Raw genomic sequence first — 169633 nt, 5'->3', positions numbered from 1 at the left:
CCCCAGCCCTGCCCCGCCACCGCCCAACGCGCCTTGGCTGCCGGCGGTGTTGCCCACGGTGGTGCTGGTGGAATTGCCGGCCAGGCGACCCAGGTACCACTGCACCCCAAGGTCCAGTTCGCCGGTGAGTTTGACCTCGAGGATGCGCGTCTCGATCTGCACTTGCAGCGGCGGGTTGTCGAGGCGTTTGATCGCCGATTCGATCTCTTTCCACTGCACCGGACGGGTGCGTACCAGCAGTTGGTTACTGCTTTTCTGCGCGGTGATACGCGTGCCGGCGTCGAGGCTTTTGGTTGGGGCGTCTTCGGTGGCGCCCTGTTCGGCGTCGTCCTGCTCGGCGTCGGGCGCTTGCTCCTCATCCTCAGCGGCAGGCTGGTTGTTGTTGAGGGTGTTACTCAGGCCACCCGGCGTGCTGCCGGAGGTGCTGTTGGTGCCGGGCGAAGACAAGGTCGCGGTGCGCAGGCCGGGGGCGACTTTGGCCGGGGTGTCGTCCTTGATTGCGCCCGTGCCGTAGATCTGCCGCAGGTACTTGGCCAGGTCGGTGGCTTTCATGTTGCGCACGTCGTAGACGTACATCTGCGGCTCGTTGCCGCCGCCTTCGTCGATGGTGTGGATCCAGTCACCGACTTCGCTGAGGTACTGCGGCTGCGACGAGATCGCCACCACCGAGTTGGTCCGCTCGATCGGCAAAAACCGCACCATGCCCGCCAGGGGCATGCCGCTGTCGGGGCCGAACATTTTTTGCAGCTCGGGCATCAGCTCGGCCACCGAGGCGCGCTGCAGGCCGAACACACCCACCGACATGCCTTTGAGCCAGTCCACATCGAAGGTGTCGATGGTGTCCTGGTAGTTGGCCAGTTCCTCGGGGGTGCCGGCCAGGCTCAGCACATTACGCGCCGGGTCCACCAGCAGGAAGGCGTTTTCGCGGGCGAACGGCTTGAGCAGCTTCTGCATCTCGGTGGCCGAGATATAGCGCAGCGGAAACAGGCGCGCCGACAAACCGCTGGAGGGCTGCGACACGCGCATCTCCGGCACCAGCTTGCCCGCTACCGCCTGGTTGGCCGGCAGGATGACATAACGGTTGCCCTGCTTGATCATCGCGTTGTCGGTCCACGACAACAGGGTCTCCAGAATCGACAGGGCCTGCTGCTTGTTCACCGGTTTAGAGGTGGAAAAGCTCACGTTGCCCTTCACGCCCTGGGCGATGCTGTAGTTCTCGTGAAGCAGGTCGCCCATCACGCTGTTGATCACCGCTTCGATCGGCTGGTCGGCGAAGTTGAACACGATGTCGCCAGCGCCCTCCTCCTTCCCCGCCGGCGCCGCGGATGGCGCACGCACGAACTGTTGGTTGCCGCGAATCAATTGGCGTTGCGGCGGCGTCTTGGCCTGGGGTTGGCCGCTGTCGACCGGCGCCTGTTCGCTGGCCGGGTCCACGGGCGGACGTTGCGAACCGGTGCCCTGCATCGCCTCATGCAACAGGGCCTCGTCCGGGTCGAGATGCTCAGGGAATGTCCCGCAGCCACCGAGGGAAACGGCGGTAGCGAGGCACAACACGGTGGTGCGCAAGGCGCCAGGGAATGTATCGATCAAGGGGTGGACTCGTGAGGAAGGGTAATCGGGGGTGTGGTGGACGGCGGCGGCAAACGCAAGGCGCGCAGGCTCAGGGTTTGTGTGCGGCCGTCCAGCGCAAAGCGGGCATCGCGGGGTGTGAGGTGTTCCAGGCGCCAGCCGTTGGGCAGGGTCTGGCCCTGGCGGACTTTGAGCGGCGGGCCGTCGGCGCGTTTGAGCAGGGCCACGCGCAGGTCGCCATCCAGCACGATGCCGGTCAGCGTCAGGCTCGACAGGCTGGAAACTGCCGCCTGGCCCACCGCGCGGTCGGGGCTGCGGTCGGGACTGAACAGCGGCGCTTGCCAGGTGCCGGCCAGGCTTTCCAGGGTCGCGTTCGGCGCCACCAGTGCCTTGGCGGCCGCAGTGGCGCGCGCATCGGGTTCGGGCGCCGGCAGCCATTGCGGCGCATCGCCGATGCTGCTGAGGATGCCGACCATCAGCAGGCCCAACAGCCCGGCCACACTGAGCAGCAGCCATTCCAGGGGACGCAATGCATTGATCATCGCTGCACCTGCCGGGCCGTGGCCGGTTGCAGGTAGCCGCGCACCAACAGGTGCACCACCAGTTGCCCGGCACCACCGCTGGCCGGTGCGTTCGGCGGGCGGCGGATGCTCATCTCATCGACAAACAGAAACGGCCGCTGGTACTCCAGTTCATGCAGGATCGCGGTCAGGGGTTCGATGGCGCAATTGAGGGTCAGGCTGACTTTGACTTGGCGATAGGGCTCGGCATCGTCCTGCTCCGGGGTGATGGGCATGCGCTGCGTCAGACTGCAACCGCCGCCCAGGCTGGCGCGGCTGTTGATCAGGTCGGCGATGCGTTGCATCAGGTCGGCTGCCACGGCGCTGGGGTCGTCGCCGGGCAATAAGCTGGTGCTGCTGGCCGGGTCCTGGCGCGCCTGCTCCAGCTGTTGGCGCAGGCTATCGCCTTGGCGCAACAGGCCGGCGTAGCGTTGCTGCTGTTCACGTAACTGTTCGGCCTGCTCGCCCATGCTGCGCAAGGGGCCGGCGAACCAGCTGTCGATCAACAGCCAGTAACCGGAGCCAAGCACCAGGGCCAGGACGATCAACGCCGCACCACGGCGTTCACGGGGTGTCAGTGGTCGGCGCATCGGCGGCCTCCTGGTGCAGGTGGGCGCGCAAGGAAAACTGATCCTTGCCGGTTTGCGCATCGGGTTGGATCACCCCTTCGAACTGGGCATTTTCCAGGCTGTGGCAGCCCTTGATCCGAGTGATCAGCGCGCTGGCCTTGGCGCTTTGCCCGGAGAAGGACACGTCGGCGCCGTCGTTGACTTCCAATTGGTCGAGCCAGGTGTCGGACGGCAGGCAGGCGGTCAGCTCGTTGAGCAGCGCCGCCAACGGCGGTTGCGCGGCCTTGCGGCGGATCAGGTACTGGGCGGCGCCACGGGTATTGAGCAGTTGCTGGCGCAGGGCCTGGACCTCGGCGACCTGGGCTTTCTGTTCGCGCACGCTCTGCTGCATGGCATCGAGCACGCGCTGACGGTCATTGAGCCACAGCAGCATCGCGGCAATCAGCAAGGCGCCGCACAGCCATGGCAAGCTGCGTTGCAGGCCCTTGCCCTGGGGGCGCTGGCGGGGGCGCAACGGTGCCGGCAGCAAGTCGATGCCCATTGGCGCGCCCGTCGCATCCGCCACATCCACGGCATGGGGCTGCAAGCCGAGGGCGGCGCAGTCATTGAGGATCTGGTCGAGGCGCTCACGCAGGATCGCCACCAGCGTGACGTGCAAGTGCGTCGGCGTACGGCGTTCCTGACGCGCGACAAAGTACAGTTGGGCAGCGTCGAACGGCGTGAAGCGGTCCAGTTCATAGCCGACGACCGTCGACAGGTTACGCGCCGCGGCCGGGGGCAATTGCAGGGTTTGCACCAGCACCGTTTCAGGCGGTAGCACCAGCACGTGGCGCGCTTCGCCGGGGTGCTGTTCGACCGGCACGGTCAGCGGCCAGGCATAGACATGCTCGGGGATATCGGCGAACGACAGCCAGGCCGGCAGGCAGCCGCGCAACTCCTTGAGCCACAGGCGCCAGCCCAGTTGCAGCAGGCTGCCGCGCCAGCGTTGCATGACGGGCTCCAGGTACTTATTCATTCTTGCCAACGTAGGACTCGATAAGGTTGTGCGCTGCCTTGCGCGGGGCTCAATAACACGGTGGCTTGCACCTGGGCGTGGTAACCGCCGGGACGTTTTGCACGGCTGCTGACCACCAGCACTTCGCCGGCATCGGCCCCCACCGCGCTCTGGTGCGGCAGGTTCAGCGCGCGGCGCATCAACGCACTGGCGAAGGCCGGATCGGGTCGGTCCAGGCCGCTCCACAGGCTGATCTCGGGCACCAATTCGCTGTACAGCGCCTGGGTCATGCCCGGCAGTTGACGCACTTCTTCCACTACTCGAAACGGCGCCAGGCCCTGGTTACGGCGCACCTCCAGGGCTTTGGCGAGCTGGTTGGCCTGGCGTTGAGTCGCACCGCAAGCCAAGGCCAGGCGGGCGAAATCGCCGACCTCGGCGCTGTTCAAATACAACTTGCCGCGCTCGCTGCGCAGGCTGACGTGCAGTTGCGCGTCATCAAATACCCGCGAAATTTCACGCCCGTCGGCTATCCATTGCTTGTGCTGCAAGGGGTCGAGCAGACCTTGCATCGCGAGCGCCACGCCCGCCTCGGCAGCCAGCACCGCCTGGGTGTGCTGGCGGTGCCAGGCGGCCTGGCGCGTTTCCAGTTGCACCCAACCGGCCAGACCGCCCAGCAACAGGCTGAGCAAAGCCAGCACCCACAGCACCAGCAACAGGGCAACGCCACGTTGATGCTTGATCATTCGGGCGCCCCGCCCGACAAGTTCAGGCGCAGGGCAACCACCTGGGTCACCCAGGGCACCGGCCCATTCACTCGCGCGTCGATCCGCACCGCGTAAGGCAGGCGCTTGGTCCACGGCCATTCGCTGATCCAGCCGGTGGGTTGGCCTTTGGGCGACAGGCCGCGATAGCTGAATTGCACATCCTCAACGTCTTTCAACAACACCTGCGGCTCACTGCGCGACGCCGGCACGCTCACTTGCGCCTGGGACTCAAACCGTGCGAACGCGACTTGCAGTTCGCGCTGCGATTCCGGCCCCACCAACTGCAGCGTGAAGCGCTGAATCCCGCCACCGAGCACGCCGGGCAAGGTCGCGACAAACTGCATGCGCTGCGGGCTGCCGGCGAAAAAGCCGTCGACCTGGCTGTCGTCCTCGGTCACATCCAGAGGCAGCGCCTCGCTGATCGCGGTGCGCAAAAACTGCTGCGCGGCGCGCATTTCATCCAGGCTGACCGTATAGCGCTGGGCCTTGAGCACCGCCCGATTGGCCCCCAGCAACGCGCCACCGACCAAGGTCAGCAGCACGCCGAGCAGACTCAGCACGATCATCACCTCGAGCAAGGTAAAGCCCTGCTGATGCCGCTTCACAATCCGGCCCCGGCAGCGCGCAGTTTCAACGTGCTGAAGTGCGCCTGGCGCGGGCCTTCGCTGACGCTGAGATCAAGGCGAAACAGCTGCGGCTGACCGATACGGGTGGGCTGCTGGGCGATGCGCAGCTGCCAGTCGATGCCGTCCAGTTCGCCCTGGCGCACGCCGTTGGCCAAGGGCCCCGCGCCTTCCTGGTCCATCACGCTGACGGCGGCATGGGTGAGCCGGTCGCTATGGGCGACTTGCAACAACGAGCGCGCGCTCTGGCCGAACGCGACCAGCAACACGCTGCTGCAGATCGCCATAAGCACCAGCGCCGCAAGCATTTCCAGCAGGGTGAAACCGCCTTGATGCTTCATGGCAGCGCCTTGGACTGCACACTGCCGGTGAGCCAGCCGATGTCGATGCGCCAACGCCGGCTGCCATTCGCCAGCAGCAGGTTGCCACCGGTGGAGCTGCCATCGGCGTAGAACGCCACCGCCGAGCCGGCCTGTTCTGCGGTGTGCAGGGTCACGTGCAGGTCGGCCGGCCAGTGTTTCAACGGGCGGCCCGGAGCCTGGAAGCTTTGCTGACGCAAGTCGAACACGGTGCTTTGGGCGGTGCCGCTGACAATCGCCCGCGCCCGCGTGCTGCGCAGCGCCTCGACTATCTGCCCGACAGCCTGGCGCTCTTTTGCGGCACGCAGGCCTTGTTGCAGGCCAAACCCCACCAACCCGGCCGCGATGCTGATCAAGACGATCACCACCAGCATTTCCAGCAGGGTAAAGCCGCGTTGGAGGTTGGGCATGGTCGCGGGTTATTCCCAGTTGCCCAGGTCGGCGCTGTAGCCTTCGCCGCCGGGTTGGCCGTCCTGACCGTAGAAGATCAGGTCGAACGCACCGTGCTCACCGGGGAAGCGGTAGCCGAAGGCATGGCCGAACGGGTCCTTGAGGTCTGAGGGCTTGGCGTACGGCCCGGCCCAGCCGGCGCTGTTGCCGGGCTTTTCGACCAGTTGCTGCAGGGTCTTGGGCGGCGAGCCGACGTCCAGGCCATAGCTTTCGATCTTCATGCTCAGGCTCGCCAGTTGCGCTTTGCCCGCACCGTACTTGCCCTTGTCCACATTGCCGCCGACCTGGCGTACCACGATGGTCGCGACGATGCCCAGCAGCACGATCACGGCGAGCATTTCCAGCAGGGTAAAACCGCCCTGGCGGCGGGCAGGCTTGAATCGAGTAGGACGCATCAGCTTGTTTCCTTAAGGGTTCATATATTGCTGGTCAGGCTCATCAGCGGCAGCATGATCGCCAGCATGATCACCGCCACCAGCACCGCCATGACCACGGTCAGGGACGGCACCAGCGCGGCGAGCAGGCGGTCGATGCCGCGTTTGGCCTCGACGTCGAACACGTCGGCGACCTTGAGCAGCATGCTGTCGAGTTCGCCGGCCTGTTCGCCGACTTCAATCATTTGCAACGCCAGGTCCGGCAGCAAGGGTTCGCTGCCGAAGGCGCTGGCCAACGTGCCGCCGCCTTTGACGGATTCGGCGGCCTGGGCGACTTGCGCCTGCAGCGCGCGGTTGGTGCACACCTGCCGGGCGATCACCAGCGCTTGCAGCAGCGCCACACCGTTGCTGAGCAAGGTGCCAAGGGTGCGCGCCAGGCGTGCGGCTTCGACCCGCTGCAGCAGCGGCCCAAGAATGCGGATCCCCAATACGCGGCGGTCATAGCGCTCACGGCGCTGGGGATCACGCAGGCGTGCGACCACGGTCCATGCGCCGACAATCAACCCGGCCAACACCGCCAGGCCGTAGGCACCGAGGAATTGGCCAAGGCCCAGAATCACTTCGGTGATCAGCGGAATTGGCACGCCCAGGTCCTTGAAGATCGGCACGAACTGCGGCACCACGTAGGCCAGCAACAGCGCGAGCGAACCGAGCACGCCCACCACCAGGAACGCGGGGTAGATCAGCGCATTGATCACTTCACCGCGGAGCAACTGGCTGCGCTCCAGGTAATCGCTGAGCTGGCGCAGCGTGTCTTCCAGGGCACCGCCCGCCTCGCCGGCGCGGACCATGCTCAAGTACAGCGGGGAGAACTGGTCGCCCTCCTCCTCCAGCGCCTTGGATAACGGCTGGCCGGCCTTGACCTGTTCGCGGATGCGCTCGATCAACGCGCGGGTCTGCGGCTGGCCGGGCTGCTTGAGCAGGATGCCCAGGGAGCGTTCCAGCGGTTGGCCGGCGCCCAATAGCGTGGCCAGTTGCTGGGTGAAACTGACCAGCGCCGCGCCGTTCAGTTGGCCACGGCCGAAGGCCTTGCGCAGCCCCTGGGCGCCCGCCACCTCGATCTGCAACAGCAGCAAACCGCGTTTGTGCAGCGCGGCGACGGCAGCGTCCTGGTCCTTGGCTTCCAGGGTGCCGTTTTGCGCTTGGCCCTGGCTGTCGAGGGCGCGGTATTTGAACAGGCTCACGCGCCCTCTCCACGGGTGACGCGCAGCACTTCTTCAAGGGAGGTAACACCCGCCACGGCCTGGCGCAGGCCCTCTTCATGCAAGGTGCGCAGGCCACCTCGGCGGGCGGCCTGTTCGAGGGTGGCGGCGTCGGCCTGGCGCATTAGCAGGCTGCGCAGTTCGTCGTTCATCACCAGCAGTTCGGTGATCGCGCTGCGGCCGTGGTAGCCACCGCCCGGCGCATCGGCGCGCGGGCGATAAAGCAGGATCGGGCGCTGCTCGGTAAACCGATCCAGGCCATGTTCGGCGATCAACTCAGCGGGGGCTTCGAAGGCTTCGCGGGTGGCCGGGTCGAGGCGCCGCACCAGGCGTTGGGCGAGGATGCCATTGACGGTCGAGGCGATCAGGTAGCTTTCCACGCCCATGTCCAGCAGACGGGTGATACTCGCCGCCGCGCTGTTGGTGTGCAGGGTCGAGAGCACCAGGTGGCCGGTGAGGGAAGACTGGATGGCGATACGGCAGGTTTCCAGGTCGCGGATTTCACCGATCATGATCACGTCCGGGTCCTGGCGCACGATGGAGCGCAGCGCGCCGGCAAAGTCCAGGCCGATGGCCGGCTTGACCTGGATCTGGTTGATGCCTTCGAGCTGGTATTCCACCGGGTCTTCGACGGTGATGATCTTGCGCTCAGCGGTGTTGAGCCGCGACAGCGCAGTGTAGAGCGTGGTGGTCTTGCCCGAGCCGGTGGGCCCGGTGACGAGCAGGATGCCGTGGGGCCGTTCAAGCACTTCCAGGAAAGTTTCCAGGCGCTGGCCGTCGAACCCCAGGCTCTGGAAATCGAACTGCACGGTCTGGCGGTCGAGCAAACGCATGACCACCGACTCGCCAAAACTGGTGGGCACCGTGGACACCCGCAAGTCCAGCTCCTTGCCCTGGATGCGCAGCATGATGCGCCCGTCCTGGGGCAGGCGCCGCTCGGCGATGTCCAGGCGCGCCATGATCTTCACCCGCGAAATCACCGCCGCCGACGAACTGGACGGCGGCGCTTCGGCCTCGTGCAGCACGCCGTCGATGCGGTAGCGCACCTTGAGCTGGTTTTCGAACGGTTCGATATGAATGTCCGAGGCGCGATGTTCCACCGCACGCTGCAGGATCAGGTTGACCAGGCGAATCACTGGCGCTTCGGAGGCCATGTCCTTGAGGTGTTCGATGTCTTCCAGCGCACCGCCCTGCTCGTCGAGGTTTTCGATCAGCGTGCCCATGGCCGAACGGCCCTGGCCGTAGTAGCGCTCGATCAGGGTTTCGACTTCATTGCGCGGGCCCACGGCCAGCCACACCGGCACGCCGCAGGCATAGGCCAGGGCCTGGAACGGGTACACCAGCGATGGGTTGGCGGCCAGCACGCGCAGGCCGCCCTGGCTCCAGCCCACGGGCACCACTTGGTAGTGACGCATGAAGCGCTCGGTCAGTGAGGGCAAGGGGTCCAGCAAGGGTGGCGCGGCATCGGCCAGCAGCAGCGGCGCGCCGAGCAGGTCGGCCCAGGCGCGGGCCAGTTCCACTTCGGAGACAAGTCCCAGGCGGGTCAGCAGGCCGAGCAATTCGGGGTCATCCGACTCTTGGGACAGGCGTCGGGCGCGCTCCAGGTCAACGGTTTTCAAGCCAGCGTGCTGCATCAGCCACGCGCAGACCTGTTCGGTGTGCGGGATGTGCAGTTGGCAGGCATCGAGGGGCGTTGAGGCGCTGGGCATGGGTAAAAATCTGAGGGGCGATGTTCTAAAGGGCTATGGGAAACCCTTGTGGGAGGGGGCTTGCCCCCGATAGCGGTGGACCAGCTGCCGCATGCGCCGGCTGATACACCGCTATCGGGGGCAAGCCCCCTCCCACAGGGGACCGCGTTTCCCCGTCAGTTCGAGGTTTTCGGCGCGGCCTGGCTGCTGTTCAGCGGCCGACCACCCTTGGTGGTTTGCGCCTTTTGCTTTTTGGCGGCTTTGGCGTCGTGGGTTTGAGTCAACACCGTGGAATCTGCCGCACCGGACTTCGCATCAGCGTCGGTGGATTCGGCGGCCATGGCGGCGCCGCTCAATGCAACGGCCAGCGCAAAACCAGCACCCAAAAGGGAAATCTTCATCAACTTTCTCCAGATCAAAAACAGCAGATAGCCCAAGTGGCGCCTTGAACTCAATCAAGACCCTACACCAAAGCGTTGTGTATGACAGCTTGTGTAAACATGGCACTTTAGAACTACCGAGCAATGCCACTAGTTCGCCATGCACGATGATTTTTCTTAAACCAATCGACTGGTAGGTTTAGCCTTAGTTCCTGAACGTAAGAAATTATTTCTTATTTCACGCAAAAATTAGCTTTCGTTTGACTTATAACCGCAAGAATTGCCTTAATTATGCCGTTTTCGCGGTTCAAAATGCCATCTCGTGATATCGCTTAGACACTACTTACAATAACAACTCATATAATTATTACACTTATAAAACTGCGAATTTCGCCAAATAGTTGCAATTAGCCATCGGTTAAAAATTGCGCTCACGGGCAACTATTGCCCAGAAAAAAGTGACGAGCGTGCATTGCAACACGCACTTCTCGGCGCGCCATGTTTACTGAACAGTTGTCGGAGAGACCCATGAATAAACGCAAAATGATCGGTGCGCAGTCGGCATTCGCCCTGCTGGCACTGGCCGTGTCCCAGGTGCACGCGGCCACGAGCCCGGCCCTGGATGAAGGCCGGGTAAGCCGTGCAGAAAAGGCCGCGGATAAGACCCTGGCGAAGATGACCATGGAAGAAAAACTCGCCTACATCGGCGGCACCGGTGGCTGGGACGTCAAGCCACTGACTCAGTACGGCATCCCGCAGATTCACGGCGCCGATGGCGGCGTGGGTGTGCGTTACACCAGCGAGGGCAACGCGCAGGGCGTGGTGTACCCGTCCGGGCCGAACCTGGCCGCCAGTTGGAACCCGCGCCGCGCCATCGACCTCGGCCGTGCCCTGGGCTATGACACCGCCAGCGGTGGTTATCAGTTCGTCACCGGGCCAGGCGTGAACCTGTACCGCATGCCGTACAGCGGCCGTGCGTTCGAGTATTTGTCCGGCGAAGACCCGTTCCTCGGCGCCAGCCTCGGGCCGGCGGTGATCAACGGCATTCAATCGCGCGGTGTGTGGGCCAACGCCAAGCATTTCGCCGCCAACGACCAGGAAAGCAACCGCTTCCACCTCGATGAAATCATCAGCGAACGCGTCCTGCGCGAGATGACCCTGCCGCCGTTCGAGTCCGCGTCGAAGAACAGCAAAGTCGCGATGATGATGTGCGCGTTCCAGAAGGTGAACGGCGAGTTCGCCTGCCAGAACAAACACCTGATGCGCGACATCCTCAAGACCGAATGGGGCTACCCAGGCTTCGTGCAGAGCGACTACAACGCGGTGGTCAACGGGTTGCCGGCGGCGCAGGCCGGTACCGACCTGGACATGATGGGCTACCAGATGAACAGCACCATCCTCAAGCCTTACCTGGACAGCGGCGAGCTGAGCAGCGCGACCATCGATGACAAGGTGCGGCGCATCCTCAAGCAGATCTACCTGTACAAATTCGACAGCAAGGCGCCGTTGACCAGCCACAACATGAACAGCGCCACCAGCAACCGTGTGGCCCTGAACGCCGCCCGTGAAGGCATCGTGCTGCTGAAGAACCAGAACAGCCTGCTGCCGCTGGACGCGAAGAAGGTCAAGCGCATCGCCGTGGTCGGCACCCTGGCCAAGTACGCGCCGCCTACCGGTTTCGGTAGCGCCAACGTGATGGCCGCCAACTACATCAGTGAGCTGAGCGGTCTGCAGCAACTGGCGCCGGGCGCCAAGGTTGAGTTTATCGACGGGCTGTCCCTGGACCCGGCCACTTCGACCTGGACCCATGCCGACAGCAATGGCAACAGCGCCAAAGGCTTGAAGACCGAGTTCTTCAGCAACACCAACTGGTCCGGTGACCCGGCGGCCAGCCGTACCGACACACATGTCGACCTCGACTGGTCCACCGATACCCTGCCGGTGAACGGCGATACCGCCGCCACCTCGATCCGCTACAGCGGCCAGATCACCCCGACCGTCAGCGGCGAGCAGGTGTTCAAGATCCGCGCCGACGGCGCCGTGCGCCTCTACGTCAACGGTAAGAAAGTCCTCGACAACGGCGACGGCAAACCGCTGCCGAACAACAGCATTCCGCCGACCATCCCGGTGTTTGCCAAGGTCAACCTGGAAGCCGGCAAACCCGTCGATATCAAGCTGGAATACTCGCGTCGTAACGGCTACCTCTCGACCATGGGCGGCCTGGTCGGCGTGCAGATGAGCTGGGCTTCGCTGGTGGCACCGCAAGACCTGGCGCAGTACGACGCGGTCCTGGTGGCAGCCGGTAACAGCAATGAATACGAAGGCGAAGGCTTCGACCACAGCTTCGACCTGCCGGAATACCAGAACCTGCTGATCCAGAGCATCGCCAAGGTCAACCCGAACACCGTGGTCACGCTGCACGGCGGTACCGGGCTGAAGATGAGCGACTGGATCGACCAGGTACCGGCCGCGCTGCATGCGTTCTACCCTGGGCAAAACGGCGGCCAGGCCCTGGCGGAGATCCTGCTGGGCAAGGTCAACCCGTCGGCCAAGCTGCCGATCAGTATCGAACGCAACATCGAAGACAACCCGATCTACGCGACCTTCCCGAAATTCGACAACCAGGAAACCCTGGCCGAGATGAGCTACAAGGACGACCTGTTCCTGGGCTATCGCGGCTACGAGAAGAAAGGCATCAAGCCGCTCTATCCGTTCGGTTATGGCTTGTCGTACACCACCTTCGGCTACAGCAACATCAGCGTGACCCCTGGGGTGGCGGTGGCGGGTGCGCCGATCAAGGTGTCGTTCGACCTGTCCAACACCGGCAAGGTCGCGGGCGCCGAAGTGGCCGAGTTGTACGTGGGCCAGAACAACCCGAAAGTCGAGCGCGCCATCAAGGAACTCAAGGGCTACAAGAAGGTGTTCCTGAAACCGGGCGAAAGCAAGCGCGTGACCATCGAACTCAACGATCGCTCGCTGGCCTACTACGACGTGGCGAGCAAGCAGTGGGTGGTGGATGCGGACAGCTTCAACCTGTCGGTGGGCGCGTCGTCCCAGGATATTCGCCTGAACGCCAAGCTGGTCAACCCGTTCCGCCAGGAACTGTCGACCACCACCAGCAACCCGCTGCCGCGCTCGGCGCTCAACTCGACGCTGCGTGAATCGACGGTGAAGACTGGCGGCGTGCTGCATCAAAATGAAGGGGATAGCGGCACCAGCGACGGTGATGGCTATGACATGAGCGATGACAGCAGCCAGGGCAGTGCTGCCGGCAACTGATCCCGACTCAGTCTAGTGTGGGAGGGGCGGTGCGACGATTCGACTGGCTCCCTCCCACATTTTGGGCCGCGTTATTTTTGGATTCTGATGGCCGCTTCGACCCGCGCGATGTAGCTGTCGAACCGCGCCACCAGGTCCACTTGCGCGGGAAAGCGCAACCACTGGATCTGCAGGCCATCCATCATGGCCAGGATTTCTTCCACCAGCCCGGCGATGTCCACATCGCTGCGCACCTCCCCCGCCGCCACCAGGTCGGCAAACTGCCCCTGCAAGCGCCGCTGGATGCCCGCGTAACGTTCCTGGAACCACGCCCAGGCCGGTTGGGTGTCGAGCAGACTTTCGGCATTCAAGATGGTAAACGCCCGCACCACACCTGGCGCGGTCGCGTTCGAACGGTTGATCGCACGCAGGCTGCCAAGCAACCCGGTCAGGGTTTTTTCAGCGCGCACTTCATCGGCAATCCGTTGATTGACCTCGTCGCGGCGTTGCAGCACGCCCATCAATAATGAAATTTTGCTGGGGAAGTGGTGCAGCACACCGGCAACGGAAATACCGACGATGGCCGCCACTTTTGCCACCGAGGCGCCGCTGTAGCCCTCCAGGGAAAACACCTGCAAGGCTGCGTCCAGCAGCTCTTCACGGCGCTTTTCACCTTTTGGGGCGCGACGGGTCTTGGGGACGGGTTCGGTCATAGGAACATCCTTGTGGGCAGGCTTTCACCGTATCCAAATTGCCCCCGAGCCGCAAATAAAGCTCAGGCGCTTTCCCGTTCGATCAAGCGGCACTCCAGCAAGTTCAAGCGCTGTACCTCATCATTCACCGCCAGCACGCCCAGGCTTTCCAGCACCCGCGTCGCGGCCAGCACACCCATCTCCAGCGCAGGCGGCTTGATAGTGCTGAGGCTCGGCAGCAGCATTTCGGCAAATGGATAATCACCAAACCCGAGCACGGCGCAGTCCTGCGGGATCTTCAACCCGGCGCGCTGGCTGGCCAGCAAACCACCGGCGGCCAGGTTGTCATTGGCGAAGAAGATCGCATCGGGCGGGTTGGCGTGGCTCATCAGGGTTTCCATCGCTTGCTTGCCTGCTTCGAACGGGGCGCGGTCGGCGTCCGGGGCGAAGACCCAGGGTTGTACACCCAGTTCGGTCAGGGTCGCGGCGAAGCCGTCACGCCGCTCCAGTGCACTGAAGTCGCCCGCCGCGCTGTTCTGCACGAAGGCAATGCGTCGGTAGCCCTTGCCGTGCAGGTAGTGCGCGGCACTGACACCGACGTCGTAGTGGGAAAAACCGATCTGCAGCGGCGCGCGTTCGGGCACGTAGTCCCAGGTTTCGACCACCGGGATATCCACGTCCGCGATCATCTTTTCAGTGCCTGCGCTGTGGAAGCGGCTGGTCAGCACCAGCGCTGCCGGCGACCAGCCGAGGAACGCGCGCACCGCGCTTTCTTCCTGTTCGGCGCTGAAGTAACTGGACGCCAGCAGCAATTGATAGCCATGGCGACTGAGGGTGTCGCTGAACCCCTGGATAGTATTGGCAAAGATCGGCCCCGAGATGTTCGGGATCACCATCGCCACGATCCGCCCGCGCGCCGAGGCCAAGCCGCCGGCCACCAGGTTGGGCACATACCCCAGCTCGGCGACCACCTGGGCAATGCGCTCGCGACGCTCGGACGAGACGTGCTCCGGCTGGTTGAAATAGCGCGACACGGTGATCGCCGACACCCCGGCCTGGCGGGCCACGGTGTTCAAGGTGACGCGCCCGGCGCCACGGCGCTTGCGCGGTTTATCTTCGCTCACGGGACAATCCTGCTAACAACCAAAAAGAATATAGGAATAATTTTTAAGTCTTTGACGCTCTAAACCCGAGCTACCAATAATGCCGATGTTAGCGCTAACAAAGCGCGCTGTCTGCTACTCGCTCAAGCGAATGCCCACGACAGTTTTCACAGGCGCTGACGGTCGCAAGAACCGCAGCGGACCCGGGCATTCTTTTCGAGCAAACACAGCATGCACAACGTCACAAAACACACTCATTTGTTACTGCTCGCGGGTCTGACCGCCCTCCCCGTGCCCGGCGCCTTTGCCGCTGACGAGCAGGAACCCACGCTCAAATCGGTAACCGTCACCGCCACCCGCCGCGAAGAATCCCTGCAGAAAGTCCCGGTAGCGGTGTCCGTGCTCGACGGCGAACAACTGGAGCGGGACAACCGCAACGGCGTGGCGAGCATCGCCCAGCAGGTGCCGTCGCTGAACTTCCGCACCGGCGCGTCGAACAAGGACACCTCGCTCTTCGTGCGCGGCGTGGGCACCATTTCCACTTCCCCCGGCGTCGAGCCGACGGTGGCCACGGTGATCGACGGCGTGGTCTACGCCCGCCCCGGCCAGGCCACCCTCGACCTGCTGGACCTGGAGCGCATCGAAGTGCTGCGCGGCCCGCAAGGCACGTTGTTCGGCAAGAACGCCTCGGCCGGTGTGCTGAATATCACCAGCAAGGCGCCCACCGCCGAGACCCACGGCTATATCGATCAGTCGTACTACAGCGGCAATGAAAGCCGCACCCGCTTCGGCATCGGCGGCAGCCTGGTACCTGACGTGCTCAAGGGCTCGATCAGTACGTTGTTTGGCAGCTACGACGGCAACGTGGACAACCCGCACAACGGCCAGGAGGTCAACGGCTACAACCACAAAGGCATTCGCGGCAAGCTGGAGTTCACCCCCAACGATGACATGAAGCTGACCCTGATCGCCGACTACATGCAGTCCCACGACGACGCGCCGAATGGCGTGGTCAGCAAGTCCCTGAGCCCGGCGTTCAGCAACGCCCTGAGCCCGGTGCGGGCATCCAGCGACAACCGCGACATCAACACCGATACCCGCAGCCATGTGGAAGACAGCAACAAGGGTGTATCCGCCCAGCTGGACTGGAACCTCGGCGACTACACCCTGACCTCGATCACCGCCTGGCGCGGCTGGGACAACACCCAATACCAGGACGGCGACCGCCTCGGTACCGTGAGCGCTGCCTTCCCTGGCACCGCCGACAAGGGCGAACTGGACTTCAACCAGTACTCCCAGGAACTGCGCCTGGCCTCGCCCAAGGGCGAATTCCTGGAGTACGTCGGCGGCCTGTTCTACATGCACGGCAAGGACGAAGAAACCTACCAGCGCACACTGACCACCACGACACGCACCGACCGTGGCATCGCCGACTACAGCACCACCAACGACAGCTACGCGGTCTTCGGCGAAACCACACTGAACTTCACCTCGCGTTTTCGGGGTATCGCCGGCCTGCGTTACACCCACGATGACCTGAAATACGCTCACCGCCGCGCCTCCACCTCGGCCACGACGGTCAGCGGGATTCAACCGGCCACCTCCAGTTCCGGCTCGGTGGACGAAGACGGCTGGTCCGGCCGCCTCGGCGTGCAGTACGACCTGACTGACAGCGTCACCAGCTACCTCACCTACTCGCGCGGCTACAAAGGCCCGGCCTACAACGTGTTCTTCAACATGCAGCCGCGTGACACCGACGCGCTCAAGCCGGAGACCTCCAATACCTGGGAAGCCGGGATCAAGGCCACCGCCTGGAACAACCGCCTGACCACCAACCTGGCGGTGTTCCACAGCGACTACGACAACTACCAGGCCAACTTCTTCGACACCGTCGCCGGCCAAGTGGTGACCCGCTTGATCAACGCCGGCAGCGTCAGCACCGAAGGCGTCGAGCTGGATTACGCCTTGCAGGCCACCCAGCAACTCAAGCTCTCCGGCGCCCTGGCCTACACCCGTGCGCGCATCGACGAATTCGCCTGCCCCGCGGGTGCCGCCGCGACCTGCAACGTAAATGGCAAGCCGCTGCCCTTCAGCCCGGACTGGAAAAGCTACGTGCGCGCCGACTACACGATCCCGCTGGATAACGGCCTGGACATCGAACTGGGCACCGACTACAGCTGGCAGAGTGAAGTGCAGTACGACATCAGCCAGAATGTCGACACCCAACAAGGTGCCTATGGCATCTGGAACGCCAGCGTGGCCCTGGCCGACTACAGCAGGGGCTGGCGCGTCGCATTCCTGGCCAAGAACCTCGCGGACAAGTCCTACTCGCCGCTGCTGGCCAGCGGCGGCAATTATATCTACCGCGCCGTACCCCGTGACGATGAGCGTTACTTCGGCGTGCAACTGCGCAAGGATTTCTAAGCATGAGCCGTCAACTGAAACTCGGCGCCTTTCTCATGGCCACCGGGCACCACGTCGCCGCCTGGCGCCACCCGGACGTGCCGGCAGATGCCGGGCTGGATTTCGCCCAGTACAAACACCTGGCACGCGTGGCCGAAGCAGCGAAGTTCGATGCGCTGTTCGTGGCCGACAGCATTGCCGCGCCTACGGGTGAGGTCGCCAGCCAGATGGCGCGCTCGGACCATTTCGAACCGCTGACCTTACTGTCGGCGCTCAGCGCAGTGACCGATCACATCGGCCTGATTGCCACGGCGACCACCACCTACAACGAGCCTTACCATGTCGCACGCAAGTTCGCCTCGCTGGATCACCTGTCCGGCGGGCGCGCCGGCTGGAACCTGGTGACCTCGGATGCCGCCGCCGAAGCACAGAATTTTGGCCGCGATGAACACCTCGGCCATGCCGAGCGCTACAGCCGCGCGCGGGAATTTCATCAGGTGGTGACGGGGTTGTGGGACAGCTGGGAGGACGATGCCTTCACGCGGGACAAGGCCAGCGGCACCTACTACGACCCGGCGAAGCTGCACGTGCTGGATCACGTCGGCGAACACTTCCGCGTCAAAGGCCCGCTGAACGTGGCACGCTCGCCCCAGGGCCAGCCGGTGATCGTGCAGGCGGGTTCGTCGGAAACCGGCCGTGAACTGGCGGCGCAAACCGCCGAGGTGGTGTTTACCGCGCAGACGTCGTTGGCGAGTGCCCAGGCGTTTTATGCCGATCTCAAGGCGCGTCTGAGCCGGTATGGGCGCGAACGGGATTCGCTGAAAATCATGCCGGGGGTGTTTGTGGTGGTCGGTCAGACCGAGGCTGAAGCCCAGGCGAAATTCGAGGCGTTCCAGGCGTTGGTTGAGCCGGAAGTCGGCGTGGCTTTGCTGGGGCGCATGCTGGGTAATTTTGACTTGTCGGGCTACCCGCTGGACGGTCCCTTGCCCGCGTTACCGCTGACCGACAGCGGGCAACGCAGCCGCCAGCAACTGCTGAGTGATTTGGCCAACCGTGAGCAACTGACGCTCGCACAATTGGGTCGGCGGATTGCCGGTGGGCGCGGGCATTACAGCCTGATCGGCACGCCCGCACAGATTGCCGATGCGCTGCAAAACTGGTTCGAAAATGGCGCGGCCGATGGTTTCAATATCCTGGTGCCGCACCTGCCGGGCGGGCTGGAAGATGTCGCCCAGTGGGTGGTGCCCGAGCTGCAACGGCGCGGCCTGTTCCGGACTGAATACACCGGTTCCACCTTGCGTGAAAACCTCGGTTTGGCGCGCCCCGAAAACCGCTTTAAAAAGGACGACGCATGAAGATTACGGCCCTGTTGCTGGCCCTGCTGGCCGTCACTCAAACGGCCTTGGCGGCCGACCCCGCCGCACTGCGCATCGGCTACCAGAAAGGCTCTATCGCCCTGGTGCTCGCCAAGGAACATGGCCTGCTGGAAAAGCGCTTCCCGCAGACGCAAGTGAAGTGGATCGAATTCCCCGCCGGCCCACAGATGCTCGAAGCGCTGAATGTGGGTGCGCTGGATGTCGGCGCCACCGGCGACATCCCTCCCCTGTTCGCCCAGGCTGCCGGGGCCGACCTGGTCTACATCGGCGCCGAACCGCCCAAGCCCAGCGCCGAAACCATCCTGGTGCGCAACGACAGCCCGCTGCATTCGGTGGCGGACCTCAAGGGCAAGAAGGTCGCCTTCCAGAAAGGCTCCAGTTCCCACAACCTGATCCTGCGCGCCCTGAACAAAGCCGGCCTGAGCTACACGGACATCCAGCCGGTGTACCTGCCGCCGGCCGATGCGCGTGCGGCATTCGAACAAGGCAGCGTGGATGCCTGGGCCATCTGGGAACCCTATTCGTCCCTGGCCCTGAGCCAGAGCCCCAGCCAGGTGCTGGCCAATGGTGAAGGCCTCGGCTTATCCGGGCCGGTGTATACCGCGCGGCGTGAGTATGCGAAGGCCAACGGTGCGTTCATCCACGACCTTCTCGGAGCACTCACCGCCGCCGAAGCGCTCACGCGCAGCCAGCGTGAAGACAGCTTGAAAGTCCTGACCGACTTCATGGGCCTGCCCGCCGCCGTGGTTGCGCGCTATATGGACAACCGCCCGCCTTCGCCGATTTTGCCGATTGACGACAAGATCATCCAGGCGCAGCAGGCGACGGCGGACCTGTTCTACCAGAACCGGTTGTTACCCAAGGCCATTGATGTGAAGAAAGCCGTATGGAAATCTGAAACCCACTGAGCTCCAAATGTGGGAGGGGGCTTGCTCCCGATAGCGGAGTGTCAGTCACCTCCTGTAATGACTGCCCCCCTGCTATCGGCAGCACCCCCCCCCTCCCAGATCTTTTGATCGCGTCAGGCGTGATGACGGGTGCTTTTCTCTACCACGCACATCGGCGTGCCGGACACCGGCTCATTGATGATCTGCACCTGCACCTCAAACACCCGCCGCATCAACTCGGCGCTGATCACCTCCCCCGGCGCACCGTCAGCCACCAGCTTGCCGCCGTGCATCACCGCCAGGTGGTCGGCATAACGGCACGCCTGGTTGATGTCGTGCAGCACGGTGATCACGGTCTTGCCCTCAGCCGCCAGTTCGCCCATCAGGTCGAGCAGCTCGACCTGATGGCTGATGTCGAGGTAAGTGGTAGGTTCATCGAGCAACACCACCGGCGCGTTCTGCGCCAGCACCATCGCCAGCCAGGCACGTTGGCGCTGGCCGCCGGACAAATCTGCCAGGGCGCGGTCGGCCAGGGTATCCAGTTCCAGGCGTTGCATGGCCTGGGTGACATGGGATTGGTCGTTGCCGCTCAGGCGCCCCCACAATGAGTTGTGCGGGCTGCGACCATACGCGACCAGTTGGCGCACGCTGACACCTTCCGGCACCGGCAATATCTGGGGCAAAAACGCGATCTGCCGCGCCAATTGGCGGGCGGACAGGCCGGCGTAGGCCTGGCCATCCAGGGTCAATTCGCCCTGGGTCGGCGTAAGGATGCGCGCGAACGCCTTGAGCAAGGTGGATTTGCCGCAGCCATTGGGGCCGATCAAGGCAGTGACCTTCCCGGCGGGCGGCGCGAAGGACAACCCTTGCACGATGCGCGTGGCACCGTAGCCGATATCAAGCTGTTGCGCGTGGAGAATACTCATGTCATCAGCCCTTGAACCGTGCCAGCAACCAAAGAAAATACGGCGCGCCAATCACCGCCGTGAGCACCCCGGCGGGGATTTCGCTGGGCGCGATCAACGTACGCCCCAGGGTGTCGGCCAGCACCAGCAGCAGCGCACCGATCAGCATCGCCGCCGGCAGCAGGTACTGGTGATGCCCGCCTACCAGGCGCCGCGCCATGTGCGGTGCGACCAGGCCGATAAAGCCAATCGGCCCGATCACGCCCACGCCCAGGCTGGTCAGCAGCACCGCGCAGGCCATCGCCAGCCAGCGTGTGCGGCTCAGTGCGGTGCCGAGGCTGTGGGCCGCTTCATCGCCCAGCGCAATCAGGTTCAGCGGCTTGGCCAGGCACAGGCCCACAGGGATCAACACCAGGAACGGCAGCACCAGCGCCACGTGGTGCCAATTGCGGCTCCACAGGCTACCGGTCAACGCGAGCAAAGCGGTGTTGATATCCAGCGGGTGGGACAGGATCAGAAACTCGGTGACGCTGGACAACGTCACCGCAATCGCCACCCCGGACAGCGCAAAACGCACGCCGGAAAAACTCACCCCGGTGTTGTACAGCGCCAGCAGCAACGCGCCACCAGCACCGCCCAGGCAGGCCACCAGCGGCAGCCAGGCAATCGGCAAATGCGGCCAACTGATGATCGCCACGGTCAGCGCCAAACCGGCGCCCTGGGTCACACCGAGGATTTCCGGCGAGGCCAGCGGGTTGCGGATCACGCCCTGCACAATCGCCCCGGCCAGGCCGAAGGCCGCACCGGCGAGGATCGCGATCAGGCTGCGCGGCAGGCGGTGGTTCCACACTTCGAAGTCGAGCGCGTCGTGGGCCAGCAGGCGCTCCACCACGGTGCCCGGCGCAAGCCACTGGGTGCCGGCGCTGAGGCTGACCAACGTCGCCAGCAGCAATAGGCCGAGCAGCAGCCAGAGGCGCGAACGTGGGCGGATCATAGGGCGCGCCTGGCAAGAAAGAGGAAGAACGGTGCGCCGATCAGCGCGGTGACCACACCGGCCGGGGTCTCCACCGGAAACGCCACGGCGCGGCTGAGCAGGTCGGCCCCCAGCACAATCACAGCGCCGAATGCCGCGCTCAGCGGGATCAGCCAGCGGTAGTCATTGCCGAGGAACTGGCGAAGGATATTCGGTGCAATCAGCCCGACAAAGCCGATCGGCCCTACCGCGCAGACGCTCGCGCCCACCAGCAGCAAACTGGCGACAAACACCTGCAGGCGCAGGCTGGCGATGCCCACGCCCAGCGAGCGTGCGGCGTCTTCGCCGAGGTTGATCAGGTTCAAGCGCGGCGCACACCAGAGGGCCCACACGCCGCCGATCAAGGTGCACGGCCAGAGCAATTGCACTTGCGCGGCGCCGACATTCGCCAGGGAACCGGCCAGCCAGTTGAGCACGCTTTGCGCCTGGGCTTCGACCAGGATCACCGTAAGCCGGGTCAAGGCCGCGCACAGCGCCGCCACGGCTACGCCGGCCAATACCAAACGCCCCTGGGCGGTGGTCGGCGACCAGGCGCCACCCAGGCTGAACACCGTGACCCAGGCCAGCGCGCCGCCCAGGCAAGTCATCAACAACGCACCGCCGGCGAAGGGCAGCGCGACCAACCCGGTGGAAAACAACGCCAACCCCAACGCCGCCCCCGCCGTCACGCCAAACAGGGACGGCGAAGCCAGGCGGTTACGCGTAATGCCTTGCATCAACGCGCCGGCCAAGCCCAGGCAGGCACCGACCAACGCCGCGCACACCGCACGGGGCACGCGCAATTGGGCGACGATGTAGGCCATATTGCCGCCCACGCTGCCTTGATGGACCAGGCCATTCCACGCATCCGTCGCCGTCAGCGTGAACGGTGACCAGCTGTACAGCGAAAACCAGAACACCCCGGCGCCCAACAGCAGGATGCCCATGGCGGCGAAACTGCGTTGCACGGTTATTGGCTCAATACGGCTTTGCCGCCTTTAAGGATCGCCAACGTGTCTTCGGCGATCTGCTCCGACGCCAGCACGCCACGGTTGCGCGCCCAGCTGTCGCCATCCACTTCGGCGACATGCTGGTTACGCACGGCGCCGAGCACTTGCCACAGCGGCTGCTTGCTCCAGCTGTCAACGATGCTCGGGCGACGGTAATGGCCGACCAGCAACCAGCCCGGGTCGAGGGCAAGCAGTTGCTCCAGGCTGACGAACTCGGTGGGCGCGGCGTTGGCACGTACCGACGGGACTTTCAGGCCAATGGCTTGCAGCACGCTGCCGGCGTAGGAGTCCGGGCCGTGTACGGAGAAGCTGTCTTCCCGCGCCACACCGAACAGCACGCTGGCGCCGGCGGGGATCTGTTGGGCGATGTTTTTCAGGTTTTCACGGTTTTGCGCGATGCGCGCGGTCATCTGCGGGCTTTTGCCCAGGGCCTTGCCGATCAGCTCGGCGGACTTGAGGCTGCCTTCATAATCCTCGCCACGCGACGGCAGCAACAGGGTCGGTGCAATGCTCGACAGGTCGTTGTACAGCGCCTGATGGCGGTTGAGGTCGGCGACGATCAGGTCCGGCTTGAGACGCGCGATTTCCTCGATGCTCGGCTGCGAGCGCAGGCCCACGGACGTCCACTGGCCGATGGCCTGGCGCACACGGGGCAACACACGGTTGGCGTCGCCATCGTCGGCGGCGCCGACGGGGGTCACGTCAACCGCGGCGAGGCTGTCGAGAAACGAGAACTCCAACACCACCACGCGCTTGGGTGCGTCCGGCAGATGCACGGCGTGCTGGCCGTCGTTGAGGTCGATGGGGGCGGCGCTCAGCAGGCTTGAAGAGAACGCCAGGACGCAGGCGGCAAGGGTGGGGATGGAGCGCAGCAATCGCATGACAAGAACCTCGGCGTTAAAACACCCCGGCTAGACAGGCTGGGGAAAACGGCGGGTACTATTCCATATCAGCGCGGCGTGATCAAAAAACATTCTCATTTATACCCGCTCTACCCTGTGGACGCGGGGTTGTTGGGGTGAGTGGCCTGCGTGGTGAACGGGCTTGTTGTGGTGACTGGGCTGTTGTGGTGAGCGGGCTTGTTGTGGTGAGCGGGCTTGCCCCGCGCTGGGTGGCGAAGCCGCCCCAAAACCTGGCGCCGCGTTCTACCTGACACGAAGTGGTGTTCTTGTTGGGGCTGCTGCGCAGCCCAGCGCGGGGCAAGCCCGCTCACCACAACAGCTTGCTCACCCCAGCAACCCTGCTCACCTCAACAAGCTTGCTCACCCCAGCAACCCTGCTCACCTCAACAAGCTTGCTCACCCCAGCAACCCTGCTCACCTCAACAAGCTTGCTCACCCCAGCAAGCCTGCTCACCACAACAGCCCGCTCACCCCTGCAACCACCTTGACCACAGAAGCCAGTCCGCGCAGCAAGCCTCATGCTAGAAGTCGACGGTGGCCGAGAGCAGGTAGGTACGCGGCGTCGACAAGGTCAACCCCGGCTCGCTGTCATCCGAGGCGCCGGCCGAACTCCAGTAGCGTTTATCGGCGACGTTCTCCACGTTCGCCCGCAGGGTGATGTGTTTGTCGTCCACCTTGAACGCATAGCGCGCGCCTACGTCGATACGGTTCCAGGCGTCGATTTCCTTGTCGTTGGACTGATCCAGGTACTGCGAGCTGGAGTAGAGGCCACGGCTGGTCAGGGTCAGCCCTTCCAGGGTCGGTACGTCCCACTCGGCACCCAGGTTGACGTTGTACTTGGGCGTCGCCGGTGCACGGTTGCCGTCATAGGTGCCGTTGGTGGTTTTCCGCAGTTCGCTGTCGATGTACATCACGCCGCCGAGCAGCCGCACGCCCTTGAGCGGTTCGCCGAACACACTCAGCTCCGCCCCGGTGTTCTGGCGCTTGCCGTTGGGGCCGAACAGGTTCGTGGTGCTATTGGTTTCATAGGCAGGCTGCTTGATACGGAACACCGCAGCGGTGACGGCGAAGGCACCGGCGTCGTATTTGGCACCCACTTCCACCTGGCGGCTGATAAATGGCGGGAAGATTTCATCGTCATTATTCGACGTCGACGGCGCGACCTTGCCCTGGCTCAGGCCTTCCATGTAGTTGGCATACAACGACAGCTTGTCGGTGGCCTTGAACAGCAAGCCGCCGGACGGCGAAACTTTCTCTTCATCGTAGCCGGTGAGGCCTTTGACCCCATTGTTCCAGTCATCCACCTTGACTCGCTGCCAGCGCGCGCCGAGGGTCAGCAACAGGCGGTCGTCGAAGAAGCCCAGGGTGTCGGACAGTGCTACGCCGCTGAATTTGTTTTCGGTGTAGACCTTCGCATCCTGGCGCGTTGCCGTGGAGGGCGTCAGCGTTTGCACCGGGTTATAGAGATTGCTGCGCCCGTTCGCATAGCGAGCGCCGCCGTTTTCAAAGTCCATATAGAAGTAGCTGGCGGCCAGGTTGACCTCATGGCTCACCGACCCGGTCTGGAACCAGTTGCGCACGCCGGCGGTGTAGGTGCGCACGTTTTCATCGCGGGTGAAATCCCGTGGCGACACCACGAAATCACCGGCCGCGTTGGTCACCGACACCGCATGGCGCAGGAAGTCGTGGTTACTTTTGCGCGCGCCCACACCGCCGTAGAGCATCACGTTATCGCTGAGGTCGTACTCAGCGTTGACGGTGCCGAAGGTGTCGTTGGTGCTGGCCTTGCTCCAGGACTGCGCATAGTTGCGGCGCACATCGTTGGCACTGGGGACCGGCGCGGCGGCCGCGACCTGCACACGCTCCTGCGGGGCATCGGTGTCACGCTCGGTGTGGCCGATATCGGTGGAAAGGCGCAGGCGCTCGCCACGAAAATCCAGGCCCAGTACGGCCATTTCACGGTCGACGCTCTGGTGGTCCCATTCGGTGTCGCCGGACTGTTTAACGCCGTTGAAGCGGATGCCGAACTTGTTGTCTTCGCCAAAGCGCCGCCCTATATCCACCGCACCGCCCGCCTGGCTATCAGAGGCCCAGTTGCCGGTAAACGAGTTGATGTCTTTGTCGGTGGCGCGCTTGGGCACCACGTTGATCCCGCCGCCCACGCTGCCGCGCGGCGAGATGCCATTGATCAGTTGGGTGGGGCCTTTGAAGATGTCGACACGGTCGGCCATTTCCATATCGATGGTGTAGGTCGGCAACACGCCATAGAGCCCGTTGTAAGCCACATCACTGTTGAACAGGCTGAAGCCGCGAATGGTGAACTGCTCATAGCGCCCGCCCGCCGGGTTGGTGGCGCGTACCGACGGGTCGCTGGCGATCAGGTCGCCAAGGGTGCGCGCTTGCTGGTTCTTCACCGCGTCCTGGGTGTAGGTGGTCATGCTGAACGGGGTTTCCATGAAATCCCGCGTGCCCAGCAGGCCCTGCGAGCCACGCCGCGCCACTTGGCCACCGGCGTAGGTGTCGCCGTCGTACAGGCCGGTGGTGCCGAGAATCGAGGTCGGCGCCAGTTCCAGGCTGCTGCCATCCGGTGCCGGTACCAGCATGTAGGCCTGCTCACCCATGGGTTGCAGTTGCAGCCCTGAGCCTTGCAGCAAGCGGGCAAAGCCCTCCTCCACGCCGAACTCGCCGGACAAACCGCTGCTGCTGCGACCGCTGACCAGGGCCGGGTCCACCGACAGGTTAACCCCCGACAACCCGGCAAAACGCGTCAGCGCCGCACTCAGGCTGCCGGCCGGCACTTGGTAGCTGCGGCGGCTGGCGGTGTCTTCGGCGTAGCTGACGGCGGCGAATAACGGGCTGGCACTGAGGCTCAGCATCAGGCTCAGTTTCAGCAACGGGCGCAAGCGCAAGGGTCGGACTGCGGGCATTGGAGGAAGCTCTCGATAATGTTCACTTACCTGGAATGACAGGCGAAGTGAAAAAAAGGGACAGCTGCCGCCAAACTTTTTCAAAAAAACTTCAACTGATCGGTACTTCCAATCCCACCTTGACCCGATCCAACGCCACCAGCGTCTTGAACCACTTCACGTTGGGGTTCTCGGCAAACAAACGCGCGGCGAGTGCCTGGTACTCCTGCATGCTGGCGACATTGAGCACCAGCACGAAATCCACCTCGCCGGTGACGTAGTAGCACTGCTGCACCTGGGGCACGGAGAAACTGGCTTTGGTTGCCGTCAGCGCGTCGATGCTGGTGCGCTCGACGGAGACCTCGGCCAGGATGGTGATCGGTTTGCCGGCCTTGACCGGATCGACCACCGCCACGTTCGCGCTGATCACTCCGCCCTCCTCCATGCGCTTGATACGGCGTTGCACGGCGGCGGTGGAGAGGTTGACCTTCTCGGCCAGGGCGCGCAGGGGCAAGCCATTGTCACGTTGCACAAGCGCCAGGATCGACCAGTCGAAACCGTCCAGGTCCAGCAGGGAAGCAGCAGGTTTGGCCATCGGGGGGGCGCGCTCGTCAGGGTGAGAAATTTTATCGAAAACAGCCTCGAATCAGAGACCAATGACGACCGGGACCTCAATACTATCGCAACTCCTCTGGCATGCAGAAAGGGAGTGTCTCATGGCGTTGTTGATCCACCTGTCACCGGTGTTGCTGGTGATGTCGATGCTGATGGTGTTGCGTCGCCCACCGGTTCAGGCAGCGATTGCCGGTGCCGCACTGGTGGCGGTGTTATGGCTGTTCGAGGGGTTGCTGCCGAGTGCCGCGATGGCGGCCTTCAAGGACACGGCGGTGTTGTTCGCCAGCACCGCGTTGGTGATTGTGCCGGGGCTGGCATTCGTGATTCTGATCGAGCGCATGGGGGTCAACCAGGCGCTGAGCGAATGGGTACAGGCATTGGGCTTGAAGCGCGCCGAGTTGGTGGTGTTCATCGTGCTGGGGCTGGCGCCGTTACTGGAGGCAATGACTGGGTTCGGCGTTTCATTGATCGCCACGGTGCCGTTGTTGCTGAGTCTGTTCGAACGCCGCATCGCGCTGCGCGTGGCGTTGACCGGCATGGCGATCATGCCGTGGGGCACCCTGGGCCTGGCGACGGTGATCGGCGCGTCACTGGCACATGTGGATGCAGCCGCGCTGGCGTCGACCTCAGCGCTGACAAGTGCGCCGGTCTTCATCGTGCTGGCGGCCCTGGCGTCGTACTGTTGTGGGGTGGGTATCAGCCGCGCCTTGGTGGGATTGGGCCTGCTGTTTCTGGGCGTGCTCTACGCGTCGAGCCGTTGGCTGGGCCCGGAAGTGGCCGGCGTGAGCGCGGGATTGAGCGTGGCCGCTACGACCTTGCTGCTGGCGTTGCATCGACGCCAGGGCGCGACGGCGCTGGCCTGGCCGCGAAAAGCCTGGCCCTACCTGGCGCTGATCATTTGCATCGTGCTGCTCAAGGGCCTCAATGCCCTCACCCACCTGGAAGACGCCTGGGTGGTGCGCGGCCAGCACGTCGCCTGGAAACCGCTGGCGTCTCCCGGCATTGCTTTGCTGCTCGTGCTGGTGTGGGTGCACAGGCGGGGCGGCGGGGCCTTGCTCGGCACGCTCGGCGCACGTGCACGGCGGCCATTGCTGACGATTTTATTCTTCCTGGCCATGTCGCAGATGATGGTCAAGGCCGGCTTTCTCGACGGCCTTGTCCAGGTGCTGATTGGGCTGCCGGATAGCGCCGCAGCGCCGTTGGTGGCGTTACTCGGCGGGTTGTCGGGCTACATGACCGGCTCCAACGTCGGCGGCAACGCGATCTTCATGCCGGCCGTGGCGCTACTGCCCGAGTCGTCACGCGGGCTGTTGGCGGCCGTGCAAAACAGCGCGGCCGGGCATGCCGCGCTGGGTTCGCTGTCGATCGTGATGCTGGTGCTCGGGCTGGCCAAGACCAGCGCCGAGGAAGAAGGCCAGTTGGTGCGCTTCGGCTTCGCCCTGGCCTGCGTGAACACCGCGCTGGTAGCGCTGGCGGGCTGGGTGTTGCTTAGCGTGTACTGACGCGCCTTACCATACCGCAATATGCGAATCCGCCCTTGGCTCGGTGCCGCCGCACAGCACCCCGCTGACCGGGTCGCGCAGGATGATCTGCCCGCGCCCGTAGTCAGTCAGGTCACTGTCGGTCTGCACTTTATGCCCGCGCCGCGCCAGCGCATTGACCAGGTCGCGGGAAGCGCCATGTTCGACGCCGACCTTCATATCGCCCAGCCATTGCCAGCGCGGTGCATCCAAGGCCGCTTGCGGGTTGAGGCCGAAGTCCACCAGGTTCATCACCATCTGCACATGGCCCTGGGGCTGCATATAGCCGCCCATTACGCCGAACGGGCCGAGGGCCTGGCCGTCCTGGGTGAGGAAACCGGGGATGATGGTGTGGAAGGTTTTCTTGCCCGGCGCCAGGCAGTTGGCGTGGGTCGGGTCGAGGCTGAATTCCTGCCCACGGTTCTGCAGTGCGATGCCACTGTCGGGCAGCACCACGCCGGAGCCGAAACCGTGGTAGTTGCTCTGGATGAACGAGACCATATTGCCTTCGGCGTCGGCCGTGGCCAGGTACACCGTGCCGCTGGCGTGAGGGTCGCCGGGCTTGGGTGGCAGGGCCTGTTCGCCGATGTGCGCACGGCGACGGGTGCTGTAGTCATCGCTGAGCAAATCGGCGACGGCCACGCGCATGTGCAACGGGTCGGTGATGTAGTGCAGGCCGTCGCTGTAGGCGAGCTTCATCGCCTCCAACTGGCGATGCCAGGTTTGCTGGCTGTCGCGGTGATCGAAGCTGAAGCCTTCGAGGATTTTCAGCGCCATCAGCGCCACCAGGCCCTGGCCGCTGGGCGGGATTTCCCAGACGTCCACACCTCGGTAGTTGATGTGGATCGGCTCGACCCATTGGGCGCGGTAATCCCTGAGGTCGCTGGCGCGCAGGTAGCCGCCGCTCGCCTTGGAATGGGCGTCGAGGCGCTCGGCCAGCGCGCCGCCATACAGGCTTTCGCAGCGGGTGGCGGCGAGTTCTTCCAGGGTGCGAGCCTGGGCCGGGTTGCGGAAAACTTCACCGGCCCGTGGCGCGCGACCATCAATCAAGAAGGTGTCGAACCAGGCCTCCAGCACCGCGTCACGATGGGGGCTGAATTCGTTCAAGGAGATCTGCCATTGATGGGCAACCACCGGCGACAACGGGAAACCGTCGCGCGCCAGGCTGATGGCCGGTTGCAGCAACTCGGCAAACGGCAACTTACCGAAGCGTTGCGACAGCTCGGCCCAGGCCGAGGGGCAGCCGGGCACGGTGACGGGGGTCCAGCCGTACAGCGGCATCTGGTCATGCCCGGCGGCCTTGACCGCGTCGATACTCAAGGCCGTCGGCGCATGGCCGTTGCCGTTCAAACCGTGCAGCCGGCCCTTGCACCAGACCAGCGCAAACGCGTCGCCGCCGAGGCCGCAGCCGGTGGGCTCCACCACCGTCAGCGCAGCCGCCGTGGCAATGGCGGCGTCGATGGCGTTGCCGCCCTTTTGCATGATTTCGATCCCGGCCTGGGCGGCCAGGGGTTGGGACGCGGCAACCATGCCGCGCCGGGCAAATACACTTTGGCGTTGCGAGGGATAGGGGTACTCGTGAGCGGAGAATTTCAACATGGCAAAGGCTCTTCAACACAAGGGTTTATTAGCGGGCTCATAACACGCGGCTGAGAAACGCCCGGGTACGGGGGTGGCTGGGGTGGCTGAAGATCTGTTCCGGCGGCCCTTGCTCGATCAGTTCGCCCTGATCGAGCACCACCACGCGGTCAGCGACTTCGCGGGCGAAACCCATTTCGTGGGTGACCACCACCATCGTCATACCCTCCTCGGCCAGTTCCTTCATCACTTGCAGGACCTCGCCAACGGTTTCCGGGTCGAGGGCGCTGGTGGGTTCGTCGAACAACATGGCTTGGGGCTTCATCGCCAGGGCGCGGGCAATCGCCACCCGTTGCTGCTGGCCGCCGGAGAGCATCGAGGGGTAATGACTGGCCTTGTCCGCCAGGCCGACCCGCGCCAACAGTCCACGGGCTTGCTCCAACGCTTCGGCACGGGGGGTGCCGAGCACCTGGATTGGCGCTTCGATGATGTTTTCCAACGCGGTCATGTGCGGGAACAGGTTGAAACGCTGGAACACCATGCCGATGTCGCGACGCTGGCGGGCGATGTTGCGCTCCGAATCGCGCACCAGGCTGCCGTCGCTGCGCTCGCGATAGCCCATGGCACGGCCGTTGACGCGGATGCGCCCGCCCTGGATGTCTTCGAGCAGGTTGATGCAGCGGATAAAGGTGGTCTTGCCCGAGCCCGAGGCGCCGATCAGCACCACCACTTCACCGCGCCGTACTTGCAGGGAGATGCCCTTGAGGATCTGCAGCGTGCCGAACGACTTGTGGATATCCAGCGCCTCGATGATCAGTTCTTCACTTTGGTGCGCCATGGTTAACGTCCCCTCAGCAGTTTCAGGGTGCTGCGCCCGAACATGCGGCTGGCTGCCGGTGGTGGCGCAGAAGGCCGGTCAGACTGGCTGAACCGCGTTTCGAGCCAACGTTGGAAAAAGCCCCACAAGGTGGTCAGCGTTAGGAAGTAGAGGGCAACCACCAGGTACAACTCGAACACACGGAAGGTCGCCGAGGTGATCATCTGGGTACTGAGCAGCAACTCCTGCACCCCGATCACGCTGACCAGGGTGGTGTTCTTGAGCATCACATTGAACTCGTTGCCCAGCGGCGGCACGATCACCCGGAACGCCTGGGGCAGCACGATGCGCCGCATCAGCTTGGCGAACCCCATGCCCAGGGAACGGCCGGCTTCATACTGGCCCTTGTCCACCGCGCCGATGCCGGCCCGGATGATCTCGGCCATGTAGGCACCTTCATTCAGGCCCAATGCGATAATCGCCGCCTGGATATTGCCGGGGACGATCAGGCCGAACAGTTCGATGTCCTCGAAGCGGAAAATCCCGCCGGCCGCCAGCGCGGTGTACAGGAACACGATCTGCACCAGCAACGGTGTGCCGCGCATCAGCCATACATAAAAACGCACCGGCAGGTGCAGCAACGGGTTCTTCGACAGGCGCAACAGCGCCGCCGCCAGGCCCAGCGCACAGCCGAGCAGCATCGCCAGCACGCTGATCAGGCACGTCAGCCACAGCCCGGTGAGGTAGACCCCACTGGGCTGCAACAGGTATTGCCAGAACACATCCCAATTGAAATTCATCGTTGTAGAACCTCAGTCGAGTGTGTCGCTGCTGACATGCCATTTGTTGAGCAATTGCACATAGCTGCCGTCGCTGCGCATGTCGCTGATGATCTGCTGCACGGCGGCGGTCAGTTGTGGATCATCCTTGCGTATGCCCAGGCCGGTGAGGATGCGACTGAACGCGGGCACGCCTTCCTGGAACAAGTCCGGGGCCATGGCGGCGTAGTAACCGGCGGTTTCCACGGTGGTGCCGTAGGCGTCGACCTGACTGATGCGCAGGGCCTGGAAGGCGTCGGTGTCGGTGTTGTACACCACCAGTTTCATCGGCGGCTTGCCGGCCTTGGCCAGGCTGTCGTTCTGGGTGTCCAGCAAGGTCTTGATGGTGGAGCCGTTGAGTACCGCGACCTTGTGCCCGGACAGGTCGTCCAATGCCTTGATGCCCTTGGGATTGCCCTTGGGCACCACCACCGACTGGCTGGAATACATGTAGTTGACGATGTCGATCACCTGGCGCCGCTCGGGCTTGTCGAACAGCTGGTCGACGATCATGTCGCACTGCTGGGCGAGCAACGCCGGCACCAGGCCGGAGAACGGAATCACCCGCCACTGCACCTGTTTGTCGCCCAGGCGCTTGGCGATCTCCAGACCCAGGTCGACGGTGAGTCCCCGCGGTTTCTGCGCTTCATCGAAGGACACCAGGGGCGGTGAATCCATCCCCGAGCAGTAGGTGAGTTTGTCGACACTCTTCAGGCGCTCCGGTACCTGGGGCGCAGCGAAGGCCCATTGGCTACAGAGGCCGAGGGAGACAGCCACCAGCAAGGCGCGGCGTTTATGCATGACCAGACACTCCAGTTCGTTGAATAACGGGGGCAGGAATCAACGTCAAAACACGACAGCTTTCTTATTGTTCGTTTTGCAGGAATTGGATCAGCGCCGGCACCGTACCCTCGATGTGTTCGCGCACCACGGCTTCGGCGCGCGCGGCATCACCGGCACGAATCGCGTCGAGGATCACCGCGTGCTCCTCGCGGGCACTGAGGGGTTTTTCGCCGTGTTGCAGCCACAGGCGCATGGGGGCCTCGACCAGCGAGTACAGCGCGCAAATCTGCTTCATCAGGCGCGGGCGGCCGCTGAGGCTGCACAGGTATTCGTGGAAGGCGCGGTGACGGCTGACCCACGCGGCGCCTTCATCGCGGTAGTCGTCCATCGCGTCGAGCATGCGCTCGAGGGCCGCCAGTTGGCGCTCGCCGATACGCCCCACCGCAACGCGCACCGCCAAGCCCTCAAGGGCGCTGCGCATCTCGAACACCTCGTGCAGCTCGTCAATATCCAGCCCGCTGACAATGGCGCCACGGTTGGGCCGCAGGGTCACCAGGCCTTGGGCATCCAGGCGTCGGAAGGCTTCGCGCACCGGCATGCGGCTCATGCCGATCTCACCGGCGATGTCTTCAGCGATCAGCCGATCACCCTTGCGGTAGCGGCCGCTACAAATGGCATCCAGCAGGAAGTTGTAGGCCTCCTCCTCCGCCGTGAGGGGCTGACGTTCAACATAAGCGGGGGCAAATTGCATCGACGGCACCTTTTGAATTTTTGTATCCAATTATCCACGAATACAAAAAAGCAGAATACGTGCCACATTACGCAAAAATCGGCCAAGTGATTGATTTAGATGGAACAGCGCGGAAGTGACGACAGCGGGCTCGCAATGACGCCGTAGGCGTGTGCTACCAAACAGCTCAAAAACTGCCCCGTGGGTGGGCGCACGTAACAGGTGGCGGGCCACGCCGGGGCACCTATCGAAACACCGCCCTTGGCCCGCAGATCCGGAGTCAAGGCAAACCAGCCATTTTCAACCCGGTTCGGCCGAGTAGATGACGGTTTGCGCACTGCTTTCAGCGACGGGCGGGCGTGTGAAGTAGGTGTCACCTTCGTCGGTGAGGATCTCGTAGTCGACTTTGCGGGTGTTGCTTGCGTGCTTGATGATTTTCAGCACGCGTTGGAATTTCACGCTCTGCGTGCCGTTCTGGTTGGGCCCGGTCAGCACGCTGACGCTTTGGAACCAGCCGCTGTGCTGCTTGTTGCCCAGCAGCGCACAGGTCATGGCCTCGAACCGCTCAAGCCGCGTAAACCCCCACAGCGTCTGCTCCTCGACCGCCGCGCCAGGGGTGGCGGCACCGGTAAACACGAAGAGATTGATCGCTGGGTTGTCTTCGCAAAAAAAATCATACGGGACCAGGCCGTCGACCATCTTCCTGCCGGGCACAAAGCCCTTTTTATGCACCTGAAACATTGCCACCTCCGCTCGATCACTGGCGAGCAGTCTAATGAGGGGCGACGTACAGGGCGGTCAAGCCAGTGTAATGTCGTGTAAAGATCGCGCGCTGTGGAGGTTGATCTCCACGGTCAGCCCGCCCCCTGACTCGTTGCGCGCCTCGATATGGCCGCCATGCATCTGCACCGCCCTCGCGGCAATGGCCAGGCCCAGGCCAAAGCCGACAGTGGCATCGCCCACACCGCGTTCGAACGGCTGGAAGATCGTGCGCAGTCGGCCGGGCGCCACCCCTGGCCCATGGTCGCTGATACGCACGCTTAAGCGATTAGCTTCGCGATTGACCTGCGCCGACACCTGCACGGTCGTTCCCGGACGGGTATAGCGTACGGCGTTGCGAATCACGTTTTCAAAACAGCGGTACAGCAACTCGCCGCTGACACAGGCGATAAACGGCGGGCAAGCCTGCAAGTGAACGCGACAGTCCTTGATACCCGCTTCGAATTGCGCATCGTCGACAATCATCGTCAGCAATTCAACGATATCCACGGGTTCGCGCTCGATGCTTTCAGGGCGGCCCTGCAGGCGGGCCAGGGTCAGCAACGCCTCGATCAGCGTGTCCATGCGTTCGGACTCGCGCTCGATGCGCTCGAGCATTTCCAGGCGTGCGGCGTCCTGGCGCAACAGGCCGATGGCCGCTTGCATGCGCGTCAACGGTGAGCGCAGTTCATGGGAGATGTCGTGCAGCAGATGGTGCTGGGCTTGCACCAACACCTTCAACTGGTTGGCCATGCGGTCGCAGTCTTCGGCCAGGTCGACGATTTCATCGCGGCGCTTGCCCATGGAGGGCTTGACCCGGGTTTCGAAGCGCCCCTGGGCCACATCGCTCATCGCCCGGCGCAGGTGCGCCAACGGCCAGGCCAGGTAGTACGCCATGTACCCGCTGAACAGCGCACTCATCAACGTGCCGATGATCAGCGGGACCTGTTGCCAGGGCCTGCCGCCGTCATCACCGGGGGCGTGGCTTGAGCGCAGTGAAAGCGCCAGGCCTTCCTTACTGGTCACCGCGCGTTCAAAGGCCGGCGCCGCAACCGCAGACCCCGCCAGTAACTGGCCGGTGCGATCATAGATGCCGATGGCCTCGTCTGGCGGACGCTCCCATACCGCCAGGAACTGGCCAGCGGCGTCGACACCAAATTGCTCCAACAGCTTTTGCTCACTCGCGAGGATGGCGCCCACATGCGGGTCTCCCGGGCGGAAGCGGCTCAGTTCCAGCACACCGACCCCCACCAGGAACGTCAAGGTGGTTGCCAGCCAGAACGCCAGGAACAGTTTCCAGAACAGCAGGCTGGGCTTGGTCATTCGGCAATCAACAGGTAGCCGAGGCCACGCACGCTCTGGATCCAGGCCTTGGCGTCCGGGCGCGGTCCCAGCTTTTGCCGGATGCTGCTGATATGCACGTCGATACGCCGGTCATAGCGGGTCAGCGGGCAACCCAGGGCATTGAGCGACAGATCCTTTTTGCTCACCACTTGGCCGGCGCTGCGGGCCAGTTCTTCGAGCAGGCTGAACTCGGTGCTGGTCACGCCCAGTTCCGCACCGTTCCACAAGGCCTGGCGCTTGCCGGGCCATAACACCAGCGAGCCGGTCTTGATCACCTCGGTGGTTGGCTGGCCCACCGCCTGCACCCTGCGCATGATGGCTCGCAGGCGCGCCACCAACTCGCCTGGGGAGCTGGGTTTGGGCACGTAGTCATCAGCACCGAGTTCCAGGCCGGTGATGCGGTCGATGTTGTCGCCACGGGCGGTGAGCAACACCACCGGGACTTGGCTGACGGCACGGATACGCCGCAGTACCTCGATGCCCGAACGCTGGGGCAGCATCACATCCAGCACCACGATGCTGTAGCGACCCGACAGCGCCTCAGCCTCACCCGCCTCGCCCGTATGCACGGCCGTGGCCGCGAACCCTTCGCACTCCAGGTACTGGCGCAGCATTTCAGTCAATTCCTGGTCGTCGTCGACTAACAGTACGGAGATCATGACGGGCTCGTCCGAGGGGTGGGCGCGCATTATCAGCCTTGCAGCCGGGATTCGGGCCAACCTTTACCTAACTTGACATTCAGTTAACCGCACCAAACGCCGTGCACTCTTATGCTGGCTCTTCACCGGTCGGCGAGTGAACCAAGCGCGCCGGCGCTGCTTGTCGATGTGTTCTGGAAAAGATCTTGATGAATTTTTCGCGCCTGCTCTGCTCGGTTGCGCTGCTGCTCAATGCCTCACTGGCACTCGCCCAAGGCTTCAAAATCTCGGATATTCGAATCAATGGCCTGCAACGGGTCTCGGCGGGCAGCGTGTTCGGTGCATTGCCGCTGAACGTCGGCGACGAAGCCGATGACCGGCGCCTGGTGGATTCCACTCGGGCGTTGTTCAAGACCGGTTACTTCCAGGACATCCAGTTGAGCCGCGAAGGCGACGTGCTGATTATCAATGTAGTCGAGCGCCCTTCGGTTGCCAGTATCGAGTTCGAGGGCAACAAGGCGATCGCCACCGATGACCTGATGAAAGGCATGAAGCAATCAGGCCTGGCCGAAGGCGAGATATTCCAGCGCGCCACCCTGGAGGGCGTACGCAATGAACTGCAGCGCCAGTACGTGGCCCAGGGTCGCTATTCGGCATCGGTCGACACCGAGGTCGTGCCCCAACCGCGCAACCGCGTGGGCCTGAAGATCAAGATCGACGAAGGCGAAGTGGCATCGATCCAGCACATCAATGTGGTCGGCAATACGGTATTCGCCGACGACGCCTTGCTCGACTCATTCACGCTCAAGACCAGCAACTGGCTGTCCTTTTTCCGGAACGACGATAAATACGCGCGGGAGAAACTCTCCGGCGACCTTGAACGCCTGCGCTCCTTTTACCTGGACCGCGGCTACATCAACATGGATATCACCTCGACGCAGGTCTCCATGACCCCGGACAAAAAGCACGTGTACATCACCGTGAATATCCAGGAAGGCCAGAAATACACGGTGCGCGACGTCAAGTTGAGTGGCGAGCTGAAAGTCCCGCAGGACCAAGTCCAGGCGTTGCTACTGGTGCAAAAGGGCCAAGTGTTTTCGCGCAAATTGATGACCACCACTTCGGACCTGATCACCCGCCGCCTGGGCAACGACGGTTACACGTTCGCCAACGTCAACGGCACGCCGCAGGTGCATGAAGCGGACCACACGGTCGACATCACCTTCAGCGTCGAGCCTGGCAAGCGGGCTTACGTCAACCGCATCAACTTCCGGGGCAATACCAAGACCGACGATCAGGTGCTGCGTCGCGAAATGCGCCAGATGGAGGGCGGCTGGGCCTCGACCTACCTGATCGACCAGTCCAAGGTACGCCTGGAGCGCCTGGGGTACTTCAAGGAAGTGAACGTCGAGACGCCAGCGGTGACCGGGCTGGATGACCAGCTGGATGTGAATTACGCCGTAGAAGAACAAGCGTCCGGCTCGATCACGGCCAGCGTCGGCTTCGCCCAGAGTTCGGGGCTGATCCTCGGCGGGTCGATTACCCAGAACAACTTCCTCGGCACAGGCAACTCCGCCAGCCTGGGGCTGACCCGGTCGTCCTACCAGAGCAAGTACAACATCGGTTTCACCGATCCCTACTTCACTCGTGATGGCGTGAGCCTGGGTTACAACGCGTTCTACAACAAGACCGACTACAACAAATACTACGATGACGGCGTGTCCTATTACGCCATCAACAGTTATGGCCTGGGGGCCAGCCTCGGCTACCCGATCAATGAGACGTCGCGCCTGAGTGTCGGCCTGACCGCCCAACACGACAGTATCGAACCGGGCACCTACAGCGCCGACGAGATCTACGACTTCATCGAGCGCGAAGGCAAACAGTTCACCAACTTCAAAGCCAACCTGGGCTGGTCGGAATCGACCTTGAACAAAGGCGTGCTGGCAACGCGTGGGCACTCGCAAAACCTCAACCTGACGGTGACGGTGCCCGGCAGCGACCTGAGTTTCTACAAGCTCGACTACACGGGACAAACCTTCCTGCCGGTCAGCAACAACACCACCCTGCGCTTGCATACCAAGCTCGGTTACGGCAACGGCTACGGTTCCACCGACGGCTTACCCTTCTATGAAAGCTATACGGCCGGTGGCGAAGGCACGGTGCGCGGTTTTGAAAGCGGCACGCTCGGCCCACGCAGCACCCCGGCGACCGGGACTTATGCCAGCGCCGGCCAGGCCTATTATTCGGACCGGGATACGGAGGCGCTGGGCGGCAATATCCTGATTACCGGCGGCGCGGAGTACTTGTTCCCAGTGCCGTTCATCAAGGACAACAAATCCGTGCGCACTTCGCTGTTCTGGGATGTGGGCTCGGTGTATTCGGACAAGTGCTACCTGAGCACTACCCAAGGCTGCGGCGGTGTGGACCTGAGCCAGATGGCCAGTTCGGTGGGGGTGGGAGTGACCTGGTACAGCCCGCTGGGGCCATTGAGCGTCAACCTGGCTTATCCGATTCGCACACCTGAGAATGCCGACAAGCAGGTCTTCCAGTTTTCCATGGGGCAGACGTTTTAACAGGGCCTGATCGATTTTTTCCACAGTGAGTGGCGACGCACAGTAGGTGTGTGTGCCGCGTCATCTACTGGGACGTTGAACAGACCACGTTCACGGCATCGCGCCTCTCAACCCGTTGAGAGGGCAAATCAACCGGCGTGACATGACGCTCTCAGTCAACTCTGACCGCTGTGTACAAGTAACAGCAACGCTCGGGAATTAAAGTTGAAGTGCCAGGGGAAGCAACCCCAGCTCACAACTCCAATAATAGAGCGACGTCAATGAGACTGACACCATCCTTGCCAGCGTGCCTGGCCCTCAGTTGCGTATCACTTGCCGCCTTTGCTGCCGAGGGCCCTCCACCGCCCTCCGTCAGCCAACCCAGCGGCATCAACCTGGGCGGCACCAGCTTCTACGACGGGTTCGCCGGCCCACCGGGGCTGACGCATCAGACCTATTTGAAGTTCAGTACGTCCAGCAGCATTCGTGACAATGGCGGCAAGGACAACGGCAACTTCGATAACCCGAAGATCAATGTCATTACCCTGATCAACCAGTTCAGCTATTACTCACCGGACACCATCGGCGGCGGCGCGCACCTGGGCTGGAGCCTGTTGGTACCGGTGGTTTCCCTGGACGGCGACTTCGGCGACAACGGCGTCAAACTCAAGGACAACGGGGTCGGCCTGGGTGACGTCACTGTCGGCCCGCAGATCCAGTTCGATCCGCTCGTCAACGCCGAAGGCCGACCGGTGTTCGTGCAACGCGTGGCCTTCGATACGATCCTGCCCACAGGCAAGTACGACAAACACAAGGACTTGAACCCCGGCTCCCATTACTTTTCCTTCAACCCCTACTGGGCCGCGACCTTGATGCCGGCACCACGCTGGGAAGTGAGCTGGCGCCTGAATTACCTGTACAACTTCAAGAACGACGATCCCGCGAGCAGCTCGGCACAGTTCTTTGAAGGGCGCCCCGTGCGCGACACCCAATCAGGGCAGTCGGCCTGGGCCAACTTTACCGCCTCCTACGAGGTGTACCCGAAGGTCTCGGTCGGGATCAACGGGTATTACTTCCGGCAGATTTCCGATGACCAGGTCAACGGCGACCGCCTGAGCAACTCTCGCGAGAAAGTCCTTGGCATTGGCCCCGGCCTGTTCTGGAAGATCACTGAGGACAAGGCGTTCTGGCTCAATACCTATAAAGAAACCGGGGTAGAGAACCGCAGCAAGACCGATTACGCCGTGCAAGTTCGCTACGTCCATAAGTTCTGACTGAGGTGATGTGTGATGAATGCGCTCGACTCCATCGACAGCAAGCAATCACTGGGCGCTATTTGCCTGATGATGGTCATTTCCCTGGGAACGCTGCAGATCCAGCCGATTCTGGGCGGCGCGCTGATTGATCAACTGGGGGTGCCGCTCAATGCCATCGGCGTGATCTTCGCCGCCGAACTGATCGCAATGGCCATCGCCTGCGGCGTATGTGCCCTGCTCATGGCCCGTGTCGACCGCCGCCGCTTTGCACGGGTAGCCTTGTTGATACTGGCCGTCGGCAACCTGGCCAGCACCCAGCTTCACAGCCAGACGTGGCTGGTGATCTTGCGGATCATCTGCGGCGCCAGCGGTGGCGCGGTCATGGCGGTGGTGTATGCGACCGCGGCACTGCGCCGGTCCAAAGATGCAACGTTTGCAGTGATCAATATCGGCAACTTGTTATGGGGCATGCTGCTGGTCACCTCAATGCCTCTGCTGCTGCAGGTATTTGGCGTGCGCGGTGCCTTTGGCCTGCTGGCCATCACCAGCCTGCTTGCCGCATTGGGTTGCGGGAGAATCCCCCGGTACTACCCGGACGCCCAACGCATCGCCCATGGCGCCGCCCGACCGTTCGGGCTGACCTCGCTGCTGCTGATCGCGCTGTTTGCGCTGCTGTTCTTCGGGCATTCCGCCCTGTGGGTGTACCAGGAACGAATCGGTAAAAGCCTGGGCCTGGAACCTCAACAGATCGGGGCTATCCTCGGTGGCAGCATCTTGGCGGGCGCCCTGGGTGCGGGCCTCTCCGGTCTGATCGGACGGCGGCTTGGCCTACTGTTCCCGCAACTGTTGAGCTTCGGTGCTGCATTAGTGGCGACCCTGATCATGGTGTACGGCGACAGTACCGTTGCATTTGCCACCACGGCGTGCCTGATCCATATGGTGTGGTTCTTCAGCTTGCCGTACCTGCTTTCCATGGCCGCCGAACTGGATCCCTCCGGTCGCCTGGCAGGCCTGGGCAACGCCGCGATATTCATCGGGCAAGGGCTTGGCCCCTTTGGCGCCGCGCTGGTAGTCGGCGAGGGGCATTTCCGTGCGGTGGGCTGGCTGGCCGCCTGCGCTTATGGGCTGGCCTTGATTATCTCGTGCCTGGTGGTGGCCCGCTTCCGTCGCGGCGTCAAGCCTCGCGGGCAGGCCCTGTCAGCCCAATCCGCCTGAACGACGTCAAACCAACCGATCAATGAGATAACCCGATGAATACGCCATTCCCCCACACCCCGGAGTTTACCGGGGCGCTGTATGCCCCCAGTCGCGTTGAGGGCGACGTGTATGACCTTGAGATCGAAGGCACCCTTCCCGAAGCGATCCGGGGTGCCTTTTACCAGGTGTCACCCGACCCGCAGTACCCGCCCATGCTCGGCAGCGATATTTTCTTCAATGGCGATGCCTTGGTCAGCGGCTTTTATTTTGCCGACGGCAAGGTTTCGCTGCGCCGCCGCTATGTGCTGACCGATCGCCTGGTCGCCCAGCGTCGCGAAGGGCGTTCGCTCAATGGTGTGTACCGCAATGTCTACACCAACGACCCGCTGGCGGCCAAAAACAACACCACCGCCAACACGTCTGTGATCCCGCACAACAACGTCCTGCTTGCCCTCAAGGAGGACGCCATGCCCTGGGCGCTGGACCCGCTGACCTTGGAGACCCTCGGCGAGTGGAATTTCGACGGGCAGATCGACGCCGCGACGTTCACTGCCCACCCCAAGCTCGACCCCGTCACGGGAAACCTGCTGGCCTTCAGTTACGAAGCCAAAGGCGACGGCACACCCGACATGGACTATTTCGAGATATCGCCGGAGGGGAAGCTGCTGCATGAAATCTGGTTCCAGGCGCCCTACGCCGCGATGGTCCACGACTTCGCGGTCACGGAAAGGTATGTGGTGTTCCCACTGATCCCGTTGACGGTGGACGTCGAGCGCATGAAAAAAGGCGGCCAGCATTTTCAGTGGCAGCCCGAATTGCCCCAGCTATTTGCCGTGGTGCCCCGTGACGGCCATGCGCGCGACGTACGTTGGTTCAAAGGGCCCAAGGACGGCTTCCAGGGCCATACCCTGAATGCGTTCGACGAAGACGGCAAAATCTATGTGGACATGCCGGTCACCGGCGGCAACATCTTCTACTTCTTCCCCCAGGCGGACGGTTTCGTACCGCCGCCAGAGACCCTGGCCGCCAGCCTGATGCGCTGGATATTCGACCTGAACAGTGCGCAGGATGAACTGCAACCCCAGGCGCTGACGGACTATCCCTGCGAGTTTCCACGCTGCGATGATCGCTACATCGGTCGCAAGTATGAACATGGGTTCCTCCTCGCCTTCGATCCAGAACGCCCGTACAACCCGTCGAACGGGCCGATGCCGTTCCAGTTTTTCAACCTGCTGGTTCACCTCAACCTCACGACCGGTGTCACCGATGCCTGGTTTCCCGGCGACAGTGGCTGTTTCCAGGAACCCATTTTCATTCCGCGCTCAGCGCACGCCGCAGAAGGCGATGGCTATGTGGTCTGCCTGCTCAACCTGATTGCCGAAGGCCGCAACGAACTGGTGGTGCTGGACGCCACCGACATGGCCGCCGGCCCTCTCGCACGCATCAAAATCCCGTTCCGCATGCGCATGTCCCTGCACGGCTGCTGGGCACCGCGCTAAATCGCGCCAGCCCACCTCTCCTCCAAGCGACACGCCCGTGGCCATCCACTTGCTGGAAGGGCGCGGGCTGCCCGGTTGCCGGGCTGAATCCGATGATCGAACAGAAAATTAGCATTTATTTCATATTGCAGGATTTATGCATAAATCCCACTTTACAGGATAAATGTGCAGGACTAGATTGACCCCATTGCCGCCATCTCCCGCTTCCTTTTCGAGAGGACATTTCATGAAACTTGCAAGCTTCAGTGTTCACGGTCGCACGACCTACGGTGTGGTCGACGGTGATCAACTGATTGACCTGGAATCGGTCAAACCCACCTTTGGCCCCGACCTCAAGCATGCCATCGCCGCCAATCGCCTGGTGGAACTGACCCCCGCCGTGCTCGCGCCACTACCCCGAGTGCCAGTGGCCGACGTCACCTTCCTGCCGGTGATCGCCAATCCCGGCAAAGTGCTGTGCATCGGCATCAACTACGCCACCCACGTGCGTGAGACCGGGCGTGACATGCCGACCTATCCGATGATTTTCACGCGCTTCGCCGACAGCCAGGTCGCACACCTGCAGCCGATTATCCGTCCGAAGGTGTCGCACAAACTGGATTTCGAAGGCGAGCTCGCAGTGGTCATCAGCAAAACCGCAAGGCACGTCAACGCAGCAGACGCGCTGGACTACGTGGCCGGTTATGCCTGCTACAACGATGGCAGCGTGCGCGACTGGCAGAAGCACACCCTTCAGTTTGTGCCTGGCAAGAATTTCCCTCACACCGGCGGATTCGGCCCCTGGCTGGTGACCCGCGATGAAATCAGCGACCCGCAAAACCTGGAACTGACCACGCGCCTGAACGGCGAAGTGATGCAACACACCCGCACCAGCGACATGATTTTCGACGTGCGCCAGTTGATCGAGTACTGCTCCACGTTTACCGAACTGGCACCCGGCGACGTGATTGTCAGCGGCACCACCGGTGGCGTCGGGGCCTTCCGCGAACCGCCGGTTTGGATGAAGCCCGGCGACACCGTCGAAGTCGAGATATCCGGCATCGGCCTCCTGCGCAACAGCATCGCCGACGAGCAGTGAGTCATGAATTTACTGTCTGAATCAGAACGCCCGTCGGACCTGGATGCCGACAGCAAAGGTTCCAGCCTGGAACGCATGCTGCGGGTGCTGGATCTGTTCACCGAGGCCAGCCCGATCTGGGCGGTGGACGAAATGGGCGCCGCGCTGGGTTACACCCGCTCGACCATCTACCGCTACGTACGCGAACTGGCCGAGGCGAGCCTGTTGTTTCAGGTCGAAGCCGGACGCTATGCACTGGGCGCACGGATCATCACCTGGGACCGTCAGCTGCGCCTGAGCGACCCTCTGGTGCGCGCGGCACAGTCGCTGGAACAGGCTCTGCCACGCTGGAGCGAGCAACAGGTATGGCTGATCTGCCGGCTGTTCAAGGACCAGGTGGTGTGTATCCACCAGCATGGCGAGTTGTTCAGTGAGGTCAGCTACTCCCGGGGTTCGCCCAGGCCGTTATTCCTCGGCGCGACATCGAAAGCGATCCTCGCCAACATGACCTCGCGCCAGCACCGCCAGCTGTTCCTGGAAAACCCGGATGAAGTGCGCGCCAGCCACTTGGGCCAGACCTGGGAACAGTTCCGTCGCGCGCTGCAGCAACTGCGTCGCCAGGGCTATGTCGCCAGTGCGGCGGAAATCGATCCCGGCGTCTACGGCCTGGCGGCACCGATTTTCGACAGCGACGGCAAGGTGCTGGGCAGCATCAGTTGCGTACGCCCGATCGAGGAGCGCGACAACGCCCAGGAAGCGCAACAAGGGGAACAGATGCTGGCCCTCGCGCAGACACTCTCGCAACGCATGGCGGCCCTGACTCACCGCCCCGCGCAGCCGGACTGAAACCTTTGGAAGGGAATAACAATGACAACCCTCAACAGCTTCAGCACTCAAGTCCTGATCATCGGCGCCGGCCCCACCGGACTGACCTTGGCCAACCTGCTTGGCCAGGCCCATGTGGATACCCTGATCATCGACCGCAAAGCCGGCACCGTGACTGAGCCCCGCGCGGTCTCCATCGACGATGAATCCCTGCGCACCATGCAGGCGATCGGGCTGGACGACGCCGTGCTACGGGATGTGGTGCCCGGCTACGGCGTGCATTACTTCACCCGCGCGGGCGGGCGTTGCTTTGGCAAGGTCGAGCCCACCGGCAAGGTGTATGGGTTTCCCAAACGCAATGCCTTTCGCCAGCCGCTGTTCGAACACACGCTGAAGACCGGTCTTGAGCGCTTTGCGAGCGTGACTGCACGCTTCAATCATGAGCTGCTGGAGTTCACCCAAGACGCGCACGGCGTGCGTGCCTTGATCAAGGACGCCGATGGCCAACTGCTCGACGTCAAGGCCAACTACCTGGTCGCCTGCGACGGCGGCCGCAGCCCGGTGCGCAAGCTACTGGGGGTCGAGATGGTCGGGTCGAGCTTCTCCTCGCGCTGGCTGGTGGTCGATACCGACCAGGACGACGACCCGTTCTGGCAGACCCGCGTGTACTGCGATGCCCGGCGCCCGGTGGTGGAAGTGCCCGGCCCGCACCGTACGCGGCGTTTCGAATTCATGCTCCGGCCGGACGAAACCGAGGAGCAAGTGCTCAGCCCGCAAAGCCTGCACACGCTGCTGCGTCCGTTCAAGGGCGATGCCCCGGTGTCGATCGTGCGCAAGACGGTCTACACCTTTCACGCCCGCGTGGCCGAGCGCTGGCAGGTGGGCCGCGTATTGCTCGCCGGCGATGCCGCGCACCTGACCCCGCCCTACGCTGGGCAAGGGATGAACAGTGGCGTTCGCGATGCACACAATCTGGGCTGGAAGTTGATCGGTGTACTCAACGGCAAATTGGCCGCGACCGCCTTGCAGTCCTACGAAAGCGAGCGGCGCGGGCATGCCTGGGCCTTGATCAAGTTGGCGCTGAACCTGGGCGTGGTCATGGCGCCGGCTACCGTGCTGCGTGCTCGCCTGATCAGTGCGGCATTCGCGTTGGTCGGCCTGGTGCCGTCGCTGCGCGACTATTTCCTACAGATGCGCTTCAAGCCAAAACCACGCTTTACCCAAGGCCTGGTGCTGCCCGAAGGCAAGGCCGGAAAGCTGGCCTGTGGGCAAATGTTTCCTCAGCCGCTGCTGACCGATGCCCAAGGCCACGTCCAGTTGCTGGACGCAAGCATCGGTGCCGGCTTTGCCCTGATTCAATATGGCGACCCTGCTCGCCAGCGCCTTGACGAACTGCGCCACGGTCTTTGGGATCACCTGGAGGCCAAGCGCATCCTGATCCTGCCTGCACACTTCCAGGCCCTGCCATCGCTGCCTGGCTGCACCGTACTTCAAGACCATGAGGATGCGCTCAAGGAGCTGCTCGGCGACAGCCACACGTTTGTGCTGCTGCGCCCCGATCGCTATGTCGCCGCCCTCTTCGACCGGACCACCCAGGACCAGGCTGCCGCCGCCTTGCAGGCGCTGTTCGGCATCCCCCCGACAAGCGCCTGCGCGGATCAGCCGGCCATGGCCCCCGTCTACCCCTGAACCTTCAGCCCCAGAGGTGTTTATGCAAACCTTGCAGACTTCTACCCCCGCACGCCTGTGCTACTTACACCTGGCGAGCAAAGCGCCCCACCAGCAAGTTGACTTCTATCGGCGCCTGCTGGACATGGAGGGCCTGGCGCAGGCAGACGGCAGCTGGCTGCTCCAAGGGCCGCAACGGGCCATGCTGATCTCGCCCGCCGATCACAGCGGCCTGCTCGCGGCCGCCTACGACCTGGGCAGCCAAGCGCGCTTGAGCGAACTGCGCACGCACCTGGTGGGCAAGGGTTGTAGCGTCGAAGCGCTCGACTCGCCGCTGCTGGAAGCCGGCGCCTTTCAAATCCGTGACCCCCAGGGCCGGCAGACCGTGTTTGGCGTGTCTCGTGGCGCCGTCACCACCGACCGCAAGGGCATGCCGGGTCGCCTGCAGCATGTGGTGTTCCAGACCACGGAGCTGGAAGCGATGATCGACTTCTACGTCAACACGGTGGGGTTCACGGTCTCGGACAATGTCGTCGATGAGCAGAGCGGCCAGCTCACGACCTGCTTCCTGCGTTCAGACGACGAGCACCACTCGCTGGCGTTTTTCCGCGGTTCGAAAAACGAATGGGATCATCACTGTTACGAAACCAACGAGTGGAATGACATTCGTGACTGGGGCGACCGCTTCGCCAAGGAGCGGATTACGTTGTTCTTTGGCCCGGGTCGCCACGGTCCGGGCAATAACCTGTTCTTCATGGTGGTCGATGCCGATCGCAATCGCCTGGAGTTCTCGGCGGAGCTGGAAATCACCGAAGCCAGCCGCGCGCCAGGCGTCTGGCCCCAAGAGGAATACACCCTCAACTCCTGGGGACGCGCCTGGATCCGCAGCTGAAAAGACACATTCCAAAGGGTCTGCCCTCATCTACCCTCAATCAACGCGGCTACCTGCCCAAGGTAAAACAATGACAATTCCAACCTTCGCGACCTACGCCATCAGCGGCGACCAATACATCAACGGCACCTGGCGCACAGGTCGTTCGGCACGACGCCTCGATGACCGTAACCCGTTCAACGGCGAATGCTTGCTGGAGATGCCCCTGGCCTCGGTGGCCGACCTGGAGGACGCGTACCAGGCTGCCCAGCGCGCACAGATCGACTGGGCAGCACTGCACCCGACACAGCGCGGTGCGCAGCTGGAAAAACTCGCCCAGGTCATCCAGGACCGCAGCGAAGAAATCATTGATTGGCTGATCCGTGAGTCCGGCAGTACCCGTATCAAGGCGGGGATGGAATGGCAGTTCACCCTCAACCTGGTTCGCGAGTGCGCAACGCTGCCAATGCAGGTTGAGGGGCGGATCCTGAGCAGCTACAAGCCTGGCGAGCAGAGCTTCGTGTTTCGCGAGCCGCTGGGAGTGGTCGGTGTCATCAGCCCCTGGAACTTCCCGCTGTACCTGAGCATGCGCTCGGTGGTACCGGCCCTGGCGCTGGGCAATACCGTGGTGCTCAAGCCCGCCAGTGACACGGCGGTCACCGGCGGCCTGCTGATTGCCCATTTGTTCGAAGAGGCCGGGTTCCCCGCAGGTTCACTGAATGTGGTGGTCGGCGCGGGCTCGGAGATTGGCGATGCATTCGTCGAACACCCGATACCCAGCCTGATCTCCTTCACCGGCTCCACCGACGTGGGCCGCAACGTCGGACGCATCGCCACCGGTGGCAAGCACATCAAGCGCGTGGCGCTGGAACTGGGCGGCAACGCACCGCTGGTGGTCTTGGACGATGCGGACATCGAGATCGCGGCGCATGCCGCCGTGGTCGGGCGATTCCTGCATCAGGGTCAGATATGCATGAGCGTCAACCGCGTCATTGTCGATCGTTCGCTGTATGCCGACTTCGCCGCGCTGGTGGTCGAGCGCGTGCGCAACCTCAAGACCGGTGACCCGGCCAAGGCCGATACGGTGATCGGGCCGGTGGTGAACCAGAGCCAGCTCGATGGCCTGCTGGGGAAGATCGACGCTGCCGAGCGTGCCGGCCTCAAGCAACTGTGCGGCGGCCAGGCGCAGGGGCTGGTGCTGCCCGCCCATGTCCTCGGCGATGTAGGCCCCGACCAGGCATTGGCCCGCGATGAAACCTTCGGCCCGTTATTGCCATTGATGATTGCACACAATCAGGCCCACGCCCTGGAATTGGCCAACGCAAGCGAATACGGTCTATCCAGTGCCGTGTTCACCCGGGACATGGCACGCGGCCTCGGTTTTGCGCGTGGCATCGTGGCGGGCATGACCCATATCAACGACATCACCGTCGATGACCAACCCAATGCACCGTTCGGTGGCGAGAAGAACTCTGGCCTCGGGCGGTTTAACGGTCACTATGCCCTGGATGAATTTACCCGGGCACATTGGGTCACCTGGCAAGCCGGGAGCCATCGCTACCCGTTCTGATCGCATGTCAGAATTGGGCAAGGCGCCCTCCTTGCCCCTTCAGCCATAACAAAAAGACAGAAGGCGAAACCTATGAATAACCTAGCCTGTGTGTCCACCGAACAGGTCGTTCGCTCTGACCGGCTGATGAAGTGGAAAGAGTTCATGAGCGACCACCTGGGCCGCACGCCGGAGTATATAAAGCGCCTGGAAGCCACTCACATCGACCCGTTGCACAACGGTAACTTCCAGGGGCGGCTGGAATACGGCGACCTGGGCCAACTGCGTTTCTGCCGCATGACCGCCAGTGCCCATCGCTATTCACGCCACTTGAGCAAAGCGCTCGATGTCGTCGACACGCCGCGTATGTTGATCCTGCAAGTCGCCGGTGTCAGTCACTTCGAGCAAGGCCAGCAAAGCAGTACCGTCGCACCGGACGACATGCTCCTGGTCGATTGTGGCAAGCCCTTCAGCGTCACCAGTACCCAGGGTTGCGAACACTTTATCCTGCTGTTCCAGGGCGCCGCCGGGCAACTGACGCAGACCGGCGACATGCATTTGAGTGGCCGCAACGGGCTGGGGCGCATGCTGATGCACCTGATCAGCGACGCTTACCATCAATACCCCTTGCTAAACAGCCAGTCGGCCGGGCTAATCGGCGACAGCATCGCCGGGTTGCTGAACAATGCCTTGAAGAACAAGCAGGATGAAAAGCAACTGGACCACGACTTCCGTTTCTTCAAACAGAATCGCCTCAAGGCCTATATCGAGCGCCACCTGGCCGACCGCGACCTCAGCATCGAGCGCATCGCCAATGCCGAACAGTGCTCGGTGCGCAGCTTGCACCGGGCCTTTCAGGATGAATTGGGCTGCAGCGTCAGCGAGTATATCTGGCAGCGTCGGTTGTCCCGTTGCGCCGAGGACCTGCGTAACCGCGAACAAACGCATCGCTCACTCACCGAGATTGCCTATGCCTGGGGCTATGGCAGCAGTTCACATTTCAGCCGGCACTTCAAATCGACATTCGGTATGTCACCACGACTGTTCCGGGAAACGGCCAGCGACAACCGCGCCCAATCGTCAGCTTTTTGAGCGCGAAGCCCCTCAATTGCGGCGCAAAGGGATCATCGCCCAGGCCATCGTCAATGCGGTCGTCCAGGCGATAAAGGCCCTGCCGAGAGCCAAGTAGGCAGCGCCCGGACCGGGCCCGGCAAACGGGCCGCCGCCCTGATTCAAGGTCCTCATATACTCAGGAGCTCGGCCACTGGAAAACGATGGGTGGTCTTCATTTCTCGCAGTGACAGGTTCGAGCGGATACTCAATACGCCCGGGAGCTTTCTCAGCACCTTTTCAACGAATCTGCTGTAGCTGTCCAAATCGCTTGCGACGATTTGAAGTAAAAAATCCGCCTCGCCGGTTGTATTGTGACAACTGAGCACCTGCGGCGCCGACGCTATGATTTTCTCAAACTTTTCCGTGGCTTCTTCACTGTGATCACTGCAGGAGATCTGCACGAAAGCCATCACCCCCAGGCCCAGTTTCCTGCGATTCAGGATGGCTTGATACCCCTCGATCACGCCGCACTCCTCCAGGCGTTTCTGTTTACGCCAACACGATGCTTCGCTGAGGGAAAGTTGCTCCGCCAACTTGACATTCGAGAGTCGCCCATCTCGCTGCAGTCGCTCCGAGATTGCAATATCCACCTTATCCAGACGCTCAAGCATGGTTGATCCTTTCAATTATGTGCCGGCTTACGAAGATTAATTTCATTCAGCGCCCACTATCAACTGCAATCTGAAAAGCAATTTCAAGGCATTCGCACATAATGGATCAGCACTGATTCGAGCCGCCCGGCACTGGAAACCCATCCAATACAGCGTCGTGTCTATCCCAAGCAGAGGTGACTTTCATGAAAGCAGTTGTCTATGAAGCCTTTTCCCAACCGCCGCGCCTGATGAACGTCGAAGACCCGACGCCGGAGCGTCACGGTGTGGTCGTACAGGTGCGGGGCACGGGCGTCTGCCGCAGCGACTGGCACGGTTGGAAGGGGCATGATCCGGACATCCAACTGCCGCATGTTCCCGGGCATGAGCTTGCCGGCATCGTGACGGAGGTTGGCAGGGACATCACCCGGTGGAAGGTCGGCGACCGTGTAACGGTGCCCTTTGTCGGCGGATGTGGCGCGTGTCCCGAGTGCAACAGCGGTAACCAGCAAGTCTGCACTACGCAGTTTCAACCGGGCTTCACTCATTGGGGGTCGTTTGCGGAGTACGTCGGTATACACCAGGCCGACTTGAACCTCGTCGCGCTTCCGGAGAGCATGGACTTTGCTACCGCTGCGAGCCTGGGCTGCCGCTTCGCGACTTCATTTCGCGCCGTCGTTGACCAAGGCAACGTCAGCGCCGGACAGTGGGTGGCGGTGCATGGCTGCGGAGGCGTGGGCCTGTCCGCCGTGATGATCGCCCAGGCCCTCGGCGCGAATGTCATCGCCATCGATATTTCGCCGGAAAAACTCGAACTGGCTCGCGCGCTCGGCGCCGTTGCAACCGTGAACGCACACAGCGTTGCGGACGTCACCGAAGCCGTGCTGGACATCACCCAGGGGGGCGCCCACGTATCGCTGGATGCATTGGGCCATCCCACCACGTGCTTCAACTCCATCAACAACCTGCGCCGTCGAGGCAAGCACGTCCAGGTGGGCCTGATGCTCGCCGACCACGCCACGCCGGCGATCCCCATGAGCAAGGTCATCGCGCACGAGCTTGAGATCTATGGCAGCCATGGCATGCAAGCACATCGTTATGACGCCATGATCCAGATGATCACCTCCGGAAAACTGGCGCCGGAAAAACTCGTGGGTAAAACCATCAGCCTGGAGCAGTCCATCGACGCGTTGATGAACATGGATCGCTTCGAGACCGCCGGCGTAACCGTCGTGACCGAGTTCTAGCTCATGCAGGGGGCAACCGCACAACCGGCAGGGTTGGAGTGGGCGCATCGACCAGGCCAGGCGGTTCCTCACGGTGCGGATCAGCCGTTGGCGGAGAAGCAACGTGCTCGGCAAAAACCGGCTGGCCGAGTAGCCCTATCACTTGCGGTGACAGCGAATATTTCATCGCCTAATCTTTAAAGATGTTGGCAGGCGTGCCGATAATCGAAAAAGCGCACCCGGTGGCTGCAGGTTGTTTTTGGCGATGAGTAAGGAACACGAAATGATGTCCTTTCGTATGAGCGCCCTCAAAGCATCCGACGTATCCCTTTGTGTTCTCGTGTGCCTGGCTGGGGTGGCCATCACGACCTTGGTACTGATACTTTTCGTCGGGTCGGAGCAGCGCACTGTCAGCGTTGCGTTCCAACTGGAGGTTGACGAGCGATTCAGTCGCCTGCAGCGACGCTTTACTTTCCAGGACTTGAAGTTGGACACCGTCAGGCGTTTCTTCATCAACGCCGACGATGTCACGGAAAAGGAGTTCATGGGGTTTGTCACGCCTCTCGTCGAAGAGGGTGAAACGTACGGCTGGGTACCGAGGATTCTCGAGCAGGATCTACAAACGTTTCGCGAAAAAGCGCTACTCAATGGTACGAGTGACTTTTCGTATCATGAGATTGATCCCACGACCCAGACCGAAGCCCCCCTCACCAGCCGTCCGGAGCACATGATCTTGCTCTACTTGTGCAAGCGCAATGACGTGAAGATAACACCGGGCATGGATGTGCTCGCCAGCCCGGATCGCGAGGCCTTGTTGAGAAAGGCACGAGAAACACACCGGCTGGTCGTGTCGGCGCCGTTGAAAATGACCAGTGGCCATACCGGGTTTTTCTTTGTCGCGCCTGTTTTCAAGGAGTCCTCGGCGGCCTCACTGAACGATGATGGTTTGCAGGGGTTCATCGTCTCGACGATACGCTTGGCGTCCTTGATGGAACATGGCATTCCGTTACCCAGTCTGCAACGACTGAACGTGACCCTGTCATTGATCGACACGCCGCATCCGAACGACATCTTTTATCAGAGCTTATCGCCGGCCGCCCCTTCGGCGCTTTACGCTCAACGCGTGTTGAAAGTAGCCGACCAGCACTACTCGATGCAGTTTCGGCCAAGCTCGATATTTTTGAGCTCTAACAGTCACGCAGCGCTTGTCAGTCTGATCGTCGCGTTTGGAGCAGGATTGACGCTGCTGATGACGCTCATGGTGTACATGCTGATCACACAGCGTGCGCGCGCGCTCTCTCTGGTTGATGAGCGCACGCAAGACTTGCGCTTGTTGAACATTACCGACCACCTGACGGACGTGTATAACCGCCGGCACTTCGAAGCGTTGATGGAACGCCTGCTCGTTGAGGCTGACGCGCAACACAGCCCCTTATCGCTGATCATGTTCGACGTCGATCACTTCAAACGCATCAACGACCTCAAGGGGCATCAGTGCGTTGATAGCGTACTGAAGTCATTGTGTGTGCGACTACGTTCGGCAATACGCAAAACCGATCTTCTGTGCAGAACGGGTGGGGAGGAGTTTGCATTGATCTGCCCTGGAAGCGACCTGAACGATACGACGTTGTTGGCGGAAAAGCTTCGAGCCCTCGTCAGCGCCCTCCCCTTTGAGGAGGCCGGTCAAGTAACGTGTAGCTTCGGCGTCGCGACGTGGATTCCATCGGAATCATTTGACGCTTTCGTTCGGCGTGCGGACAGCGCCATGTACAGTGCTAAATCAAGTGGTCGTGATCAAGTCCAGCTCGCCGATATATAACCTACCGAACGCAGGGGCGCCGCCCATCCGCGCCGAGGCGTTGATGGGCGGCTGTGGCGGGCAGATCTCATGCCTGAACATGCTGCCGTCACGCGCCGGTCAAAAGTCATCCTTTGCGGTTGCGCCGTTGATCTTGAACGCTCGGCTTTGCAGATAGGCACTTCGAATAAACGTGTATTTATCGCCGGTCATGAGTTTCTCGGCTGTCAGGTATTGAGCCCGTCCGTCGATCACGCCCAGGCCGTACAAGCTATTACGCGTAGGCACGTCGCCGATGTAGCGAACCGGATTGGCGTAGGCGTCGGGCAGGATGGCTGGCGCATCGCGCAGTGTGCTTGGTCCCAGGAGCGGCAGCACCAGGTAAGGCCCGCTGTTGACCCCCCAGTAACCGAGGGTTTGACCGAAATCTTCGTCACTGCGCTGCAGCCCCATGGGGGTCGCGACGTCGATCAACCCCACCAAGCCAATCGTGCTGTTGAGCAAAAAGCGGCTTGTGTCGACGCCAGCACTGTGGAACTTCACCTGGAGGACATCGTTAGCCAGGTTTTTGACCTCCCCCAGGTTGTTGAACACATTATGAATGCTCTCCTGGACAACACCGGGCGTGATGAATTGATAGCCCTGGGCGAGGGGTTTGAGTGCATAGGTATCCAGTGCGTCATTGAATGCGAAGATCGGCCGGTTGATACCTTCCCACGGGGCCGCGTCGGAATTCGCAAGGCACAGCGGTGACATAATGATGAAACAAGCGCAGCCCAGCACCTGCACGCAACCGCTTAAAGTGAACCGAAAAGCACACATGTTGATTCCCCGTTGAATGAACTAGCCGATTTGATCCGCGCAAGCCGTTCCATCGCTGCGGTGATGTGTGCGTGTGCCAGCGCCGTTAATTCCAACCGCCCCCCAGCACTTTGTATAACGTGATGCGGTTACTCTGCTCGGTCAGGCGCAGAGTGATCAGGTCCTGTTGTGCGCTGTAGAGCGAGCGTTGCGCATCCAGGGCTTCGAGGTAGCTTTGCGAGCCGCCCCGATACAAGGCATCCGAGAGTTCGAAGCTTTTACGGCTGGCGTCGGTCAGCGCCTGTTGCGCGGCGATTCGGCGATCCAGGGTGCTGCGCACCGCCAGCGCGTCGGCCACTTCGCGGAATGCGGTCTGCAGGGTTTGCTGATAGGTCTGCACCTGAATCTCACGTTCGACTTTGGCCGAATCCAGGGTTGCGCGGTTACTGCCCCCGTCAAAAATCGGCACGCTGATGCTCGGGGCGAAGGTCCAGGCGCCGCTGCCGGACTTGAACAGGCCGGCCAATGCCGAGCTGGACGAGCCGGCGTTGGCGGTCAGGGTGATGCTCGGGTAAAACGCCGCACGGGCCGCGCCAATATCGATGTTGGCGGACTTGAGCGTATGCTCGGCCGAGAGCACGTCCGGGCGTTGTTGCAACAGGCTGGAGGGCAGGCCTGCCGGAATGTCCACCAGCACTGCCGACGACTCCAGGCGCGTACCCGGCAAGAGGGCCTCGGGCAGATCACTGCCCACCAGCAGGCGCAAGGCATTACGGTCCTGCAGGATCTGGCTCTCATAGGACGCTGCATCGCCCCGTGCCGATTCGACGGTGGTCTGGGCTTGCGCCACCGACAACGCGGAGGAGCCGCCCAAGGTGTAGCTGCGCTGGGTCAGGTCGTAGGTGGCCAACTGGCTGGTCAGGGTTTCCTGGGCCAGCAGCAGCCGTTCGTTGTCGGCGGCCAAGGTCAGCCAGGCGGTGGCAACTTCCGCCACCAGACTGATTTGCGTGCTGCGCCGGGTTTCCGTCAATGCCAGGTAGTCTTCCAGCGCCTCATCGCGGAGGTTGCGAACCCGGCCGAACACGTCCAGTTCATAGCTGCTCAGCCCCAACTGAGCGCTGTAATCGTGCGTGGTGACCGCCGTGCCGGTGTTGGACAACGACCCCGGCGTACGACTATGGGTGCCGCTGACGCTCGCGTCGACAGTGGGAAACAGGTCGGCGCGCTTGATGCGGTACTGCGCCTGGGCCTTTTCCACATTCAGGCTGGCCAGGCGCAGGTCGCGGTTATTGGCCAGCGCCAAGGCCTGCAACTGCGCCAGGCGGCGGTCGGTAAAAAATTGCTGCCAATGGATATCAGCCCCCACTTGCCCTTTGGGCAGTTGGGCCGCCGGCAACCATTGCTCGGAGACGGGGGCCTCAGGGCGCTCATACTGCGGCGCCAGGTTGACGCAGCCAGCCAAGGCCATGGCGGCCAGCAGAGGCCAGTGTGACTTGATCATGCATCACCTGTCGGAGCAGATTGATTAGCGCTGCGCACGCGGCCGAAACGACGGCGGACCAGCACGAAAAACAACGGTACAAAGAAGATCCCCAGCACCGTGGCGCTGAACATGCCGCCCAGTACCCCCGTACCAATGGCCTGGCGCCCGGCTGAGCCTGCACCGGTGCTCAAGGCCAGCGGCAATACGCCGAACATGAAGGCCAGGGAGGTCATCAGGATCGGCCGCAGGCGTTGGCGCACCGCGATCAGCGTCGCGTCGACCACGCTGTTGCCCTGCTCTTGCAAGTGCTTGGCAAACTCAACGATCAGGATCGCGTTTTTCGCGGCCAGGCCCACGGTGGTCAACAGCCCGACCTGGAAATACACATCGTTGCTCAGCCCGGCGACACGGGTCGCCAACACCGCACCGATGACCCCCAGGGGCACGACCAGGATCACCGAAAACGGCACCGACCAACTCTCGTAGAGCGCGGCCAGGCACAGGAATACAAACAACACGGAAATACCATAGAGCAGCGGCGCCTGGGACCCGGACAATCGCAGCTGATAGGACTGCCCGGTCCACTCGTAGCCGATACCCTGGGGCAATTGCCGGACGATGGCCTCCACTGCGTCCATCGCATCGCCGGAGCTGACCCCTGGCGCCGGATCGCCAACGATTTCCAGGGAGGCGTTACCGTTGTAGCGTTCCAGCAGCGGCGAGCCGTAACCCCAGGTGCTGTTGGCAAAGGACGAGAACGGCACCATTTCATTGTTACTGTTGCGCACAAACCAATGATCAAGATCCGCAGCCTGCATGCGCGAGGATGCCTGGCCCTGTACGTAGACCTTTTTCACCCGGCCCTGGTTGAGAAAGTCGTTTACATAAGTGCCGCCTAACGCCGTCGCCAAGGTGGTGTTGATATCGCTGGTACTCAGGCTCAGGGCCCCGGCCTTGCGGTCGTCAATGCTGACCTTGAGCTGCGGTGCATCGTCCAGGCCGTTGCTGCGCACGCCCAGCAAGCGAGGATCTTTCCTGGCCAGCTCAAGGAACTGTTCGCGGGCGGCCACTAACGCATCATGGCCCAGGCCACCGAGGTCCTTGAGTTGCAGGTCGAAGCCCGAGCTCTGGCCCAGGCCGCGCACGGTCGGCGGCTGCATGACGAACGCATCGGCATCGCCGATGCTGGACAGTGCCAGGGTCGCCCGCTGGGCAATGGCGGCTGCACCCTGACCAGAGCCACCGCGTTCGGACCAATCCTTGAGGCGGATAAACGCCCGTGCGGTGTTCTGGCTGTTACCGCCCATGCCCAAGCCGCTGATGCTGATCATCGCTTCGACCTCGGGCTGTTGCAGGATGTAGTCCTCGAACTGCTTGATCACCGCCTGTGTACGGCTATCCGTCGCGCCGACCGGCAACTGGATCTGCGCCAGCAGAATCCCTTGGTCCTCGTCCGGCAGAAATGAAGTGGGCAGGCTGACGTAGCCCACCGCCATGACCCCCAGCACCAGCCCATACAGCAGCAGGCTGCGCGCCCAGCGCCGCAACACCCCGCCCACCCAGCGCTCATAACCGGCGCTGGCACGCTCGAAGGTGCGGTTGAACCAACCGAAGAATCCACGCTGAGCACCATGCCCTTGGCCATTGCGGGCTTTGAGCAACGACGCGCACAGCGCGGGTGTCAGGGTCATCGCCACCAGTACTGAGAGGACCATGGCCGAGACGATGGTCACGGAGAACTGCCGATAGATGATCCCGGTGGAACCACCGAAAAACGCCATGGGGATAAATACCGCACTCAGCACCAGGGTGATCCCCACCAGTGCGCCACTGATTTCACGCATCGATTGACGGGTGGCCGCCACGGGCGACAGCCCCTCGCCCATCAGCCGCTCCACGTTTTCCACCACCACGATGGCATCGTCCACAAGCAAGCCGATCGCCAGGACCATGGCAAACATGGTCAAGGTGTTGATCGAGTAGCCGAACAGCGCCAGCACGCCGAACGTGCCCAGCAGCACCACCGGCACGGTAATCGCCGGGATCAGCGTGGCGCGCAGGCTCTGCAGGAACAGGAACATGATCAACACCACCAGCACGATAGCCTCGCCCAAAGCCTTGACCACCTCTTCGATGGACAAGCTGACAAAGGGCGTGGTGTCGTAGGCGATCACGTTTTTCAGCTGCATTTGCGTCGGGTAGAAGGGCTCCATCTCCTTGAGCTTGGCCTTGACCGCCTTGCCGACGTTCAGTGCGTTGGCGCCGGCGGCCAATTGCACGCCCATCGCCGCCGCGGGCTTGCCATTGAGGGCGGTGCTGATGTCGTAGCTTTCACTGCCCAGTTCCAGGGTCGCGACATCGCCCAGCAGTACCACGGCACCGTCGCTGTTGGACTTGACCACTACCTCGCGAAACGCTTCGACAGTCTGCAGTTTGCTGCGGGCGCTGATCGTAGCGTTCAGTTGCTGCCCCTTGACCGCAGGCAAGCCGCCGAGCTGTCCAGCCGAGACTTCGGTGTTCTGCGCTTCCAGGGCGCTGCTGATGTCCGACGGCATCAACGCATACTTTTCCAGCAAGGCGGGGTCCAGCCAGATGCGCATGGCGTAGCCCGAGCCCAACGTCTGCACATCGCCGACGCCGTCTATCCGGCTGATGGAATCGAGCAAGGTGGTGGAAATGTAGTCACCTATCTGGGTGCCGGTGACGCTGGGGTCATCCGATGCCAGGGCGACAATCATCAAGAAGTCCGAGCCGCCCTTGGTCACGGTCAGGCCTTCGCTTTGTACCGACTGCGGCAGCCTCGACTCGGCCTGTTGCAGCTTGTTCTGCACCTGCATCTGGGCGACGTCCGGGTCGGTGCCGGCAGTAAAGGTCAAACTGATGCTGGCACTGCCTGCCGAACTGCTGGTGGCCGACATATAGGTCAGGTTATCCAGGCCTTTCATCTGCTGTTCGATGACCTGGGTCACCGAGTCTTCAACGGTCTTGGCCGAGGCCCCGGTGTAGGTGGCGGAAATCTTCACCGTGGGTGGCGCGATATCCGGGTATTGCTCCAACGGCAACTGGCTGATGGACAGACTGCCACCGAGCATGATCACGATGGCAATGACCCAAGCGAAAATCGGTCGATCAATAAAAAAGTGCGCCACGCTCAACCCTCCTTCGCGGGGGTGGGAGCTGTGGCGGCCTGAGCATTGGCGTCCTGCACTTGGACGGCGGCGCCGGCACGGACTTTTTGTCCGCCTTCGACAATCAATTGGTCACCCGCCTGCAGGCCTGCCGTGACCCACCACTGGTTCCCCACCGCCCGATCGATGGTCAGCTCACGTTGTTCGACCTTGCCGTCGACCACCAGCAACGCGGTGGTCACGCCACTGGCGCTGCGGTTCACGGCTTTTTGCGGAACCAGAATGGCCTGCTCGTTACGCGCCTGTTCAAGCACCGCGCGCACATACATGCCCGGTAGCAGCAGGTGCTCCGGGTTGGCGAACTCCGCACGCAGGGTGACCGTGCCTGTGCCCTCGTTGACACTGACACCACTGACCTTGAGCCGCCCCGGCTGGTTGTAGGCGCTGCCATCGTCCAGCTTCAGGCTGACCCGTGCCTGGCCATCGCCGTTGGACTGCAACGCGCCGCTGGCCAGGTCACGCTTTAGCTTGAGCAACTCGGTGGTCGATTGGGTCACGTCCACATAGATCGGATCGAGTTGCTGCACGGTGGTCAAAGCACTGTCCTGATTGGCCACCACCAGCGCCCCCGGGGTCACGGTGGAGGTTTCGATGCGCCCGCTGACCGGTGAGACAATACGGGTGTAAGCCAGGTTGATCCGGGCGGTCTGGACTTCGGCCTCGGCGACCTGTACGTCGGCGGCGGCGGTCAGCAAGGTTGCCTGGGCGTCCTCGTTATCTTGCTGGCTGATGGCATTGATCTTTACCAGTTCGGCGTCGCGCCTGGCGGTGGTCTGCGCCGATTTAAGCGTGGCGCGGTACTTGGCCAGGCTCGCCTGGGCCTGTGCCAGCGCGGCGGTATAGGACGCCGCATCCAATTGGTACAAGGCTTGCCCAACCTCGACATCCGCGCCTTCGACAAACAGACGCCGCTGGACGATACCGCCGACCTGCGGACGAATCTGCGCCACCATGAAGGCCTGGGTGCGCCCCGCCAGCTCAGTGGTCAGCACTTGGCTTTGGGGTTTTATGCTGATCACCGAGACTTTGGGCGTGACCGCCTCGGGAGGTGGCTCGCCGCCGGAACAGCCGCCGAGCAGGGCAAGAACGATCAAGGACAGGAAAACCGCGGCGGTTACCAGGTATTTGGCGATTATTTTCGTGGACATAGCGGCCTCTGCGACACGGAATGGCTTGAGTCAGCGCCATCCTGCAAGGCAAATGTGCAGGAAAATTGAAGATTGCCCGGCCGGGTTGAATCTTTCCTTTACCAGGGCCTAAATGGTCCCACCTATTCTTAACGGCCCACCTGCATGAAGTTGAGTATCTCCACCAAACTGTTTATTGCGGTACTGGCCGGTGTGCTGTTGGTCATCCTGAGCATGGGCCTGGCGACGAGCTGGAGTTTTGGACGGGGCTTTCTCGGGTACCTCAATGAACAGGCACTGGACCGCATGGCGCCCGTGCTGCCACGCCTGGCCAGTGCTTATGCGCGTGAGGGCAATTGGGAGTTCCTGCGTAACCAGCCGGATCGCTGGTTTGAAATCATGCGGCCCGAGCTCGGCGAGGATCCGGCGAAGAACGATTTGCGCACACCGTTGGCCTCGGACCTGACGGGGGCCCTGTTCCGGATCGCCCTGCTGGATAACCATAAAAAGCGCGTGAACGGCTACCCGGATATCGGCACCGACGCCCTCTTACGCCCGATTGTGGTGGCCGATGAAACCGTGGGCTGGCTGGCCGTGACGCCGTTCCAGAGCGTGACCGAAGCCGGCGGCGAACGGTTCCAGCAATACCAGTTACGCACCAGCCTGGTCATGGGCGCCTTCTCGCTGCTGCTGGCGATGCTGATTGCCTGGTGGATCGCCCGCACGCTGCTGGAGCCGGTCAAGCGGGTGGCTGCGGCAACACATCGCCTGGCCAGCGGCGACTTCAGCAGCCGGGTGGCGGTGACCTCCAATGACGAAGTGGGTCAATTGGCCCTAGACTTCAACCAGCTCGCCTACACCCTGGAACGCAATGAGCAGATGCGCCGCGAATTCATGGCGGATGTGTCCCACGAACTGCGGACTCCGCTGTCGGTATTGCGCGGCGAGCTGGAGGCCATCGAGGATGGCGTACGCACCCTCGACCAAGGCTCGATGAAGTCCTTGCAGGGCGAAGTGAGCATGCTCAGCAAACTGGTGGATGACCTGTATGACCTGTCCCTGGCGGATGTCGGGGCGCTGACCTATCGCAAGAGCGCCTGCGCGCTGGAGCCGCTGCTGCGCGCCAGTGTGTCGATGTTCGAGGAGCGCATGAACGCGCGCCATCTACGCATCGAACTGGATTTGCCAGCGCCGCCCGTGGAACTCTTGGCCGATGCCGGCCGCTTGCAGCAACTGTTCTCCAATCTGCTGGAAAATGCTGTGCGCTACACCGACCCGAATGGGCTCGTACGCATACGCGCCGTCCTGGATCGCGCTGACGTGTGCATCGACATCCTCGACTCTGGCCCTGGTGTCTCGACCGAGCAACTGCCGCGCCTGTTCGAGCGCTTCTATCGCGGCGAATCATCGCGCAACCGTGCCAGTGGCGGAGCCGGCCTGGGGCTCGCGATCTGCCACAGCATCGCCCTCGCCCACGGCGGCAGCCTCAGCGCGGCTCACTCCCCTCTCGGCGGCCTTTGGCTGAGCCTGCGCCTGCCCAGGAATACCTGACCCATGAGCGAAGAAAGCCCGATCCTGATCGTTGAAGACGAACCGAAACTGGCCGCATTGTTGCAGGATTACTTGGTCGCAGCGGGGTACCCGACCCTGTGCCTGGACAACGGCCTGCAGGTGGTACCGACCGTGCGCGCCCAGCCCCCTCGCCTGATTTTGCTCGACCTGATGCTGCCTGGGCGCGACGGTATGCAAGTGTGCCAGGACCTGCGCGGTTTCAGCGCCGTGCCGATCATCATGATCACCGCCCGCGTCGAAGAAGTGGACCGTCTGCTGGGCCTGGACTTGGGCGCCGACGACTACATCTGCAAGCCCTTCAGCCCCCGCGAGGTGGTTGCCAGGGTCAAGGCCATCCTGCGCCGTGGCCCCCAACTGCTGAGCAGTACCCCAGCGCGACTGCTGATCGACGAAACGCAGTACCGCGCATCACTCGACGGCGTCGCTTTAGACCTGACGCCTTTGGAGCTGCGACTGCTGAGCACTTTTGCACGTTCCGCCGGCCGGGTATTTTCCCGCGACCAACTGCTCGACAAGCTCTACTCCGACCACCGCGTGGTCACCGACCGCACGGTGGACAGTCATATCCGCAACCTGCGGCGCAAGCTGGAGCAGGCGTGTCCAGGGGAAACGCCCATCGAGTCCTTGTATGGGGTGGGCTATCGGTTTCAATTGTCCGGCGCCTGAAAACCCGCTGGGCGCCGGTCGCCGAACAAAACGACATGAGTCTATTGAGCGGCCCTAGGTAGAACGGCCCTCGTTACGATTTTGTTGTTTTTTAACGCCTTTCCCGTTCCTTCGCTCATGTTGGTGGTGAATGAACCAGGCGACCAAAAGTAGACCTGCCACACCAAAAATAGACAACAATAGCTCTATTGCGGGACCTTCGTGTGAAAACATGTTTCGTTCCTCGTCCTGAAGTATCGCGCCTCAAAAACCAGCGCCTCCGAAATTATTCGTAATAATCCATACATTTTCAGAGTAATCGCCAAAACCAGAGGTGACAACCCTAAAAGCCTCATAACCCTTGATCCAGACACGTCACTCGTCGAAAAACCGCAAACGCTCAACATAGGCTGACGTCGTAGACAACCCCTCACCGCTCCACACTGAGCAATGACGGCCAGAGACTGCGCCAGCCGTGAACCGCCGGCACTTTTTCAACTGCGGCATGTCAACTTCACATCAATGCCGAGTGATAGCTCATCATGCACAGCTGGAAGAAAATGTCGTTGACTGAGGGTTTAGAGCGGAGCCTGCCCGGGCATCAGGTAGATTGCATCCTGGTGAATGGCTGGACTGCGACCATACTGGTGCGACAGCCCGACCATGACGCTATGTTCTGCACGACAGGTATCAACCTTGCCACGCTTGCAGATGCCCCAAGCATTCAGAAGCTTGCTGATGAACTTGTGTTTGAGATCGATATGTCGAAGGGAGGGAGAGCGGGCTAGCTCTCCCCTACACATTTATTCTGCGGTACTTGCGAGAAATTCGCCCGCTCTGCGAACAAGCCTCCTCCACTCCCTCTCATTGATGAGGCCGGTGCTCTCCATATCGTCGGCCCTCCTCAGCAATTTGAAATATTTATCCTCAATATCCTGTTCGTCTACCGCATGGGCGTAAATATCTGCCCAGGCTTTTACCGCAGAACGCCGCGCTGATGGTTGCATTTGAGCACCTGATTATGTCCGCGGAAATAGAGCGGTGCCCAGCAAAAATCGTTCATCTGTGCGGCGGTCGATCCGACCAGTGGTGGCATGTAGCCATGGTTGATTCTTATTCCCTGGAGTGCCGGGACATGGAACTCTTCCCGATATCACCACGCCCCAGGCGACGAGCACCTGCAAGTGCGCCGCTTGATGATCAGCATGCGCCAGGCGGTATGCCGTCCTTGTTGAAATCTTTCAGGCGCTCGCGTTCTTTCTCAGTCGAATGCGCCGGGGTTTCTTGCTCGGGCTCGTTGTTCTTTTCTTCAGTCATCAGGATGTCCTCTGGGTGGTAATTATTTCGGCAGCTGCCGGAATCAGCAGTTCAAACCAATACCACTCCACCTTCCACACAGTGCCCGACAAGGACGGCCCGTCCAGTACGTGGCATAGCCCAACCCCCCTTGTTGAACGCCCATAGAAAGCGCCGCCTCAATTGATTAGCGCGCAATCATTTGGCGCACCTATTACCTCAATACATTTTTTTGCATTCTTCGTTTCAAGCGCAGCCCGCAAGCTGCAACTGGAAATCACTGTGCTGCATGTAAAGGCCGCCTTTGTTCGTGATCAACGAAATGACGTGGGAATGCCACGCCACTAAAACCCGGCCCTCGGAGGCCTATATGAAATTAAGATCCTTGAGTATCGCGCGAAGAGCTTTTGTCTGCTTTGGCCTAATTACATGCCTGCTCATGAGCTTGGCAGGCTTCTCTTATCTGCAAATTGATCGGCTACGCGCTGCAGAACAGGGCATCGAGCTAAACTCCCTCCCCAGTATCCAGGTCATTGACGATATCCAAATCGCCCTCCTTCACGCCCGCCTTGAAAGTATTCGCATGCTCTCAAGCACCACCCGCGATGTGCATGATTTCTCGCTGGCAAAGGTCCAAGAAGCAATACAGACACTTCAGTCGAAGACTGATTATTATCGCGCGCACCTGATGTCTGGGGAGCAAGACGAAATCCAGTTCGCAAAAGCCAACGAGGCTATGACTGCCTATATCGACGGCCTCAGAAAAGTCATTGCAATGGATTCATCCGACCATGATCAAGCGGTTATTTTTGCCAATACTGACCAAGCGCAAAGAGCCACTGTCTATCAAGAGCAACTGACACTTCTGCGCGAGCAAAATGCACGCCAGGCCGTGGCGTCTGGTGTGGACGCTACCAACGTATACAACCATAGCGTCCAAGTGTTGGTAGCGGTGCTGATCGTGGCGTTTATCTTAACCATCGTACTGGCTGTTTTGTTCACTAACAGCATCGTCAGCCCCATCAGCTCATCCCTTAAGTTGGCGGAGGATATCGCTGCGGGCGACCTTACCCATGATCTTGAAGTAACAGGTTCAGATGAAGCTTCGCGCTTGATGCATGCACTCAATCTGATGCAGAAAAACTTACGACACACCATTTTAGAAATCTCAGGAGCGTCGTCCCAACTGAGTACCGCTGCCGTTGAAATGACCTCGATTACTGAAAGTGCTGATCGCACACTTCAGCAGCAGAACAGCGAAATAGAGCAAGCCGCCACCGCGGTCACTGAAATGAGTGCCGCGGTCGAAGAGGTTGCCCGGAACGCCAACTCCACCTCTGAAGCCGCAATGCAGTCGAGCATCGCCGCAGACCTCGGCAATCAAAAAGTCACTGAAACATTAACGGCGATGCGCGGGTTGACGGGCTTGGTTGAAGTGTCATCGGATCAGGTGAAAGAACTGGCAGCCCAAGCTCAAGACATTAGCAAAGTCCTAAGTGTGATAAGGGCAATTGCTGAGCAAACCAACCTGCTTGCCTTGAATGCCGCCATTGAAGCGGCTCGTGCAGGAGAACAGGGTCGCGGTTTTGCAGTAGTCGCAGATGAAGTTCGAGCGCTGGCACACCGAACACAAACATCGACGCAAGAAATTGAACAGATGATATCCACGATTCAAACAGGCTCTTCTGCCGCGGTCGAATCAATGCAAAAGAGCACGTCCGAGGTCTATAGCACGCGAGACACTGCAGAACATGCAGGCCAGTCACTGCGCCAAATTATCGATTCGGTGCTTGAAATTAACGACCGTAATATCCAGATTGCAACCGCCTCAGAGGAACAAGCTCACGTGGCGCGGGATGTTGATCGCAGCCTGATAAGCATCCGCGACCTTGCAGTACAGAGCAGTGAAGGCACTCGCCAAACACTGACCGCGAGCAACGAACTTTCTCGCCTGGCCGTCAACTTAAACGACTTGGTTCTTAGATTCAGAACCTAGGAAATCGCTGGAACGCAATTTCAGGTGTGTGCCAGGTTCTCTCTCACGCCAATGCGACGCGCCCCGCTAAACACAGCATAGGTGAAATATGGACAGGCCCGAAATCACCTTGCACGCTGTGCTTAATTCAGATGAGCGATCAGCGTTGGCTGAGATTGAGGCTACCACTAGCATTTTAAAGCTCGTTACACGGATTACGGGCATGCGGTTTGCCGGGATTGCGAAATTCACCGAAGCAGACTGGGTCGTCTGCTCAGCTTACGACCCGCTGCATATGGGGATAGAGACGGGTGATACGCTAGCGCTAGAAATCACGCTTTGCAGCGAGCTCCGGAGAGACCCTAAGGCGCTTTTTATTCCTAAAGTCAGCGAAGACGGCAGGTACTCAAGTCGTGCGGTAGTTAAACGGTATACGATCGAAAGCTATGCCGGCGTCCCTATCTTCCTTCCCGATGGACGACTATTTGGTGCTCTATGCGCCCTGGATTCGCGCTCAATATTATTTGAAGATCCAGATCTGGAGGAGACTTTGGTTTTATTTGCCAGGTTGATCGGATGCGTTTTTTTCACTAATCCGCTGCTGAATTAGACACGTCGCAGCCACTGGCTGAATCCGTGGCATCCATCGGCCTTTCCGCTTCCCCTATCGAGCAGCTTGACCCGTTCATCGGCGATCTGCCGATCACGCACCTGTTGCTCACCGAACTGCCGGACCCTCTGCTGAGGACTCGGCGGGCGGAGTGAAAAAGCAGGCATGAAGAGCGGCGATGAACGCTTGGTGATCCTGGATCAATGTGGCGATGTGCATCATCGATGGCCAGCGCTGACCCTATTGAGGAGGAAGTCGGGATGATCCCCCGCAAAAGTCCCCACGCATGAAAAAGCCGAACGGGTAAGCGTTCGGCTAAGTCGTTGAATAATATGGTCGGGACGGAGTGATTCGAACACTCGACCCCTAGCACCCCATGCTGGGGCTGCATGACACGTAGCCAATTGAAATAACTGAACTATCTACCTTTTCATGACCCGCAAAAAACAGCGATTTCTGTGCTTTTGCAAACGAAAAGACGCGGCCTCCAGAGGAAGTTTTGCGCAGGAGACGGGCATCTCATATCATCTACCTGCTGTGCTAAATTGATGACCCAAGAATTCAGCACGGAGCATTCTGATATGGCAAAGCAAGGTTAAATTGAACGCCGGCGAGACTTTGAAGCATCAGAACTCTCGCTCGAGAGGGTCGATGGCTCAGTAAGACATTACCGAGTGTTCAATTTTGAATTCAGCTGGGGAAATCGTCGGCAAAGTTGTCCACAATGACCATACAGCGATCAATGGTTTTCGGCGGACGCAGCCCATCTATCAGACGGACGTCAACAACAATGTTCTCGTCGACGAACGCTGGTCTGACTGATGGTTAACCCGGCTGCATCCAGGGATCTCTAATCCGGCCCCACCACACAAGCGTTAAAAATCAATTAGTTAGCATTGCTTGCAAGTGCTTCGTCTTGCTCTTAAGGGTTGCTTGGGTTCCGGATGCCAGCTTAATGGCAGCAAATGGAGTCCGCTGGAGCATTGTTGGGACAGATGCACACTGCCAACCCAGATACGCGAGAATGTAGACATGCATTTCGCTACCGAGAACGAGAATCAATAGCAAAATTAAATTCGCACTGTCGTGGCACCTCAAGTAGACTTACCATAATGGTAACTTTAAAAATCATCAGCCGATACTCGAAAGGCGGTGCGCCAGGGCCCGGCGTTTCGAGAAAAATTTCCGGCGGTCCACTCTACCCTCAGCCAGAGGTGCTTGAGCTATTGGCCAAAAAAGCTGTCGAGGTGCGTCCTATCACCCAGGCATGCATTGATGATGTTGGAAATCTCAAGCTATCCAGCAGTCAGTTGAACTTTCTGCTGAAGACAGCGCTCACCACCGGACAGTATCTAAACGCGCAGTGGTGTGGAGCCGGGAAGCCTGGCGTCTGGGCTGCCTGCGACGCCTACAAGCTTGTGTGGAATTCTTCCAATCCTGTGGATGAAGATGAACCTGGAACTCCCCTTTACGTCAAATTCTGCATCGGGAAGACAGGTCTGATTATGCTGCTGATTTCGTGCCACACCTCAGATCACTGGGAGGCTATATGAACATTCAAACCGAAACTTGCCCAATTTGCGGGGAGGGTGGATTGCATGAGACAGCTCATAATAGGCCCGTCGAGATCGACGGTCATAAAGGGTTCGTGTACTCCAGATCATCGGAGTGTGATGTCTGTGGCTGCGTTCAAGCATCACCAACTCAGCTCAGGGACAACCTCCGTGCGATGACTGCCTTTGAGAAAGAGGCTGCCGGGCGACTGACTGGGAAGCAGATGCGTGAAGCTCGTACGAAACTAGGGCTAACTCAAGTTGAAGCGGCCAAAATTTTTGGCGGTGGAAAGAACTCATTCGCCAAGTATGAGGCTGATGATGTTACTCAGTCTGAGGCTATGGATAATCTTGTTAGATTAGCTATAGAGGTACCAGCAGCCAGATACTGGCTTCACTCTAAAGCATCTATGAAGGCCATACTGAACGAAACTGAACAAACATTGGCTCAGCAAACCTATAATCTTATGATCGATATAGTCTCTGGCACTACTTACGTTCGTAGCGCTGAGAGCACTCTGCACAATTTGATACCTACGCTGCCGATTGTTGGAAGAGCGTACAGTCTGAAAAGACATATTAACAGGCAAAGCCACGCTTATGATTCGGGCCCGCTAGTTAATATATGGAATGACGATGTAGCCCAGTTAGATAGCATTACCCAAATGTACGGTAAAGCGGTAAGCATTCATCCGCCAGTATCGACAATGTTTAATGAGGAAGACTATGAACGCCATACCCGAATATAAGGTGCATCCGGAGTTCAGTGACGTATATATTGCTGAAACTAAAGCGTCTTTCGCTGACGGTTATGACCCTATTTTCGACAGCGATCTAGCTTCTTTAAGCTTAAGAAGTCTAGTCTCTGTAAGTAGGTCGCAAACTATAGTTTCGAAAATCGATGGAACCGGACGATTTCGAATTTTTTTCGATTTCGGAGCAAGATGGTCGAAAGTAGATAACGATTCCGAACCAGAGCCAGAGCCAGAGCCTCAGGTAACTGTCGATTCAAATGAAGATGATGCCTTAATTGTCATCGAGTGCGGAATCGTTGCTGAGTTTCTACTATCCAAGCGGTACGAGCAAACCGACTTAGACAACTTTGCCTTATCCGAGGCTGTTAATTATGTAATTCCTTACTGGAAAAACTATCTGATATCTCAATGTGGATTGATGCGACTGCAGGACTTAGTGCTTCCAGATGGAGATAACAAGTGAGCAGCCATCATGATTGGTTTTTCGATCTGATATCGTCACGTCGCTTCATGACACACTTTTGAAGAACGCATGGTGGCCTCGGGTCAGCATCATCTTAGCGCAGTTCGCCAACTTCGACGCTGCCGGCATCGTGAACGCCTCATAGTGTGTTGCCCCGTTGTAGGGTCCGGCGCCTTCCCGTCAATCACTTTGTCGGCGGCTACCCGGCACTGCGCCAGTTCCGCCGTAATTGCCAAAAAAGTCCAGCCGATAAACAGGAAATGACAAAAGTACAGATCTGTACTAATCCCAAAACCGCTCATGCGGTCAATCGAACCATCGCAATCCCCCTCCAAGGCGTCCTGCCGACCGAACACAAACTACCCAAAGAACACCGGCTGCTAAGCTGCTCGCTCCACCAGAGGAACGCCAATGCCCACTCAGACCTGCTCCCTTCCCTGCTCTCTAAGCTGTACGAAAACCAGTTGGCCCTTGAGGCCTCCATCATGGTGCTATCGAACGGGGTCGAGCAGCGTGGCTCAGCCGATGTAGCCGAGAACGTGCGCGGCGCTCTGCACACCATTGATGAGAACGAAGAATTCATCAAGCTCACGCTGGCCGTCCTCATGGCACCTCACTGATTGTCGGGTGAAACTGCAGTTCGTCGTCTCAAGCCTTCTGCTTTATGAAAACTCGAGCACTGCATGCTCATACAGCATTCGAAATGTACACCTCATGAACATCGACGACGACACCTCAGCCTGGCTCGGTTGTCCTACGCCACTCGAAATGTACAAGCATCACTGTGCCCTGCTCGAGGACGAGCTCATCCAGACTGAGGCAATGCCCAGAAAGGCGCGGGCCAATGTAGCTGGCCTGGTGCAGATGAATGACTTGCTCGCCACCGGCAAGGCATCAGCAGAGGCGGCGCTCAGGGAAGCCATCGAGCGAAGTTCAGCCGTGGCCAATGAAGTACCTAACAATGTGAGTTTTCGCCCCATCGATCTGGTTACTGGTCAGTGCGATCACCTGCTGATTCAAAATCAGAGGTTGCTGATGGAACTGAAAGCACTCAAGGCGCCACAGCCCTGACATACGCCTGGCATGCCCGCAGCGCGATCTGTCCTTGGTCATCGGCGTCGGTGATGGCGATAATTCGTTGAGCATGCGCTGGGTCAAGTTGGGCTCGAGGGGCTTCTTGCACCGCCCCTTCCACACCTCATAGTTGTGGGATATGATCACTGCGCGCTCCCGGAAAGCACGCCGTCCGCAATGGCAAAGCTCACGCATCCGGTCCTTTCTCAGATACTCATAACCCTTGGAATGCTTCGATTGCGGACGTCTAGCTAACAACCTCGGAGTTATGCATGAATACGGTCTCATCCCAGCTTGAAGCCAATCGCCGCAATGAGTTCATCGACGAACTCAAGCGATCAATAAAGACCCTGCACAAAGAGTCCGACAGAAGCCTGACACTCACCCAATATCAAAACTCTGCTGCTAAGAGCTTGGGCTACCCAGCCTGGAATCTCTTGGCAGCGGATATTTCCTCTTGTACGCAGCAAAAGTTCTGGAAAGTGCTAGACGCCGCACGATCTAGGGCCCTAGTCAGCGAAGAAGTCGACGATGGTCCCGATTTTTTCGATGATTACTGGTTTGATGCGTCGGGTGATTAATACCGTCAGTCAGCTACACAAAAAAGCCCGGCCCAGCGCCGGGCTTCTTGCTTATGACCATCGAACGGATAGTTTTTTATTAGTTTCCATATCCAGATGGCCACATGTACATTGATGTCATTACGCCGCTTACCGGTGCGATCGGACTCATGCGCAGGGAGCGGCTCAGTGAAATTTTTTGCGCTTGGTACGCTGATCCCTCTATGCGGATTCAGTTATTTGGGTAATAGCGGCGGAAACGAGGTCGCTCTATTTGCGAATATTCTCTTCTTCTCCAGCGCAACAGCGCTGTATTTTTTTCCATCGATATGTGCAATCGGCCATCCCCGGGAGGTCCGTATATCGATATTCAAGCTGAACCTGCTAGCAGGTTGGACCGGCATTGGATGGTTTTTAGCGTTTTATAGGGCTTTAGTCCTTCCTGCTGCGGACGAATAATTTAATGTCGAGCTTCTTGTCTCTGCCCTACCCCGGTCCGCCCATACATTGTGCAGTACTGCAAAGCAATGATCCGGCGTGCTTCACAAGCCTTCTCCACTCATCACTGGTGATGAGATCCGCTCGCTCCATGGCGTCGGCCCGTCTCAGCAACTCGAAGTATTTATCCTCTGCGTCCATTCGACTTCCAGCCAGTACAGAAATCTCGCGCCAGGCTGTCAGGGTCAGTCTTCGCTGTACCTCTTTCATTGGAGCCTCTATCGCGGTTATGGGTCCATTCAGCGTAGTCGCGAAGGCAAGTATCAAGTCGGCCTTTAGACCAATGGTGGCTGTACGCCATGAAAAGCAAAAGTGCGGGCTCAATTACGGGAGGGATCAAATGAAGGGCTTTCTGCTTTTGCGACATCCTTTTCACCCGGCATTTACAGAACAGAGGGTAAGGTCGCCCTACTCCTTTGAAGAATTCCCTTTAGGCCCGCAGATAAGCGGGCCATTTTTTTGCCCGCGGCTATGCTTTCCATTCCCTCTACTGGAGACCAAGCAATGCCATCCCCCGAATACTCTCTCCCTGACACGCTCGAACGCATCTACGAGAACCAACTCGCGCTTGAGGCTGCTCTGATGGAGATGACGCTGCTCGTCGAAAGCCAGGGTAATGCCGAGGTCGGCGATAACGTGCGAGGCGCCCTGCAGACCATTGGCGAGAACGCCGGCCACATCAAGCAGGGCCTAGCACGACTTAAGCAAAGGCCTGGCGCGTAGAGAAAAACCCGGAGGACGTTATGAGCGAGGAATCAGAAATAATTTACGTTGCAGACCTGACGGGAATCCTGGGGCGAACAGAGGCCTCGATCAGAGAGGGAGTTCGCCGGGGCGTACCGTGGCTGCCAAAGGGTTTCAAGATGGACATCAGACATTGCTGGTTGAGAGCAGACGTAATGCAGTTTTTGAGGAACTACAGGGACGGCAGGGTTGAGAACAAGCCTGCAAGATTGGGGAGAAAGAGACAGACGCCACCTACACTGCAGAGCGCCAGCTGAGGCAGGATATGGTACGGCGACAACGCGGCGTAGATAAGCAAAAAAGGTAGGAGACCGAATGATCGATCAATGCGAAATAGTCTACATACCAGATATAGCAAAAATGCTTGGCCGAAGTGAGTCCTCTATCCGATCTGGAATTCAGACAGGAGCTGCCTGGCTTCCTAAAAGCTTCAAAATGGGAAATAGAATTTGCTGGCTTAGATCGGATGTCATGCAGTTTCTAGTCGATTGTCGGGATGGCAATATCCAGACCAAACCTAAAAGGCCCGGAAGGAAGCGTCAGATACCGCCTACCCTGAAAAGCATCGGCCGTTGATCAGGAATATCGGCATGGTCAATTACAAAACGGTGAGGCAGTTCTCCGCCGAGAGCGGTTATACCGAGGCTGCAATCAGGGCCAAAATGTCTGATGGGACTTGGGCTGAAAACCTAGTATGGCGACATGCTCCGGATAGACGTGTACTGATCGACGTGCGCGGGTATGAGGCATGGGTAGAAAGCACGATCGCTCCGATAGTCGTAATTCGCAGATTTCCGAAAGCGGTAGTCGGTCAGAAAGGACAAGCATCTCTAAGCCCTGCGCCTCTCGAATGAAGCATGCCTTTGGCTTAATTAGGCGTCCACTGCAATCGACGCCTAACGATGCTGGACAGGGATTTACGAATCCCCGCAAATCTCCCTACAGGCTTTCTACAGGAAAATCCCTGCCACGGCGTCCTGCCGACGAACACCACTCCCAAATCACCAACACCTCAATTACTGTATGCGCATACAGCATCTGAGTTGACCAACCATGAACGACATCGACGAAGACACCTCCGCGTGGCTTGGCTGCCCTACGCCCCTGGAAATGTACCGCCAGGATTGTCGCCTCTTCGAGAACGAAACCCAGGAACTGAACACCTGACCAATTTAATAACTAATATTTCGCCTTGCCATGCCAATGGTGGTCACGAAATTGTTAATAGATTGCTGCCTTGGCAGAGCATATAACGCAATACGGAACGGCTAAAAAGCTGCACTTTTCCTAACACATCTACCGAGTAAATTACCATGAGTTATCTCGCCAGTAACTCGATTTATAAACATTTCGCTCTCCCTATTAGACGCGATCAATCTACTCTCACTCAAAGCCCGAATTTTCCACTTATCATTATCTTCTACATCAATGATTGATTTATTTTCTAAATCCACATCATACGTATGCGGACAACACCCAAATCTATTATAGGTACAAACAAGTGTAAAATCTGAAGCCGAAACAATCGATGAAAAAAGCAATAAAGTTACAGATAATATACTTTTCATGACAATCCACTCCTTAGAAAAAATCTATATTCTGCAGAAATTATTTTCTTGTCCTACATACAAATAGCGCTTGTGTAACGAAACACGCGTACTCTTTGGACGATCCGCACGGCTTACATTGCTCATAGCCAGAAAATGACTCTCTGTCATATCTCCAGTTGCTACCTATGGAAGAACACTCTTCATGAGCATTATTAACCGCACTTATATGCGCAAGCTTAAGAGCCATATCGCGAGCGTAACAGGAGCCTGATTTACCCTCGACCACTATATTTTTGGACTCAGCTAATGCTAAGCAAGATATGGCGAAAAGCATAATCCCGGATACGACTAATTCAACGGCACGAGGTTTTCGATTAAGTTTCATGCAAAGCCTCTTCTAAGATAAATTAAAAGCCCCCGAGTGTTGACGCGCACTTAGGCTCCCTAAATGCTAGCAGACCGCCATCGTATAGCCACTACCGCCTGAATAATTTTGAGCACTGCCTTCGAACTGCAGTGACGGCACAATGGCAGCTTGAGCGATGAAAGCCTTGCAGTAGAAGGGACCGATGCGCCCCATATACTTTTCCTGCGACTCGCCTGTTCTATGCTCATCGCACCATTAAACGGAGCAATGGATATACCCTTCCGCCGAGTTGCCGATTGTATTCAGGTCTTCCAGCTGTTGATCGAACGGTCATGCCAACACCTTCAGCGCCTTGGCATACAGTGCTTGGCGGTCGGTCTGTCCGTTGAGCCCCCCGTTTATACGGCGGGTGATTTTCACGAACGCACCCTGGTCAGCGAGCGTGTTCAGTCCTTCGGCGGACCAGAACCAGGCCGCCGACATGGCGGCGTGCTGCGGCTGCTCCAGCAGCGTAGGCTGATTGACCAGGTCAAGGCCCAGCGCATCCCCGCACTCGGCGTAGTTCGCCCGGCCGGTGATCTGGAGTAGTCCACGCCCACGGTACTTTGATCCATCGCCCTTGAGCGTGTTGCCCAGGTCGGCGCGGCCTTCGTAGCCGGCCTGCTGCGCAGTTGGGCCCCAAATCTCGCGGACGTATCGCAACTGGCCCGACTCGTGCCCGACCTGGGCAATGAATGCGGAAACGCGTGCCGCTCCAACGATGCCGTAACGGTTCATGGCGGCATTCAGCACAGGAACAAAAACGCCGGCTTGGCGGCCGGCGTTTGGAAGTATCTGCAGCAACTGCTGCTCAGTGAGCGGCATAGTTTTCTCCAGGCAAAAAAAATGCCCGCTCATGGCGGGCAAAGTTGGTAGTTTTTAGCTAGGCGCTCGAATGAACTTACCGCTTTTGCAAATAACTCTCTCATCTCGGAAACTTAGATACGAGTTGCTCAGACCCCTCTTCTGTAAGGTGCCCTTCATCCCATGCCGACAGAGTGCGCCCCTCGTCACCGAATCTGGTAATACAACCGTCTTCGTTGCAAAGTATGCTCTTAGCAGAAATATACCTAGCACCAAGACTTTCTACTAGTTTACGCAATGACTCTTCGGACGCCATGCCTACTGGGTCCAATCCGAAAGACATCCTCTCAGGCACCTCACGCCCATCCGACTTCTGAAAGTATCGATAAAGTTGTTTAGGAAGAGACTCTTTCCATTCGGGCACTGGGCCAATAACATCGATATCACTTATGCCAAAAGATTGAAGCGCTATAATTGTGTCTTTTATTCCATTCCAATTATAAATATCCCATCTCGCAGAAAGCACAACCCTATCAGGGTGATTGATTCTTGCATAATTAATCACCATATTATTTATGGAAAAACACATCGGCCTAAACAGACCAGCAGCATCGTCCAGCTTCAAACCTAAAATCGGAGGGCATCCGGATGCATTTCTTTGAATTATTGCGTACTCAACACCAAAGCTTTTTTTGTAGCCCGCATACAGATGAGCGGCATGAGAATCCCCCCAAAGCAAAAGGCTTTTTCTATTACCACTAGACTCATCCTTGCAATTAGAAAAAAGAGCCTCACCCTGATCTACATCCAAATAACAAGTCCCTCGACGATATACGTAATCAGGATCAAATTTATAAGTAGTTATACTTTGGATAATAGCCGGAAATCTCTGCGGAACCCCCTCAGACCTGTATATGTAAAAACCTATGCCAGCAAGAATTGCCATCGACACTACCAAGATATATTCGACTGTAATACGCATAGGTAGCTCACGTAGCGGCTTCTCAACGAACCTGTACGTAAGCCATGCTAGCAAGACTGAGACAGCTACTGCTCCGATTCTCCACTCCCTTGCTGGCATATCACCAACCGATATTCTAAGAAAAGTAAGAACGGGCCAATGCCACAGGTATAATGGAAAGCTTATAAGCCCAAACCAAACAGCGATTTTATTGGACAAGATAGCCCTATTCAAAAATGCCGAAGGCCCTGAAGATATCAGGCATGCAGCTCCCAAAACGGGTAATAACGCCCAGTACCCAGGGAAGGACATTTCAGAGTTTATATTCCACAATGCCAAACCAATCAAAACAAATCCTGTTATCGAGGCCAGCTCAACAACTATTTTTTTTGCTTCAATTGGAGAGCGCCGGAATAATGCAACTAAAAGCCTTTGCTGGACGAATTTCTTCGTGCACGCCAAACGCCCCTCAGAGGAAAATGAACAATACGCCAAAAAAGAACCAACCAGAAGTTCCCAGAATCTCGTGTAAGGGGAATAAAATGCCTCGGTCGGTGCGCTATTGACAATTTCAACATTTGCTAAAAATGAACCCGCGCACAAAACAGTTACCAGCCAAAACCAACTAAGTCCTCGCCACCATGCAATCCATGCCAAAAGCGGCCAAAATATATAAAACTGCTCTTCTACTCCCAGACTCCAAAGATGAAGCATCGGTTTAAGGTCAGAAGATCTATCAAAATAACCAGACTCAAACCAGAGCATTATATTTGATAAGAATGCTGAACCGCCAACAATATGCTTTCCGAGTTCAGCAAGCTCTTTAGGAAGAAGTGCGAACCAACCATAGAGCAAACTTAAAACCATAACAACAATCAAAGCAGGAAATATTCTCCTAATTCGTCTAGCGTAGAATACGCGAAAGCTAAAAACTTTCAATGCTACACTATTGAATATTATTGTTGATATCAAATAGCCTGATATAACAAAGAAAACATCAACGCCTATAAATCCACCTCTAATCAAAGAAGGGAACGCGTGAAATGCTACGACTGAGAGGACAGCTAAAGCACGCAGCCCGTCTATGTCTGGCCTATAGTTAGGATGGACGATAGATCTACTAAAGTCCGGGGCTTTTGTGGCGGTCAAATGCTTTCGTCCTTAAACATATAAGCTCTGGGCTCTTTCTTCTGATAGGGCATGGTGAGGGCGCCGGCAGTATAACGATGCATAACCTCACCAGCCACAACCGTGACACACGATCTAAGTCGGCTCATCTGGCCAGTTGATCGCCCCAGGGAAGCCAAGCTGATCTGGTACGCGATTCACTGCAACCCGGTACTGCTTCCACTTCTTTAGCCTAAAGGTTTCTTCCGTCGTCACGTCATCGAGATCTACAGCGTCCTGAAGCGGTGCAATACGTAGGGCCGCTATGGTCAGCAGGCGATCACGCTCAGCAAGCGCGGAGGCCAATACCTCTTCTGCTGTTGGCACGGGCAGAGGAGGCGTTGGCTGGTCTTGGTAAAAAATCTCACCGGACACCAGGTCGTCTTCTGAATCGACGGGCCTGCACGACCAGGGACTCGGTATAACTGCATATCCATTCATAATCAGCACTCCCATCCAGTAGCCACGACCATATTGCCCGCGAGATTGCTTGCCCATTGCATGGTTTGCGATGCGCCTACCACAAAATTAAATGGTGTAGATCCGCTACCAGTGCCGTTCCCAGTATGTTGCAGGCAGCACGGTGGCGGGTTTGTCGTGGAGTTAATGCCACCGTAGTTGTTGCTTGGCGCCGCCATGCCAACACCGCCGCCCGACGTTACCGACAGAAACCCGGCAATGTTAAGACGGTTCGGGGGGATGAATGCGGATAGCGAAATCGGAGACCATGTAGGCGTCCCAACGGCTCCAACAATGCCCTGAGCCATCATCCGAACAATGGCTAGATTTGTTCCCGCCGCTGGTTCCCATCGAAAGATTTTGTCTATTTTCGTGCCGGGCAGAGGCCACTTGTTACCCGTTCCGTCAGTGCGCACCTCATGCACTGGCGCCCAGTGCGTATAGCCTGCGGGCAATGTAGGCCCGTTCTCACTAGCAGAAAGCAGCCCGTTCGGGTTGGTGGCGCTGACGGGTAAGGACGGGTTCCAGATCAAATGCTTGTAATACCAGGCATTGGCGTTTTGGCTATTTGCGGAACCAACATCTATCCCGCCAGCACCCGCCACGGCAAACGATGCAGCACAGCTCACTGACCGCAGAGTCACGTAATTGCCAGAACCATTCTCAAGCGTGACCTCGTCCGCCGTCGTGGTGACGACTGCGCTCAATCCTGTAGTAGTGACTTTTAAGTTCTTGGCTGCACCACGCGCGCCAACCGTCGAAACAAGCGCAACGGGAAGAGGGTCTATTAGAACAAAGTCTGTCCCGTCATAAACAATGTCAGATACAAGCCCAGCTGATGTAACGGCACTGACTTTAGCCCCTGTGCTGTCGTATTGTTTAAGGCTTTTAGCCCCTAGGGCGTTAACATTGATAGTTGGGTTAACACCGCTGGGCACGTGGAAGTTTACGTTTAAGCGCAGCATAAACCCGTAAGAAGTTAGCCCAGGAATATTGCTCAGCACGTATGCCGTGGCCGTTCCAGCTGTTGCGCCGGCATTCAAAGTTTGCGCTTGTAAAACGGCGGCAAGTTTTTTAGGAGTTATGGCCGCGCTGTCGTCCGTGCCCGTGTTAGCCTGAGAAAGAGTAGCGATTTTCAACCATCCAAACGCACTCTCTGTCGCCTGTTTAACCACCTTGGCAATTGCCTGAAACACCCTTAGAGGGCTCATGGACTTGTCGTCGATCGTCCCGTCTTCAGCCTCAGCCTTGGTTGCAAATGGGACCGCGCTGTCGGAAACGATATTGTGGATAGCGGCCGACAATTGGGTTTTGTCATCCTCATCAGGGGCGAGGCCCCCGTCTTCGATGACCTTCAGAATCTCAAGGGTGACCGCATTACCCCATGCCGAAGGAATCAACGAGCCCGGTGTCCCGGCCAATGGATCCTCATCAATAAACTTGCCATCCACCAACCCAACGCTGGGCACACTTTTCGGAAAATCCACGTTCTTACCCCTCAGTCGTAATTGATGTGCACAACGGTATGTGCCGGCGCCGGCCGCCGGATCAGGCATTCCAGGGCATTGCCCGGGTTTGTGCCGAAACGCTCACCCCAGTAGCTGACCCCGAAGCGTCGGCCCTGCCGCTGCCGGCCTCCAGTGTTCAGCGTCCACATAAACTGGGCGTTCCAAGTGCCAAAATGCGCAGAGCCAAAACGAGAACGCCCCATACGGGGCGCTCTGTGCTCGGTGATGTTTGCGCCTGGGTACCCTTGGCTTACCGCGATTTCTATGAAGTAGCTGCGGCTCTGCCCGCCAACCTCGACCAGGCGCCGGCGAACCGCCAGACGACGATCTTCAAACGCCGGGTTCGGCCCAAGGCAGCTGTCCGGCAGTCCCATGATCGATTCCCAATCGGGAACGAGCTCGCTAACCCCTGCCGGGTCCATTTCGTTCAGCAGGGCTACAGCCCTCGCATCCACGCGTGAGAACTCCAGAGCGACGCCGGATAGCACCAGTGCGACTTCTGGTACAAGTTCAGGATCCCAGGCAGGGCCAGGGGGAAGCAGACCTTGAAGCTGCACCCGATATTCTTCCGGCGTTCTAATCACAGCCATGTGATACCCCCGAAGGTAAGAAGCTGGTTGGCAGAGGGCACAACGTTTGCCGCCGGCGAGATGAGCTGGTGATCAGTTTCGCCGGCAGACCCACTGATAGCCTCGGCTATGTGGGTGAGCAGAAGTGTTTCGCCGAGCCCAGCTTCCCGCTCGTGAAGGTCAACAAGCTGGGCCTGGATAGCGGCGCGTACTGCTGATGTGTCGGGTACGGCGTGGATTTGGTAGACCAGAGGCACTTCGACTGGGGCCAGCACATAAAGCTCAGCGGTAACTGGCCGTAGGGACTCGATATAGGCCTTCACCTCAGCCAGTTGCGCGGGATTTGGTACTGGCTCGGCGTCACCATCACGCATCACGAATAGACCAACAGTGCCAGGCCCAAGGTAGTTGCCTCGGCACCATGCTCGCGTGACACCGGGCACCTCAAGCGCCCAGGTCTCGTAGTCATCTTTCGAACCGCCGTGCGGGATTACGCGGTAGGACCGAACAATGCGCGCGCGCAGCGACTCAACGCTCTCTTGAGCAATGCCGCCGGTGAGCCCAGGAGCAAGCACGGTGAAGGTATTGACCACCCCCTCAACTGGCTGGATCAACTTCAACGTCAGACCAGCGTCGGCATTTCCGAGAACGCCCGCATCAACGGCGGCAATTGTGGTGTTGTTTGGTCGTACGCTCCAAAAATGGACGCAACCAGGTCAAAGACCCACTCGGCACATGCCTCACCGAAAGTAGGGCTGCCCGGGGCGTCGACAATCTTCAACTGCTTGAAGACCGCAAGCGCTTCTTCTGCTGCTTCTGGAAATATGGGAGGCGGAATTATCGAATCGCCACGGCGCAGACGATCAGCCCAGTCCGGGCATGCGGTCGTCCATTCCATTTATTTCACCGATCTAAGAGGTGGAGGTGGAGCTGCGCTTGATCCAAAGCGGCCACTGGCTTTCTTCGCCGCTTCCTGTTGATCAACCTTCTTGCCCGCCTCACCCTTTCTCGGATGAATGAACGGCATCAACGCTTTTGCTGCGTCGACCCGAAGCTTCGCATCAGCCTCGAAGTCGTTCATGGTCGCCATCAAAAACGCTTTTGGATCAGAAAATGTTAGCGCCCGGGACAGATCAAAAGCTGGCTCGTGGTCTTCGGCCTCGTTCGGGTTGACCAGCAAGGCCTGTTTTTTTGCCCCTCCTTTGGACTTAACATTTTTGTTAAAGCCAGTGCGCGCCAACTCGGCCAGCACATGAGGGTCTTTCGCGAGCCTTGCTCCAGCCTGTGCCGCGCTGGAAGCGGCGTAGCCAGCAGCTATCGCCGCTTCTTTATTGGACGCACCTCCCCTCAAAGCGTCGGCAAAAGCGCGCTTTTTCGGTGTTAACGCCATTAACAAAAATCTCAGGAGGGGAAAAAATCCGTCCGTGCGGGGGCGAGTGGTCTAGAAGCTTTCGACTTCTCAAAAATTTACCCCCCCCGGGTCGGGGCACTGACGTGCCGCACCAACTCGGTGCAGTATGAGGGGAGTTGGCGTGCTACACGCCGACGAACGGCCAACCAACAGCCAGTCGTCATGACCGAGGCATACACGCCTCTTCCCGCTTCTTCACAATGTCGTGGCAAGGCTTGCACAGCGATTGCCAGTTCGATCGATCCCAGAACAGCACCATATCGCCGCGATGCGGGATGATGTGGTCGACAATGCATGCCGCGGAAACTCTGCCATCACGGTCACAGTAAACGCAGAGTGGGTTGTCATTGAGGTGGACAAGGCGAGCCTGCTGCCACTCGTAGTTGTATCCACGCTGCCCAGACGTGCGCTTGTCGGAACGCCAAGACTCAGGGTCAGCTGTAGCTATGCGATCGCCCTGAGTCTTGACTCTCGTGGCGAGAGTAGTAAGTCGCGCCATGGGGTGATCTCTACTTGCTCTGACTGCGTTTTATCTGGGCGTCTACCTGGTCAGCACACGTGTCGAGAAGATTGATCGCCCTGTCCTTCAGCTCCCACACATCGCCATTCAGGCGAAGGTCGGCTGCACCCTCATCTACCCGTTCGCACGGGATCAGCTCAGGGGCTTCCAGCCTTACGGCCTGGGTCTTTGTCACTACCACCGGCTTTGCCGCGCAGGCCGTCAGGCAGAGGCTGAGCAGCCCAGTCACGAACAGGCTTGCTGTTGCGCTTGAGGTCTTCAAAGTTCTTCTCCGCCTTTTTCGCTTTGTCCTGGCTGGCCTTGAGGCGCTTTGCCAGGTCGGTCTGGTATTCGGCATTGCGCTTTGCTTCAGCGCGCAGGGTGGTGATGGTGGCCTGGCTCTGCTACGCGGGATGGAAGGAAGAAGAGATGCCGGGCTTCCATGAAGTACGAGCGCTATCGCTGCACCTATACAAGAAAGCCGGTAAGGATGGGCAGAAGATCGCAGGGCACGCGAGTGAGGGCATGACCAAGAACTACCAGCGGGACCACGAGGAAATCATCTGGTCCGAGGCAATTCCGGACCTAAATATCAGCGAAATCACCGGGTAGTTTTGCGCCAGTTTTGCGCGGGTTTTGCGCAGGCACAAAAAAGCCGATCTAGCTGATCGGCTTAAGTGTCTGATTTTACTCAGGAATAATGGTCGGGACGGAGTGATTCGAACACTCGACCCCTAGCACCCCATGCTAGTGCGCTACCGGACTGCGCTACGCCCCGACTAGGCGTGTTACTGGGTTCGCTTCTTGACGAAGCGATCCGGAATATACCGCAAGCTTTTGAAATGTGGAAGTATTTTAAAAGCCGGAATTACTTTTTCAGAACCACCAGCACATCTTCGAGCTCGGAGATCATCTGGCGGATCAGTTGCTTGTATTGGGTGGTGTCGTCTTTGGCTTCATCACCGGACATGCGCTGGCGTGCGCCGCTGATGGTGAACCCCTGGTCGTACAGCAACGCGCGGATCTGTCGGATCATCAGCACATCCTGGCGCTGATAATACCGACGGTTCCCGGTGCGTTTGACGGGGTTGAGTTGAGGAAACTCCTGCTCCCAATAGCGCAGCACGTGCGGTTTTACCGCACAGAGCTCGCTGACTTCACCAATGGTGAAGTAGCGTTTGCCTGGGATGACGGGTAGCTCGTCGTTATGACTTGGTTCCAGCATAAGCCTCAACTCGGGCCTTCAACTTCTGCCCTGGACGAAAGGTGACCACACGGCGAGCCGTGATCGGGATTTCTTCTCCCGTTTTTGGATTGCGGCCAGGCCGCTGGCGTTTGTCCCGCAGGTCAAAATTGCCGAAACCGGACAATTTGACCTGTTCGTTGTCTTCCAGAGCGTGTCTGATCTCTTCAAAAAACAGCTCGACCAATTCCTTGGCTTCGCGTTTGTTCAGACCCAACTCTTCGTACAGACGTTCCGCCATCTCAGCTTTCGTCAAAGCCCCCATACGTCACTTCCTTAACGTGGCGTTCAACCTTTGTTCGAGCGAGGTGAGGATATTTTGTGTCGTGGTATTCACCTCATCGTCATTAAGAGTGCGCGATGGATGCTGCCAGGTCAAGCCAACTGCGAGGCTTTTTCTATGCGGATCAATACCTTTACCCTGATAGACGTCAAATAGCCTGAGGTCTGTCAGCCATTCCCCTGCATTTTCACGGATTACGTCCAGAACGGCAGTCGCGGCCACTTCGCGGTCGGCGATCAGCGCCAAATCACGGCGCACTTCAGGGAAGCGCGACAGCTCGCTGAATTTAGGCATTTTGCCCGAGGCGACTTCAGCCAGGACCAGTTCGAACACGAAGACCGGACGGTCGAGACCGAGGGTTTTCGACAGTTCAGGGTGAATGGCACCGACGAAGCCCACCAGGCGCCCTTCGCGCTCGATACGTGCCGTCTGGCCCGGGTGCAATGCCGGATGGCTGCCAGGAACGAAGGTGAAGGCATCCAGAGCACCGGCAAAGCCCAGCACCGCTTCTACGTCAGCCTTGACGTCGAAGAAGTCCACGGCATCGCGGCCCTGCGCCCAGCCTTCCGGCAGACGGCTACCGCACACCACGCCAGCGAGCATTGGCTCTTGTTTCAGGCCGTCGAGCTGGCCGACAAAACGCAGGCCGCTTTCGAACATACGCACGCGATCTTGCTGACGGTTCAGGTTATGGGAAAGTGCTTTCACCAGGCCTGGCCACAGGGACGAACGCATGGCCGCCATGTCGTTGGAGATCGGGTTCGCCAGCAGCAGCGGCTCGACGCCAGGGCTGAACAGCTCGAACTGTTTAGGATCGATGAAGCTGTAGGTCACCGCTTCCTGGTAGCCACGGGCAACCAGCAGACGACGCAGCTCAGGCAGGTGCGCACGCGCCTCGGCCTTGGGTTGCGGCGCGAGGCGCGCTTGCGGGTAACGAACCGGCAGGCGGTTGTAGCCGTAGAGGCGAGCCAACTCTTCGATCAGGTCGACTTCCAGGCTGATATCGAAGCGATGGCTTGGCACTTCAACGGTCCACTGCCCTTCCCCGCCTGCGGAAATACCCAGGCCGAGAGCGGATAACAGTTGCTCGATTTCAGCCGGCGCGATGACCAGGCCGAGCATCTGCTCGACACTTTTGGCACGCAGGGTGATCGGCGCAACGGACGGCAAGTACTGCTCGCTGACGGTTTCGGTGATCGGACCCGCTTCGCCGCCGGTGATTTCCAGCAGCAGGCCAGTGGCGCGCTCCATGGCTTCACGCGCCAGCTTCCAGTCCACGCCGCGCTCGTAGCGGTGCGACGCATCGGTGTGCAGGCCGTAGGAGCGGGCCTTGCCGGCGATGGCGATCTGGTCGAAGAAGGCACTCTCAAGGAACACGTCGCGGGTGGTCTCGGACACACCGCTGTGCTCGCCACCCATCACGCCGGCAATCGCCAGGGCGCGGGAGTGGTCGGCGATGACCAGGGTGTCGGCACGCAGGCTGACTTCCTGGCCGTCGAGCAGCACCAGCTTCTCGCCTTCTTCCGCCATGCGTACGCGGATGCCGCCGTTGATTTCGGCGAGGTCGAACGCATGCAGTGGTTGGCCCAGCTCCAGCATCACGTAGTTGGTAATGTCGACGGCCGCGTCGATGCTGCGCACGTCAGCACGGCGCAGGCGCTCAACCATCCACAACGGGGTTGGCTTGGACAGGTCGACGTTACGGATCACACGCCCCAGGTAACGCGGGCAGGCGTTTGGCGCCAACACGTCGATCGGGCGTACTTCATCGTGTACCGCAGGCACGGCGGCAACCGCAGGGCGGGTGACCGGAGCGTTGTACAACGCGCCCACTTCACGCGCCAGGCCGGCCAGGGACAGGCAGTCGCCACGGTTCGGGGTCAGGTCGACCTCGATGCTGGCGTCTTCCAGTTCCAGGTAAACGCGGATGTCCTGGCCCACCGGCGCATCGGCCGGCAGTTCCATCAGGCCATCATTGCCCTCGCCGACCTGCAGCTCCGCCTGGGAGCACAGCATGCCGTTGGACTCGACGCCACGCAGCTTGGCTTTCTTGATCTTGAAATCGCCTGGCAGCTCGGCACCGATCATGGCGAATGGGATCTTCAAGCCCGGGCGCACGTTAGGCGCTCCGCACACGACCTGGAAGGTTTCCGCGCCATTGCTGACCTGGCACACACGCAACTTGTCGGCATCGGGATGCTGCTCGGTACTCAGCACCTCGCCCACTACGACACCGCTGAAAACACCGGCGGCCGGAGTGACGCTATCGACCTCAAGACCGGCCATCGACAGACGAGCAACCAGCTCGTCGCGATCTACCTGCGGGCTTACCCAGCCGCGCAGCCATTGTTCACTGAATTTCATCCTGCTCTCCTAAAGATTCGTTACGACTAGCGAAATTGCGCGAGGAACCGCAAGTCGTTGTCGAAGAACAGACGCAAGTCGTTCACGCCGTAACGCAGCATGGCCAGACGCTCAACGCCCATGCCGAAGGCAAAGCCCGAGAACTCTTCCGGATCAATGCCGGACATGCGCAGCACGTTGGGGTGAACCATGCCGCAGCCCATCACTTCCAGCCAGCCGGTCTGTTTGCAGACGCGGCAGCCTTTACCGCTGCACATCACGCACTCCATGTCGACTTCAGCGGAGGGTTCGGTGAACGGGAAGAACGATGGACGGAATCGCACCGCCAGCTCTTTCTCGAAGAACACCCGCAGGAATTCTTCGATGGTGCCTTTGAGGTCGGCGAAGTTGATATCGCGATCAACCAGCAGGCCTTCGACCTGGTGGAACATCGGCGAGTGGGTGATATCGGAGTCGCTGCGGTACACACGGCCTGGGCAGACAATGCGAATCGGCGGCTTGTTCGCTTCCATGGTGCGGACCTGTACCGGCGAGGTATGGGTGCGCAACAACATGTTCGCGTTGAAATAGAAGGTGTCGTGCATCGACCGGGCCGGGTGATGACCTGGGATGTTGAGCGCCTCGAAGTTGTGATAGTCGTCTTCGACCTCAGGGCCTTCGGCGATACCGTAGCCAATGTGGGTGAAGAACTGCTCGATACGTTCCAGAGTCCGGGTGATCGGGTGCAGACCGCCCGAGGCCTGGCCACGGCCAGGCAGGGTTACGTCAATGGACTCGGCGGCGAGCTTGGCCGCAAGATCGGCCTCCTCGAGCGATGCCTTGCGCGCATTGAGAACCTCTGTGACACGCTCTTTGGCGACGTTGATCAGCGCACCGACTTGCGGACGCTCTTCAGCCGGCAAATTCCCCAGGGTCTTCATCACCTGAGTCAATTCACCTTTTTTGCCAAGGTAGTGAACCCGGATTTGCTCCAGGGCATTTACATCTTCAGCGCTTTGCACTGCCTCAAGGGCTTGAGCAACGAGCGCGTCCAGGTTTTCCATGTACAGACTCCAGATACAAAATAGGGGAAGAGCTTGAAGGCTCTTCCCCTATTTATGACGTTTACCACCATGGACTACAGGAGTAGCCCAGGGTGACTGTCGGGGGTACTTAAGCCAAGGTGGCTTTAGCTTTCTCGACAATCGCAGCAAACACCGCTTTTTCGTTCACGGCCAGTTCAGCCAGAACCTTACGGTCGATTTCGATGGACGCTTTTTTCAGGCCAGCGATGAAACGGCTGTAGGACAGACCGTTAACACGTGCACCGGCGTTGATACGAGCGATCCACAGAGCGCGGAACTGACGTTTTTTCTGACGACGGTCGCGGTAGGCGTATTGGCCTGCCTTGATTACCGCTTGCTTGGCAACACGGAATACGCGTGAACGCGCGCCGTAGTAGCCTTTAGCAAGTTTCAGAATTTTTTTGTGACGTTTACGGGCAATGACGCCACGCTTTACACGAGCCATGAGTTACTTCCTCTATTCTTGATCCAAAAATTAACGAAGGCGCAGCATGCGCTCGACTTTTGCCACGTCAGACGGATGCAGCAAGCTGCTACCGCGCAGTTGACGCTTACGCTTGGTCGACATTTTGGTCAGGATGTGGCTCTTGAAAGCGTGCTTGTGCTTGATACCGTTAGCAGTTTTCAGAAACCGCTTAGCAGCACCACTTTTAGTCTTCATCTTTGGCATGTTCGGATACTCCGCATTCAGTTGATAAACATAATCAGAAGGCCTGCCGTGCCCTGTTGATTACTTCTTCTTTTTCGGGGCGATGACCATGATCAGCTGGCGTCCTTCCATCTTAGGATGCTGCTCGACGGAACCGTACTCCAGCAGGTCAGCTTCAACCCGCTTGAGGAGTTCCATCCCCAGCTCCTGGTGGGCCATCTCACGGCCGCGGAATCGCAAGGATACCTTGGCCCTGTCCCCATCACTCAGGAAACGTACCAGGTTGCGCAGTTTTACCTGGTAATCCCCTTCCTCCGTCCCTGGACGAAACTTGATTTCTTTTACTTGAATCTGCTTCTGGTTCTTCTTCGCTGCGGCAACCTGCTTCTTCTTTTCGAAGATCGACTTGCCGTAGTCCATCACCCGGCAAACGGGTGGGATTGCATCGGCGGAAATTTCCACCAAGTCCAATTTGGACTCTTCAGCAATACGAAGCGCTTCATCAATCGAGACGATGCCAATCTGCTCGCCGTCAGCGCCAATTAACCGAACCTCGCGTGCCGAGATATTCTCGTTGATCGGGGCTTTCGGTGCAGCTCGTTTATCTTGTCTCATTTCACGCTTAATAATAATTACTCCGAATCTGGGCGACCACGCCGGGAAACCGCTTGCGCGAGGAACTCAGCGAACTGGGCGACGGGCATCGAGCCCAGGTCAGCACCTTCACGAGTACGCACAGCGACAGTCTGCATCTCGACTTCCCGATCTCCGATAACCAAGAGATAGGGAACCTTGAGCAAAGTATGCTCGCGGATTTTAAAGCCGATCTTTTCATTTCTCAAGTCGGACTTGGCACGAAATCCGCTTTCGTTGAGTGTTTTTTCAACTTCAGCGGCAAAATCTGCCTGTTTATCAGTGATATTCATGATCACTGCCTGAGTCGGCGCCAGCCACGCAGGGAATGCACCCTCGTAGTGCTCGATCAGGATCCCGACGAACCGTTCGAACGAGCCGAGGATCGCCCGGTGCAGCATAACCGGGTGTTTACGGCTGTTGTCTTCGGAGACGTATTCGGCTCCCAGACGGATCGGCAGGTTAAAATCGAGCTGCAGGGTACCACACTGCCAGACGCGGCCAAGGCAATCTTTCAGCGAGAACTCGATCTTCGGACCGTAGAACGCGCCCTCACCCGGCTGCAGGTCGTACGCAAGCCCCGCACTGTCCAGCGCTGCGGCCAATGCAGCTTCGGCGCGATCCCACAGCTCGTCGGAGCCGACGCGCTTTTCCGGACGAGTGGACAGTTTCATCTCAACTTCGGTGAAGCCGAAATCGCGATAAACGTCCATGGTCAGTTTGATGAACGCCGCGGATTCGGCCTGCATCTGCTCTTCAGTGCAGAAGATGTGGGCGTCGTCCTGGGTGAAGCCACGCACACGCATGATGCCGTGCAGCGCACCCGACGGCTCGTTACGGTGACAGGCACCAAACTCGGCCAGGCGCATCGGCAACTCGCGGTAGCTCTTCAGGCCCTGGTTGAACACCTGCACGTGGCATGGGCAGTTCATTGGCTTGATGGCGTAATCGCGGTTTTCCGACTGGGTGGTGAACATGTTGTCGGCGTAGTTGGCCCAGTGCCCGGATTTCTCCCACAGGCTGCGGTCAACGACCTGGGGAGTCTTGATCTCCAGGTAGCCGTTTTCGCGCTGAACCTTGCGCATGTACTGCTCGAGCACCTGGTACAGGGTCCAGCCGTTGGGGTGCCAGAACACCATGCCCGGCGCTTCTTCCTGGAGGTGGAACAGGTTCAGGCGCTTGCCGATCTTGCGATGGTCGCGTTTTTCGGCTTCTTCGATGCGCTGGATGTAGGCCGCCAGCTGCTTCTTGTCAGCCCAGGCAGTGCCGTAGATCCGCTGCAGTTGCTCGTTCTTCGCGTCGCCACGCCAGTAGGCGCCGGACAGCTTGGTCAGCTTGAAGGACTTGAGGAAGCGTGTGTTCGGCACGTGCGGGCCACGGCACATGTCGACGTATTCTTCGTGGTAGTACAGGCCCATGGCCTGCTCGTCCGGCATGTCTTCCACCAGGCGCAGCTTGTAGTCTTCGCCACGGGCGGTGAACACGTCGATCACTTCGGCGCGCGGCGTGACTTTCTTGATCACGTCGTAATCTTTTTCGATCAGCGCGTGCATGCGTTGTTCGATGGCGGCCATATCGTCCGGGGTGAAAGGACGCTCGTAGGCGATGTCGTAATAGAAGCCTTCGTCGATGACCGGGCCGATTACCATCTTCGCGGTTGGATACAGCTGCTTGACCGCGTGGCCAATCAAGTGAGCGCAAGAGTGGCGAATGATCTCCAGCCCCTCTTGGTCCTTGGGCGTGATGATTTGCAGGCTGGCGTCGTTGGTGATCAGGTCGCTGGCGTCAACCAGCTTGCCGTCGACCTTGCCGGCCACGGTGGCCTTGGCCAGGCCTGCACCAATGGATGCGGCGACCTCGGCTACGGAAACCGAATGATCGAATGAACGTTGACTGCCGTCGGGAAGAGTAATAGTTGGCATGGCGCCTCCTCTCCTAGTGGTGACCCCTACCAAAGGTCACGTGGGTTGGGATGAGCCAGTACAAGATCCAACACCAGGCCGTTCAGTGATGAACGCCTGCCTTACAGCGGCAGGAGCCTTTCGGCCAACCGATAATCGAACCAGAGTGACTGGAGTGAGCTAAAAAGAACATGGCAAGGCGGCAATTGGCGCGCCTGGAAATAGCCAAGCGCAAGATCCTAGCACAGATGAACGGTCATCGCGGGGCTGCTATCTTGCGTAAAGACAAATTCCGGCCTTTATAGCTGCAAAAGTGAACTTGAGCTGTACGCAATGCCTCAAACCCACTGAGAATCGCCGTTCGTCCTCGACCCAAAGGAGCATCCTCATGATGCGTTTTACCTCCACCCTCGCTCTCGCCGCTTCCCTGACCCTCCTTTCCCTCGGCGCGCAGGCAGCAGCCCCGTCGAACTGGCCAGCCGGTGCCCGTGACAGCTTCGTCAGCGATTGCAGCGCAGCCGCCAGCCAGAACGTGGACGCCAAAACTGCCAAAGCCCACTGCGAATGTGGCGCTGACAAGATCAACGCCGAATTGAGCACTGCGGAAATCAAAGAGCTCATGACCAACCAGAACGCCAGCCCGGAGCTGAAAAACAAGGCCGTCGCGGCTATTTCGTCCTGCAAAGTCGTGAAGAAAAAGTAAGATTTGCCGCTGATCTCACGGCTTTTTTGGCGGTAAAACAGGCTTAAAACTGCCGCTTCTCACAAATTACGCAGCTTTTACGGCTTTTTTTACCAGTTGATATTTCGAGCCAAAGCCCCGTAAATCGGGGCTTTCAGCCGGATCAGGCACTAAACGCAACGCTATTGATTAGCAAACAATGCCTTGGGGGGGCTCCCAAGCCGAACATTTCGACTATGATAGCCCGGTGTGCCCAGTTGGCCTGAGCAGCACAGCACTACTGAAAATATATGTTTCTTGGAGATACACCATGTCTAATCGCCAAACCGGCACCGTTAAATGGTTCAACGATGAAAAAGGCTTCGGCTTCATCACTCCTCAAGGTGGCGGTGACGACCTGTTCGTACACTTCAAAGCTATCGAAAGCGACGGTTTCAAAAGCCTGAAAGAAGGCCAAACCGTTTCCTTCGTGGCTGAGAAAGGCCAAAAGGGTATGCAAGCTGCACAGGTTCGCGGCGAGTAATTCTCCGCTGAGCTAAAAAAACCCCGTCCATGTGACGGGGTTTTTTATGGGCGCTGCAAAAGCCTTGAAAGACCTAGCCGCAATTGACGCGCGTGATCACCAGGTTGTCATCGGTGTTCAGGTTCAGGCGGTCGGAACGGTATTCCAGCGTGATCATGTCGTTAGGCTTGAGGATCCGTGCGTTCTGCGCACCGGCGCGGGTACGCGCCTGCTCCAGCAATTGGGGCGAAGCTTTCTGGCCGATAGTGAATTCGGCAGCCTTCGACTCACAGCGGCTATGACCGGTATCGGCCACGGCGGCGTCTTTGGCTGGCTCAGAGGCACCCGGGGTGCTGCAACCCGCCAACGCGAGTGCTGCCAACAAAGTACCGAATGATGCGAGCTTCCAAGGCATGAAGCCTCCTATGATAAAAAATGGACAGAGATCGTGCGACAGCGATTGGGCGGATTGGTTTCAAGACGTAAACCGCCGCAGGGCAAGTCTGCCTGACTCTCGACAGGCATTCGCCCGGTCAATCGTGACCAGATATGAACGAAATCAGTAGATGTCGATGTAGTCAGACGCCGGCTTCGGCCAGTTTTCCTTCAGTGCATTGAAGATCTGCGTCACCCAGACTTCGTCGCTGGCGGCTACATTCCCTACGTATCCGGAGCCCTTGGCCCAGGTCTCCAGGCGAAACAGCAGCCCGTCGATGTCCACACCGCCCACCACCTTCCCTGAGGAGATATAGGCGATTCCGGCCTGGGTCACCCGCAGTTGGGCATGTTCGTCGTCATTAGCACTGGCGAGAAGCTGGCGCACATTCGCCAGCGTCAGGTTCTCGGGGTTGTTCAAGTCGATCTGCACGCGGTGTTCCCCGGCAATTAAACAGGCGGCCAGTGTCGCACAGCGCGACCGTCATTCCGAATCGCCTCATGCCTAAGTATCAGTGCCAAATACGATGCAAAATGGTTAACTGGGCCGGTAAGAACCGCGTTCCAGCGCACTGCCCAGTACTTTCAGCCCCGCGAGACAGTCATGACCACCGTAACGCTCCAAGCCGACATCAAAGCCAAGTGGCCCCAAGGACAGAGCTCCTACAGCCCCGGAAGCCCGGAGGAATTGGCGATCATTGGTATCGACCTGCTGGTCAAGGAGCTGGGTACACAAGCGGCGCAAGCGTTCATCGGCCAGATATTCGAGAAATACCCGGCCGACCACATGGGGGCACACAACCCCGAGCGCGAATAAGAACCGGCCGGCGAACGCCGACCGGTCAACACCTTACTTCAGACGCGCCAGGCGCTCGGTCAACAGATCGAAGAAGCCTTGGGCATCACCGTTCTCCACCCAGAACGCGTTCTTCGGTTGCTTCAGACCGTCGTACCAGTCGACGATGGTTTGGCCGAAGGTCGGGCCTTCCCGGCTGTCCACTACCACGTTGACTTCACGGCCGGTGAACAGTGAAGGCTTGAGCAGGTAAGCGACAACGGTCGCGTCATGCACCGGGCCACCTGGAATACCGTAGTGCTCCATGTCGCCCTTGACGTATTCATTGAGAATATCGCTAACCACCTTGCTTGCGTTGTTCTTGAGGTCGGCGATCCCTTTCAGGCGGGCTTCGCTGGTCAGTACCTTGTGGGTCACGTCCAACGGAAGGTAGGTCAGCTTGACGCCACTCTTGAGCACAATCTCGGCCGCCACGGGGTCGGCAAACAGGTTGAACTCCGCCACCGGCGTAATATTGCCGCCGTTGAAGTGCGCGCCCCCCATCACCACCACTTCCTTGATGCCCTGGGTGATTTCCGGTGCCTGGGTCAGCGCCAGCGCCAGGTTGGTCTGCGGGCCGAGCATGGCGATGGTGATGCTGTGAGGCTTGGCGGTGCTCAGGGTCTTGATCAGGTAGTCGACGGCATTGCCTTCAGCCAAGCCCTTTTTAGGCTCATGCACGGTGACACCGGAAATACCTTCCTTGCCATGGATGTTCTCGGCGTAGATCGGCGTGCGCAGCAGCGGCGCTGGCGCACCGGCGTACACCGGGATGTCCTCGCGCCCTGCCCATTCGCGGGCCAGGCGGGCGTTGCGGGAGGTCTTGTCCAGGCGCACGTTGCCGGCGACGGTGGTCAATGCACGGATGCTCAGTTCATCCGGCGAAGCCATCGCGAACAGCAACGCCACCACATCATCAGCACCGGGATCGGTATCGATGATCAGGTCGATTTTTTCCGCCGCCTGGGCGCTTGCAGCAGTGAGTGCGGACAAAAGCAGAACACTCCGAAACAGGTTTTTCAGGGTTGGGAGACCACGTTGCATAAAACACTCCTTGTCGTTGAGAACGTTAGAACGTTACGCCGGACACCAGCGCGATATTGCAGTAAGGCTGGCATTCGCCGGTGCGCACCACGGCGCGCGCCTTGCGGCTGAGCTGTTTGAACGCTTCATGGCTGACCAGGCGCCGCTCACCCAGGGCCGCCTCGTCGCTGAGCGTATTGAGCTCGTTCAGCGCAGGCGGCTGCTTGAGCAGGATTTCTTCGGCCAGCACATGGCTTTCCACTTGCATCTCGCTGAGCACGATGCGCAAGGCGCTGATGAAATCCGGGATGCCCTGGGTCAACGCCAAGTCAATCAACTCGACGCCCGGCGGCACTGGCAGGCCAGCGTCGCCGATCACCAGGATGTCGCCGTGTCCGAGTGAGGCGATGACACGCGACAGGGCGATATTGAGCAGAGGTGTCTTTTTCATGAGGGCACAAAACCTTGTACGTCGTGCAGCGTTGGAATAGAGGGTTGCGCGCCGGCGCGGGTGACCGACAGTGCCGCAGCGACCTGGCCAAAACGAATGGCCTCGGCCTCGCTTTTGCCATTGGCGAGTGCCGCAGCAAAGCCACCGACGAAGGTATCGCCCGCTGCGGTGGTGTCGACCGCCTTGACCTTCGGCGCCAGCAGGTGCTCAAAGCCCTGGCCGTCAGTAAACAGCGCGCCCTGAGCCCCCAGGGTGATGATGACTTTGCCGGCGCCCGCCTGGATCAGGTGGGTTGCGGCTGCCTTGGCGCTGTCAATGGAGTCGACCGTCACGCCGCTCAGTGCGGTGGCTTCGCTTTCATTCGGGATCAGGTAGTCGATCGAGGCATACCATTCAGCCGGCAACGGAGCGCTGGCCGGAGCCGGGTTAAGGATCACCGTCTTGCCCAGTTCACGACCGCGCTTGAGGGCGTAACCCACCGTCTTCATCGGCACTTCCAGCTGGCAGACGATCACGTCAGCCGCTTGCAGCACCGCATCGAACGCCTGCAACGAGGCTGGCGTCAGTTCGCCGTTACTGCCCGCCACGATCACAATCGCATTCTGGCTGCTGTCATCGACCACGATGAGGGCCACGCCACTGGAGCCGTCTACGGTACTGACGGCTTGGCAATCGATGCCCTCCACCTGCAACGCATCACGCAATTGCGTGCCATAGGCATCGGTACCCACACAGCCAATCATCGACACATCGGCCCCCAGGCGTGCCGACGCTACCGCCTGGTTCGCGCCCTTGCCGCCGGGCACGGTGGAGAACGTCTGGCCGATCAAGGTCTCACCGGCACGCGGCAACCGACTGGCACGGGTCACCAGGTCCATGTTCAAGCTGCCTACTACCACTACTTTTGCTGGCATACATCAGTACTCATCAATTCGGTTCAGCGGTATTGGGCGAACGTACCGGCGACGGGCGCCGTCGACTCACGCAACACGATGCTCGGCGTCACGATGCGTTGATCGATCGGCAGTTGGGGTGTCGCAATTCTACGCAGTAACAGCTCGGCCGCCGTCTCGCCCAGTTGCACGATCGACTGCCCGACCGTGGTCAACGCCGGGTAGACGTAACGGCCCATTTGAATGTCATCGAAACCGATCACCGACAGCTCACCCGGCACCCGGATATTGCGCTCGGCTGCCGCGCGCAATACGCCGAAACCTATCATGTCGTTGCTGGCAAAAATCGCGCTGGGCGGGTTGTTCGCCAGTAACTGCACGGCGGCGGTATAACCGCCCGTACTGGTGAAATCGCTTTCCTGGGTGCGATTGGCCGCCACTGCCACGCCCGCCTCTTGCAGCGCACGGTGATACCCCGCCAGACGCATTTGCGCGACACGGGTATGGGCGGGACCGCCGATGCAAGCGATGTCACGGTGGCCCAGTTCGAGCAAGTGCCGGGTCGCCAGGTAGGCGCCCTCCTCGTGATCGATACGCACCAGGTCCACGTCTATGCCATCCAGCGCCCGGTCGACAATTACCATGGGCGTGCGCACCGCGCTCAAGCCGGCGGCCAGGCCACTGTCGTCGCCGCCAACCGAGGTCACGATCAAGCCGTCGATGCGCTTCTCCAGCAACACGCGCAAATAGCTGCGTTGCTTTTCCGCGTTATCGTCGGAGTTGCAGAGGATCACACAGTAACCGTTACGCTCGCAGTAATCCTCGATACCACGCGCCAACTCCGCAAAATACGGGTTGAGGCTGTTGGGCACCAGCAAGCCGATGGTGGCCGTGGTCTTCGCCTTGAGCGAACGCGCGACGGCACTGGGCACGTAGTCGAGCTGCTTGATCGCGGCTTCGACCTTGATGCGTACCGGCTCGCTGACCGGCCGTGTCTTGTTCACCACATGCGACACCGTCGTGTAGGAAATACCTGCAAGCGCTGCCACATCCTTGATCGTTGCCATGGTTCAGCCTCGCCGACTGGCGCGTTGGCTGCGGTAGGTATCGAGGACCACGGCAATCACGATCACGGCACCCGTGATGATGCGTTTCGTAGGTTCCGTGGCACCGATCTGCGCCAGGCCAGCGGCCAATACCGAAATAATCAACACACCAAAAAAGGTACTGATCACCGAACCGCGCCCGCCCATCAGGCTGGTACCGCCGATCACCACGGCCGCGATCACTTGCAGCTCCAGGCCTGAACCGGCGTTCGGGTCCGCCGCTTCCAGGCGCGAAATCTGGAACAACGCCGCCACACCGGCCAGCAGGCCCATGAGGCTGAACACCAGGATCTTGTACGGTTTGGGGTTGATGCCCGCCAGGCGCACGGCCTCTTCATTGGTGCCGATACCGATCAGGTAACGACCAAACACCGTACGCGTCAGTACAAGCTGCGCGGCGATGATCACCAGCAAGGCAATGATGAATGACGGCGAGATACCAAAGGCAATCGGGTTGGACAGCCAGGCAAACGAATCACCGATATAAGCGGTGCGCGAGCCGGTCATCTGGTACGCCACGCCACGGGCCATTTCCAGCACGCCGAGGGATACGATAAACGACGGGATGCGCCAGGCCACGGTGATCGAGCCGGTGATGGTTCCAGCCAATGCGGCACAGCCCATGCCCAGCACCGCAGCCGGTAGCACGCTCCACCCCCAGCTGAGAATCGCCACGCTGACCGCTGATGCCGCCAGTGCCAGCACCGAACCCACCGACAGGTCAATACCGCCGATGATCAGGATGAAGGTCATGCCCACCGCCAACACCATCAGGTCCGGAATCTGGTTGGCCAGGGTGCTGAAGGTGTCATAGGACAGGAAGTGATCGCTGAGCACCGAGAACAGCGCAATCATCGCCAACAAGGCGCCGGCCAGGCCCAGGTAAGTGCCCAGGCCGTAGAAGTTGCCGCCCGTTTTACCGGGGGAAGTTGTGGTTTTCATGGGGTTTCCCTAAGCACTGCGTCGTTGAGCAGCGCATCACGTTTCTGATAGCCGGCGAAGGCGGCGGCGAGCAATTCGTCCTGGGTCCAGCTGTCGCGCTCGAACGTCTCGATCAAGCGCCCGGCGGACAACACACCGATGCGGTCGCAGATCAGCATGAGTTCACGCAGATCGCTGGACACCACCACCAGTGCTTTGCCTTGACGGGTCAATTCGCCCAGCAAGGCATAAATATCGAATTTGGCACCGACGTCGATGCCGCGGGTGGGTTCGTCGAACAGCATCACCGAGCAGTCGCGCTCCAGCCAGCGGCCAATCACCACCTTTTGCTGGTTGCCGCCGGACAGTTCCGACACCAACTGCGCCGGACTGGAACTGCGGATGCGCATGGCATCGATCTGACGCTTGGCCAACGCCGTTTCGTCGCGGCTGTTGACCACGCCGCCGCCGGAGATTTCCGGCATGTTGCCCAGGGCAATGTTGGCGCTGATGGACTGAGTCAGCAACAGGCCCTCACCCTTGCGGTCCTCGGTGATCAGGGCAATGCCATGACCCACCGCGTCCACGGGCGAGCGAATGCTCACCACCTGGGCGGGCGAGCCGAGCGCCACAGTACCGCTATCGGCCAGGTCGGCGCCGAAGATCAGACGCAGCAATTCAGTGCGCCCGGCGCCGATCAGGCCGGAGATACCGTAGATCTCGCCCGCGCGCACTTCAAAGGACACGTCGCGGACCTTGTCCGAGCGCGTCAGGCCTTTCACCGTCAGGGCTGGCCCACCGATGGAGCGCGGGCCCAGGTCAATGTGCTCGCCCAGCTCACGACCGACCATCAAGGTGACCAGTTGCTCGCTGTTGTAGTTGGCCATCGGCTCGACGCAGACCAGCTTGCCGTCGCGCAATACCGCAATGCGTTGGGCGACACGGGCCAGCTCTTCCAGCCGGTGCGAAATATAAATAATCGCCACGCCCCGGGCCTGCAGGCGGGTGATTTGTTCAAACAGCATCTCGACTTCACGCGCCGTGAGCATGGCCGTGGGCTCGTCGAGGATGAGTACGTGGCAATCGCCGATCAGGTTGCGGGCGATCTCGACCATCTGCTGATGGCCAATCCCAAGGCTGCCAACCAAGGTATCGGGGTCGATGGCGTCCAGGCCAACCTGGGCCATGGCCTCGATCGCAGCCTTGCGCAATTGTTTGCGGCTGATCCAGCCACAATGGCTGGGCAGGTTATCCAGGAACAGGTTTTCGGCGACGGTCAGCGTCGGCAGCAGGTTGAGCTCCTGCATGACCATGCGCACGCCCAGCTCTTCAGCCTGGGTACGGCTGCCCGGCGTGTAGGCCTGGCCATTGAACTGCATGTGCCCAGTGGTCGGGGTGACCAGGCCGCCAATGATCTTCGACAAGGTACTTTTGCCTGCGCCGTTCTCACCGGTCAGCGCCAGCACTTCCCCGCGGTTGAGCGTCAGGGTGATGTCGGACAGAACCGGTTGGGCATAGGTCTTGCCGATACCGCTGACCGAGAGGACAGCGTTCGGGGCGGAAGATGACATAGGAAAATCTCCAGGCGCCCGCTCAGGACGAGCGGACGCTGTTGGGTGCTGCCAGGATTACTTCTTGAGGACGAGTTCGACCGGGGTTTCGATCACGCCATCCTTGGAGTCGACTTTCTCACCCTTGACCAACTTGAGCGCGTTCTGGATACCGAACACGGCTTGCTGGGCAGCAGCCTGGTCAGCGGTTGCCAGCACACGGCCGTCCTGCAGCATTGGCTTGATGGCTTCGATATTGTCGTAACCCACGACCAACACCTTGCCGGCCTTGCCTGCCGCACGTACGGCGGAGACAGCGCCCAGGGCCATGTTGTCGTTACCGGCCAACAGGGCCTTGAGGTCCGGGTACTCGCTCAGCATGGCGGACGCCACTTTCTGGCCCTGGTCGATTTCCCAGTTGCCGGATTGGGTGGAGACAATCTTCATGCCGGCAGCATCCATCGCATCCTTGAAGCCTGCGGTACGTTGCTGGGCGTTGGTGGTGGTCGGTACACCTTCAATAATGCCGACCTTGTCACCCGAGGCCAGTTGCTTAGCCAGGTAGTCGCCCACCAGCCTGGAGCCTTTGCGGTTGTCCGGGCCTACGAACGGAATATTGAGGTTTTTGCTTTTGAGCACGTCCGGGTCCAGGCGGTTGTCGATGTTGACGACCTTGATACCGGCATCCGAAGCCTTCTTCAGCACGGTCACCAACGCCTTGGAGTCGGCGGGTGCGATGACGATAGCGTTGACCTTGGAGAGGATCATCTGGTTGACGATGTCGATCTGCGCGCTGGTGTCGGTTTCGTTCTTGATCCCGTTGGTGATCATGTCGAAATCGGCGGCGTGATCTTTCTGATAGGCCTTGGCGCCATCTTGCATGGTCACGAAAAATTCGTTGGCGAGGGACTTCATCACCAGGCCGACCTTGGGTTTGGCGGCGGCGTCATCAGCAAATGCAGAGGAAAGAGGTAAAGCGGCGGATGCGGCAGCTAGCACAGCGACAGCGAGAAGACGTCCAGCAAATGGCAGCTTCATGGGTTCACTCCGATCTTATGATTATTGTGAGCAACGCTTGCACCGAAGAGCGCTTCGGCAGCCGTCCCACCTGGGTGGCTGATACGAGCTGTCACGATACTCCAGGAGTGTTCCGTGAAACATCTCGCAAACGTTTGCGTTATTCAAACTATGAGAACCTTGTCGAGATTTGTCAACGGTTGAAAACAGCCTTTCATCCAAGCCATCGAGCCCCGCCCTCTTGTCCTGCAAAGGCAGCCGCTAAACATCGCGCGCGCGCGGTCGTTCTCTAAAACGACAGGCTGTACGTGGCACTCACGCCTTAGCCGAGTACGCACCGTCCACTTTTTCGGACAACCGAACGCAAGGCAGTCCGATGTTCGGAAAGCCGGACGCCTACTGGCGCTGTTGCCACAAAACATCAATATAATCTGTTTTAAATCAATAAGTTGTTTTATATCCGCGAACACAATCAGCCTGGTACAGATCCTGCTCTACCCCATCACCTCGTGGCATTCAGAACCGCCCGGGTGTTCTAGATGAACCTGCTACAGCACTCATCAAAAACCAGAGAGAAAAATAATGAAATCTGCACTGAAGACTTTTGTTCCGGGCGCGTTAGCCCTGCTGCTGCTGTTCCCCGTTGCCGCCCAGGCAAAGGAAGCTGAAACCAAGACCAAACTGTCCAACGTGGTGATCCTCGCCACCGGCGGCACCATTGCCGGCGCCGGCGCCAGCGCGGCCAACAGTGCCACCTACCAAGCGGCCAAAGTCGGCATCGAGCAATTGATTGCCGGTGTTCCTGAGCTTAGCCAGATCGCCAACGTGCGTGGCGAGCAAGTGATGCAAATTGCATCCGAAAGCATCAACAATGAAAATCTGCTGCAACTGGGTCGCCGCGTCGCCGAACTGGCCGACAGCAAGGACGTGGACGGCATCGTGATCACCCACGGTACCGACACCCTGGAAGAAACCGCCTACTTCCTGAACCTGGTGGAGAAGACCGACAAGCCAATCGTGGTGGTCGGCTCCATGCGCCCAGGCACTGCGATGTCGGCGGACGGCATGCTCAACCTGTACAACGCCGTGGCTGTGGCCGGTAGCAAAGATGCGCGCGGCAAGGGCGTGCTGGTCACCATGAACGACGAGATCCAGTCGGGTCGCGACGTCAGCAAGATGATCAATATCAAGACCGAAGCGTTCAAGAGCCCATGGGGCCCGCTGGGCATGGTGGTTGAGGGCAAATCCTACTGGTTCCGCCTGCCGGCCAAGCGTCACACCATGGATTCGGAGTTCGATATCAAGAACATCAAGAGCCTGCCTGATGTTGAGATCGCCTATGGCTACGGCAACGTGAGCGACACGGCCTACAAGGCACTGGCTCAAGCGGGCGCCAAAGCCATCATCCACGCCGGTACCGGCAACGGCTCCGTTTCTTCCAAAGTCGTACCCGCCCTGGTGGAACTGCGTAAGCAAGGTGTACAAATCATTCGTTCTTCCCACGTCAATGCCGGCGGCATGGTATTGCGCAACGCCGAGCAGCCTGACGACAAATACGATTGGGTGGCTGCCCTCGACCTGAACCCACAGAAAGCCCGCATACTGGCAATGGTCGCCCTGACCAAGACCCAAGACAGCAAAGAGTTGCAACGGATGTTCTGGGAATATTGATTCCCGGTGACACCTTGGCAGGGGCGGTTACCCGCCCCTGCTTCCTCGCAAAAAACCCTCGATACATACACTTTCGCCCTACATAAAATTGCCTGATCTGCTGTCAGACGAACTCCTTGAAGTTTAAGCAGTTGCGAAATCGCCTACAGTTAAATACTGTATGTGCGTACAGCAAACTAAGGAACACTCCGTGGCAAAGTCCTCTTCCGCAGTGCCAACCCCGCCCGATGCCTACCAACGCCTGGCAATCCGTGTGCAAAAGATCATCAATTCGACCAACGCCCAGAAATCCAAGGCGGCGTTGATCTTCCGCTTGCCGGATGAGCCAGAGGATGAGTGGGCGCGTTTGCTGGAGGAAATCGCGGAGAACGACAACGTCACCCTCGCCTATCGGGACGACGGTGGTGTGCAAATTTTCTGGGTTGTACCGAAGGAAGATTGATTCAATGAGTGTCCGTTTTATCGCGGTGTGCTGCCTGTTTTTCGCCGTCACCGCCCACGCCCAGGCCCCCCGAACGTTCAGCGAAGCCAAGAAAGTCGCCTGGAAGCTTTACGCCCCACAATCCACCGAGTTCTATTGCGGCTGTAAATACACCGGCAACCGCGTGGACTTGAAAGCCTGTGGCTACGTCCCACGCAAAAACGCCAGCCGCGCCGCGCGCATCGAATGGGAGCATATCGTTCCAGCCTGGCAGATCGGGCATCAGCGCCAGTGCTGGCAGGACGGTGGGCGCAAAAACTGCACGCGCCACGATGACGTGTTCAAGCGTGCCGAAGCCGACCTGCACAACCTGGTGCCGAGCATCGGCGAAGTCAACGGTGACCGTAACAACTTCAGTTTTGGCTGGCTGCCGGTGCAAAGCGGGCAGTACGGTTCATGCCTGACCCAAGTGGACTTCAAGGCCAAGAAGGTTATGCCGCGCCCCTCCATCCGTGGAATGATCGCCCGCACCTACTTCTACATGAGCAAGCAATACGGCTTGCGCCTGTCAAAACAGGATCGCCAGTTGTACGAAGCCTGGAACAAGACCTACCCGGTGCAGGCCTGGGAGCGCCAGCGCAACCAGACCGTGGCGTGTGTGATGGGGCGTGGCAATGAGTTTGTCGGCCCGGTGAACCTGAAAGCCTGCGGTTGAACGTGGGCAGGACTTGCGCCCCGCCAGGCCGTTACTGCGCGGTTTTATGCTCAACGACCTCTGAGATCGTGTCAGTTTTCTTGGCCCGCGCCATCTTCTCGTTGAGCAGCGTCTGCTTGGCCTCAGCCTCAGCCTTGGTTGCGAACGGTCCCAGCAGGACTTCGTCCTTGCCGTCCACTTTCACGATGTAGAAATTGAAACCGTGCTCCAGCAACCAGGCCGTCAGGTCGGTGATCGCCTGTAACTTGTGGTCAGGCGGGCCTACCCACACGTCCCATTCCTGGGCGGCAATCGCACCGGTCTGGGGCTGGCTTTCGGTCACGGCAGGCTTGGCCTTGGGCGCCTCGACGCTTTTGCCTTCACCGCAACCGGCCAATGCCAACACCGCAATTGCCATCGCTACTTTACGCACTGCCCTGCTCCTTAAAAGATAAAGAGGCGACTTTATCATTCACTGTCTATTCTGGCCGTCATAAACGTTGGCTTAAACAATGCGAATGATGTATCGCAGACCTGTATGATGCCGCCATGGGAATTAATGTCGCCTCTATGCGTCCTAAAAGAGGCAGTCACAGGGAAGCGCTTAGCAGTAAGCTACACACATCCGACACCTGCCCTGTCTGAAACATGTGTCCTTAAAAGTAATCAAGGAGAAGTCCATGCTTATACTCACCCGCAAAGTTGGTGAAAGCATAAACATCGGTGATGACATCACGATCACCATCCTGGGCGTCAGCGGCCAGCAAGTACGAATCGGCATCAACGCACCCAAGGATGTTGCCGTGCATCGCGAGGAGATCTACCAGCGCATCCAGGCTGGCCTGACCGCTCCGGACAAAAACCAGACGCCTTGAAGCCCCCTCAGTAGCCAGCCCTTTCGTTCACTGTAACGGCTGGCGAAAACGCCTTCGGACTGATCTTGTGTTGTTGCGTGATTGACCTCGCCGATGTGTTCATCTTCATGGAAAGATGAAACTGTCTTCACGCCTGGAACTTGTTGTTTCATTTACAGCCGAATCTCCTGACTGACACCCCCGCCATTCGTGTGCATTCAGGAGCACGTCGATGAGGCCTACGAACGCACCACCATTTGCCTACAGGTCTTGGATGATCGCCTTATTGATAGGGCTGGCCTTCCTCGGACTGGCTTATGCCTTAAGGTGTGCAATAGAAGACACGGGTTCTGCCGAACCCCACTCCTGGCTGGACCTGACGCTGATGCTCTGCGGGTACCTGTTCCTGTTTTGTCTCAAGCCTATCCAGAAGACCGTGCAGCGTAGATTGTGTCGACGGACTAATGGACAAACGACACGCTGAAGCGTCGTTCTCCGTAATTAGATCACCGGTATTTACAGCGCCGCAACAGGACCTATGCTTGGGCGTGCCCCCTCCGTAAAAGGCGCGCAAGCAGATGGACACCCTGAGTAAATCCCAAATCGAATCAGCACTGGCGGCCCGCCTGCCCAGCTATCAAGTGACCTGCACGTTGCACGCCGACGGGACTCTTTCAGCCGTGCTCAGCGGCCCGGAAACCGACCATTTCGCAATTACCGGAATCGTGCGCGCGCATTATCGTGGTGCCGAAGCGATTGCGCGGCTGGCGAATGAAATCCTCAGGGAGATGGTGCTGTCACGCCAGGGCATTAGGAATAATCGAATGCAACCCCCCGACCCAGCCAGCCTGGAACAAGGCCGAGACCGGTAACGGGCTCGGCCTTTTCGTATCAGCCCACCGCGTTCTGCACGTACAACAAGCCTTGCGTGTCGCGCTGTACGTTTAGCTGCGCGTAACTGTCAATCGAAGGATGTTCGGTAACCATCGGCGTGTAATGCGTCGACGTCACGACCATCACGTCCGCCCCCGCCGCTTCTCCCGCACGAATGCCCACCGTCGCATCTTCAAATACCAGGCACTCCCGCACCGGTACACCCAAACGTTGAGCACCCAGCACGTAACAGTCGGGGTTCGGCTTGCCGATGGCCACATCTTCGGCCGTGACCAGCACCGCCGGCGGCGCAATGCCCGCCGCTTGCAGTCGACGCAACGCCAATTCCCGGGGTGCAGAGGTGACCAGCGCCCATTGGTCACCCGGCAAGCTGCTTAGAAACGCGACGGCGCCGGGAATCGCTACAACCCCCTCGACATCATTGAGTTCAGCCTCGGTAATCCATTGCGCCTCAACCTCGGGGTCGACGCCAGGCAGTGCCTGGCGCGTGATGGTGTCAATCGCGCGGGCACCGTGAATGGTCTTCAAAAACGCTGCCACCTCCAGGCCATGGCGTTCAGCCCAGATGCTCCACACCCGCTCGGCGGCGGCGATGGAGTTGAGCAAAGTCCCATCCATATCAAACAGAAAGGCACGGTAACGGCGGTTGAATACGGCGGGACCTCGGATCGACACTGTGCGGTTCCTCATAGGCGGTGACAAATGATGAGCCCGGTGCAATCTACGGATCACGTCGGTGCTTGTAAACGCTACCGACATCGATTGCATTACAGGTTTGTAATCAAGCTGTAAGTCTTGTCGGCACCCTCACTTCATACAGTGGAGTCGTCAGTCGCCCTCACCGGATGACGCCACTTCCTACTGATGAAAAGGGGTACCCCATGAAACCTGCAAGCAAACTCTGCCTGATCGCCGCCAGCCTGCTGATGCTGGGCACGGGCACGGCACTGGCCGGCACTGTCGCGTCGGTCAAAGCCAATAACGTAGTACTGGTGCACGGTTCCTGGGCTGACGGCTCCAGTTGGTCCGAGGTGATCACCCGCCTCCAGGCCGCCGGCCTGCACGTCACCGCCGTGCAGAACCCGCTGACCTCGGTGGCCGACGATGTCGCCGCCACCAAACGTGTGCTGGACCAACAGGACGGCCCTACCGTGTTGGTCGGCCATTCCTACGCCGGTACGGTAGTAAGCGATGCCGGAGTCGACCCGAAAGTCAGCGCCCTGGTGTACGTGGCCGCCCGCGCACCGGACGCCAATGAAGACTTCGTCGCGCTCTCCGCCCAGTACCCGAGCATGCCGGTGCGGGCTGGCGTTGAAGATCACGACGGCTACCTCACCTTGAGCCAGGACGCCTTCCTCAAGTACTTCGCCGCCGATGTACCGCAAGCCAAGGCCCTGGCGTTGTACGCCGTGCAGCAACCCATCACCAAGACCCTGTTCAGCGGCCGCACCGTCAATGCCGCCTGGCACACCAAGCCGTCCTGGTATGCGGTGTCGGCGAATGACCAGACGATCAACCCGGACCTCGAGCGCTTCCTCGCCAAGCGCATGAACGCCACGACCATCGAGTTGCCGTCGAGCCACTTGTCGCTGGTGTCCCACGCCAAGGAAATCACCGACCTGATCCTCGAAGCCTCTGGCCGCCCGCCCGAAGCCCTGCATTAAAAAACACTGCATTACAAACTTGTCATCCTCCTGTTGGTTGGCTGTTCGGGGCGCCTGGTTACTGTGAACTCACCGCCACGAACCGGCGGCCACCCCTTTAAAAGAGAGACCACCATGAAACTGTTTATCCTCGGCTTTGCCGCGTTACTCTCTACCGGCTCCGTACTGGCTGCTGAACCGGTGATCCACGACAAAACCGGCTTCTTCGTACACCTGGACGTGGCCAAAGTGTTGTCGAGCACCGACACCTACGGCCAATGCGGCATCGTCCCGGCGCGACTCGACTATCTGGACAGCCAGGGCCGCGAGCACGTGCTGGACTACCAAGTCCAAGGCATCGGTTGCGCCAGTGACAATTGATCGGGCTACACTTGCGCCACGCACTGAGACAGGGCACTTCCCATGAACATTCTCGTCGTCGAAGACGAACCCAAGGCCGGCAATTACCTGCTCAACGGCCTGCAGGAACTCGGCTACTCCGTCAGCCTCGCCCGCGACGGTGTGGACGGCTTGCACCAAGCCCTTGAAACGCCGTTCGACGTCATCGTGCTGGATGTGATGATGCCGAAAATGGACGGCTGGGAAGTGCTGCGCCGTCTGCGCAAGGAAGCCGACACGCCGGTACTTTTTCTGACGGCCCGCGACGACATCGCTGACCGTATCAAGGGCCTGGAACTGGGCGCCGATGACTACTTGATCAAGCCCTTTTCCTTCGCTGAACTGGTAGCACGCTTGCGCACCCTGACCCGCCGCGGGCCAAGCCGCGAAGAGGAGCAGTTGCAGATCGCCGACCTGCAAATCGACGTGCTGAAGCGTCGCGTCACCCGTGCCGGCACGCGCATCACCTTGACCAACAAAGAGTTCGCCTTGCTGCACCTGTTCGCGACCCACCAGGACCAGGTGCTCTCCCGCTCGCTGATTGCATCGCGGGTGTGGGACATGAATTTCGACAGCGACACCAACGTGGTAGACGTGGCCGTGCGGCGCCTGCGCTTGAAAATCGACGACCCTTTCCAGCTCAAGCTGATCCACAGCGTGCGTGGCATCGGCTACCGTTTCGATACCCAACCATGAATAAGCGCCGTCACTACTCCCTGACCCTGCGCCTGGCGTTAATCTTCGCCCTCCTCGCCTTCGCGCTGCTGGCGACCCTGGGTGTGGCGCTGTACCGCGAGCTGGAGCGGGAGTTGATCATGCGTGACGACGCGGCCTTGATCAACCGCATCGATCAATTGCGCAACCTGCTCAATGACAGCAATACCCTGGACCTGATCAAGACCAAGCCGGAACTGTTCCAGAACATGCTGGGCAACCGCGAGTCGGTACTGAGGATTGTCGCACCGGGGCAAAAGCCGCTGCTGACGGTCAACCCTGGCAATATCGAACTGCCATCCGTGCCTCCGGTCCCCAAGAACCACGCACTGACGTTCGCCGACGTGCACCATTTCCCCAGCATCAATGGCGTGCCCTTCGCCACCGTCGCGGCCTCCATCGACTCCGGCGACCTGGGCAGCCTGCAAGTCACTACGGGGCGCCTGATGACCGAGCGCACCGCCGTGCTCGCCAGCTATCGCTTGAGCGTTTATATCCTGGCGAGCATGGCCGCAATCATCCTGGCCGTGGTGGGTTACCTGCTGGTTCATCGCGGGCTTTTGCCATTGCGCCGTCTGGCCCGGCACGCCCAAGGCATCGGCGTCGGTAACCTCGCCGAACGCCTCGACAGCCACGGCGCACCGAAAGAACTGCTGCCGATGATCGACTCGTTCAACACCATGCTCGAGCGCCTGGCCAAGGGTTTTGTTCAACTGGGCCAGGTGTCCACCGACATGGCCCACGAACTGCGCACGCCCATCAACAATCTGCTGGGAGAAACCCAGGTCGCGCTGCAACAGAGCCGTAGCATCGAGAGCTATCAGCAACTGCTGGCGTCTAATGTCGAAGAACTTGAACGCCTGGCGCGGATGCTCGACAACATGCTGTTCCTGGCCAGGACCGACCCGGCCAGCGCGCTGCGTCAGCGTCAGGAGCTGAGTGCAGCGGATGAGGTAGAACGCATCGCCGACTACTTTGAAGGTTTGGCGGGTGATGTGCAGATCAGCATTCACGCCGAAGGTGAAGGGGTGATCTGGGCGGAGCCGATGCTGCTGCGCAGGGCCCTGGCAAACCTGTGCGCCAACGCCATTAAATATGGTGCGCCGTGTACTGAGCTGGTGATCCAGGCGGTGCCCAATGCCGAAGGCATTCACCTGAGGGTCAGCAATCGAGGCGAAACCATTGCAGCCGAGCACCTGCCGCGACTGTTCGAACGGTTTTACCGAGTAGATGAGTCACGGGAACGCTCGGCTCAGTCCAACGGACTGGGCTTGTCGATTGTGGCGACCATCATGCAGCTGCATAACGGACGGTACAGTGTGAGCAGTGAAGCGGGGGTCACGTGCTTTGAGCTGTTCTTTCCACGGCGGGAGGACTCGCCGTAGAAGGCTGGTGTTATTTTGCAAAGGTTTGCCTCTTAACGTTGGACTCACGTCACACTACGCTCGCGTCTCAAGCACATTCTGGCTCAAGGCTGAGCCTGCAACAGCGAACATGGAGATTCAGGAATGGAAATACGATTGGGTGTAATGGAAAAGGGGCTGGCTGAGATGAAAGAGAAGCTGATCACCGTTTCGGGCCGGGCAGACTCCATGGATAAGCACTTCGCTTCCAAGGCAGACCTGGCAACCACTGAACTGAACCTTATCAAGTGGTACGTGGCAACCGCATTCGCAATGACAGGCCTGGCTTGCGCTATCACCTTCGGGCTCACCCGACTGTTTGCCGGTTGAGACGCGTCGGGCCGGTCAGCTGACCTGCCCGCCCGCTTCTTTCGCATCCACCGGCGTTTGCCACGCCGCCAGTACGGCGGCATGCAATCCGGCGACCATTGTCTCCAGCGCCATCGAGGGCCGCTGCGAACCTGTCACCTGCTCCGGCAGATACGGTACATGGATAAACCCACTGCGTACGGCCGTCGCGGCCAAAGCATGCTGCAATAAATAAAACACCTGATTACACACAAACGTGCCGGCCGTCTGCGATACCGAGGCGGCAATCCCCGCCCCGCGCACGGCCCTGACCATCGCCTTGATCGGCAGGGTCGTGAAATAAGCCGCCGGGCCGTCAGGCGCCACCGCCGTATCAATCGGTTGCTCGCCCAGGTTATCGGGAATGCGTGCATCGTTGACATTGATCGCCACCCGTTCGATGGAAATATCGCTCCGCCCCGGCCCCAGGCCGGTAGCAATCACCATCTCCGGATGCAATTCGTCGATCAACTGGGCCAGGCGCGCGCCCGCCGTGGCAAACGCGCAGGGCAGTCGACGCGCAATAATTTGCACATCATCAGCCAGTTGAACCCCCTCCAATTGGCGCACCGCCTCCCAGGACGGATTCACCGGGTCTTGATCAAAGGGCTCGAAACCCGTCAGCAGTACGATTCGCATCTCGGCCTCACATCAACAGATAAAGCAGCACAATATTGACCACCAGCATCATCAGCGCGGTCGGCAGCTGGGCCTTGATCACCGCGTTCTTGTCGGGCAGTTCGAGCAACGCCGCCGGTACGATATTGAAGTTGGCAGCCATAGGGGTCATCAGGGTACCGCAGTAGCCGGAGAACATGCCGATGGCTGCCATCACTGCTGGATTGCCGCCGTAGATACCCACCAGCACTGGCACGCCGACGCCGCCGGTCATCACCGGGAAAGCCGCGAAGCCATTACCCATGATCACTGTAAACAACGCCATGCCCAGCACGTAGACCATCACCGCCACTAACTTGAAATCCAGGTTGATATAGGTCGTGGTCACATGCGCGACAGCCGTACCGACGCCGGCCTCGTTAAACAGCAAGCCAAGCATCGCTAACATTTGCGGAAGCACCATGGCCCAGCCCAGGGCTTCTGTCAGGCGCCGGGATTCGCGCAAGGCTTGCACCGGCGTATCGCGGGTCAGCCAGCAGGCCAGGCCAAGGGCGATCAGGCAGCCGATACCGAGGGAGACGAAGGTGGTGTTTTTCGGGTCCAACAGCGGTACGCCGCCGATCTCGGTGTGCTTGAGCACCACCGAGCCGATCACCGTGGTCAGCGGAATGGCCAGCGCCGGGATAAACAGCTTGTGACCCAGCCGACCGGCACTGGCACGGGACGCCTTGTCATGCAGCTCGACATGCGTGCCACGGCCGACACCGCCTAAACCTGCGATCAACGCCATCACCACTACGCCAGCGCCAATGACCACCGACGGCAGGCGCTCCCCCACCAGGAATGGAATGGCGAACAACAGCCAGAACAAAGCAGTGGACCAGCGTTTAGGGTGGGTCCTGTCCAACAGGATCATACCCGCCGTGATCAGCAGCAGAACCCCGGCCAGCCAGTACAGGTATTGAATGGAAATGATCATTGCGCGGCCTCCACAGCCGTGGCGGCCGGCGTCATCTCACGGGTCAACCGTCGGTCGAACCGATGCAGGCGAATGGCATGGATGATGAAAGCGCAGATCGCCGTAGGAATCCCCCACACCGCAATATGCAGCGGCTCCACATCAATTCCCGAGCCGAGCAGGAAGGTGTGCATCAACGCGATCGCACCAAAGGCGACAAAAATATCTTCACCAAAAAACAGGCCGACGTTGTCCGTCGCGGCGCACATGGCCAACACCTTATGACGCAGTTTATCCGGCAGTTTGCCGTAGCGCTTTTCCGCCGCCCCCTCAGCCATCGGTGCCAGCAGCGGGCGCACCATCTGCGGGTGCCCGCCCAGGCTGGTCAAGCCCATGGCCGCCGTGGATTCACGCACAAACAGATAGATGATCAACAAGCGCCCCACGGTGGCGCGCTCGAACCGTGCAATCCAGTTCTGCGCATGCAGGCGCAACCCATGGCGCTCCAACAGGCCGATGACCGCCAGGGGCAATAACAGAATCAATTGCAGGGCACGGGTCTGAAGGAAGCCATCGCCCATGGTGGCGAGGATTTTTTCCAGCGGGAAATGGGCGGCAAGCCCGGTGGCGATAGCGGCGGCGGTGACCACCAACAGCGGGTTGAAGCGTAAAACGAAGCCAACCACGATCACAAGTACGCCGATCAACGGCCATAAGTTCACAACAGTTTGCATGGCGGTGAGGTCCTTAAGTGCGCGCTGCGGCGCCATTACAGCAGGATGTGAACAAAGGGTTCACAGCAGGAAGTGGCGTGCAGTCGGCTCGGTTTTTTATTGTTGACCCGAAAGGGTGAGCGTCAGTGGCGGCAACTTTGCTGCCTGAGAGCGGGAGGTGTCCAACAAGAAAAGTTGTTGCTGCGAACCAATAAATTTTGTGGGCGATTGAAGCGCGCGCATGTAACGAGATGTGGACAGACCAGCAGGGATTCGCGCATCTTAGCGCCGCCTGTTTTACGAGGCGTGCGCCTCAAATCAGCACACGCCTCCCCATTACTGTTATGGATATGGAAATTCTATGAAAACCCAAAAGGTCCTGATCGCGCTCTCCTGCGCTGTGGCGTTGTCCATGCTGGGCGGATGTGCCGCCAAGGTCAAAAGCGGCGGCAGCGTCGCACTGGCCATCCCGGAAGCCGCCAAGCAAAACCTGGTGGTCAGCATCAAAGGCGACAGTCAGGTCGAGCAAAACCCGGACTGGAACCTGCTGACCCGTGACTGGAACAACGCACTCCAGGTGGAAGCCCGCCAGGCAGGTTTCAATGTCACGCCAAGTGCCTCGGTGACGCCGAGTGGCGAAGAGGGTGTCGGCATCAGCATCAATGTGAGTAAGTTCCGTTACATCGAACCGGGCTCGCGGTACGTCGCCGGTGCGCTGGTAGGCAACGCCTGGGTGTTCTCCCGCGCCGACTACTCAGACCTGAAGACTGGCGCGCCCATTGGCTCGCGCACCTACGACACGTCATCGTCCGCCTGGGAAGGGATTGCCTCGGCCATGACACAGAAGCAAGTACAGGCCATTGCCAAGCAGATGATCAGCGACATCAAGAACGCCAAGGCCAAGTAAACCGTCACCGAGCGCGCATGTCTCGAATGTATCGGGAAGCACATCGGTTTGGCGTACAGGCGGCTTGAAGGGGTAGTGGTCGTTGAACCGGTGTTGCTGCAGATTTTCCTCGGAGATAGCGGCTGAGACGGCCACCCGGTATTGTCAGACCCAAGCGACCTTCACTGAACAAGGGCCTGCATCGGTGACTACACCCCCTTCAGATACCCGCGCCGACACCGGCCTCAGCGTACAAACGCGCCTGATTGCCTTGGTGGTCGCCGTGACCTTCTTCATGGAAAACCTCGATGCCACGGTGATAGCTACCGCCCTGCCGACCATGGCATCGGCCTTCGGCGTGACGCCGGTCGACATGAACATCGGCATCACCGCCTACCTACTCGCCGTGGCGATCTTCATACCGCTGTCCAGCTGGATCGCCGACCGATTTGGCGCGCGCCAGGTATTTGCCGGTGCGATCATCGTCTTCACCCTCGCGTCACTGCTTTGCGGCCTGAGCCAGAACCTTGAGATGTTCGTGTTTGCCCGCGTCCTGCAAGGCATCGGTGGCGCGCTGATGGTGCCTGTGGGGCGTTTGGCGGTGCTGCGCAATACCGACAAAAAAGACTTGGTAAAAATGATCGCGATCATCACCTGGCCAGGGCTGGTCGCACCGATTCTGGGTCCATTGGCAGGTGGGTTGATCGTCACCCATGCCTCGTGGCCGTGGATCTTCTACGTGAACCTGCCGTTAGGCGCATTGGCACTGATCGCCGCGCTGTGGTTGGTGCCTGAAGGCCGCGAGGCCAGCGTACGCAAGTTCGACGCCAAGGGCTTTGTGCTGCTGGCAGGCGCCTGCGTGGCGCTGCTCGGCGGGCTGGAATGGCTGGGCAGCCAAGCTGGCGAAATGCTCATCCCTGGCGCCGGGCTGGTGGCGGCAGGCCTACTGCTGTCGGTGTGGGCAGTGCACCATTGCCGGCATTACCCCGATTCGTTGTTGCCGCTGGAAACCCTCTCCATCAATACCTTCCGCGTCAGCATCTACGGCGGCTCACTGTTCCGCCTGGCCATCAGTGCCCTGCCCTTCCTGCTGCCGTTGCTGTTCCAGGTCGCCTTCGGCTTATCGCCAGTGGACGCGGGTCTGTTGGTGCTGGCGGTATTCGCCGGTAACCTGGCGATGAAACCATTTACCACGACCCTCATGCAGCGCTTCGGGTTTCGCAAGGTGCTGATGCTCAATGGTGTGATCGGGGTGGTGTCAATTGCAGCCTGCGCCTTGTTCACCGCGCAGACGCCATTGGCAGTGATTGCGGCGGTGTTGTTCGTCGGCGGCCTGTCACGCTCGATGCAGTTCACCTGCTACAACTCGATTGGCTTCGCCGACGTGCCGAAAGCGCGGATGAGCGAAGCGTCGGCGTTGTTCAGCATGTCGTTCCAACTGGCCATGGGCATGGGCGTAACGGTGGCGGCGTTGTTGTTGCGCGCGTCCATGAGCGTGCAGGGGCATGACGTTCAAGCCCAGGTCACGGATTTTCGGGTAGCGTTTGTCGGGGTCGCCGTGTTGGGGATGTTGGCGCTGGTGGACGTGTATCGGTTACCGGCGCAGGCGGGGGAAAGCGTGTTGACGCGACGTTGAGTGAGCCAACTCGGTGGGTGGCGCTGTGCTTCAACGTTTATCCTGAACCTCAGGCGGCCAGGCGCTGAAGAAAAAAATCACCGCTGGAATCATCACATAGAGCCAGCGGTTGCTTGGATACGCAACCAGTCCGATGATCCACATAATCAATAAAGCACCGCCTGCTCCTCGACGGCGCTTCGGCGTAAACCACGCCCGGAACGATTCAAGTTTTTTACTCGCCATGACCATCTTCCTTTTTGATTGGCGCTTGCAAACGTTTTTCAAATCACAAGCAACAAAAAAGGGCCCACCTTTCGGTGAGCCCTTCTAGACCGCCCAGCAGAGCGGATTTTGTTTGGTAGGCGCGATTGGACTCGAACCAACGACCCCCACCATGTCAAGGTGGTGCTCTAACCAACTGAGCTACGTGCCTGCTGTGAGGCGGCATTCTACGGAATTCCGGAGGGGTGTCAACATCTTTTTTGCAGCTAACCCTATGAATATGCGAATTTTTTATTTGCGTGGAGCACACCTGTGGATTTCGGGTGGCTGGCAGGCAATTTTCAACTCAGGTAGGATCGGCGCACTCGTAAAAAATATAAAACAGAGGTTGCAGGATGGCGAACACCCCCTACCCCCAGTCGTATTACGCCGCTTCCGCGAATGCCGTTCCACCTCGCCCCGTGCTGCAAGGCGAAGTCGAAACCGATGTGTGCGTGATTGGCGCCGGCTACACCGGTCTTTCCAGTGCGTTGTTCCTGCTGGAGAACGGTTTTCGCGTAACGGTGCTGGAAGCCGCCAAGGTGGGTTTTGGCGCCTCAGGCCGCAACGGCGGGCAGATCGTCAACAGCTACAGCCGTGATATCGATGTGATCGAACGCAGCGTCGGGCCCAAACAGGCACAGCTGCTGGGGGAGATGGCATTTGAGGGCGGCAGGATCATCCGCGAGCGGGTGGCCAAGTATCAGATCCAATGCGACCTGAAGGACGGCGGTGTGTTCGCCGCGCTCAACAGCAAGCACATGGCCCACCTGGAGTCACAGAAGCGCCTGTGGGAGCGCTACGGCCACACGCAACTGGAGTTGCTGGACGAGCGCCGTATCCGCGAAGTAGTGGCGTGTGACAACTATGTGGGCGGTTTGCTGGACATGAGTGGCGGACACATCCATCCCCTCAACCTGGCACTCGGCGAAGCGGCAGCCGTGGAGTCTCTGGGCGGTACGATCTACGAGCAATCGGCAGCGGTGCGAATCGAGCGCGGCGCCAACCCGGTGGTGCACACCGCCGAAGGCAAGGTCAGGGCCAAGTTCATCATCGTCGCAGGCAATGCCTACCTGGGCAATCTCGTGCCAGAGCTGGCGGCCAAGTCGATGCCGTGCGGCACACAAGTGATCACCACCGCCCCCTTGGGCGACGAACTGGCAAAAACGCTGCTGCCGCAGGACTACTGCGTCGAAGACTGCAACTACCTGCTCGACTACTACCGCCTCACCAACGATAAGCGCCTGATCTTCGGCGGTGGCGTGGTGTATGGCGCGCGCGACCCGGCGAACATCGAGGCGATCATCCGGCCGAAGATGCTCAAGGCGTTTCCGCAGCTCAAGGACGTAAAGATTGACTACGCCTGGACCGGCAACTTCCTGCTGACCCTGTCGCGCTTGCCGCAGGTGGGCCGCCTGGGCGACAACATCTACTATTCACAGGGCTGCAGTGGTCATGGCGTAACGTATACGCACCTGGCGGGCAAGGTACTGGCGGAGGCACTCAGAGGCCAGGCAGAGCGCTTTGATGCGTTTGCCGACCTGCCGCACTATCCGTTCCCGGGCGGGCAACTGCTGCGCACCCCGTTCGCGGCGCTGGGGGCCTGGTATTACGGGCTGCGGGATAAACTGGGGTTTTGAGCCAACTCAATCGTGGGAGCGCACTTGCTCCCACCGTTTGATGGAGGCGCACCCCGAGCCAAATCGCAGACACAAAAAACCCCGGTCTTTCGACCAGGGTCTTTGCTATCGGATCAAAGTAGCCAACGGCTTTCTTTGTGCTTCAAGGCGTTCAGTGGGCCTTGAGGCAGATATGGCGCAGCGGACGGGACTCGAACCCGCGACCCCCGGCGTGACAGGCCGGTATTCTAACCGACTGAACTACCGCTGCGTATCGCTTGACCAGCTGAGCTCAAAGCCTCAACCGTCTTTAAACATCTGACCGATCAGCCTTGGCTGTTCGATCTCAAGCCCGACGAATCGAACCTGGAAAATATGGCGCAGCGGACGGGACTCGAACCCGCGACCCCCGGCGTGACAGGCCGGTATTCTAACCGACTGAACTACCGCTGCGCGTCGGTGCAACCTTTAACGTTGCGTCTTGCCCTGGGGCAAAACTCTCAAGAAGTGGTGGGTGATGACGGGATCGAACCGCCGACCCTCTGCTTGTAAGGCAGATGCTCTCCCAGCTGAGCTAATCACCCTTTGCTTCGTTGAGGCCGCGAAATTTACGCAGGTAGCGGACCTAAGTCAATAGCCCGCTTGAAGTTTTTCTGAAAAAGACAAAATGGCTTCAAGACGGCTATCCGCTCTACTCGCTGTAAATCATCTTCTTGCTCATGCCACCGTCCACCACGAACTCTTGCCCGGTGACAAACCCCGCCTGACGCGACAGCAGCCACGCCACCATCGCCGCCACATCCTCTACGGTACCCACCCTGCCCGCCGGATGCTGGGCATGATCGGCGTCACTCAACGGCTCGGCACGACGCGCTGCAGGATCACGCGCATCGATCCAGCCAGGGCTGACCGCATTGACCCGCACTTCCGGCCCCAGGCTCATCGCCAAGGCATGCGTGAGGGCCAACAGGCCACCCTTGCTCGCCGCGTAGGCCTCGGTGTCCGGCTCAGACTGGCGAGCCCGGGTCGACGCCAGGTTGACGATGGCGCCACCATGGGCCCGCAGATACGGCGCACAGTGCTTGGCCAATAACATCGGCCCACTGAGGTTCACGGCCAGCACACGATTCCAGTAGGCCAGGTCCAGGCTTTCCAGGGTCATATTGCGCGGGTCCGCCACCGCTGCGTTGCAGACCAAGGCGTCCAGGCGCCCAAACTGCCCCAATACCTCGGCGACACCTTGGGCGACTTGCTTCTCGTCAGCCACGTCCATGCTGATAAACCAAGCGTTCTCACCCAGCACCTTGGACACCTTGGAACCGCGCTCGCGGTCCAGGTCCGTCAACACCACTTGCCAGCCTTCGCTGATCAGCCACGCGGCAATCCCGAGGCCTATGCCCCGCGCCGCGCCCGTGACCAGCGCAACACGCCCGTTACTGGCGGCCGCAGCTTCCATGGACCACTCGATCACAAGGCAGCCAGCCCGCGAGCCAGGTCAGCTTGCAAGTCAGCCACGTCTTCGAGGCCGACCGCGATGCGAATCAGACTGTCACGGATACCCGCCGCCTCACGTTCCTGTGGCGCCAGGCGACCGTGGGACGTGGTGCTCGGGTGGGTAATGGTGGTCTTGCTATCCCCCAGATTGGCGGTGATAGAGATCAGGCGGGTCGCATCGATAAAGCGCCAGGCCCCGTCTTTGCCACCCTTCACTTCGAAGCTCACCACGGCGCCGAAACCTCGTTGCTGGCGCTGGGCCAACGCGTGTTGCGGGTGGCTCTTGAGGCCGGCGTAGTGCACCTTCTCGATACCGTCCTGCTGCTCCAGCCACTCGGCCAGCGCCTGGGCGTTGGCGCAATGGGCCTTCATGCGCAGGCTGAGGGTTTCCAGGCCTTTGAGGAAGATCCAGGCGTTGAACGGGCTCAAGGTCGGACCGGCCGTGCGCAGGAAGCCGACGACTTCTTTCATCTGCTCGCTGCGACCCGCAACCACACCGCCCATGCAACGACCCTGGCCGTCGATGAACTTGGTGGCCGAGTGCACGACGATGTCCGCGCCCAGCTTCAACGGCTGTTGCAGCGCCGGCGTGCAGAAGCAGTTGTCGACCACCAGCATGGCGCCCTTGGCGTGCGCCACTTCGGACAACGCCGCGATATCCACCAGCTCCGCCAATGGGTTGGAGGGCGACTCGACGAACAGCAGCTTGGTGTTGGCCTTGATCGCCGCCTCCCATCCGGACAGGTCCGCCAGCGGCACGTAGTCCACTTCGATGCCGAAGCGCTTGAAATACTTCTCGAACAGGCTGATGGTCGAGCCGAACACGCTGCGCGACACCAGCACGTGGTCGCCGGCACTGCACAGGCTCATCACCACCGCCAGGATCGCTGCCATGCCAGTGGCCGTGGCCACTGCCTGCTCAGCACCTTCCAACGCCGCGATACGCTCTTCGAACGCGCGCACAGTCGGGTTGGTATAACGCGAATACACGTTGCCCGGCACTTCGCCAGCAAAGCGCGCAGCCGCATCGGCCGCCGTACGGAACACATAGCTGGAGGTGAAGAACATCGGGTCACCGTGCTCACCTTCCGGTGTGCGGTGCTGGCCGGCGCGCACAGCCAGGGTATCGAAAGCTACGCCATCGAGGTCGCTGTCCAACCGACCGGCATCCCATTCCTGACTCATGCTGCGACTCCTTACTCAATTCTTTATTTAAGATACAAAACCGGCCCCTCAGGGCCGGTTGTCACTCAGTTGTTGTACAGATCGATGATCGCACTGACCGCCTGGGTCTTGATCTTCGACGAGTCGTTACGCGCCTGCTCGATCTTGTTCAGGTAGGCCTCGTCGACGTCACCGGTCACGTACTTGCCGTCGAACACGGCGCAGTCGAACTGGTCGATCTTGATCTTGCCACCGCCGACCGCTTCGATCAGGTCCGGCAGGTCCTGGTAGATCAGCCAATCCGCGCCGATCAGGTCGGCAACGTCCTGGGTCGAACGGTTGTGAGCGATCAGTTCGTGGGCGCTCGGCATGTCGATACCGTACACGTTCGGGTAACGCACGGCAGGCGCAGCGGAACAGAAGTACACGTTCTTCGCGCCGGCTTCGCGGGCCATCTGGATGATCTGCTTGCAGGTGGTGCCACGCACGATGGAGTCATCCACCAGCATCACGTTCTTACCGCGAAATTCCAGCTCGATGGCGTTGAGCTTCTGGCGCACCGACTTCTTGCGCGCAGCCTGGCCCGGCATGATGAATGTCCGGCCAATGTAGCGGTTCTTCACGAAGCCTTCGCGGAACTTGACGCCCAGGTGGTTGGCCAGCTCCAGCGCAGCGGTACGGCTGGTGTCCGGGATCGGGATCACCACGTCGATGTCGTGCTCTGGACGCTCGCGCAGGATCTTCTCGGCCAGCTTCTCGCCCATGCGCAGACGTGCCTTGTACACCGAAACACCGTCGATGATCGAATCCGGACGCGCCAGGTAGACGTGTTCGAAGATGCACGGGGTGAGTTTCGGCGCCACGGCGCACTGGCGGGTGTGCAGCTTGCCATCTTCGGTGATGTACACCGCTTCACCCGGCGCGAGGTCGCGGATCAGGGTGAAGCCCAGCACGTCCAGGGACACGCTTTCGGAAGCGATCATGTACTCGACGCCTTCGTCGGTGTGACGCTGGCCGAACACGATCGGACGAATACCGTGCGGGTCACGGAAGCCGACGATGCCATAACCGGTGACCATGGCCACTACGGCGTAGCCACCGACGCAACGGTTGTGCACGTCGGTGACGGCGGCGAACACGTCTTCTTCGGTCGGCTGCAGCTTGCCGCGCTGGGCCAGCTCGTGGGCGAACACGTTGAGCAGCACTTCCGAGTCGGAACTGGTGTTGACGTGGCGCAGGTCAGATTCGTAAATCTCCTTGGCCAGTTGTTCAACGTTGGTCAGGTTACCGTTGTGCGCCAAGGTGATGCCGTACGGCGAGTTGACGTAAAACGGTTGAGCTTCGGCCGACGTCGAGCTACCGGCAGTCGGGTAACGCACATGACCAATGCCCATGTGCCCGACCAGGCGCTGCATGTGACGCTGGTGGAACACGTCACGTACCAGACCATTATCCTTGCGCAGGAATAACCGGCCGTCGTGGCTGGTCACAATACCGGCAGCGTCCTGGCCGCGGTGCTGGAGGACGGTTAGCGCGTCATACAGCGCCTGATTGACGTTCGACTTACCGACGATACCGACGATGCCACACATGCGACGCAACCCCTACTTAATGAATCTTGACTGAACACAGCTTACTGAGGCGTTTTGGCCGGTAAGAGGTGTTCCTTGAACGGAAGATCAGCGGGTACGCTGATTCCGCTGGCCAGCCACTGACTGCTCCACCCCAGAATGAGGTTCTTGGACCAGTCTGCAACCAATAGAAATTTTGGCACGAGTACCGACTCCTGCCACCACGAATCCTGCTGTACCGGCCCCAGGCTCAACAGCCCGACCGCCACGACCACCAGCAACGCGCCACGCGCAGCGCCGAAGGCCATGCCGAGAAATCGATCGGTCCCGGAGAGGCCGGTGACACGTATCAACTCGCCAATAAGATAATTGACCATTGCTCCCACCAGCAGCGTGGCGATGAACATGATGGCGCAGCCCGCGATGACGCGAGCCGAAGGTGTCTCGATGTATCCGGCCAGGTAGACCGACAATGAACCGCCGAACATCCAGGCTACGACTCCTGCGATGATCCAGGTCAGCAACGACAATGCTTCTTTTACGAAGCCGCGGCTTAGACTGATCAAAGCGGAGATGGCGACGACTGCAACAATCGCCCAATCAACCCAGGTAAATGGCACGTTTGAGCCTACGGACGGATGAGGCGGCGCATTTTAGCAGAGCGCTGGGCTGTCGGTAAGCTGTGATTGCGGCTGCTTTGCAAATCAATAGTTTGTGGCGAGTGAATCCAATTTCAAGCACACCCTAAAACAACTGTGGGAGGAGACTTACCCCCGATAGCGGACTGCCAGCCAATACACACATGACTGATCCATCGCCATCGGGGGCAAGCCCCCTCCCACACTTGACTGCATTCCAAGCTCAAACCGCTGCGAAATCAGCCGCGCTCAGGCTGGAAACGGGTCACAAAACCCTTCAGGTTCTGCTGGCGATCCAGCAAGTCCCGCAGGCGATCCGCTTCGGCACGCTCGATCAGCGGCCCGATAAACACGCGGTTCTTGCCATCGGCGCTGCGGATATAGGCGTTATAGCCCTGGCTACGCAGCTTCTTCTGCAACGCGTCGGCGCCTTCGCGATTGCCCAGGCTGGCCACCTGAATCGACCAACTGATCGGCAGACCATTCGGATCGATACGGCTCTGCCCCACCTCCGGCTTGCCCGGTGCGGCAGGTTGCGGCGCTACCGGCTTAGGTGCAGGCGCGGGCGCAGCGGGCTTGGCGGCGGCAACCGGCGCGGCGGGCGCCGGCTTGACCACTGGCACGCTGGGTTGCACCGGCATCGACGGTGCCTGCTGCGCGGCCACTTCATCATCGGTCGGCACGGGTTCTTCTTCCGGCAACGCCTGAGGCTCAGGCACCACCACCGGCTCAACCTGAACCTGCGGCACCGCCGGGGCTTGTGGCGCGGCCGGAGCCTCAACCACCACCTGACGCTCTTCGTCCTGGCGAGAAAACAGCATCGGCAGGAAAATCACCGCCAGCGCCACCAGAACCAAGGCTCCGACCATTCGCTGCTTGTATGCGCTATCCAGTAATGCCATGTGCAGCTTCCTCCGTGGAGCGCCGGGCCAACCACTCAAGCGCCTCGGCAACACAATAAAATGACCCGAACAACAGAATCTCATCATCGGGCGTGGCAATGGCGCACTGTGCTTCAAGGGCATCGGTCACGCTTGCATACGACGCCACCGCTGCACCAAGGTTCTGCAAGGCCACTTCCAGTTCAGCGGCCGGACGGCTGCGCGGGGTATCCAGCGGCGCCACGGCCCAGGCCTGGACATTGCCCAACAAGGGCGCAACCACACCTTCCAGATCCTTATCAGCCAGCAGACCAAAGACCGCAAGGCGACGACCGACCGGCGGCGTGCGGGACAGCCGCTGCGCCAGGTACTCGGCCGCATGGGGGTTATGCCCCACATCCAGCAGCAGGTTCAGGCGCTTGCCTTGCCATTCGAACTCACGGCGATCCAACCGCCCGACCACGCGCGTGGCCAACAAGGTGGTGGCAATCTGCTCGGCGCTCCACGGCAGGTCCAGCAACAGATAGGCCTGCAGCGCGAGTGCGGCGTTTTCCATCGGCAGGTTCAGCAACGGCAGATCGTGCAACTCTACAGCCTGGCCACGGGCATCGCGCCCACGCCATTGCCAGTGCTGCTCACCGATCTCGAGGTTGAATTCGCGGCCGCGCAGGAAAAACGGGCAATCCAGCTCACGCACCTTATCCAGCAGGGTATGCGGCGGCTCCACGTCACCGCACAGCGCAGGCTTGCCCTGGCGGAAGATCCCGGCTTTTTCATAGGCCACGGATTCACGGGTATTGCCCAGGTAGTCGGCGTGGTCCACACCAATGCTGGTGACCAACGCCAGATCGGCATCCACCACGTTGACCGTGTCCAGACGCCCACCCAGGCCGACCTCCAGCACCACCACATCCAGTTGCGCACGCTCAAACAGCCAGAACGCCGCCAGGGTGCCCATCTCGAAGTAAGTCAGGGAAATCTCGCCCCGGCCCGCATCGAGTGCGGCGAAGGCTTCGCAGAGTTGCTCATCCGAGGCTTCGACGCCATTGAGCTGCACCCGCTCGTTGTAACGCAGCAGGTGCGGGGAATTGTAGACGCCGACTTTCAGCCCTTGGGCCTGCAGCAGCGCCGCGACAAAGGCACAGGTAGAGCCTTTGCCGTTGGTACCGGTCACCGTGATCACGCGCGGTGCCGGGCGGCCTAACCCGAGGCGGGCCGCTACCTGTTGCGAGCGCTCCAGGCCCATGTCGATGGCGGACGGATGCAACTGCTCAAGGTAGGCGAGCCACTCGCCCAGGGTACGCTGGGTCATAGGTTCGCAGGCACCGGCGGCACAACGATCGGCTCAACTTTAGGCGCGACGTAGACGGGCGTCGGCAGGCCCATCATCTGTGCCAGCAGGTTGCCCAGGCGTGGACGCAGTTCACCGCGCGGGATGATCAGGTCGATCGCGCCGTGCTCCAGCAGGAACTCGCTGCGCTGGAAACCTTCCGGCAGTTTTTCACGTACGGTCTGCTCGATCACACGCGGGCCGGCAAAGCCGATCAGCGCCTTCGGCTCGCCGACGATCACGTCACCCAGCATCGCCAGGCTGGCGGAAACGCCGCCGTAGACCGGGTCGGTCAGCACGGAGATAAACGGGATGCCTTCTTCACGCAGACGCGCCAGTACCGCGGAGGTCTTGGCCATTTGCATCAGCGAGATCAGGGCTTCCTGCATACGCGCGCCACCGGAGGCGGCGAAGCAGATCATCGGGCAACGGTTTTCCAGGGCGTAGTTGGCGGCGCGCACAAAGCGCTCACCGACGATGGCACCCATGGAGCCGCCCATGAACGAGAACTCAAACGCCGACACCACGACAGGCATGCCCAGCAGCTTGCCGCTGACGGAAATCAGCGCGTCTTTCTCACCGGTCTGCTTCTGCGCAGCGGTCAGGCGGTCCTTGTACTTCTTGCCGTCGCGGAACTTGAGACGGTCAACCGGCTCCAGGTCCGCGCCCAGCTCGCTACGGCCTTCGGCATCCAGGAAAATGTCGATGCGGGCGCGGGCGCCGATACGCATGTGGTGGTTGCACTTGGGGCAAACGTCCAGGGTCTTTTCCAGCTCCGGGCGGTACAGCACCGCGTCGCAGGATGGGCACTTGTGCCACAGACCTTCAGGAACCGAGCTTTTCTTCACCTCGGAACGCATGATCGAAGGGATCAGTTTGTCTACTAACCAGTTGCTCATGCTTTCTTTCTCCAGTACCGGTGGCTTGAACACAGCCCCGCGTATGCCCTTGAGCTAAATTCATATGTGGCGATGACACATGCTGGACGGGGTCAGACGTTCGACCGGCCTGTTCCCGCATGTATCCTCAGCCTTCCAGACAACCTGCCAGCGCAGGGTTGCCACTTCATTTCCGGGCCACCCACAGGCGGCGCCGGGCTGTTTTACACAGTGGTAGTTATGGACGGCGGCAGACTGCCAGCCGTCACATCGCACCGCTGCTGTTGCGCACGGCCTGCATGAACGCGCGAATCTTGCTGTGATCCTTGATGCCCTTGCCCTGCTCTACTCCACCGCTGACATCCACGGCATACGGTTGTACCTGCTCGATCGCCGCCCCGACATTCGTGGGGGTGAGCCCACCGGCCAGGATGATCGGCTTGCTCAACCCCGGGGGAATCAGCGACCAATCGAACGCCTCGCCGGTACCGCCAGGCACGCCTTCGACGTAGGTGTCCAGCAGGATCCCGCGAGCGCCACTGTAGGCGGCACACGCTGCCGCGATATCGTCCCCGGACTTGACGCGCAGCGCCTTGATATACGGGCGCTGGTAGCTTTCACACTCGTCGGGTGTTTCGTCACCGTGGAACTGCAGCATATCCAGGGGCACGGCATCCAGGGTTTCGTTGAGTTCGCAGCGGCTGGCGTTGACGAACAAACCCACGGTGGTCACGAACGGCGGCAGTGCGGCGATGATCGCTCGCGCCTGCAACACATTCACCGACCGCGGGCTCTTGGCGTAAAACACCAAACCAATGGCGTCCGCCCCCGCCTCGACTGCCGCCAGCGCGTCTTCTATGCGGGTAATCCCGCAAATCTTGCTGCGAACGGCTGACATGTCGTGAAAACCTCAGGGGTTGGGCCGAGAAAGTCCCGGATGGTAACAAAAGCTTTTCCGGGCGTCAGCCGCCAAGTTCGCTGAAACCTGTGAGGAAGTGTGGCCCGATGAAACGCTCCGGCAATTCGAACTCGTCGCGGTACTCCACATCCACCAGGTACAGGCCGAACGGATGCGCCGTGACCCCGCCGGTACGGCGAACCCGGCTTTCCAGCACTTCCTTGGCCCACGCCACCGGGCGCTCGCCGGTGCCGATGGTCATCAGCACCCCGGCAATGTTGCGCACCATGTGATGCAAGAAGGCCCCGGCGCGGATATCCAGCACGATCATCTTGCCGTGGCGGGTCACGCGCAGGTGGTGGACTTCCTTGATCGGCGACTTCGCCTGGCACTGGCCGGCACGGAAGGCACTGAAATCATGCACGCCCACCAGGTGCTGCGCGGCTTCGGCCATGCGCTCGGCGTCCAGTGGGCGGTGGTTCCAGGTGATTTCTTCGTTGAGGTGCGCCGGGCGGATCTGGTCGTTGTAGATCACATAGCGATAACGCCGGGCAATGGCCTTGAAGCGCGCATGAAAATGCGCAGGCATGACCTTGGCCCAGCTGACGCTGACATCATGGGGCAAATTGATATTAGCCCCCATCACCCAGGCTTTCATTGAGCGCTCAGCCTGGGTGTCGAAGTGCACCACCTGGCCGCAGGCATGCACGCCAGCATCGGTACGCCCGGCGCACATCAGCGACACTGGCGAGTCGGCAACTTTGGACAGGGCCTTCTCCAGGGTTTCCTGCACTGTCAGCACGCCGGAGGCCTGACGCTGCCAGCCGCGATAACGCGAGCCCTTGTATTCCACGCCCAGCGCGATGCGGTAAAAGCCTGCGGCCGCCATTTCGGCGGCCGGATTATCTATATTTGCCAAGAACTGAGAGCCTGATGAGTTGCGCGAAGGCGGCTATTATAAAGGCGACTACACAGTGGCGGGCGCTTTTGTAATGGATTGGCTTGAGCCAATGTGGGAGGGGGGCTTGCGGTGGTGGGTGGGGTTATTCCTCCAGATCTAGTGGGGCTGCTTCGCAGCCCAGCGCGGGGCAAGCCCGCTCACTACAAGAAGCCCGATTACCATAGGAAGCCCGATCACCACGGCAAGCCCCACACTGGATTTGCGTCGCCCGTTAAATACGGCCGAGCATTTCCTTGGCCTCGCCACGCTGCGCCTCGTCACCCTCGGTCAGCACTTCGGAGAGGATGTCCCGTGCGCCGTCCGCATCACCCATGTCGATATAGGCCTGGGCCAGGTCGAGCTTGGTTGCCACTTCGTCTGTGCCGGAAAGGAAGTCGAACTCCGGCTCGTCATCGCCCATTGCCGCATCTTCCGCGGTGAACGATGGTTCGATGGACGGGTGTTCCAGGCTCTGGGACAGACGGTCCAGCTCGGCGTTGACATCATCCAGCTCCGACGCGAACGCATCAGGCTTGGCGCCCGCTTCCGGCTCATCGGCCAGGGACAGGTCGAAATCTTCCGGCAGGTCGAAGTCGTCCAGTGCCGCAGGCGTCAAGGTCGGCGGCTCGACGGCCGGCACGTCCTTCATCTGGTCTTCCAGGCCTGAGAGGAAGTCGTCATCGGATTGCGCCGAAGCCGGCGCATCCAGTTGCAGGTCCAGGTCGAAGTCCGACAGGTCATCGGGGCTGGCGTTGGCTTCGGTCTGCTGCTTCAGAAGCGACTCGAAGGTCTGCTGATCGTCCTTGACCTCCGCTGGGGAGGCTTCTTCCAGGTCGTCCAGGCTCAGATCGAAATCGGTGTCGAAAGCCTCCGGTTGCGCAGGCGCCGGCTTGTCTTCGAGCAAATCCTTAACGTATTGAGCATCCAGGGCAGCGGCGGCCACCGCCGCGCTGACACCCGCCGCCAACACGGCCATGGCCGGGAAGCGACTCTTGAGCTGCTCGACCTGGGCATGGTTTTCACCATTGGCCACCAGTTGACGCTCCTGGCTCACGAAGCCGTCCTTGTCGTTTTGCAAACCGTAGACTTCCATCAGCTTCAAACGCAGATCGCTGCGTTTGGGCTCATGCTTGATCGCCTGCTGCAACACATCGGCGGCCTGGTTCAGGTGGCCACGATCGATATGGGATTGAGCTTGGGCCAACGCATCGTTGGCGTTTACCGGGGCGACAGCAACGGCCAGCGGCGCCAGCACGGAAGCAACGGTCGGCACAACGACAGCCGGCTCGGCCACCGGGGCCGGTGCTGGCGCGGCGGCCAGCTTGACGTTTGGCGGCGGCACTTCCAGGCCTTCGAAGCTGTCCGGCGGCAGGTCATGGTCGATGTTCGAGGTGAACACCGGCTCTTCAGCCAGCGCCCGCGCCATGCGCAGGTGCTTTTCCTCTTCGAGGCGTGCGTTGCGATGGCGCGCCCACAACAGCAGGAGCAACAGCACCAGCAGGCCAGCCGCACCGCCGACCACGCCGAGTACGATCGGGTTGGTCAGCACGTCATTGAATTTACCTTCGGTGCTGTCAGGCGCTGCATCCGCCTTGACGGGCTCAGGCGCGGGCGCGGCGGGCGCTGGGGTAGCGGTGGCGGCATCCGGCGCGGCCGGGGCAGCCGCCGGTTCGCCGGCCAACTGCGCGGGCATCGCCGCCGTGGCCGCCGTGGCCGAAGCGGCCGGGACACCCTTTTCAGCCTGCAGACGCGCGAGTTGATCGTTTTTCAGTTGAATCAGCTTTTGCAGCTTGTCCAACTGGCTTTGCAAGTCGGCAGCGCGGCTTTTCAGCTCTTCGTTGTCGCGACGGGTGGTGTCCAGTTGCTCCTGGGTCATCGCCAGTTTGTCGCTCAGCGCCGCGCTATCGCCCGCCTTGCCCTTGGCGCCCTTCTTGGCCGCCTCGGCCGACACCAGGCTCAAGTTGTCCTTGGCGTTGGTGCTCGCGGGCGCATTGCCAGCCTGGGTGCGCTTGGTAGCGTCCAGCTGCTGCTTGCCCGCCGCAGGGTTGGTTGCGGCACGTCGCCCCTGGCGCCAGGCGGCGTTCTGCGCGCTCACTTCGGCAATCGCCTGGGGTTGCGGCAGTGCGGTGCTTTGTACGGTATCCGGCAGGCGCAGGACCTGACCAGTTTTAAGGCGGTTGATATTGCCGTCGATAAACGCGTCCGGGTTCAGCGCCTGGATCGCCAGCATGGTCTGCTGAACCGAGCCGCCGTTACGGTTCTTCGCGGCAATTTCCCACAAGGTGTCGCGGGGCGTGGTGGTGTGCTGTGCGGGTTTGCTCACGGCCGGCGCTGTGCTGGACGGCGCTGCCAGGCGCGGTGCCGGCGCGGCGGTCGTCGGTGCGGGCTGGTCGAACTTGGCCGGGTCGAGCAAAACGCTGTAGTCGCGCATCAAACGGCCATTAGGCCATTGCACCTGCAGCAGGAAACGTACGTAGGCGTCCGGCAACGGCTTGCTGGAGGTGACACGCACCACGCTGCGGCCGTTGGGATTGATCACCGGAGTGAACGTCAAGTCATTGAGAAATGCCTGGCGATCAACACCGGCATCCACAAACGCCTGGGACGAGGCCAGGCTCGGCGTGATCTCGGAAGCCGTGAGGCCACCGACATCGAGCAATTCGATTTCCACCGCCAACGGCTGGTTCAACTTCGACTTGAGGGTCATCTCCCCCAGCTGCAGCGCCTGCGCCATACCGGAGGACAGCGCCGAGGCGGCCGCTATTGCTAACACCAGTTTGCGAACTTGAACCATAGCCTCATCCTTTTTGAACACTCCCCGGCCTGCGAGAAGGTTGGTAACCGCTGCCATAAGGCATGGCGAGCCGATAGGTCACCGACGCGCAACTTTTCCTACCTGGGGCCAAGCATAGCGCCTGGCTAGAATCAATCTACAAATTGCCGCCAAGTATCTTTTACGCAAGGCCTTTTATCAACAACTGCGCCAGCTGTACGGCATTCAGCGCGGCGGCTTTGCGTACGTTATCTGACGTCAGCCACAGATTTAGTTCCGCCGGGTCATCCACGCCCGCACGAACCCGCCCTACATAGATCACATCCTGGCCCACGGCGTCACCCACCGCAGTGGGGTAGTCGCCCTCGTCCACCAGCTCTATACCTGGGGCTGCGTCGAGTAGGCGGTTCACGGCAGCGAGGTCCACCGGTGCTCCCAGTTGCAGAGACACAGTCAGGCTATCGCCAAAAAACACCGGGGCTTGAACGCAAGTTGCGGAAATCTTTAGCAAAGGTAATTCCAGCACTGCGCGCAGTTCGTGTACCAGGCGCTTTTCCAAGGCGGTATGACCTTGGGCGTCCGGCGTGCCGACTTGTGCCAACACATTGAAGGCGACCTGGCGATCAAAGAATTTCGGCTCCAGCGGGCGCATATTCAGCAGCTCGGCGGTTTGCCGGGCCAGCTCGCTGACGGCCTCACGGCCCTGGGACGACATCGCCAGGCTGGCGGTGACGCTCACGCGCTGGATATCCAGCACGCTACGCAAGGGGGCGAGGACGACTGCCAAGTTGGTCGCCGACGGGCTTGGGCTGCCGAGCTGGAACGGCTTACTCAGGCCGTCCAGCACATGGGCATTGGCTTCCGGCACCACTTGCGGCGCCTGCTCGGCCGGCAATGCGCCAGACAGATCAATCAACGAGCAGCCCGCCGCCGTGGCGCGCGGCGCAAAACTTGAGGTGACCGCCGGCCCCGCCGCAAAGAACGCCAGCTGGACTTTACTGAAGTCGAACTCGTCAACCTCCCTCACCCGCACGTTCTTGCCGCGAAACGGCACCGATGCACCGGCGGAGTTGCTGCCTGCCAGCAGATGCAGGGTGCCGACCGGGAAGTCCAGCTCTTCGAGGATCTGCACCAGGGTTTCACCTACGGTGCCGGTGGCGCCGATCACGGCGATATCAAAGGTCGGGTTCATGGGGACTGCCTCGGGCATTGCGGGGGGAGCGGCACTTTACCGGGTGGTGGGGGGCGAGGCAATTAAGCTGGGATTTGTGGCGTGGCTGATGGCCATATCGGGGGCAAGCCCCCTCCCACATTTGGGCGCGTTCGCCAATCAAGGGTGGGAGGGGGCTTGCCCCCGATAAGGCCCGACCAAACAACAAAAAACCCGCGCCTGTCACCAGTCGCGGGTTTCTCTCATTGCCTCAAACTATCAACGTTCCAGCAGAATCCGCAGCATGCGGCGCAGCGGTTCGGCCGCGCCCCACAGCAGCTGGTCGCCTACGGTGAACGCGCCCAGGAACTGGCTGCCCATGTTCAGCTTGCGCAGACGGCCTACCGGTACATTCAAGGTGCCGGTGACCTTGGTCGGGCTCAGCTCCTGCATGCTGATGTCGCGGTTGTTCGGCACCAGCTTGACCCAGGGGTTGTGCTGGCTGATCAACGCTTCGATATCGGCGATCGGCACGTCTTTGTTCAGCTTGATGGTCAGCGCCTGGCTGTGGCAGCGCATCGCGCCGATACGCACGCAGATGCCGTCCACCGGGATCGGGCTCTTGAAGCGGCCGAGGATCTTGTTGGTCTCGGCCTGGGCCTTCCACTCTTCGCGGCTCTGGCCGTTCGGCAGCTCTTTGTCGATCCAGGGGATCAGGCTGCCGGCCAATGGCACGCCGAAGTTCTCGGTCGGGTACGCCTCGCTGCGCATGGCTTCAGCCACACGGCGGTCGATGTCGAGGATCGCGCTGGCCGGGTCGGCCAGTTGATCGGCGACGGCAGCGTGGGTCGCGCCCATTTGCTTGATCAGTTCGCGCATGTTCTGCGCGCCGGCCCCGGAGGCCGCCTGATAAGTCATGGCGCTCATCCACTCGACCAGGCCGGCTTCGAACAGGCCACCCAGGCCCATCAGCATCAGGCTGACGGTGCAGTTGCCGCCGACGTAGTTCTTGGTGCCCGCGTCCAGTTGCTGGTCGATGACCTTGCGGTTCACCGGATCAAGGATGATCACCGCATCGTCCTGCATGCGCAGGCTGGAGGCGGCGTCGATCCAGTAACCCTGCCAGCCGGCTTCGCGCAACTTGGGGAAGACTTCGCTGGTGTAGTCGCCACCCTGACAGGTCAGAATCACGTCGAGGGTTTTCAGCTCTTCAATGTTGTAGGCGTCCTTGAGCGGAGCAATATCCTTGCCCACGGACGGCCCTTGGCCACCCACGTTCGAAGTGGTGAAAAACACCGGCTCAATAAGATCGAAATCCTGCTCTTCCAGCATCCGCTGCATGAGCACGGAACCGACCATACCGCGCCAACCGATCAGACCTACACGTTTCATCGCAACTACACCTTGTTAAAAAGTGGGCCGCCTTGCAGCAACAACTGCAAGCGGGCCCGAGAGATTACAGATTCCGCAGCGCGGCGACTACTGCGTCGCCCATTTCTTGCGTACCGACCTTGGTGCAACCCTGCGACCAGATGTCGCCGGTGCGCAGGCCCTGATCGAGTACCAGGCTCACGGCCTTCTCGATGGCATCCGCCGCGTCGCTCAGGTTGAAGCTGTAACGCAGCATCATGGAGACCGACAAAATGGTCGCCAACGGGTTGGCAATGCCCTGGCCCGCGATGTCCGGCGCCGAACCGTGGCAAGGCTCGTACATGCCCTTGTTGCGGGTGTCCAGGGACGCCGACGGCAGCATGCCGATGGAACCGGTGAGCATCGACGCCTGGTCGGACAGGATGTCGCCGAACAGGTTGTCGGTGACGATCACGTCGAACTGCTTGGGTGCACGCACCAGTTGCATGGCAGCGTTGTCGACGTACATGTGGCTCAGTTCGACGTCCGGGTAGTCCTTGGCCACTTCTTCGACGATTTCGCGCCACAGTTGGCTGGAGGCCAGCACGTTGGCCTTGTCCACCGAGCAGACCTTCTTGCCACGCACGCGGGCCATGTCGAAACCGACACGGGCGATACGGCGGATTTCGCTCTCGCTGTAAGGCAGGGTGTCGTAGGCCTGGCGCTCACCATTTTCCAACTCACGCACACCGCGTGGCGAGCCAAAGTAGATACCACCGGTCAGCTCGCGCACGATCAGGATATCCAGGCCCGCGACCACTTCCGGCTTGAGGCTCGAGGCGTCCGCCAGTTGCGGATAGAGGATGGCCGGGCGCAGGTTGCCGAACAGGCCCAGTTGCGCGCGGATTTTCAGCAGGCCGCGCTCAGGGCGGATGTCACGTTCGATCTTGTCCCATTTCGGGCCGCCCACGGCGCCGAGCAGCACGGCGTCGGCCGCGCGGGCACGGTCCAGGGTCTCGTCGGCCAGCGGTACGCCGTGCTTGTCGATGGCAGCGCCGCCGATCACGTCGTGGCTCAGCTCGAAGCCCAGGCTGTACTTGCTGTTGGCGAGCTCCAGTACCTTGACCGCTTCGGCCATGATTTCCGGACCAATGCCGTCGCCAGGGAGAATCAGAATCTGCTTGCTCATGCGTTCCTCATTTCATCAAGCGACCCACCCGTGGGCAGGTCGGGAAAAATCAATCAGCGTTCGGCAAAGACCACCAGCACGTCGGTGCTGAAGGTGCCGTCGGCTTGAATTTCGTAGTAATCGCGCACTTCCTGGCCCATCGCCTGTTGCAGCTCAAGGATCGCGGCACGCAACACCTCTGGCGTGCGCATGCGCTCAACCCAGGAGGTGTATTCCAGGCGCAAACGCTGGCGGCTACTGTTGCGCACGTGCAGACCGGTTTCGCTGAGCTGCTGCATCCACTCGGCGGCGGAGTAATCGCGCACGTGGCTGGTGTCGCGCAGCACTTCGGCGGTTTGCAGGTAAGTGTCCAACAGCGGGCTGCCCGGTGACAAGACGTCGACGAACGCCACCACGCCGCCCGGCTTGAGCACGCGGCGCACTTCGCGCAGGGCCAGGCGGAGGTCGCTCCAGTGGTGGGCCGAATAACGGCTGAACACGAAGTCGAACTCACCGTCGGCGAACGGCAGGCGTTCGGCGGCGCCCTGTACGGTGCGGATGTTCTCAAAGCCGCGGTCTACCGCAGCGGTGGCGACGACGTCGAGCATCTGCTGGGAGAGGTCATAGGCCACGACCTCTTTAACCAGCGGCGCCATATTGAAGCTCACATGACCGGCACCGCAACCCAGGTCCAGCAGTCGCGCAGCGCCCTGCCCGACCAGTTCGGCCTGTAACAGCGCGAATTCGGTGCCTTGGGCGTGTACGGCACTGCTCAGGTAGGCCGAGGCTTGCTCGCCGAATTGTTTTTGCACGACTTGGGTGTGGACGGTGGCGGTCATGGTGGTTTTCCTTGGGTTTTGGGGTGGTTGTACGGGCGCTATCGCAGGCAAGCCAGCTCCCACATTGATCGGTGTTCTCCTGAACAACTCGGTCAACTGTGGGAGTCGGGCTTGCCCGCGATGGGGCCAGCACGACCTACCTCATATCAGGCATCACGAAACAACCAAGGCTGGCTCGCCCGGTGCTTGGCTTCAAACGCGGCAATCGCATCGCCGTCCTGCAAGGTCAGGCCGATATCGTCCAGGCCGTTGATCAGGCAGTGCTTACGGAACGCATCCACTTCAAAGTGATACACCTTGCCGTCCGGACGCGTCACGGTTTGCGCGGCCAGGTCGACGGTCAACTGGTAGCCCTCTTCGGCTTCCACCTGCTTGAACAGCTCGTCGACTTCGGCATCGCTCAAGATGATCGGCAACAGGCCGTTCTTGAAGCTGTTGTTGAAGAAGATGTCCGCGTAGCTCGGCGCGATGATGCTGCGAAAGCCATATTCTTCCAGCGCCCACGGCGCGTGCTCACGGCTGGAGCCGCAGCCGAAGTTTTCCCGCGCCAGCAGCACGCTGGCGCCCTGGTAACGCTCGGCGTTGAGCACGAAGTCCTTGTTCAACGGGCGCTTGGAGTTGTCCTGGTAGGCGTAGCCCACGTCCAGGTAGCGCCACTCGTCGAACAGGTTCGGGCCGAAACCGGTGCGCTTGATCGACTTCAAGAACTGCTTGGGGATGATCTGGTCGGTGTCGACGTTGGCACGGTCCAAAGGGGCGACAAGGCCAGTGTGTTGAGTAAAAGCACGCATCGGGTATTCCTCAGATCAATTCGCGAACGTCGATGAAACGACCGTTGACGGCAGCGGCAGCGGCCATGGCCGGGCTGACCAGGTGGGTACGCCCGCCGGCGCCCTGACGCCCTTCGAAGTTACGGTTGGAGGTGGACGCGCAGTGCTCGCCCGACTCCAGGCGGTCGGGGTTCATCGCCAGGCACATCGAGCAGCCCGGCTCACGCCATTCAAAACCGGCTTCGAGGAAGATCTTGTCGAGGCCTTCAGCTTCTGCCTGGGCTTTCACCAGGCCTGAACCCGGCACCACGATCGCCTGCTTGATGGTCGAGGCGACTTTGCGGCCCTTGGCGATCACCGCCGCGGCGCGCAGGTCTTCGATCCGCGAGTTGGTGCAGGAACCGATGAATACGCGATCCAACTGAATGTCAGTAATCGCCTGGTTGGCTTTCAACCCCATGTACTTCAGCGCGCGCTCGATGGAGCCCCGCTTGACCAGGTCAGCCTCTTTAGCCGGATCCGGCACGTTCTGGTCAACCGCCAGAACCATTTCCGGCGAAGTGCCCCAGCTGACTTGCGGCTTGATCTGGGCCGCGTCCAGCTCGACCACCGTGTCGAACACCGCATCGGCGTCGGACACCAAGTCTTTCCAGGCTTCGACCGCTGCATCCCAATCCGCGCCTGCAGGTGCGAATGGACGCCCCTTGACGTAGTCGACGGTCTTTTCATCCGCCGCCACCATGCCCACACGGGCACCGGCTTCGATGGACATGTTGCAGATGGTCATGCGGCCTTCGATCGACAAGTCGCGAATCGCACTGCCGGCAAACTCGATGGCATGGCCGTTACCGCCGGCTGTACCGATCTTGCCGATCACCGCGAGCACGATGTCCTTGGCGGTCACGCCGAACGGCAACGTGCCTTCGACCTTCACCAACATATTCTTCATCTTTTTGGCGACCAGGCACTGGGTGGCGAACACATGTTCCACCTCGGAAGTGCCGATGCCGTGGGCCAAGGCGCCGAACGCACCGTGGGTGGAGGTGTGGGAATCGCCGCAGACCACGGTCATGCCCGGCAAGGTGGCGCCCTGCTCCGGGCCGATCACGTGCACGATGCCTTGACGCACGTCATTCATCTTGAATTCGGTGATGCCATATTCGTCACAGTAGTCGTCGAGGGTCTGCACCTGCAAACGCGACACTTGGTCGGCAATGGCTTCGATACCGCCCTTGCGCTCAGGGGTGGTGGGTACGTTGTGGTCCGGTGTGGCGATGATGGAATCGACGCGCCAAGGCTTGCGCCCGGCCAGCCGCAGGCCTTCGAACGCTTGGGGCGAGGTCACTTCATGGATGATGTGACGGTCGATATAGATCAGCGACGAGCCATCGTCGCGCCGTTTCACTTCATGGGAATCCCAAAGCTTGTCGTAAAGCGTTTTGCCGGCCATCAGTCGGTCCTCATCAGCGGTGTTTCTCTATGCCGGGCTTTTCAATAACCCTTTGGCTTGTGAGGCTGATGGTATGGCGCTACATTAAATAACTCAAATTCATATTTTTTATGCTTTGGATTACCAACTGGAATACCCCCATGGACTTGGCCAACCTCAATGCCTTTATTGCCATCGCCGAGACCGGCAGTTTCTCCGGCGCCGGTGAACGCCTGCACCTGACCCAGCCGGCCATCAGCAAACGCATCGCCGGCCTGGAGCAACAATTAAAGGTGCGCTTGTTCGACCGCCTGGGCCGTGAAGTCGGCTTGACCGAAGCCGGACGAGCCCTGCTCCCACGTGCCTATCAGATCCTCAACGTGCTGGACGACACACGTCGCGCCCTGACCAACCTCACCGGTGAAGTCAGCGGGCGCCTCACGCTGGCCACCAGTCACCACATTGGCCTGCACCGCTTGCCGCCGGTGCTGCGGACCTTTACCCGGGAATACCCGAATGTGGCGCTGGATATTCAGTTCCTCGATTCAGAAGTGGCCTACGAAGAAATCCTCCATGGCCGCGCCGAAGTGGCGGTGATCACCCTGGCGCCCGAGCCCCACCACCTCGTGCGTGCCACACCCGTGTGGGACGACCCACTGGATTTCGTGGTGGCGCCGGAGCACAGCCTGATCAGCAATGGCCGTGTCAGCCTGGCCGACATTGCCGGCCACCCGGCCGTTTTCCCCGGTGGCAACACCTTTACCCACCATATTGTCAGCCGGCTGTTCGAGGCCCAGGGCCTCACGCCGAACATCGCGATGAGCACTAACTACCTGGAAACTATCAAGATGATGGTGTCCATCGGCCTGGCCTGGAGCGTATTGCCGCGCACCATGCTCGATGATCAGGTAGCAAGTATCGCTTTGCCGGGCATACAGCTCAGTCGCCAGCTAGGCTATATCGTGCACACCGAAAGGACGCTGTCGAACGCTGCGCGGGCTTTCATGAGCCTATTGGATGCACAGGTCGATCTGCCAGGGATACCGGCATGAAACTGTGCGGCCTCAGGGCCTGAATAAACCGCGCTATACGCCCATCGAGCCAAGGCCCTTTGATAATGCGCAACCCCGTCGATTCCGTGCCACCCCTGCCCCGCATTTACGCCCTTGACCCTCAAGAGGCGGAACAAAGCTGGGACAGCGCCCCGCAACTGCTGGCAGCCCTTAATGCTGCCCGGCTGGGTGCGTGGTGCTGGGAAATCGACACCGGGCGCATCAGTTGGTCACGGGGCACCCAGGCGCTGTTCGGCTTCGACCCCCGCCAGCCGCTGCCCAAGGACCTGGATTACCTGGACCTGCTGGCCCCACAGGATCGCGGCCGGGTGATACGGGCTTTTCACGCGGTGCTGGCTGGGGAGCCGTTCGAACAGGCCATGCACCACCACATTCAATGGCCGGATGGCACCCATCACTGGCTGGAAATCAACGGCAGCCTGGCGCCGGACAAGGCCGGGCGGCGCCGCATGATCGGGGTGATCCGCGAGACTACGCGCCAGCGCGAACGCGAGCACGCCCTCAGCCACTCCGAAAAACGCTTCGCCACGCTGTTCCATCTGTGCCCCAACATGGTCCTGCTGACCCGCCAGGCCGACGGGCTGATCAGCGAAGCCAACCAGTATTTCGAAATGCTCTTCGGCTGGCCGGTGGCCGACGCTATCGGGCGCACCACCCTGGACCTGGGCCTATGGCGCCACCCCGAGCAACGCGCGCAGTTGGTCAAGGCCACACAGCGCAAGGGCGAGCCCATCACCATGGAGGTGCAATTTTGCGCCAGTAATGGCCAGATCCACGATGGCACCCTCAGCGCGCAAAAGGTCGAACTGGAAGGCGAGGCCTATTTGCTCAGCACCTTCCTCGACACCACCGAGCGCAAAAACGCCGAACAGGCGCTCAAGGACAGCCAGGAGCGCCTTGACCTGGCCCTGGACTCGGCGCAACTGGGCACCTGGGACTGGCACATCCCTACCGGCATGCTCTACGGCTCGGCGCGCGCCGCTCAGTTACACGGCCTGCCGCCGGAACCGTTCCACGAATCCTTCGATGCTTTTTTCGAGGGCATGCCCGGTGAAGAGCGCGAAAACATGCGCAACGCTTACCGAACCCTGCGCGAGGGCCCGGCCGGCAACTATCAACTGACCTACCGGGTGCCCATGGAAGACGGCAGTTCACGTTACCTGGAAAGTCGCGCCCGCCTCTACCGCGACGCCCAAGGCGCGCCACTGCGTATGGCCGGGACCTTGCTGGACATCACCGACCAAGTGGAACGCGAACAACGCTTGACCGCCTCCGAAGAAAAATTCGCCAGCCTGTTCCAGGCCAGCCCTGACCCGATCTGCGTCACCTGCCTGGACGGCGGCGCGTTTATCGAGATCAACCCCGCCTTTACCCAGACCTTCGGCTGGACAGCGGCCGAGGTGATCGACAAAAGCGCCGAGCAGATTGGCCTGTGGGACGAGTCGAGCAAGCGCCTGGAGCGTATCGAACGGGTGATCCGCGAGCAGACGCTGAACAATGTGGCGATCATGGTGCATCACAAAAACGGCCAAAGCCTGACCTGCGTGATTTCCAGTCGTCTGATCAAGGTCGGCGACCAGCCGTGCATTGTCACCACGCTGCGCGATATCACCCAGCAACAACGCTCGGAAGCGGCCCTCAAGGCCAGCGAAGAGAAGTTCGCCAAGGCTTTCCATTCCAGTCCCGACGCCATTTCCATCACCGAGCGCGATACCGGGCGTTATGTGGAGGTCAACGATGGTTTCTGTCGCCTGACCGGCTACCGTGCCGAGGAGGCCATCGGCCTGACCCTCTACCAGATCGGTATCTGGGCCGATGAAAACCAGCGCTCGGCGCTGTTGGCCGAGTTACAGATCAAAGGCCGCATCCACCATCTGGAAATGCTTTGGCACAACAAGCGCGGCGACTTGCTGGCAGTGGAAGTGTCGGTGGAGCCCATCACCCTGAATGAAACCCCGTGCCTGCTGCTGACCGCCCGCGACGTGAGCCTGCTCAAAAACGCCCAGGCGCAGATCCGCCACCTGGCCTACCACGACCCGCTGACCAACTTGCCCAACCGCGCCCTGTTGATGGACCGCCTCAGCCAGCAGATCGCCCTGCTCAAGCGCCATAACCTGCGCGGCGCGCTGCTGTTCCTCGACCTCGACCACTTCAAGCACATCAACGATTCCCTCGGCCATCCGGTGGGGGACACGGTGCTGAAGATCGTCACCGCACGCCTGGAAGCCAGCGTGCGCATGGAAGACACCGTGGCGCGCCTGGGGGGCGATGAATTTGTGGTGCTGCTCAGCGGCCTGGACGGTTCGCGCATGGAAGTCAGCGCCCAGGTACAGGAACTGGCCGACACCCTGCGCGAATTGCTCTCGGAACCCATGTTCCTCGATGGCCACCGCCTGCAGGTCACGCCGAGTATTGGGGTGGCGCTGATTCCCGATCATGGCTCCACCCCCGCCGACTTGCTCAAGCGCGCCGACATCGCCCTGTACCGCGCCAAGGATTCAGGGCGCAACACCACGCAGATGTTCCACAACAGCATGCAAAAAACCGCCAGCGAACGCCTGCGCATGGAGACCGACCTGCGCCTGGCCCTGTCACGCGGCGAGTTCAGCGTGCACTACCAGCCGCAAGTGGACGCGCGCGGCAACAAGATCGTCGGCGCAGAAGCCCTGGTGCGCTGGCAGCATCCGCAACTGGGCGCGCAGTCGCCCGCCGAATTTATCAAGGTGTTGGAGGACAGCGGCCTGATCCTTGAAGTCGGCACCTGGATCCTTGATGAAGCCTGCGCGGCCTTTCAACAGCTGATCGCGGAGGGCTTGGTGGACCCGCTGAATTTCAGCCTGTGCGTGAATATCAGCCCACGGCAGTTTCGCCAGAACGATTTTGTCGAACGGGTGGAGCGCAGTCTCAAGCAACACCAACTGCCATTCAGCCTGTTAAAGCTGGAAATTACCGAGGGCATCGTGATCCAGAACCTGGACGACACCATCAGCAAAATGCGCCGCCTGAAAAAGCTCGGCGTGAGCTTCGCGATGGATGACTTCGGCACCGGCTACTCGTCGCTCACGTACCTCAAACGCTTGCCGGTGGACGCGCTGAAGATCGACCAATCCTTCGTGCGTGACGCCACCCATGACCCTAACGACGCCGAAATCATCCGTGCCATCGTGGCCATGGCCCGCAGCTTGAACCTGGAGGTGATTGCCGAAGGTGTGGAAACCCAGGAGCAATTGGCATTTCTGCAAGGCCTGGGTTGCCATCTGTACCAAGGGTATTTGCACAGCCGGCCACTGCCTATGCTCGGATTCAGGGAGCGCTTGATCGCAGGCGACGGCCGGGCCTAAATCAGTTTGAGTGCAACGCCGCCCTTTTGCATCCATTCCGAGCCTTGCAAGTCGCGCTTGGCGCCATATTCATCCAGGGTGCCCTCGACCACCACCACGGAGTGCCAGAAGTTCGCCAGGGTGCCTGGCACGCCTGACGCGAGTTCCTGCACACTGCTTGGCCGAGTAAAGGCGTACAAGCCAAGGCGGCGCAATGCATCGCCGGGCATCTCACCGTCGTTCAGCGTTTGCAGCGCAGCGCCAAAGCTGCCCCCGGCCTTGAACTCATGATTCTCCCGTTGGGCGCGCTTGGCGCTCACCGCATAAAGGAACACAGCGTCGTCAACCAGGCCCTTATCCTCCCCCTTGAAGTTGGCGGCTGCTCGTGCCATTTCCAGCTCGGCATGGGTGAGCGTCACCGTGCAGGCGTCGCGCATGGTGATGGTGAAACCTTCCGATGTTTCAGTCACTCGCTTGTAGATGCCCAGCGGGTTTTGCCCGTACTTCATCATCGCCGCCTTGATCGCCGACACCGTGACACAGTTGCCCTCCACGCCTTGATAGAACCCGGCCCAGATATCGGCAGGCGGAACGCCTACAGGCGCCGCCGAGAACTGTGCAGGCCTACCCTTGTGGGGTTCGCCGGGTAAATCCGCAGCAAGTTGATAGCCGTAGTCCTTCACGACAGCCGCTTTCCCACCCTGACCATGCTTGATGCCCTCGACGACCAACTCGCCTGAAAAGTTGAACGTATTGGTGACGCCGACGCTGTGTGGTTCAAGCAACTTGCCGGGTGGTGCAACCCGCAAAAAACCGATCAGGCCCATGCCCCTCAAGACGTTGTAAGGCGTTTCTCCACGCAAAGTGCCCGATAACGCCGAATCAAACTGAACATTGCGTTCAATTTGCCTGCGCTTGGCAAACGCGGCCAGCATGAAATGGGCGTCCGTGATCATTTGCGCGTCCGGGCCGGTAAACCGTGAAGCTTCGCTGGCACGCTGCAGCTCTTGCCGGGATAACGTCAGTTCAAACCCATCCTTCATGGTGACGCTGTACCCGCTCTGCGTACCCTCGACTTTTTCAAACATGTCGGAGGGCGACCGACCGAACCTGAGCATCATCAGTTTGATGACAGCGGCATGGCTGCTCAGGTCGAATACTTCACCAAAGTTTCGCGAGGACGTGGTGAAACCCTGCAACACCTCGGCGACCTGGGGGCGGACATTCTTCGTGGGCGGGTCGGCTTCAGGCACGACGACCGGCGTGACAGGGGACGGGATGATGCGGGGCTTCGGCGCGCTATCGTTCACCAACGTGTACAGATAACTACGATCAGGTGAGCTCTCCCTGCCGAAGCGGTGCGCCTTGCCAGCGTGAATCAGGGACGAACCCGCATCATAGCTATCTGCCACACCGTTACCCCCTTGGCCGACAACCGTCGCGGTGGGTACATATTGGAGATGACCGGACAACCCCATGCCTTTGAGCATGTTAAACGTCGTCTCCCCCTGCAAAGACTCGGTCAATACCGCCTCAAAACCTGCCAGGCCAGCGGCGTTGCCACTGCCGAGTTGTTTGCGTTTGATGAATACAGCCAGCGCGAAATAGGCACTGCTCAAGATATCGCTATCATTGCCGGCAAAACGCGACGCGGCGGCCGCCTGCTGCAACTCCTGCCGGGAAAGATGCAGTTGGATACCATCTTTCATGGTCACGTCATAACCATCACCGGTGCTGCGTACATCATTGAACATATCGGTAGGACGCGCGCCAAAGGTAAGCATCATCAGCTTGATGACTGCACTGTGTGAACTCGCGTTGAAATGCTCGCCAAAGCGACGCTCCGGCGCATCAAATGCAGTGAGGGGCGTAACTTGTTTTTCCAAGTGACTCGACAACAGCGGCGCCAGTGACATTGAGCGAGCAGAAGAACCCGTTGCGAACGTACTCATATCATTAACTCTTAAATGAAATAGTCGGGCGAATCCGTGACCGATAATTCGGGCCGTCGAACGGCGTTATCAGATCAACGCAATGGCTTGCCCCTCGGTGGGTCGGCCGCCTTTACGCCCGTAGATCTCCTCACTCCCGTTCACCACCGCAACCGAGTGCCGGCGCCTGTTGACCATCCCGATCAACGATTGGTCAGCGAACTCACGCACCGACACGCGCTTCATATGATCTTTTAACCCCAGGCGTTTGAAACCTTCCCCCGGCCCGTGTTCATCCTCACCATTATTGAGGGTGGCGATGGCCGCATTAAAACTTCTATTCGCCCAGCCGTCGTTGTTCTCCATTTGCGCTCGCTTGGCAGAACACGCAAACAGGAAGTGCGCATCCTTTAGCATTCCAGGATCATTAAGTTGCACAAAGTTGGAACCACGAATAGCGCTATTCAACTCTGACTTCGTCAGTTTCAACTCAAACCCATCGCGCATAACGACTTTAAAACCCTCTGCGACCGGCTCAACAGACGTGTAGATATCCTTTGGGCTTTGACCAAACTTCGCCATCGCCGCCTTGATAGCGGAAACGGTTACGCAATTACCATCCTTTCCTTGCCGAAAGCCATTCCAGATATTGTCGGGTTTTTCACCTTTACGCTTAGTGGAAAGTTCGTGGATCGGCTCGCGTCGCTTATCGGTGGGTGTTGTATCAGGAGCCGGTAGCACACGGGGTTGTGGTAGAGGTACGTCATTGTGGGTCGAATCAGGTGGGGGTACATCTTTACGCAAAAGCCTCTGCAACTGGTTGAAGAACTGTGCGAACAGATCTACCAGCATCCCCATCAAGGCCGTAGGGTCTGCGTTGTTACTGAAACCTTGGGGCGTCACGTCTATACGGGGCGCCGGTGTCGCCTCATTTACATTAGCCCGGTTAACGGAAGCCGATGCGCCGCGAGTACCAGGGTCAGTGACTCGGAAGGGCTCGATGGAAAGTCGTGCAGCAGGGTTATGGCTTATCGATGACATGCTTCAAATCTCTCTGAGTGCTCCCTGACCGCATGGCCAGGGAGCGGACATTGATGCTCAACGCCTCAAGACAGCAGGCTCAGAAGCGTGGACGGAGGCTGGGCCTTGCAGCTCGATGGTTGTCGAAACGGTTGTGCGAAGCCTTGTTGAAACCGTCCACGTCATCCGGTGCGGGGCAGGTAATGTCCGGAGTGGGCGGAGTGTCGGGCTTCGGGTCCACGGTGGACGGGGTAACCGGAGACTGTGGCGCCGGTTGCTTATCGACATTCGTCGTCACCGGCGGTTGTGGCGATGGTTGCCTATCGACATTCGTCGTCACCGGCGGTTGTGGCGTCGGTTGCTTATCGACATTCGTCGTCACCGGCGGTTGTGGCGTCGGTTGCTTATCGACATTCGTCGACACCGGCGGTTGTGGCGATGGTTGCTTATCGACATTCGTCGACACCGGCGGTTGTGGCGTCGGTTGCTTATCGACATTCGTCGTCACCGGCGGCTGTGGCGCCGGTTGCTTATCGACATTCGTCGACACCGGCGGTTGTGGCGTCGGTTGCTTATCGACATTCGTCGTCACCGGCGGTTGTGGCGTCGGTTGCTTATCGACATCCGTCGTCACCGGCGGCTGTGGCGCCGGTTGCTTATCGACATTCGTCGTCACCGGCGGCTGTGGCGCAACTTTTTCACCGGTATGCGGGCAGTGACAGCCCTGGACCTGCACGGTCAGGTTGATCTCCGAAGACTGTTTATTATTCTGTTCAACATGGGTGAGAGGCGTTAATTGCGGTTTGCTACTAGGCAAGAGCGTGAGTGGCACGCTCGTAGTGATCGCCGCTTTGGAATCCTGCTCCGGCTTCGTGCTGGCCTTGGTATCCCCTTCAGTGACAAGCTTGGGTGGCACGCTCGTCTGCGTAGTCGCTTTGGAATCCTGCTCCGGCTTCGTGTTGGCCTTGGTATCCCCTTCAGTAACAAGCTTGGGTGGCACGCTCGTCTGCGTAGTCGCTTTGGAATCCTGCTCCGGCTTCGTTTTGGCCTTGGTATCCCCTTCAGTAACAAGCTTGGGTGGCACGCTCGTCTGCGTAGTCGCTTTGGAATCCTGCTCCGGCTTCGTTTTGGCCTTGGTATCCCCTTCAGTAACAAGCTTGGGTGGCACGCTCGTCTGCGTAGTCGCTTTGGAATCCTGCTCCGGCTTCGTTTTGGCCTTGGTATCCCCTTCAGTAACAAGCTTGGGTGGCACGCTCGTCTGCGTAGTCGCTTTGGAATCCTGCTCCGGCTTGGTTTTGGCCTTGGTATCCCCTTCAGTAACAAGCTTGGGTGGTACGCTCGTATTCGTATTCGTAGTCACTTTGGCGTCAGGGCCCGGCTTGGTTTTGGTCTTGGCATCCGTTTCGGGAGTCCCTTTGTCCGATACGCCCGTGTCCGCAACAACCTTGGAATCGGCGCCAGGTTTCAGTGGGGGCTGGGCATCCAGTTCACCGGGCAACTTGGGCAGCACCCCCATGCCGGCGAGCATGCTACGCATCGCCTTCACCGCGAACTCAAACATGGCAAACAACTTTTCCAGGGACTCCTTATTCACGCTGACATTGTTTTCTTTTGGCGCAGGATTACTGTCTTTCAGAAACTTATTCGCGCTGTCCGTGGACGAGGTCAGTTCAAGCGGCTTATTCATGGGCACTGATGATTGATTAAGTTGTGCGTAATCCGTGTTCATCGGCACGAACTGTTTGGTCGATACATTAGACATATTTTTCATTCCTTAAGCTGTGCCATCCCCCGCACTGGCAGAGAAGGCACACTGAGTGATTTAGAGTATGAAACAACCGTGAGCACTACAAACTCGCAAGATTCGTGGGGCGTAACGGAGATGAGTTCCGAAAAATCGCAGCTCATATAAGGAAACCAAATGATCGATGGAAACTTTTACCTATGGACATCCAGCGAGAAATCAGGGCTGAGCGTGGATCATTCGCCTCTTTAACACACACATCGGGTAACACCCCGGCAAAAAAGCAACTTAAAGAAAACATTCAACTTAATTAGCTCATCCAACGTATGTTAATTGACGCGCACGCAATGACTTGGGCAGCCGGGCGACAAAATCACGCATTAAAACTTAGTAGCAGTCGAGCCAGCCACTCATGGTTACTTTCATATATCCCGCAACACCCCAACAACTGTCCAATGACTAGGAATATTGAAAATCGCCCCAGACATCATGCCGTTACGCCCCACGTAACTTTTCAGGCAAAAAAAAGGCGCCTTTCGGCGCCCGTTACAGCAAAGGATGAAACACTTATATATGTAAACTTAATCTTGCAACACCGCTGACTGCTCTCGTTGACCGGGCATACCCAGCAAACGTCCGACCTGCTCCAGGTCTGTCTCCCTGCGCATCAGGGTAAATAACTCCACAGCCTCAGGGTAGTTGCGCGTGAGCATCGCCAGCCATTGCTTCAAGCGGCCCGGTGCTTGACGTTCGGTCAGTTGCGCCACCGACTGGGTCCAGAAATCCTGAAGCATGGGCTGCATCTCTGCCCAGGTCATCTCGACCACTTCCTCGCCCGCCCGCGCCGCTGCGATCTGCCGCGCCAAGTCCGGACGTGCTACAAGGCCACGACCCAGCATGATGTCTTCGACGCCGCTGATTTCCCGACAACGCCGCCAATCTTCGACGCTCCAGATATCACCGTTGGCGAACACCGGCACCTTGACCACGTCCTGGACTCGCGGGATCCATTCCCAGTGGGCCGGCGGCTTGTAGCCATCGGTCTTGGTGCGCGCATGCACGACAATATGTGCCGCGCCGCCTTCGGCCAGGGCGGTGGCGCAGACCAGGGCGCCGTCCGGGCTGTCGAAACCCAGGCGCATCTTGGCAGTGACCGGTATGTGAGCCGGTACCGCGCGGCGCACGTGCTCAACGATTTGATTAAGCAGCTCCGGCTCCTTGAGCAGCACCGCGCCGCCCCGGGATTTGTTGACGGTCTTGGCCGGGCAGCCGAAGTTGAGGTCGATGACTTGCGAACCCAGCTCACACGCCAGGGCGGCGTTTTCCGCCAGGCACACCGGGTCAGAGCCGAGCAATTGCACACGCAGCGGCACGCCCGCAGCGGTGTGGGCACCGTGCAGCAGTTCCGGGGCGAGCTTGTGGAAATACGCTGGGGTGAGCAGGCGGTCATTGACGCGGATAAACTCGGTCACGCACCAATCGATACCGCCGACGCGGGTCAGCACGTCCCGCAGGATGTTGTCGACCAACCCCTCCATGGGCGCCAAAGCAATTTGCATGGAAAACACTCAACAAAAATCGTGGCGCAGTTTACTGGGTTTCCCACAGCAACCGTTAACCCCCTGTCAGGGCCGGGCCGTAACCGTCGAGAAACTCGGCGGGCATGCGCTTGGGCTTGCCGCTGGACAGTTCGATGCAGACAAAGGTGGTGTGCGCGCGCAACAGCGTTACGCCGTCACGCGGCCGGACCAGCTGAAAACGCCGGGTCATCTTCAGGCGCTGGTCCCAGTCGACGATCCAAGTGGCCAGTTGCAATTCGTCGCCTTCATAACCTGCGGCCAGGTAGTCGATCTCGTGCCGCACCACGGCCATGGCACGGTCCAGGCGGCGATATTCGGTAAGGTCCAGCCCCAGGCGCTGGGAGTGGCGCCAGGCGCAGCGCTCCAGCCAGGACACGTACACCGCGTTATTGGCGTGCCCCAGGCCGTCGATGTCTTCAGGCGCAACCTGCAGATCGATGATAAACGGCGTTGCCAAATCCCAACCCATGCCTTGCTCCCAGTCGATTAATGTCGGCGGGGAGAGTGTATCAGGCGCTTTGCAGCGCCTGTAAACGACGGCCGGCCAACAACGCCAGCACAGCGTCGATCACACGCGGATCAGCCAGCACTTTTTGGTGACCGCCCTGCTCCAGGCGCAGCAAGCGGCTGTCGAACCAGGCTTCGTGGATGGCCTGAGACGCCTTGACCGGGACGAAGGTATCGTCTTCGGCATGCACGATCAGGCCGGGAATATTCATCTGGTAATGGGCCACGTCCAAGTGTTTGAGCGGCATCCCGAACGTCAACTCGACTTCCTGGATAAATGCCGAACGCGCCCGCGCCGGCAAACCGACCATCTGGGTAAAGCCGCGCAGCACGTCCAAAAAGCGCGACGGCGAGGCAATACTCACCAACGCCTCGGTGCGCAACCCCAACTGCACCGCGAGCATCGCACTGGCGCCCCCCATGGAATGGCCGATCACGGCGTGCAGCGGCGGCAACTCGGCGGCGGCTTCTAGCATGGCGCGGGCAAACAGCAGCACATGGGCTTCACGCCCTGGCGAACGGCCATGGGCAGGACCGTCCAGGGCAATCACCGAGTAACCATTGTCGACCAGCGCAGTGATCAGGCTGGCAAACTGCGTGGGCCGGCCTTCCCAACCGTGCATCAACAACACCGCAGGCCCTTGGCCCCAGCGCAGGGCGGACAACCCGAAACGCAAGGTGATGCGCTCCGATTGCGCCAGCAGCGGCAGTTCCCAGTCGCGCGGTGGCAGGTCGCGTGGCGTCATGAAGGCGCGACGCATCCGATTGGCCACGGTTTGGGGGGCCAGGCGCCCCAGCGTGCCGTTGAAGCGACGAATCCAGGTCAACGTGCCCATCATGCAGCCCTCTTCTAGCGCACGGCCGACTTGGCGGCGCGCAGCACACGGTCAGACAGTTCCCCCGGCCCCAAGGCGCGGGCCAAGGCCAGGCCACCGATCATCAGCGCCATGTCAGCCAGGGCTTTGTCGGTGTCTTCAGGGCCCGCGGCGAGTTGCGCCGCCATCAGCTCGCAGTGGTCGTTCAGCGCCTGGCGGAATTCATCCGGCAGTCGGCTCATCTCGCCGACGGTCGCGGGGATCGGGCAGGCCTGGGCGGTTGAGTCACGGTGCTTGCGCGACAGGTAAAATGCCGCCACCAGGCCTCTGCGCTCCTCGCCGGTGAGCTGTGAGTCCATGTCGTCAATCGATGCGCGACGCTTGGCCAGCAACTGGGTGAAGGCCTCCAGCATCAGCGCGTCCTTGCTTTCAAAATGCGCGTAGAAACCACCGACGGTCAGCCCCGCCGCGCCCATGACTTCACCCACACTCGGTTCGGCCGGGCCACGCTGGATCAACGCGGCGCTGGCGGCCTGCAAAATACGTTCGCGGGTTTGCGCTTTTTTATCGCTCATCATTGCCTCCGTCGTTCATGGGTTGAATATTATTACCATAATAATATTTGGCAAGCGACAGGCATGACCGTCGGTCAGAAGAGAAAGCAGGAAGGAAAGAAAGAATTGGCCAAACGCCAGACAAACAAAAGGGCCATTCAATAATTGAATGACCCTTAAAAATCCCGCAGAGCGGGTAATCGTGGCGTCCCCTAGGGGACTCGAACCCCTGTTACCGCCGTGAAAGGGCGGTGTCCTAGGCCACTAGACGAAGGGGACACAAACCTTCTGTACATTGATCAGGCTGAGACTGATCGATTCAAGGACGGTGTGGCCGGAACCTTGAACCTGTAAATTGGTGGAGCTAAACGGGATCGAACCGTTGACCTCTTGCATGCCATGCAAGCGCTCTCCCAGCTGAGCTATAGCCCCGGATTTTTCGTCTCGCGACGCAGCAGACCTTTCGAGCTGCTTGTTGAAACTGGCGTCCCCTAGGGGACTCGAACCCCTGTTACCGCCGTGAAAGGGCGGTGTCCTAGGCCACTAGACGAAGGGGACAAAACCTTCTGTACAGCTGATCAGCGCTGAGAACTGATCAATTCAAGGACGGTGTGGCCAGACCTTGAACCTACAAATTGGTGGAGCTAAACGGGATCGAACCGTTGACCTCTTGCATGCCATGCAAGCGCTCTCCCAGCTGAGCTATAGCCCCTCATCGGTGAGGACGGGGCGAATCTTAATGGCGGTTTGGAAGTGTGTCAAATTTATTTTCAACAATTTCCAAAATTTTTTGCCGGGATAACAATCACTTACCGGCGAAACCCCGGAAAACCGGGGTTTCGTCGTTTCAACCGCTTGCTCAGGCGATAGCGCCCAGCAGTTTTTCCCACTCTTTGTTTTCTTTCTTCGATACACCACCAAGCAAATCAAGGGCTTGGCGCAGACGGAAACGCGTCAGGTCCGGGCCGAGGATTTCCATTGCATCCAGCACCGACACCGAACTGGCCTGCCCGGTGATCGCGGCGAACATCAGCGGCATGGCGTCGCGCAGTTTCAATTCCAGGGATTCCACCACCGCCTGGATCGTCGCGGTGATCGCATCCTTCTCCCACTGGCGCAGGCTTTCCAGCTTCCACAGGATCAACTGCATCAACTGGCGAACCTGGTCGCCCGAGAGCTTCTTGGACTCGAACAGCTTGGGATCCGGATTAACGCCACCGGCAAAGAAGAAACTGGCCAAAGGCGCGACCTGGCTGAACGTCTCCACCCTGCCCTGCACCAGCGGCGCGATTTTCATCATGTACTCAGGGTTCAACGCCCACTGCTGCACGCGGCTGGCGAACTCTTCGACCGGCAAGTCACGCAGCCACTGGCCGTTGAGCCACGACAGTTTCTCGATGTCGAAGATCGGCCCGCCCAGCGACACGCGGGACAGGTCGAAGTTGTCGACCATTTCCTGCAGCGAGAACTTCTCGCGCTCGTCCGGCATCGACCAGCCCATGCGCCCCAGGTAGTTGAGCATCGCCTCAGGCATGAAGCCCATGCGCTCGTAGAAGGTCACCGAGGTCGGGTTCTTGCGCTTGGACAGCTTGCTCTTGTCCGGGTTACGCAGCAGCGGCATGTAGCACAGCTGCGGTTGTTCCCAGCCGAAGTATTCGTAGAGCAGGATCAGTTTCGGTGCCGATGGCAACCATTCTTCGCCGCGCAGTACGTGGGTGATGCCCATCAAGTGGTCGTCGACCACGTTGGCCAGGAAGTACGTCGGCAGGCCGTCGGTCTTCATCAGCACCTGCATGTCCATGCGGTCCCACGGGATCTCGACGTCACCGCGCAGCATGTCCGGCACCACGCACACGCCTTCGCTCGGCACTTTCATGCGGATCACGTGAGGTTCGCCAGCCGCCAGGCGCTGGGCCACTTCTTCCTTCGACAGCAGCAGCGCGCGGCCGTCGTAGCGCGGGGTTTCGCCACGGGCCTGTTGCTCGGCGCGCATCTGGTCCAGTTCTTCGGCGGTGCAGAAGCACGGGAACGCGTGGCCCATGTCGACCAGTTGCTGGGTGTACTGCTTGTAGATGTCGCTGCGCTCGCTCTGGCGATACGGGCCGTGCGGGCCGCCAACGTCCGGGCCTTCCGCCCAGGTAATGCCCAGCCAGCGCAAGGCATCGAAAATCTGCTGTTCCGACTCACGGGTGGAGCGCAGTTGATCGGTGTCTTCGATCCGCAGGATGAATTCACCGCCGTGCTGCTTGGCAAAGCAGTAGTTGAACAAGGCGATGTAAGCAGTGCCGACGTGGGGATCCCCAGTAGGCGATGGCGCAATGCGCGTGCGGACGGTGGTCATGGCTGGTCTCGAATGGGCGATAAAACTGAAAATTGAAACAAGGGGCGGATGGTAACAGCCTGGGTGATTTCTGGAAAACCGAGGCGAGGCCATCGGGGGCAAGCCCCCTCCCACATTTGACCGAGGTCCAACATGGAAATGCGGTCCAGTGTGGGAGGGGGCTTGCCCCCGATGAGGCCGGTAAAACCACCGTAAATCAGACGGCAAGCAAGCGCTCACGCAACTTGCCAATCTCATCCCGCGTCTGCGCCGCCGCCTCAAACTCCAGATCCCGCGCCAACTGGTACATCTTCTCTTCCAGCTGTCGAATCCGCTTGGTGATCTCACTCGGCGAGCGCAGTTCGTTTTCGTACTTGGCGCTTTCCTCGGCAGCCTTCGCCATGCCCTTGCGCTTCTTGCTGCGCGAGCCGGGCACGGTGGCGCCTTCCATGATGTCGGCGACGTCCTTGAACACGCCTTTCGGGGTGATGCCATTTTCCAGGTTGAAGGCAATCTGCTTGTCGCGACGGCGTTGGGTCTCGCCAATCGCGCGTTCCATAGACCCGGTGATGCGGTCCGCATAAAGAATCGCCCGCCCGTTGAGGTTCCGCGCGGCGCGGCCGATGGTCTGGATCAACGAGCGCTCGGAGCGCAGGAAGCCTTCTTTGTCGGCATCAAGGATCGCCACCAGCGACACTTCCGGCATGTCCAGGCCTTCGCGCAGCAGGTTGATCCCCACCAGCACATCGAAGGTGCCCAGGCGCAGGTCGCGGATGATTTCCACCCGTTCCACAGTGTCGATGTCCGAGTGCAGGTAGCGTACGCGCACGCCGTGGTCGGCCAGGTAGTCGGTCAAGTCTTCGGACATGCGCTTGGTCAGCGTGGTGACCAGCACCCGCTCTTCGAGGGCCACGCGCTTGGTGATTTCCGAGAGCAAGTCATCCACCTGGGTCAACGCCGGGCGGATTTCGATTTCTGGGTCGACCAGCCCGGTCGGACGCACCAGTTGCTCGATCACGCGGCCCGCATGCTCGGCCTCGTAGTTGCCCGGCGTGGCCGACACAAAAATGGTTTGCGGGCTGATGGCTTCCCACTCATCAAAGCGCATCGGCCGGTTATCCAGCGCCGACGGCAGGCGGAAACCGTATTCCACCAGGGTTTCTTTACGCGAGCGGTCGCCCTTATACATCGCGCCGACCTGCGGCACGCTGACGTGGGACTCGTCGATCACCAGCAGCGCGTCGGGCGGCAGGTAATCGTAGAGGGTCGGCGGCGGCGCGCCGGATTCACGGCCCGACAGGTAGCGCGAGTAGTTTTCGATACCGTTGCAGTACCCCAGCTCCAGGATCATCTCCAGGTCAAAGCGGGTGCGCTGCTCCAGGCGCTGGGCTTCCACCAGCTTGTTGTTGGAGCGCAGGTATTCCAGGCGCTCGGCCAACTCGACCTTGATGCCCTCGATGGCGCCCATGAGGGTTTCACGCGGGGTCACGTAGTGGCTTTTCGGATAGAAGGTGAAGCGCGGCAGCTTGCGGATCACTTCGCCGGTCAACGGGTCGAAGGCCGACAGGCTCTCGACTTCATCGTCAAACAGTTCGATGCGGATCGCTTCCAGGTCGGATTCGGCCGGGTAGATGTCGATCACGTCACCACGCACCCGGAAGGTGGCGCGGGCAAAGTCCATGTCGTTGCGGGTGTATTGCAAGCTGGTCAGCCGACGCAGCAGCTCGCGCTGGTCGAGCTTGTCGCCGCGATCAACGTGCAGCACCATCTTCAAATAGGTTTCCGGGCTGCCCAGGCCGTAGATGCACGACACCGTGGTGACGATGATCGCGTCCTTGCGCTCCAGCAGCGCCTTGGTCGCCGACAGCCGCATCTGCTCGATGTGGTCGTTGATCGACGCATCCTTCTCGATAAAGGTATCGGAAGACGGCACGTAGGCTTCGGGCTGGTAGTAGTCGTAATAGGAAACGAAATACTCCACCGCGTTGTTCGGGAAGAACGCCTTGAACTCGCCGTAGAGCTGCGCGGCCAGGGTTTTGTTCGGCGCCAGCACCAAGGTGGGGCGGTTGATCTGCGCGATCACGTTGGCGATGCTGAAGGTCTTGCCCGAACCGGTCACCCCGAGCAGCGTCTGGTGGGCCAGGCCGGCCTCGATGCCTTCGACCATCTGGCGAATGGCTTCCGGCTGATCGCCAGCGGGTTCAAAGCGGGTGACGAGTTGGAAATCCGACATAACGTACCTCGTGTAGTCACCCCAGACTGTAAACCCGTCGAGGACGAAATAGACCACCACCCGCGAAGATTCAGCGCGGATCGTAGGAAAAAACCATGATAGCCATAGAAGTGGTGGCGAATGTGGCGGGTTTCAAGGCAATCGTCCTGACTGCCGTCTACGATCAATGTTGCAATAAGACTAACGGTCGGCAAATAAACCGAAAAACTTGGCCGAAAAGCCGTTTCGGTGGTCGCCCTCGGCAGTGAGGGCCTCTATACTAGCTCCCCGTTTGTGCACCGCTCTAGTGCATTCGGCTGGAGCGCGACACGTCCCTCCATTCCCCCATAGAGCTGCCGCAAAAATGAGCCTGTTCTCCGCTGTCGAAATGGCACCACGCGATCCTATCCTGGGCCTCAACGAAGCATTCAACGCCGACACACGAACCACCAAGGTCAACCTTGGCGTGGGCGTTTACTGCGACGAGGAGGGGAAGATTCCACTCTTGCGTGCCGTTGCCGAAGCGGAAGCCATTCGCGTGGCGCAACACGCCGCCCGTGGCTACTTGCCGATCGACGGCATCGCGGCCTACGACAAGGCTGTGCAAACCCTGCTGTTCGGCGCTGAGTCGCCCCTGCTCGAAGCCAACCGCGTCGTCACCGTACAAGCGGTCGGCGGCACCGGCGCGCTGAAAATCGGCGCCGACTTCCTCAAGCAGCTGCTGCCCAACGCCGTCGTCGCCATCAGCGACCCGAGCTGGGAAAACCACCGCGCGCTGTTCGAAACGGCCGGTTTCCCGGTGCAGAACTACCGCTACTACGACGCCGCCACCCACGACGTGAACCGTGCCGGCCTGCTCGATGACCTCAATGCCCTGCCGCCACAGTCCATCGTGGTGCTGCACGCCTGCTGCCACAACCCGACCGGCGTCGACCTGAGCCCGGCCGACTGGCAGAACGTGCTGGACGTGGTCAAGGCCAAGAACCTGGTGCCGTTCCTCGACATGGCCTACCAGGGCTTTGGCGATGGCATCCACGAAGACGCCGCCGCGGTGCGCCTGTTCGCTGAGTCGGGCCTGACCTTCTTTGTGTCCAGCTCGTTCTCCAAGTCGTTCTCCCTGTACGGCGAGCGCGTTGGCGCACTGTCGATCGTCAGTGAATCCAAGGAAGAAAGCGCGCGCATCCTGTCCCAGGTCAAGCGTGTGATCCGCACCAACTACTCCAACCCGCCGACCCACGGCGCGGCCATCGTGGCAGCGGTACTGAACAACCCTGAGCTGCGCGCCCAGTGGGAAGCCGAGCTGGCTGAAATGCGCCTGCGCATCCGTGGCATGCGCGAGCAGATGGTCGCCGAACTGGCCAAGGCTGCTCCGGGCCACGACTTCAGCTTCGTCGGCCGCCAACGTGGGATGTTCTCCTACTCCGGCCTGACCGTTGAGCAAGTCACCCGCTTGCGCAGCGAGTTTGGCATCTACGCACTGGATACCGGGCGTATCTGTGTGGCGGCGTTGAACCAGTCGAACATTGGTGCGGTGACCAAGGCGATTGTTCAGGTGTTGTAAGCCTGAAACTGGTGTGATGAAAGGGAAGCCATTCACGGCTTCCCTTTTTTATGGGCGAATGCCGAACCTGTGGTGAGCGAGCTTGCTCGCGCTGGGCTGCGCAGCAGCCCCATCCCCGGCCACCTGGAACTTCCTGAGAGAACGCGGTGCCTGAACAAGGGGCCGCTGCGCGCCCCAGCGCGAGCAAGCTCGCTCACCACAGGTTCAGCGCTCGCCACGGGAATTGCATCGTTTGCAAAAAATTCACTGGGCGCAGCACTCAGCCCCTAAACTGACCGTCGATTGCCCCTTTGTTGTGAGATCCCTATGAGAAACGACGACCTGGACCTGCGTGCCGACCGCGACGAGCTGGACCACTTCACCCCACGCGCGCCGCAAGCCAAGCGCCAGAAGAGCCTGGTGCTGCAAGTGGCACTGGGTGTGTTCCTCGGTGGACTGGCGCTGTGGCTGGTGCAATTGGGCGCGACGGCGATCATGGCGAAATTGGCCATGGGCACCCTGCAATTCGGCGGCTGATACCTCCCACATTAGATCTAGGAGGCAACCAGGTCGCGTTCCTCCAACAGCTTTACGAAGCTGTTCAAACTCTGCGATACCGTGCCCCGGCGCCAGATCAGCCAGGTATGCAGCGTGCGAAAACTGTCCGTCAGCGGCCACAGGCTCACCGTGGTAAACCCCGGCATGCTTTCCAGCATGCTGCGCGGCATCAGCGCCAATCCGGCGCCGGCGCTGACGCAGGCGAGCATGCCGTGATAGGACTCAATCTCGAAAATCTTGCCGGGCACCGCGCCGTCCTGTGAGAACCAGCGCTCGAAGTGGTGCCGATAGGAACAGTTGGAGCGGAAGGTGTAGATGTTCTCACCATTCACGTCCTGGCCCCGGGTGATGGGCGCGTGATGCAGCGGCGCGATCACCACCATCTCCTCCTCAAACACTGCCACGCCTTCCAAGGTGGAATGCAGCACCGGCCCGTCGACAAATGCCGCCGTCAGCCGCCCCGACAGCACGCCCTCGATCATCGTGCCCGAGGGCCCGGTGCTCAGGTCCAACTCAACCTTGGTGTGCTTCTGGTTATACGCCGCCAGCAACGCCGGGATACGCACGGCCGCGGTGCTCTCCAGCGAACCGAGGGCAAACGCGCCCTGGGGCTCCTCCCCCGCCACCGTCGCGCGGGCTTCCTGCACCAGGTCGAGGATGCGCCGCGTATAGCCGAGGAAATTCCACCCGGCCGGTGACAGGCGCAGGCGACTTTTCTCGCGGATAAACAATTCCACACCCAGGTCCTGCTCCAGTTGCTTGATGCGCGTGGTCAGGTTCGATGGCACGCGATGAATCAACTGCGCGGCGGCGCTGATGCTGCCTTGCTCGGCAACGGCCTTGAAGATTTCCAGCTGCACCAGATCCAAGTCATTCTCCAATCGTGAACGTATTGCTTAATATTATTCAGTTTCCAGAAAAAATGCATCCCCGTAGGCTTACCCCATTCCACTCATTCAGCCGGACGGTGCCATGAACGCTATTTCTCATCAGACTCACGCCCTGTCGATCAACCCCGCCACTGGCGAAACAGTCGGCAGCTACCCCTACGAAAGCGCGTTGCAACTGGACGCCGCCCTCGACCGCGCCACCGAAGCCTTCCGCACCTGGCGCCGCCAGCCGGTGAGCCAGCGCGCCGAAAGGCTGCTGGCCCTGGCCGGCGCCTTGCGCGAGCAAGCCGAAGACATGGCGCAGATGATCACCCTGGAGATGGGCAAACCCATCGCCCAGGCCCGTGCCGAAATCGAGAAGTGCGCGCTGCTCAGCGAATGGTACGCCGCCCATGGCCCGGCCATGCTCGCTCCAGAACCGACCCTGGTGGACAACGGCAGCGCCCAGATCGAGTACCGCCCGCTGGGCCCAATCCTCGCCGTGATGCCGTGGAACTTCCCGGTGTGGCAAGTGCTGCGTGGCGCCGTGCCGACCATGCTCGCCGGCAACACCTACGTGCTCAAACACGCCCCGAACGTGATGGGCAGCGCCTACCTGATCAAGCAGGCCTTCCAAAAAGCGGGCTTTGCGGAAGGCCTGTTCGAAGTGATCAACGTGGCCAACGACGGCGTGTCCGCAGCCATCGCCGACCCACGTATCGCCGCCGTCACCCTCACCGGCAGCGTGCGTGCCGGGATCGCCATCGGTTCACAAGCCGGTGCTGCGCTGAAAAAATGCGTGCTGGAGCTGGGCGGCTCCGACCCCTTCATCGTGCTCAACGACGCCGACCTCGACGCCGCTGTGCAAGCCGCACTGATCGGCCGCTTCCAGAACAGCGGCCAGGTCTGCGCCGCCGCCAAGCGCCTGATCATCGAGGAGGGTGTGGTAGAAGCCTTCACCGCCAAATTCCTCGACGCCAGCCGTGCCTTGGTCATGGGCGACCCGACATCAGCGGCCACCTACATCGGCCCGATGGCCCGTTTCGATTTGCGTGACGAGCTGCACGGCCAAGTCCAGGCCACGCTGGAAGAAGGGGCGACCCTGCTGCTGGGCGGCCACAAAGTGCCCGGCGCCGGCAATTACTACGCACCGACCGTACTGGCCAACGTCACCGACCAGATGACCTCGTTCAAACAGGAACTGTTCGGTCCCGTCGCCTCGATCATCACCGCCCGCGACGCCGACCACGCCGTGGCCCTGGCGAATGACAGCGAGTTCGGCCTCACCGCCAGCATCTTCACCACCGACGCGGCGAAGGCACGGGACATCGCCAGCCAACTGGAAACCGGCGGTGTTTTCGTCAACGCCTTCAGCGTCTCCGACCCTCGGGTAGCGTTTGGGGGGATCAAGAAGAGCGGCTTCGGGCGTGAGTTGTCGCACTTCGGCGTGCGGGAATTCTGCAACGCGCAGACAGTGTGGCTGGATCGCAAGTAAGCGAAACCTCACCGCCTGTCGCAACGGCACCGCTCAACTGTGGGAGGGGCAAGCCCTAATGCCCTTAGCTGACTGGCATTAGGGCTTGACCCCTCCCCCCAGTTAAATCACCTGAAGCTGTTGCTTCCCCAGCCCGGCCACCAATGCCTCCAGTACCACGCGTACCTTGGGCAGCGCCTGGCGGCTTTTGACCCAGCCCAACGTGATTGCCGCCCCTTGGGTGGCCAGGTGGGGCAACACCTCGACCAGCGTCCCTTCCTGCAGCGGTTGCTGGACCATCCACGAGGGCAATTGCACGATGCCGCAACCGGCCAAGGCGGCCATCAACAGCCCGTCTCCATTGCCAACCACCAGTTGCGGGGTGATCTGCCGGCGTCGGGGAGCGCCCTGTTCATCCGCGAAATTCCATGGGCTGGTGCGCCCGTCCACCCAGCCGTAGGCGATGCACTGATGGTGCTCAAGGTCGTGTTCCGACAGCGGGGTGCCGTGCCGCGACAAGTAGACCGGCGAGGCATACAAGCTATGCCATTCATGGGCGAGCACACGCTGCCCGACGGTTTCCGGCCAGGCATTCGTGCCGCCGATACGCACCACAATGTCCACGCCTTCCTCGAACGGCTCGATGAACCCGTCGCCAAACGTGAAGTGCGCCAAAAGCAGCGGATGCGCCTGCAAAAAAGGCAGTAACACCGGCAGTACCTGCGCGCGCCCCAATGCGCTGGGCAGGTCGATGCGCACACGACCGCGGGCCTCGGTATTTTCCACGTGCAGTAAAAGCTCGGCCTCTTCCAAGTCGGCCAGTACGCCCGTGCACGTCCGGTAAAACGCCACACCGGCATCGGTGAGGGACAAGCGCCGCGTGGTGCGCTGGAACAGCCGAACACCCAAGCGTTTTTCCAGCCGCGCGATGCTTTTACTGATGGCCGAGGCGGTCAGGTTCATTTTCTCGGCAGCGGCGGTAAAGCTGCCGTGGTCCGAGACACACACAAACACATCGATACCTTTCAAGCGTTCGGAAGAAAACATGCACATCCTGTATTGGTGAATTCAGTTCAGGCAACTTTGTAAAAAGCATCCTAAATCAGAAATCAGCTCAACAGTAAGCTATGACCGGATAAACCCTGGCACTGAGGCTCGGATGCTGACCACGCTGAAAAACTACCCCCTGGCCGTCAACCTGCTACTGGGCGCGTCCCTGGTGCTGACGCTCGCCAGGGCGATCACCCTGCCCTATCTGGTGATCTACCTGTCGAGCCAGTTCCAGTTGGGCGTCGCCGACATCGGCCTGGTGATCGGCAGCTCGCTGATCATCGGCTCCTTGTTAAGCCTGTATGGCGGCTTTCTGGTGGACAGCCTGCCCGGTCACCGCCTGATCCTCGGCTGTTGCGCGGTATTCACCAGCGGGTTTCTGGGGGCGTTTATCGCTCAGGATCTGTGGGTGTTCTACGTCTGCCTGGTCGCGATCAACCTGGCCTACGCCGTCATCGATATCGCGGTCAAATCCGGGTTTGGCCGGCTGCTTCCCGCCGAGGCGCGCAGCGAAGCGTTTTCGATCAAATACACCCTGACCAATATCGGCTATGCCGTCGGCCCGTTCCTCGGTGCTGGGCTAGCCGCACTGGCCATCAGCCTGCCCTTTTTGGCCTCGGCCGGGCTTGGGGCCGGGTTCTTCATGGTTTATTGCGTGTGGGGCGACAGGCACTGGGCGCCACCCCACGCCAGCCTGCCCGCCGCGCCCTTCCTGGCGGTGGGCAAATTACTGCTGAGGGACTACCGCCTGGTGTGCTTTACCTTGGGCGGCATCCTCAGCGCCGTGGTGTTTGGCCAGTTCACGGCTTACCTCTCGCAATACCTGGTCGTCACCACCACGCCCGAGGCGGCCTACCGGATTATCAGCAACGTGGTGGCCACCAACGCGCTGATGGTGATCAGCCTGCAATACACGATTGGCAAGCGGATCACCCATCAACACCTGCACCTGTGGCTCGCCGGAGGGCTGGGGATGTTCATCGTCGGGTTGGCGGGGTTTGGCTTGTCCACCTCGCTGACGTTCTGGGTGGTGTCCATGGCGATCTTCACGCTGGGCGAAATCATCGTGTTCCCCGCCGAATACATGTTCATCGACATCATCGCGCCCGATCATCTGCGCGGCATGTACTACGGCGCGCAAAACCTCGGCAACGTCGGCGCGGCACTGGGGCCGGTACTGTGCGGGATGGTGCTGGTGTCACAGCCGGCCCATTGCATGTTCTACCTGCTGGCGCTGTTTGTGATCGCGGGCGGGTTGCTCTACTGCCTGGGCGCGTCTCTCGCGGACAAGGTGCACGCCCCGACCTGAACCTCAATCACGGATATGCCGCCGCACGCACTGCACCAGGCCGTCCAGCGCCTGCGACTTCACCGGCGCTAGCACACAGACGGTGTGCTCGCGCTGGCCTTCTGTCACGGTCAGCGTGTAATGCACCTGGCCCGGATTACCGGGGGTCGGTGCGTTGCTTTGCGGCAGCTGGAAGAAGTCGGCGGCCTCGATAAGCTGCCGCAACTCCTGCTGGTCCTGCTCGGGCAGTGTGGCCAGTTCCACCGTACGCGGCTTGGCCAGGCCCGGAAAATACCCGGCCCCGCCGTTTTCCTTGATCGAAATGTGCATGGTTGTTCCTCACGTCAGACAGAAATGCCGACCGCCTTCCAACCGTCCTTGACCGCCTTCTGTTCATCCTTGTTCGCGCCGTAGAGTCGACCGGCAACATCGTAGGTAATGCGCGCAAAACGCAGGAACCCCGAATTGGGCCGCAACCGCGCATCGCGCAGCGCGTCATACCAGATGCGCCCAGCGCGTTCCCAGGCAAACCCGCCGAGTTTTGTCGCGACCTGGTAGAACGCATGGTTGGGAATGCCGGAATTGATATGCACCCCGCCATTGTCCTCGTAGGTCTGCACAAAATCATCCATGTGCCCCGGCTGAGGGTCCTTGCCCAACAGTTTGTCGTCAAACGCCGTGCCGGGGGCTTTCATCGAGCGCAGGGCGGTGCCTTTGATCTTTTTGGTGAACAGCCCTTTGCCGATCAGCCAATCGGCGTCCTCTGCGGTTTGCTTCAGCGCGTATTGCTTGATCAACGAACCGAACACGTCCGACAGCGACTCGTTCAACGCGCCGGATTGGTTGAAATACATCAGCTTGGCCTCGTCCTCGGTCACGCCATGGGCCAACTCATGGCCAATCACATCGAGCGCCACCGTGAAACGGTTGAACAGTTGCTCATCGCCATCACCAAACACCATCTGGGTCGAGTTCCAGAACGCATTGTTGTAGTTCTGGCCAAAGTGAACGGTAGCGTCCAAGGCCATGCCGGCATCGTCGATGGAGTTACGGTCGAACACCTGATCGAAAAAATCGAAGGTGGCGCCCAGGCCATCATAGGCCTCGTCCACCGCGGCATCACCACTGGCGGGCTGGCCTTCGCCACGCACCAGCTTGCCGGGCAGGCTATCGGTGCCTTCGGCGCTGTAGATCGAACGCCGTTTGTCGGCGCCCATGACCAAGGCCATGCGGGCCGGGCCCTTGGCGGGCACCGCGACCATGCGCAGCGAGCGGAACGTGCTGTCCTTGGCGCGGGTGCGCAATGCGACATCCCGTTGCGCCTTATCGCCATTACGTGCGATCTGGTCGAGCATGTACGGCGGAATCAGGCAGAAAATCGGGTGACGGGGGTGGCGAACACACATGGTCAGGCTCCATTGAGTATGTGACAACGTCCAGGCAACCGATTCAGGATAGCCCCGAGACGTTAACGCGTGTCATCAATTGTCATTAACCTATGTTGCAGTCGTGTTTATCCAAGGAGGACTTACCGATGCCTGCCCGTAAAGCCAAAATCGTTCTTTCCCACCGTCCACGGCTCGCCGACCTGCGCCCGTTGATTGCGCCCAGCCCCACCCTCTTGGAGGCCAGGGCGGCGACACCCCACGTCACACCGGCCAAAGACTTGAAGGACCGGCGCGGCTACACAGAGGATTTTCTCGGCAATTTCGTGGTGCCCTGGCCCACGGTTGAAGAGGCCTTGGCGGGGGATGCACAGAAGGAGCGCCTGGACTACACGCACTTCTCGATAACGATGTCCCGCTCAAAACGGCTCGCGCTGTATGTAGGCGTCAACATCGACGGCGGGCAGCATGTGGACATCGTGCGCAGCAACGACACCTGGGCCTATGACGGCCGCCTGCCCATCGACGCGCAGGTGGGCGAAGCGCTCTACGCCAGAAATGGCCTGGATCGCGGCCACCTGGTACGCCGCCAAGACCCCAACTGGGGCGACGACGCTAAAACCGCCAACCTCGACACCTTCCACTTCACCAACTGCTCGCCGCAAATGAGCGGGTTCAACCAGAAGACTTGGCTGGAACTCGAAGACTACATCCTCGACAACACCCAGCGCTGGAAAGCCCGCGCCACGGTGTTTACCGGCCCGGTATTCGCCGATGACGACCGCGTCTACCGGGGCGTGAAAATCCCCAAGGCGTTCTGGAAAGTGGTCGCCTACCTCAGCGACGACGGCAAGCCTTCCGCCAGCGCCTACATGATCGACCAGAGCCGCGAACTGGGCCAACTCGACCTGGTGTTCGGCCAACTCCGGACCTACCAGCGCAGCGTCATCCAGATCGAACGCCTGACCGGCATCCGCTTCGCCAACCTGGCCGACTACGACGGTTTCAGCAACGAAGAACGCGCCACCGGCACGCGGATTGAAGCACTGATACAAGGTCCAGAAGACATTCGTCTCTAAGCTTCACATATTGATCTGCGTTAACAAACCAACGCCAACCACGATGCGAAGCGATCCGCTCTTGATCTTGATCGTGCTTTTGATCTTAGGCGCCCCGTCAAACACGCTGGCCGAACGCAGGCTTGAATGCGTGGGTAACCCGGCAGGACGCCGGGTTAGCCGCCCCGCGCCATGGATGGCGCGTGGCGGCGGCCCACGGATTCAAGCCGGAGTGAGGGCACACCGAGCCTAAGCGAGGTGCCGAGTGTTGGGGCGAAGCGTTTTTGGTTACTTTTGGCGCTCTTCCAAAAGTGACCCGCCGTAAGGGCGGAACCCACAGCGGCCGTTACCGCAGCAACGGATATGTACCCGGTCTGATCCAACATCCAGGCCATCTGTCAGGCCGCCAACGGGAGCAAGCTCCCTCGCCACAGGTCCAGCACCGTACCCAGAGTTATCAGGCCAACGGGCAAACCCTCATTGCGCATTGATGTAATGAAACTGCGCCTGCGTTTTCTCGACCGCCGCACGCACCGTGTCCTTCTGCGCCTCAGTGCCCGAGTAGTAAATCTGCATCCCCTTCAAATCCTGCCCTTCGACTGCTTTGCCGATCACCGCAACATCAACCGGCGTGCCGGCACCGATAATCAAAAAGAACACATCGCCCAAGCGTTTAGCATCGAGCAACTCTCCCCTAAGGCGAGCGGCGTTTTGCTCACCCGCCATGGAAATCGCCAGGGTATCGCCGAACATCCCGCTTTTGGGGATGCTCATCGTGTGCAAACGGAGTTTGTCCGACCCGGCCGGCATCGACGCGACATACGCGGTGGCGGCCTCGTCAAGAATCTGCTTTTCAGATTTACCCTGGGTGGCACAACCGGCGAGCGTGGCGACGAGGGCGAACGCGAGAAATAATTTCACTGTGTATTCCTTGTGATAAAGCGATCCATTGGCTGCGCATCATAGGAGCCCCACCGCCAAAGAGCCACCGTTGGCGTCACGGCCTCCCGTTCAACCTCGCGATCGACTACCATACCGCGCCGGTTCCCAAACGGGACTAATAGGGAATCCGAACCGCGGTACCCCCGCGTCAATCGGAACTGCCCCCGCAACTGTAGGTGCTGAGCCTGCTCCTCGATGCCACTGGACCTTGTCCGGGAAGGCCGGAGCGTGGCGACGACGCATCAGTCAGGAGACCTGCCGGCTCAAGCTCAATCACTAACCGGCGGGGTGTCCGGGAAGGACATTCTTGCCTGTCTCTACCACAGCGCTCGAGGGTGTATTTCCGAACCGTACCTCCCCAGTTGCACGTACGGTTCACTCGGAGATCGTCCCATGCTGCCACGCGTTACCGCCCTGCTCACCGGCATTGGCTTCTGTGCCCTGGCCCACGCCGCGCCCACCCACTACCCGCTCACCGTGGAAAACTGCGGCAGTAGCCTCACCTTCCAGCAGGCGCCGGCGCGCAGCGTGACCATCGGCCAAGCCGCTACCGAGATGCTCTACGCCTTGGGCGTGGGCGATAAAGTGGTCGGCACTTCGCTGTGGTTCAACAGCGTGTTACCGCAGTACAAGGCACAGAACGACCGCATCGAGCGCCTGGCCAACAACGAGCCGAGCTTCGAAGCCGTGATCGCCAAACGCCCGCAATTGGTGGCCGCCGAGCTGGAATGGGTGGTCGGGCCGCAGGGCGTGGTCGGCACCCGCGAGCAATTCCATGAACTGAAGATCCCCACCTACCTGCTGCCCTCCGACTGCGAAGGCAAGGACAACCTGGTGGGCGCCGACGGCACGCGGCTGGAGCCGTTCCGTATCGAGACCATTTATAAAAGCATCAGCCAATTGGCGCAGATCTTCGACGTACAGGATCGCGGCCAGCAATTGAACGACGAACTCAAGGCGCGCCTGGCCAAATCCGTCGCCACCGTGCAGAGCAAAGGCCTCAAGCACGCCAGCGCGTTGGTGTGGTTCTCCAGCTCGGAGATGGCCAGCGACCCGTACGTGGCCGGCCACAAAGGCATTCCCGAGTTCATGCTGCAAACCCTCGGCCTGTCCAACGTGGTGCAGTCCGATGAAGAGTGGCCCGCCGTCGGCTGGGAAACGATTGCCAAGGCCAACCCGACCTTCCTGGTGATCGCCCGCATGGACCGTCGCCGCTACCCCGCCGACGACCATGAAAAGAAACTCGCCTTCCTGCGCAGCGACCCGGTGACCCGCAACATGGACGCGGTGAAAAACAACCGCATTATCATCCTCGACGCCCTGGCGTTGCAGGCCAGCATCCGCATGTTCGACGGCCTTGAACAACTGGCCACGGCCATCGACGGCTACGACCTACCAAAATGATGCGCACCCTATTCGCCCTGGCATTGCTGCTGATCGCCGTACTCGCCGGCGTGGCCATCGGCGAAACCGCCATTTCGCCGCAGGTCGTGCTCCAGGTGCTCGCCAACAAACTGTGGGCGGCCGGCTACGTGCTCGACCCCATCGATGAAGGCGTGGTGTGGAACTACCGCCTCACCCGCGCGCTGGTCGCTGCCGCCTGCGGTGCGGGGTTGGCGACGTGCGGGGTGATCCTGCAATCACTGTTGCGCAACCCGCTGGCCGATCCGTACCTGCTGGGCATCAGCGCCGGCGCATCGACCGGCGCGGTATTGGTGGCGTTGATGGGCGTGGGCGGCGGGTTGATTTCGTTATCGGCCGGCGCGTTTGTCGGTGCGATGGCGGCGTTTGCGCTGGTGATCCTGTTGGCCCGCGCCAGCGGTTCGGCCAGCGGCACCGGCCAGATCATCCTGGCGGGCATTGCCGGTTCGCAGTTGTTCAATGCGCTCACCGCGTTCCTGATCACCAAATCGGCCAGTTCCGAACAGGCACGCGGCATCCTGTTTTGGCTACTGGGCAACCTCAGCGGCGTGCGCTGGCCGTCGGTGTGGCTGGCGGTGCCGGTGGCGGTCGTGGGTTTGGCCGTGTGCCTGTGGCACCGTCGAGCGCTGGATGCGTTTACCTTTGGCAGCGACTCGGCAGCATCCCTCGGCATTCCGGTGCGCCGGGTGCAGTTTGTGCTGGTGGGCTGCGCGGCCCTGGTGACGGCAGTGATGGTGTCGATTGTCGGCTCCATCGGCTTTGTCGGGCTGGTGATTCCGCATGCCGTGCGCCTGCTGCTCGGCACCGGGCATTCGCGCCTGCTGCCGGCGAGCGCCTTGGGTGGCGCACTGTTTTTGATTGCGGCGGACGTGCTGTCACGCACGCTGATCAAGGGCCAGGTGATTCCCGTTGGCGTGGTCACGGCGCTGGTGGGCGCGCCGGTGTTTGCGCTGATCCTGATCGGCCGGAGGAACGCGCGATGACGGTTCTGAGCTGCACCGGGCTGGGTTTCAAGGTGCGCGAGGCCGAGCTGCTGCGCGACATTCATCTGGACGTACACCTGGGCGAAACCCTCGGCATCGTCGGCCCGAACGGCTCGGGCAAATCGACCTTGCTCAAACTGCTGGCCGGCCTGCGTACACCCGCGTCCGGCGAAGTGTTGCTGGGCGGCCGGCGCCTGGGCAGCCTGTCCCGCCGCGCCATCGCGCAGCAACTGGCGGTGGTGGAACAACAGGCCGACACCGACGACGCCATCCGCGTGTTCGACGCCGTGGCGCTGGGCCGTACGCCGTGGTTGTCGGCGTTGAGCCCGTGGTCCTTGGATGACGACGCCATCGTGAACCAGGCCTTGCACGACGTCGACGCCACCCACCTGAGCCAGCGCGCCTGGCGCAGCCTCTCGGGCGGTGAACGTCAACGCGTGCACATCGCCCGTGCATTGGCGCAACGGCCGCAGATCCTGTTATTGGATGAGCCGACCAATCACCTGGATATCCAGCATCAACTGGGGATTTTGGAGGGCGTGCAACGGTTGCCTGTCACCACCTTGATTGCCCTGCATGACCTGAACCAGGCGCTGACCTGTGACCGCTTGGCGGTGCTGGACCACGGGCGGTTGGTGGCGCTGGGCAACCCCCTGGACGTGCTGACGCCACAGCGGTTGCAGGAGACGTTTGGGGTGCAGGCGCACTACCTGACAGACCCGTTTGATGGGGCGCAAATCCTGCGGCTACGCCCAATCTAAAGCCGGAGTAAAGCGTTACTGTAGTGAGCGGGCTTGCCCCGCGCTGGGCTGCGCAGCAGCCCCAATAAGGCCGCTGCATTCCTCCAGGTTGAACCGGGGCGTATGGCTTCAGGGGCTGCTTCGCAGCCCAGCGCGGGGCAAGCCCGCTCACTACAACAAGCCCCCCCAGAGCAATAAGCCCCCCGGAGCATTGATCTATAAAGCCCTGTGCATATGCGTCGTCCGCCACACCGGGTCTGCTTCCACATCCACGACCTCAAACCCCTGCCGAACCCAAAATTCAATTGCCCCCGGCAAAAACGGATGGGTATGCAAGTACATCACCTCCACCCGATCGGCTATCGCCATCGCTTCCAACGCACGGTACAACTGCCCCGCCAAGCCAAAACGGCGAAACGCTGGTGCTACAAACAAGCGCACCACTTCCACCGTCTTGCGGCCTTGGTAATTCAACTGCGCAAAACGCCCGTCATAGGGCAGATAACCCATGGCGGCAACGATTTGGCCCTCATCGCGCGCGATAAGAAAACGCCCATCGCCCTGCAGATAAACCGCCTCGAACCGCGCCAGGTCCGCCGGCATCCCTGTAGCGCTGAGCGTGGGAAACAGCTCGGCACGGGCGTGCAGCACGAACCTCAGCACCTCGGGGATATCCGCCGCCGTGACCGCCTGAATAATGGGACTTGTGCTCATGCAACCTCTATCTGCGTAATCCCTACCACCTGCGCCTGCTCCAGAATTTGCTCCGGCAGCGCATCCGCAGGCGGCAGGATCAAGCCATTTTCCGCATCGCCAAAATGCAACTGCAGCAGGTGCAACGCCGCCTCGTGTACCCGCAACTCAGGCTGGTTGAGTTCGAATGCATGGGTGCGGGGTTCGCCGTTGAACAGATAGTTGATGGTGTATTCGCGCATGGGGGTCCTTGTTATGTGAGAGAGGCAACTGATCAGCCGGATCAGATCACCAAGTTTCAAGCTCCCAACCCGCTCTTGGCAAAGATAGCCAGGTTACTCGTTCAGACAATTCCCGGAGGCAAAAAAAGTAAAACCCAATATCCTGGACCACCATTAAGCTGCTGGAAGTCACGCAAACGTATCAGTCAAATGAGTGAGTCGAGAGTGATAAATATGAATGAACTACCGGGCCCCGGCGCCCGACAGAATGATAAAAACCGCAAGACCATCCAGACCACCGTAGCGGCAAGAAACCTGGCAGGCGCGGCAAACAACACCAAGTGGAACGAACTGATTACACACATGCGCCAGCGCTCGGAGTGGGTACCTTCGTATCGCTCAAAATGCATCACAGGCCATATCTCGGGATGGGATGTGGAATGGTTTTACCACCTGCCGTTCCCTTTTGCGTATGTCGAATGGCTCGACATCGGCGTGTGGCAAGAGGCGCCTTCGTTGGGCGTATTATTGCCACGAACGTATATTGACCATACCGACGAAATCTCTCAGATTGTCTCGCAGATAGGCTTCGAATTTGAAGTGAAAGCCGATGTGCTGAGAATATGGGGCTACCTTCCAAAATCCTACGATGACTTTCCGCCGGTATAACGCACAGCGGCGGATTCTGCGGCGACGCCGCTTCAGCCACCCTCACTGTAGTGAGCGGGCTTGCCCCGCGCTGGGTGGCAAAGCCGCCCCAACCCCCTGCGCCTCGGTGCTTCCGGGATACCGTTGCGCCCCTCGCGCAGGGCAAGCCCGCTCACCACAAGTTAGAGTCGGCATGGCCGCTTGAATGATCATCCCGCCGTCATCCCCAGTCGGGCACTGATCCACTGGCGGCTATAAGCAAGCACGCTCCCCCCCATCGCCACCGGAAAATGAATAAACCCATGCGCCGCCTCCGGCAACAGGTGCGCCTCAGCCCCCGGCCACCGCTCAGCGATCAACAGCGTGTCGTCTTTCAACGGGTCCAACTCACCCACAAACATCAACGCCGGCGGCAAGCCGCCGAAATCGCCATACAACGGTGACAACGGCGGCTGGCGACGTTCCTCATCGCTCAACCCCGGCGTCAGCCTGCGCAGTGCCTCGACCATGCCCGGCCCGTCCAGCAACAACGTGTGCTTCCCCGCCGTGCGCACGCTCGGGGTACCGGTCAGGTCGTAGACGCCGTAATACAGCACCGCTGCGCTCACCCGCTTGAGCACGTCCGGCCATTGCTTTAACGCCAGCAACGTCGCCGCCGCCAAATGCCCACCGGCCGATTCGCCGACGACGATCACCGGCAGGTCGGCAAATTCATCGGTGGTCAGCAACCAGCGGGCGGCCGCCAGGCAGTCGTCCATAAGGCCCTCGACCGGCGTGTCGACTGCCAGCCGATAGTCCACCGACACCACCGTCACGTCGCAGGCGTTGACCATGCCGAGGTTGAGGTCGTCGTCCATCTGCGCATTGCCGATCACCCAGCCGCCGCCGTGGATGTCCAGCACCACGCCCTTGGGCTTGCCGCTCGGCCGCAGGATGCGCACCGGGACTGAACCCACGAGTCGGGTCTCAACCACCGGCGCCCGCTTGATCTTTTGACTGGCGCGCAACAACGCCTGGATCAGGCGCGGCGTAACGCGATTGCGGATTTTAAAACGTGGCATCCACGCGAGTTTCTGGTTGAAACGGCGCATCTCGGCCCGTTCAGGCTCACTGGCGGGCCAGGGTGTGTAGGCCATCACCGGTTATTCCGCAGGATCGAGAAATTCAGCGCTGCCGCCACACACAGCCACGCCAGGTAAGGGAACAGGATCAAGCCGGTGATCAGGTCCAGGCGCACCGCCAGCACCACCATCGCCGCCACGGTCACCCACAGCACCGCGATAATCACCATCCCCGCCATTAAGCGATGAGCGCCGAAGAACACCGGCGTCCACAGCGTATTCAACGCAATCTGCGCCGCCCACAGGGCCAACACCATTTGGCTACCTGGGATAAGGCTCAGGCGATAACCGGCCCACGCCAGCAATAGGTAGATGATCGTCCACGCCACCGGGAACAGCCAATTGGGCGGGGTGAAGCTGGGTTTGACCAGGGATTCGTACCAGGCGCCGGGTTTGAAGATGACGCCGGTACTGGCAGCGGCGGCGCAGGCGAGCAGGAAGATGAAGAAGGTCATGGTCGGTCCTTGGCTGGGCATTTCAAGCTTGGACGCGCAGGACACGGGTAAAAGTTCACTGCAATTCAGGGCATCACGATGTTCAGCCAAGGCCATCGCGCCTGATAACTGTGGGCCTTCTGCACGAACAACTCCCGCTCCGGATGCAGCGGGTTAATGCGCAGCACACCCTGCTCCACATCCTCCAAACCATACGGCGCATACACCTCACCCGTCGCAATCTCCAAGCCGATGCACGTACCCGCCACCAGGTAACGATCAATCCCCTGCTTGGCCGTGTGCAGCTGCGGATACGGCCGACCAAACCGCTGGCCATACCACAGATGAACCCGCGCCTGGTTTTTCACTTCAACATTCACGCCCAGGTCCTTGAACAGCACCTCGGCCGCACGGATCACCGCATCCTCAGCCTCGTAGGACAGGTCCGTATCGAAGTAGAAAACGTCGTAGTCCTTGACGCCCTGGTCAGCAGGCAGGTTCGACTGATGATTCCACACCGCCTGGAACAGGCAGCCCGCCGTGAGAAAGCACTGGTCCACGCCAAGGTCGGGCAGGCGCGCGGTAATCTCGGCATTGATGGGGTTGGCCATGGCCAGGTTGAGCAAAGCGTCGACGGTCAATGTCATGCGCATTCCTTCTTGAACTACCCGCAGCTCCCCTTGTGGCGAGGGAGCTTGCTCCCGTTGGGGCGCGAAGCGGCCCTCATCGGCGTCCGTGTTTTGCCTGATAACCCGCGTCAGCCGGTTTTGGGGTTGCTGCGCAGCCCACCGGGAGCAAGCGCCCTCGCCACCAGGAGGACCGACCGATGATCAAGCCTTCAACTCACCCGCACGGTGAGTCGCCGCGTCATCGTAAACCACATACAACGACTCGGCGACCTGGCTTTTGATGGCCTTGGTCGACTCAAGGCCCAGCACAAAACCCTCGGCTTTACCGCCGGCACGGTTGAGTTCTTCAGGGGTGGCGGCGCCGGTGATGGCGTCGAAAAGCTTGGTGGCGTGGGAGCCTACGCCTTTGGGCAGGCTGATCTGGTCGATGGACATGGGCGATACCTTAAAAGAGAGAGATCGGTAGCGCGTGGAACCACTGCCGGGGGTGGCATGGTAGACCGGCTGGAACAGAAAGGGGCGGCTTTTGATTAACCTGCGCTCAGGGCGCCGACTTGAACCGGCCTTGAAACGCGATGCGCAGGCATGCCCAGGCGATATAGCCCACGATCACCACCTCGACCACGCCGATGAGCAGGTTGAATGAAAAGGTGACGGGTTGCTCCGCCCAATAAAAGGTCGTTGCACGGGATCGAAAACCACTGACCCGCAGTCGCCCCGTGAACAGCGCGGGCACCAGTGCGAAGAGCTGCGACAGCTCCAACACCGCCAAAAACGCACCCAGCAGGCCCAGCAGACCGCGTGCGGGCAGGCCGACAGCCTCGGGCGACTCCGCTGAAGACGCAGGCTCTTTTGCTTTTTGCGCGCGGGCGACCTTGGCCGGGGATGGCGCAGGCCTATAAGGCGGCTTGCGCGGCGCCGACGCATCGATCACCTCGGTCGGCACCGCCAGGTTCAGGTAGCCGGCCACTTCCGCCAGCCACCGCTCGGTGCGCGGGCTGCCCGGCACCACCGGAACGTTGTCGGTGGTCAGGCGGTGCTCGCTGCCGTCACGCATCACCAACCACAGCTGGGTGTAAATCGGCTCGGCCTGTGGGCGGCGGCGCAGTTCGAGGACGTGTGGGTGATCGAGTCGAAACGCCTGACTCACCCGCTCGCGGCGCCCAAAGGCATTGCGGGTCAGGCGTTGCCCCTGCCCGTCGTGTCGCGACAAGCGCAAGGTCTCGCGAATGCCGGTGTACACCATCAGGAACAGCCCCATGGCCGGCATCAACAGCAACGCGAGCACGATCAGCAGCGAGGACAGCGGGTGCAGGCCCACCAGCGGCAAATAGCCCTCGATGATCCCGCACACCACGAACACCACCGGCACGCTCAAGGCCAGCCCGCCTACCCACCACACAACAGCACTCTGCACACGGTTGTGCGAGTGGATGAGCAAATCATCCTGCTCCGTTCGCTCGAACCGATGGCCAATCCACATGCCGCTCTCCTGATGTGCGTGCGTGGCCCCGGATGATACGTGAGCGCGCCCATTTGTTTCATGATCCTCCCCACAAAACCGTGATATCGATAAGCTTGATCCCCCACCCGCCGCGCAGGCCCCGCACCATGACCCTCTCTCCCGACTTCACCCCCTGGACCTCCCTGCTCGGCGGCGCACTGATCGGCCTCAGCGCCGGCCTGTTCATCCTGCTCAACGGCCGCATCGCCGGCATCAGCGGCCTGCTCGGCAGCCTGCTGGCCAAACATGGCGAAGGGCGCGCTGAAAAAGGCCTGTTCCTGCTCGGCCTGCTCGCCTCGCCCTGGCTCTGGTCACTGTTCGGCACCCTGCCCAGCGTGTCGGTCCAGGCCGGTGGCGCTGCGTTGGTGCTGGCGGGGCTGCTGGTCGGCATCGGCACACGCTACGGCGCCGGGTGTACCAGCGGGCATGGGATCTGCGGGCTGTCGCGCTTGTCGTTGCGCTCGCTGGTGGCAGTGAGTTGCTTCATGGGCAGCGGGTTTGCCGCTGTCTACGTGACTCGCCACCTGATAGGAGCCTGAGCATGCGCAAACTGACCGCATTAATCGCCGGCCTGATCTTCGGCCTGGGGCTGTACCTCAGCGGCATGACCAACCCGGCAAAGGTGCTGGGGTTTCTCGACCTGGCCGGTGAATGGGACCCTTCCCTGGCGCTCGTCATGCTCGGTGCGCTCGTGGTCAGCAGCGTGTTCTTCTACTTCGCCAGGCTCCGACGCACCTCGTTACTGGGCGCGCCGATGCAGATGCCGACCCACCGCACATTCGACCGGCGGCTGGTGCTCGGCAGCGTGGTGTTCGGGGTTGGCTGGGGGATCGCCGGGTTGTGTCCGGGCCCTGCGGTGGCATTGTTGCTGACGGGGCAATGGCAGGTGGGGGTGCTGTCTCTTATTAACACCACCGAGCCCACGTGAC

General features: G+C 60.3%; 163 protein-coding genes, 9 tRNA genes, 5 pseudogenes and 1 riboswitch. Of the genes and pseudogenes, 62 read left to right on the top strand and 115 right to left on the bottom strand.

What is annotated here, in order from left to right:
* The 12 genes from K7431_RS14890 to K7431_RS14835 form a co-directional block, all read right to left on the bottom strand.
* Positions 1 to 1590 (bottom strand): secretin N-terminal domain-containing protein (locus tag K7431_RS14890; RefSeq protein ID WP_224316746.1); only part of this gene is annotated, 1590 nt, incomplete at its 3' end.
* A complete protein-coding gene (locus K7431_RS14885; protein WP_015884863.1) occupies positions 1587 to 2111 on the bottom strand; it encodes a general secretion pathway protein GspN in 525 nt (174 codons plus the stop codon). The genes K7431_RS14890 and K7431_RS14885, both read right to left, overlap by 4 nt.
* Positions 2108 to 2719 (bottom strand): type II secretion system protein GspM, encoded by a 612-nt coding sequence (gene gspM / locus K7431_RS14880; protein ID WP_015884864.1) that lies wholly within the window; start codon positions 2717 to 2719, stop codon positions 2108 to 2110. The genes K7431_RS14885 and gspM overlap by 4 nt, the downstream gene beginning before the upstream one ends.
* Complete coding sequence (locus K7431_RS14875; RefSeq protein WP_015884865.1) at positions 2694 to 3713, bottom strand: type II secretion system protein GspL; 1020 nt, start codon at positions 3711 to 3713, stop codon at positions 2694 to 2696. The genes gspM and K7431_RS14875 overlap by 26 nt, the downstream gene beginning before the upstream one ends.
* Positions 3710 to 4435 carry a hypothetical protein gene (locus K7431_RS14870; protein ID WP_015884866.1) on the bottom strand — a complete coding sequence of 242 codons (726 nt, stop codon included), beginning with the start codon at positions 4433 to 4435 and terminating at the stop codon, positions 3710 to 3712. Before K7431_RS14870 ends, K7431_RS14875 begins: the two co-directional genes overlap by 4 nt.
* Positions 4432 to 5061 carry a prepilin-type N-terminal cleavage/methylation domain-containing protein gene (locus K7431_RS14865; RefSeq protein ID WP_015884867.1) on the bottom strand — a complete coding sequence of 210 codons (630 nt, stop codon included), beginning with the start codon at positions 5059 to 5061 and terminating at the stop codon, positions 4432 to 4434. Before K7431_RS14865 ends, K7431_RS14870 begins: the two co-directional genes overlap by 4 nt.
* Complete coding sequence (locus K7431_RS14860) at positions 5058 to 5420, bottom strand: prepilin-type N-terminal cleavage/methylation domain-containing protein (RefSeq protein WP_015884868.1); 363 nt, start codon at positions 5418 to 5420, stop codon at positions 5058 to 5060. The genes K7431_RS14865 and K7431_RS14860 overlap by 4 nt, the downstream gene beginning before the upstream one ends.
* Positions 5417 to 5848: a type II secretion system protein gene (locus tag K7431_RS14855; protein WP_015884869.1), complete on the bottom strand. Its 432-nt coding sequence runs from the start codon at positions 5846 to 5848 to the stop codon at positions 5417 to 5419. Before K7431_RS14855 ends, K7431_RS14860 begins: the two co-directional genes overlap by 4 nt.
* Positions 5849 to 5857: 9 nt before the next feature.
* The gene (gspG, locus tag K7431_RS14850) at positions 5858 to 6283 is read right to left on the bottom strand and encodes a type II secretion system major pseudopilin GspG (RefSeq protein WP_015884870.1); all 426 of its coding nucleotides are present in this window, start codon (positions 6281 to 6283) and stop codon (positions 5858 to 5860) included.
* 20 nt (positions 6284 to 6303) lie between these two features.
* Positions 6304 to 7506, bottom strand: a complete 1203-nt coding sequence (gene gspF, locus K7431_RS14845; protein ID WP_015884871.1) for a type II secretion system inner membrane protein GspF — start codon at positions 7504 to 7506, stop codon at positions 6304 to 6306.
* A complete protein-coding gene (gene gspE / locus K7431_RS14840) occupies positions 7503 to 9233 on the bottom strand; it encodes a type II secretion system ATPase GspE (RefSeq protein ID WP_015884872.1) in 1731 nt (576 codons plus the stop codon). The genes gspF and gspE overlap by 4 nt, the downstream gene beginning before the upstream one ends.
* Positions 9234 to 9388: 155 nt before the next feature.
* Positions 9389 to 9613 (bottom strand): hypothetical protein, encoded by a 225-nt coding sequence (locus tag K7431_RS14835; protein WP_043205617.1) that lies wholly within the window; start codon positions 9611 to 9613, stop codon positions 9389 to 9391.
* 507 nt (positions 9614 to 10120) lie between these two features.
* On the opposite strand from K7431_RS14835, the gene K7431_RS14830 reads away from it, so the two are divergent.
* Positions 10121 to 12871 carry a beta-glucosidase gene (locus K7431_RS14830; RefSeq protein WP_043205618.1) on the top strand — a complete coding sequence of 917 codons (2751 nt, stop codon included), beginning with the start codon at positions 10121 to 10123 and terminating at the stop codon, positions 12869 to 12871.
* Between the two features lie 71 nt (positions 12872 to 12942).
* On the opposite strand, the gene K7431_RS14825 is transcribed toward K7431_RS14830, so the two are convergent.
* Positions 12943 to 13563: a TetR/AcrR family transcriptional regulator gene (locus K7431_RS14825; protein WP_015884875.1), complete on the bottom strand. Its 621-nt coding sequence runs from the start codon at positions 13561 to 13563 to the stop codon at positions 12943 to 12945.
* 62 nt (positions 13564 to 13625) lie between these two features.
* Positions 13626 to 14666, bottom strand: coding sequence for a LacI family DNA-binding transcriptional regulator (locus tag K7431_RS14820; RefSeq protein WP_015884876.1), 1041 nt, complete (start codon positions 14664 to 14666; stop codon positions 13626 to 13628).
* A gap of 210 nt (positions 14667 to 14876) precedes the next feature.
* Between K7431_RS14820 and K7431_RS14815 the strand changes: the two genes are divergently transcribed.
* Genes K7431_RS14815 through K7431_RS14805 form a run of 3 tightly spaced genes read left to right on the top strand, consistent with a single transcriptional unit; the run spans position 14877 to position 19332 of the window.
* A complete protein-coding gene (locus K7431_RS14815; RefSeq protein WP_015884877.1) occupies positions 14877 to 17069 on the top strand; it encodes a TonB-dependent receptor in 2193 nt (730 codons plus the stop codon).
* A gap of 2 nt (positions 17070 to 17071) precedes the next feature.
* On the top strand, positions 17072 to 18403 hold the full coding sequence (locus K7431_RS14810; protein WP_015884878.1) for an LLM class flavin-dependent oxidoreductase: 1332 nt from the start codon (positions 17072 to 17074) through the stop codon (positions 18401 to 18403).
* Positions 18400 to 19332: a sulfonate ABC transporter substrate-binding protein gene (locus tag K7431_RS14805; protein WP_015884879.1), complete on the top strand. Its 933-nt coding sequence runs from the start codon at positions 18400 to 18402 to the stop codon at positions 19330 to 19332. Before K7431_RS14810 ends, K7431_RS14805 begins: the two co-directional genes overlap by 4 nt.
* Positions 19333 to 19445: 113 nt before the next feature.
* On the opposite strand, the gene fecE is transcribed toward K7431_RS14805, so the two are convergent.
* The 6 genes from fecE to K7431_RS14775 form a co-directional block, all read right to left on the bottom strand.
* A complete protein-coding gene (fecE, locus tag K7431_RS14800) occupies positions 19446 to 20237 on the bottom strand; it encodes a Fe(3+) dicitrate ABC transporter ATP-binding protein FecE (protein WP_015884880.1) in 792 nt (263 codons plus the stop codon).
* A 4-nt stretch (positions 20238 to 20241) separates the two neighbouring features.
* Positions 20242 to 21210, bottom strand: a complete 969-nt coding sequence (locus tag K7431_RS14795; protein WP_015884881.1) for an iron chelate uptake ABC transporter family permease subunit — start codon at positions 21208 to 21210, stop codon at positions 20242 to 20244.
* Entirely contained in the window at positions 21207 to 22196 is a 990-nt protein-coding gene (gene fecC, locus K7431_RS14790) for an iron-dicitrate ABC transporter permease FecC (RefSeq protein WP_015884882.1), read from the bottom strand. The genes K7431_RS14795 and fecC overlap by 4 nt, the downstream gene beginning before the upstream one ends.
* Before the next feature lie 2 nt (positions 22197 to 22198).
* Positions 22199 to 23119: a Fe(3+) dicitrate ABC transporter substrate-binding protein FecB gene (locus tag K7431_RS14785; RefSeq protein WP_015884883.1), complete on the bottom strand. Its 921-nt coding sequence runs from the start codon at positions 23117 to 23119 to the stop codon at positions 22199 to 22201.
* A gap of 542 nt (positions 23120 to 23661) precedes the next feature.
* On the bottom strand, positions 23662 to 26067 hold the full coding sequence (locus K7431_RS14780; protein ID WP_015884884.1) for a TonB-dependent receptor: 2406 nt from the start codon (positions 26065 to 26067) through the stop codon (positions 23662 to 23664).
* A gap of 91 nt (positions 26068 to 26158) precedes the next feature.
* Entirely contained in the window at positions 26159 to 26641 is a 483-nt protein-coding gene (locus K7431_RS14775) for an Lrp/AsnC family transcriptional regulator (RefSeq protein ID WP_015884885.1), read from the bottom strand.
* Positions 26642 to 26762: 121 nt separating this feature from the next.
* On the opposite strand from K7431_RS14775, the gene K7431_RS14770 reads away from it, so the two are divergent.
* Positions 26763 to 28163 (top strand): L-lactate permease, encoded by a 1401-nt coding sequence (locus K7431_RS14770; RefSeq protein ID WP_015884886.1) that lies wholly within the window; start codon positions 26763 to 26765, stop codon positions 28161 to 28163.
* A 6-nt stretch (positions 28164 to 28169) separates the two neighbouring features.
* Here K7431_RS14770 and K7431_RS14765 read toward each other — a convergent pair whose 3' ends face one another.
* From K7431_RS14765 to K7431_RS14730, 8 genes are all read right to left on the bottom strand, one after another.
* Positions 28170 to 29780: a gamma-glutamyltransferase family protein gene (locus tag K7431_RS14765; protein WP_015884887.1), complete on the bottom strand. Its 1611-nt coding sequence runs from the start codon at positions 29778 to 29780 to the stop codon at positions 28170 to 28172.
* A 37-nt stretch (positions 29781 to 29817) separates the two neighbouring features.
* Positions 29818 to 30597 carry an amino acid ABC transporter ATP-binding protein gene (locus K7431_RS14760; protein WP_015884888.1) on the bottom strand — a complete coding sequence of 260 codons (780 nt, stop codon included), beginning with the start codon at positions 30595 to 30597 and terminating at the stop codon, positions 29818 to 29820.
* A gap of 2 nt (positions 30598 to 30599) precedes the next feature.
* Positions 30600 to 31376 (bottom strand): amino acid ABC transporter permease, encoded by a 777-nt coding sequence (locus tag K7431_RS14755; RefSeq protein WP_015884889.1) that lies wholly within the window; start codon positions 31374 to 31376, stop codon positions 30600 to 30602.
* A gap of 12 nt (positions 31377 to 31388) precedes the next feature.
* Positions 31389 to 32195: an ABC transporter substrate-binding protein gene (locus K7431_RS14750; protein WP_015884890.1), complete on the bottom strand. Its 807-nt coding sequence runs from the start codon at positions 32193 to 32195 to the stop codon at positions 31389 to 31391.
* A gap of 64 nt (positions 32196 to 32259) precedes the next feature.
* Complete coding sequence (locus K7431_RS14745; protein ID WP_015884891.1) at positions 32260 to 32928, bottom strand: GntR family transcriptional regulator; 669 nt, start codon at positions 32926 to 32928, stop codon at positions 32260 to 32262.
* 279 nt (positions 32929 to 33207) lie between these two features.
* The gene (locus K7431_RS14740; protein WP_043205621.1) at positions 33208 to 33648 is read right to left on the bottom strand and encodes a hypothetical protein; all 441 of its coding nucleotides are present in this window, start codon (positions 33646 to 33648) and stop codon (positions 33208 to 33210) included.
* A gap of 57 nt (positions 33649 to 33705) precedes the next feature.
* Positions 33706 to 34989, bottom strand: a complete 1284-nt coding sequence (locus K7431_RS14735) for an ATP-binding protein (RefSeq protein ID WP_015884893.1) — start codon at positions 34987 to 34989, stop codon at positions 33706 to 33708.
* A complete protein-coding gene (locus K7431_RS14730) occupies positions 34986 to 35669 on the bottom strand; it encodes a response regulator transcription factor (RefSeq protein ID WP_043205622.1) in 684 nt (227 codons plus the stop codon). The genes K7431_RS14735 and K7431_RS14730 overlap by 4 nt, the downstream gene beginning before the upstream one ends.
* Positions 35670 to 35857: 188 nt before the next feature.
* On the opposite strand from K7431_RS14730, the gene bamA reads away from it, so the two are divergent.
* The 10 genes from bamA to K7431_RS14680 all read left to right on the top strand — a co-directional run bounded on the left by bamA (position 35858) and on the right by K7431_RS14680 (position 49217).
* Positions 35858 to 38224, top strand: coding sequence for an outer membrane protein assembly factor BamA (bamA, locus tag K7431_RS14725; RefSeq protein ID WP_015884895.1), 2367 nt, complete (start codon positions 35858 to 35860; stop codon positions 38222 to 38224).
* A gap of 260 nt (positions 38225 to 38484) precedes the next feature.
* Positions 38485 to 39477 carry a SphA family protein gene (locus K7431_RS14720; protein WP_043205623.1) on the top strand — a complete coding sequence of 331 codons (993 nt, stop codon included), beginning with the start codon at positions 38485 to 38487 and terminating at the stop codon, positions 39475 to 39477.
* A gap of 15 nt (positions 39478 to 39492) precedes the next feature.
* Complete coding sequence (locus K7431_RS14715; RefSeq protein ID WP_043205625.1) at positions 39493 to 40674, top strand: MFS transporter; 1182 nt, start codon at positions 39493 to 39495, stop codon at positions 40672 to 40674.
* 35 nt (positions 40675 to 40709) lie between these two features.
* Positions 40710 to 42155 (top strand): carotenoid oxygenase family protein, encoded by a 1446-nt coding sequence (locus K7431_RS14710; protein ID WP_015884898.1) that lies wholly within the window; start codon positions 40710 to 40712, stop codon positions 42153 to 42155.
* 226 nt (positions 42156 to 42381) lie between these two features.
* Complete coding sequence (locus tag K7431_RS14705) at positions 42382 to 43233, top strand: fumarylacetoacetate hydrolase family protein (protein ID WP_015884899.1); 852 nt, start codon at positions 42382 to 42384, stop codon at positions 43231 to 43233.
* Positions 43234 to 43236: 3 nt separating this feature from the next.
* Positions 43237 to 44058 carry an IclR family transcriptional regulator gene (locus tag K7431_RS14700; RefSeq protein ID WP_015884900.1) on the top strand — a complete coding sequence of 274 codons (822 nt, stop codon included), beginning with the start codon at positions 43237 to 43239 and terminating at the stop codon, positions 44056 to 44058.
* A gap of 21 nt (positions 44059 to 44079) precedes the next feature.
* Positions 44080 to 45726: a bifunctional 3-(3-hydroxy-phenyl)propionate/3-hydroxycinnamic acid hydroxylase gene (locus K7431_RS14695; protein ID WP_015884901.1), complete on the top strand. Its 1647-nt coding sequence runs from the start codon at positions 44080 to 44082 to the stop codon at positions 45724 to 45726.
* A 22-nt stretch (positions 45727 to 45748) separates the two neighbouring features.
* Positions 45749 to 46597: a VOC family protein gene (locus K7431_RS14690; RefSeq protein WP_043205627.1), complete on the top strand. Its 849-nt coding sequence runs from the start codon at positions 45749 to 45751 to the stop codon at positions 46595 to 46597.
* 70 nt (positions 46598 to 46667) lie between these two features.
* Positions 46668 to 48146, top strand: coding sequence for an aldehyde dehydrogenase family protein (locus tag K7431_RS14685; RefSeq protein ID WP_015884903.1), 1479 nt, complete (start codon positions 46668 to 46670; stop codon positions 48144 to 48146).
* 72 nt (positions 48147 to 48218) lie between these two features.
* Entirely contained in the window at positions 48219 to 49217 is a 999-nt protein-coding gene (locus K7431_RS14680) for a helix-turn-helix domain-containing protein (protein WP_015884904.1), read from the top strand.
* Between the two features lie 149 nt (positions 49218 to 49366).
* Here K7431_RS14680 and K7431_RS14675 read toward each other — a convergent pair whose 3' ends face one another.
* Positions 49367 to 49849: an Lrp/AsnC family transcriptional regulator gene (locus K7431_RS14675; protein WP_015884905.1), complete on the bottom strand. Its 483-nt coding sequence runs from the start codon at positions 49847 to 49849 to the stop codon at positions 49367 to 49369.
* Positions 49850 to 50034: 185 nt separating this feature from the next.
* Here K7431_RS14675 and K7431_RS14670 point away from each other — a divergent pair, with 185 nt between their 5' ends.
* Both K7431_RS14670 and K7431_RS14665 read left to right on the top strand, forming a co-directional pair.
* Positions 50035 to 51075, top strand: coding sequence for a zinc-dependent alcohol dehydrogenase family protein (locus K7431_RS14670; RefSeq protein WP_043205628.1), 1041 nt, complete (start codon positions 50035 to 50037; stop codon positions 51073 to 51075).
* A 265-nt stretch (positions 51076 to 51340) separates the two neighbouring features.
* Positions 51341 to 52873, top strand: coding sequence for a sensor domain-containing diguanylate cyclase (locus tag K7431_RS14665; protein ID WP_224265934.1), 1533 nt, complete (start codon positions 51341 to 51343; stop codon positions 52871 to 52873).
* Between the two features lie 99 nt (positions 52874 to 52972).
* On the opposite strand, the gene K7431_RS14660 is transcribed toward K7431_RS14665, so the two are convergent.
* From K7431_RS14660 to K7431_RS14645, 4 genes are all read right to left on the bottom strand, one after another.
* Complete coding sequence (locus K7431_RS14660; protein ID WP_015884908.1) at positions 52973 to 53674, bottom strand: MlaA family lipoprotein; 702 nt, start codon at positions 53672 to 53674, stop codon at positions 52973 to 52975.
* 85 nt (positions 53675 to 53759) lie between these two features.
* Positions 53760 to 55154 carry an efflux transporter outer membrane subunit gene (locus K7431_RS14655; protein ID WP_015884909.1) on the bottom strand — a complete coding sequence of 465 codons (1395 nt, stop codon included), beginning with the start codon at positions 55152 to 55154 and terminating at the stop codon, positions 53760 to 53762.
* A complete protein-coding gene (locus K7431_RS14650) occupies positions 55151 to 58285 on the bottom strand; it encodes an efflux RND transporter permease subunit (RefSeq protein WP_015884910.1) in 3135 nt (1044 codons plus the stop codon). Before K7431_RS14650 ends, K7431_RS14655 begins: the two co-directional genes overlap by 4 nt.
* 2 nt (positions 58286 to 58287) lie before the next feature.
* Positions 58288 to 59472: an efflux RND transporter periplasmic adaptor subunit gene (locus tag K7431_RS14645; protein ID WP_015884911.1), complete on the bottom strand. Its 1185-nt coding sequence runs from the start codon at positions 59470 to 59472 to the stop codon at positions 58288 to 58290.
* A 144-nt stretch (positions 59473 to 59616) separates the two neighbouring features.
* Between K7431_RS14645 and baeS the strand changes: the two genes are divergently transcribed.
* Positions 59617 to 61002: a sensor histidine kinase efflux regulator BaeS gene (baeS, locus tag K7431_RS14640; protein ID WP_015884912.1), complete on the top strand. Its 1386-nt coding sequence runs from the start codon at positions 59617 to 59619 to the stop codon at positions 61000 to 61002.
* 3 nt (positions 61003 to 61005) lie between these two features.
* Positions 61006 to 61689 carry a response regulator gene (locus tag K7431_RS14635; RefSeq protein WP_015884913.1) on the top strand — a complete coding sequence of 228 codons (684 nt, stop codon included), beginning with the start codon at positions 61006 to 61008 and terminating at the stop codon, positions 61687 to 61689.
* Positions 61690 to 62471: 782 nt separating this feature from the next.
* On the opposite strand, the gene K7431_RS14630 is transcribed toward K7431_RS14635, so the two are convergent.
* Positions 62472 to 62675, bottom strand: coding sequence for a hypothetical protein (locus tag K7431_RS14630; protein WP_043205631.1), 204 nt, complete (start codon positions 62673 to 62675; stop codon positions 62472 to 62474).
* A 611-nt stretch (positions 62676 to 63286) separates the two neighbouring features.
* On the opposite strand from K7431_RS14630, the pseudogene K7431_RS31420 reads away from it, so the two are divergent.
* The 8 genes and pseudogenes from K7431_RS31420 to K7431_RS14595 form a co-directional block, all read left to right on the top strand.
* A pseudogene (locus K7431_RS31420) lies at positions 63287 to 64102 on the top strand (MCP four helix bundle domain-containing protein); the annotation flags it as partial.
* Positions 64079 to 64960, top strand: coding sequence for a methyl-accepting chemotaxis protein (locus tag K7431_RS31415; protein WP_442081649.1), 882 nt, complete (start codon positions 64079 to 64081; stop codon positions 64958 to 64960). The pseudogene K7431_RS31420 and the gene K7431_RS31415, both read left to right, overlap by 24 nt.
* A gap of 88 nt (positions 64961 to 65048) precedes the next feature.
* Positions 65049 to 65549 carry a GAF domain-containing protein gene (locus K7431_RS14620; RefSeq protein WP_015884917.1) on the top strand — a complete coding sequence of 167 codons (501 nt, stop codon included), beginning with the start codon at positions 65049 to 65051 and terminating at the stop codon, positions 65547 to 65549.
* 1112 nt (positions 65550 to 66661) lie between these two features.
* Positions 66662 to 67102: a hypothetical protein gene (locus K7431_RS14615; RefSeq protein ID WP_052308681.1), complete on the top strand. Its 441-nt coding sequence runs from the start codon at positions 66662 to 66664 to the stop codon at positions 67100 to 67102.
* On the top strand, positions 67099 to 67851 hold the full coding sequence (locus tag K7431_RS14610) for a type II toxin-antitoxin system MqsA family antitoxin (RefSeq protein ID WP_080567204.1): 753 nt from the start codon (positions 67099 to 67101) through the stop codon (positions 67849 to 67851). Before K7431_RS14615 ends, K7431_RS14610 begins: the two co-directional genes overlap by 4 nt.
* A complete protein-coding gene (locus K7431_RS14605) occupies positions 67829 to 68320 on the top strand; it encodes a hypothetical protein (protein WP_043205632.1) in 492 nt (163 codons plus the stop codon). The genes K7431_RS14610 and K7431_RS14605 overlap by 23 nt, the downstream gene beginning before the upstream one ends.
* A gap of 377 nt (positions 68321 to 68697) precedes the next feature.
* Positions 68698 to 68940: a hypothetical protein gene (locus K7431_RS14600; protein WP_052308719.1), complete on the top strand. Its 243-nt coding sequence runs from the start codon at positions 68698 to 68700 to the stop codon at positions 68938 to 68940.
* A gap of 94 nt (positions 68941 to 69034) precedes the next feature.
* The gene (locus K7431_RS14595; protein ID WP_043205633.1) at positions 69035 to 69391 is read left to right on the top strand and encodes a hypothetical protein; all 357 of its coding nucleotides are present in this window, start codon (positions 69035 to 69037) and stop codon (positions 69389 to 69391) included.
* On the opposite strand, the pseudogene K7431_RS14590 reads toward K7431_RS14595, so the two are convergent.
* Positions 69372 to 69509: pseudogene (locus K7431_RS14590) on the bottom strand (lysis protein); the annotation flags it as partial. The gene K7431_RS14595 and the pseudogene K7431_RS14590 overlap by 20 nt on opposite strands.
* A gap of 157 nt (positions 69510 to 69666) precedes the next feature.
* Between K7431_RS14590 and K7431_RS14585 the strand changes: the two are divergent.
* The 4 genes from K7431_RS14585 (at position 69667) to K7431_RS14565 (ending at position 71772) form a co-directional block, all read left to right on the top strand.
* Complete coding sequence (locus K7431_RS14585) at positions 69667 to 69975, top strand: hypothetical protein (RefSeq protein ID WP_015884923.1); 309 nt, start codon at positions 69667 to 69669, stop codon at positions 69973 to 69975.
* A 168-nt stretch (positions 69976 to 70143) separates the two neighbouring features.
* Positions 70144 to 70413 carry a superinfection immunity protein gene (locus tag K7431_RS14580; protein WP_224265933.1) on the top strand — a complete coding sequence of 90 codons (270 nt, stop codon included), beginning with the start codon at positions 70144 to 70146 and terminating at the stop codon, positions 70411 to 70413.
* Positions 70414 to 70956: 543 nt separating this feature from the next.
* Positions 70957 to 71175 (top strand): hypothetical protein, encoded by a 219-nt coding sequence (locus K7431_RS14575; protein ID WP_043205637.1) that lies wholly within the window; start codon positions 70957 to 70959, stop codon positions 71173 to 71175.
* Between the two features lie 336 nt (positions 71176 to 71511).
* On the top strand, positions 71512 to 71772 hold the full coding sequence (locus tag K7431_RS14565) for a helix-turn-helix transcriptional regulator (protein WP_080567205.1): 261 nt from the start codon (positions 71512 to 71514) through the stop codon (positions 71770 to 71772).
* Between the two features lie 692 nt (positions 71773 to 72464).
* Here the strand turns inward: K7431_RS14565 and K7431_RS14560 are convergent.
* The 11 genes and pseudogenes from K7431_RS14560 to K7431_RS14510 all read right to left on the bottom strand — a co-directional run.
* Positions 72465 to 72764, bottom strand: coding sequence for a hypothetical protein (locus K7431_RS14560; RefSeq protein ID WP_148270927.1), 300 nt, complete (start codon positions 72762 to 72764; stop codon positions 72465 to 72467).
* Between the two features lie 679 nt (positions 72765 to 73443).
* Positions 73444 to 73977, bottom strand: a complete 534-nt coding sequence (locus tag K7431_RS14555) for a glycoside hydrolase family 19 protein (protein WP_015884927.1) — start codon at positions 73975 to 73977, stop codon at positions 73444 to 73446.
* A gap of 100 nt (positions 73978 to 74077) precedes the next feature.
* The gene (locus K7431_RS14550) at positions 74078 to 76066 is read right to left on the bottom strand and encodes an acyltransferase family protein (protein WP_015884928.1); all 1989 of its coding nucleotides are present in this window, start codon (positions 76064 to 76066) and stop codon (positions 74078 to 74080) included.
* 114 nt (positions 76067 to 76180) lie between these two features.
* Positions 76181 to 76459 carry a tail fiber assembly protein gene (locus K7431_RS14545; RefSeq protein WP_224265932.1) on the bottom strand — a complete coding sequence of 93 codons (279 nt, stop codon included), beginning with the start codon at positions 76457 to 76459 and terminating at the stop codon, positions 76181 to 76183.
* Between the two features lie 68 nt (positions 76460 to 76527).
* Positions 76528 to 78030, bottom strand: a complete 1503-nt coding sequence (locus K7431_RS14540) for a hypothetical protein (protein WP_052308682.1) — start codon at positions 78028 to 78030, stop codon at positions 76528 to 76530.
* A gap of 11 nt (positions 78031 to 78041) precedes the next feature.
* Positions 78042 to 78641, bottom strand: coding sequence for a YmfQ family protein (locus K7431_RS14535; RefSeq protein WP_015884929.1), 600 nt, complete (start codon positions 78639 to 78641; stop codon positions 78042 to 78044).
* Positions 78632 to 79303 (bottom strand): annotated as a pseudogene (locus K7431_RS14530) (baseplate J/gp47 family protein); the annotation flags it as partial. The gene K7431_RS14535 and the pseudogene K7431_RS14530, both read right to left, overlap by 10 nt.
* On the bottom strand, positions 79243 to 79518 hold the full coding sequence (locus K7431_RS14525) for a hypothetical protein (protein WP_043205643.1): 276 nt from the start codon (positions 79516 to 79518) through the stop codon (positions 79243 to 79245). The gene K7431_RS14525 and the pseudogene K7431_RS14530, both read right to left, overlap by 61 nt.
* A complete protein-coding gene (locus K7431_RS14520) occupies positions 79519 to 80010 on the bottom strand; it encodes a terminase small subunit (protein ID WP_043205644.1) in 492 nt (163 codons plus the stop codon).
* 181 nt (positions 80011 to 80191) lie between these two features.
* On the bottom strand, positions 80192 to 80530 hold the full coding sequence (locus K7431_RS14515; RefSeq protein ID WP_015884931.1) for an HNH endonuclease: 339 nt from the start codon (positions 80528 to 80530) through the stop codon (positions 80192 to 80194).
* Positions 80531 to 80688: 158 nt separating this feature from the next.
* Positions 80689 to 80934: pseudogene (locus K7431_RS14510) on the bottom strand (hypothetical protein); the annotation flags it as partial.
* Between K7431_RS14510 and K7431_RS14505 the strand changes: the two are divergent.
* Positions 80933 to 81142, top strand: a pseudogene (locus tag K7431_RS14505) (integrase); the annotation flags it as partial. The pseudogenes K7431_RS14510 and K7431_RS14505 overlap by 2 nt on opposite strands.
* Before the next feature lie 89 nt (positions 81143 to 81231).
* On the opposite strand, the gene K7431_RS14500 reads toward K7431_RS14505, so the two are convergent.
* The 9 genes from K7431_RS14500 to thrS all read right to left on the bottom strand — a co-directional run bounded on the left by K7431_RS14500 (position 81232) and on the right by thrS (position 88688).
* A tRNA-Pro gene (locus tag K7431_RS14500) sits at positions 81232 to 81308 on the bottom strand.
* Between the two features lie 90 nt (positions 81309 to 81398).
* Positions 81399 to 81755: a MerR family transcriptional regulator gene (locus K7431_RS14495; RefSeq protein WP_003174972.1), complete on the bottom strand. Its 357-nt coding sequence runs from the start codon at positions 81753 to 81755 to the stop codon at positions 81399 to 81401.
* The gene (ihfA, locus tag K7431_RS14490) at positions 81736 to 82038 is read right to left on the bottom strand and encodes an integration host factor subunit alpha (RefSeq protein WP_002553164.1); all 303 of its coding nucleotides are present in this window, start codon (positions 82036 to 82038) and stop codon (positions 81736 to 81738) included. Before ihfA ends, K7431_RS14495 begins: the two co-directional genes overlap by 20 nt.
* Before the next feature lie 3 nt (positions 82039 to 82041).
* Positions 82042 to 84420 carry a phenylalanine--tRNA ligase subunit beta gene (gene pheT, locus K7431_RS14485; protein WP_015884932.1) on the bottom strand — a complete coding sequence of 793 codons (2379 nt, stop codon included), beginning with the start codon at positions 84418 to 84420 and terminating at the stop codon, positions 82042 to 82044.
* A 26-nt stretch (positions 84421 to 84446) separates the two neighbouring features.
* On the bottom strand, positions 84447 to 85463 hold the full coding sequence (pheS, locus tag K7431_RS14480; RefSeq protein ID WP_003192486.1) for a phenylalanine--tRNA ligase subunit alpha: 1017 nt from the start codon (positions 85461 to 85463) through the stop codon (positions 84447 to 84449).
* Between the two features lie 109 nt (positions 85464 to 85572).
* The gene (rplT, locus tag K7431_RS14475) at positions 85573 to 85929 is read right to left on the bottom strand and encodes a 50S ribosomal protein L20 (RefSeq protein ID WP_003174975.1); all 357 of its coding nucleotides are present in this window, start codon (positions 85927 to 85929) and stop codon (positions 85573 to 85575) included.
* A gap of 30 nt (positions 85930 to 85959) precedes the next feature.
* Complete coding sequence (rpmI, locus tag K7431_RS14470) at positions 85960 to 86154, bottom strand: 50S ribosomal protein L35 (protein ID WP_002553160.1); 195 nt, start codon at positions 86152 to 86154, stop codon at positions 85960 to 85962.
* A gap of 60 nt (positions 86155 to 86214) precedes the next feature.
* Positions 86215 to 86766, bottom strand: a complete 552-nt coding sequence (gene infC / locus K7431_RS14465; RefSeq protein ID WP_015884933.1) for a translation initiation factor IF-3 — start codon at positions 86764 to 86766, stop codon at positions 86215 to 86217.
* On the bottom strand, positions 86766 to 88688 hold the full coding sequence (gene thrS, locus K7431_RS14460) for a threonine--tRNA ligase (RefSeq protein ID WP_015884934.1): 1923 nt from the start codon (positions 88686 to 88688) through the stop codon (positions 86766 to 86768). The genes infC and thrS overlap by 1 nt, the downstream gene beginning before the upstream one ends.
* 367 nt (positions 88689 to 89055) lie before the next feature.
* On the opposite strand from thrS, the gene K7431_RS14455 reads away from it, so the two are divergent.
* Both K7431_RS14455 and K7431_RS14450 read left to right on the top strand, forming a co-directional pair.
* Entirely contained in the window at positions 89056 to 89370 is a 315-nt protein-coding gene (locus K7431_RS14455; protein WP_015884935.1) for a hypothetical protein, read from the top strand.
* Between the two features lie 289 nt (positions 89371 to 89659).
* Entirely contained in the window at positions 89660 to 89872 is a 213-nt protein-coding gene (locus K7431_RS14450; protein ID WP_003234260.1) for a cold-shock protein, read from the top strand.
* A gap of 73 nt (positions 89873 to 89945) precedes the next feature.
* On the opposite strand, the gene K7431_RS14445 is transcribed toward K7431_RS14450, so the two are convergent.
* Together K7431_RS14445 and K7431_RS14440 are read right to left on the bottom strand one after the other, a co-directional pair.
* Positions 89946 to 90266, bottom strand: coding sequence for an I78 family peptidase inhibitor (locus K7431_RS14445; protein WP_015884936.1), 321 nt, complete (start codon positions 90264 to 90266; stop codon positions 89946 to 89948).
* A 144-nt stretch (positions 90267 to 90410) separates the two neighbouring features.
* Positions 90411 to 90719: a hypothetical protein gene (locus tag K7431_RS14440; RefSeq protein ID WP_015884937.1), complete on the bottom strand. Its 309-nt coding sequence runs from the start codon at positions 90717 to 90719 to the stop codon at positions 90411 to 90413.
* A 171-nt stretch (positions 90720 to 90890) separates the two neighbouring features.
* Between K7431_RS14440 and K7431_RS14435 the strand changes: the two genes are divergently transcribed.
* Entirely contained in the window at positions 90891 to 91103 is a 213-nt protein-coding gene (locus K7431_RS14435) for a hypothetical protein (protein ID WP_015884938.1), read from the top strand.
* Positions 91104 to 91136: 33 nt separating this feature from the next.
* Here the strand turns inward: K7431_RS14435 and K7431_RS14430 are convergent, their stop codons facing one another.
* From K7431_RS14430 to K7431_RS14400, 7 genes are read right to left on the bottom strand one after another with little or no spacing between them, the layout of a single operon-like run.
* On the bottom strand, positions 91137 to 92165 hold the full coding sequence (locus K7431_RS14430) for a nucleoside hydrolase (protein ID WP_015884939.1): 1029 nt from the start codon (positions 92163 to 92165) through the stop codon (positions 91137 to 91139).
* A gap of 25 nt (positions 92166 to 92190) precedes the next feature.
* Positions 92191 to 92595, bottom strand: coding sequence for a D-ribose pyranase (gene rbsD / locus K7431_RS14425; protein ID WP_015884940.1), 405 nt, complete (start codon positions 92593 to 92595; stop codon positions 92191 to 92193).
* Entirely contained in the window at positions 92592 to 93509 is a 918-nt protein-coding gene (gene rbsK / locus K7431_RS14420) for a ribokinase (RefSeq protein WP_015884941.1), read from the bottom strand. Before rbsK ends, rbsD begins: the two co-directional genes overlap by 4 nt.
* 23 nt (positions 93510 to 93532) lie before the next feature.
* Positions 93533 to 94555 (bottom strand): LacI family DNA-binding transcriptional regulator, encoded by a 1023-nt coding sequence (locus K7431_RS14415; protein WP_015884942.1) that lies wholly within the window; start codon positions 94553 to 94555, stop codon positions 93533 to 93535.
* Positions 94556 to 94558: 3 nt separating this feature from the next.
* Positions 94559 to 95536, bottom strand: a complete 978-nt coding sequence (locus K7431_RS14410) for an ABC transporter permease (protein ID WP_015884943.1) — start codon at positions 95534 to 95536, stop codon at positions 94559 to 94561.
* Positions 95533 to 97086 (bottom strand): sugar ABC transporter ATP-binding protein, encoded by a 1554-nt coding sequence (locus K7431_RS14405; RefSeq protein ID WP_015884944.1) that lies wholly within the window; start codon positions 97084 to 97086, stop codon positions 95533 to 95535. Before K7431_RS14405 ends, K7431_RS14410 begins: the two co-directional genes overlap by 4 nt.
* A gap of 57 nt (positions 97087 to 97143) precedes the next feature.
* A complete protein-coding gene (locus K7431_RS14400; protein ID WP_015884945.1) occupies positions 97144 to 98103 on the bottom strand; it encodes a sugar ABC transporter substrate-binding protein in 960 nt (319 codons plus the stop codon).
* A 561-nt stretch (positions 98104 to 98664) separates the two neighbouring features.
* Here K7431_RS14400 and K7431_RS14395 point away from each other — a divergent pair.
* The 3 genes from K7431_RS14395 (at position 98665) to K7431_RS14385 (ending at position 100889) form a co-directional block, all read left to right on the top strand.
* Complete coding sequence (locus K7431_RS14395; protein WP_015884946.1) at positions 98665 to 99753, top strand: asparaginase; 1089 nt, start codon at positions 98665 to 98667, stop codon at positions 99751 to 99753.
* Positions 99754 to 99943: 190 nt separating this feature from the next.
* Complete coding sequence (locus K7431_RS14390) at positions 99944 to 100195, top strand: DUF1654 domain-containing protein (RefSeq protein ID WP_015884947.1); 252 nt, start codon at positions 99944 to 99946, stop codon at positions 100193 to 100195.
* A gap of 4 nt (positions 100196 to 100199) precedes the next feature.
* Positions 100200 to 100889: an endonuclease gene (locus K7431_RS14385; RefSeq protein WP_015884948.1), complete on the top strand. Its 690-nt coding sequence runs from the start codon at positions 100200 to 100202 to the stop codon at positions 100887 to 100889.
* Positions 100890 to 100920: 31 nt separating this feature from the next.
* Here K7431_RS14385 and K7431_RS14380 read toward each other — a convergent pair whose 3' ends face one another.
* Complete coding sequence (locus K7431_RS14380; RefSeq protein WP_043205649.1) at positions 100921 to 101286, bottom strand: hypothetical protein; 366 nt, start codon at positions 101284 to 101286, stop codon at positions 100921 to 100923.
* Between the two features lie 262 nt (positions 101287 to 101548).
* Between K7431_RS14380 and csrA the strand changes: the two genes are divergently transcribed.
* From csrA to K7431_RS14365, 3 genes are all read left to right on the top strand, one after another.
* Entirely contained in the window at positions 101549 to 101743 is a 195-nt protein-coding gene (gene csrA / locus K7431_RS14375) for a carbon storage regulator CsrA (RefSeq protein ID WP_003192511.1), read from the top strand.
* A gap of 211 nt (positions 101744 to 101954) precedes the next feature.
* The gene (locus K7431_RS14370; RefSeq protein ID WP_015884950.1) at positions 101955 to 102206 is read left to right on the top strand and encodes a hypothetical protein; all 252 of its coding nucleotides are present in this window, start codon (positions 101955 to 101957) and stop codon (positions 102204 to 102206) included.
* A 94-nt stretch (positions 102207 to 102300) separates the two neighbouring features.
* Positions 102301 to 102594 carry a hypothetical protein gene (locus tag K7431_RS14365; RefSeq protein ID WP_015884951.1) on the top strand — a complete coding sequence of 98 codons (294 nt, stop codon included), beginning with the start codon at positions 102301 to 102303 and terminating at the stop codon, positions 102592 to 102594.
* Positions 102595 to 102613: 19 nt separating this feature from the next.
* Here K7431_RS14365 and K7431_RS14360 read toward each other — a convergent pair whose 3' ends face one another.
* A complete protein-coding gene (locus K7431_RS14360; RefSeq protein ID WP_043205651.1) occupies positions 102614 to 103291 on the bottom strand; it encodes an HAD family hydrolase in 678 nt (225 codons plus the stop codon).
* A gap of 206 nt (positions 103292 to 103497) precedes the next feature.
* Between K7431_RS14360 and K7431_RS14355 the strand changes: the two genes are divergently transcribed.
* The 5 genes from K7431_RS14355 (at position 103498) to K7431_RS14335 (ending at position 107105) form a co-directional block, all read left to right on the top strand.
* Entirely contained in the window at positions 103498 to 104280 is a 783-nt protein-coding gene (locus K7431_RS14355; protein WP_043205652.1) for an alpha/beta fold hydrolase, read from the top strand.
* Between the two features lie 114 nt (positions 104281 to 104394).
* Positions 104395 to 104640 (top strand): DUF2790 domain-containing protein, encoded by a 246-nt coding sequence (locus K7431_RS14350; RefSeq protein WP_043205654.1) that lies wholly within the window; start codon positions 104395 to 104397, stop codon positions 104638 to 104640.
* A gap of 42 nt (positions 104641 to 104682) precedes the next feature.
* Positions 104683 to 105354, top strand: a complete 672-nt coding sequence (locus K7431_RS14345; RefSeq protein ID WP_015884955.1) for a heavy metal response regulator transcription factor — start codon at positions 104683 to 104685, stop codon at positions 105352 to 105354.
* Positions 105351 to 106757 (top strand): heavy metal sensor histidine kinase, encoded by a 1407-nt coding sequence (locus tag K7431_RS14340; RefSeq protein WP_015884956.1) that lies wholly within the window; start codon positions 105351 to 105353, stop codon positions 106755 to 106757. The genes K7431_RS14345 and K7431_RS14340 overlap by 4 nt, the downstream gene beginning before the upstream one ends.
* A gap of 123 nt (positions 106758 to 106880) precedes the next feature.
* Positions 106881 to 107105: a hypothetical protein gene (locus K7431_RS14335; RefSeq protein WP_015884957.1), complete on the top strand. Its 225-nt coding sequence runs from the start codon at positions 106881 to 106883 to the stop codon at positions 107103 to 107105.
* 15 nt (positions 107106 to 107120) lie between these two features.
* On the opposite strand, the gene pcp is transcribed toward K7431_RS14335, so the two are convergent.
* Genes pcp through K7431_RS14320 form a run of 3 tightly spaced genes read right to left on the bottom strand, consistent with a single transcriptional unit; the run spans position 107121 to position 109433 of the window.
* Positions 107121 to 107762, bottom strand: coding sequence for a pyroglutamyl-peptidase I (pcp, locus tag K7431_RS14330; RefSeq protein WP_015884958.1), 642 nt, complete (start codon positions 107760 to 107762; stop codon positions 107121 to 107123).
* A 7-nt stretch (positions 107763 to 107769) separates the two neighbouring features.
* Positions 107770 to 108720 carry a DUF979 domain-containing protein gene (locus K7431_RS14325; RefSeq protein ID WP_015884959.1) on the bottom strand — a complete coding sequence of 317 codons (951 nt, stop codon included), beginning with the start codon at positions 108718 to 108720 and terminating at the stop codon, positions 107770 to 107772.
* Positions 108717 to 109433, bottom strand: coding sequence for a DUF969 domain-containing protein (locus K7431_RS14320; RefSeq protein WP_015884960.1), 717 nt, complete (start codon positions 109431 to 109433; stop codon positions 108717 to 108719). Before K7431_RS14320 ends, K7431_RS14325 begins: the two co-directional genes overlap by 4 nt.
* Positions 109434 to 109773: 340 nt before the next feature.
* On the opposite strand from K7431_RS14320, the gene K7431_RS14315 reads away from it, so the two are divergent.
* Together K7431_RS14315 and K7431_RS14310 are read left to right on the top strand one after the other, a co-directional pair.
* Complete coding sequence (locus tag K7431_RS14315; protein WP_015884961.1) at positions 109774 to 110319, top strand: DUF4410 domain-containing protein; 546 nt, start codon at positions 109774 to 109776, stop codon at positions 110317 to 110319.
* A 184-nt stretch (positions 110320 to 110503) separates the two neighbouring features.
* Positions 110504 to 111934, top strand: coding sequence for an MFS transporter (locus K7431_RS14310; protein ID WP_015884962.1), 1431 nt, complete (start codon positions 110504 to 110506; stop codon positions 111932 to 111934).
* Between the two features lie 30 nt (positions 111935 to 111964).
* Here the strand turns inward: K7431_RS14310 and K7431_RS14305 are convergent, their stop codons facing one another.
* Positions 111965 to 112159 carry a hypothetical protein gene (locus K7431_RS14305; protein ID WP_043205656.1) on the bottom strand — a complete coding sequence of 65 codons (195 nt, stop codon included), beginning with the start codon at positions 112157 to 112159 and terminating at the stop codon, positions 111965 to 111967.
* 113 nt (positions 112160 to 112272) lie between these two features.
* Positions 112273 to 112349: transfer RNA gene (locus K7431_RS14300), tRNA-Val, on the bottom strand.
* Between the two features lie 184 nt (positions 112350 to 112533).
* Here K7431_RS14300 and K7431_RS14295 point away from each other — a divergent pair.
* Positions 112534 to 113817 carry an NAD(P)/FAD-dependent oxidoreductase gene (locus K7431_RS14295; RefSeq protein ID WP_015884963.1) on the top strand — a complete coding sequence of 428 codons (1284 nt, stop codon included), beginning with the start codon at positions 112534 to 112536 and terminating at the stop codon, positions 113815 to 113817.
* A gap of 173 nt (positions 113818 to 113990) precedes the next feature.
* Here K7431_RS14295 and K7431_RS14290 read toward each other — a convergent pair.
* From K7431_RS14290 to leuC, 19 genes are all read right to left on the bottom strand, one after another.
* A tRNA-Asp gene (locus K7431_RS14290) sits at positions 113991 to 114067 on the bottom strand.
* 105 nt (positions 114068 to 114172) lie between these two features.
* Positions 114173 to 114249, bottom strand: a tRNA-Asp gene (locus tag K7431_RS14285).
* Between the two features lie 55 nt (positions 114250 to 114304).
* Positions 114305 to 114380: transfer RNA gene (locus K7431_RS14280), tRNA-Val, on the bottom strand.
* A gap of 107 nt (positions 114381 to 114487) precedes the next feature.
* Positions 114488 to 115252 carry an SDR family oxidoreductase gene (locus K7431_RS14275; RefSeq protein WP_043205657.1) on the bottom strand — a complete coding sequence of 255 codons (765 nt, stop codon included), beginning with the start codon at positions 115250 to 115252 and terminating at the stop codon, positions 114488 to 114490.
* Between the two features lie 11 nt (positions 115253 to 115263).
* Positions 115264 to 116475, bottom strand: coding sequence for an O-succinylhomoserine sulfhydrylase (locus K7431_RS14270; RefSeq protein WP_014719150.1), 1212 nt, complete (start codon positions 116473 to 116475; stop codon positions 115264 to 115266).
* A gap of 65 nt (positions 116476 to 116540) precedes the next feature.
* Positions 116541 to 118046, bottom strand: coding sequence for an amidophosphoribosyltransferase (purF, locus tag K7431_RS14265; protein ID WP_015884965.1), 1506 nt, complete (start codon positions 118044 to 118046; stop codon positions 116541 to 116543).
* Between the two features lie 41 nt (positions 118047 to 118087).
* Positions 118088 to 118645, bottom strand: a complete 558-nt coding sequence (locus K7431_RS14260; protein ID WP_015884966.1) for a CvpA family protein — start codon at positions 118643 to 118645, stop codon at positions 118088 to 118090.
* Positions 118646 to 118902: 257 nt separating this feature from the next.
* Complete coding sequence (locus tag K7431_RS14255) at positions 118903 to 119565, bottom strand: SPOR domain-containing protein (RefSeq protein ID WP_043205659.1); 663 nt, start codon at positions 119563 to 119565, stop codon at positions 118903 to 118905.
* Positions 119549 to 120856 (bottom strand): bifunctional tetrahydrofolate synthase/dihydrofolate synthase, encoded by a 1308-nt coding sequence (gene folC / locus K7431_RS14250; RefSeq protein WP_015884967.1) that lies wholly within the window; start codon positions 120854 to 120856, stop codon positions 119549 to 119551. Before folC ends, K7431_RS14255 begins: the two co-directional genes overlap by 17 nt.
* The gene (gene accD / locus K7431_RS14245; RefSeq protein WP_015884968.1) at positions 120853 to 121773 is read right to left on the bottom strand and encodes an acetyl-CoA carboxylase, carboxyltransferase subunit beta; all 921 of its coding nucleotides are present in this window, start codon (positions 121771 to 121773) and stop codon (positions 120853 to 120855) included. Before accD ends, folC begins: the two co-directional genes overlap by 4 nt.
* Positions 121774 to 122017: 244 nt before the next feature.
* On the bottom strand, positions 122018 to 122650 hold the full coding sequence (locus K7431_RS14240; RefSeq protein WP_015884969.1) for a phosphoribosylanthranilate isomerase: 633 nt from the start codon (positions 122648 to 122650) through the stop codon (positions 122018 to 122020).
* A gap of 64 nt (positions 122651 to 122714) precedes the next feature.
* Entirely contained in the window at positions 122715 to 123539 is an 825-nt protein-coding gene (gene truA, locus K7431_RS14235) for a tRNA pseudouridine(38-40) synthase TruA (protein WP_043205660.1), read from the bottom strand.
* A 283-nt stretch (positions 123540 to 123822) separates the two neighbouring features.
* On the bottom strand, positions 123823 to 126384 hold the full coding sequence (locus tag K7431_RS14230) for a FimV/HubP family polar landmark protein (protein ID WP_015884971.1): 2562 nt from the start codon (positions 126382 to 126384) through the stop codon (positions 123823 to 123825).
* Between the two features lie 160 nt (positions 126385 to 126544).
* Positions 126545 to 127555, bottom strand: coding sequence for an aspartate-semialdehyde dehydrogenase (locus K7431_RS14225; RefSeq protein ID WP_043205661.1), 1011 nt, complete (start codon positions 127553 to 127555; stop codon positions 126545 to 126547).
* Between the two features lie 237 nt (positions 127556 to 127792).
* A complete protein-coding gene (gene asd / locus K7431_RS14220) occupies positions 127793 to 128905 on the bottom strand; it encodes an aspartate-semialdehyde dehydrogenase (protein WP_015884973.1) in 1113 nt (370 codons plus the stop codon).
* 64 nt (positions 128906 to 128969) lie between these two features.
* Entirely contained in the window at positions 128970 to 130052 is a 1083-nt protein-coding gene (gene leuB / locus K7431_RS14215) for a 3-isopropylmalate dehydrogenase (protein ID WP_015884974.1), read from the bottom strand.
* A gap of 53 nt (positions 130053 to 130105) precedes the next feature.
* Positions 130106 to 130870 (bottom strand): class I SAM-dependent methyltransferase, encoded by a 765-nt coding sequence (locus K7431_RS14210; RefSeq protein WP_015884975.1) that lies wholly within the window; start codon positions 130868 to 130870, stop codon positions 130106 to 130108.
* Positions 130871 to 131016: 146 nt separating this feature from the next.
* A complete protein-coding gene (gene leuD, locus K7431_RS14205; protein ID WP_015884976.1) occupies positions 131017 to 131661 on the bottom strand; it encodes a 3-isopropylmalate dehydratase small subunit in 645 nt (214 codons plus the stop codon).
* 10 nt (positions 131662 to 131671) lie between these two features.
* Positions 131672 to 133090, bottom strand: coding sequence for a 3-isopropylmalate dehydratase large subunit (gene leuC, locus K7431_RS14200; protein ID WP_015884977.1), 1419 nt, complete (start codon positions 133088 to 133090; stop codon positions 131672 to 131674).
* Between the two features lie 140 nt (positions 133091 to 133230).
* Here leuC and K7431_RS14195 point away from each other — a divergent pair, with 140 nt between their 5' ends.
* Positions 133231 to 134121, top strand: coding sequence for a LysR family transcriptional regulator (locus K7431_RS14195; protein WP_015884978.1), 891 nt, complete (start codon positions 133231 to 133233; stop codon positions 134119 to 134121).
* 65 nt (positions 134122 to 134186) lie between these two features.
* The gene (locus K7431_RS14190) at positions 134187 to 137483 is read left to right on the top strand and encodes an EAL domain-containing protein (RefSeq protein WP_043205663.1); all 3297 of its coding nucleotides are present in this window, start codon (positions 134187 to 134189) and stop codon (positions 137481 to 137483) included.
* Here the strand turns inward: K7431_RS14190 and K7431_RS14185 are convergent.
* The 13 genes from K7431_RS14185 to uvrB all read right to left on the bottom strand — a co-directional run bounded on the left by K7431_RS14185 (position 137480) and on the right by uvrB (position 150166).
* Positions 137480 to 139414 (bottom strand): hypothetical protein, encoded by a 1935-nt coding sequence (locus tag K7431_RS14185; RefSeq protein ID WP_015884980.1) that lies wholly within the window; start codon positions 139412 to 139414, stop codon positions 137480 to 137482. The two genes, K7431_RS14190 and K7431_RS14185, sit on opposite strands and share 4 nt — an antisense overlap.
* A 69-nt stretch (positions 139415 to 139483) precedes the next feature.
* Positions 139484 to 140245, bottom strand: coding sequence for a hypothetical protein (locus K7431_RS14180; protein ID WP_327193831.1), 762 nt, complete (start codon positions 140243 to 140245; stop codon positions 139484 to 139486).
* Between the two features lie 268 nt (positions 140246 to 140513).
* Positions 140514 to 142175, bottom strand: coding sequence for a hypothetical protein (locus tag K7431_RS14175; RefSeq protein WP_224316745.1), 1662 nt, complete (start codon positions 142173 to 142175; stop codon positions 140514 to 140516).
* 563 nt (positions 142176 to 142738) lie between these two features.
* The gene (locus K7431_RS14170) at positions 142739 to 143716 is read right to left on the bottom strand and encodes a tRNA dihydrouridine synthase (RefSeq protein ID WP_015884983.1); all 978 of its coding nucleotides are present in this window, start codon (positions 143714 to 143716) and stop codon (positions 142739 to 142741) included.
* A gap of 55 nt (positions 143717 to 143771) precedes the next feature.
* Entirely contained in the window at positions 143772 to 144206 is a 435-nt protein-coding gene (locus tag K7431_RS14165) for an acyl-CoA thioesterase (RefSeq protein WP_015884984.1), read from the bottom strand.
* A 40-nt stretch (positions 144207 to 144246) separates the two neighbouring features.
* Positions 144247 to 145080 carry an alpha/beta hydrolase gene (locus tag K7431_RS14160; protein WP_043206304.1) on the bottom strand — a complete coding sequence of 278 codons (834 nt, stop codon included), beginning with the start codon at positions 145078 to 145080 and terminating at the stop codon, positions 144247 to 144249.
* Positions 145081 to 145094: 14 nt separating this feature from the next.
* Positions 145095 to 145634, bottom strand: coding sequence for a TetR/AcrR family transcriptional regulator (locus K7431_RS14155; protein WP_043205666.1), 540 nt, complete (start codon positions 145632 to 145634; stop codon positions 145095 to 145097).
* 182 nt (positions 145635 to 145816) lie between these two features.
* A tRNA-Glu gene (locus tag K7431_RS14150) sits at positions 145817 to 145892 on the bottom strand.
* A 77-nt stretch (positions 145893 to 145969) separates the two neighbouring features.
* Positions 145970 to 146045 (bottom strand) — tRNA-Ala (locus K7431_RS14145).
* Positions 146046 to 146095: 50 nt separating this feature from the next.
* Positions 146096 to 146171: transfer RNA gene (locus tag K7431_RS14140), tRNA-Glu, on the bottom strand.
* Positions 146172 to 146249: 78 nt separating this feature from the next.
* Positions 146250 to 146325 (bottom strand) — tRNA-Ala (locus K7431_RS14135).
* 147 nt (positions 146326 to 146472) lie between these two features.
* Positions 146473 to 147954: a glutamate--tRNA ligase gene (gltX, locus tag K7431_RS14130; RefSeq protein WP_015884987.1), complete on the bottom strand. Its 1482-nt coding sequence runs from the start codon at positions 147952 to 147954 to the stop codon at positions 146473 to 146475.
* Positions 147955 to 148150: 196 nt separating this feature from the next.
* Complete coding sequence (uvrB, locus tag K7431_RS14125; protein WP_010209048.1) at positions 148151 to 150166, bottom strand: excinuclease ABC subunit UvrB; 2016 nt, start codon at positions 150164 to 150166, stop codon at positions 148151 to 148153.
* 343 nt (positions 150167 to 150509) lie between these two features.
* On the opposite strand from uvrB, the gene K7431_RS14120 reads away from it, so the two are divergent.
* Complete coding sequence (locus K7431_RS14120) at positions 150510 to 151706, top strand: amino acid aminotransferase (RefSeq protein ID WP_015884988.1); 1197 nt, start codon at positions 150510 to 150512, stop codon at positions 151704 to 151706.
* Between the two features lie 306 nt (positions 151707 to 152012).
* Entirely contained in the window at positions 152013 to 152222 is a 210-nt protein-coding gene (locus K7431_RS14115; RefSeq protein ID WP_017847720.1) for a hypothetical protein, read from the top strand.
* Positions 152223 to 152239: 17 nt separating this feature from the next.
* On the opposite strand, the gene ptrR is transcribed toward K7431_RS14115, so the two are convergent.
* Positions 152240 to 153112, bottom strand: a complete 873-nt coding sequence (gene ptrR, locus K7431_RS14110; protein ID WP_043205670.1) for a putrescine utilization regulator PtrR — start codon at positions 153110 to 153112, stop codon at positions 152240 to 152242.
* A gap of 103 nt (positions 153113 to 153215) precedes the next feature.
* Here ptrR and K7431_RS14105 point away from each other — a divergent pair, with 103 nt between their 5' ends.
* Entirely contained in the window at positions 153216 to 154607 is a 1392-nt protein-coding gene (locus K7431_RS14105) for an aldehyde dehydrogenase family protein (protein WP_015884990.1), read from the top strand.
* 102 nt (positions 154608 to 154709) lie between these two features.
* Here K7431_RS14105 and K7431_RS14100 read toward each other — a convergent pair whose 3' ends face one another.
* On the bottom strand, positions 154710 to 155633 hold the full coding sequence (locus tag K7431_RS14100; RefSeq protein ID WP_015884991.1) for a LysR family transcriptional regulator: 924 nt from the start codon (positions 155631 to 155633) through the stop codon (positions 154710 to 154712).
* 112 nt (positions 155634 to 155745) lie between these two features.
* Between K7431_RS14100 and K7431_RS14095 the strand changes: the two genes are divergently transcribed.
* Positions 155746 to 156945, top strand: coding sequence for an MFS transporter (locus K7431_RS14095; RefSeq protein ID WP_015884992.1), 1200 nt, complete (start codon positions 155746 to 155748; stop codon positions 156943 to 156945).
* 3 nt (positions 156946 to 156948) lie between these two features.
* On the opposite strand, the gene K7431_RS14090 is transcribed toward K7431_RS14095, so the two are convergent.
* On the bottom strand, positions 156949 to 157254 hold the full coding sequence (locus K7431_RS14090; protein ID WP_015884993.1) for a protealysin inhibitor emfourin: 306 nt from the start codon (positions 157252 to 157254) through the stop codon (positions 156949 to 156951).
* A 14-nt stretch (positions 157255 to 157268) separates the two neighbouring features.
* Positions 157269 to 158330 (bottom strand): M4 family metallopeptidase, encoded by a 1062-nt coding sequence (locus K7431_RS14085; RefSeq protein ID WP_015884994.1) that lies wholly within the window; start codon positions 158328 to 158330, stop codon positions 157269 to 157271.
* Positions 158331 to 158458: 128 nt separating this feature from the next.
* Here K7431_RS14085 and K7431_RS14080 point away from each other — a divergent pair, with 128 nt between their 5' ends.
* Entirely contained in the window at positions 158459 to 159388 is a 930-nt protein-coding gene (locus tag K7431_RS14080) for a DNA/RNA non-specific endonuclease (protein ID WP_015884995.1), read from the top strand.
* A 456-nt stretch (positions 159389 to 159844) separates the two neighbouring features.
* Here K7431_RS14080 and K7431_RS14075 read toward each other — a convergent pair whose 3' ends face one another.
* Entirely contained in the window at positions 159845 to 160288 is a 444-nt protein-coding gene (locus K7431_RS14075; RefSeq protein WP_015884996.1) for a hypothetical protein, read from the bottom strand.
* A 103-nt stretch (positions 160289 to 160391) separates the two neighbouring features.
* Positions 160392 to 160586, top strand: a riboswitch (cobalamin riboswitch).
* Between the two features lie 116 nt (positions 160587 to 160702).
* Here K7431_RS14075 and K7431_RS14070 point away from each other — a divergent pair.
* From K7431_RS14070 to K7431_RS14060, 3 genes are read left to right on the top strand one after another with little or no spacing between them, the layout of a single operon-like run.
* Positions 160703 to 161713 (top strand): ABC transporter substrate-binding protein, encoded by a 1011-nt coding sequence (locus K7431_RS14070; RefSeq protein ID WP_015884997.1) that lies wholly within the window; start codon positions 160703 to 160705, stop codon positions 161711 to 161713.
* Positions 161710 to 162714 (top strand): FecCD family ABC transporter permease, encoded by a 1005-nt coding sequence (locus K7431_RS14065; protein WP_015884998.1) that lies wholly within the window; start codon positions 161710 to 161712, stop codon positions 162712 to 162714. Before K7431_RS14070 ends, K7431_RS14065 begins: the two co-directional genes overlap by 4 nt.
* On the top strand, positions 162711 to 163475 hold the full coding sequence (locus tag K7431_RS14060) for an ABC transporter ATP-binding protein (protein ID WP_015884999.1): 765 nt from the start codon (positions 162711 to 162713) through the stop codon (positions 163473 to 163475). Before K7431_RS14065 ends, K7431_RS14060 begins: the two co-directional genes overlap by 4 nt.
* A 195-nt stretch (positions 163476 to 163670) precedes the next feature.
* Here the strand turns inward: K7431_RS14060 and K7431_RS14055 are convergent, their stop codons facing one another.
* Positions 163671 to 164168 carry a GNAT family N-acetyltransferase gene (locus K7431_RS14055; RefSeq protein ID WP_015885000.1) on the bottom strand — a complete coding sequence of 166 codons (498 nt, stop codon included), beginning with the start codon at positions 164166 to 164168 and terminating at the stop codon, positions 163671 to 163673.
* The gene (locus K7431_RS14050) at positions 164165 to 164389 is read right to left on the bottom strand and encodes a hypothetical protein (protein ID WP_043205671.1); all 225 of its coding nucleotides are present in this window, start codon (positions 164387 to 164389) and stop codon (positions 164165 to 164167) included. The genes K7431_RS14055 and K7431_RS14050 overlap by 4 nt, the downstream gene beginning before the upstream one ends.
* 213 nt (positions 164390 to 164602) lie before the next feature.
* Between K7431_RS14050 and K7431_RS14045 the strand changes: the two genes are divergently transcribed.
* On the top strand, positions 164603 to 165037 hold the full coding sequence (locus tag K7431_RS14045) for a DUF6678 family protein (RefSeq protein ID WP_043206305.1): 435 nt from the start codon (positions 164603 to 164605) through the stop codon (positions 165035 to 165037).
* 188 nt (positions 165038 to 165225) lie between these two features.
* Here the strand turns inward: K7431_RS14045 and K7431_RS14040 are convergent, their stop codons facing one another.
* The 5 genes from K7431_RS14040 to K7431_RS14020 form a co-directional block, all read right to left on the bottom strand.
* Positions 165226 to 166152 (bottom strand): alpha/beta hydrolase fold domain-containing protein, encoded by a 927-nt coding sequence (locus K7431_RS14040; protein ID WP_043205672.1) that lies wholly within the window; start codon positions 166150 to 166152, stop codon positions 165226 to 165228.
* Positions 166152 to 166592 carry a tryptophan-rich sensory protein TspO gene (gene tspO / locus K7431_RS14035; RefSeq protein ID WP_015885003.1) on the bottom strand — a complete coding sequence of 147 codons (441 nt, stop codon included), beginning with the start codon at positions 166590 to 166592 and terminating at the stop codon, positions 166152 to 166154. The genes K7431_RS14040 and tspO overlap by 1 nt, the downstream gene beginning before the upstream one ends.
* A gap of 65 nt (positions 166593 to 166657) precedes the next feature.
* Positions 166658 to 167218: a nucleotidyltransferase family protein gene (locus tag K7431_RS14030; protein WP_043205673.1), complete on the bottom strand. Its 561-nt coding sequence runs from the start codon at positions 167216 to 167218 to the stop codon at positions 166658 to 166660.
* A 183-nt stretch (positions 167219 to 167401) separates the two neighbouring features.
* The gene (locus K7431_RS14025) at positions 167402 to 167635 is read right to left on the bottom strand and encodes a hypothetical protein (protein ID WP_015885005.1); all 234 of its coding nucleotides are present in this window, start codon (positions 167633 to 167635) and stop codon (positions 167402 to 167404) included.
* Positions 167636 to 167741: 106 nt separating this feature from the next.
* Positions 167742 to 168683, bottom strand: a complete 942-nt coding sequence (locus tag K7431_RS14020) for a hypothetical protein (protein WP_015885006.1) — start codon at positions 168681 to 168683, stop codon at positions 167742 to 167744.
* Positions 168684 to 168811: 128 nt separating this feature from the next.
* On the opposite strand from K7431_RS14020, the gene K7431_RS14015 reads away from it, so the two are divergent.
* Both K7431_RS14015 and K7431_RS14010 read left to right on the top strand, forming a co-directional pair.
* Entirely contained in the window at positions 168812 to 169243 is a 432-nt protein-coding gene (locus K7431_RS14015) for a YeeE/YedE family protein (RefSeq protein WP_015885007.1), read from the top strand.
* A gap of 2 nt (positions 169244 to 169245) precedes the next feature.
* Positions 169246 to 169632: a YeeE/YedE family protein gene (locus tag K7431_RS14010; protein WP_224316744.1), complete on the top strand. Its 387-nt coding sequence runs from the start codon at positions 169246 to 169248 to the stop codon at positions 169630 to 169632.
* Position 169633 lies beyond the last annotated feature (1 nt).

This window comes from Pseudomonas fluorescens group sp., assembly GCF_020093335.1.
Lineage (GTDB): Bacteria > Pseudomonadota > Gammaproteobacteria > Pseudomonadales > Pseudomonadaceae > Aquipseudomonas > Aquipseudomonas petroselini.
Note: the sequence above shows the minus strand (reverse complement) of the source record. Positions and strands in the feature narration are given on the sequence as shown.

What these genes read in the sequence shown, in the direction of transcription:
- rpmI (WP_002553160.1), bottom strand. Translation starts at nt 86,154, where the DNA reads ATGCCAAAGATGAAGACTAAAAGTGGTGCTGCTAAGCGGTTTCTGAAA.
- K7431_RS14560 (WP_148270927.1), bottom strand. Translation starts at nt 72,764, where the DNA reads ATGAAAAGTATATTATCTGTAACTTTATTGCTTTTTTCATCGATTGTT.
- rbsD (WP_015884940.1), bottom strand. Translation starts at nt 92,595, where the DNA reads ATGAAAAAGACACCTCTGCTCAATATCGCCCTGTCGCGTGTCATCGCC.
- K7431_RS14295 (WP_015884963.1), top strand. Translation starts at nt 112,534, where the DNA reads ATGGCGAACACCCCCTACCCCCAGTCGTATTACGCCGCTTCCGCGAAT.
- K7431_RS14615 (WP_052308681.1), top strand. Translation starts at nt 66,662, where the DNA reads ATGGTAACTTTAAAAATCATCAGCCGATACTCGAAAGGCGGTGCGCCA.
- K7431_RS14090 (WP_015884993.1), bottom strand. Translation starts at nt 157,254, where the DNA reads ATGCACATTTCGATCAAGGAAAACGGCGGGGCCGGGTATTTTCCGGGC.
- K7431_RS31415 (WP_442081649.1), top strand. Translation starts at nt 64,079, where the DNA reads ATGCATGCACTCAATCTGATGCAGAAAAACTTACGACACACCATTTTA.
- K7431_RS14535 (WP_015884929.1), bottom strand. Translation starts at nt 78,641, where the DNA reads ATGGCTGTGATTAGAACGCCGGAAGAATATCGGGTGCAGCTTCAAGGT.
- K7431_RS14355 (WP_043205652.1), top strand. Translation starts at nt 103,498, where the DNA reads ATGAAACCTGCAAGCAAACTCTGCCTGATCGCCGCCAGCCTGCTGATG.
- K7431_RS14885 (WP_015884863.1), bottom strand. Translation starts at nt 2,111, where the DNA reads ATGATCAATGCATTGCGTCCCCTGGAATGGCTGCTGCTCAGTGTGGCC.
- K7431_RS14525 (WP_043205643.1), bottom strand. Translation starts at nt 79,518, where the DNA reads ATGGAATGGACGACCGCATGCCCGGACTGGGCTGATCGTCTGCGCCGT.
- K7431_RS14660 (WP_015884908.1), bottom strand. Translation starts at nt 53,674, where the DNA reads ATGTGTGCTTTTCGGTTCACTTTAAGCGGTTGCGTGCAGGTGCTGGGC.
- K7431_RS14175 (WP_224316745.1), bottom strand. Translation starts at nt 142,175, where the DNA reads ATGTCTAATGTATCGACCAAACAGTTCGTGCCGATGAACACGGATTAC.
- K7431_RS14735 (WP_015884893.1), bottom strand. Translation starts at nt 34,989, where the DNA reads ATGACCAAGCCCAGCCTGCTGTTCTGGAAACTGTTCCTGGCGTTCTGG.
- K7431_RS14695 (WP_015884901.1), top strand. Translation starts at nt 44,080, where the DNA reads ATGACAACCCTCAACAGCTTCAGCACTCAAGTCCTGATCATCGGCGCC.
- K7431_RS14700 (WP_015884900.1), top strand. Translation starts at nt 43,237, where the DNA reads ATGAATTTACTGTCTGAATCAGAACGCCCGTCGGACCTGGATGCCGAC.
- K7431_RS14835 (WP_043205617.1), bottom strand. Translation starts at nt 9,613, where the DNA reads ATGAAGATTTCCCTTTTGGGTGCTGGTTTTGCGCTGGCCGTTGCATTG.
- K7431_RS14015 (WP_015885007.1), top strand. Translation starts at nt 168,812, where the DNA reads ATGACCCTCTCTCCCGACTTCACCCCCTGGACCTCCCTGCTCGGCGGC.
- K7431_RS14080 (WP_015884995.1), top strand. Translation starts at nt 158,459, where the DNA reads ATGCCTGCCCGTAAAGCCAAAATCGTTCTTTCCCACCGTCCACGGCTC.
- K7431_RS14620 (WP_015884917.1), top strand. Translation starts at nt 65,049, where the DNA reads ATGGACAGGCCCGAAATCACCTTGCACGCTGTGCTTAATTCAGATGAG.
- K7431_RS14575 (WP_043205637.1), top strand. Translation starts at nt 70,957, where the DNA reads ATGCCATCCCCCGAATACTCTCTCCCTGACACGCTCGAACGCATCTAC.
- K7431_RS14120 (WP_015884988.1), top strand. Translation starts at nt 150,510, where the DNA reads ATGAGCCTGTTCTCCGCTGTCGAAATGGCACCACGCGATCCTATCCTG.
- K7431_RS14680 (WP_015884904.1), top strand. Translation starts at nt 48,219, where the DNA reads ATGAATAACCTAGCCTGTGTGTCCACCGAACAGGTCGTTCGCTCTGAC.
- rbsK (WP_015884941.1), bottom strand. Translation starts at nt 93,509, where the DNA reads ATGCCAGCAAAAGTAGTGGTAGTAGGCAGCTTGAACATGGACCTGGTG.
- K7431_RS14705 (WP_015884899.1), top strand. Translation starts at nt 42,382, where the DNA reads ATGAAACTTGCAAGCTTCAGTGTTCACGGTCGCACGACCTACGGTGTG.
- K7431_RS14515 (WP_015884931.1), bottom strand. Translation starts at nt 80,530, where the DNA reads ATGGCGCGACTTACTACTCTCGCCACGAGAGTCAAGACTCAGGGCGAT.
- K7431_RS14610 (WP_080567204.1), top strand. Translation starts at nt 67,099, where the DNA reads ATGAACATTCAAACCGAAACTTGCCCAATTTGCGGGGAGGGTGGATTG.
- K7431_RS14645 (WP_015884911.1), bottom strand. Translation starts at nt 59,472, where the DNA reads ATGTCCACGAAAATAATCGCCAAATACCTGGTAACCGCCGCGGTTTTC.
- K7431_RS14385 (WP_015884948.1), top strand. Translation starts at nt 100,200, where the DNA reads ATGAGTGTCCGTTTTATCGCGGTGTGCTGCCTGTTTTTCGCCGTCACC.
- thrS (WP_015884934.1), bottom strand. Translation starts at nt 88,688, where the DNA reads ATGCCAACTATTACTCTTCCCGACGGCAGTCAACGTTCATTCGATCAT.
- K7431_RS14635 (WP_015884913.1), top strand. Translation starts at nt 61,006, where the DNA reads ATGAGCGAAGAAAGCCCGATCCTGATCGTTGAAGACGAACCGAAACTG.
- K7431_RS14025 (WP_015885005.1), bottom strand. Translation starts at nt 167,635, where the DNA reads ATGTCCATCGACCAGATCAGCCTGCCCAAAGGCGTAGGCTCCCACGCC.
- K7431_RS14180 (WP_327193831.1), bottom strand. Translation starts at nt 140,245, where the DNA reads ATGCTGGTAGATCTGTTCGCACAGTTCTTCAACCAGTTGCAGAGGCTT.
- K7431_RS14160 (WP_043206304.1), bottom strand. Translation starts at nt 145,080, where the DNA reads ATGGGCACGTTGACCTGGATTCGTCGCTTCAACGGCACGCTGGGGCGC.
- K7431_RS14400 (WP_015884945.1), bottom strand. Translation starts at nt 98,103, where the DNA reads ATGAAGCTGCCATTTGCTGGACGTCTTCTCGCTGTCGCTGTGCTAGCT.
- K7431_RS14670 (WP_043205628.1), top strand. Translation starts at nt 50,035, where the DNA reads ATGAAAGCAGTTGTCTATGAAGCCTTTTCCCAACCGCCGCGCCTGATG.
- K7431_RS14775 (WP_015884885.1), bottom strand. Translation starts at nt 26,641, where the DNA reads ATGGCCAAACCTGCTGCTTCCCTGCTGGACCTGGACGGTTTCGACTGG.
- K7431_RS14760 (WP_015884888.1), bottom strand. Translation starts at nt 30,597, where the DNA reads ATGGCGCACCAAAGTGAAGAACTGATCATCGAGGCGCTGGATATCCAC.
- K7431_RS14230 (WP_015884971.1), bottom strand. Translation starts at nt 126,384, where the DNA reads ATGGTTCAAGTTCGCAAACTGGTGTTAGCAATAGCGGCCGCCTCGGCG.
- K7431_RS14100 (WP_015884991.1), bottom strand. Translation starts at nt 155,633, where the DNA reads ATGTTTTCTTCCGAACGCTTGAAAGGTATCGATGTGTTTGTGTGTGTC.
- K7431_RS14305 (WP_043205656.1), bottom strand. Translation starts at nt 112,159, where the DNA reads ATGGCGAGTAAAAAACTTGAATCGTTCCGGGCGTGGTTTACGCCGAAG.
- K7431_RS14340 (WP_015884956.1), top strand. Translation starts at nt 105,351, where the DNA reads ATGAATAAGCGCCGTCACTACTCCCTGACCCTGCGCCTGGCGTTAATC.
- K7431_RS14020 (WP_015885006.1), bottom strand. Translation starts at nt 168,683, where the DNA reads ATGTGGATTGGCCATCGGTTCGAGCGAACGGAGCAGGATGATTTGCTC.
- K7431_RS14185 (WP_015884980.1), bottom strand. Translation starts at nt 139,414, where the DNA reads ATGAGTACGTTCGCAACGGGTTCTTCTGCTCGCTCAATGTCACTGGCG.
- K7431_RS14225 (WP_043205661.1), bottom strand. Translation starts at nt 127,555, where the DNA reads ATGAACCCGACCTTTGATATCGCCGTGATCGGCGCCACCGGCACCGTA.
- K7431_RS14655 (WP_015884909.1), bottom strand. Translation starts at nt 55,154, where the DNA reads ATGATCAAGTCACACTGGCCTCTGCTGGCCGCCATGGCCTTGGCTGGC.
- K7431_RS14350 (WP_043205654.1), top strand. Translation starts at nt 104,395, where the DNA reads ATGAAACTGTTTATCCTCGGCTTTGCCGCGTTACTCTCTACCGGCTCC.
- pheS (WP_003192486.1), bottom strand. Translation starts at nt 85,463, where the DNA reads ATGGAAAACCTGGACGCGCTCGTTGCTCAAGCCCTTGAGGCAGTGCAA.
- K7431_RS14815 (WP_015884877.1), top strand. Translation starts at nt 14,877, where the DNA reads ATGCACAACGTCACAAAACACACTCATTTGTTACTGCTCGCGGGTCTG.
- fecE (WP_015884880.1), bottom strand. Translation starts at nt 20,237, where the DNA reads ATGAGTATTCTCCACGCGCAACAGCTTGATATCGGCTACGGTGCCACG.
- K7431_RS14095 (WP_015884992.1), top strand. Translation starts at nt 155,746, where the DNA reads ATGCTGACCACGCTGAAAAACTACCCCCTGGCCGTCAACCTGCTACTG.
- K7431_RS14155 (WP_043205666.1), bottom strand. Translation starts at nt 145,634, where the DNA reads ATGAGCGATAAAAAAGCGCAAACCCGCGAACGTATTTTGCAGGCCGCC.
- K7431_RS14710 (WP_015884898.1), top strand. Translation starts at nt 40,710, where the DNA reads ATGAATACGCCATTCCCCCACACCCCGGAGTTTACCGGGGCGCTGTAT.
- K7431_RS14585 (WP_015884923.1), top strand. Translation starts at nt 69,667, where the DNA reads ATGAATACGGTCTCATCCCAGCTTGAAGCCAATCGCCGCAATGAGTTC.
- K7431_RS14040 (WP_043205672.1), bottom strand. Translation starts at nt 166,152, where the DNA reads ATGGCCTACACACCCTGGCCCGCCAGTGAGCCTGAACGGGCCGAGATG.
- K7431_RS14370 (WP_015884950.1), top strand. Translation starts at nt 101,955, where the DNA reads ATGAGGCCTACGAACGCACCACCATTTGCCTACAGGTCTTGGATGATC.
- K7431_RS14325 (WP_015884959.1), bottom strand. Translation starts at nt 108,720, where the DNA reads ATGATCATTTCCATTCAATACCTGTACTGGCTGGCCGGGGTTCTGCTG.
- K7431_RS14255 (WP_043205659.1), bottom strand. Translation starts at nt 119,565, where the DNA reads ATGGCATTACTGGATAGCGCATACAAGCAGCGAATGGTCGGAGCCTTG.
- K7431_RS14665 (WP_224265934.1), top strand. Translation starts at nt 51,341, where the DNA reads ATGTCCTTTCGTATGAGCGCCCTCAAAGCATCCGACGTATCCCTTTGT.
- K7431_RS14780 (WP_015884884.1), bottom strand. Translation starts at nt 26,067, where the DNA reads ATGCCCGCAGTCCGACCCTTGCGCTTGCGCCCGTTGCTGAAACTGAGC.
- K7431_RS14115 (WP_017847720.1), top strand. Translation starts at nt 152,013, where the DNA reads ATGAGAAACGACGACCTGGACCTGCGTGCCGACCGCGACGAGCTGGAC.
- K7431_RS14825 (WP_015884875.1), bottom strand. Translation starts at nt 13,563, where the DNA reads ATGACCGAACCCGTCCCCAAGACCCGTCGCGCCCCAAAAGGTGAAAAG.
- accD (WP_015884968.1), bottom strand. Translation starts at nt 121,773, where the DNA reads ATGAGCAACTGGTTAGTAGACAAACTGATCCCTTCGATCATGCGTTCC.
- K7431_RS14170 (WP_015884983.1), bottom strand. Translation starts at nt 143,716, where the DNA reads ATGCAAATTGCTTTGGCGCCCATGGAGGGGTTGGTCGACAACATCCTG.
- K7431_RS14085 (WP_015884994.1), bottom strand. Translation starts at nt 158,330, where the DNA reads ATGTGTGTTCGCCACCCCCGTCACCCGATTTTCTGCCTGATTCCGCCG.
- K7431_RS14365 (WP_015884951.1), top strand. Translation starts at nt 102,301, where the DNA reads ATGGACACCCTGAGTAAATCCCAAATCGAATCAGCACTGGCGGCCCGC.
- K7431_RS14165 (WP_015884984.1), bottom strand. Translation starts at nt 144,206, where the DNA reads ATGGGTTGGGATTTGGCAACGCCGTTTATCATCGATCTGCAGGTTGCG.
- rplT (WP_003174975.1), bottom strand. Translation starts at nt 85,929, where the DNA reads ATGGCTCGTGTAAAGCGTGGCGTCATTGCCCGTAAACGTCACAAAAAA.
- K7431_RS14755 (WP_015884889.1), bottom strand. Translation starts at nt 31,376, where the DNA reads ATGAATTTCAATTGGGATGTGTTCTGGCAATACCTGTTGCAGCCCAGT.
- K7431_RS14010 (WP_224316744.1), top strand. Translation starts at nt 169,246, where the DNA reads ATGCGCAAACTGACCGCATTAATCGCCGGCCTGATCTTCGGCCTGGGG.
- K7431_RS14070 (WP_015884997.1), top strand. Translation starts at nt 160,703, where the DNA reads ATGCTGCCACGCGTTACCGCCCTGCTCACCGGCATTGGCTTCTGTGCC.
- leuC (WP_015884977.1), bottom strand. Translation starts at nt 133,090, where the DNA reads ATGGCCGGCAAAACGCTTTACGACAAGCTTTGGGATTCCCATGAAGTG.
- pheT (WP_015884932.1), bottom strand. Translation starts at nt 84,420, where the DNA reads ATGAAATTCAGTGAACAATGGCTGCGCGGCTGGGTAAGCCCGCAGGTA.
- ihfA (WP_002553164.1), bottom strand. Translation starts at nt 82,038, where the DNA reads ATGGGGGCTTTGACGAAAGCTGAGATGGCGGAACGTCTGTACGAAGAG.
- K7431_RS14740 (WP_043205621.1), bottom strand. Translation starts at nt 33,648, where the DNA reads ATGTTTCAGGTGCATAAAAAGGGCTTTGTGCCCGGCAGGAAGATGGTC.
- K7431_RS14415 (WP_015884942.1), bottom strand. Translation starts at nt 94,555, where the DNA reads ATGGCAACGATCAAGGATGTGGCAGCGCTTGCAGGTATTTCCTACACG.
- K7431_RS14320 (WP_015884960.1), bottom strand. Translation starts at nt 109,433, where the DNA reads ATGCAAACTGTTGTGAACTTATGGCCGTTGATCGGCGTACTTGTGATC.
- uvrB (WP_010209048.1), bottom strand. Translation starts at nt 150,166, where the DNA reads ATGTCGGATTTCCAACTCGTCACCCGCTTTGAACCCGCTGGCGATCAG.
- K7431_RS14430 (WP_015884939.1), bottom strand. Translation starts at nt 92,165, where the DNA reads ATGCAACGTGGTCTCCCAACCCTGAAAAACCTGTTTCGGAGTGTTCTG.
- K7431_RS14240 (WP_015884969.1), bottom strand. Translation starts at nt 122,650, where the DNA reads ATGTCAGCCGTTCGCAGCAAGATTTGCGGGATTACCCGCATAGAAGAC.
- purF (WP_015884965.1), bottom strand. Translation starts at nt 118,046, where the DNA reads ATGTGTGGCATCGTCGGTATCGTCGGTAAGTCGAACGTCAATCAGGCG.
- K7431_RS14810 (WP_015884878.1), top strand. Translation starts at nt 17,072, where the DNA reads ATGAGCCGTCAACTGAAACTCGGCGCCTTTCTCATGGCCACCGGGCAC.
- K7431_RS14765 (WP_015884887.1), bottom strand. Translation starts at nt 29,780, where the DNA reads ATGTTGAAATTCTCCGCTCACGAGTACCCCTATCCCTCGCAACGCCAA.
- tspO (WP_015885003.1), bottom strand. Translation starts at nt 166,592, where the DNA reads ATGACCTTCTTCATCTTCCTGCTCGCCTGCGCCGCCGCTGCCAGTACC.
- K7431_RS14565 (WP_080567205.1), top strand. Translation starts at nt 71,512, where the DNA reads ATGATCGATCAATGCGAAATAGTCTACATACCAGATATAGCAAAAATG.
- folC (WP_015884967.1), bottom strand. Translation starts at nt 120,856, where the DNA reads ATGACCCAGCGTACCCTGGGCGAGTGGCTCGCCTACCTTGAGCAGTTG.
- K7431_RS14045 (WP_043206305.1), top strand. Translation starts at nt 164,603, where the DNA reads ATGAATGAACTACCGGGCCCCGGCGCCCGACAGAATGATAAAAACCGC.
- K7431_RS14380 (WP_043205649.1), bottom strand. Translation starts at nt 101,286, where the DNA reads ATGGCAATTGCGGTGTTGGCATTGGCCGGTTGCGGTGAAGGCAAAAGC.
- K7431_RS14870 (WP_015884866.1), bottom strand. Translation starts at nt 4,435, where the DNA reads ATGATCAAGCATCAACGTGGCGTTGCCCTGTTGCTGGTGCTGTGGGTG.
- K7431_RS14195 (WP_015884978.1), top strand. Translation starts at nt 133,231, where the DNA reads ATGGACTTGGCCAACCTCAATGCCTTTATTGCCATCGCCGAGACCGGC.
- K7431_RS14455 (WP_015884935.1), top strand. Translation starts at nt 89,056, where the DNA reads ATGATGCGTTTTACCTCCACCCTCGCTCTCGCCGCTTCCCTGACCCTC.
- K7431_RS14675 (WP_015884905.1), bottom strand. Translation starts at nt 49,849, where the DNA reads ATGCTTGAGCGTCTGGATAAGGTGGATATTGCAATCTCGGAGCGACTG.
- K7431_RS14445 (WP_015884936.1), bottom strand. Translation starts at nt 90,266, where the DNA reads ATGCCTTGGAAGCTCGCATCATTCGGTACTTTGTTGGCAGCACTCGCG.
- K7431_RS14555 (WP_015884927.1), bottom strand. Translation starts at nt 73,977, where the DNA reads ATGCCGCTCACTGAGCAGCAGTTGCTGCAGATACTTCCAAACGCCGGC.
- K7431_RS14345 (WP_015884955.1), top strand. Translation starts at nt 104,683, where the DNA reads ATGAACATTCTCGTCGTCGAAGACGAACCCAAGGCCGGCAATTACCTG.
- K7431_RS14065 (WP_015884998.1), top strand. Translation starts at nt 161,710, where the DNA reads ATGATGCGCACCCTATTCGCCCTGGCATTGCTGCTGATCGCCGTACTC.
- K7431_RS14335 (WP_015884957.1), top strand. Translation starts at nt 106,881, where the DNA reads ATGGAAATACGATTGGGTGTAATGGAAAAGGGGCTGGCTGAGATGAAA.
- K7431_RS14315 (WP_015884961.1), top strand. Translation starts at nt 109,774, where the DNA reads ATGAAAACCCAAAAGGTCCTGATCGCGCTCTCCTGCGCTGTGGCGTTG.
- K7431_RS14750 (WP_015884890.1), bottom strand. Translation starts at nt 32,195, where the DNA reads ATGCATAAACGCCGCGCCTTGCTGGTGGCTGTCTCCCTCGGCCTCTGT.
- K7431_RS14875 (WP_015884865.1), bottom strand. Translation starts at nt 3,713, where the DNA reads ATGAATAAGTACCTGGAGCCCGTCATGCAACGCTGGCGCGGCAGCCTG.
- K7431_RS14715 (WP_043205625.1), top strand. Translation starts at nt 39,493, where the DNA reads ATGAATGCGCTCGACTCCATCGACAGCAAGCAATCACTGGGCGCTATT.
- K7431_RS14410 (WP_015884943.1), bottom strand. Translation starts at nt 95,536, where the DNA reads ATGAAAACCACAACTTCCCCCGGTAAAACGGGCGGCAACTTCTACGGC.
- K7431_RS14210 (WP_015884975.1), bottom strand. Translation starts at nt 130,870, where the DNA reads ATGACCGCCACCGTCCACACCCAAGTCGTGCAAAAACAATTCGGCGAG.
- K7431_RS14860 (WP_015884868.1), bottom strand. Translation starts at nt 5,420, where the DNA reads ATGAAGCATCAAGGCGGTTTCACCCTGCTGGAAATGCTTGCGGCGCTG.
- leuB (WP_015884974.1), bottom strand. Translation starts at nt 130,052, where the DNA reads ATGAGCAAGCAGATTCTGATTCTCCCTGGCGACGGCATTGGTCCGGAA.
- baeS (WP_015884912.1), top strand. Translation starts at nt 59,617, where the DNA reads ATGAAGTTGAGTATCTCCACCAAACTGTTTATTGCGGTACTGGCCGGT.
- pcp (WP_015884958.1), bottom strand. Translation starts at nt 107,762, where the DNA reads ATGCGAATCGTACTGCTGACGGGTTTCGAGCCCTTTGATCAAGACCCG.
- K7431_RS14805 (WP_015884879.1), top strand. Translation starts at nt 18,400, where the DNA reads ATGAAGATTACGGCCCTGTTGCTGGCCCTGCTGGCCGTCACTCAAACG.
- K7431_RS14405 (WP_015884944.1), bottom strand. Translation starts at nt 97,086, where the DNA reads ATGTCATCTTCCGCCCCGAACGCTGTCCTCTCGGTCAGCGGTATCGGC.
- K7431_RS14190 (WP_043205663.1), top strand. Translation starts at nt 134,187, where the DNA reads ATGCGCAACCCCGTCGATTCCGTGCCACCCCTGCCCCGCATTTACGCC.
- K7431_RS14055 (WP_015885000.1), bottom strand. Translation starts at nt 164,168, where the DNA reads ATGAGCACAAGTCCCATTATTCAGGCGGTCACGGCGGCGGATATCCCC.
- K7431_RS14270 (WP_014719150.1), bottom strand. Translation starts at nt 116,475, where the DNA reads ATGAGTCAGGAATGGGATGCCGGTCGGTTGGACAGCGACCTCGATGGC.
- gspM (WP_015884864.1), bottom strand. Translation starts at nt 2,719, where the DNA reads ATGCGCCGACCACTGACACCCCGTGAACGCCGTGGTGCGGCGTTGATC.
- K7431_RS14050 (WP_043205671.1), bottom strand. Translation starts at nt 164,389, where the DNA reads ATGCGCGAATACACCATCAACTATCTGTTCAACGGCGAACCCCGCACC.
- K7431_RS14030 (WP_043205673.1), bottom strand. Translation starts at nt 167,218, where the DNA reads ATGACATTGACCGTCGACGCTTTGCTCAACCTGGCCATGGCCAACCCC.
- csrA (WP_003192511.1), top strand. Translation starts at nt 101,549, where the DNA reads ATGCTTATACTCACCCGCAAAGTTGGTGAAAGCATAAACATCGGTGAT.
- K7431_RS14745 (WP_015884891.1), bottom strand. Translation starts at nt 32,928, where the DNA reads ATGCAATTTGCCCCCGCTTATGTTGAACGTCAGCCCCTCACGGCGGAG.
- K7431_RS14435 (WP_015884938.1), top strand. Translation starts at nt 90,891, where the DNA reads ATGACCACCGTAACGCTCCAAGCCGACATCAAAGCCAAGTGGCCCCAA.
- K7431_RS14795 (WP_015884881.1), bottom strand. Translation starts at nt 21,210, where the DNA reads ATGATCCGCCCACGTTCGCGCCTCTGGCTGCTGCTCGGCCTATTGCTG.
- K7431_RS14105 (WP_015884990.1), top strand. Translation starts at nt 153,216, where the DNA reads ATGAACGCTATTTCTCATCAGACTCACGCCCTGTCGATCAACCCCGCC.
- K7431_RS14830 (WP_043205618.1), top strand. Translation starts at nt 10,121, where the DNA reads ATGAATAAACGCAAAATGATCGGTGCGCAGTCGGCATTCGCCCTGCTG.
- K7431_RS14770 (WP_015884886.1), top strand. Translation starts at nt 26,763, where the DNA reads ATGGCGTTGTTGATCCACCTGTCACCGGTGTTGCTGGTGATGTCGATG.
- bamA (WP_015884895.1), top strand. Translation starts at nt 35,858, where the DNA reads ATGAATTTTTCGCGCCTGCTCTGCTCGGTTGCGCTGCTGCTCAATGCC.
- K7431_RS14060 (WP_015884999.1), top strand. Translation starts at nt 162,711, where the DNA reads ATGACGGTTCTGAGCTGCACCGGGCTGGGTTTCAAGGTGCGCGAGGCC.
- K7431_RS14630 (WP_043205631.1), bottom strand. Translation starts at nt 62,675, where the DNA reads ATGCAACCATCAGCGCGGCGTTCTGCGGTAAAAGCCTGGGCAGATATT.
- K7431_RS14685 (WP_015884903.1), top strand. Translation starts at nt 46,668, where the DNA reads ATGACAATTCCAACCTTCGCGACCTACGCCATCAGCGGCGACCAATAC.
- K7431_RS14275 (WP_043205657.1), bottom strand. Translation starts at nt 115,252, where the DNA reads ATGGAAGCTGCGGCCGCCAGTAACGGGCGTGTTGCGCTGGTCACGGGC.
- K7431_RS14595 (WP_043205633.1), top strand. Translation starts at nt 69,035, where the DNA reads ATGAACATCGACGACGACACCTCAGCCTGGCTCGGTTGTCCTACGCCA.
- gspE (WP_015884872.1), bottom strand. Translation starts at nt 9,233, where the DNA reads ATGCCCAGCGCCTCAACGCCCCTCGATGCCTGCCAACTGCACATCCCG.
- gspG (WP_015884870.1), bottom strand. Translation starts at nt 6,283, where the DNA reads ATGCGTCCTACTCGATTCAAGCCTGCCCGCCGCCAGGGCGGTTTTACC.
- K7431_RS14855 (WP_015884869.1), bottom strand. Translation starts at nt 5,848, where the DNA reads ATGCCCAACCTCCAACGCGGCTTTACCCTGCTGGAAATGCTGGTGGTG.
- K7431_RS14785 (WP_015884883.1), bottom strand. Translation starts at nt 23,119, where the DNA reads ATGCGATTGCTGCGCTCCATCCCCACCCTTGCCGCCTGCGTCCTGGCG.
- asd (WP_015884973.1), bottom strand. Translation starts at nt 128,905, where the DNA reads ATGAAACGTGTAGGTCTGATCGGTTGGCGCGGTATGGTCGGTTCCGTG.
- K7431_RS14395 (WP_015884946.1), top strand. Translation starts at nt 98,665, where the DNA reads ATGAAATCTGCACTGAAGACTTTTGTTCCGGGCGCGTTAGCCCTGCTG.
- K7431_RS14730 (WP_043205622.1), bottom strand. Translation starts at nt 35,669, where the DNA reads ATGATCTCCGTACTGTTAGTCGACGACGACCAGGAATTGACTGAAATG.
- leuD (WP_015884976.1), bottom strand. Translation starts at nt 131,661, where the DNA reads ATGCGTGCTTTTACTCAACACACTGGCCTTGTCGCCCCTTTGGACCGT.
- K7431_RS14520 (WP_043205644.1), bottom strand. Translation starts at nt 80,010, where the DNA reads ATGGCGTTAACACCGAAAAAGCGCGCTTTTGCCGACGCTTTGAGGGGA.
- K7431_RS14720 (WP_043205623.1), top strand. Translation starts at nt 38,485, where the DNA reads ATGAGACTGACACCATCCTTGCCAGCGTGCCTGGCCCTCAGTTGCGTA.
- K7431_RS14495 (WP_003174972.1), bottom strand. Translation starts at nt 81,755, where the DNA reads ATGCTGGAACCAAGTCATAACGACGAGCTACCCGTCATCCCAGGCAAA.
- K7431_RS14605 (WP_043205632.1), top strand. Translation starts at nt 67,829, where the DNA reads ATGAACGCCATACCCGAATATAAGGTGCATCCGGAGTTCAGTGACGTA.
- K7431_RS14450 (WP_003234260.1), top strand. Translation starts at nt 89,660, where the DNA reads ATGTCTAATCGCCAAACCGGCACCGTTAAATGGTTCAACGATGAAAAA.
- K7431_RS14690 (WP_043205627.1), top strand. Translation starts at nt 45,749, where the DNA reads ATGCAAACCTTGCAGACTTCTACCCCCGCACGCCTGTGCTACTTACAC.
- gltX (WP_015884987.1), bottom strand. Translation starts at nt 147,954, where the DNA reads ATGACCACCGTCCGCACGCGCATTGCGCCATCGCCTACTGGGGATCCC.
- truA (WP_043205660.1), bottom strand. Translation starts at nt 123,539, where the DNA reads ATGGCGGCCGCAGGCTTTTACCGCATCGCGCTGGGCGTGGAATACAAG.